A 229,190-nucleotide genomic window follows, 5' to 3' on the forward strand; every position below is an offset into this window, starting at 1 on the left:
GATCAGCGGATTGATCAGGATGGTCTGCGGCACGGCCTCGGCTTGCGGGTAACGCTCGCTGTGCTCGAAACCGAAGATCACCAGTTGCAGGTCGACGCCGATCTGCGGCGCGGCCAGGCCGACCCCGCCGACGCTTTCCATGGTCTGGAACATGTCGTCGATCAGTTGCCACAGCTCGGGGCTGTCGAACATCTCAGGCGGCACCGATGGCGCGATGCGCAGCAGGCGCTCGTCGCCCATTTTGAGGATTTCACGGATCATGATCAGACTTCGTCAGTGGTCGGCTTGAGCGAGTGGTCCCGGCCCAGTCCCGATACGTGTTGTTTGGGTTCGTCGTGCTCGCCGGGCACCCTTTCTCCAGGGTTCTTGCCGTCGGACGACATGTGCTCGATCGCCGCATTCATCTCGGCCCCCAGCAACAGCACCGCCGAGGAAATATAGAAGTACAGCAGCAGGACGATGATCGCTCCGATACTGCCATACATGGCGTTGTAGTTTGCAAAGGTCTTCACGTAGAAGGCGAAGCCCAACGAGGCGATGATCCACACCACCACCGCCAGCACCGAGCCCGGGGTGATGAAGCGGAACTCCTGCTTCACGTCGGGCATCACGTAATAGATCAGCGCCACGGCGACCATCATCAGGATCACGATCACCGGCCAGCGCAGGATGGTCCAGACCGTGACGATAAAGTCCTCCAGGCCGACCTGCGCGGCGATCCAGCCCATCACCTGCGGCCCGAGCACCATCAAGGCCGCGGCCGCCAGGAGCATGCCGGCGATGCCAATGGTGTAGAAAATCGACAGCGGAAAACGTTTCCACAACGGGCGTTTTTCCACCACGTCATAAGCGGCGTTCATCGCGCTCATCATCAGCCGCACGCCGGCCGAGGCGGTATACAGGGCAATCACGATACCCACCGACAGCAGGCCGCCCTTGGATTGCTGCAACTGGTCGATCACCGGGTTGACCTGCTCCAGCGCCTGGGGCGGCAACACCAGTTCCGATTGCAGGCGCAACCAGGAGAAGAAGTCCGGCAGGTGCAGGAAACCGATCAAGGCAATCAGGAACAGAATGAAGGGGAACAACGAAAACAGCATCTGATAGGCCAGTGCCGAGGCGTAGGTCGACATTTCATCGTCGATGAATTCAGTGACCGTGCGCACCAGCACACGATGCAGGGGCAGGCCTTTCAAATTCGGCAAGAACATAGCGTCTCCTTTCGCCGCAAGAATTCAGGGTCGGTGGCGACTCAGGGGCCGTTTTGTACAACAAACTAGCCTAGTTTGGCGATTTTGAACCGTTTCGTCCTGTTTGGGTGCCATGGCCGATGTAAAAACGGCCATCCGAGGATGGCCGTCGTGTCGCAGTGCAAGCCAGTGAATCAGGCCTTGTCGATGGTCTTTTTCAACGCATCCTTGGCCTTGCCGAGGGTTTGCTGCGCCTCACCTTTCTTTTCCTGAATCTTGCCTTCGGTTTCCAACCGATCGTTATCAGTCGCTTTGCCGACACCTTGCTTGATATTGCCAACGGCCTCATTGGCCAGGCCTTTTGCCTTGTCTGCTGTGCTGCCCATGGTGTTTCTCCGTAGATCCATAGATCCGTAGAACAATCGAGGGTTTGGGGTCCTGCCCTGAGGTTGACCCGAGGCCGTTGCGCGGAGTTTCAATTATTTTCAGCGTGGCCTTTCATCGCCTTATTTGCCCGCCGCACGCAGGTTGCGCTTTATGTTTGGCGACCAACCCACGAGAATGCGCAACGTATTCAGGCACTGCGCTGAAGATCCAATCCGTAGGAATGTTATGAAACTCGATAAAAAGCTGGCCATCGCCCGCCGGAACCAGGAACTGGGCGGCGCGGTGCTGGGCGTCAACAACTGCCACTTCGCGGAACTGAGCCGCAGCCGCAATATCTGGTGGTTCGATCTGCCGGTCGGCCGCCTGGCCATCGGGCAGTACGAATGGGTCCACCTGCTGCTGTACACCCCGAGCACCGACCAGTTGCTGCACCTGAAAGTGCCGACCCTGTTCCTGCGGGAAAAACTCGAAGGCCTGGTGGTACGCAACGCCGGCAAGCGCAAGGCGGCCCTGAGCCTGGAACTGAGCGCCGACAAGGACTCGTTCCTCAAGGACGTACGCCCCGCCGGCACCGGCGTGAACTTCGCGCAGTTCCAGCAGTAAACAGGCCCTTGTAGGAGCGAGCTTGCTCGCGATTACGGTCTGTCAGCCATTGAGATGGCGACTGGAAGAACGCAATCGCGAGCAAGCTCGCTCCTACAGGGAATTGAGGCGATAGCGCCCAATAAAAAGCCCCGCGGATGCGGGGCTTTTTGTTTGCCTGGCGTGTTACTTCTTCACGCCCAGCTTCTTCAGCTCTTCGTCGCGCAATTCGCGACGCAGGATCTTGCCGACGTTGGTGGTCGGCAGCGCATCGCGGAACTCGACGGCCTTGGGCACCTTGTAACCGGTGACGTTGGCGCGCATGTGCTCCATCACTTGCTCCTTGGTCAGGGTCACGCCTGGCTTGGCGACGATGAAGATCTTGATCGACTCGCCCGACTTCTCGTCCGGCACGCCGATCGCCGCACACTGCAACACGCCCGGCAGGCCCGCCAGCACGTCTTCCAGCTCGTTCGGATAAACGTTGAAACCGGAGACCAGGATCATGTCTTTCTTGCGATCGACAATGCGGATGTAGCCATCAGGCTGGATCAACGCGATATCACCGGTCTTCAGCCAGCCGTCGCTCATCACCTCATCGGTGGCGTCCTGGCGCTGCCAGTAGCCCTTCATGACCTGCGGACCCTTGACGCACAGCTCGCCGATTTCGCCCAGGGGCAGCTCGGTGCCAGCGTCGTCGATGATCCGGCACAGGGTCGACGGCACCGGGATGCCGATGGTGCCGATCTGGATGTTCTGGATCGGGTTGACGGTGGCCACCGGGCTGGTTTCGGTCATGCCGTAACCTTCGCAGATCGGGCAGCCGGTCACGTCTTTCCAACGCTCGGCCGCCGCCAGTTGCAGCGCCATGCCGCCGGACAGGGTGACTTTCAGCGCCGAGAAATCCAGCTTGCGGAAGGCTTCGTTGTTGCACAGGGCAACGAACAGGGTGTTGAGGCCGACAAAACCGCTGAACTTCCACTTCGACAGTTCCTTGACCATCGCCGGCAGGTCGCGCGGGTTGCTGATCAGGATGTTGTGGTTGCCGATCAGCATCATCGCCATGCAATGAAAGGTGAAGGCATAGATGTGGTACAGCGGCAGCGGGGTGATCAGGATCTCGCAACCCTCATTGAGGTTGGAGCCCATCAGCGCCTTGCACTGCAGCATGTTCGACACCAGGTTGCGATGGGTCAGCATCGCGCCCTTGGCCACGCCGGTGGTGCCGCCGGTGTATTGCAGCACGGCCACATCGCTGCTGGCCGGGTTGGCGTCCTTGACCGGCTGGCCGTGGCCCTGGCTCAGCACGTCGTTGAACTTGACGGCCTTGGGCAGGTGATAGGCCGGCACCATCTTCTTCACGTACTTGATGACGCTGTTGATCAGCAGGCGCTTGAGCGGTGGCAGCAGGTCCGCCACTTCAGTGACGATCACATGCTTGACGCCGGTCTTGGGCACCACGGCTTCGGCCAGGTGCGCCATGTTGGCCAGGCAGACCAGGGCCTTGGCGCCGGAGTCGTTGAACTGGTGTTCCATTTCCCGCGCGGTGTACAGCGGGTTGGTGTTGACCACGATCAGGCCGGCGCGGATGGCGCCGAATACCGCGACCGGGTACTGCAGGACGTTGGGCAGTTGCACGGCGATTCGATCGCCGGGTTGCAAATCGGTATGCTGTTGCAGGTACGCGGCAAAAGCACCGGACAGTTCGTACAGCTCACCGTAGGTGAGTGTCTTGCCGAGGTTGCTAAAGGCCGGTTTGTTGGCAAAACGTTGGCAGGACTGCTTCAACACCGCCTGAATATTCGGATACTCGTCTGGATTGATATCGGCAGCAATCCCAGCTGGGTACTTATCCTTCCAAAAGTCTTGGATCATGGAAGCCCACTCCTCAGCAACGCGAATTCGTCAGCGCATTTGATGCGATTATTATTTGTGTGTGTTTTTTATTGATGTCTATTGTTGGTGAGTCTGGCTGTCTACATAGGCCGAGAAGTCACAAAGCGCGCCGAGAGTAGCAGCTTTGCCAAAGGCCGCCTAGAGCCAAAATCGGCCTAAACAGTCACTTTTGTGACTCAAGAATATTTAATGGTCACTTTTAGAGTAAAAATTCTATCCAGCCATGCAAGGCTCTGGAATGGGCTTTTCGCCCCTTCAAAAGCATCGCGAGCAAGCTCGCCCCTACAGGAAATGTACGGTTCCCTGTAGGGGCGAGCTTGCTCGCGATAGCCGCGCTATAGCGCGGGACTGTTACATGCGGTGAAACATCAGGCGATGTCGCGCAACTCCCGGCGCAGGATCTTGCCTACCGGCGTCATCGGCAACGACTCACGCAACACGATGTGTTTCGGCACCTTGTAGCCAGTGAAGTTTTCCTTGCAGTAGGCCTTCAGCTCTTCGAGGCTGACCCCCGACTCGCGGGCCACCACGAACAGCTTCACCGCCTCCCCCGAACGCTCGTCCGGCACGCCGATCACCGCGCAGTTGGCGACTTTCGGGTGCGCCATCACCACGTCCTCGATTTCGTTGGGGTACACGTTGAAACCCGAGACGATGATCATGTCCTTCTTGCGATCGACGATGCGCACGAAGCCATCCGGATCGATCACCGCGATATCGCCGGACTTGAACCAGCCCTCGGCATCCAGCACCTCCTCGGTGGCCTCCGGTTTCTGCCAGTAGCCTTTCATGATCTGCGGCCCCTTGATGCACAGTTCGCCGCGCTCGCCCAGCGGCTGCTCGACGCCCTCATCGTCGATGACCTTGAGGGTCGTGCCCGGCACCGGCAAGCCCACCGAGCCCAGGCGCGACTGGTCGCCGTAAGGGTTGGTGCAGGCCACGGGCGAGGTTTCGGTCAGGCCGTAGCCTTCGGTGATGCGACAGCCCGTCACCTGCGCCCAACGCTCGGCGGTGGCCTTGACCAACGCCGTGCCCCCGGAGTTGGTGAACTTGAGATTGGAGAAGTCGAGGGTCTTGAACTCGGGATGATCCATCAGCGCGGTGAACAGCGTGTTCAGCCCCAGCAGCGCCGAGAAGCGCCATTGCTTCAGCTCCTTGATGAAACCGCCGATGTCCCGCGGGTTGGTGATCAGCACGTTGTGGTTGCCGGTGACCATCATGCACATGCAGTTCGCGGTGAAGGCATAGATGTGGTACAGCGGCAACGGCGCGATCATCACCTCCTGGCCTTCGTGCAGCAGCGGATGGCCATCCGGGCCCCGTTGCTCGAGGCAGGCACGGACCTGCTGCATGTTGGCCACCAGGTTGCCGTGGGTCAGCATCGCACCCTTGGCCAGCCCGGTGGTGCCGCCGGTGTATTGCAGCACGGCTACGTCGTCCAGGCCGGCGTTCAAAGGCTTGATCGGCTGGCCACGGCCCAGGCGCAGCGCGCTCTTGAAGGAAACGGCCTGGGGCAAGCGATAGGCCGGCACCATTTTCTTGACCTTGTCGACCAGGGTATTGACCAGCCAGCCCTTGGCGGACGGCATCAGGTCGCCCATCTTCGCCTCGATCAGGAACTGGATATCGGTCTCGGGCAGCACTTGCTCGACCTTCTGCCCGAACAGGTTCATGTACACCAGGGCTCGCGCTCCGGAATCCTTGAACTGGTGGCGCATTTCCCGGGTGGTGTACAGCGGGTTGGTGTTGACCACGATCAGCCCGGCGCGCAAGGCGCCGAACACGGCGATCGGGTAATGCAGGACATTGGGCATCTGCACCGCGATACGATCGCCCGGCACCAGGTCGGTGCTGCTCTGCAGATAACCGGCAAAGGCCGCGCTGTAGCGCTCCAGCTCGGCGTAGGTCATGGTCACGCCCATGTTGCTGAAGGCCGGGCGGTCGGCGAATTTCTTGCAGGAACGCTCGAACACCTCGATCACCGACTTGTAGGCACCCAGGTCGATATCGCTGGGCACTCCGGCCGGGCGTTTGTCATTCCAGAAATCAGGCTGCATTGTTCTTGTCCTCGTTACCTGAGTTGTCCGGGCCGCTTCTCTCACGCTACGAAAGGCGGGGCTCTGCGGACGTTAGCAGCTATGGCGCATAGGGCAAATAAGGCCGGGCGCGTCATTGATAACGTGAATCTTGCCGCCATGGCGCGCGCAGATCGGACGGGGCCGCGACGATGAGCTATACAATGCAACGACCCCGTGCAAAGGAATCGCCATGATCCACCACTCTTTCTGGCTGACCGCGAGCGACCACAGCCAGCTCTACGTCAACCAGTGGCTCCCGGCGGCCCCGCTCAAGGCCGTGATCCTGCTGGTCCACGGCATGGCCGAACACAGCGGGCGCTACGCCAGGCTGGCACAGGCGCTGTGCAATGAAGGCTACGGGGTCTATGCGCAGGACCTGCGCGGCCACGGCAAGACCGCCGAGCACGGGGCACTCGGGCACTTCGCCGACGATGACGGCTGGTGCAAGGTGGTCGGCGACCTGGCCAGCCTCAACCAGCACATCGGCCAGCAGCACCCGGGGACCCCGATCGTGCTGCTGGGCCACAGCATGGGCAGCTACATCGCCCAGGCCTACCTGCTGCACCACAGCGCCAGCCTCGACGGGGCGATCCTCAGCGGCTCGAATTTCCAGCCGGTGGCGCTGTACCGCGCGGCCCGCCAGATCGCCCGCTTCGAACGCTGGCGCCAGGGCCCCCTGGGACGCAGTGCGTTGATCGAATGGCTGTCCTTCGGCTCGTTCAACAAAGCCTTCAAACCCAACCGCACCGCCTTCGACTGGCTCAGCCGCGACCCCGACGAAGTCGACAAATACGCCCACGACCCGCTCTGTGGCTTTCGCTGCAGCAACCAGCTGTGGGTCGACCTGCTGGGTGGCCTGCAGCAAATCAGCAAGGCCTCCAACCTGGCCCAGATCGATCCGGGCCTGCCATTGCTGGTGATCGGCGGAGAATGTGATCCGGTGAGCAATGGCATACGTCTCAAGGATCTGGCCGGTGCTCTGCGCGAGGCCGGCAGCCAGTGCCTGCAGCTCACGATCTACCCGCAGGCGCGGCACGAATTGTTCAATGAAAGCAACCGCGACGAAGTGACGGCCGATGTACTGGCCTGGCTCGACCAGGCCCTGCGGCATCGCCGACCGCCGAAGACTGAATGACCCTGTTTCCAATCGATATGCCAATCAACGCTCAGCACAGGACTTGAGAGAGATGACCCAGGTTACCAACACCCCGTACGAAGCCCTCGAAGTAGGCCAGACCGCCAGCTACAGCAAGCATGTGGAAGAGCGTGACATCCAGCTGTTCGCCGCCATGTCCGGCGACCACAACCCGGTGCACCTGGACGCCGAATTCGCCGCCGCCAGCATGTTCAAGGAGCGTATCGCCCACGGCATGTTCAGCGGTGCGCTGATCAGCGCCGCGGTGGCCTGCGAGCTGCCTGGGCCGGGCACCATTTATATCGGCCAGCAGATGAGCTTCCAGAAGCCGGTGAAGATCGGCGACACCCTGACCGTGCGCCTGGAAATCCTCGAAAAACTGCCGAAGTTCCGCGTGCGTATCGCCACCCGCGTGTTCAACCAGCGCGATGAGCTGGTGGTGGACGGCGAAGCCGAAATCCTCGCCCCACGCAAACAGCAGACCGTCACCCTGCCGACCTTGCCGGCCATCAATATCGGCTGAGCCGCCCTGTAGCCGCTGGCGCAGCCTCGCAGGCTCGGCAGCGGCTACAGGCGGGATTAGCGACTCCCCTCCTCCACCTGCACGCTCGCCGTCATCCCGGCGCTCAGGTTGACGCCTTCGGGCACCTTGTCGAACCTGATGCGCACCGGAATCCGCTGCGCCAGGCGCACCCAGTTGAAGGTCGGCTCCACCTCCGCCAGCAGTTGCCCGTCCGGCGTGGTATTGCGGTCGGTGATGCCGCGGCTGATGCTTTCCACATGCCCCTGCAAGGCTTCTCCAGCGCTCATCAGCCACACCTTGACCGGGTCGCCGACCTTGATCCGCGGCAGTTTGGTTTCCTCGAAATAGGCCTGCACGTAGAAAGTCGAATCGTCGATCAGGGCCATCACCGATTGCCCGGCGTTCACATAGTTGCCTTCGGCCAGGCGCAGGTTGGTGATGTGCCCGCTGCGCGGCGCGCGGACCTGGCTGCGCGCCAGGTTGAGTTCGGCGACCTTGGCGTCGGCCTGGGCCTGGCGCAGCTCGCCACGGGCTACCCCGGCATTGATCTGCGCGTTCTCCCGCAGCTCGGCGCTGATCGCCTGCGGGCCTAAGCTGGCCCGGCGGCTGGCTTCGTGCTCTTTCAGGCTGAGTTGCTGCTGGCGGGTCTGCACCACCGCCTGGGCCTTTTCCAGCGCCGCCTCGAAGCGATCGCGGTCGATGCTCAGCAACAGGTCGCCGGCCTTCACCGCCTGGTTGTCATAGGCCTTGAGTTCACGCACCCAGCCCGACACATCGGGGGCGACTATCACCACGTCGGCGCGAATCCGCGCATCCCGGGTCCAGGGCGTGAGCATGTAGTACTGCCACAGATGAAAGCCGGCAAACAGCGCCGCAGCCACCAGGCACAAAGTAAAAGCGATACGTACGGAAGCACGCATGAACAACTCCTTATAAAGGTCCGAGTACGACAGTGACCAACGTCAGGACACAGACGTACAAGGCCACATCGAACAGTGCTTCGTGCCAGATCCAGCGCCCCAGTGGCGTTGCGCGCAACAGCATGCGCAACACCCCGGTCAGCACCAGCGCCAGCACCACATAAATCAGAAACGGGCTGAGCAACACTCCGCCCAGCGACCACTCACGCAGCCCCATGGTTTTCCTCCTGCTGCCGGCACCAGGTGCGCCAGCTCTTCTGCAACTGCACCACCGCGCCCTGGGCCAGCTTCAACGCGTCGCTCGGCGGTTGGCTGCCCAGGGCCTCGAGCAAGGCCGTGCTGGCGTCGGCCAGCGCATCGCCGCGACCGGCGGCCGGCCCTTGTTCCAGCACCTGTTCCAGATGCTCGAAATAACGTCGCTGCGAAGCATCCGCGGACACCTGGGCCACCGCCAGGCTCAGCCGCAGATGCATCAGTTCATCGCCGATATCCAGGCCCAGCAGGCCATCGTCCCAGCGGCTGCGCGCCTGCTCCGGCAATTCCGGGTAATGCCGCGCCAATTGCAGCAGGCGATCGGCCATGCGCCCGCCGAACCAGCTTTCCGCGCCACGCAGGTTGCGCCGGGTCAAACGCACCAGGTCCTGCAGGGTCGCCGCCAGCAGGCGCCGCCCGTGCCAGGCCGGGTCGCGCAGGATCAGCAGGTGAAACGCCAACACCGCGGCGCCTACGCCGAGCACCATCGCCTGGGCGCTGTTGAAGAAATTCGCCACGTCGAACGTCATCGGGTTCTGCGGTGAAATCAGCACCACGAAGTGCAGGCAGAACGAGGTGGCCGTGGCGCCGATCTGCGGTTTGGCCATGCCCAGCGCGCCGAAAAACAACGGCACGCCCATGGCCATCGCCAGCAGGGCGAAACTGCTCCACTGCGGCAGCAGGATCTGCCCGACCATGAAGGCCGCCGGAATCGCCAGGAAGATGCCACGCATGAAACTCATGCCGATCTGCGCGCCGTTTTCGCGACTGGCGAACAGGCCGCACACCACGCAGGTCAGCAGCATGGCCCCGGAGGCCGCCGGCCAGGCCGTGGCCAGCCAGAAGCAGGCCACGGTGAGGAAAGCCAGGGCGCTGCGCGCGCCAAACAGCAGCGCCAGCGACAGATCGCGATGAGGGCTCAGGGTGGCGGGCTGCTCCACCGGCGCCTTGCCCTCCTCCACCGCCCGCAGCGCCTCGCCGGCGGCCAGGGCGGTATCCAGCAACAGGGTGAAACGGGCCAGGCAATAGCTTTGCGCCGAGCTGATCGCCGAGTCATGGGAAGCGTCCAGCAACTGCGGTCGCAACGCCTGCAAGGTCGGTTTGTCCATGGCCGCCAGGGCGTGCTGCACTTGCTCCATCCACGGCGCCAGCTGCTGCGCCTCGGCCTGGTCCAATTGCTTCCATTGCCGGCGTACCGAACGGGAGATCCGCAGCAGCATCAGCAGCTTCTGGCTCAGGCCGCTGATCGCCCGCGCCCGCTGCCGCCCCGACGGACCTTCGAACCAGGCATGTTCGCGCTGGGAGTCCACGGCGACGATGCGCCCGAGGATTTCCAGCAGGCCCTTGCGCGCCTGGGCATCGCCGGCCAGGGTCGCCCGCGCCGCCTGCATCCCGCTTTGCCAGGCGCTGCGTGCCTGGGCGGTCAACTGCCGCTCGACCCGCATTGGCCAGAGCAAGGCACTGCTGGCGGTGGCGCAGATAATGCCCAGGGAAATTTCCGTGCAGCGCGCCACCGCCTGGTCGAAGATCGACAACGGATGGGAGATCGCCGGCAAGGCAATGATCGCCACGGTGTAGCCGGCCAGCACGAAGGAATAGGACCAGGCGCTGCGCAGCAGGGTCGAACTGGCGGTGCACAGCCCCAGCCACAGCGCCAGGGCCAGCAGGAACAGCCACGGAGTCTGGGCGAACAGCCCCATGAACAGCACCGACATGCAGGTTCCCACCAAAGTCCCCACCAGCCGTGCCATGCCCTTTTGCAGGACCATCCCGGACAGCGGCTGGGCAACGATGATCGCCGTCATCAGGGCCCAGGACGGCTGCTGCAGGCCCCAACGCATGGCCAGCCACAACGCCAGCCCGGCGCCAAGCACGGTCTTGATCGCGAACTGCACGGCCGCAAGATTGGGGGCGAACAACGCCTGCAAAGTGATACGCACGGAAAGAACCCTGGGAAGGACAAAAACAACGATAGATGCACGGGAGCGAGAGATGATGCCCGCAAATTATTAGCTAGCTAACTATCAGTCGTCCAGTATTAATTTCAAGGCATAAAAAAACGCCAGACAGGCTGGCGTTTTTGACAGGTTTTACCCGTTATGAACGGGCGCGGGCCTGGTTACGCAGGGCTTTGACCTGATCGTGGTTGCGCTGTACCCCATGGTACTGACGCTCCACCAGGTCACGAATGCCGACCAGGTTGTGTTTGCTGATTTTCTCCAGCGCATCCTTGTAGGCCTTCAGGGCGTGGTCTTCGCCGCGCTCGGCTTCGTTGAGCACCGCTTCTTCGTCCTTGCCGGTCACCAGGGACTTGAGGTCGACCCAACGGCGGTGCAGGTCGCCACTGACGCTGGTGGAGGTTTCCGGATCGCCGCCCAACGAACGCACGCTGGCCTGCAATTCGGCCGCGGCGGTGGCGCAGTCGGCGGAGCGCTTGACGAACAGCGCTTTGAGCTCAGGCTGCTTGATGTCCTCTGCGCAGGTCTTGAACCCCTCCTGACCGTCCTTACTGGTTTCGATCAGGTCGTTGAGGATCGAAATCGCTTCTTTGTTGATGTCAGTCATTTTTCATTCCTTCCAGGTTGAGGGAGTTGTCATAGGTGTTGCACCCTGCATGCCAGTCTTGGAATTAAAATTTACTGTTATTTTTCAATTACTTAAGTTTTACACCGCTTTCTGTATCCGCGTTATTTGCATGATCTGTCATTTGGCCTGCATGCAGAATGCCTGTATTTTCCAAGGTGTTCGTCACCTCAACAGACAGCCGCCATGAATCCCGAAAAACTTGAACTTCTGGTCACTCGCGAAATGCCCTACGGCAAGTACAAGGGCCGCATCCTCGCCGACCTGCCTGGCCCCTACCTGAACTGGTTCGCCCGCGAAGGTTTTCCCCACGGCGAGCTGGGCGGCCTGCTGGCCTTGATGCAGGAAATCGATCACAACGGCCTCTCCGATCTACTGGACCCGCTGCGCGCCAAACACGGCAAACCCAAACCCCGTCATTGAACAGAGCCCGCCATGCCAAGCAATGCCCAACTCGCTCGCGACGAAGACTATTGGCGGGCCATTGCCCGGCGGTATGACCTCGAACCCGGGCCGATCAACCTGGAAAACGGCTATTTCGGGCGCATGAGCCGCGCCGTGGTCGAGGAATACCAGCGCCAGATCGACTTCGTGAACCGCAGCAACTCGGTGCATGTGCGCCAGCATTTCGAACAGATCGGCAATGTGCAGATTCGACAGCAATTGGCCGAACTGGTCGGCGTCGACCGCCAGGCCATCGCCCTCACCCGCAGCGCTTCGGAGGCGCTGCAATCGCTGATTCGCAACTACAACCGTCTCCAGCCGGGCGATCAGGTGCTGCTCAGCGACCTGGAATACGACAGCGTCAAGGGAGCCATGCGCTGGCTGGCGCGCCATCGCGGGGTCGAGGTCATCGAGATCGAGCATGCTCATCCGGCAAGCTTCGACAGCCTGCGGGCCAGTTATCGCGAGGCCTTCGAGCGCTACCCGCGACTGAAACTGATGGCCCTGACCCACGTCACCCACCGCACCGGGCTGGTGCTGCCGGTCCAGGCCATTGCCCTGGATGCCCGCGAGCGGGGAATCGACGTCATTCTCGACGGCGCCCACGCCCTGGCCCAGGTCGATTTCGAGCTCAGTGAACTGGGTGTGGCGTTCGCCGGCTATAACCTGCAGAAGTGGATTGGCGCGCCGCTGAGCCTGGGTTTTGTCTATATCGACCCGCAACGCCTGGCCGACATCGATCCGGACATGGGCGAGCAACGTTATGCCCTGGACGATATCCGCTCGCGGGCGCCTTATGGCACGCCGAATATTCCGGCCTGGCTGACCTTGCCCCGGGTGTTCGAGGAACACCGCGGCATGGGCGGCTCGGCCCTCAAGGGCGCACGCCTGAATTACCTGCGCGACCTGTGGGTGAGCCAGGTGCGCGACCTGCCCGGCATTGAAGTCATGACCCCGGACGATCCACGGCTGTATTGCGGCATCACCTCGTTTCGCTTCACCCGCCAGCCGGACCAGCAGGCGATGGCCGAGCGGCTGCTCCAGGAATACAACCTGTTCACCGTGGCGCGCAGCGGTTCGCGTTGCGGGCCCTGTATCCGGGTGACACCGGGCTTTACCACGCCGAGCGCGGATATCCAGATGCTGGTCGAGGCATTGACCGAACTGTCGACCCAGTAACCTGTAGCCGCTGCCGCAGGCTGCGACAGGTCCGAAGGACCTTCTGCGATCCTGAGAGCGCTACGGCCTTTCGGCCGATCGCAGCCTGCGGCAGCGGCTACAGGCAGTAACGGGCATCCCATCGCGTTGCCCGCCCCGGGCGTCATCGCGAGCAAGCTGCGCTCCTACAGAAGACCCGGCGTCGCCAGGCAGCTTTTCTCCAGGCAAAAAAAAACGGTGCACCGACCAAGCGCACCGTAAAGCCGTAGAACACACCAACGAATCTTTGAAAAAAGCAGGAAACCTGTCAGTCCAGCAGAGCCAGGGCCTCGGCCGTGCACTCCTGGATCCGCGCCCAGTCGCCGTTCTTGATCCACTCGGGATCGAGCATCCAGCTACCGCCGACGCACATCACGTTCTTCAACGCCATGTAGCTCTTGATATTGGCCGGGCCGACACCGCCGGTCGGGCAGAACTTCACCTCGCCGAACGGACCGCCCAGGGCCTTGATCGCAGCCACGCCGCCGCTGACTTCCGCCGGGAACAGCTTGAAGCGGCGATAGCCCAGGCTGTAACCCTCCATGATCCCGGAGGCATTGCTGATCCCCGGCAACAGCGGGATCGGGCTGGCGACGCTGGCTTCCAGCAGGTCGCGGGTAATGCCCGGGGTGACGATGAACTGCGAACCGGCGGCTTCGGCGGCAGCCAGCATCTGGCGATCGAGCACGGTACCGGCGCCGGTCACCAGCTCAGGACGCTGCTCGCGCAGGATCTGGATGGCCTTGAGGCCGAACTGCGAGCGCAGGGTCACTTCCAGGGCGGTCAGGCCACCGGCGGCCAGGGCGTCGGCCAGGGGCAGCACGTCCTGTTCGCGGGCGATGGTGATCACCGGCAGAATCCGCGCCTTGGCGCAGAGGCTGTCGATCAGGGCAACTTTGTCCGCCATGGAAACGGTCGGTTGTGGGATTGTCATAGCGGCTGATCCTTGGCTCATGGGCACCAGTAAATCTCTAACGGAGGTTGCAGGAAGGCACGAATCGGCATCGCGGCGACATCGTCACCGGCCAGTGCGGCACTCAGGGTGGTCAATTTGGATTGACCGGAAATCGACAGCACGCTGTACGTGGCCGAGGCCAGCAAGGCGCGGCTCATGCTCAGGCGCTGATGCGGCACGCTCGGCGCCAGCATCGGCCAGCAGCGTCGCTGGCCGTCGGCCCGCAGGGCTTCGGTCAGGTTCGGGCTGTTGGGGAACAGCGAGGCGGTGTGACCGTCGTCGCCCATGCCCAGGATCAGCACGTCGATGGCCGACAACTCGGCCAGCAGACGATCGGCCTGCACCGCGGCCTGTTCGAGGTTCGCCGCGGCGTTGTACAGGCTGAGGAACTTCGCCTTGGCCGCCGGCCCTTGCAGCAGGTAGCGCTTGAGCAGGCCGGCGTTGCTGTCGGCATGTTCGACCGGGACCCAGCGCTCGTCCGCCAGGGTGATCAACACTTTGGACCAGTCCAGGTGCTGCTTGGCCAGGTGCTGGAAAAACGCCACCGGGCTGCGCCCGCCGGACACCACCAGGGTGGCTTCGCCGCGCACCTGGATCGCCTGGCTCAGTTGCCCGGCCACCTTCAGCGCCAGGCCTTCGGCCAGCAGCGCCGGGCTGTGGAACTCGTGGGCATGCACGCCCGCGGGCAGTTTCAATTTAGATATCGCCATACCATGACCTCCCGTCCCGCGTGATCAGTGCGATGGAGCTCATCGGCCCCCACGACCCGGCCGCATACGGCTTGGGCGCATCGCCGGATTTCTTCCACCCGGCGATCAGCTGATCACACCACTTCCACGCGGCTTCGATTTCATCTTTGCGGACAAACAGGTTCTGGTTGCCGCGCATCACTTCCAGCAACAACCGCTCGTAGGCATCGGGAATCCGCGCACTGCGATAGGTATCGGAAAAATTCAGCTGCAACGGGCCGCTGCGCAGTTGCATGCCCTTGTCCAGGCCTTGTTCCTTGGTCATCACCCGCAGGGAGATACCTTCGTCCGGCTGCAGGCGGATGATCAGCTTGTTGCTGATCTGCAGGCGCTGCTCGGGGGCGAAGATGTAGTGCGACGGCTCCTTGAAGTGAATGACGATCTGCGACAGCTTCTGCGGCATGCGCTTGCCGGTACGCAGGTAGAACGGCACCCCGGCCCAGCGCCAGTTGCGGATGTCGGCCCGCAGGGCGACGAAGGTTTCGGTGTCGCTCTGGGTGTTGGAATTCTCTTCCTCCAGATACCCCGGCACGGCCTTGCCTTCGCTGTGCCCGGCAATGTACTGGCCACGCACCACTTGGGTGGTCAGGCCTTCCGGGCTGATCGGTGCCAGGGCCTTGAGCACCTTGACCTTCTCGTCACGGATGCTGTCGGCCGAGAGGTCGGCGGGCGGGTCCATGGCGATCAGGCAGAGCAGTTGCAGCAGGTGGTTCTGGATCATGTCCCGCAGCTGGCCGGCCTTGTCGAAGTAGCCCCAGCGGCCTTCGATGCCGACCTTCTCGGCCACGGTGATTTCCACGTGGGAGATGTAGTTCTGGTTCCACTGGGTCTCGAACAGGCTGTTGGCGAAACGCAGGGCGATCAGGTTCTGCACCGTCTCCTTGCCCAGGTAGTGGTCGATGCGATAGATGCGGTTCTCCGGGAAGAACTGCGCCACCGCGTCGTTGACCTTGCGCGACGATTCCAGGTCCGAACCGATGGGCTTTTCCAGCACCACGCGGGTGTTTTCGGCCAGGCCGGCCTTCGACAGGTTCTCGCAGATCGCCCCGTACACCGCCGCCGGCGTGGCGAAATAGGCGATCAGGCGTTGCTCGCGCCCGGCCAGCTCGGCCAGGGCCTGGTAATCCTCGGCCTTGAGGAAGTCCACGTGCAGGTAGCTCAGGCGCGCCAGGAAGCGCTCCAGCACCGCCGCGTCGATCTCCTTGGCACCTACATACTTGCGCAATTGCGCTTCAATGAAAGACAGGTGCTGCTGTTCGCTGCCCGGCTCGCGGGCCAGGGCCAGAATCCGCGTGTCGTCGTGCAGCAGGCCGGCGCCATCGAGTTGGTACAGGGCAGGAAACAATTTGCGAAGCGCCAGATCGCCCAGCGCGCCGAACAAGGCAAAGGTGCACGGTTCAACCGTTATCGAAGGCATGATGTTTGTTCTTTTATCAAGTTAAGCTACAAATACCTTTTTTCAAGGCATCACTCAAGGGAAAATGTAGTAATAACTACAACATTTTAGCAAAATACAGATTCGAAGTGGTGGTCCGTCGGAGCCATCAGTAGGATAGGCCACCGCCAAAGACCGGTTAAGACCGGCTTCCTTTGCATTGCCGAACCAGGAAAACCCTAATGGACCGCGTGCGAAATCTTCTGGAACAGATCCAGAATCGCCTTGAAGAATTGAACAAGGCGGAACGTAAAGTCGCCGAAGTCATCCTGCTCAACCCGCAGCAGGCGACCCGCTTCAGTATTGCTGCCCTCGCCCAGGCCGCTTCGGTCAGCGAGCCGACGGTCAACCGTTTCTGCCGCTCGTTCGGCGTCAGCGGCTACCCCGAACTCAAGCTGCAACTGGCCCAGAGCCTGGCCAGCGGCGCGGCCTACGTCAGCCGCGCGGTGGAAGCCGACGACAACCCCGAAGCCTACACCCAGAAAATCTTCGGCAGCGCCATCGCTTCCCTGGATAGTGCTTGCCAGGCCCTGGATCCGAACCTGATCAGCCGCGCCGTCGACCTGCTGATCCAGGCCCGGCAGATCCACTTCTTCGGCCTCGGCGCCTCGGCCCCGGTGGCCCTCGATGCCCAGCACAAGTTCTTCCGCTTCAACCTGGCGGTGACCGCCCATGCCGATGTGCTGATGCAGCGGATGATCGCCTCGGTGGCGCACACCGGCGAGCTGTTCGTGATCATCTCCTACACCGGGCGCACCCGCGAGCTGGTGGAAGTGGCGCGCATCGCCCGGGAAAACGGTGCCTCGGTGCTCGGCCTGACCGCCGCCGGCTCGCCACTGGCCAAGGCCAGCACCCTGAGCCTGAACATCCCGCTGCCGGAAGACACCGACATCTACATGCCGATGACTTCGCGGATCATCCAGCTCACCGTGCTCGACGTCCTCGCCACCGGCATGACCCTGCGCCGCGGCGTGGACTTCCAGCCGCACCTGCGCAAGATCAAGGAAAGCCTCAACGCCAGCCGCTATCCGGTGGGCGACGAGTACAACTGAGGGCCGTTACCGGCCCTATCGCGAGCAAGCTCGCTCCTACAAGACCCCATTGACCTGTAGGAGCGAGCTTGCTCGCGATGAGACCCTCAAGCCCGAACGCCAACCTCAGCCCCCGCCCGTGCCTGCAAGCTCAGATGCGCCCGCTCCCCCGGCGCCAGGCACAGGCTGTCGGTACCGCCCGCCGCGGCCTCGACGCAGACGAACCCGGACACCTCGTTCCAGCTCACCCCCAGCAGCGGTCGGCTGCCCGGATGCCAGACCACGGTGTCGGCGGTGTCGCCGGTGTCGATGCGCAATTCGCGCTGCCAGGCGTGGTCCTTGAGCTGCAATTCGCCCTCGTGCTGGAACACCCGCTGGCAGCCGCCATCGACCCGCAGCTCGCCTTGTTGCCGGCACGCCTGGCGGCTCAACTGGTCGTAACCCTTGGCGCCGTCGAGCCCAGACAGCGCTACCTCGCCGACGTCGCCAATACGCCAGTAGGCGTGCAAAGCCTGGCTCAGCTGGCACGGCAGGCTGTCCTGGTGCTCGGTGCTCAGGCGCAGGTCCATGCTTTCGCCCAGGTGCGCGTGCAGGTCGACCTGCCAGTCGCACAGCTGCAACTGCCAGTGCAGGTACACGCCCTCGTCATCGCTGCGACTGTCGAGCAGCTTCCAGTCGATCAGCCGCGCCCAGCCATGGGACGGCCAGGCATTTTCGCTCGGGTGACGGCCGTACCAGGGCCAGCACACCGGCACCCCGCCACGGATCGCCCCGACCTGCGGCCACTTCGCCGCGCACCACAGCCAGGGCTTCTGCCCGGTCGGCTGGAAGTGCAGGAGCTGCGCGCCCTGGCGACTGAACACCGCCTGGCACAGCGGATGGTCGATCACCAGCACATCGCGCATCTGATAGCGCTCCCAGGCGAAGGTCGGGCGCTCGCGCAAGGATTTGAAAAAGCGTTGTAGCGGATGCTCATGCATGGGCCACGGTCCTGAAGATCATTGCTGTCCTGATAGTCATCATGCTGCGCAAGCTCCTGTAGCCGCTGCCGCAGGCTGCGATCGGCCGGAACGGCCGTAGCGTCCTCAAGATCGCTGAAGGTCTGCGGCAGCGGCTACAGGGAACGGGTTCGTCCCCAAAAAAAAGCGGATAGCCAAGGCCATCCGCAAAAATGCGCACATAGAGGAGGAGCTTATCGCAACAGCGTTAAGCTCTGTACGAAAAGTGGCTGCGCTCGGTCATGCTGCGTTAAAAACAGGCTCGGAATGCTCATGTAGGCCCCTACACTCCGCTTCCTCGCCTGTTTTTGCCTTGCCTGACCTTCGCTCGCCGACTTTTCGTACAGACCTTAGAACACCGACTGAATTTTCAGACCGGCCACCAGGGCGTTGTCGACTTCATCCACACCGCCTGGATGGGTGATGTACTGCAGGTTGGGACGCACGGTCAGCCAGTTGGTGACATGGAAGCCGTAGTTGATTTCGTAGTTGTACTCAGTCTCGCGGATCGGCGAGAACAGCGGATCGTCGTAGTTGCTGACGCCGTTGGTGTCATTGAGCAACTGGGCGTTTTTCTTCACGTCGTCGTTGACATGGATACGGGCGAAACCGATGCCGACGTCATCCTTCGGACGTGCGTCGAACGGGCCCTTGTACACGAACATCAGCGACTGGTAGTTGTCGATGAAGTTGGTGTCCTTGTCGTGGAACGTGGCGTTGGCCGCGATATTCAGACCGCGGGTCGCATCGCCGTTGTGGGTAGTGAGCTGCTGCTGCCCGACGAACCAGTAGCCGTGCTTGCTGCTGTGCACGCGATAGCTGTCGCGGGTGACCGCGGCGTCCTGGCCATTGACGTCCTCACGCACGTCGCTGGCATCGGCCGTGCTCTTGTAGTAACCGACGCGGTACTCGCCCGGCAGGTTGTTGACCTTCGGCGACCAGACCAGCTCGACCGGCAGCACGGTGCCCTTGGTACCGCTGCCGCTGAGCTTGAAGCCGTTGCCGTGTTCCAGTTGCGACGGGTTCTGGTTGTACGCGCCGATCTGCGCGTACAGCTCAGGGGTGATGTGGTACTTCACCCGCAGTGCCGCCTGGCTGACCGGCCAGTTGTACCAGATGTTGGTTGCCCAGTTGCCCACCTGGGAGCCGCAGAACGCCAGGTTCTGGAAGTCGCAGGGGAAGGTGTTGAAGTCTTCGCCTTCGCCGAAGTAACCGGCCTTGACGTCGAGCTTGCCGTCGAGGAACTGGTGCTGGATCCACAGTTGGGTCAGACGCACCATGTGGCCACGGCCGTAGACTTCCTGGGAGGAGCTCAGGGTGCCGGCACGCGGGTCGCCGATACGGTCGTTGGAGATGTTCTGGCCGTTACGGTTGGTCAGCTGGATCTTCGCCTGGGTGTTGTCCCAGCCCCAGAGTTTTTCCAGGTCCAGGGCCACGCCCAGGCCGAACTGGTCGCTGTAGCGTCCGGTCTTGTCGTCGTTGTAGCCGCCGTGCAGGTTGGCGCCCATTTCGCCAACGTAATCGGCCTTGATGTCGATCCCTTTCTCGAGCAGCTTGGTCCGCTCGCCACCCCAGTCGCCGGTCATCCATTTCGAATCGGCGCTGAACGCTTCGTCAGCGTGCGCGCTACCGGCCAGGGTCATTGCCGCAATCGCTGACAACTGGCAGATCAAGCGTGCATTGGTGCTCTTGTTTTTCATCCCTACATCCTCGTCTTTATTGTTATTAACTGTTTTTCTCTAACGCGGTTTACACCTGATGCGACGGATGACAGGCCATCCGCCGCGCATTCGGTACGTCCTTGCTCCAATAACGCGGGCCTCAACGCCCCTTGAACTGCGCCACGTTGCTGGCGTGGGTTTCGGCCTGCGCAGGGGCCGCAACACCCAGGCGCTCGCCACTCTTGGCATCGAACAGCAGAACCTTGGCCGGATCGAATTGCAGGGTCAGGGTTTCGCCGACCTGCGGCGCCACATCCGGCGCCAGGCGGCAGCAGACCTTGGTGCCGTTGAGGTTGACGAACACCAGGGTGTCGGGGCCGGTCGGCTCGGTGACCTGGACCTCGGCGCGCAAGGTCGGCAGGCCGTTGCCCTCGCCGTTCGCCAGGCCGATCTGCTCCGGGCGGATGCCGAGGATCACTTCACGGTCTTCCAGGCCGGCGTCCTGCATGCCCAAAGGCAGCTCGCAACGGGCCTGGCCGCTGTCCAGCAGGGCCAGCAGGCGGCCGTCCTTGCGTTGCAGGCGCAGGGGGATGAAGTTCATCGGCGGCGAGCCGATGAAGCTGGCCACGAACAGGTTGGCCGGGTCGTTGTAGATCTGTTTCGGAGTACCGAACTGCTGGATGATGCCGTCCTTCATCACCGCCACCTTGTCGCCCAGGGTCATGGCTTCGATCTGGTCGTGGGTGACGTAGACCGTGGTGGTTTTCAGGCGTTGGTGCATCAGTTTCATTTCGGTGCGCATCTCGACCCGCAGCTTGGCATCGAGGTTGGACAGCGGTTCGTCGAACAGGTAGATCTTCGGCCGCCGCGCCAGGGCCCGGCCCATGGCCACGCGCTGTTGCTGGCCGCCGGACAGCTGGCCGGGCTTGCGGCTGAGCAGGTGTTCGATCTGCAGCAGCTTGGCCACCCGCGCCACTTCCTCGTCGATCTCGGCGGCCGGCATCTTGCGGATCTTCAGGCCGAAGGCGATGTTGTCGCGCACGCTCATGGTCGGGTACAGCGCGTAGGACTGGAACACCATGGCGATATCGCGGTCTTTCGGGCTCATGCCGCTGATGTCGGCGTCGTCCACCAGGATCGCCCCGCCGCTGATGTTTTCCAGGCCGGCGATGCAGTTCATCAGGGTGGACTTACCGCAGCCCGAGGGCCCCACGAGAATCAGGAACTCACCGTCATCGATCTTCAGTTCGATGTTCTTCAGGGTGTCCGGCAAGCCGCTGCCGTAGGTCTTGTTGACGTTGCGTAATTCGAGAGTTGCCATCTTTTACCCCTTGACCGCGCCGGACGTCAGCCCACGCAGGAAATACTTGCCAGCGAATATGTAGACCAGCAGTGTCGGCAGCCCGGCGATCATCGCCGCCGCCATATCAACGTTGTATTCCTTGGTCCCGGTGCTGGTGTTGACCAGGTTGTTCAAGGCCACGGTGATCGGTTGCGCATCGCCGCTGGCGAACACCACGCCGAACAGGAAATCGTTCCAGATCTGGGTGAACTGCCAGATCAGGCAGACCATGACGATCGGCACCGACATCGGCAGCAGGATCTTGCCGAAGATGGTGAAGAAGCCCGCGCCGTCCAGGCGCGCGGCCTTGACCAGGGCGTCCGGGATGCTCACGTAGTAGTTGCGGAAGAACAACGTGGTGAACGCCAGCCCGTAGACCACGTGCACCAGCACCAGGCCGCTGGTGGTGTTGGCCAGGCCGAACTTGCCGAGGGTGAAGGACGCCGGCAGCAGCACGGTCTGGAACGGCAGGAAGCAACCGAACAGCAGCAGGCCGAAGAACAGCTGCGAACCGCGGAAGCGCCACATCGACAGCACATAACCATTCATGGCACCGACGAAGGTCGAGATGATCACCGCCGGCACGGTGATCTTCACCGAGTTCCAGAAGTAGCCACCCACGGTGTCCCAGGCTTTGATCCAGCCGATGCCATCGATCACGGCCGGCCAGCTCAGCAGGTTGCCGGTGCGGATGTCTTCCGGGGTCTTGAAGCTGGTGAGCAGCATCACCACCAGCGGCACCAGGTACACCGCCGCGGCCAGCAGCAGGGTGGCGTAGATGGCGATGCGGCTGAAGTTCAGCGCAGGTTTTCCGAGCTGGTTAGTCATGGCGTTTGCCTCGCAGTTCGGAGTACAGGTACGGCACCAGGATGGTCAGCACCGCGCCCAGCATCAGCATGGCGCTGGCCGAACCTATGCCCATCTGGCCACGGCTGAAGGTGAAGGAATACATGAACATCGCCGGCAGGTCGGACGAGTAGCCAGGGCCGCCGGCGGTCATCGCCGCCACCAGGTCGAAGCTCTTGATCGCGATGTGCGCGAGGATCATGAAGGCGCTGAAGAACACCGGGCGCAGGCTCGGCAGGACGATCTTCAGGTAGATGGTCGGCAGGCTCGCGCCATCGACCTGGGCGGCGCGGATGATCGACTGGTCGACGCCGCGCAAGCCGGCGAGGAACATCGCCATGACAAACCCCGAGGCCTGCCACACGGCGGCGATCACCAGGCAGTACACCACGCGATCCTGATCCACCAGCCAGTCCAGGCGAAAGCCTTCCCAGCCCCAGTCACGCAGCATCTTGTCCAAGCCCAGGCCAGGGTTGAGCAGCCACTTCCAGGCGGTACCGGTGACGATCATCGACAGCGCCATCGGGTACAGGTAGACGGTGCGGATAAAGCCTTCCTTGCGGATGCGCTGGTCCAGCAGCACCGCCAGGAACACGCCAAGCACCAGGCTGATGCCGATGAACATGCCGCCGAACAGCGCCAGGTTCTTGCTCGCCACCCACCAGCGGTCGTTGTCCATCAGGCGCATGTATTGCTGCAGGCCGACCCACTTGTAGCTCGGCATGAAGCTGGAATTGGTGAAGGACAGAATGAACGTCCAGATGATGTAACCGTAAAAACCGACCAGGACGATCAGCATGCTTGGCGCCAGGACCAACTTGGGGAGCCAGCGCTGCAGCGCGTCGAACGGTGAGGCTTTGCTGAAAACCGCCACAGAGCTCATCGGGATAATCCAATTGAAGAAGTGAGGTCCGACACGCCCCCTGTAGGAGCGAGCTTGCTCGCGATAGCGATCCGACTGCCGACACCTCTGTCGAATGTCATGCAGTCATCGCGAGCAAGCTTGCTCCTACAGGGGAAAGAGCCGTCAGATAAATCGCCGCAGGCAGGCCTGCGGCATTCGGAGTTACTGAGCAGCCTTGACCGCCGACGCCAGCTGCGCACTGGCCTTGGCCGGGTCCGCGTCCTTGTCGTTCATGAAGTTGGTCACCACATCGAAGATCGCGCCCTGCACGGCCAGGGAGGTGGCCATGTTGTGTGCCATGCTCGGTTGCAGGCCGCCGGTCTTGTCGTCGGCCAGGAAGTCCTTGGCCGCCGCCTGGGCGCAGGAGTCGAAACCTTGCGCGGCCATGTCGTTGAGCATGTCGGTGCGCACCGGGATCGAACCCTTGTTGATGCTGAAGACCTTCTGGAAGTCCTTGCCCAGTGCAACCTTGGCCAGGTCCTGCTGCGCGGCGATATCGCCCTTGCGATCGGCCTTGAGCTTGAACACCGCCAGGGAGTCGATGTTGTAGGTGAAGGCTTTGTCGGTGCCCGGGAAGGCCACGCACTGGTAGTCCTTGCCGGCAACTTTCTTCGCCGCGGTCCACTCGCTCTTGGCCCAGTCGCCCATCATCTGCATGCCGGCCTTGCCGTTGATGACGTCGGCGGCGGCGATGTTCCAGTCACGCCCGGCGCGGTTCGGGTCCATGTAGCCGGTGACTTTCTTCAGCTCGGTGAAGGCCTTGGTCATCTCCGGGCCGGCGAGGGTTTTCTGGTCCAGGTCGACCAGGGCTTTCTTGTAGCCATCGGCGCCCATGACCGAGAGCACCACATCTTCGAACACGGTGCTGTCCTGCCATGGCTGGCCGCCGTGGGCCAGGGCGATGAAGCCGGCGGCCTTGAGCTTGTCGCCGGCGGCATAGAATTCTTCGAGGGTGGTCGGGGCCTTGTCGATCCCGGCCTTCTTGAAGACTTCCGGGTTGATCCACAGCCAGTTGACGCGATGGATGTTCACCGGCACGGCGACATAGTCACCTTCGTACTTCACGGTGTCGGAGACTTTCTTGGAAAGCAGGCCGTCCCAGTTTTCCGACTTGGCCACGTCTTTCAGCGCGTCGGTGCTGAGCAGGCCGGTGCTGCCCCACTCCTGGATGTCCGGGCCCTTGATCTGGGCAACGCCCGGCGGGTTGCCGGAAACGGCGCGGCTTTTCAGCACGGTCATGGCCGTGGCACCGCCACCGCCGGCGACTGCGCCGTCTTTCCAGGTGAAACCGTCTTTTTCGACCTGGGCCTTGAGCACATCGACCGCCGCTTTTTCACCGCCGGACGTCCACCAATGGACGACTTCCACGGAACCTTTGGCATCGGCGGCAACGGAAACGAGAGGGAATGCACTGAGGGGAAACAACGAGGCAACGGAAATGACAGCAGCTAGACGAGAAATCGCATTCATCTGAGGTGTACCTTTCTTGTTGTTATGCATGCAAGTCTGGTGCTTGCGCTGCATAGGATTCTAAACAGGGGGCCCATCCGCGCAGGTAACGAAGGGATGCGCGAATGTCACCACATGGTTACACAACACCTAGTCTAGACACTTCGGCGAGCGCCGACGCCATGCTCGGCGCCAGGGGCAGGCGCGGAATCAGCACCGCCTGCCAGGCGTGATACAGGTCTGGCTTGCCGGCCCAGATCTCGGCGCTGGGCCTGTTGTTGCTGTCCAACTCGTGGTGCCAGCTGCCGTGCAGCGGGTCGATGAAATGCTCGGCAGTGAACTCCCAGAAGCGCCGATACCAGGTTTCGTACCGCGCTTCCCCGGTGCGCTGCAGCAAGGCACTGGCCGCCGCCGCAGCCTCGGCGTGGGTCCAGTGCAGGCGCTGGCGCACCACGGGGCGCTGCTGCCAGTCCAGGGTGTAGACGATGCCCGGCGCGCCATCGACGTCCCAGGCGTCACGGCAGGCATTCTCGAAAAGTTTCTGGGCATCCAGCAGCAGCCAGCCGGGGCTGAGCATGCCGGCCTGGCAGCGCGCGGCTTCCAGATGCAGCAGCAGGCGGGCCCACTCGAAGGCGTGCCCGGGGGTGGTGCCATAGGGGCGGAAACCGTCGGCCGGATGTTCCTGGTTGTAATCCGGCAGCGGCTGCCACTGCCGGTCGAAATGCTCGATGACCCGGTAATCGCCGGCGGCGGCATGCTCATGGATGACCCGCTCGACAATGTGCAGGGCACGGTTGAGCCAGCGCGGGTCCTGGGTGACATCGGCCAGGGCGAGGAACGCCTCGGTGGCGTGCATGTTGCTGTTGGCGCCGCGATAGGCCTCCTCGCCGCTCCAGTCGCGGTTGAAGGACTCGCGCATCGCGCCCTCCTCCTCGCTCCAGAAATGCGTTTCGATGACCCCGATCGCCTCCGCCAGCAAGGCTTCGGCGCCAGGGCGCGCGGCCACCACCGCGGAACTCGCCGCCAGGGCGACAAAGGCATGCAGGTAGGCGGCCTTGCCGCTGTTGCCGTCGCCCTGTCCGGGGCTGGCGAACCAGCCGCCGTACTCGCCATCGCGCAGCGCACCGTTGAGCGCGGCGATGCCGTGGTCCACCAGCGCGGCATAACCGGGAATGCCCTGGATATGGGCCATGGCGAAACTGTGGGTCATGCGCGCGGTGTTCATGGTGCCGGCCCGGGCATCGCTCGGCAGGCGCCCGCGCTCGTCCAGGTCGCCGAAGCCTTCGGGCAGCCGTGCCGCGCGGGCGAACCCCAGCAGGCGCTGGCCTTCGGCGGCCAGCCATTGATGATGGGCAGGAGCGTTCAGCCAACTGCTGAACGTCAGTGGAATAGTGTTCATGGCGAACCTGTTGTTGTTCTTATCAGGGCCTTGAGTCTAAACAACGGGTTCGCGCGGGCAGGTAACGAAGGTCACAGGAAATGTCACCAAACCGTGACAAAACCCCTGTAGCCGCTGCCGCAGGCTGCGCTCGAGACCGCAGGGCGCGCAAAACCGGCGCCTCGGTCATACAGCCTAGCGCGGCATAACGTTTTACGACCGCTACGTGGCCGGGCGCAGGCTTCGCCAGCGGCTACAAGGGCATCAATCCATGGAGCGCGGCAGGTACAGGGTCACGCGCAAACCGCCTTCGCGCAGGTTCTGCAGACTGACCTCGCCGCCATGGCTGTGGGCGATGTTGCGCGCGATGCCCAGGCCCAGGCCGTAGCCCTGCTGCTGGCCGGACAGGCGAAAATGCGGCTCGAACACCTGCTCCAGGCGCTGCTCCGGCACGCCCGGGCCTTCGTCGTCGACATGCAGGATGAACGCATTGGCATCGTCGTCGATGTGCAGGTGGGCGTTCTGCCCATACTTCAGCGCGTTGTCGATCAGGTTGCCCATGCAGCGCTTGAGCGCCAGGGGCTTGCCCGGATAAGGCGCCAGCGCCCGCCCCTGCTGGGTCACGCGGCCGTTGCCGTTGGGCGCCAGGTAAGGCTCCACCAGGCAGTCGAGCACCTGGTTGAGGTCCACCGGCTCGATGTTCTCGTGGATATCGGTGTCCTTGACGCATTGCAGCGCGCCCTTGACCAGCAGCTCCAGCTCATCCAGGTCGCGGCCGAACTTGGTTTGCAACTGCTCGTCCTCCAGCAGTTCGACCCGCAGCCGCAGCCGGGTGATGGGCGTGCGCAGGTCGTGGGAAATCGCACTGAACAACTGGCTGCGCTCGGTCAGGTAACGGCTGATGCGCTCGCGCATGGCATTGAAGGCCCGGCCGACTTCCACCACTTCGCTGCCGCCGCCTTCGGCCACCGGCTGCACATCGGCGCCCAGGGACATGTCCCGCGCGGCCCGCGCCAGGCGCTTGAGCGGCCGGCTCTGCCAATGCACCAGCAGGCCGATGAACAGCAGCAGGAAACCGCTGGTGAGCACGATGAACCACACCTGCTGCGCCGGCAGCCCCTGCTCTTCGAGGCTGGTGTAGGGCTCGGGCAACAGCGAGGCGATGTACAGCCACTCCCCCGGCGCCATCTGGATCTGGGTGACCAGCACCGGCGGGTTCACCGGCTCCAGGGTCAGGGCGTAGTGGGCCCAGGAACGCGGCAACTCATCGAGTTTCAGGCCGCCGTTGAAAATCCGCAGGTCCTCGGGACTGACGAAGGTCACCGAGATGTAGGCATCGTTGCCCAGGGATTGGCGCAGCACTTCGTCCACCGCCTTGAGCACCGCCTGCTTGCGCGGCGTGATCGGTAGCACCTCCATGCCCAGCGGCTTGTCGTTGAGGGTCACGACAAAACGGGTGCCGCCCATGCTGCGCAACTGGTCGAGCACCAGCGGCCGATATGCCACCGGCAACGAACGAAAGTAGCTGACGCTGGCGGTCATCGAGTGGGCCAGGCTGCGGGCGCTGGTGACCAGGCCTTCGAGCTGGGTGGCGCGCAATTGCGACACCCAGATCACGCTGGACAAGGTTTGCGCGAACAACACCGCCAGCAGCGTCAGCAGCAACATCCGGCCCAGCAGCGAACGCGGCACCGGCACCCGTGCCAGCAGCTTGCGCGGCCACTCAGTGAGCATTGCCGGCAACCACATTGGCTGCCAACTGGTAACCGCTGCCGCGCACGGTGCGGATCAGCCGTGGCGGCTTCTCGGTATCGCGCAGGCGCTGGCGCAGGCGGCTGACCGCCATGTCGACGATGCGGTCCAGGGGCATCAGCTCACGGCCGCGGGTGGCATTGCCGATGGTGTCGCGGTCGAGGATTTCCTGGGGGTGGTCGAGGAACAGCTTGAGCAGGGCGAAGTCGGCGCCGGAGAGGATCACTTCCTCGCCGTCGTTGTGGAACAGCCGGTGGCTGACCATGTCCAGGCGCCACTCGTCGAAGCACAGCACCTCGCCACCGGTGCGCTCCTGGCCGAACTGCGCACGGCGCAACAGGGCCTTGATCCGCGCCTGCAACTCGCGAGGGCTGAAGGGCTTGCCCAGGTAATCGTCGGCCCCCAGCTCCAGGCCGATCACCCGGTCGGCTTCGTCGGAGCTGGCGGTGAGCATGATGATCGGCACCTGGCCGACCCGCGGATGCTGGCGAATCCAGCGGCACAGGCTGAAGCCGTCTTCGTCCGGCAGCATCACGTCGAGAATCACCAGGTCGCTCGGCGCCTCGTTCAGCGCCTGGCGAAAACCGGCGCCGTCGGGCGTGCTGCGGACCTGGAAGCCGGCGCGACTGAGGTAGGTCTCCAGCAGCTCGCGTATTTCCTGATCGTCATCAACCAACAAGATCGACTTACTGACTGAACTCACGCGGGCCGTCCTTTGTTGTTATGAATGGGGCCGGATTATGCCTTACCGATCAACGAAACGTAGATACCAAGGCTCTGTAGCCGCTACCGAGCCCGCGAGGCTGCGATCGACCTGGGCGGCATTCCGACGAAGCGGGCGCGGGGATTTAAAGATCGCTGAAGGCCTTCGGCCTTATCGCAGCCTCGCAGGCTCGGCAGCGGCTACAGAGGTAGAACTGGATCAGGCAAACGCCTGCTCCAGCGCCACCCCGGCGCCGGTCAGGCCCGAATACGGCGCCGTCACCAGCCACACCGGGATGCCCTTGAAGTAATCGCTCATGCAGCCCTTGTCGGCAAAACAACGGGCAAAACCGCTTTCGACGAAAAAGTCGGCGAACCGCGGGATCACCCCGCCGACGATGTACACGCCACCGCGCCCACCCGTGGTCAGCACGTTGTTGCCCGCCACCCGGCCCAGCCAGCAGCAGAACTGCTCGAGCACTTCCAGGGCGATGGGGTCGCCGGCCAGGCCCGCGGCGGTGATGGCTTCCGGGGTATCGAGCAGCGGCTCGTGCCCGTCCACCGCGCAGATCGCCCGGTACACCCGGGGCAAGCCGCCGCCGCTGAGCGCGGTCTCGGCGCTGACGTGGCCGATCTCGCTGTAGATGTGCTGCCACAACTGGGTTTCCCGCGGGCTGCTCAACGGCAGGTCGACATGCCCGCCCTCGCCCGGCAAGGCGGCCCAGCGGCCTTCGCCCAGATCCAGCAGGGTGCCGACGCCCAGGCCGGTGCCCGGCCCGATCACCACCGCCGGGCGCAACGGCTCGGCGGTGCCTTCGCAAACCACCCGGAACTCGCCGGGCTGCAGGCGGGTCATGCCCAGGGCCATGGCCGAGAAGTCATTGACCAGCAGCAGTTCGTCGACCTGCAAGGTCTGACAGAAGGCCTTGCGGCTCAGGCGCCAGTGGTTGTTGGTAAAACGAAATTCGTCGCCGCCGACCGGGCCGGCCACCGACAGGCACACCGCGCCGATCGCACCCGGCGCCAGGCCGAGGCCGCCCAGGTAGACGCCGATGGCTTCTTCCGGGCTGGCGTGGTCCGCCGTCGCCAGCACCTGGATCGACTCCAGGTGCTGGTCTTTCCACAACGCAAAACGCGCATTGGTTCCACCAATGTCACCGACCAGCGCTAACTTCACTTAAGGTTCTCCAGGGCAGAGGTAAAGGCGCTGGCGCCCTGCTCCGCCGAGCTGAAGGCCATGCGCATGAAACCGAACAATTCGCGGCCGCTGCCGACGTTGTTGCCCAGCAGGCCCTTGGCCGGCTCGCGGGCGGCGAATTCGTCGGCGTCTACCTTAAGCTCCAGCGTGCCCTTTACGCCATCCACGCGAATGATGTCGCCGTCGCGTACTCGCGCCAGCGCGCCGCCGACCTGGGCCTCCGGGCTGACGTGGATCGCCGCCGGGATCTTGCCCGAGGCCCCGGACATGCGCCCGTCGGTGACCAGCGCGACCTTGAAGCCGCGGTCCTGCAACACGCCGAGGAACGGCGTCATCTTGTGCAGTTCCGGCATGCCGTTGGAGCGCGGGCCCTGGAAGCGCATCACCGCCACAAAGTCTTTTTCCAGCTCGCCGGCCTTGAACGCATCGGCCAGGTCCTGCTGGTCCTGGAACACCACCGCCGGCGCTTCGACGATCTGGTGCTGCAGCGCCACGGCGGAGACTTTCATCACCCCGCGACCGAGGTTGCCTTCCATCACCCGCAGGCCGCCTTCCGGCGAGAACGCGCGGGCCACCGGGCGCAGGATGTTTTCGTCGAGGCTTTCGATCGGGCCGTCGCGCCACACCAGCTTGCCGTTGTCCAGGAAGGGTTCCTGGGTGTAGCGGCTCAGGCCACGGCCGGCCACGGTGTTGACGTCTTCGTGGAGCAGGCCGGCTTCCAGCAGTTCGCGGATCAGGAACGCCATGCCGCCCGCGGCCTGGAAGTGGTTGATGTCGGCCTTGCCGTTCGGATAGACGTGGGACAGGGTCGGCACCACCTCGGACAGGTCGGCCATGTCCTGCCAGGTCAGCTGGATGCCCGCGGCCTGGGCAATCGCCGGCATGTGCAGGGTGTGGTTGGTCGAACCGCCGGTGGCGTGCAGGGCAACGATGGAGTTGACCAGCGAACGCTCGTCGACGATCTCGCCGATCGGCGTGAAGTTGCCGCTCTGCTTGGTCAGGCGGGTGACCTGCTGTGCCGCCTCATGGGTCAGGGCGTCGCGCAGTGGCGTGTAGGGGTTGACGAAGGACGCGCCCGGCAAGTGCAGGCCCATGACTTCCATCAGCAACTGGTTGGTGTTGGCAGTGCCGTAGAAGGTACAGGTGCCCGGGCTGTGGTAGGACTTCATCTCCGATTCCAGCAGCTCTTCGCGGGTCGCCTTGCCCTCGGCGTAACGCTGGCGCACGTCGGCCTTTTCCTTGTTGGAAATGCCCGACGGCATCGGCCCGCCCGGGACGAAGATGGTCGGCAGGTGGCCGAAGCGCAACGCGCCCATCATCAGGCCCGGGACGATCTTGTCGCAGATGCCGAGCATCAGCGCGGCGTCGAACATGTTGTGGGACAAGGCCACCGCGGTGGACAGCGCGATCACCTCGCGGCTCGGCAGGCTCAGTTCCATGCCGGCCTCGCCCTGGGTCACGCCGTCGCACATGGCGGGCGTGCCGCCGGCGAACTGGCCGACCGAACCCATCTCGCGCAGGGCCTTCTTGATCTGTTCGGGAAAGTGCTCGTACGGCTGGTGCGCCGAGAGCATGTCGTTATATGACGAAACAATTGCCACGTTGGCGGCATTCATCATGCGCAGGCTGTGCTTGTCTTCCGAGCCGCAGCCGGCAACGCCGTGGGCGAAGTTCGCACACTGCAGCTTGCCCCGTTGCGGGCCATCGCTGGCGGCGCCGCGGATCAGGGCGAGGTAAGCCTCGCGAGTGGCGCGACTGCGGGCGACAAGCCGTTCGGTGACCTCAAGAACGCGGGGATGCATGTGTAGAACTCCAGGCTAACGGATGTGGCGACCTGTTTGTCTATGCTGGTCAAAACGCCCGCGGCACAGGGGATGGCAGAGGGTTTCTTGACCATTTGGACCAGTTGATTCAGGTCACTCGTTGTAGATAAAACAAAATATTGCCACCAAAAAGGCTTGTTTTCTATTTTTTTGCGAATAATCTTGTAATTCCAACAACAAAACTACGGCAGGCGCTTTTCTAATGACTCTACGAATCGCAATCAATGGTTTTGGCCGTATCGGCCGCAACGTCCTGCGCGCACTTTATACCCAAGGCTATCGTCAGGATCTGCAGATCGTCGCCATCAACGATCTGGGTGATAGTTCGATCAATGCCCACCTGCTCAAATACGACACCGTTCACGGCACCTTCGATGCCGAGGTGCAGCACGATCAGGAAAGCCTGACCGTCAACGGCGACCGGATCGCCGTCAGCGCCATCCGCAATCCGGCCGAACTGCCCTGGGCCGCCGAGAAGATAGACGTGGTATTCGAATGCACCGGTCTGTTCACCGACCGTGCCAAGGCCGCCGCCCATATCAGCGCCGGCGCCCGCAAAGTGATTATTTCCGCCCCGGCCAAAGGCGCCGACGCCACCGTGGTGTATGGCGTGAACCACGATATTCTGCGCCAGTCGCACCAGATCATTTCCAACGCTTCGTGCACCACCAACTGTCTGGCGCCGGTGGCCCAGGTGCTGAACCGCGAGCTGGGCATCGAAAGCGGGCTGATGACCACCATCCACGCCTACACCAACGACCAGAACCTGACCGACGTCTACCACAGCGATCCGTACCGCGCCCGTTCGGCCACCCAGAACATGATCCCGAGCAAGACCGGCGCGGCCGAAGCCGTGGGCCTGGTGCTGCCGGAACTGGCGGGCAAGCTGACCGGCATGGCGGTGCGCGTCCCGGTGATCAACGTATCGCTGGTGGACCTGACCGTGCAGCTCAAGCGCAACACCACCGCCGAGGAGGTCAACGCCCTGCTCAAGAGCGCCAGCCAGCACTCGAAGATCCTCGGCTACAACAGCCTGCCGCTGGTCTCCAGCGACTTCAACCACAACCCGCTGTCGTCGATCTTCGACGCCAATCACACCAAGGTCAGCGGCGGCAAGCTGCTCAAGGTCCTGGCCTGGTACGACAACGAGTGGGGCTTCTCCAATCGCATGCTGGATAACTGCCTGGCCCTGTGCAGCGCCGAGTAAACCCACGGCCTGCGGCGCGGGAGCTGCCGCAGGCTGCGATCTTTTGATCTTCACATTCGAGGTTCAAGCGCGCAAAGATCGCAGCCTCGGCAGCTCCTGCAGACTCTCTCCCTCCCGGAGCCACCACCGATGATCGGTATCAGCTTCACCCAGGCCGGCATGGCGGCGCGCAAGCGCATCGCCCTGGTGGCCCACGACCATTGCAAGAGTTTCCTCCTCGACTGGGCCGAGCGGCAGAAAGACCGGCTCGCCGAGCACGACCTGCTGGCCACCGGCACCACCGGCCAGTTGCTGCACCAGCGCCTCGGCCTGCCGGTGGAAAGCATGATCAGCGGCCCCCTGGGCGGCGACCAGCAACTCGGCGCGCGGATCGCCGAGCAGCGGGTGGATATGCTGGTGTTCTTCTGGGACCCCTTCGAACCCCAGCCCCACGATCCGGACATCAAGGCCCTGCTACGGGTCGCGGCGGTCTGGAACATTCCCGTGGCCTGCAACGAATGCAGCGCCGACTACCTGCTCAGCAGCCCGTTGATGGAGCAGGCGCACAGCTACCGGATTCCGGACTACCCGGCCTACCTCTCCGGGCGTCGATGATTCACTCAGGGCTTGACCTTCGACGTAGATGATAAGCATTATCATCTGCTGAAAAAATCAGCCAGGTCCTGTTGTGAGCCAATCCCGCTTCAATCACGTCTTTCTCACCCAGCGCGTTTCGCTGCTGCGCACGCTGGAGCGGATGGTCAACAACCACAGCACCGCCGAGGACCTGCTGCAGGAAACCTACCTGCGGGTGACCCGGGCCCTGAGCGAACGGGCCATCGAGCACCTTGAACCCTTCGTCTTCCAGACCGCCCGCAACCTGGCGCTCGACCACCTGCGCGCGCGCCGCATCCAGGCCCGCACCCTGCTCGAAGACGTGCCGGTGGACGTGGTCGAAAGCGTGGCCGCGCCCCTGAGCAGCGCCGAGGATGCCGCCCATGCCGAACAGTTGCTGGAACGCCTGAACATGAGCCTTGCCCAACTCAGCCCGCGCCAACAGCGGATCTTCATCCTCAGCCGCCTGCACGGCCACAGCTACCTGGAAATCGCCGAGAAACTCGAGGTCTCCCAGAGCACGGTACAAAAGGAACTGAAGCTGATCATGGCCATCTGCATCGGCGTCGCCGAGCGCTTGAACGGTCATTGAGGCCCAGCCGGACGGGCGCCAGCCGCAGCCCTTTGCTACCCTTGACCGCCCTGCGCTCTCCATCTAAAAAACAGCCGTGCACAGACACAGCCGAGGAACACCCGTGACGGACATCCACCGCACCCAGCCGACCGCCCAGGACGAGGAAACATCCACCCCCTGCGCCGCGGATCAAGCCATGGACCAGGCCCTGGACTGGCTGATCCTGCTGGAGAACCCGAGCCCCGAGCAGACCCGGCAATTCCACGACTGGTTGAACGCCTCGCCCCTGCACAGCGCAGCCTTCGACAAGGCCCAAGCGATCTGGAACGGCCCGCAGGTGGTGCGCTGCGCGCAAAACCTGGACACGCAAAAAACCAAGCTCAGCCTGCTGTCGCGCCTGCGTCCGCACTGGCGCCCCCTGGCGACCGCGGCGGTGCTGATCCTCGGTTTGTTCAGTTTCAGCAACCTGCCCCTGCGCCTGCAGGCCGATCACCTGACCGTGGTCGGCGAGCGCCAGCGCCTGCAACTGGAGGACGGCTCGAAAGTCTTGCTCAATACCAATTCGGCCTTCTCCAGCAACATCGACGAGCGCCAGCGCGTGGCCCGCCTGTACCAGGGCGAAGCCTTCTTCGAGATCCCCGCCAGCCGCGGCCAGCCGCTGGAACTCGACGCCGGCCCGGTACGCGCCAGCGTGCGCGACACCGCCTTCGCCGTGCGTTACCTGGACGGCGTGGCCCAGGTGCGGGTGCAGCGCGGCGATGTCGATCTGCGCGCCACCCACGACGATGCCCGGGTGCGCCTGTCGGCCGGCGAAAGCATCCGCATCGGCCCCAACGGTTTCGACCGCCCGGCCAAGCTCGACCTCGACAAGGACCTGGCCTGGGTCCAGGGCCGGCTGGTGTTCGAGAACTGCCCGCTGAACCAGGTGCTGGCCGAATTGCGTCGGTATTACCCGGGCTGGATCGTCAACAACAACGAGCGCCTGGCCGATGTCGCGGTCACCGGCAATTACCGCCTCGACCAGCCGCTGGACGTGGTGCGTTCCCTGGCTCACATCACCTCGGCGCGCCTGCAGGAATTCCCGGCGCTGGTCATCCTCAACTAAAGCGCATTTATTTTTACGCGATCGCTGTCGGTCGTTCGTCTCGTTATAGCCAATGCAATTGATTCGCATTAATCATGCGAATCAGCACCTATAAAGATTCGTGCGACACGGAGCGCTATCGATGTCCTCTCGCCTCAACAGCCGGTCCTCTTCATCCTCCCGCCAGGCCCGCCTGCAGAACTGCACGCTGTCCCTGCTGACCGCCGCCATCCTGCTGGCCGGGGCCGCGCCAGTCATGGCCGCCACCGCTGGGGCCAAGGCCCTGCCAGCGCGCAACATGGGCGACTACAGCTTCGCCATCGACCAGCAGCCGCTGGTGTCGGCGCTAAACGCCTTTACCGCCGTCACCGGCTGGCAGGTCGGCCTGCCGGCGGAACTGGGCGAAGGCATCGCTTCCCCGGGCGTGCGCGGTTCGCTGCCACCGGAAAAAGCCCTGGACCGCCTGCTGATGGGCACCAACCTGAGCTACCGCAAGCTGGGCGCCAACAACATCGTCCTGGAAAAACGCGCCAGCGGCGGTGCCCTGAACCTGCAACAGGTGACCATCAGCGCCACGCGCCAGGAACAGGAGGTCAGCAGCGTGCCCAGCACCGTGACCGTGCATGACCGCCAGGACCTGGACCGCAACAACGTCAACACCATCAAGGACCTGGTGCGCTACGAGCCGGGCGTTTCGGTCGGCGGCGCCGGCCAGCGCGGCGGCGGCATCAGCGGCTACAACATCCGCGGCATCGACGGCGACCGCATCCTGACCCAGGTCGACGGCGTGGAGATTCCCAACGGCTTCTTCAACGGCCCCTATGCCAAGACCCAGCGCAATTACGTCGACCCGGAAATCATCAAGCGCGTGGAGATCCTCCGTGGCCCGGCCTCGGTGCTGTACGGCAGCAACGCCATCGGCGGCGCGGTCAGCTACTTCACCCTCGACCCGGACGACATCATCAAGCCAGGCCAGGACGTCGGCGCCCGCCTGAAGACCGGCTACAGCTCGGCCGACGACAGCTGGCTGAAATCCGCCACCGTGGCTGGACGCAGTGGTCAGTTCGACGGCCTGCTGCACTTCAGCCAGCGCGACGGCCACGAAACCGACTCCTACGGCAGCCACAACGGCACCGGCCTGGCGCGCACCGCCGCCAACCCGGAAGACGTGCGCACCAGCAACGTGCTGGCCAAGGCCGGCTGGAACTATGCCGACGACTCGCGCCTGGGCCTGACCTACGAGAAGTACAAGGACGACCGCGACACCAACCAGAAGAGCGCCGTGGGCGGCCCGTTCAACGCCGGCCAGCCGCTGGGCATGTACCGCTCGCGCACCGGTAACGACACCATCACCCGCGAACGCTTCGGCCTGGACAACAACTTCGCCCTCGACAGCCTGCTGGCCGACCACGTGAAGTGGAGCCTGAACTACCAGATCGCCAAGACCGACCAGAGCACCCTGGAAAACTACTTCCCGTTCAGCCGCAACGTCATGCGCAGCCGCGAAACCCTCTACCAGGAAAAGCAGTGGGTCTTCGACGCCCAGGCCGACAAGGCCTTCGCCATCGGTGAAACCGAGCACCTGCTGACCTACGGCACCACGATCAAGCAGGAAAAGGTCACCGGCTCGCGCAGCGGCAGCGGCACCTGCCTGGCGGTCGGTCGCGGTTGCACGGCGGTCGGCGCCATCAGCCCGTCCGACGTGCTGAAGAAGTCCAGCGACTTCCCCGACCCGACCATCAACACCTACAGCCTGTTCGCCCAGGACCAGATCAGCTGGAACCAGTGGACCTTCCTGCCGGGCCTGCGCTACGACTACACCCAGCTCAAGCCGCATATCACCCAGGAGTTCCTCAACACCGTGGCCGCCGATGGCAATGGTGAGGTGAGCGACCAGAACAAGACCTGGCACCGGGTATCGCCCAAGTTCGGCCTGACCTACGCCCTGAGCGACCAGTACACCTGGTACGGCCAGTACGCCGAAGGTTTCCGTACCCCGACCGCCAAGGCGCTGTACGGCCGCTTCGAGAACACCACCACCGGTTACCGCGTGGCGCCGAACTCGAACCTCAAGCCGGAGAAAAGCCAGAGCTATGAAACCGGCCTGCGCGGCAACTTCGAGTCCGGCAACTTCGACGTGGCGGTGTTCTATAACAAGTACCGCGACTTCATCAACGAAGACGCGGTGACCCCGGGCTACGACGAACTGACGTTCCAGAGCAACAACATCAAGCACGCCACCATCAAGGGCGTGGAAGTCAAGGGCCGGCTCAACCTCGACGCCCTGGGCGCGCCGCAGGGCCTGTACACCCAGGGTTCGGTGGCCTATGCCTACGGTCGCAACAACGACACCGGCGAACCCTTGAACGCGGTCAACCCGCTGACCGGCGTGTTCGGCCTGGGCTACGACCAGGATAACTACGGCGCCCTGCTCAGCTGGACCCTGGTGAAAAAGAAAGACCGCGTCGACAGCAGCAGCTTCAAGACCCCGGACGGCACCAGCAGCCAGTTCAAGACCCCGGGCTACGGCGTGCTCGACCTGACCGGCTTCTACAAGGTCAGCGACGACGTCACCGTCAGCGCCGGCATCTACAACCTGGCCGACAAGAAGTACTGGCTGTGGGATGACGTGCGCGGCTACGACAGCGTCGGCGAAGCCGCCGTGCTCAGCCCGGCCAACCTCGACCGCCTGACCCAGCCGGGTCGCAACTTCGCGGTCAACCTGATCTGGGACATCTGATCCGGTCTGCCTCACTGCGCTTTTCGATGGGGCGCAGTGAGGATTTTTTACTGTGCCGCGTCTTCTTGTTCGTCTAGTTAGCAAGTGCTTCTCATTTCAAGCCGCTCTCGTTTTCAGTAGCTCTCATTTCCATTGACCAAGGACATCGTCATGACCACCCAGGATTCCCCACAGCGCCCGAGCCTGCGCTCCCAGCGCCTGAACCAGATCACCCACGAACCCCATGCCAGGCTCGACGCCCTGGTCAAGGCCCACGCGCCGTTCGAAAGCGCCAGCAGCTTCGCCCGTTTCGTCGTCGCCCAGTACCTGTTCCAGTCCGAACTGGTCGCCCTGTACAACGACCCGGCGCTGATCGCCATCGTCCCGGACCTGGCAGAACGTTGCCGCGCCGAAGCGGCCAAGGCCGACCTGGCGGACCTGGACACCGAAGTCCCGGCCCCGGTGGCGGGCGCGGTGCAGAACCCGAGCAAGGCCGAAGCCCTGGGCTGGTTGTTCGTCTCCGAGGGCTCCAAGCTCGGCGCGGCGTTCCTGATCAAGCGCGCGGTGGGCCTGGGCCTCGGCGAAACCTTCGGTGCCCGGCACCTGGGCGAGCCGGCCGGCGGTCGCGCCGAAGGCTGGAAAACCTTCACCCGCATCCTCGACGGCCTGGCATTCAGCGCAGAAGAAGAAGCCGCGGCGGAAAAAGGCGCGCTGGATGCCTTCAACCGCTTTACCGTGCTGCTGGAAAAGGCCTACGACACGGCGCCTGAACTGGCCTGATTTTTTCGCCGGCACCCTCGTTCCTGTATTGAAGGCGTAGACTCACGCCCGCTGCAGGAACGAACCCGCTGGCGTCAGCCGTTATTCCCACCCCTTGTGGATTGAGCCCCATGCTCGTCACCTCATCATCGAACCCATGACCGGCACAACCCGATCCCCGTCCAAGGCCTCCCGCCTGTTCTTCGGCTGCCTGGCTTACATCAGCCTGGCCATCGGCCTGATCGCCATCGTCGTCCCCGGCCTGCCGACCACCGAGTTCGTGCTCCTCGCCGCCTGGGCCGCGACCAAGAGCTCGCCACGCCTGAGCGCCTGGATGGAAAACCATCGCCTGTTCGGCCCCATCCTGAGCAACTGGCGCAACGGCCGGATCGTCAGCCGCCGGGCCAAGGTCAGCGCCACTGTCAGCATGTTGCTGTGCGCCGGCCTGATGCTGAGCCTGCTCAACCATCACTGGACCCTGTACCTGGCGCTGGCCGGCATGGGCCTGGGTAACCTGTGGATCTGGTCGCGCCCGGAGGCTCTGGCCCAGGCCTCTTGATTCCTCGGCAAGAGCAGCCGGTCGATGTTCGGCTGCTCGCGACATGCCCTCCAGCGAAATCTCCCTCCTCCTTGTTTATGTCAAACACATGACCGCTCGTCGGCTTTTTCTCAGACAAATGCCGCCCAAGCCGATGTTCCGGGCATGGCGCTGAATGGACTTGGCGACCGGAGTCATCCGACTCACCGCTCCCCCCTATCCATTCGCGAGATCGCCCCATGTTCGACTCTCTGTCCATTCGCCTGAAAATCGTGCTGTTGTCCGGACTCTGCCTGCTCGGCGTCGTGGGCCTGATCGTCGGGATGAACATCTACCAGACCAACCAGAACGATCAGTTGGTCAGCAGCTCCAGCTCGCGAATGCTCACCGACAGCGTGCAGAACCTGCTGCAGGCCCGGGCTGCGGAGCAGGCGGTGCGGGTACAGAAAACCTTTGGCGAGAGCCTGCTGGTGATCACCACCCTGGCCGACCAGATCAACGACCTGCGGGCCATGGCCGGCAAGCGTTCGCTGGACGCCGCGGCGCTGCGTGAAGAGCTCAACCACAGCCTGAAAACCGCCTTCGAACGCAACACCAAGGTGCTGGGCATCTGGCTCGCCTACGAGCCCAACGCCCTCGACGGCAAGGACAGCGAGTTCGCCAACGACGCCGGCCACGCCTCCAACGAAGCCGGGCGCTTCGCCAGTTACTGGAGCCGTGCCGGCGGCACCGGGCTGAACACGGTGATGGTCGAAGAGGACATGAACAAGACCACCCTGAGCGTCAGCGGCACCCCCTATAACAGCTGGTACACCTGCCCGCGCGACAGCAAGCGCACCTGTCTGCTCGACCCGTACGCCGACACCGTGGGCGGCAAGCTGATGCTGATGACCACCATTTCCCTGCCGCTGATTGTCGACGGCAAAGTCATAGGCGTGGTCGGCGTGGACATCGCCCTGGATGCCCTGCAGGCCGCGGCCGCCGAATCCCAGCGAGGGCTGTTCGACGGTGCCGGGCACATGCTGATCGTCGCCGGCAGCGGCATCCTCGCCGCCTACAGCAACGATGCGGCCAAGGTCGGCAAGGGCATCGCCGATACCCTCGGCGCCGAAGGCAGGGATGTGCTGCAACTGCTGGCCGGCACTACCCCGAAAATCCTCAAGCAGGGCGATCTGATCCGCGCCGTGTACCCGGTCAGCCCGATCGCCGACGCCCGGCCCTGGGGCGTGGTGATCGACCTGCCGGAGCAAGTGCTGCTGGCCGACACCGTGAAACTCCAGGGCGTGCTCGACGACGCCCAGGCCCAGGGCACCCTGGTGTCGCTGCTGGTGGCGGCGGTCGCCGGCGTGATCGGGCTGCTGCTGATCTGGCTGACCGCCTCCGGCGTGACCCGGCCGATCAACAGCGTGGCGCAGATGCTCAAGGAAATCGCCAGCGGCGACGGCGACCTGACCCAGCGCCTGAAGTACGGCAAGCAAGACGAACTGGGCGAGCTGGTGGGCTGGTTCAACCGCTTCCTCGACAAGCTGCAACCGACCATCGCGCAGATCAAGCAGAGCATCACCGACGCCCGCGGCACCGCCGACCAGTCCTCGGAGATCGCCCGCCAGACCAGCGAAGGCATGCAGGTGCAGTTCCGCGAAATCGACCAGGTGGCCACCGCCTCCAACGAAATGAGCGCCACCGCCCACGACGTCGCCAACAGTGCCTCGAACGCCGCCAACGCCGCCCGTGGCGCCGACCAGTCGGCCAGGGATGGCATGACCATCATCGAACGCAGCACCCGCGACATCAGCACCCTGGCCGAGGAGGTGAGCAAGGCGGTGGTCGAGGTCGAGGCCCTGGCGGTCAACAGCGAACAGATCGGCTCGGTGCTGGAAGTGATCCGCAGCATTGCCGAACAGACCAACCTGCTGGCCCTCAACGCCGCCATCGAAGCGGCGCGCGCCGGGGAAAGCGGCCGCGGCTTTGCCGTGGTCGCCGACGAGGTGCGCAACCTGGCCAAGCGCACCCAGGACTCGGTGGAAGAGATCCGCCTGGTGATCGAGCGCATCCAGAGCGGCACCCGGGGCGTGGTGGCGACCATGCATTCGAGCCAGGCCCAGGCCCAGAGCAACGCCGGGCAGATCCAGCAAGCGGTGCAGGCCCTGGGCAAGATCAGCGACGCGGTCACGGTGATCAGCGACATGAACCTGCAGATCGCCAGTGCCGCCGAACAGCAGAGCGCAGTGGCCGAAGAGGTCAACCGCAACGTCTCGGCGATCCGCAGCGTGACCGAATCCCTCACCGAACAGGCCACCGAATCGGCCCAGGTCAGCAGCCAGCTCAACGCCCTGACCACCCAGCAGATGAAGCTGATGGACCAGTTCCGCGTTTGACCTTGCCCCTGTAGGAGCGAGCGTGCTCGCGATGCACCAGAGAGCGCCGCGTTGAGCCAGTGATCAGGCGTGATCGTTGACGAGCATCGCGAGCACGCTCGCTCCTACAGGTAGGTCTTGCGCCGTTACGGGACTGCGGCGCTTCACACTTTTGATCTATGCTGCCCCCTCTCTTGCGGAGGGCCTGCAATGACCGATGTGCTGTCGTCTGTTCAAGCCGCGCTAGGCTTGCCTCTTACCCCGATTGCCATGACCTCGAGCGGCGCCCTGCCCTCGGCCTTCGCCGTGACCGAACTGGCCAGCGCCAGCATCGCCGCGGCCGGCCAGGCGGCGGCCGAGCTGCTGCTCAGCCAGACCGGACGCCTGCCCGCCCTGAGCGTCGACCGGCGCCTGGCCTCCTTCTGGTTCGCCACTTCCCTGCGTCCGCTGGGCTGGAGCGTGCCGCCGCTGTGGGACCCGGTCGCCGGCGACTACGCCACCCAGGACGGCTGGATTCGCCTGCACACCAACGCGCCGCATCATCGGCGGGCGGCCGAACAGGTGCTCGGCCGGGTCGCGGATCGTCCGGCCATGGCCGCCAAGGTCGCGCAGTGGAACAAGAGCGACCTGGAGCAGGCGGTGGTCGAGGCAGGTGGCTGCGCCGCCGAAATGCGCAGCTGGGCCGAGTGGCAAGCCCACGCCCAGGGGCAGGCCGTGAATGCCGAGCCCCTGGTGCATTACCAGACCCGCAACGCCAGCGCCGCCCAGCCCTGGCGCGGATCGTCGGTCCGGCCCCTGGCCGGGATCAAGGTGCTGGACCTGACCCGAGTGCTGGCCGGGCCCATCGCCAGCCGTTTTCTCGCCGGGCTGGGCGCCGAGGTATTGCGCATCGACCCGCCGGACTGGAACGAACCCGGCGTGGTCCCTGAAGTCACCCTGGGCAAACGCTGCGCCCGGCTGAACCTGCACGACGCCGCCGATCGCCAGGTCTTCGAAGGCCTGTTGGGGGAAGCCGATCTGCTGCTGCACGGCTACCGCGCCGATGCCCTGGAACGCCTCGGCTACGGGGCCGCCGAACGCCAGCGCTTCGCCCCGGGGCTGATCGATGTGCGCCTGAACGCCTATGGCTGGAGCGGCCCCTGGCAGAACCGCCGCGGCTTCGACAGCCTGGTGCAGATGAGCAGCGGCATTGCCGAGGCCGGCCAGCGCTGGCAGCAGGCCGATAAACCGGTACCGCTGCCGGTGCAGGCCCTGGACCATGCCACCGGCTACCTGATGGCCGCCGCCGCGATCCGCGCCCTGACCGAACGACTGCAAACCGGGGCCGCCGCAGGCGCACGGCTGTCACTGGCGCGGACCGCCAAGCTGTTGATCGAGCACTCCAATGGCAGCGCCGAGCCCGCCTTGCGCGGCGAGGACCAGGACGATCAGGGCCTGCTGGTAGAGCAGACACCCTGGGGCCCGGCCCATCGCCTGCAAGTGCCCTTGCAGATCAGCGGCACGCCCCTGCAATGGACGCACCCCGCCAGCGACCTGGGCGCCCATCGCCCGAAATGGTAAGCCCGTAACGCGTAACCCTGTAGCCGCTGCCGAGCAACGCGAGGCTGCGATTGGCCGCAAAGCGGACGTCAATCAGGCCGCGCGTTACGTCATTCATATCGCGTGCGCAGGGTTGGCGAGGACTGCGTCCTCGAGCGCAGCCTCGCGGGCTCGGCAGCGGCTACAGAAACGGCGATCAGGGGGCTACAACACCGTCCACAGGTGCTGCGCCGCGTAGCCGCGCCATGGCCGCCAGGCCTCGGCGCGGGCCAGCAACTGGCTGGCGCTGACCGGTCCGCCTTCGAGCGCCGCCAGGGCATTGAGCAGGCCCACGTCCGCCGCGGGAAAGGCGTCCGCTTCGCGAAATTGGCGCAGGGCCACGTAATGCGCGGTCCAGTCGCCGACACCCCACAGCGCCCGCAAGGCCGACAGGCTGTGTTCGAGGCTGGCCTTGGGGGCAAACAGCTGCGGATCGTCGAGCAGCGCCTGCGCCACGCCGGACAGGGTTCGGCCCCGACTGCGCGGCATGCCCAGGCTCGCCAGATCGGCGCCCGCCATCCGCCCCGGTTCGGGGAACACATGGCTCAACCCCGCTGGCGCCTCCTCGCAGCTCAATGGCTGGCCATACTGCGCCACCAGCTTGCCCGCCAGGCGGATGGCCGCCACCACCGTGATCTGCTGCCCCAGCACCGCTCGCACCGCCAGCTCGAAACCGTCCCAGGCACCGGGTACGCGCAGCCCCGGCCGCGAGGCGATCAAACGGGCCATCAACGGGTCGGCGGACAGTTGCCGGTGGATCGGCGCCAGATCGGTGTCCAGGTCCAGCAGGCGGCGGATGCGCGCAACGATCCGCGCGTGGGCCTGCGGGTCGGGAAAGTGCAGGGTCAGCGCCAGCGCATCGCTGTCGCCCGGGCTCACACTGAACCAGCCGTGTACGCCATCGAGGCTGATGCTGCGCGAGTAGCGGTCGCCACTGACGGTCTCCAGCCCCTCGATGGCCCGCACCCGGAGAAAGGCCAGCATCGCCGGCCAGTCATAGGGCGGCTGGTAAACCAGCCTCACAGCGACAGCACACCGCTGTACAGGCCATAGGCGGCCAGGGTGGCCCCGGCGACCACGCAAGCGAAAATGCCCTTCTCGATGCCGGTGAACAACGGCTCGCCCTGCTCGCGCTTGGCCTTGGCGAACAGGATCACCCCGGGGGCATACAGCAGGGCCGACAGCAGCAGGTATTTGACCCCACCGGCGTACAACAGCCAGACCGCGTAACACAGGGCCACGCCACCGATGCACAGGTCTTTCATGCGCTCGGCCGAGGCCTGCTCGTAGGTTTCGCCACGGCCGCTGAGCAACACCGCATAGGCCGCCGACCACAGGTAAGGCACCAGGATCATCGACGAGGCGAGGTAGATCAGGCTGGTGTAGGTCCCGGCGGAGAACAGGGTAATCAGCAGGAACACCTGGATCATGCTGTTGGTCAGCCACAGGGCGTTGACCGGCACATGGTTGGCGTTTTCCTTTTTCAGGAAGGCCGGCATGGTCCGGTCGCGGGCCGTGGCGAACAGGATCTCGGCACACAGCAGCGCCCACGACAGCAAGGCACCGAGCAGGGAAACCGCCAGGCCGATGCTGATCAGCAACGCGCCCCAGGGACCGACGATGTGTTCCAGCACCGCCGCCAGCGACGGGTTCTGCAAGGTCGCCAGTTCCGGCTGGCTCATGATCCCCAGGGACAGCACGTTGACCAGCACCAGCAGGGCCAGCACGCCGATAAAGCCGATCACCGTGGCCCGGCCGACGTCCGCACGCTTCTCGGCCCGGGCCGAATAGACGCTGGCGCCTTCGATGCCGATGAACACGAAGACCGTGACCAGCATCATGTTGCGCACCTGGTCCATCACCCCGCCGAAGTTCGGGTTGCCACGGCCCCAGATGTCGCGGGTGAAGATGTCCGCCTTGAACGCTACCGCGGCAATCACGATGAACATCACCAGCGGCACGATCTTGGCCACGGTGGTCAGCAGGTTGATGAAGGCCGCTTCCTTGATCCCGCGCAGCACCAGAAAGTGCACCGCCCACAGCAGGACCGAGGCACAGGCGATGGCCACCGGGGTGTTGCCCTGGCCAAACACCGGGAAGAAATAACCCAGGGTGCTGAACAGCAGCACGAAGTAGCCGACGTTGCCCAGCCAGGCACTGATCCAGTAGCCCCAGGCAGACGAAAAGCCCATGTAGTCGCCAAACCCGGCCTTGGCGTAGGCGTACACCCCGGAGTCGAGTTCAGGCTTGCGGTTGGCCAGGGTCTGGAACACGAAGGCCAGGGTCAGCATGCCCACGGCGGTGATCGCCCAACCGATAAGGATCGCCCCGGCGTCGGCCCGGGCCGCCATGTTCTGCGGCAAGGAAAAGATCCCGCCGCCAATCATCGACCCCACCACCAGGGCGATCAGGGCGCCGAGTCGCAGTTTTTGTGTGGTTTGTGGCATGCCTACCTCTGCGTCCGGTCCAATTGTCCGACAACAAACTATATGAAATTAGTTAACTTCCACAGATTGGAAACGGACTAAAAGAGTCAATTATTGATCTTTTGTGGAGCCATCGACATGACGAGGATCAGAACATATTGAATAGTCGGGTTTTTATTATGGATAAAACCCAAATGCCATCAGCGCGCCGGTCAGCCTTATAACTTTTTAATGAGTTGCGCATTCTGGAAAGCGGACTAGTTTCAATCTGGCGCCAATGAGAAGACCTTTCATCTGGAACCCGAGGCCTTATGGAATGGCGCTTTCAGGCTTCCCACCGGTTTCCGCAAAGACAGCTTAAGTCGTTCATTCACAATGGAATGTAGCAATGACCTGATCTAAATCAGCTGTTCGGATTTCTCGCAGATTTACTCTGACGTCTCTCTTCTCCTGCAATGGAGTCACGCAATGTCTGACACTCCCGGAAAACTACGGCTTGGTGCGTTAGTCGCCTTGGTAGTCGGCTCGATGATTGGCGGCGGGATCTTTTCCTTGCCACAAAACATGGCGGCAAGTGCCGATGTAGGCGCTGTTCTTATTGGCTGGGCTATTACCGCTGTAGGTATGTTGACACTGGCTTTCGTGTTCCAGACCCTGGCCAACCGCAAGCCTGATCTGGACGGTGGTGTCTACGCCTATGCCAAGGCCGGTTTCGGCGATTACATGGGCTTTTCTTCGGCCTGGGGCTACTGGATCAGCGCCTGGCTGGGCAACGTGGGGTACTTCGTACTCTTGTTCAGCACCCTGGGCTACTTCTTCCCGCTATTTGGGGAGGGGAATACTCCGGCCGCGGTGATCGGCGCCTCGCTGCTGCTGTGGGCCGTGCATTTCCTGGTGCTGCGCGGGATCAAGGAAGCGGCGTTCATCAACCTGGTGACCACGGTCGCCAAGGTGGTGCCGCTGCTGCTGTTCGTGCTGATCGCCCTGTTCGCCTTCAAGCTGGACATCTTCACCGCGGACATCTGGGGCGTGAAGAACCCTGACCTGGGCAGCGTGATGAACCAGGTGCGCAACATGATGCTGGTCACCGTGTGGGTGTTCATCGGCATCGAAGGCGCGAGCATCTTCTCCGCCCGCGCGGAAAAACGCTCGGACGTGGGCAAGGCCACCGTGATCGGCTTCATCACCGTGCTGCTGTTCCTGGTGCTGGTGAACGTGCTGTCGCTGGGCATCATGACCCAGCCGGAGCTGGCGAAACTGCAGAACCCGTCGATGGCGGCGGTGCTCGAGCATGTGGTCGGCCACTGGGGCGCGGTGCTGATCAGCGTCGGCCTGATCATCTCGCTGCTGGGGGCACTGCTGTCGTGGGTGCTGCTGTGCGCGGAGATCATGTTCGCCGCGGCCAAGGACCACACCATGCCGGAGTTTTTGCGCCGCGAGAACGCCAACCACGTACCGGTCAATGCCCTGTGGCTGACCAACGCCATGGTGCAGATCTTCCTGGTCATCACCCTGTTCTCGGCCAGTACCTACCTGTCGCTGATCTACCTCGCCACCTCGATGATCCTGGTGCCCTACCTGTGGTCGGCGGCCTATGCCGTGCTGCTGGCGGTGCGTGGCGAAACCTACGAAGCGGCCCTGGCCGAACGCAAGAAAGACCTGTTGATCGGCTCCATCGCCCTGCTCTACGCGATCTGGCTGCTGTACGCCGGCGGGGTCAAGTACCTGCTGCTCTCCGCCCTGCTCTACGCCCCCGGCGCGATCCTGTTCGCCAAGGCCAAGCGGGAGTTGGGCAAACCGATTTTCACCAACGTCGAGAAGCTGATTTTCGCCGCAGTAATCATAGGCGCCCTGTTGGCCGCCTACGGGCTCTACGACGGCTTCCTGACCCTGTAACCGCACGATTGTTTCTACCTCTGGAGGATCACGGTAATGACCACGGAAAAAGTTAAGTACGGCGTCCATTCCGAAGCCGGCAAACTGCGCAAAGTCATGGTTTGCTCCCCAGGCCTGGCCCATCAGCGGCTGACCCCGAACAACTGCGATGAACTGCTGTTCGATGATGTGATCTGGGTAAACCAGGCCAAGCGCGACCATTTCGACTTCGTTACCAAAATGCGCGAGCGTGGGATCGAAGTCCTGGAAATGCACAACCTGCTGACCGATACGGTGCAGAACCCCGAAGCCCTGAAGTGGATTCTGGATCGCAAGATCACCCCCGACACCGTCGGCGTCGGCCTGACCAACGAAGTGCGCAGCTGGCTCGAAAGCCTGGAGCCACGCAAGCTGGCCGAGTTCCTGATCGGCGGCGTGGCCGGCGAGGACCTGCCGGAAAGCGAAGGCGCCAGCGTGATCAAGATGTACCGCGATTACCTGGGCCACTCCAGCTTCCTGCTGCCGCCGCTGCCCAACACCCAGTTCACCCGCGACACCACCTGCTGGATCTACGGCGGCGTGACGCTCAACCCGATGTACTGGCCGGCCCGGCGCCAGGAAACCCTGCTGGCCAGCGCCATCTACAAATTCCACCCCGAGTTCGCCAACGCCGATTTCGAAGTCTGGTACGGCGACCCGGACAAGGATCACGGCCAGGCCACCCTCGAGGGCGGCGACGTCATGCCGATCGGCAATGGCGTGGTGTTGATCGGCATGGGCGAGCGGACCTCGCGCCAGGCCATCGGCCAGCTTGCGCAATCCCTGTTCGCCAAGGGCGCGGTGGAAAAAGTCGTGGTCGCCGGCCTGCCGAAATCCCGCGCGGCGATGCACCTGGACACCGTGTTCAGCTTCTGCGACCGCGACCTGGTCACGGTCTTCCCGGAAGTGGTCAAGGAAATCGTGCCGTTCGTCATCCGCCCCGACACCAGCAAGCCCTATGGCATGGACGTGCGACGGGAGAACAAATCGTTCATCGAGGTAGTGGCCGAGTCCCTCAACCTCAAGCAACTGCGCGTGGTGGAAACCGGCGGCAACAGCTTCGCCGCCGAACGCGAGCAGTGGGACGACGGCAACAACGTGGTGGCCCTGGAGCCGGGCGTGGTCATCGGCTATGACCGCAACACCTACACCAACACCCTGCTGCGCAAGGCCGGCGTGGAAGTGATCACCATCAGCGCCGGCGAACTCGGCCGCGGCCGTGGCGGCGGCCACTGCATGACCTGCCCGATCGTGCGCGACCCGATCGATTACTAAACGACTTTCCTCCGGCCGCACCTCTGCGGTGCTGGCCGGGCCGATTACAGAATCCCTGGAGAATCATCATGGCGTTCAATATCCACAACCGTAACCTGCTCAGCCTCGAACACCACACCGAGCGCGAGCTGCGCTACCTGCTCGACCTGTCCCGCGACCTCAAGCGCGCCAAGTACACCGGCACCGAGCAGCAGCACCTCAAGGGCAACAACATCGCCCTGATCTTCGAGAAAACCTCGACCCGTACCCGCTGCGCCTTCGAGGTCGCCGCCTATGACCAGGGCGCCAACGTCACCTACATCGACCCGAACTCGTCGCAGATCGGCCACAAGGAAAGCATGAAGGACACCGCCCGCGTGCTCGGGCGCATGTACGACGCCATCGAGTACCGCGGCTTCAAGCAGGAAATCGTCGAGGAACTGGCGAAGTTCGCCGGCGTGCCGGTGTTCAACGGCCTGACCGACGAATACCACCCGACCCAGATGATCGCCGACGTGCTGACCATGCGTGAGCACGCCGACAAGCCGATCCACGACATCAGCTACGCCTACCTGGGCGATGCCCGCAACAACATGGGCAACTCCCTGCTGCTGGTGGGCGCCAAGCTCGGCATGGACGTGCGCATCTGCGCGCCAAAGGCCCTGTGGCCCCATGACGACCTGGTCAGCCGCTGCAAGCAGTACGCGCAAGAAAGCGGTGCCCGCATCACCCTGACCGAAGACCCGAAAGCCGCGGTCAAGGGTGTCGACTTCATTCACACCGACGTTTGGGTATCGATGGGCGAGCCGGTGGAAGCCTGGGCCGAACGTATCCAGCAACTGCTGCCGTACCAGGTCAACGCCGAGCTGATGAAGGCCACCGGCAACCCACGGACCAAGTTCATGCACTGCCTGCCGGCGTTCCACAACAGCGATACCAAGATCGGCAAGCAGATCGCCGAGCAGTATCCGCACCTGGCCAACGGCATCGAAGTGACTGACGACGTGTTCGAGTCGCCGGCCTGCATCGCCTTCGAGCAAGCGGAAAACCGCATGCACACCATCAAGGCGATCCTGGTCTCGACCCTGGCCGACCTGTAACCCCGACGTCCGTGGGGGCGCGACTTGCTCCCACGGGATCACCGAATTCTGGAAGGAATGCATTATGCGTATCGTCGTCGCACTGGGCGGCAACGCCCTGCTCCGCCGGGGCGAACCCATGACCGCGGACAATCAACGCGCCAATATCCGCATCGCCACCGAACAGATCGCCAAGATCCATCCCGGCAACCAGCTGGTGATCGCCCACGGCAATGGTCCGCAGGTCGGCCTGCTGTCGCTGCAGGCGGCGGCCTACACCTCGGTGTCGCCTTACCCGCTGGACGTGCTCGGCGCCGAAACCGAAGGCATGATCGGCTACATCATCGAACAGGAACTGGGCAACCTGCTGGATTTCGAAGTGCCCTTCGCCACCCTGCTGACCCAGGTCGAGGTCGACGCCAAGGACCCGGCGTTCCAGAACCCGAGCAAGCCCATCGGCCCGGTCTACAGCAAGGACGAAGCAGAAAAACTGGCCAAGGAAAAAGGCTGGGCCATCGCCCCCGATGGCGACAAATACCGCCGCGTGGTGGCCAGCCCGAAACCCAAGCGCATCTTTGAAATCCGCCCGATCAAATGGCTGCTGGAAAAGAGCAGCATCGTGATCTGCGCCGGCGGTGGCGGCATCCCCACCCTGTACGGCGAGGACGGCAAGCTCCGGGGCATCGAGGCGGTGATCGACAAGGACCTGTGCTCGGCGTTACTGGCCGAACAGCTGGAGGCCGATCTGCTGGTGATCGCCACCGACGTCAACGCGGCCTTTATCGACTGGGGCAAGCCGTCGCAGAAAGCCATTGCCCAGGCGCACCCGGACGAAATGGAAAAGCTCGGCTTCGCCGCCGGCTCCATGGGACCGAAGGTCCAGGCGGCCTGCGAGTTCGCCCGCCATACTGGAAAAGTCGCGGTGATCGGTTCACTCTCGGACATCGAAGCGATCGTCCAGGGCAAGGCCGGTACGCGCATCAGCACCGCCCAGCCGGGCATCACTTACCGATAAGAGCAACTCAGGGTGCAGGCCGCTGGCCTGCACCGCTCCCCATGCCTTGAAAGGAGAGAGCCATGGCCCAGTTCGAACCCGGTCATTTACACATCGAGCGACACGCACTGACCAAGGACGATGTCAGCTACAACATCTGTATCGACTATGAAGTCGCGCAGGACCCCAAGGAAGGCAAAGGGATGCAGTTCAAGATGCATGGAACGATTCAGGGCAAAGAGCTCGATGAACCGTTCTTTCTGCCCAAGGATCAGGCTTACAACTTCGCCAGCAACGTGACGAAAATCGCCGAGAAGTATGGGATTCCCAAGGCACTGAGCGGCATCGGCTCGCTGCACAAATATTACGACGCGATGTTTGAGGATGTGCGGGTGCAGCTGAATATGAAATCCGGGGATCCAGTCAAACCCGAACATCTAGAGTGATGCTCTTCCTGTAGGAGCGAGCTTGCTCGCGATGGTCGTCAACGGTAATGCAGTGTGTCTGACACTCTGCGGCGCTCTCAGGCTCATCGCGAGCAAGCTCGCTCCTACAAGGTCATGCGTGCCACGGCGCATTTCGCCAAACCCTGTCCGCCAAGGCATACTTGCCACCCTCCGTTTTCCAGAATCCTTGACCGCCCCATGCGCATCCACGTCAGCTTTATCGACCGCGTCGGTATCACCCAGGAAGTCCTGGCCCTGCTCGGTGGGCGCAACCTCAACCTGGATGCGGTGGAGATGGTGCCGCCCAACGTCTACATCGACGCCCCGACCCTCAGCCCGCAAGTGCTGGAAGAGCTGCGCGACGCGCTGTTCAGCGTGCGCGGCGTGCAGGCCGTGACGGTGGTCGACATCCTGCCCGGCCAGCGCCGCCACCTGCAGCTCGACGCCCTGCTGGCGGCGATGACCGACCCGGTGCTGGCCCTGGACAGCGCCGGCAAGGTGCTGCTGGCCAACCCGGCGCTGATTGCCCTCTATGGCCGCGAGCCGGCCGGGGAAAGCGTGGCCGAGCTGTTCGACGACCCGGCGCTGCTGGAAACCCTGCTGGAACAGGGCTTTCGCCTGCCCCTGCGGGAAATCACCCTCAATGGCCAGACCCTGCTGCTGGATGCCACGCCGATCACCGACGCCGGCGCGCTACTGACCCTGTATCAGCCCAATCGCATCGGCGAACGCCTGTCGGCCCTGCACCACGACCATGCCGAAGGCTTCGATGCCCTGCTCGGCGACTCCCCGGCCATCCGCACCCTCAAGGCCCGCGCCCAGCGCGTCGCCGCGCTGGATGCGCCGCTGCTGATCCAGGGCGAAACCGGTACCGGCAAGGAGCTGGTGGCGCGGGCCTGTCACGCCATCAGTGCGCGGCACGGCGCGCCGTTTCTGGCGCTGAACTGCGCCGCCCTGCCGGAGAACCTCGCCGAAAGCGAGCTGTTCGGCTACGCCCCCGGCGCCTTCACCGGCGCCCAGCGCGGCGGCAAGCCGGGGCTGATGGAGCTGGCCAACCAGGGCACGGTGTTTCTCGACGAGATCGGCGAAATGTCGCCCTACTTGCAGGCCAAGCTGCTGCGTTTTCTCAACGACGGCAGCTTTCGCCGGGTGGGCGGCGACCGTGAGGTCAAGGTCAATGTGCGGATCCTCAGCGCCACCCATCGCGACCTGGAAAAGATGGTCGCCGAGGGCAGCTTTCGCGAAGACCTGTTCTATCGCCTCAACGTGCTGAATGTGGAAGTGCCGCCCCTGCGCGAGCGCGGCCAGGACATCCTGTTGCTGGCACGCTATTTCATGCAGCAGGCCTGCGCGCAGATCCAGCGCCCGGTCTGTCGCCTGGCGCCCGGCACCTATCCGGCGCTGCTGGGCAACCGCTGGCCGGGCAACGTGCGCCAGCTGCAGAACGTGATCTTCCGCGCGGCGGCGATCTGCGAAAGCAGCCTGGTGGACATCGGCGACCTGGATATCGCCGGCACCTCGGTGGCCCGCCAGAACGACACCGAAGTCGAAAGCCTGGAACAGGCCGTCGAGGAGTTCGAGAAGGCACTGCTCGAAGGTCTCTACGTCAACTACCCCTCGACCCGCCAGCTGGCCAGCCGCCTGCAGACCTCCCACACCGCCATCGCCCATCGCCTGCGCAAATACGGCATCCCCAACAAGCCCTGAACCGCCGCGACTCTTGATGTTGTAGCCACTGCCGCAGGCTGCGATCGCTCCCGCAGGGAGCGCAAGATCTCAAGATCGCCGAAGGCCTTCGGCCTTATCGCACCTGCGGCAGCGGTTACAGGTGGCGTAGCCGCATCTGAAAGCGACCTCCACCTGTACTGAAAGCGCTACAGCGGAACGATATCGCTACAACCAGTTGTAATCGGCGCTACGCAAGGCTTTGATCCCCATAGGCTTTTTCCTGGCCCTCCAGCTGTAGCGTTTTCGCTACAGCCGTTAGTTTCCGGTCACCATCAAGAACATATAACTCATTGATTAATAACAATTAAAAAACATTGGCCGCATTTTTGCTAAGGGCTTATCCATTCCGCTCGGCCCTGCACGAGCATTCAATCGCGTCCACCAGACGAATCTGGCCCCTTGAGGAGTTTCCATGAGCGAGTTGCGTTTTACTGAAGATCACGAATGGCTGCGTACCGAAGCCGATGGCAGCGTTACCGTCGGCATCACGGCTTTCGCGCAAAACGCCCTGGGCGATGTGGTGTTCGTGCAATTGCCGGAACTGCAGGCCTACGACAAGGGCGCCGAAGCCGCCACCGTGGAATCGGTAAAAGCCGCCAGCGGCGTGTACATGCCCCTGGACGGGGAAGTGGTGGAAACCAACCCGGCCCTGGAAACCAGCCCCGAGCTGGTCAACGAAGACCCGCTGGGCGAAGGCTGGTTCTTCCGCTTCATTCCCGCGAACGCCGCCGCTGTCGGCCAACTGCTGGATCAGGACGCCTACGACCGCCTGATCAAAGCCAACGCCGACGCCTGAGGAACCGCCATGACTCAAGTCAACCTGAGCACCGCCAACGAATTCATCGCGCGCCACATCGGCCCGCGCCAAGGCGACGAGCAAGCCATGCTCAACAGCCTGGGCTTCGACTCCCTGGAAGCCCTGAGCGCCAGCGTGATCCCCGACAGCATCAAGGGCACCAGCGTCCTCGACCTGCCCGCCGGCCAGAGCGAAGCCGACGCACTGGCCTCGATCAAGGCCATCGCCGCCAAGAACCAGCTGTTCAAGACCTACATCGGCCAGGGCTACTACAACTGCCACACGCCGTCGCCGATCCTGCGCAACCTCCTGGAAAACCCGGCCTGGTACACCGCCTACACCCCGTACCAGCCGGAAATTTCCCAGGGCCGCCTGGAAGCGCTGCTGAACTTCCAGACCCTGATCAGCGACCTCACCGGCCTGCCGATCGCCAACGCCTCCCTGCTCGACGAAGCCACCGCCGCCGCCGAAGCCATGACCTTCTGCAAGCGCCTGAGCAAGAACAAGGGCAGCCACGCCTTCTTCGCCTCCAGCCATTGCCACCCGCAGACCCTCGACGTGCTGCGCACCCGTGCCGAGCCGCTGGGCATCGACGTGGTGGTCGGCGACGAGCGCAAGCTGACCGACGTCAGCCCGTTCTTCGGCGCCCTGCTGCAATACCCGGCGAGCAACGGCGACCTGTTCGACTACCGCGAGCTGACCGAGCGCTTCCACGCCGCCAACGCCCTGGTGGCGGTTGCCGCCGACCTGCTGGCGCTGACTGTGCTGACCCCACCGGGTGAATTCGGCGCCGACGTGGCCATCGGCAGCGCCCAGCGCTTCGGTGTGCCGCTGGGCTTCGGTGGCCCGCATGCGGCCTACTTCTCCACCAAGGACGCGTTCAAGCGCGACATGCCGGGCCGTCTGGTCGGGGTGTCCGTGGACCGTTTCGGCAAGCCGGCGCTGCGCCTGGCCATGCAGACCCGCGAGCAACATATCCGTCGCGAGAAAGCCACCAGCAACATCTGCACCGCCCAGGTGCTGCTGGCCAACATCGCCAGCATGTACGCCGTGTACCACGGCCCCCAAGGCCTGAGCCGGATTGCCCGGCGCATCCACCAGCTGACCGCGATCCTGGCCCAGGGCCTGAGCAAGCTGGGGATCAAGGTCGAGCAGGAAAACTTCTTCGACACCCTGACCCTGCACACCGGCGCACGCACCGCGGCGCTGCACGACAAGGCCCGCGCCCAGCGCATCAACCTGCGGGTGATCGACGCCGAGCACCTGGGTCTGTCCCTCGACGAAACCACCGGCCAGGCCGATGTAGAGGCCCTGTGGAGCCTGCTGGCCGACGGCCAGGCGCTGCCGGACTTCGCCGCGCTGGCCAGCACGGTGCAAAGCCGTATCCCGGCGGCGCTGGTGCGTCAGTCGGCGATCCTCAGCCACCCGGTGTTCAACCGCTATCACTCGGAAACCGAGCTGATGCGCTACCTGCGCAAGCTGGCGGACAAGGACCTGGCCCTGGACCGCACCATGATCCCGCTGGGCTCGTGCACCATGAAGCTCAACGCCGCCAGCGAAATGATCCCGATCACCTGGGCCGAATTCGGCGCCCTGCACCCGTTCGCCCCGGCCGAGCAAAGCGCCGGCTACCAGCAACTGACGTCCGAACTGGAAGCCATGCTCTGCGCCGCCACCGGCTACGACGCGGTGTCCCTGCAGCCGAACGCCGGCTCCCAGGGCGAATACGCGGGCCTGCTGGCCATTCGTGCCTATCACCAGAGCCGCGGCGACGACCGTCGCGACATCTGCCTGATCCCTTCGTCCGCCCACGGCACCAACCCGGCCACCGCCAACATGGCCGGCATGCGCGTGGTGGTCACCGCCTGCGACGCCCGTGGCAACGTCGATATCGAAGACCTGCGGGCCAAGGCCATTGAGCACCGCGAGCACCTCGCCGCGCTGATGATCACCTACCCGTCGACCCATGGCGTGTTCGAGGAAGGCATCCGCGAAATCTGCGGCATCATCCATGACAACGGCGGCCAGGTGTACATCGACGGCGCCAACATGAACGCCATGGTCGGCCTCTGCGCCCCGGGCAAGTTCGGTGGCGACGTGTCGCACCTGAACCTGCACAAGACCTTCTGCATCCCCCACGGCGGTGGCGGCCCGGGCGTCGGCCCGATCGGCGTCAAGTCGCACCTGGCGCCGTTCCTGCCTGGCCACGCGGCCATGGAACGCAAGGAAGGCGCGGTCTGCGCCGCGCCGTTCGGCAGCGCGAGCATCCTGCCGATCACCTGGATGTACATCCGCATGATGGGCGGCGAAGGCCTCAAGCGTGCCTCGCAGCTGGCGATCCTCAATGCCAACTACATCTCCCGTCGCCTGGAAGAACACTATCCAGTGCTCTACACCGGCAGCAACGGCCTGGTGGCCCACGAGTGCATCCTCGACCTGCGCCCGCTCAAGGACAGCAGCGGCATCAGCGTCGACGACGTCGCCAAGCGCCTGATCGATTTCGGCTTCCACGCCCCTACCATGTCGTTCCCGGTGGCCGGCACCCTGATGATCGAGCCGACCGAAAGCGAATCCAAGGAAGAACTGGACCGCTTCTGCGACGCCATGATCCGCATCCGCGAAGAGATCCGCGCGGTGGAAAACGGCAGCCTGGACAAGGACGACAACCCGCTGAAAAACGCCCCGCACACCGCAGCGGAAATCGTTGGCGAGTGGTCGCACCCCTACAGCCGTGAACAGGCGGTGTACCCGGTGGCCTCGCTGATCGAAGGCAAGTACTGGCCTCCGGTCGGCCGCGTCGACAACGTGTTCGGCGACCGCAACCTGGTGTGCGCCTGCCCGTCGATCGAAAGTTATCAGGACGCCTAAGACGGCATCGCCGTCCATCGCGGGCAAGCCTCGCTCCTACAGATACTGCGTATACCTGTAGGAGCGAGCTTGCTCGCGATGCTCGTGAACGATAACGCGGAGCACCGGAACAACCCGGTGCCCTCAGGTTCATCGCGAGCAAGCTCGCTCCTACAAAAAATGCGTGCCGATCAACACAATAAGAAACCGGAGAACCAACATGTCCTTGAGCGTGTTCGACCTGTTCAAGATTGGCATCGGCCCTTCCAGCTCCCACACCGTTGGCCCGATGCGCGCGGCCGCGCGCTTCGTCGAAGGCCTGCGGCGCGACGGACTGCTGGGCGCCACCACCTGCGTCAAGGTCGAGCTGTACGGCTCGCTCGGCGCCACCGGCAAGGGCCACGGCAGCGACAAGGCCGTGCTCCTGGGCCTGGAAGGTGAACACCCGGATACCGTGAATACCGAAAACATCGCCGCTCGCCTGCAGGAAATACGCAGCAGCGGACGCTTGAACCTGCTCGGCGAACACCTCATCGCGTTCAACGAGAAAGAACACCTGGCCATGATCCGCAAGCCCCTGGCCTACCACCCCAACGGCATGATCTTCCGCGCCTTCGATGCCGCCGGATTGCAGATCCGCAGCCGCGAGTACTACTCGGTGGGCGGCGGCTTCGTGGTCGACGAGGACGCCGCCGGTGCCGACCGCATCGTCGAAGACACCACCAAGCTGACCTTCCCCTTCAAAAGCGCCAAGGACTTGCTCGGTCACTGCAGCACCTATGGGCTGTCGATCAGCCAGGTGATGCTGACCAACGAAAGTGCCTGGCGACCGGAAGCGGAAACCCGTGCCGGCCTGCTGAAGATCTGGCAAGTGATGCAGGACTGCGTGGATGCCGGCTGCCGCAACGAAGGGATCCTGCCGGGTGGCCTGAAGGTCAAGCGCCGCGCCGCCGCCCTCCACCGCCAGCTGTGCAAGCACCCCGAGGCGGCCCTGCGCGACGCCTTGTCGGTACTGGACTGGGTCAACCTGTACGCCCTGGCGGTCAACGAAGAAAACGCCAACGGCGGGCGCGTCGTCACCGCGCCCACCAATGGCGCCGCCGGCATTATCCCGGCGGTGCTGCACTACTACATGCGCTTCATCCCCGGCGCCAACGAAGACGGGGTGGTGCGTTTCCTGCTGACCGCCGCCGCCATCGGCATTCTCTACAAGGAAAACGCCTCCATCTCCGGCGCCGAAGTCGGCTGCCAGGGCGAGGTCGGCGTGGCCTGCTCGATGGCGGCCGGGGCCTTGTGCGAAGTGCTCGGCGGTACGGTGCAACAAGTGGAAAACGCCGCCGAGATCGGCATGGAACATAACCTCGGCCTGACCTGCGACCCGATCGGCGGCCTGGTGCAGGTGCCCTGCATCGAGCGCAACGCCATGGGCTCGGTCAAGGCGATCAACGCCGTGCGCATGGCCTTGCGTGGCGACGGGCAACACTTCGTCTCCCTCGACAAGGTGATCCGCACCATGCGCCAGACCGGCGCCGACATGAAAAGCAAATACAAGGAAACCGCCCGCGGCGGTTTGGCCGTCAACATCATCGAGTGCTGATGCAGGCACATACGTCTCACGTTTACCCAGGAGCTGAACATGTCCACCGAAACACTGTTGAAGACCCCGCTGCATTCGCTGCACCTCGAACTCGGCGCGCGCATGGTGCCGTTCGCCGGTTACGATATGCCCGTGCAATACCCGCTGGGCGTGATGAAAGAACACCAGCACACCCGCGAGCAGGCCGGCCTGTTCGACGTCTCGCACATGGGCCAGATCCGCCTGACCGGCGCCAATGCCGCCCAGGCCCTGGAAACCCTGGTGCCGGTGGACATCATCGATCTGCCCGTGGGCATGCAGCGCTACGCCATGTTCACCAATGAAAACGGCGGCATCCTCGACGACCTGATGGTCGCCAACCTGGGCAACGACGAGCTGTTCCTGGTGGTCAACGCCGCCTGCAAGGACCAGGACCTGGCCCATCTGCGCCAGCACATCGGCCATTTGTGCAGCATCGAGCCGCTGTTCGAGGAGCGCGCCCTGCTCGCCCTGCAAGGCCCGGCGGCCGTCACCGTGCTGGCGCGCCTGGCGCCGGAAGTGGCGAAGATGACCTTCATGCAGTTCACCCGCGTGAAGCTGCTGGGCGTGGACTGCTTTGTCAGCCGTTCGGGCTACACCGGCGAAGACGGTTTCGAAATCTCGGTACCGGCGGCCGACGCCGAAACCCTGGCCCGTGCCCTGCTGGCCGAACCGGAAGTGGCCGCCATCGGCCTCGGTGCCCGGGATTCGCTGCGCCTGGAAGCCGGCCTGTGCCTGTATGGCCATGACATGAACAGCCAGACCACGCCGATCGAAGCCAGCCTGCTGTGGGCCATCTCCAAGCCACGTCGCGCCGATGGCGCGCGGGCTGGCGGCTTCCCTGGCGCGGAACAGGTATTCGCCCAACAACTCAATGGCGTGAGCCGCAAACGCGTCGGCCTGCTGCCCCAGGAACGCACACCGGTGCGCGAAGGTGCGGAGATCGTCAACGAAGCGGGCGAGGTGATCGGTAGTGTCTGCAGCGGCGGTTTTGGCCCGACCCTGGGTGGTCCGTTGGCCATGGGTTACATCGATAGCGCTTATGTCGCACTCGATACGCCAGTTTGGGCAATTGTTCGTGGGAAAAAGGTGCCAATGCTTGTAAGCAAAATGCCATTCGTTGCACAACGCTACTATCGCGGTTGATCAACTGTTTCTATAAGTAACGCGGTTGCGTTAAAAGTGCACTAATCTGTAACGCAACCGCCATAAAATAGTGCATATTTTCGATATTGAACTTGCCTTATAACAGTTGAAAACAATTGAACGACCCTATCGAATAAGCCCAGATGCCTAGTTCCGGCAAACAGCCACCAAGCTGAGGAAAACCGGGGTTTCGCAGGGCTTGTTTTTTCTCCCGTAGTTGGCGTAGAGTTTCCCCACTGTGTTTGCATGGGTCGCTTGGAATCGTGACCTGGGCAGTAGCTAACAAGTTTGCTACAACCCGTTCGACGTCTCTTACTTTCCTGCAACCCAGCCCAGTACTCCTTCATGAGAAAGAGACTGTCATTAATTTTTTAGCGTCAAAGGAAATAAGAAATGTCCCAACGTCAGAGCGGTACCGTCAAGTGGTTTAACGACGAGAAAGGTTTTGGTTTTATCACTCCAGAAAGCGGTCCGGATCTGTTCGTGCATTTCCGCGCTATTCAGGGCAACGGCTTCAAGAGCCTGAAAGAAGGCCAGAAAGTGACCTTCATCGCTGTGCAGGGCCAAAAAGGCATGCAGGCTGACGAAGTTCAAGCCGAAGGCTGATCGTCTGTAACGAAAAAGCCCCTGATGCTGACATCAGGGGCTTTTTTGTACGCGCAATTCCGTAAAATGGCTTCTTTCTTCGATCGAGAGGCCTGTGATGCCAAAGCACCTGCTAACCCCCCAGGGCGATTTTCCCGCCGCTGGCCTGGGCCGTCGTCTGGCAGCGATGTTCTACGATTTCCTGCTGTGCACCGCACTGCTGATCGTTACGGGCGGCATCTACAAGTTCATCCAGCTACAGATCCTCGGTGAAACCCGGATGCGCACCCTGACCGAATCCGGCGCCCTGGACGGCGATCCGCTCTACTCCACCGTCCTGCTGTTCGTGCTGTTCGCCTTCTTCGCCAAGTTCTGGACCCATTCCGGCCAGACCCTGGGCATGCAGGTCTGGGGCATTCGTGTGCAGAACGCCGACGGCAGCCGCATCAGCCTGTGGCAGGCTCTCCTGCGCTTCATGGTCTCGATCGCTTCCTGGCTGTGCGCCGGGCTGGGTTTCATCTGGATCCTGGTAGACAAGCAGAAGCGCAGTTGGCACGACATCTACTCTTCCAGCCAGATCGTGCGCATTCCCAAGCAGAAAAAATAATCCGCCGCACAGAAAAACGCCCCGAATCTCGGGGCGTTTTTCTGTGCGCTTATCGAAGGCGATCAGGCATTGCCCGCCAGCTTCATCCGTGCCGCCTGAGTGAAATCCAGCATGCGCTTGAGCGGACGAATGGCCTGGGGAATCAACGCCGGGTCGACGAATATCTCGTTGCTGCCCTCACGCAGGCTCTGCAAGGTGCGCTCCAGAGTGTTCATGGCCATCCACGGGCAGTGGGCGCAGCTGCGGCAAGCCGCGCCGTTGCCGGCCGTTGGCGCCTCGATGAACACCTTGTCCGGGCACAGCTGCTGCATCTTGTAGAAGATGCCGCGGTCGGTCGCCACGATCAGCGTCTTGTTCGGCAAGCGTTGCGCGGCGGCAATCAGCTGGCTGGTGGAACCCACTGCATCGGCCAGCTCGATCACCGACGTCGGCGATTCAGGGTGGACCAGAATGGCCGCATCGGGATACAGCGCCTTCATGTCCTCCAGTTGCTTGGACTTGAACTCTTCGTGGACGATGCAGGCACCGTCCCACAGCAGCATATCGGCACCGGTCTGGCGCTGGATGTAGGTGCCCAGGTGCTTGTCCGGCCCCCAGATGATGGTTTCGCCGTTATCCATCAGGCTTTCGACGATTTCCAGGGCGCAACTGGAGGTCACCACCCAGTCGGCACGGGCTTTGACCGCTGCCGACGTGTTGGCATAGACCACCACGGTGCGTTCCGGATGCTGGTCGCAGAACGCCGAGAACTCTTCCACCGGGCACCCCAGGTCGAGGGAGCAGGTGGCTTCCAGGGTAGGCATCAGCACCCGCTTTTCGGGGTTGAGGATCTTCGCCGTCTCGCCCATGAACCTGACACCGGCGACCACCACGGTCTTGGCCGGGTGAGCGTTGCCGAAACGGGCCATTTCCAGGGAGTCGGACACACAGCCGCCGGTCTCTTCGGCCAGGGCCTGAATCACCGGATCACAGTAGAAGTGAGCCACCAGCACGGCGTCCTGAGCCTTGAGCTCGGCAGCAATCGCGGCACGGTAATGGGCTTCCTCGGCGGCCGTCAGCGGCTTGGGCTGTTTGGCGTCAAGGTGGGCCTGAACCAGAAGGCGTTCGGAAATGTGCGTCATGATCGCAAGACCTGCGGGCGCTTATGCGCGAAAGTCGAGTATACACCCGGCTCCGGACCCATTGAGGGTACCGCCGGGAGAGTGAGTATTCATCAGGTAGGTGCAGCGTTGAAACTGCGCAAGGCTACAGAATATCCCCTTGATGTAAAAGATGATTCTGACCTGTGTCACACGGCTCGCCCCGGCATGGAGCAGGCATCGGTCAAGGGCATGAAAGCCTGCCAATTGCAGCCTCAACAGCGCAAACGGTTCAGTGACGCGCAACGCGCACTTGCACCATTTATGCGCATTGCATGCAGGCGAGTCTCGGCCTGGCGCTGAATCCCCTCGATCGACCAAGCGTTTTTTTACACTTCATAGCAATTTTACCTTTCTGCGCTAACGTCAGTTACAGAAACAGCTAACTGCTGGTTGGTTGCAGCAACACTTGGTGGGCTCTGGTTCAGATGACGGAGAAATGATCCCTGCTGACCGGCCCTGGCGGTTTCCCCCAGCCCAAACAAGGATGCAGTGCATGAACAGTGATTGTGTACAGGTGCTCAGGAGAGTGGCGTGGACATTGATTGTCGCTGGTCTTCCCACAGGAATGGCCATGGCGGCGTCAAATAACTGCGCTGGATTGCAGCCACTGCCGTCGACGGTGGAAGTGGGAGAGGGTCAACAGACGATAATGCACTCCCCCGTTGCCATTACCCGACTGGCCGTGGGCGACCCGAAAATTGCCGATGTGTATCTCAATGGGCGAGATTCATACCTGCTGACCGGCATCGCGCCCGGTGCAACCAGCCTGATGGTCTGGACGGCATGCGACAAGGAACCTCGCCAGAGCATGGTGTTCGTCCAGGGCAAAGGCCCGCATTCAATGGTGAGTTCGCTATTGCCCCCCTCCGAAGATCCGGCGCTGGCCAGCCAGGTGCAGACCGATATCCGCTTTGTCGAAGTCAGCCGCACCAAGCTGAAAGAGGCCGGCACCTCGATCTTCGGCAAGAGCGGTAACTTCCTGTTCAGCTCCCCGGGCACGGTCCCGTTGGTGACGGTGACGCCCGGCAATATCGGTGGCGTCAGACCGAACATACCGCTCAACAACGGCATGTTTAATATCGGCTTTGGCGGCGGTAACGTCCTTGGGCTGATCAACGCCCTGGAAGGCAGTGGGTTTGCCTACACCCTGGCACGTCCGAGCCTGGTGGCGCTGAGCGGGCAGAGCGCCAGCTTCCTGGCCGGTGGTGAAGTGCCGATTCCGGTCCCCAGCAGCGGCAGCGACAGCATTACCATCCAGTACAAGGAATTCGGTATTCGCCTGACCCTGACCCCCACAATCGTCGGAAATGACCGCATTGCCTTGAAGGTCGCCCCGGAAGTCAGCGAACTGGACTTCACCAATGGGATTACCGTCAACGGCATCTCGGTACCTGCCCTGGTTGTGCGTCGCACCGACACCAGCATCTCCCTGGCCGACGGTGAGAGCTTCGTGATCAGCGGCCTGATCAGCACCACCAATACCACGGCCGTGAGCAAGTTCCCCGGCCTGGGAGAAATTCCAATCCTCGGTGCCTTTTTCCGTGACTCTTCGATCAGACGCGAAGAGAAGGAACTGCTGATGATCGTCACTCCGCATCTGGTGCAACCGCTGGCGGTCAATGCCAAGCTGCCAGTACTGCCTGGCGAGCCACTGCGCAACTACGACCCGAACTGGTTCCGTCTGTACTTCCTGGAAAACGGCAATTTTGACCAGGCCGCCAGCGGGCTTTCGCAATGAACCAGGGACCTGGTTCGTTGCTCGCCACACTCAGGCTCAACGACACCGGACTCGGCAAGTCCGGTGTTAGCCATTCCTCGACAATCGGATTGTTCCAGGAGGGAAAAATGAAAGTAGTCATTGCGGCGTTAGGGCTGCTCATGCTCAGCGGCTGCGCCACGAATGGCGGCGGTAGCTGGTCGAAGCAGACCTGCAGCAAGCTGGATTCGGATCAGGAACTGTCGCTGAGCCTGGCCGACGACATGATCGGCGAAGGCAAGCTGCATGCCGGTCTGGCCAATCTGCAACGCCTGCCGGATGACCTGGCACAGGTTCGCATGCGCAAGGCCAAGATCTATCGCCAGCTCGGTCAAAGCGAGGCCGAGCCGCTGTACCGCAGCCTGCTCAGCACCTGCCTGGCCGCCGAAGGCGAGCATGGCCTGGGCCAACTGGCAGCGTCACGCAACGATAACAAGCTGGCCCTGGAACATCTGACGCGAGCGGCACGCCTGTCTCCGACCGACGAGAAAATCCGCAACGATCTGGGGGTGGTCTACCTCAACCAGGGGAATACCAACCAGGCCCGCTTTGAGTTCCTCACGGCCATGGAGCTGAAACAGGACAACCAGCTGGCAACCCTCAACCTGGTGACCTTGCTGATTTATCAAGGCAACTGGAAACAGGCCTCGGACCTGGTCAATCGTGCCGGCCTGAAACCCGAACAAGTCACCAGTGCCAAGGAGCGGGCCGAAAAACTCAGGAACGCGACGAAGAAGTCAGCTAAGGATCAGGCAGTCACTGCTACGGATTCGTCGCCATCGAGTGTCAATCAACCAATAACGCAGAGGTAGTGATGAAATACCAAACGCTTAGCTGCCTGGGACTCTTGCTTCTTCCGCTGGTGACCCAGGCTATCGAACCCGGCCCGACCTCCCTGTCACAGCAGTCGACCGAAACCTGGCTGCTGCTGCAGAGTCGTAACCAGGTCAAGTCGCCCATCCCACAGAACGCCTCGCCCAGCGAACGGGAACTGGCCCTGCAGCGTTGGCTGGACAACTACAAACACCCGATCCCCGAGTACTACAAGGAGTACGTAGGTTCGGGTGGGTCAGGTGGTTCGAAGTGACAGCAAGTCGCGATGGCGTTCAGTTCAGAGGGGGCAATGCCATCCATGCCGATGGCCCTTGCCCCTCCCCTCTTTCATAACTTCCCGAATACTTTGAAGACGCCGATGATCGCCGGCCCTATGGCTACCAGAAAGAAGCTTGGCCACAGGCAGAAGATCAGCGGAAACACCAGCTTGGTGCCGATTTTCGCGGCTTTCTCTTCGGCCTGCTGGGTGCGCCGGTCACGAAACTCCTCGGCATAGACACGCAGGGTCGTCCCCACACTGGTCCCGAAGCGAATGCTCTGCGCCAGCAGACTCACCAACCCGCGAATGTCCTCCAGCCCGGTACGCTCGGCCAGATGCTTGAGCGCTTCGGTACTGGGAATCCCGGCCCGGACCTCGGAGTTGACCAGTGCCAGCTCCATGGCCAGCTCAGGTTGGCTGACCGCTATCTCCTCCGATACCCGCTCGATCGCCTGGGGCAAGGCAAGGCCTGACTCCACACAGACCACCATCAAGTCCAGCGCATCCGGAAAGGCGACGAGCAAACGGGTCATCCGCGCGTTCCTGCGGCTGTCGACATAGATGGCCGGTACCAGCCAGCCTACCCCCAACGCCAGGATCACCAGCCCCATCCCCAGAAGCAGCGATACCTTCGGTATCAGCGGCAGCGCCAGGACTGCCAGCGCCACCAATGCCAACGGTGTCAGCAGGCGCACCGCCCAGTACATCTGGACAGCGGCCGGGGAGCGAAAGCCCGCGTGGATCAGCAAGGTCCGGGTCGCCGAGGCCTGCTCCCGTTCACCGGAGGCAAAACGCTGGCCGACCTGCTCCAGCATCAATTGCAGGTTGCTCGGCGCGCCCTGCTGCCGGTGACCATCGCCGCCATGACCGCGCTTGATCAGCAGAAGACGGCGGTGCACCGGGTCCTGCAGCCCCTGCACCAGCAATACCAGGGTCGCCACGGCCAGCACCACGCTCAGGCCGATGGCCCCGGCGAACAGCAGGCGCGCCAGTTGCTCGCTACCGACCACACTTTTGATCAGACTCAGCAGATACTCCATGACCTCACCCCCTACGAGTGATTGTGCTCACACCTGGATCCGGATGATCTTGCGTATCCAGAAGATTCCCACCAACATCGCCACAAACGCGCCAAGCACCATCTTCTGCCCCAGTGGCTCATTGATGAGCAGAGGCAGATAGGTCGGGCTCGAAAGCACAATCCCCGCCGCCAGTACAAAAGGCATCGCCACCAGGATCCAGCCCGACATACGCCCTTCGGCCGAGAGCGTCTTGACCTTGCGCTGAAAGCGGAAGCGGCCGCGAATCAGGCTGCTCAAACGATCCAGTACCTCGGTCAGGTTGCCGCCCGTCTCGCGATGGATCAGCACAGTGGTCACCAGCATCATCACGGTCATGCTCGGCATGCGTTCCAGCAGGCCAAGCATGGCCCGACGCACATCGTTGCCGTAGTTGATGTCGGCAAAGGTCAGGCCGAATTCGTGGGCCACCGGCCCTTTGTGCTCCTCGGCCACCAACTGCAGGGTTTCGTTGAACGGATGTCCGGCACGCAGCGCCCGGCACATGGCATCCAGGGCATCCGGCAACTGTTCCTCGAACAGGGCAAAGCGTTTGTTGCGGTCCCGGGAGATTTTCAACACCGGTAGCCAGAAGGCCATAGCAGCAGCCGGGAGCGCCGCCCACCACAACTGCGTGAACAGCCACGTCCCCATGCCAGCCACCATCATCAGGACCAGGCTGAGCATCAGCACCCGATAGGCGCGGTACTCATGCCCGGCCTGCTCGATCATCTGCGCCAGGGCCTCCATCGACGGCAACTGCTCCAGGCGCGCCTCCAGCGGGGACAGGCGACGCAGGTATTTCTGGCGCAGTACCGACTGCATGTTCTCCAGGTTACTGGCCCGTTCCAGCAGGTCGAGGCGACTGCGGATACGCTTGCGCACCTTGCCGGCCTCGCCGAACACCGGCACCGCCACGCTCTGGCTGAGCAGGAATATGGCGGTGAATACCATGCCGAGAAACGCCAGGATGAACTCGCTGGGGATCTGATGCATGACTAACCCTCCATCCAGTCTGGCCGGAACAGGCTGAGCGGCAGCTCGATGCCCCGTTTGGCCAGCACATCGCGAAACGCCGGAACCATGCCGGTGGGGCGGAATTCGCCCAGGACCTCGCCTTTCTCGCCCAGACCACTGCGCACGAAAGAGAAGATCTCGGTCATGGTGATGATTTCCCCTTCCATGCCGTTGATTTCCTGCACGCTGACCAGCCGCCGCGTGCCGTCCTCCTGCCGCTCCAGCTGGATGACCACACCGATGGCCGAAGCGATCTGCTGACGCAAGGCCTTGATCGGAAAGGTCGCCCCGGTCATCGACACCATGTTCTCGATCCGTCCCAGGGCATCGCGGGCGGTGTTGGCGTGGATGGTGGTCAGCGAGCCGTCGTGGCCGGTATTCATCGCCGTCAACATGTCCAGCGCCTCGGCGCCACGCACCTCACCGATGACGATGCGGTCCGGGCGCATACGCAGGCTGTTGCGCACCAGCTCCCGCTGGCCCACCTCGCCACGGCCCTCGATGTTCGACGGACGGGTTTCCAGGCGTACCACATGGGGCTGCTGCAGTTGCAGCTCGGCCGAGTCTTCGATGGTCACGATCCGCTCGTTGTGCGGAATGAAACTGGACAACACGTTGAGCATGGTGGTCTTGCCACTGCCGGTGCCTCCGGAGATCAGGACATTCAGCCGGCCGCGGACGATGGCCTTGAGCATCAGGGCGATGCCCGGGGTCAGGGTACCCATCTGCACCAGGCTCTCGGTGTTGAGCAAGTCCACGGCGAAGCGGCGGATCGACATGCTCGGCCCGTCGATGGCCAGCGGTGGAATGATGGCGTTGACCCGCGAACCGTCCTTCAGGCGAGCGTCCACCAGCGGCGAGGACTCATCGATGCGCCGCCCCAGGCTGGAAACGATGCGATCGATGATATTCAGCAGGTGCTGGTCGTCGCGAAAACGCACATCCGTTCTTTGCAGCTTGCCGAAGCGCTCGACGTACACCGAGGCATGACCGTTGACCAGGATGTCGGACACACTCGCATCGTTCAGCAGCGGCTCCAAAGGTCCGAGGCCAAGCACCTCGTCGGCGATCTGCTTGAGGATCAACTGACGGCTGCTGGAATTGACCGGCGCCGAATGCTCGTCGAGCAGGCGCTGGCAGATGTCGCGGATCTGCCGCCCGGCCTCGGCCGGCTCCAGGGAATCGAGGAGCGACAGGTCCATGACCTTGAGCAACTGCTGGTAGATCTTTTCCCGCCATTCGATCTCTATCGGGCCGAGCTTGGTCCTGGTTTCATAGATCAGGTCCGGCACACTGGCCTCCCAGGCCATGAGCACGCTGGCGCACTCTTTGCCGTCGAGGGACGCGTCCTGGGTTTCTGCCGGTGCCTGTCTACCGGGTTGCTGACGCAGGCGATTACGAAAGTCGCTGAGCATGGCCTAGCCTCCGAACAGACGATTGAAGGTACGTTTGAACAAACTCTTCTCGGCGACCTCGATTCCGATCAGGTTCTGGGTCACCTCACGCAGGGCCAGGGTCACCCCGGAACGTGGCGCATGCAGCTCGAGCGGCACACCGGTGTTCTGACTCTCGCTGACCACCGCATAGTCGTTGGGCACGGCTTGCAGGGTCGTACAGCGCAGGGCATCGGCAATATCCTTGAGGCTCACCGGCGAGGCCTTGTTGTAGCGGTTGACCACCACCTGTATCCGGTTGCTCTGCACATTCAGGTCGTCGCGCAGGATGCGGGTCAGGCGGGTGCCGTCCTTCAGGTGGCTCAGGCTCTGCTGCAACACGACGTAGATGCGATCGGCCTGTTCGAGCGTGACGCCGGTGAGGTGATCGATCTGTCGTGGCAGATCCACCACGACCCAGTCGTAGGTCCCACGGGCCAGGCGCAACAGTTTTTCCAGCTGGTCCAGGTGCACGTCCTGCGTCAGGCACAGCTCCCCGGTACGCCCGCCCAGCACATGCAGGGTCGGGCTGAAGTGGTTGCAATAGCCACGCAAGGCGATGCTGTCCAGGGACTCGACCTGCTTCAGCACATCCACATGGCTGTGGGTAGGCACCACATCCAGGCAATGCGCCACGCTGCCGAACTGCAGGTCCAGGTCCAGCAGCAGGGTCCTGCCACCGCGGGTGGAGAGCTGGTGCGCCAGGTTGCAAGCCAGCATCGAGGCTCCCGAACCGCCTTTGGCGTTCATCACCGCAATCAGCTTGCCACCGGTCCCCTGCTCCGCATTGGCCTCCATGAGCATACGGCCGATGGCCGCCTGCAACTCTTCTGCCGCTACCGGCTCGGGAAGAAAGTCCCGGGCGCCGGCCTGCATCGCCAGGCGCATGCCCTCGCGCTCATCCAGCGGGCCGCAGACCAATAGCGGTGGGCGCTCCTTGAGCGGATGCTGCAACAAGGCCGCCAGCTCTTCGCGCCACAGGTGGCTGACGCGCAACAGCAGGAAGTCGGGCATCTGCTCCAGCCCATACAGCGGATCGGTATGACCGTTGCTCACCAGGCGAGTGGTTACCTGCAGGTTCGGCAGCCCTTGGCTCAACGCTTTCAGATGATTCAAGGTGGTCGCGTCGCGCCCACTGATCAGCAGGCGCTTGCCTTGCTTTTCAGTAGCAGCGACAACGGGCGCTTCTCGGGTACTCAACATGGTGTGATCTCCGGTGTGACTGCTGCCTGGGGCTGCCGACCGAGGCTTTCACGTGGCACGGTCGACCTGAATACCGGTAAGACAAACACCCCGTTGAACCCAGGAATCAGCAGATTGAAACTGAAATTGGATACCTGTAGCTGGACATAACGAATGGCGACAAAGCCGCCGGTGCCGCTCAGATCGTTGGGGCTGGTGACGACCGCGCCGTTGGTGTCCAGATAAACCAGGTTCAGGTTGGCGGCCGTCAGGTTATTGAGCAGGCTGCTCGGGCCGCCGTCGGTGGAAGCGTTGAACATCGCCCGACGCAGAATCACCGGATCGTTGATGTCGCATACCGCCGCCAGACGGGCGCCGCGGCGCACGGTTTCATTCAGGGCATTGACCGTGAAATACAGCCGGCCCATTTCCAGCACACCGAACAGCACGGTGAACAGCACCAGGCTGGTGATCGCGAACTCGACGGTGTACAGCCCACGCATACCTTTGACGTTCATCACAAGGCCCTCATGACGACAGTGGAAGTCAAGGCCAGGCCCAGCGGCACGTTGCTGCCATACAAGACGGGCAAGGCACTGCCGATCACCGGCACATAGGTGTAGGTAATGCTGACCTGGACATGCTCGGCCCCCACCGCGCTGACCGTGACATTCGCCGGCGTCAGCCCCGACACCACCGCCGGGTAGCCATTGGGGTTGGCGGGCACGCCATAGACAGCGACGTTCTTGGCCTGGGTCTGCAGCGTGCCGCTCAGGTCGAGCTTGCCGAGGGTGGAGTTCCACGCCTTGTCAGCGACATAACGCCCGGCATCGCGACTGGCCTGCATCAGGCTGTTGTACTGGAACAACATGCGGCCGAACTCGGCGAAGGTCAGCATCAGCAACAGCAGCAGCGGCAACGTCAATACCAGCTCCACCATCGCCAAGCCGCCCTGGTTGCGCGGCGACCTGAATCCTCTGCGTCCCATAAAGCCTCCTAAGAATCGGTACTTGGCGTCTGGCTGTTGTCGATATAGGTCTTGTACAGCTGGATGATCTGCGGCCCGGTGGTATTGGCCGGGTTGGGACCCGGCACGTTGTCGCCTTCGCACACACTCTCGAACTGACCGAATATCTGCGACTCATTGCCCTTTTGCGACGCCGGTTGCAGGACGAAGTAGCAGCCGAAACCCAACACCGGTATCGAGGACGACCCATCGTTCTTGCCCGAACAGTCACCGATCACGATCTTGATGATCCGCCGTTCGAACGCCCCGCTGCTCTGGCAGCCACCACCGCTACCGGCAACGCAGTTGGCGGAGTCCTGCACCCAGTCGTTGTAGTCGTACAAGGCGCTGCCAGCCGCGGACAAATTGCCGCTGCTGGAGGTAACCGCCTGATTGTTGTACTGAATCTGTGCGAGCGCATCGTCGTAAGTGAACGACTTGGGGTTGGTGGTGATCACCAGGTCCGGTGGATAGTCCGCCGCCTTGAGACCGCCGGAATACTCGTTGAAGCGTGTATTGAGGCCCTGCGAGGCTGGCCCCACGGTATTCCCCGGCTTGGTCTGGACATTCGAACCGACGCTGTTGCACTGGCTGATACCGCCAGCCAAGCCCTGCCTGACCGTGCTGCCGCCGGAGCCGAAATCGAGCAATTGGAAGTTGCCGGGGCCAATCGGCGAGCTGTTGCCTGCGGCGGTTTTCAACACCTGCGGATCGCCGAACTGGAACCCCCAGAACATCCCGGTGGACGGATTGTTTTTCGTCGGGTCGCCGCACACCATCAGCGGCGTGAGGTCGCAAGGGCTGGCGGGGCTTGGCCCGGCGGTAGCGACCGCGCTCACGAACTTGTTACCGACGCCATTGCCCAGGGTCTGAAAGACGCCCCAGAAGAATCCGGCCAGGGAATAGTTGGTGACCGTCACCCGTACATAGCTCGCATTGGCCGGCCCCGGGAAAGAGAAAGGCCCATAGACAGTGGACGCCAACTCCACCGTGGCAAAGCCGCCGACATTGTTGGCGATGGCGGTGGCCAGCTCCTGATTGCCGCTGGCATTGGCATTCAGGGTCAGGGTATTGAGCGCAGCGCTCTGCGCCAGGCTCGCGGCCCCTGTCGCACCCATTACCGTACTGAGGGTCTTGGCACCGCTCAGCGCCGCGGCATCCACCGCATTTTGCAGGCGGGACTTGTTCACCAGCATATGGCCGCCATCCAACGCCAGGGCCCCCATTAGCAGCATCGCGGCCAGGGCAATCACCACCAGTACAAGCATTGCGCCGCGCTGCTGCCGTGGAAATGCACTCAATGGCTGTTGGATACGCGCACTCATCATCAAGCCCTCATTGTTCGTCTATGTCGTACCCGATCATTTACAGCTGGGACTTCACAACGTTGACCTCGATCCCGCGGATCACCGTGATCCCGCTATCGCCGCTGGCACGACGCCGGACAATCGGCCGAACCACTGGCGGGGCAGGCACTTCCTGGATCATGGCGACCGGCTCGACCATCGCCGGTTGCTTCTGGTTGTCCAGCGGATTGCGCAGGGCCAGTTGCAGCTTGCCGGCCGCCATCCCCTTGACCAGTTCCTCGGCCTGCTGGGGGGTCATTTCCAGGGTCACGGCGCGCACGACCACCGGTTGGGTCTTGTCGGTACTGGCCGTCTGGTCCACCGCCAGCACCCGCAGGTCTTCCAGGATGGTCTTGGATTCGGCATCGCCGGTATTGCCGGTCTGCCGGGTAGCCAGCACGTCGACCCGGTTACCCGGCAACAGGAAGCCACCCACGCCGACCACGTCGTCCACCCGGACCGAGATCGCGCGCTTGGTGGGCTCGATCAGCGACGCCAGGGTGCTGCCGCCCAGGTGTTCGGCCAGACGCGCACCGCGCAGGATGTCGCCGCGCAGCATGGAGAAGGTGGCGATCTTGCCCACCACCTTCTCGGTCGCGTCGAAAGCATCCTCGGGCACCGTTTCCTTGGGCATACGGACCAGCGCGACCTGCTGTGGCTCGACCATTTGCCCGAAAGCGATTTCCACGGTCGCCACCACCACGTTCTGCTGGTTATCGTCGGGGGTGGCGTTGAGCCGTGCATTGAGCCAGGTGTTGGCCATCCATGCCGCGCCCAGGCCCAGAACCACGGACAGGGTCACCAGAGTGAAAGTACGAGAACTCATGTCGAAATCTCCTTACTCAAAGAAAGTCGAGCTGGACGAAGTAGCTGTGCCATGCCCACTCCAGTTCCAGGGTTGACAGGGGTCCGCTGGCGCCCACATAACGCTGGCGATCGAGCGCCATGCTCAAGAGATCCCGTGGGTGACAAGGCACCAGCGGCATGTTTTCAGCGCCATAGAGTTCATCCAGGACGTAGCGCAACAGCAGCGGGTCGTATTGGATGTTCAGGCGCTCTGTCTCTTGAATCCAGATACGTTCGTACTCCTCGGGCTTGAGGTAGCCGAACTGCAGCTTGTAGCCAATCCGCCGCAGGAACGCCTCGTCGGCCAGTTCCAACGGGTTCAGGTTGGTGGAAAACACCAGGATCAGGTCGAACGGCAGCTCGCAGTGCCGCCCGCCGCCGAGGTTGAGGAAGTCGCGTTTCTCCTCCATCGGTACGATCCAGCGATTGAGCAATTCCGCGGGCGCCATGCGCTGGCGCCCCATGTCGTCGATGACGAACAGGCCATTGCTGGCCTTGAGCTGCAACGGTGCCTGGTACTGGCGAGTGAAGGGGTCGTAGCGGATATCCAGCTGTTCCATGGTCAGCTCGCCGCCGGTGATGACGATCGGCCGTTCACAGCACAGAAGCCGGCGGTCGATCCCCTCATTGAGCATCAGGCTGTTCTGCGGATCGCCGACATCCAGGCGCCGGTGTACCTGGGGGTCGTAGATCTCGATCACCGCATCGTTGATCGCAATCGCATGGGGCACCCAGACGGACTCGGAAAACAGCCGGATCAAGCGACTGCTGACATAGGTCTTGCCCGTCCCCGCCGGCCCGTAAATCATGATGGCGCGCCCGGAATTCAGGGCCACGCCCAACTGATCGAGCATGTTCTGCGCCAGCACCATGGAGCCGAAGGAAGCCTGCATGTCCCGGGCGCTGATACGGCCATGGTGAATGGTCTGTACCTTGAGCAGCGAGCGATAGGCGCTCACCGGAAAGGGCGCCGCGCCGATATAACCACTGCGCGACAAGGCATCGCGGGCAGCATTGCGGCCGCGCTCGGTCAGCCCGTAGCGCAAGCCCTGGCCACCGGCTTGGCCAAGGATCTCGACCCGGTGATCCTGACGCAGGAAGGTCAGGACTTCTTCAACCACCGCCCCCGTCAGCGCCAGGCGCTCTACCAGTCGAGGCATGTCCAGTACACCCGCATCGTGCAAATGCTTGCAGACCAGGTCTCCGAGGAAATTGTCGGCCAGCCCGGTCTCGAGGATCGTGCGTGGCTGTGGAGCCAGTCGCTGCACTGCTTCCCGGTCATTGCCGGTCGGACGGCTGTTACTGATGGCGTACATAACGTTCTCCTGAGCTACTGGCCAAGGGGCAACCAGAGGTAAAAGCTGGCCAATGTGCCGAGCAGGATCGCAACCGAATAGGGAAAGGGTTTGCCGGCCACTTCATCGTCCGCCGGCGAAAAATAGGCCCTGGCTCTCATCATCTGCCAGTAGCGCCCCATGGTCTGTTGAACTTGACCACGTACCAACACAATCAATACCCCGCACGCGCCGCCGGCGATCAGGCTGAAAAATGCAGCCCAGAGGGCGTGCTGCGGAGTGAGAAAAGTGCCAACCATGGCCATGAGCTTGACGTCGCCGGCTGCCATCCCGCCAAAGGCGTACAGGGGAAGAAAAACGGCAAAACCGATCAACATGCCCAGCAGTCCATAACCAAACCCGATGACGCCTGAGGAATAGACCTGGCCGGCAATCCCCAGCCCCAGCCCCACCAGCACCAAGAGGTTGGGAATACGGTGGCGACGAAGGTCGCTCACCACCGCAATCCCCAGCAGTCCCAGCATCAATGCAACAACGAATAATTGCTCTTTGCCCATGACTGCAGCCCTCGGTGGAAGTTGGCGTATTAGCAGACGACACCCTGAACAGCACATCCCAGGCTGGTGATGGCCGTGGCCACGTTGCCGCCCAAGGTGATAAATGCAGCAACAGCGCCCAAAGTGATCAGGCCGCCGGCCACTGCATATTCCACAATGGTCAGGCCGTCTTCGTCTTTGGCGAACTTGATGATCGAAGTCTTGATCGATTGCAGATTCATTTTCCCACCTCACTCAAGTGTTTTTGTTTAAGAGCAGCACTGTCGTACTGCCTGGTTGAACATTAGTCAGGGAAGCATTGGAAGGGTTAGGAGTTTTTTGCTGATCGTTAGGACTTTATTGCTGTTGTTGAAAGATGCAAAAAAGCACCAGGAACAACACAAGAAACAGATGGTTTATCTAAGGAAGGAATAATTGAAGAGTCGCCTTGAAACAGTCTTGCCGTCGATGAAAGACCGGCCTGAGCACTGGCCGACAAAGACAAAAGCCCCGGCCATATTCGCTGCACCCCAACCATAGTGCGAAACGAAGTAAACCGAGGCTTCCATATCAGGATTTGATCTTCACGCGAGCAATACAGCGACGATACTCCTGAAGCTGGAAAGAGAATTTGCAGGCTGCGGCAGAGCGATGGAGCCGTGCTCGGCCAAAGGTCACTTTGACAATTTGAACTCGCTCGAGACCAGGACTGGAGCCATCCGTCATCTACTGTGCGCTGACTGCACATACCGATTGAGAAGGCTCCATCCTGTCCAGACGAGCGCAGACAGAACAACGGCGGAAACACACATGCACCACAGATACGGCCTCAGCCCGAGGGAAACCGCTCTTCGCAGCCAGACCCAAGAAGTCTGGCCGCGTACGAGCAACAAGCAGCTCCCGCCCAGGACTGAAGACTCGGCACAACGGCTGTCGTTAGCACACCACGCCCTGAACAGCGCAACCCAGACTGGTGATGGCGGTGGCCACGTTGCCGCCCAGGGTCACGAACGCGGCAACGGCGCCCAGCGTAATCAGACCACCGGCCACGGCGTATTCCACGATGGTCAGCCCCTCTTCGTCCTTGATGAATGCCAGCACCGAAGTTTTGATTGTTTGCAGATTCATTTTGTTCACCTCATATATAAGAAAAGTTGCTTTAAGGCGATCAGTATTTGTGCCGCCTGACTGAATCCTAGTCAGGGACTAACACAAAGAGTTAGGAGTTTATTGTCGGTTTCTAGGACTTTTTTGCAATGCTTGGCAAGACAGCAAAGAACACCAATGAAACTAAACCTGGCAGAGGGAGTTTTTTTCAGAAAAGGAACTGTTCTCATATAAAACTAAATTGATTCAGCCGTGGCCGGTGGTGCAAGAAAAGGCGATCGCAACAGCAAGGAGCTGCCTGTGACTCTTATCTCGCTGTCAGACATAGAAGGTAATCAAGAAAATTTATGAAGCGTTATCAGAACTTGATCCTTTGCCCGCAAAGCCCAGTGGCGATACTGACAGCCCAGGAAGCGGCAGTGAGACACCAGGAAGGAATAAGGAAATGAAACCTGAGTCGGCCCAAAAACCCTCTCTTTTATGGTTCGACCTCACGCGCGACCGATCCTCTGAAGAACTGATCGCGCTGTTTCGTCCAGCCTGCGATTGCCAGGTGTCGAAAGATGCGTCCCTGCCCGAAAAGGACACCCATCCTCTACCGGACATGATCTGCATGCACTATGACCGCCCGGACATGCCAGGGCTCAATCTGTTACTGGAGATCAAACACAAGATTCCCTCCATTCCCATCGCCATGTTCACGGTGCAGCACTCCGAAGAACTCGCCGTCTGGGCCATGCGCTCGCGTGTCTGGGAATACATGGTGCTCCCTCTCTCGAGTGCCGAGATCCGGCGCTTCCTGCATGCGCTGAAGCAGCTCTACGAACTGCGCCACAGCAGCGGCCCCGGCGACAAGACGCTGCAGATCGAACATGGCCCGTCCCTGCCGGACAGCATCCGGCTGACCGTAGAGCACCAGAAACATCAGGCACTCAGCGATGTGCTGCTGTACATCGAGCAGAATTTTCGTGAAAGCATCGACCAGAAAGAGCTGGCCAAGCGTTGCGGCATGACCACGTTTCGCTTCAGCCGGCTGTTCAAGGAGGTCCATGGCCTGGGATTCATGGACTACATCCTGAGCAAGCGCATGGATTGCGCCAAGAATCTGCTCGACAACAGCCAGATGCCCATCACCAGCATCGGCTATGAAGTCGGCTTCAAGGACCCGTCCTACTTTGCCCGCGCCTTCAAGCAATTCGCGGGCGCCAGCCCCAGCGAATACCGACAACGCCGAAGAATCCCGGAACGGGTAAAAAAAGAAGAGGCGGAACTGGAGCAAACGCTGTCTCAGGTGATCGACAGCCTGCCGCTGCGTATCGAAGGTCGATGAACAGGCCAGGCATGCCGCTCAGCCCAGCCGGCATGGCGCCTTGGGCCCCGGCAGCCGTGGGCGGTTGCCTGTCTATCTGTCTGCGCTGCGCCTTAGACACTGTCCAGCCGCCTTCCGCTTGAGCATCCGCTCGCCGACACCCCGCCCCGCCATCCTGGCGGGGTCACGGCGTCGTTCGCCGGGCGCTATACCCAGCCGCCATCGACGATGAAGTTTTGCGCCGAGCACATGGCGGACGCATCGGACGCCAGGAACAGCGCCATCTGGGCGATATGCCCGGGCTCCACGCTGCCCGGCAGGCATTGGCTGCGGCTGATCAGCTCGCGGGCGGCATCGTCGACCCACATCGCCAGTTGTTTTTCGGTCATCACCCAGCCGGGCACCAGGGTGTTGACCCGGATCCGCCAGGGCCCCAACTCCCGCGCCAGGGCCCGGGTCATGCCGTGGGTGGCCGCCTTGCTGGCGGCGTACACGGGATAGCCGCTGGAGGCCATCATCCAGCCGATGGAACCCAGGTTGATCACACTGCCGACGCCGGCGGCCTTCATCATCGGCACCACCGCCTGGCTGGCAAAAAAAGCGTGCTTGAGATTGACCGAAATGAGCTTGTCGAATGCCTGCGCGTCGACTTCTTCCAGACTGTGCCGCACGTCATTGGCGGCATTGTTCACCAGCACCGTGATGGGTCCCAGCGTCTGTGCAAAGCGCCCGATCGCGGCCTGGTAAGCGACCTCGTCGGTGATGTCGCAGTGCGCGAACTCCACGCGATGGCCCTGCGCCGATAGCCGGGCCGCCAACGCCTCGCCCTGGCTTTGCGCCATGTCCACGAACGCGACCCTGGCGCCCTGCTGTGCGAAGGCGCAAACCAGGGCTTCGCCAATTCCGGAAGCTCCGCCGGAAATCAATACGGTCTTGCCCTCGAGATCCGCGTACACAGCCTGCATGCCAGCCCCTTTTTCAGTGTTCATCATGACGGTTCCTGAGCAGTGTTCATTTCGATTCGACCCTTAAATAGTCTTATTTTATGTTGTAAGCATGCCGAATTAAGCGATAAATTTGCCGATACACCGACAAAATAATGCAAATTAGTAGAACTATTCCACTCAAAACAACAAAAGGAAGTTCAACCATGCCGCACTCTCCCCACCGGCTTTCCAGCCTCGGCCTGTCGCTGCTGCTCGCCAGTTTCGGCGCCCAGGCCGCAGGCCTGTCCAGCGAACACAAGGCCTTTGGCAAGACCCTCGACGGCACCGCCGTCGAGCAATACGTGTTGCGCAACAGCCATGGCCTGCAAGCCACGGTCATCACCTACGGCGCTGTCCTGCAATCGTTGAAGGTGCCGGATAAAAACGGCACCTTCGACGACGTGGTCCTGGGCTTCGACGACGTCCAGGGCTATCAGCGCGGTACCGCGTTCTTCGGCGCCACCATCGGCCGCTACGGCAATCGCCTGGCTGGCGGTGCGTTCGAGCTGGACGGCCAGCCTTACCAGGTGCCGCTCAACGACGGCCCGAACTCGCTGCATGGCGGCGCCCAGGGCTTCGACAAGCGCGTCTGGAAAGCCCGGCCGATCAAGCGCAAGGACGCCGTCGGGGTGACCTTGAGCTACCTGTCCAAAGACGGCGAAATGGGCTTCCCCGGCAACCTGCAAGTCGAGGTCACCTACAGCCTCAACGACAACAACGAGTTGCGCATCGAATACAGCGCCTCCACCGACAAACCCACGGTGCTGAACCTCACCAACCACAGCTACTTCAACCTCGCCGGCGCCGGCAACGGCGATGTGCTCGCCCAGCTCGCCACCCTGCACGCCAGCCACTACACGCCGGTCAACGCCAGGCTGATCCCGACCGGCGAACTGGCCCCGGTCGCCGGCACGCCGATGGACTTCCGGCAACCGACCGCCATCGGCCAGCGCATCAAGGACGATCATCCGCAGCTCAAGTTCGCCGAGCCGAAACAGGGCGGCTTCGACTTCAACTGGGTGCTTGACGCCAAGGGCGACGTCGGCCAGCTCGCCGCCGAAGTGCGCGACCCGCAATCCGGTCGCCGCTTGCAGCTCTACACCAGCGAACCCGGGGTGCAGTTCTATACCAGCAATTTTCTCGACGGCACGCTCAAGGGCAAGGCGGACAAGACCTACAACCACTGGGGCGCGTTCACCCTGGAAACCCAGCACTTCCCCGACTCGCCCAACCAGCCGGACTTCCCCAGCACCCGGCTCAACCCCGGCCAGGTCTACAGCCAGGACACCGTGCTGAAGTTCTCCGCCGACTGAAGCGCGGTAGCCACCACTGCCCTGCCGATCCGGCAAGGCAGTGGTCCGGCGACGCCGGCATGCCCCTGATAAAGCCCCCCCTGGATCAGCGTTGTTTCATACGGTCGATGACCACCGCCAGCAGCAGGATCGAACCGCGGATCACGTACTGGTAGAAAGTGTCGATGTTTTTCAGGTTCATCGCGTTTTCGATGATCGCCAGGATCAGCACCCCGGCAATCACGTGGCGGATCATGCCGATCCCGCCGCTCAACGACACCCCGCCGAGCACGCAGGCGGAAATCACCGTCAGCTCGAACCCCTGGCCGATCATCGGCTGGCCGGAGGTCATGCGCGAGGCCAGGATCACCCCGGCCAGCGCGCCGATCACCCCGTGCACGGCGAAGATCACGATCTTGGTCCGGTCGACATTGACCCCGGCCAGCAGCGCGGCTTCCTGGTTGCCGCCGATGGCCATGGTGTTGCGCCCGTAGGTGGTGTAGTTGAGCAGCCAGCCGAAGAACAGGAAGCAGCCGATGGTGATCAGGATCGGCACCGGCACCCCGAACAACTGGCCATTGCCGAAGACGAAGAACGACTCCTGGGACACGCCGACCGCCTTGCCGTTGGCGAAGATATAGGCCAGGCCCCGGACGATCTGCATGGTCGCCAGGGTGGTGATCAGCGCATTGACCCGCAGCTTGGCAATCACGATGCCGTTGATCAGCCCGACCAGCAGCCCCATCAGCAGCGCGGCGCCCACGCCAAGGAGCATGCTGTCGGTGTCGCGCATCACCACGGCCGCGACGACCCCGGCACAGGCGATCACCGACCCCACCGACAGGTCGAAATGCCCGGACGCCAGGCAATAGAGCATGGTGCAGGCGGCGATGCCGGTGGTGGAAATGGCCAGGCCCAGGCCGCGCATGTTCAGCGGCGAGAGGAAGTTGTCGATGAGCAGGGTGCAGAGCACGAAGATCCCCACCGCCGCCAACAGCATCGCCCAGTTATCGAGCAGGCCACGCAGGTCCAGGGGTTTGCGCGCCGTCGGCAGCGCGTTGTCTTGAGTTGTCATGTTCACCTCTTCAGTTCTCCAGGCCGTCGGCGCGTTGGCGCGGCAAAGCCAGTTGCAGCAGGTTGGATTCATTGGCCTGTTCACGGCTCTTCTCGCCGCGCAACGCGCCTTCGCAGAGCACCAGGATGCGGTCGGAGATACCCATCACTTCCATCAGGTCGCTGGACACCACGATCACCGCGATGCCCCTCGCCGCCAGGTCATGGATGATCTGGTAGATCTCGGCCTTGGCGCCGATATCGATGCCGCGCGTGGGTTCGTCGAGCAGCAGGACTTTCATCGGCATCGACAGCCAGCGGCCGAGGATGGCCTTCTGCTGATTGCCGCCGGACAGGTAGACGATTTTCTGCGCCGCGTTGGGCGTCTTGACCTTCAACGCCTTGATCTGTTTGTCGGCGTTGCCCTTCTCCCAGCCGCCGCGCAACAGCCAGCCAAAGGCCGAATGGGCGCCGCGCGCACTGATGTTGATGTTCTCGGCCACGCTGGAAAGCGGAATGATGCCTTCCTTCTTGCGGTCCTCGGGACACAGCAGCACCCCGGCGGCGATGGCATCGCGCGGCGAGCGCAGGCGCAATGCCTCGCCACACAGCGCCAGGCTTCCGGCGCTGACCCGCTCGAGGCCGCCGAGCAGGCGCAGCAGTTCGGTACGCCCCGCGCCGACCAGGCCGAACAGGCCGAGCACCTCGCCCTGGTGCGCCTGGAAACTCACCGGCGCACGCAGGCCCGGCCCCAGCAGGCCGTCGACCTTGAGCGCCACCGCGCCGCGGGGCCGCGGGCGGTAATCGTAGATGTCCTGGATATCGCGACCGACCATGCAGGTAACCAGCTGGTCGTGGGTCAGTGCGCTCATGTCCTCGAAGGTGCGCACGTAGCGGCCGTCCTTGAACACCGTCACCGCGTCGCAGATACGGAACACCTCCTCCATGCGATGGGATACGTACAGCACCACTTTGCCTTCGTCCCGCAGGCGCCCGATGATCGCCATCAAGCGCTCGATTTCCCGGGCCGACAGGCTGCTGGTGGGTTCGTCGAAGGCAATCACGTGGGCACCACGGGACAACGCCTTGGCGATTTCCACCAGTTGGCGCTGGCCCAGGGACAGGCGGCCGACTTTCTGCTCGGGATCGATTTCATCGGCCAGCCCCTTGAGGCATTCCAGTGCATGCTGGCGCAGCGCACGGCGGTCGATTACCCCGAGGCTGGCCGGCAGATGGCCGAGGAACAGGTTCTCGGCCACGCTCATGGCGGGCACCAGGTGCAACTCCTGGTGGATCACCGCCACCCCGCTGGCAATGCTGTCGGCCGCGCACTTGAACGTCATGGTCCGCTCGCCGATCTGCACACTGCCGCTGCTGGGCGTGTAGGCGCCGCCAAGGATCTTCAGCAAGGTCGACTTGCCTGCGCCGTTCTCGCCCATCAGGGCGTGCACCTGCCCCGGCTGGGCGGTGAAACTGATGCCGTCCAGCGCCTTGACCCCGGGGAAGGTCTTGCCGATACCGTTGAAACACAAACGGGCGCCGGCACTGTGTTGTCGTTTATTCAGTTGCGCGTGCATAACCACCTCATCAAGTCAGGCGGCCCGTGCAAACGGGCCGCCGGGGAAAGTCGACGGCCTTCAGTTCCACAGGCCGATCTTTTCCAGTTCTTGCTTGAAGTTGTCTCGGGTGATCAGTGTCACGTCGTCCATCGCGGTGTACTTGGGCGGTTCCTTGCCGGTGGTGACCCACTCGAACATCATGCTCGCGGTGTTGTAGCCCTCCATGTGCGGGCTGGGCAGCATCGAGCCGAAGAAGCCGCTGTCGGGTTTCTTCAATTCGCCGATGGCGTCGGTGCCATTGATGCCGATGCCGATCACATTGGCCGCGGCGAACCCGGCGCTTTCGGTGGCGCGCACGCCGCCCAGCACGCTGTTGTCGTTCATCCCGCCGATGATCAGGTTCTTCGCCCCGCTGGGCAGCTTGACCAGCGCCGAGTTGGTGGCGTCCATGCTGCCCGGCACGTCGAGGGTCTTGAGTGGCGCGAAGAGGATGTGGTCCTTGGGCAGGCCGGCTTCCTCAAGCGACTTGACCGAGCCGTCGGTGCGTTTTTTACCGGTGTCGAGTTCGTTGTAGGTGGTGATCACCGCGTAGGTGTCCTTCCAGTCCCAGCCGCGCTTCTTCGCTTCGCCGACCATGGCGGCGCCCTGCTTCTGTCCTACCTCGAACGCGGCCATGCCCAGGTAGGGCACGTCTTCCATGAACTGGCCCTTGGCATCGACAAAACGGTCGTCGACGGCAATCACTTTCAAGTCGTTGAGCTTGGCCTTGGCCATGATCGCCGGGCCGAGGGACACGTCCGGCGGGCAGATCACGAAACCCTTGGCGCCGTTGGCGGCGAGGCTGTCGATCGCCGACAGGGTTTTCTCGCCGTCCGGCACGGCGATCTTGATCACGGTGAAACCCTTGTCCTTGCCGGCCTTTTCGGCAAAGGCCCATTCGGTCTGGAACCAGGGTTCCTCCGCCTGCTTGACCAGAAAGCCGATCTTCACCGGCTCGGCGGCAAGCGACAGGCAGCTCAGGCTGGCGGCCGACATGGCCAGGGCGGCACAACACAGGTAACGAATCCCACGACGACGCTTCATAAAGGTGACTCCTTGTTGTTGTTTTTCAGAGTTCGTTGCACACAGGTAAAGCCTGAACGTTATCCGGCAAAGCGATGACAGAGATTCCCGGGGGTATCGACCCGCACGGCCAGCACCGCGCCGTCCAGGGGATGGTCGAGCGGGCTGGCCGCGCTGGTGATGTACAGGGTCTTGAGGTCCGCGCCACCGAACACGCAACTGGTGGGGCGGCTGACCGGCAGTTCGAGCACCCGGTCGACCTCGCCGTCGGGCGCCAGCCTGAGCAGGCAGCCGCCGTCCCAGCGGGCATTCCAGATATAACCCTCGGCGTCCATCGCCGAACCGTCCGGGACGCCGCGCGGGTGTGGCCCGAACCACGCCTGCGCGGAGCCCAGCCGACCATCGCTGGCGATCGGGTACTGATACAGCGTGCCGTCCAGGCTGTCGGCGAAATACAGGCGGCTGGCGTCCTCGCTCCACAGCAAGGTATTGGGAATCCCCAGGCCCTTTAGCAGAGGCGTGACCCGCGCCTGGGCATCGATGCGGAACAGGCCACCGAAACGCCGCCGCACCGGCAGGTCCTCGCCCCGCTCGCCGATATTGTTCTGCATGGTGCCCAGCCAGAGCCTGCCCTGAGCATCGCAGCGCGCCTCGTTGGCCCGGTTGCCCGGTTGCGGATCGGCCACGCAGAGCAGGCTCAGGCGCGGCGCGGCAGGCGCGGAGTCCAGGTCGAGGCGGTATACGCCACTGCTCAAGGTCACCAGCGCATCGCCGCGTTCACAGGGGATGAAGGCCGACACCGGTTCCGGCAGATGCCAGGCCCGCAGCTGCCCGCCCCGCAGGCACAAGGCCTGCCGGCCGGCGATATCGACCCAATACAGGGCCTGGCCGGGCGCGTCCCAGAACGGGCCTTCGCCCAGCCGCGCACGGTGTGTGCTCACTGCGGTCCACGACATGAAACCTCCTGCGTTGTGTTTGTTTTCAGGTAGGCACTAATGGGTTCGTGTTACAGGCTGTCGCGTGAGGGCCGTCCATCCACCAGGCGCTGGATGCGCAATGGGTTGGCATTCTTCAACGCATCCGGCAGCAGGTTGTCGGGGTAGTTCTGGAAACACACCGGACGCAGGAAACGCTCGATGGCCAGGGTCCCCACCGACGTGCCACGGGCATCGGAGGTGGCCGGATAAGGCCCGCCGTGCACCATCGCGTCACAGACCTCGACGCCGGTCGGGTAACCGTTGAGCAGGATGCGGCCAACCTTCTGTTCCAGCAACGCCGTCAACTCGCCAAACTGCACAAAATCCGCCGGCTCGCCAATGAGGGTCGCCGTCAGTTGCCCGCGCAGGCCGTGCAAGGCGGCATTGAGCTGTGCCTGATCAGCCACTTCGACGAACACGGTGGTCGGGCCGAACACTTCTTCCTGCAGCACTTCATCGCCCTCGACCAGCAGGCGGGCATCCGCCTTGAACAGCTGTGGCCGCGCCTGGTTGCCGGCTTGTGGAGCGCCGGCCAGGTGCTCGATACCCGGGTGCGCCAGCAGCTTTTGCACACCTTTGCCGTAGCTGCCCAGGGTGCCGGCGTTGAGCATGGTCTGTGCCGGTTGATCGCCGATCAGCCGGGCCACCTGCTCGGTGAAGGCGGCGAACTGCGGCGAGCGGATGCCGATCACCAGGCCAGGGTTGGTACAGAACTGGCCGCAGCCCTGCACCACCGAGGCGGTCAGGTCGCGGGCGATCGTTTGCGCCCGCGCTTGCAGCGCCTGGGGCAACACGATCACCGGGTTGATACTCGACATCTCGGCGAACACCGGGATCGGCTGCGGGCGTGCCGCCGCCATGTCGCACAGCGCCCGGCCGCCCTTGAGCGAGCCGGTGAAACCGACCGCCTGGATCGCCGGATGCTTGACCAGCGCTTCGCCGACCCCGCCGCCAAAGATCATGTTGAACACGCCGGCGGGCATCCCGCTGGCCTGGGCCGCCCGGACGATCGCATCGGCGACCCGCTCGGCGGTCGCCATGTGCCCGCTGTGGGCCTTGAACACCACCGGGCAACCGGCTGCCAGCGCCGCGGCGGTGTCACCGCCGGCGGTGGAAAACGCCAGGGGAAAGTTGCTCGCGCCAAACACCGCCACCGGCCCCAGGCCGATGCGGTACTGGCGCAGGTCCGGACGCGGCAGCGGCTGACGCTCGGGCAGCGCCCGATCGATACGCGCGCCGTAGAAATCGCCGCGCCGCAGCACCTCGGCGAACAGCCGCATCTGGCCACTGGTGCGCTTGCGCTCGCCCTGGATCCGCGCGGTGGGCAACGCGGTTTCCCGGCAGACCAGGGCGATGAACTCATCGTCCAGCGCGTCCAGCTCATCCGCCACCGCCTCCAGGAATTGCGCGCGCCGCTGCGCACTCAGGGCGCGGTAGGCCGGGTAGGCCGCCGCGGCAGCGTTGGCGGCGGCGTCGACTTCCTCCGCCGTGGCCTGGTAGAACCCGTGGGGCAAGGCTTCGCCGGTGCTGGCATCGATGCTGTGAAGAATGACGGTGCCGGCGGCGCTGCGCTGGCCGCCGATGTAGTTGTGACCAAGAACCTGGGGCATGCCTGTCTCCTGTTGTTCGTTCAAAGGGCGTCTGCTCAACGAGCGGCGGCTTAAAGAGCGCCGACGCAACCCGGTGCCAGCACCGCGTCGACACCAGCGATACCGTTGATCAAGGGGGCGCCGAACTCCGCCTGGCTGATTTCGAATACGTCCCCCGGCTGCGTGCGGATTCCGTCGGCGAACGACAGGGTCGCGGTGCCGAAGAAGTGGATGTGCACATCCCCCGGCCGCAGGAACTGGCTGTATTTGAAATGGTGGTACTCAAGGTTCTCCAGGCTGTGGCACATATTGGCTTCGCCACTGAGAAACTCGTTTTGCCACAGCACCTGCCCATTGCGCAGGATGCGACTGGTGCCCGCCAGGTGCCGGGGCAGCTCGCCGACCCGCAGTTCAGGACCATAGCTGCAACTGCGCAATTTGGAATGGGCCAGGTAGAGATAGTTCTTGCGTTCCATCACGTGATCGGAGAACTCGTTGCCCACCGCGAACCCCAGGCGATAAGGCTTGCCGTCATGGCCAATGACATACAGGCCGCCGATTTCCGGCTCTTCGCCGGCGTCTTCGGCAAAGGCCGGCAGGCTGAAGGCCTGGCCCGGGCGCACGACGATGCTGCCGTCGCCCTTGTAGAACCATTCCGGTTGCACGCCGGCCTGACCGGCAGCGGGCTTGCCGCCTTCCACGCCCCACTTGAAGATGCGCATGGTGTCGGTCAGCGCTGTGTCGTCAGCGCCCTGCTGGTGCATCTTGTCCCGCGCCGCGGCGCTGCCCAGGTGAGTCAGCCCGGTGCCGCTGACCAGCATGTGCGCCGGGTCCGGGTGATCCAATGGCGGCAGGACCCTCAGGCTCGCCAGCAGCTCGGCGTAGTCGTGGCTGATGCCCAGGCCGAGGCTCTGCACCTGCTCGCGCAGGCCGACACCGGCCTCGATGGCGGCCAGCGCCAGCTCGCGCACCGTGTTCACCGATTGCACTTCACGGACCAGAGCGTCCTCGACCACACCGACCCGGCGCTCGCCGTTATTCAATTCGAACTGCACTAAACGCATGAACTTTCTCCTCTAGGCCATTAAGTACGAGTGGCGCCGCGGGCACTGGCGGCGAACTGCTCGACCGGCAGCACGTGCCTGCGCTCCAGCAACCGATAGACCATGCCCGTCAGCAGCAAGCCGAACAGCATCACGCCGGACAGGAAGTACAACCCCGACGCCAGGCTGCCGGTGTACTGCTTGAGCGCACCGATCACGAACGGACCGATGTAGCCGCCCAGGTTACCCACCGAGTTGATCAGGGCGATCCCCGCCGCCGCGCTGGCGCCGGCAAAAAAACGCCCGGGCAAGGTCCAGAACACCGCGGTGCAGGAAAACAGGGCGAAGGCCACCAGGCACAAGGCCGCCAGTTGCAGCAGCGGCGCTGACAGCCAGGCACTGAGGAACAGGCCGATCGCCCCCAGCACATAGAGCACCGCCAGGTGGCCGTAGCGATCGTTGAGGCGGTCGGAACTGCGCGGCACCACCAGCAAGCCGATGATCCCGAAGAAATACGGCACCGACGAGACGAAGCCGGTGGTCAGGTCGCTGCCGCCGAACTGCTTGATCAACGTCGGCAGCCACAGGCCCAGGCCATAGATGCTCAAGGTCACCGGCAGATAGAACAGCGCCAGCAGCAACACCCGCGTGTCCTTGAGGGCGTGCAGCGGATTGCCGTGGCGGGTCTGGCCGTATGCCTGCAAGTCCTTGTCCAGCTCGCCGGTGAGCCAGGCCTTCTCGCCCGGCTCCATCCATTTGACCTGTTGCGGACCGTCGGGCAGGTAGCGCAGCACCGGCCAGGTCAGCAGGATCGCCGGCGTGCCGATGACGATGAACAGCCACTGCCAGCCGTGCAGGCCGAGGATGCCGTCCATGCCGAGCAGGCCGCCGGACACTGGGCCGGTGATCATCATCGCGATGGGTTGGGACAGGATGAACAGCCCGAGGATCTTGCCGCGATGGCGCACCGGGAACCATTGGGTGATGTAGTAGAGAACACCGGGGAAGAACCCGGCTTCCGCCGCGCCGAGCAGAAAGCGCATCAGATAGAAGCTGTAGGGGCCCTGGACAAACGCCATGCCGATGGTGATGGCGCCCCAGGTGATCATGATCCGCGCGAACCAGCGCCGTGCGCCGAAGCGGTCGAGCATCAGGTTGCTGGGGATTTCCAGGAGGAAGTAGCCGATGAAGAACAGCCCGGCACCCAACCCATAGGCCGCGTCGCCGATGCCGATATCGGCGCCCATGTGCAACTTGGCGAAGCCGACGGCGGAACGGTCCACGTAGGCGATCAGGTACAGCAGGATCAGGAAGGGAATCAGTTTCAGCGTGATGCGCCGAATAAGCCGCAATTCCTGGCTCATGAGCTCGGTCTCCGATTGTTGTTTTTATAGAAGCTCGGGGGACGCCTCTCGCGGAAAACCGCCAGGGCCATACCTCAGTTGCAAACGACTATATAGTATTACTATTTAGCCAACAATACTTCCAAACCCACGATTTTGCGCTTATGTTATGACCAGACCAGAACAATATAGTCTTACAATAAGAGAGCCTGACCATGTCTGATAAGAAACCCAACCTGCGCTCCGCCCACTGGTTCGGCACCGCCGACAAGAACGGTTTCATGTACCGCAGCTGGATGAAGAATCAGGGCATCGCCGACCACCAGTTCCATGGCAAGCCCATCATCGGGATCTGCAACACCTGGTCGGAGCTGACCCCGTGCAACGCGCACTTCCGCCAGATTGCCGAGCATGTGAAGCGTGGGGTGATCGAGGCCGGCGGCTTTCCGGTGGAGTTCCCGGTGTTCTCCAACGGCGAGTCGAACCTGCGCCCGACCGCCATGCTCACCCGCAACCTGGCCAGCATGGATGTCGAGGAGGCCATCCGCGGCAACCCGATCGATGGCGTGGTGCTGCTGACCGGCTGCGACAAGACCACCCCGGCACTGCTGATGGGCGCGGCCAGTTGCGACGTGCCGGCCATCGTCGTCACCGGCGGGCCGATGCTCAATGGCAAGCACAAGGGCCAGGACATAGGTTCGGGGACCGTGGTGTGGCAGCTCAGCGAACAGGTCAAGGCCGGCACCATCACCCTCGATGACTTCCTTGCGGCCGAAGGCGGCATGTCGCGCTCGGCGGGCACTTGCAACACCATGGGCACCGCCTCGACCATGGCCTGCATGGCCGAGGCCCTGGGCACCTCCCTGCCCCATAACGCGGCGATTCCGGCGGTCGATGCACGCCGTTATGTGCTGGCGCATATGTCCGGCATGCGTGCGGTGGAGATGGTTCGCGAAGACTTGCGGCTGTCGAAGATCCTCACCAAAGAGGCGTTCGAAAACGCCATCCGGGTCAACGCTGCCATCGGCGGATCGACCAACGCGGTGATTCACCTGAAAGCCATCGCCGGGCGCATCGGCGTCGAACTCGACCTGGATGACTGGACCCGCATCGGCCGCGGCACGCCGACCATCGTCGACCTGCAACCGTCCGGACGCTTCTTGATGGAAGAGTTCTACTATGCCGGCGGCCTGCCGGCGGTGTTGCGCCGCCTTGGCGAAGCCAGTCTGATTCCTCACCCGGATGCGTTGACGGTCAACGGCAAGTCTATTGGCGAAAATACCAAGGACGCGCCGATCTACGGCCAGGACGAAGTGATCCGCCGTCTCGACAACCCGATCCGCGCCGACGGCGGCATCTGCGTGCTGCGTGGCAACCTGGCGCCCCTCGGCGCGGTGCTCAAGCCTTCCGCGGCCAGCGCCGAACTGATGCAGCATCGCGGCCGCGCGGTGGTGTTCGAGAACTTCGACATGTACAAGGCGCGGATCAACGACCCGGAGCTGGAGGTCGACGCCGACTCGATCCTGGTGATGAAGAACTGCGGCCCCAAGGGCTACCCCGGCATGGCGGAGGTCGGCAACATGGGCCTGCCGGCCAAGCTGCTGGCCCAGGGCGTGACCGATATGGTGCGGATTTCCGACGCGCGCATGAGCGGCACCGCGTATGGCACCGTGGTCCTGCATGTGGCGCCGGAAGCGGCGGCCGGCGGCCCCCTGGCCGCGGTGAAGGAAGGCGACTGGATCGAGCTGGACTGTGCCAGCGGACGCCTGCACCTGGACATCCCGGAGGCCGAACTGAAGGCGCGCATGAGCGACCTGCAAACGCCGCCGTCACTGATCGTCGGCGGTTATCGCCAGCTGTATATCGACCACGTGCTGCAGGCGGACCAGGGCTGCGACTTCGATTTCCTGGTGGGTTGCCGGGGCGCCGAGATCCCGCGGCATTCCCACTGAGGGGGCTGATGCGGGCCCGTCGCCCACCGGTTCAGGCATGCAGGAGCGCCTGATAGATACGGGAGCGATGCTATGATGCAGCCAATTTCTTCAGAGCAGCCACCCTGTTATGGATCACCAGCCTTCCAAACCCCGCAAGAGCATGCATGCCCGGATCGTTCAGGATCTGGGCATGCACATCGTCTCCGGACGCTTCAAGCCGGAAGATAGATTGCCCTTGGAGGCAACGCTGTGTGAGGAATATCAGGTCAGCCGCTCGGTGCTGCGCGAAGCTACCCGGGTGCTCAGCGCCAAGGGGCTGGTGTACTCCAAGCCACGGGTCGGCGCGGTGGTACGGCCACGGGCGAAATGGCACTTGCTGGACCCGGACGTGCTGTCCTGGTTGATGCAGTCGACGCCTCACAGCGAGTTCTTCAACACCCTGGCGGGCGTACGCCGCATCCTCGAACCGGAAATCGCCGCCATGGCCGCCACCACCGCGACCGACCCGGATATCGCGGTGATCGAGAAAGCCTACCAGTCCATGGAGACGGCCAAGACCCACGAGGAGCTCTTGCAGGCCGACCTGGATTTTCACCGAGCGATCGCCGATGCCACCCGCAACGACTTGCTCGCCTACATGTGCAACATGCTGTCGCTACCGCTGCGCGAGTCCATCAGCATCACCAACCGCCGCCCCGATATCCAGCGCCTCAGCCTGCCCCGGCACAAGGCGATCCTGACCGCCATCAAGAACCGCGACGCCCTCGGCGCCCGGCATGCCTCGCTGGTGCAACTGGACGACACCCGCGTGGCCCTGGACACCGTGATGAATGTCCTGACTCCTCTGTAGGGCGCCCGAGCTGTCGATCCATTGCCCACCGCCACCCCTCACGACGGGCGATCTTTAGCGGCGAGATTGAGGATTTGGTCCAGCGCAGTATCGATTCGTGCCGATCATGGTCCAGGCTCGCTCCTGCCATCACACCGGCTCGAATCCAGGGTTCGACCCAGACAGCTGCACGGCTATAGCCTGGTAGCTCCACACTGCCTCCAGACCCGGCCCACACTTTTTCGCAGGCAAAAAAAAATCCGAAAATCCTCACTTTCGTGGGCCTTTCGGATTTTGAATACTGCTAGAAAATGGTGGGTCGTGTGGGATTCGAACCTACGACCAATTGGTTAAAAGCCAACTGCTCTACCAACTGAGCTAACGACCCGCTGTGTGGTGGCGCGTATAATACTGATTTATAAAAAGAATTCAACACCCAATATGAAAAAAATCAAAAATAAGGTGTTGGGTCGCTGACACCGGCCGCGGCAAACCCTTCCGCGCGCAGACGGCAGCTGTCGCACTTGCCGCAAGCACGCCCTTGATCATCGGCCTGGTAGCAGGACACGGTCAGGCCGTAATCAACCCCGAGCTTGACGCCCGCCTTGACGATATCGGCCTTGCTCAGGTTCTGCAGCGGTGCCTGGATACGGAATCCCTGCCCCTCTACCCCGGCCTTGGTCGCCAGGTTGGCCATGCGCTCAAAGGCCTCGACGAACTCCGGACGGCAATCCGGGTACCCCGAATAGTCCACGGCGTTGACGCCAATGAAGATGTCCCGCGCGCCCAGCACTTCCGCCCAGCCCAGTGCCAGGGACAGGAACACGGTGTTACGCGCCGGCACGTAGGTGACGGGGATCCCTTCGCTCGGAGCCTCGGGCACATCGATGGAGCTGTCGGTCAGCGCGGAGCCGCCGATACCGTTGAGGTTGAGGCCGATCACCTTGTGCTCGACCACACCCAGGTCGCGAGCGACACGTTCAGCCGCCTGCAACTCGGCGCGATGACGCTGGCCATAATCGAAGCTCATGGTGTAGCAGCGATACCCTTCGGCGCGGGCCATGGCCACCACGGTGGCCGAGTCCAGACCGCCGGACAGCAGGATTACTGCACGCTTTTCAGTGGCAACTTGGCTCTGTGCTTGTTCAGTCATATCAACGCCCCGGCTCGTCATTCCAAAGGTATTTATGCAGCTGCAATTGCAGGCGCACCGGCAGGTTGTCCGCAACGATCCAGTCGGCCAGATCGCGCGCATTGAGGTCGTGATGGCTCGGCGAGAACAGCACCTCGCCCGCCCGCCGCTCCAGACCATACTGGATCAGCTTGGAAACCGCCCAGTCATAGTCCTCGCGGGAACAGATGACAAACTTGACCTGGTCGTTCGGCGTCAGCAGTTCGATGTTTTCGTAACGATTGCGCTGAGCTTCCTGCGACCCCGGTGTCTTCAGGTCGAGCACTCGACTGACCCGCGGATCGACCGCGGAAATATCCAAGGCTCCGCTGGTTTCCAGCGAGACTTCGTAACCGGCGTCACACAGCTGCTTGAGCAAGGGAATGGCATTAGGCTGGGCCAGAGGCTCGCCGCCGGTCACACAGACATAACGCGGGCGGAAACCGGCGACCTGCTCGAGAATGCTCTCGAGGGTGCGGATGCTGCCACCGCTGAAGGCGTAGGCACTGTCGCAGTATTGGCAACGCAGCGGACAACCGGTCAGGCGCACAAATACCGTGGGCAGGCCGGCAGTCCGAGTTTCACCCTGCAACGAGTAGAAAACTTCGGTAATTCTCAATGTGTCTTGCATAGTCGCCACGGGCGTAACAGCTAAACAGGCTGTCCGCCTCCGTCAGGCACCTCGAGGAATCCCGCAAACACGGTAATCCCAGGAAGCGTGTTTCATAAAAAGGGCATGGATTCTAACGAAAAAACCCGCGGCAAGCGCGGGTTTCTTCCAAACAACTCAAACTCGATTACATGCGTTGCAGATCGCGCTGAGCCAGCTGGGCGGCGGAAGTACCCGGATATTGGGCCACCACCTGCTGCAGAATGCCCTTGACCTTGTCAGTGTGGCCCAGGCGGCGCTCTACGTCAGCCAGCTTGTACAGCGAGTCCGGCACCTTGGCATGCTTCGGATACAGCTGGGAGACCTTGGCGAATGCCTGGCCGGCACCTTGCAGGTCGCCTTTGGCCAGGTTCACTTCGCCCAACCAGTACTGGGCATTACCCGCGTACTGGCTGTTTGGGTATTTACGCAGGAATGCGGCGAAAGCCTGGCTGGCCTTGTCGAAATCCTTGGCCTTGATCAGGTCGAAGGCTGCTTCGTAATACAGCTTTTCCTTCGCCGGATCGCCCGGTTCACTGCTTGCCGCTGGAGCTTGCGAGGCAGCCCCGGCAGCTGCACCGGCGGCACTGACATCGCCACCGGCAGAAGAATTATCAGGAGTCGCGGCAGGTGCACCGCCCGCTCCAATGCGTCGATCAAGATCCTGGTAACGCTCCAGGCTTTCCTGCTTCATACGCGCAATATCGTTTTGCAGTACTTCAATCACACCTTGTTGCCGTGCGATTTGATCCTGCATTTGCTGCAGTTGCTGGAACAGCTCGCCCTGTGCCGAGACAGGGGTCGAAACCCCTCCCCCGGCATAGGCGCCGTTCGTGCCATAACCCGCTGGCGGATAACTGCCTCCGCTATTGTTATAGCCCGAGTTGTTATCGACCACAGGAACCGCAGCCCACGCCGAAAGCGGCGCGAGGCTGAGAGCCAAGACAGTTAGAGCACGACGGCACGTTCGCATGACGAATTACTTACGCAGTTCGACGCGACGGTTTTGAGCCCAGGACTGCTCGTCGTTGCCGGTAGCAACTGGACGCTCTTCGCCGTAGGAAACCAGCTCCAGCTGAGCTGGGGAAACGCCTTGCAGCACCAGGTAGCGCTGAACGGCTTTCGCACGACGCTCGCCCAGAGCCATGTTGTACTCACGAGTACCACGTTCGTCGGTGTTGCCTTCCAGAACAACGCGAGCGCCGTTTGCTTTCAGGTCTTTGGCGTGAACGTCCAGAGCGCGCATGGCTTCTGGCTTCAGGTCCGAGCTGTCGTATTCGAAGTAGAAGGTGGTGATTGCGCGCAGAGCAGCTTCTTCGCTCAGGGAGCCGTCAACTGCACCGGTGTTAGCGCCGTAACCAGCGTTTGGATCAACAGCGCCTTCACCAGCGTTGTCGCCGCCTTTGGAGGAGCAACCTACAGCTACAGCCATGGCCAGAGCCAGCGCAGCAAACTTACCAAACTTCAGCATTTCCATCGTGAAACTCCTAATGAACCCCAGTGTGTTAAGTAAAACGTAAAGCGCCGCGTCAGTTCAGGTAAGGGGACCAGGACGGTTCTCTGACTTCGCCTTGTGCGGTAGGAAGCGGGAGCCTCACGCGTCCATTAATGGACACGAGCATCAAGACTCCCCGGCCCTGCTGGCGGGTGGCGTAGATTACCATGGTGCCGTTGGGCGCAACAGTAGGCGACTCATCAAGTGTGCTGTCGGTAAGGATTTTTACGTTGCCACGCTGCAAATCCTGAGCAGCTACCTTGAAGTTTGTGAAACCGTCCTGCCGGTGAATCATGACCAGGGTTTTTTCATCCGCGGACAGTTTCGGGTTGGCGTTGTAGTTGCCCACGAAAGTCACCCGTTCCGCACCGCCACCGCTGGCACTGGTCTTGTAGATCTGTGGCTTGCCGCCACGGTCCGAGGTGAAGTAGATGGTCGAACCATCCTTGCCCCAGAACGGTTCGGTGTTGATGCCAGGCCCCGCGGTCACACGCGAGATCTGACGCGAACCCAGGTTCATCACATAGATGTCCGGGTTGCCGTCCTTGGACAGCACGAACGCCAGGCGCTGGCCGTCCGGCGACCAGGCAGGCGCGCCGTTCAGGCCTTCGAAGTTGGTGATCTGCTCGCGGCGGCCAGTGTCGATGTGCTGAACGAAGATGCGCGGACGCTTCTGTTCGAACGACACATAGGCAATGCGCTTGCCATCCGGAGCGAAGCGCGGCGACAGGATCGGCTCACGGGATTGCAGCAGGGTCACCGCGCGCGCGCCGTCATAGTCGGAGCGTTGCAGGGTGTAGCGCGTGTTCTTCTCGGAGAAACGCTCTGCCGTGACGTACAGCATGCGGGTCGAGAAGGCGCCCTTGATACCGGTGAGCTTTTCGAACGACTGGTCGGAGATGTAGTGAGCCATGTCGCGCAACTGGTCGACGCTGCCCGAGACGCTGCCGGTCAGCACTTGCTGTTCGGTGGCGACGTTGAACAGGGCGTATTGCACCTGCAGGCGACCGCCCGCCGGGACAATGCTGCCGACCATGATGTACTGGGCGCCCAGGGCCTTCCAGTCACGGTAGATGACTTCGCTGGCCTGGGTCGGCAGGCTGATCATGTTCTGCTTTGGAATCGGCGAGTAGTAACCCGAGTTGCGCAGGTCGTTGCCGATGATTTCCGCCATGTCGTCGGGCAGCACGCTGCCCCCTTGCCAACCGAATGGCACTACGGCGATTGGCGTGGCCCGGTCACTGCCACTGGTGACCAGAATGTTCTTTTCATCCGCTGTCGCTATCCCTGCCATACAGCAAATAACGACAAGCAATCCTCGAAGAAGGTTTCTCACAAGGCTAGATCCTCAGGTGTGAATGTCATCTTGAATGAACGATACGGAGCGAAATCGCTCGGCTTCATTCCCTGCATTTCTGTCAAACGTCCAATGTTCTTGACCGCAGCTACCGCCGAGGCATCGAACGGACCATCGCCGCTGGACTTGGCCACCGACACGGAAGTCACCGTACCATCCGGCAACATGCCGATTTGCAGCACGACCGTCATGTTGTTGCGCGCCGAAGGAGGACGAGCCCAGCCTTCCGCCGCACGAGCACGAATCAGATCGTCGAAACTGCCCGCGACTTCGTCGCCCTGCTCGTCCGCCAAGGCCTGCTGACGCTGCGGCGTGTCGGAAAGCAAATCAGCCAGGGCCTGGGCCTTTTTATCTTCGGCGGATTTACGCGCTGCTTCCTGGGCTTTTTTCTTGGCTGCGTCGGCGGCGGCTTTCTTCTTCGCGTCCTCGGCGACCTTCTTCTTCGCCTCGTCTGCTTCAGCTTTCTTCTTGGCGTCTTCCGCGGCTTTCTTCTTCGCGTCTTCGACTATCTTTTTCTTCGCCTCTTCAGCGGCCTTTTTCTTGGCCTCTTCTTCGGCGGCTTTCTTGGCTTCTTCTTCGGCTTTCTTTTTGGCTATATCAGCCAATTGTTTCTCTTCAGCCTTTTTCGCTTCCGCAGCCTTCTTCGCGTCGTCGGCTTTCTTGGCTTCATCAGCCTTCTTCGCCTCATCCGCTTTCTTGGCTTCGTCGGCCTTTTTCGCTTCCTCGGCTTTTTGAGCAGCCTCTTCTTTCTTTTGTTCCGCAGCCTTGACCGCTTCCTGCTCGACCTTTTTCTGCTCCATCTGCTCGACTTCGGTCTGGCGCGCGGCGGATTTCTTCGCCTCACCCGCAATCTTCTGATTGGTCTGGGTGGTCGCCTGACTTTTCGATTTCAGCTGATACAGGGTCGCCTGGACGATCGGCTTGGACGGCGGCAACTCCGGCGTCATGGCAAAACTGACGAACAGCATGCCGAACACCAGAACGTGCAGGGCAATTGCCCACACGCTAGGCCAGAAGTAGCTTTCCGAGGCGGACGGCTCTCGCTGTTGCTGCATCAGGGCGCCTCGGTAATCAAGCCAACGTTACCGACGCCGGCCTTCTGCAGTCCGCCCATGGCGCCCATGACGGCGCCGTAATCGACGGACTTGTCGCCGCGAATGAACACCTGGGTATGCTTGCCGCCTTCATTGCCGGCGCGAATGATCTTGGTCACGGCGTCGGTCATCTGCGGCAAGGTCATGGCCTTGTCCATCTGCTTGTCGGTGTCGACTTCGCTGCCAAGGTTCCAGTAGTAGGTCTTGTCAGCCTTGATCGAAATGGTCAGGACCTGGGTGTTGTTGTCCTGCGGCAAGGCTTCGCTGGAAACCTTGGGCAGATCGACTTTCACGCCCTGATTGAGCATCGGCGCGGTCACCATGAAGATAACCAGCAGTACCAACATCACGTCGATGTAGGGCACCACGTTCATCTCGGCAACCGGCTTGCGTTTGTGGCGAACTCGGGCCATGGGGATTTACCTGCTCACTCTTCGCTGGTGTGCACTTTACGGTGCAGGATCGCCTGGAACTCGTCGGCGAAGGTGTAGTAACGGCTGATCAGGGTCTCGCCACGGGCCGCAAAGCGGTTGTAGGCGATAACGGCCGGGATCGCGGCAAACAGGCCGATCGCGGTGGCGATCAGGGCTTCGGCGATACCAGGTGCAACGGTCGCCAGGGTCGCCTGCTGGGCGCTGGCCAGGCCGCGGAAGGAGTTCATGATCCCCCAGACGGTACCGAACAGACCGATGTAAGGGCTGACCGAGCCGACGGTGGCAAGGAATGGCAGGCTCTGCTCGAGCTTCTCTTCTTCGCGGGAGATGGCGACACGCATGGCACGCGCGACACCTTCCATGACCGCCTCGGGATCAACGCCCGATTGCTGGCGCAGGCGCGAGAATTCCTTGAAGCCGGCACGGAAGATCTGCTCCACGCCCGAATCAGGGTCCGGGTTGCTGCCTGCCTGACGGTACAGCTTGGACAGGTCGATACCCGACCAGAAGCGCTCTTCGAAGCTCTCCAGGGCGCGTCGACCCGCACGCAGCAGGTTGCTGCGCTGAAAGATCATGATCCATGAGGTCACCGATGCGGCTACCAGGGTCAGCATTACCAACTGCACAACGATGCTGGCATTGCTGACCAGGCTCCACATGGAGGAATGGTCGACGACGTTAGCTTCCACGCTTTATCTCCTGCTCTGAGTGTGTACCCGCGCCGCTCACGTCGGCGAAGGCCGCACGTAGAGCTTCGGGAATGGCCCGGGGTTTCAAATTGTCGGTGCGCACACAGGCCACCAGAAACTGCCCTTCGCAGAGCAGTGCATTATCCGTGGCTCGCCTGACCTGCTGTTTGAAGCGCAGGCTGGCCCGGTTCAATTCGATGACTTCTGCACTTACCAGAAGCTCGTCGTCCAGTCGCGCCGGCGCGTGGTAGCGCGCTTCGCTGGAATGCACAACGAACAACAGGTTCTCCCCTGCCAGCTGCGATTGGGCAAAGCCCAGATCTCGTAGCCGCTCGGTTCGAGCCCGTTCCATAAACTTAAGGTAATTAACGTAATACACGATGCCGCCGGCATCGGTGTCTTCGTAATAAACGCGACAACGATGTGCGAACGACTCAAGCCCGTTTTGCGCGCGCATACTCTAGTGCTTACTCCTCAGGTTGCCAATCCGGCCGGGCAACTGTTTTTCATTCTCGAACGGCTTTCTGGCGAAATAACGACAATGCCAGCCCCCTAGGACCGCACAAGCTGCGAATAAATCGCTGCCCAAGCGGTTATTAATCGTCCACGGCATCGAGGAATTCGTCTACCACAGGCATCTCCCCCAATCGTGACGGGATGTTTAGACCGAAATGCAGATAGGCATGCCGGGTCACCACACGCCCCCGCGGCGTACGCATGATATAGCCTTGCTGGATCAGATAGGGCTCGAGCACATCCTCGATGGTATGCCGCTCCTCGCTGATGGCGGCCGCCAGGCTGTCGACCCCCACCGGCCCGCCGTCGAACTTCTCGATCATGGTCAGCAGCAGGCGCCGGTCCTGGTGGTCGAAGCCACGTTCGTCGACATCCAGCAGGTTCAGCGCCAGGTCGGCGATGGGCTTGGTGATGTGGCCCTTGGCGCGAACCTCGGCAAAGTCCCGCACCCGGCGCAACAAACGGTTGGCGATACGCGGCGTCCCGCGGGCGCGCCGGGCGATTTCAAAGGCGCCATCCGGGTCCAGCGGCAAGCCGAGAATGCCGGCGGAGCGCCCGACAATGGTCGCCAGGTCCGCGGTGCTGTAGAACTCCAGGCGCTGGACGATACCGAAGCGATCGCGCAGCGGGTTGGTCAGCATGCCCGCGCGGGTCGTCGCCCCCACCAGGGTGAACGGCGGCAAGTCGAGCTTGATCGAACGGGCCGCCGGCCCTTCGCCGATCATGATGTCCAGCTGGAAATCTTCCATGGCCGGGTACAGCACTTCCTCGACAATCGGCGACAAGCGATGGATTTCATCGATAAACAGCACGTCGTGCGGTTCGAGATTGGTCAGCAACGCCGCCAGGTCGCCAGGGCGCTCCAGCACCGGCCCCGAGGTGCTCTTGATCGACACCCCCATTTCCTGGGCGATGATGTTGGCCAGCGTGGTCTTACCCAGGCCCGGCGGGCCGAAGATCAGGGTGTGGTCCAGCGACTCGTTGCGCCCGCGGGCAGCCTGGATGAACAGCTCCATTTGCTCGCGCACCGTCGGCTGGCCGATGTATTCGGCCAGGCTGACGGGGCGAATCGCACGGTCCTGGACTTCCTCGCGCTCACGGGGGCCCGTGGCGGCGATCAGACGATCTGCTTCTATCACTTAAATCATTCCCTTCAGGGCGCGGCGAATCATGTCTTCACTGCTCAGGCCTTTTTCCTTGATCGCGGAAACGGCCTTGCTGGCTTCCTGCGGCTTGTAGCCCAGGGAGATCAGGGCGCTGACCGCATCGGTCTCGGCACTGGCCACCGGCATCGGCGCATCCGGCTGGTTCGGTACCAGGGCAAACATGCTCGGTACGGTTTCCCAGGCCTTGAAGCGGTCCTTGAGTTCGACCAGCAGGCGCTCCGCGGTCTTTTTACCGACCCCCGGCACCTTGGTCAGCGCCGAGGTGTCCTGCGCTTGCACGCAACGCACCAGCTCGTCGACCTCCAGGCTGGACATCAGCGCCAGCGCCAGTTTCGGCCCCACGCCATTGAGGCGAATCAGTTCGCGAAAGAAGTCCCGCTCGCGCTTGCTGGCAAAGCCATAGAGTAACTGGGCATCTTCACGCACGACCAAATGGGTGTGCAGGGTGAGCGGTTCACCGACCGACGGCAGGCGGTAGAGGGTGGTCATGGGGACTTCCACCTCGTAACCCAGGCCGTTTACATCGAGAATCAGGTACGGCGGCTGTTTTTCAGCCAAGGTGCCGCGCAAGCGTCCAATCACGTTTCAGATCCTTAGCTCAGGCCAGAACAGGGGGCCGGCGAGTCATAGAACGAAGATCCGGGCCGGGCAGACAGGCGCGGGATGCTCCACTCATCAAATGTTTGCGCAGATGCTATCAGAGACGCAGGCGGCCGCCACGACTGCGTGCGGTACCCAGGCCGTGGGGCAGCAGGCTGGAACGGGTGTGGGCATGACAGATGGCAATCGCCAGGGCGTCCGAGGCGTCGATCTGCGGCTTGCTGGTCAATTTGAGCAAGTGCATGACCATCATTTGCACCTGTTCCTTGTTGGCCCCACCGGTGCCCGCCACGGCCTGCTTGACCTGAGTGGCGGTGTATTCGGCGATTTCCAGGCTCTCCTCGGCTCCCGCTACGATCGCCGCGCCACGGGCCTGACCCAGTTTCAAGGCCGAATCGGCATTACGCGCCATGAACACCTTTTCAATGCCCATGGTCACCGGACCGTAGGTCTGAATGACCTCGCGAACCCCGCGATAGACGATTTGCAGCCGCTCATGCAGCTCGCCGGCGCCCGTGCGAATACAGCCCGAGGCCACGTACACGCAGCCACGCCCGGTATCACGTACCACGCCGTAACCGGTGATGCGCGAACCCGGGTCGATACCAAGAATAAGAGTCATAACGCCTGCAAAGAGAAAGTTCGGTTGCCTAAGGTAACGCCGGGAGAAGCCGGAAAAACAAAAAATCGCAGCCTTCGACAGCTCCCCTACAGGTACAGCGTAACCCTGTGTGTAAAGGGGGGAAACCGCCGAAGGCTGCGATCTTTTATCGCGCTATCAGCCGAGTTGCTCGGCAACCGACTGGGGAATATCCGCGTTGGAGTAGACGTTCTGCACGTCGTCCAGATCTTCGAGCATGTCGATCAGCTTGAGGATCTTCTCGGCGCCTTCCAGATCCAGCTCGGCACTGGTGGTCGGCTGCATGACGATTTCCGCGTCATCGCCCTTGAAACCGGCCTCTTCGAGCGCGTTGCGTACCGCATAGAAGCCAGTGAACGAGGTAAACACATCGATCGAGCCATCTTCGTGAACGACCACGTCATCAGCGTCGGCTTCCAGCGCCGCATCGGTCAGTGCGTCCTCATCGACGCCCGGCGCGAAGCTGATCTGCCCCTTGCGTTCGAACAGATACGCCACCGAACCGTCAGTACCAAGATTGCCGCCACATTTACTGAACGCATGGCGCACGGCCGCGGCGGTACGGTTGCGGTTGTCGGTCATGCATTCGACCATCACCGCCACGCCGCCCGGGCCGTAACCCTCATAGGTCAGCTCTTCGACGTTGTCGGCCTCGGTCGCACCCGCACCACGGGCGATGGCGCGATCGATGATGTCGCGGCTCATGTTGGCGCCCAGGGCCTTGTCCAGGGCCAGGCGCAGACGCGGGTTGGAACCCGGCTCGCCACCGCCCTGACGAGCGGCGACCGTCAGCTCACGGATCCACTTGGTGAAGATCTTGCCTCTCTTGGCATCCTGACGCTCTTTGCGGTGCTTGATGTTCGCCCACTTGGAATGACCTGCCATAACGCGCTCCAAATTCTCTTTGAAACATTGCCCGCAACGCCTTTAACAGCGGGCGGGCAACAAATATCTCGACCCAATAGAAAAAGGCGCATCCGAAGATGCGCCTTCAGGTCGGCCTTACTCAGCTTTTGGCTGTTCGCGCAAACGGATGTGCAGTTCGCGCAGCGCCTTGGCGTCGACCAGGCCAGGAGCCTGGGTCATCACGCAAGCGGCGCTCTGGGTTTTCGGGAAGGCGATCACTTCACGGATCGACTGGGCGCCGGTCATCAGCATCACCAGGCGATCCAGGCCGAACGCCAGGCCACCGTGCGGCGGCGCGCCGTACTTCAGGGCGTCCAGCAGGAAGCCGAACTTCTCTTCCTGTTCCGCTTCATCGATGCCCAGCAGACGGAAGACCGCCTGTTGCATTTCCTTGCGGTGGATACGGATCGAACCGCCACCCAGTTCGGTGCCGTTGAGCACCATGTCGTAGGCACGGGACAGCGCGGTCGCCGGGTTGGCTTCCAGTTCTTCCGGCGAGCATTTCGGCGCGGTGAACGGGTGATGCAAGGCGGTGAAGCTGCCGTCGTCGTTCTCTTCGAACATCGGGAAATCGACAACCCACATCGGCGCCCATTCGCAGGTCAGCAGGTTCAGGTCGTGACCGAGCTTGATCCGCAGCGCGCCCAGGGCCTCGCTGACGATCTTGGCCTTGTCGGCGCCGAAGAACACGATGTCGCCGTCGACCGCACCCACGCGATCGAGGATCACATTCAGGTTGGCTTCCGGGATGTTCTTGACGATTGGCGACTGCAGACCGTCAACGCCATTGGCGCGTTCGTTGACCTTGATGTAGGCCAGGCCCTTGGCACCGTAGATGCCGACGAACTTGGTGTAATCGTCGATCTGCTTGCGCGGCATGCTCGCCCCGCCAGGAACGCGCAAGGCGGCGATACGGCATTTCGGGTCGTTGGCCGGACCGCTGAACACCTTGAATTCCACGTCCTTGAGCTGGTCGGCAACGTCCACCAGTTCCAGCGGGTTACGCAGGTCCGGCTTGTCGGAACCGTAGCGACGCATGGCTTCTTCAAAGGTCATGTGGGGGAATTCGCCGAATTCCAGATCCAGCACTTCCTTGAACAGGTTGCGGATCATGCCTTCGGTCAGGCCCATGATGTCTTTTTCATCGAGGAAGCTGGTTTCGATGTCGATCTGAGTGAACTCAGGCTGACGGTCGGCACGCAGGTCTTCGTCGCGGAAGCATTTGGCAATCTGGTAGTAGCGGTCGAAGCCGGCGACCATCAGCAGCTGCTTGAACAGCTGGGGCGACTGCGGCAGGGCGAAGAAGCTGCCGGCGTGGGTACGGCTCGGCACCAGATAGTCACGCGCGCCTTCAGGGGTGGCACGGGTCAGGATCGGGGTTTCGACGTCGAGGAAACCGTTCTCGTCCAGGTAGCGACGGATGCTGGTGGTCATGCGCGAGCGCAGACGCAGCTTCTCGGCCATTTCCGGACGGCGCAGGTCGATAAAGCGATAGCGCAGGCGGGTTTCTTCGCCCACGTCGGAGTATTCGTTGAGCGGGAACGGCGGGGTTTCCGCTTCGTTCAGCACTTCCAGCTCGTAGCCCAGGACTTCGATCATGCCCGAAGCCATGTTGGCGTTGCCGGCACCGGCCGGACGCAGGCGCACCTTGCCGGTGATCTTGACCACGTATTCGCTGCGCACGCGGTCGGCGGCGGCGAAGGTTTCAGCGCGGTCCGGGTCGAACACTACCTGGGCCAGACCTTCACGATCACGGATATCGAGGAAGATCACCCCGCCATGGTCGCGACGACGGTGGACCCATCCGCAAAGGGTAACTTCCTGACCTTCCAGGCTTTCGTTCAGTTGGCCGCAATAATGGCTGCGCATCATGGTAGTGGTTTCACTTCTCGTAATTCGAAATTCGATGGGAGGCCTTGCGCACCTCGGGGTACCGGATAATGCAAGAGCTCGCGCGTGTCGTTCAACTTAATCAGCTTTGTCGCCACCGGCCAGGTTCTTCTTGGCGCCGGTTTTGAAGTCGGTCTCATACCAGCCCGAACCGCTGAGGCGGAAACCTGGCATGGACAGCATTTTTTTCAGCTCGGGCGCCTGGCAGGCAGGGCAATCGACCAACGCAGGCGCGCTGATCTTTTGAATGGCTTCCAGCTGATGACCACAGGAAGCACATTGGTAGTCGTACATGGGCATGAGAGCGTCTCGGCGTACTTAACGTCTGGCTTAACCCGTGCCGAGGCCCGGGTTATATAGCAAAGGGCGGGATTATATCCATTAAATCGGCCCTGTGCAGCCGTATGACGGCGCCGATAGACCACCGCCCGCCGAAACAAAGCCAGCGCCCCACTGCCATACCCCACTCATCGAGCCTGAGGACGAACAGCCATGATCGGACGACAAGTCACGCCCCATAAAGGCAAATGGCGCCGATAACGGCGCCATTCGGTCTGCGGGACTATTGCTCGCTCAACAGCGAGCGCAGCATCCACGCGGTTTTCTCATGCACCTGCATCCGCTGGGTCAGCAAGTCTGCGGTAGGTTCGTCGCTGACCTTGTCGATGATCGGGAAAATGCCACGGGCAGTGCGGGTCACAGCTTCCTGCCCCGCCACCAGTTGCTTGATCATCTCATCGGCGCTTGGCACACCCTCTTCTTCCTTGATCGAAGAAAGACGCGCGTAGATGGAATAGGCACCTGGCGCCGGGAACCCCAGGGCGCGGATACGCTCGGCAATCAGGTCCACCGCCAGCGCCAGTTCGTTGTACTGCTCCTCGAACATCAGATGCAGCGTGCGGAACTGCGGCCCCGTGACGTTCCAGTGGAAATTATGAGTCTTCAGATAAAGCACATAAGTATCTGAAAGCAGGCGAGAGAGCCCCTCCACGATGGATTTGCGATCTTCTGCGCTGATACCGATATCGATTGCCATGTCTATCTCCGTTAGTACATTGAATTCAACAGGTCAGGTACCGGACCACTCTAGCAAGACTGCCCTGCACCCGCAGCCCGGGATTGCCCGAGGCACTGCGACAAATTGCCCACCAAGCGGGCGGCCAGTACCTGCAAGAAGGTCCACGCCGGTTGTGACCCGCCTGGAAAGCCGCCGTTCCACTTTTTTGGGCGCTGGCTCTCTAGAACAAGGCTTTGCCCGATAGTCCGGTATTCCCTCAGGACAACCAGGGTTTTCTCCCTCCTCCCGGCCACAGCGCCTGATTTGAGAAGGCCTGGGCTTTGCTGTTAAATAGAGGCCGTGTCGTTGTTGCCTATTTCTCGGCCTCAGCGCATAGGCTGATCCCGCGCACGTGCTCACCGCCTCCCATTGTTCAGAAGCGAACCGTGCACGCTCAGCTCTTCCTTGTGATCCGTCTTAACGTGAGTTCATTAAAATGTTGAAAATCGTCCACCTGCTAACGGGCGCAGCAGCCTTGCTGCTGTCCTTTATCCCTAGCCTGCGATCCGAAGCCGTTCCCTTCCTGCAACAACCCGATGCTCTTTACCTGGCCTTTTTCGGCCTGCTCAACCTGACACTGGCTCCGGTTATCCCTTACTGGAACAAAGGTCCGCGTCACCAACTGCAAAACCTGGTCAGCGCGCTCCTGGTGCTGGCGGTGGTCTTGCAGACCTTGACCCTGCTGGCACCAATGCCGGTTATCGCAGGTCAACCGGCTGTGCTGTTCAGCCTGCTGACCGCGGCGATCGCCGTTCTTCTGCACCTGGCCGTCAGCTTCTATAAATCGTCCCCCTCGACCAATACGTCGCAAACCTACGACATGAGCAATCGCGATACCGGCACCGTCAAGTGGTTCAACACTTCGAAGGGTTTCGGCTTCATCTCTCGCGACTCCGGCGATGATATCTTCGTGCACTTCCGCGCCATTCGTGGCGAAGGTCACCGCGTCCTGGTGGAAGGCCAGCGCGTGGAGTTCTCCGTCATGAATCGTGACAAGGGCCTGCAAGCCGAAGACGTGATTGCGGCGTTGCCGCGGCGCTGATTCACGCCCCAAAAAAAACCGCGACGCAGCCATGCTGCTCGCGGTTTTTTATTGCCTGAACGTCCGGTCGCCCGATGCTCAGTAATGTGGCGGCGGAGCCTCTTCTTCGAATGATTCGAACTGCCCCACCATTTCCTCTTGTCGCTTGAGCAAGGCGGCCATTTGCAATTGCAGACGTTCGACCACCCGCTGCTGCCCTACCAGCACGTCGTTCAGGGCTTGAATGGTGTCATCCTGAAAAGCCAATCGGCTTTCCAGATCGGTTACCCGCTCTTCCAGGTTCATGACTCAGCCCTCCAGAAACTTGAAATCATCGGTCAGGACCAGTCGTAACCGCTCACGAATCGCAGCCACCTGTTCGGCGGCATAGGGCTTGGCAGGCAGCTTGCCCCATACCGGAGCAGGCCAGGCCGCATCGTCGCGCTTGCGAACGATAACGTGCATGTGCAACTGGCTGACGACATTACCCAGAGTCGCCACATTCAACTTGTCCGCATCGAACGAGTCTTTAAGCAACTCCGCCAGCGCCGTGGTTTCTCGCCATAGTTGCTGCTGGTCCGCGTCATCCAATTGAAACAACTCACTGATATCTTCCCGGCGCGGTACCAGGATGAACCACGGGTAATTGGAATCGTTGGACAACAGCAGCCGGCAAAGGGGGAAGTCCCCAATGGGCAATGTGTCTTGTTGAAGTCGTGGATCTAAAGCGAACACCGCGCATACTCCCGCTCAGCTCATCAAGTTTCAGCTTAGCGAACGCCATGACCGGCTGCCCGCCAAGCGACAGAACGGCAGCATACCTGCGAAAGCTCTTGCGTTCATCGCTCTGCTGCGCTGATCCCGCCTCAACACTCATCCTCGATGCCACGCGTCAGAGCGCCCCGGACTGGAACATTTTCCAGCGGGCTGCACCATGACAGAACGAAGCTCATAAAAAACAAGGAGAAAACCGCGAAAGAGGCCCTTCCCTGCGCATTCTTCCAGTGCCCGACGCCGGATGATGATTGAGCTGCATCAAGAAACTTTTGCACCAAAACCTCACAGTGCGTCTACGCTCAGTGCGTTAACCATCCGCCATCTACTCACTCAGCAGGGTGAACCGGTAACGTTTTGGAATGTCATGCGTTTTTTTCAGGGATCAACACCAGGAGGACAGGGAACGTCAAGCCCAAACAAAACGACCTTAAAACCACTGTTTTATGCGGTTTTTACAGCCAGAAGGGCTATCACCGAAAAAAACTCGGTGCCTTTGCGTTTTGTGCACGCTTGTTGCATTCACACCCACATTGTCCCAGGAGGAGCCACCGGAAAAAGGCCTCTCCTGTGACTAATAACAATAGTGGCAAGGCTGCCCCCATGGAGATTTGACTGCTTGACCAAAGTTCTTTTTGTTCCAGGTTCAAGCCTTCGAAAACAGCGCTGAAGTTGTCAGTCCGGGTACATGCGGACTGCGGATTTGCGACATTGATCGAGCATTTTGCGACAGGGTCGTAAAGAAGCTGAAAGGACTGATACGCAAGTATCGCCAACATTGTCGGCGTGATATAAGTTTGCGCCGACACAAAAAGAAAGAGCCGCCCAGATAATAAAACAGGTGGGACGGCAGTACTCTTCTAAAAACCAAAGGAGCAAATCACGATGCGCGTGATGAAGTGGAGCATGATCGCACTGGCAGTTGCAGCAGCCGCCAGTACTCAAGTGGCTACGGCCGCACCTTTTGTAAGTGACCAGTCTGAAGCCAAGGGCTTTGTTGAAGACGCTAAGTTCGACGTACTGCTGCGTAACTATTACTTCAACCGTGACAACAAAAATCGCAACAATGATCAGAAGGACTGGACCCAGGGTATCTGGGGTAACTTCAGCTCTGGTTACACTCAGGGCACTGTAGGCGTCGGCATTGATGCGTTCGGTTATCTGGCGATCAAGCTGGACGGCGGCGACGGCACTGGCGGCACCGGCAACATGAGCCGCGACTCCGATGGCGACGTCAACGACAGCCAGGGCAAAGCAGGCGCTGCGGTCAAATTCCGCATTTCCAAAACCGAGTTGAAATTCGGCGACATGCAGCCAAGCACCTCCCCGGTCTTCGCGGTCGGCGGTTCCCGGATCCTTCCTCAAACTGCCAGCGGTTTCCAACTGCAGAGCAGCGAGATCAAAAACCTTGATCTGGAAGGCGGTCACTTCTATTCGGGTACCAGCCAGGACTCCAACGCTCGTAACGGCAACTTGTATGCTAACTACGCCGGCGTGGCATCCAACAGCATCGACTACTTCGGTGGCAAGTACGGCATCACCGACAACCTGAGTGCATCGCTCTACGGCGCCAAGCTAGAAGATATCTGGAACCAGTACTACGCCAACCTGAACTACACCATCCCGATGGGTGGCGATCAGTCGCTGAACCTGGACGGTAACATCTACCGTACCACCGACTCTGGTAGCGCCAAGGCTGGTGACATCAGCAACACCACGTTCTCCCTGGCAGCAGCCTTCTCGTTCCTGAAAGCGCACACCCTTACCGTTGGGTTCCAGAAGGTCAATGGTGACACGCCATTCGACTACATCGGTATCGGTGGCCACGACACCACCAAGCGCGGCTCCAACCGTGGTGGCGACTCGATCTTCCTCGCCAACTCCATCCAGTACTCTGACTTCAACGGCCCGAACGAGAAGTCCGCACAGATCCGTTACGACCTGAAAATGGCCGAGTACGGCGTTCCTGGCCTGAGTTTCATGACCCGCTACGTGAAAGGTTGGGACATCGACGGCACCAAGATGGACGCTGACAGCCCATACCGTCTTTACGGTTATGGCGCAGATGGCAAACACCACGAAACCAACTTCGAAGCCAAGTACGTTGTTCAGACCGGCCCAGCTAAAGACTTGTCGTTCCGCGTTCGTCAAGCCTGGCACACTGCCAACGCTGACCAAGCCGAAGGTGATGTCAAAGAGTTCCGCTTGATCGTCGACTACCCACTGTCGATCTTGTAATAGCGGTTACTTAGCGAGTAATAAAAAAGGCCCATCATTCGATGGGCCTTTTTATTGGGGCTGGCAGCTCGCTGAAGCTCCGGTTGTCGACAGCCTATTGTTACAACCAGGTTTCAAACACTCTCCAGCAAGTATTGCGTTAAAAGCCTGACCACTCGATCAGACTTTTAATCCCTATCCCCGTTACTTACTCAAACAGCCGCTTCCTGAACCACACGAATCACTCGTTGTGGAAACGGAATATCAATACCCGCTTCCTTCAAGCGATCACGGGACAACTCGTTGAAGCGGAACATCACATCCCAGTAGTCCGCGGTTTTCACCCAGACTCGCAAGGAAAGAGTAATGGCGCTGTCACCCAGCATGGAAACCACCGCCACCGGCTCCGGATCGGCCAGCACACGCTCGTCCTTGGCCAGGTCCAGCAGAACCTCACGGGCCTTTTGCAGGTCAGCCTCGTAGTTCACGCCGACATCGAAGATCACTTTGCGGGTCAGCTGGCGGTTGTGGTTGGTGATGATGCCGTTGGACAGGTTGCCGTTAGGCACGATGACGGTCTTGTTGTCACCGGTACGCAGCACCGTGTGGAAGATCTGGATGCTGTCGACCGTGCCGCTGATGCCTTGGGCTTCGATCACGTCGCCGATGCGGAAAGGACGGAACAGCAGGATCAGCACGCCACCGGCGAAGTTGGCCAGGCTGCCTTGCAAGGCCAGGCCGATGGCCAGACCCGCCGCACCGATCGCGGCAACGAACGAAGTGGTTTCGACACCGATCATCGAGGCCACGCTGACAACCAGCAGCACCTTGAGAATGACGTTCGCCAGGCTGCTGATAAAACCCTGCAGGGCCTGGTCGGCATTACGCAGCGCCAGCAGCTTGCCGACTTTTTGCGTCAGACTGTTGATCAGCCACCAGCCGATGGCCAGCGTGATGACGGCCAGCAGTACCCGACTGCCGTATTCCATGATCATCGGAATCCAGGCTTGGGAAGCCTTGACCAGGTTGTCCACTTCAGCATTCAAATCCATCTATCTCTCCTGATTCCCGGCTGCCGGGCACACAAAAAACAAGGGCAGAACGAGTAGCTTTCTTTATAAAGGCTTAATCGTTTCTGCCCACTACTCGGGCCTCGGACGCCAATAAACTCGCGAGGTTCCCGAAAAATCCCATCAGTCGCGGAAGTTGTTGAACTGCAGCGGCATGCCGAACTCTTTCGCCCGCAGGGCGGCGATGGCTTCCTGCAGATCGTCGCGCTTCTTGCCGGTCACCCGTACCTGCTCACCCTGGATCGCAGCCTGGACCTTCAGCTTGGCGTCCTTGATGTGGGCAACGATTTTTTTCGCCAGCTCTTTGTCGATGCCTTCCTTGAGGGTGGCTTCCTGCTTCATCACCTTGCCCGAAGCGTAAGCGTCCTTGACCTCAAGGCACTGCACATCGATCTTGCGCTTGACCAGGGCCAGCTTGAGGATCTCGATCATCGCTTCCAGCTGGAATTCGGCTTCAGCGGTCAGGTTGACGGTGAGTTCCTTTTCCTTGAACTCGAAGCTGCCCTTGCCCTTCAAGTCATAGCGGCGGTCCAGCTCCTTGACGGCGTTTTCCACTGCGTTGGTGACTTCGTGTTTGTCCAGTTCGGATACCACGTCGAACGACGGCATGTAATTTCTCCAATAAAAAAGGGGCGCAGCTCGATAAAGATGGAGCACGCCCGGTTTGCGGTTAAAATCCGGGCTCATTATAACGGGTCTTTCCCCTCCTTCACTGCGAGCCTCGCATGCGCCTGCCAAACCGAGCACCACGCTGATGTCGACCACCTGGCACATTCTGGGCGCGGGTAGCCTCGGCACCCTCTGGGCGACACGCCTGGCCCGGGCCGGCTTGCCGGTGCGCCTGATCCTGCGCGATCAGGCCCGCCTGCAGGCCTACCAGGCCGCGGGCGGACTGACGCTGGTGGAACAAGGGCAGGCCAGTTTTCATGCCATTCCCGGCGAGACGGTCGACAACCCTGAGCCCATCACTCGCCTGCTGGTGGCCTGCAAGGCCTATGACGCGCAACAGGCCGTCAGCCAGCTGGTCTCGCGCCTGACGCCGGATGCCGAACTGGTCCTGCTGCAGAACGGCCTGGGCAGCCAGGACGCCGTGGCCGCCCAGGTGCCGCAGGCCCGCTGCATTTATGCCTCGAGCACCGAAGGCGCCTTTCGCGATGGCGACTGGCGCGTGGTGTTCGCCGGCCATGGCTACACCTGGCTGGGGGACGCCAGCCACCCTACCGCGCCCTTCTGGCTCGACGACCTGAGCGCCAGCGGCATCCCCCATGAATGGAGCGCGGATATCCTGACCCGCCTCTGGCGCAAGCTGGCGCTCAACTGCGCGATCAACCCCCTGACGGTCCTGCACGACTGCCGCAACGGCGGCCTGCTGCAGCACCATTGCGAAGTGGCGATGCTGTGCGTCGAGCTGCGCGAACTGCTGGAACGTTGCGGCCAGCCCGCCGCGGCCGAGAACCTGCAGCAGGAAGTGGAGCGGGTGATCCAGGCGACCGCCGCCAACTACTCCTCCATGTACCAGGACGTCGCCAGCCGGCGCAGGACCGAAATCAGCTACTTATTGGGGCATGCCTGCGACGTTGCCGCCAGGCACCAGCTGCATCTGCCCAACCTCGGCCGCCTGCGCCGGCTATTGGTGGAACACCTGCAGCAGCGCGGATTGCCCAGCGACTGAGCAGCGGCTACGCTGCCCACGTGTTCCTCTCTAGCGACGTCCCCGATGCCATTGCGCCAGCGCCTTGAAAACCTGCCGGTCGGCCAAAAACTGCTGGCCGCCTTGCTCGTCCTGCTGATTACCGTACTGCTGGTCGCCAACCTGACCTTTATCAGCGCCGCCTACTGGATCTCTCAGGAAAGCATGGCGCCGCAAGCCTTGCAGACCATCGGCCGACTGGTATCCAACCCGACCCTGGCCGCACAGGCGCTGGACTCGCCACAAAATGCCGAGAAGCTGCTCAACGAACTCAACAGCTACTCTCCCCTGCGCGCCGCAGCGATCTATGACGGCAAGGGCACGCGCCTGGCCCAGTTGCAACATGGCGAACGCCTGAATCTGCCGGAACGCTATCGGCATATCGAAGCCTGGCAACTGACCGAATTTCGCAGCAACCAGATCATCACCCTGCCCCGCGCCGGCCAGCCCCCCGGCCACCTGTTGCTGGTGGCCAGCAGTGAGCTGCCGATGGCCTTCTACACCGGCACCCTGACCGCGAGCCTGGGCATCCTGATCTTCAGCGTGCTGCTGTGGCTGATCATTGCCCGACAGATCAAACGGCTGATCACCCAACCCATCCATCAGTTGGAAGAACTGTCCCGGCAGGTGACACGCGAGGAAAACTATTCCCTGCGCGCCGCCCGTGGCAACCACGATGAAATCGGCAGCCTGGCCGAGGCCTTCAACACCATGCTGTCGCGCATCGAAGCGCGAGAACAGCAACTCAAGCGGGCCCGCGACGACTCCCAGGCGGCCTATGACCAGGCCCAGGGGCTGGCCGAGGAAACCCGTCACACCAACCGCAAGCTGGAGCTGGAAGTCCAGGTGCGCAGCAAGATCGAAAAGAAACTCACCGGCTTTCAGAACTACCTCAACAGCATCATCGACTCGATGCCCTCGGCGCTGATCGCCCTCGACGAGCAGCTCTATGTCACCCAATGGAACCAGGAGGCCAGCGCCCTCTCCGGCACCCGCCTGGACGAAGCGCTGAATCAGCCGATCTTCCTCGCCTTCGAACCGCTCAAGCCGTTCCTGCCGCAACTCAAGGAAACCGTGGAGCAACATACGGTCACCAAGGTCGAGCGGGTCACCTGGGTCAAGGACGACGAAGCCCGGCATTACGCCCTGACCTTCTACCCGCTGATGGGCGGTGCCGGGCGCGGCGTGGTGATCCGGATCGACGACATCACCCAGCGCCTGTCCCTGGAAGAAATGATGGTGCAGTCGGAAAAAATGCTCTCCGTGGGCGGCCTGGCCGCCGGCATGGCCCACGAAATCAACAACCCGCTGGGGGCCATCCTGCACAACGTGCAGAACATTCGTCGGCGCCTGTCCCCCGAGCTGCCGAAGAATCAGGAACATGCCGAGCAGATCGGCATCGAGCTGGAAACCGTCAACCGTTACCTGCAGAGCCGCGAAGTGCCGCAACTGCTTGATGGCATTCAGCAGGCTGGCGCCCGGGCGGCGAAGATCGTGACCCATATGCTCAGCTTCAGCCGGCGCAGCAACCGGCAGATGGCGCCCTGTGACCTGCCGGCGTTGATCGACCAGGCCGTGGAGATTGCCGGCAACGACTTCGACCTGGCCATAGGCTTCGACTTCAAGGGCCAGGCCATCATCCGCCAGTTCGACCCGCAACTGGGGCCGGTGCCCGGTACCGCCAACGAACTGGAGCAAGTCCTGCTCAACCTGTTGAAAAACGCCGCCCAGGCCATTCACCAGCGCGTGGATGACAGCGAACCCGGGCGCATTATCCTGCGCACCCGGCTGAACCCGCCCTGGGCGGAAATCCAGGTCGAGGACAACGGCATCGGCATGAGCGAAAACGTGCGCAAACGCACCTTCGAACCGTTCTTCACCACCAAGGAAATCGGCCAGGGCACCGGCCTTGGGCTTTCGGTCTCTTACTTCATCATCACCAACAATCACAAAGGCCAGATGGAAGTGCAGTCGACGCAGGGCCAGGGCACTTGCTTCACCTTGCGTTTGCCATTGGCGGGCAGTCAGCCGCCACCACTGGAACATCCCCCACTGGAGAGGTAAGCATGGGCTTTCGCTTGTCGAAGATTTACACCCGCACCGGCGACAAAGGCGAAACCGGGCTGGGTGACGGGCGCCGGGTTCCCAAGGACCATCCGCGGGTCGAAGCCATCGGCGAAGTCGATACGCTGAACAGCCAGTTGGGGCTACTCTTGGCCGGGCTGGCGGAACAGCGTCTAGAACATCCCGGCTTGCAAGAGCTGATCGACGTCCTGGCGCCTTGCCAGCACCGCCTCTTCGACCTGGGTGGCGAGTTGGCCATGCCGGTGTATCGGGCACTGAATATCGCGGAAGTCGAACGCCTGGAAGCGGCCATCGATACTTGGAACGAAGAGTTGGGGCCGCTGGAGAATTTCATCTTGCCGGGCGGTTCGGCCTTGATTGCCCAAGCCCATGTCTGTCGCAGCCTGACGCGCAGTGCCGAGCGACGCTGCCAGCATCTGAATGCCGTGGAACCGCTGGAGGGGGTCGGCCTGGCCTACATCAATCGCCTGTCCGACCTGCTGTTTGTCGCGGCACGCCTGATTGCCAAGCGCCAGGGGATTGCCGAGATTCTCTGGCAGGCAGCGGCCAAACCCGAATAGCGGGCGTTTTTCTCCGCCGCTCGCGAGCAAGCCCGCTCCTGCAACTTATGCAGGAGCGAACTGGCGAGTGAATGGCCTCAGGGCCAGAACGCGCGAATCCCTGCCACCCCTTGCGCACCGGCCTGCCAGGCCTGCTCGCGCTGATCCGGACCGACACCGCCCAGCAGGTACACCGGCTTGTTGAAACCGCTGATCAGTCGGGCGGCCTGCTCCCAACCCAGTGGCTGCGCCTCAGGGTGAGTCTGGGTCGGCTGGACCGGCGACAGCGTCACAAAGTCCACATCCATCTGCTGCGCCAAGGACAACTCTTCAGCGTCATGGCAAGACGCCGCCAGCCAGCGCTCCTTGCCAAAGGGACGTCCGGCGCTGGCGTATTTGCGCAGCTGCGCCGAAGTGATATGCCAGCCCGCCGAGGGGAAATCCCCCAGCCATTCGAACGGCCCCTTGAGCATCAATTGCGCCTTGCCCGCACACAGGCCGACCGCATCCACCGCCAGGTCGCGGTATTGCGGGTCGTAGCCGTTGGGCGCGCGTAGCTGGATCAACTTGCTGCCGCCGGCAATGGCCTTCTGCATGCCCCGCAACAGCGCCGGTGTTTCCAGGCCTTCCGGGGTGATCAGGTAGTCACTCGGCAAGCGCGCCGCCGCCACGATCGGCTGGTTGGCCGCCGGGAACTCGTAGTTCTCCAGCTCACGGGCCGTGACCCAGGCCAAAGGCTGGCCCTCGGCGCCATGGGGCTCGCCGGTAAAGGCGCACACTTCCCAGACATCCAGCAACACCTGCTTGTCCGGGTAATCGTGCTGCACTTTGATTAAAGGCCGCGCCTGGGACACCAGAATGCCCAGTTCCTCCTGCAGCTCACGGGTCAACGCCGCTTCCACCGCCTCGTCCGCTTCGACCTTGCCGCCGGGAAACTCCCAGAGGCCGCCCTGATGCTGGGTATCGGCACGTCGGGCAATCAGGATCCTGCCATCGGCATCACGGATAACGGCCGCCGCCACATGTACTCGTTTCACCGCACTGCTTCCTCTAAACCGGCTTTCTGCCAGGCCTTGAAGGCTGGCCATTGATAGATCGTTTCAACATAGGCGGCATCGACAGCCGGCAGCGCCACCCGATAGGTACGCAGGCGCACGGCGATTGGCGCAAAAAAGGCGTCCGCCAGGCTGACCCGACCAAACAGGAAAGGCCCTGGCTCGGTCGCGGCCGCGCGACATTCGACCCATAACGCCAGCATCCGCTCGATATCGGCCTGGGCCTCGGGCGGCATGGGTGAAAGTGCGGCATCACGGCTCAGGTCGAACGGCAGATTGCCGCGCAAGCCGAAAAAGCCACTGTGCATCTGCGCGCAGGCGGAGCGGGCCTGAGCACGGGCGGCCACATCCCGCGGCCAGAGCTCGGCTTCGGGAAAACGCTCGACCAGGTATTCGGCAATCGCCAGGGAGTCGGCAATGGTGCCGTGCTCGCTCTTCAGCAACGGGACTTTGCCGGTTGGCGAATGCTTGAGAAGCAGCTCGCGGGTATCGGGCTGGTTCAGCTTGATCAGTTCTTCGGTGTAAGTCGCGCCGGCCAGCTCAAGCGCCAGGGCGGCGCGCAGCGACCAGGAGGAATAGAGTTTGTCGCCGATGATCAGGTGAAGATTCATCTCGGGCACCTTTCAGAGGAGATGGAGGCCCGAGGCCTCCATCGCGAGCGGACTCGCTCCTACACGTGATGCGTCGCGTCCATGTAGAAGCGAGTAGCGGTGTATCAGGTACGGTATTCCGCGTTGATTTTCACGTACTCGTGGGACAGGTCGGTGGTCCAGATGGTTTCGCTGCAATCACCGCGGCCCAGCTCGATGCGGATGGTGATTTCTTCCTGCTGCATCACCGCCGCGCCCTGGGCCTCGGTGTAGGTGGCGGCACGCGCGCCACGGCTGGCGATACACACCTCACCGAGGAAAACGTCGATCTTGCTCACATCCAGGTCCGGCACGCCGGCACGACCGACAGCGGCCAGGATACGCCCCCAGTTCGGGTCGGAAGCGAACAGCGCAGTCTTGATCAGCGGCGAGTGGGCCACGGTGTAGCCGACATCCAGGCACTCCTGATGATTGCCGCCGCCGTTGACTTCGACCGTCACGAACTTGGTCGCGCCTTCACCGTCACGCACGATGGCCTGGGCCACTTCCATGCACACGTCGAACACCGCCTGCTTCAGCGCGGCGAACAGCGGGCCGCTGGCTTCGGTGATTTCCGGCAGGGCTGCCTGGCCGGTGGCGATCAGCATGCAGCAGTCGTTGGTGGAGGTATCGCCGTCGATGGTGATGCGGTTGAACGACTTGTTGGCGCCATCCAGCAGCAGGTTCTGCAGCACTTCACGGGAGACTTTGGCGTCGGTGGCAATGTAGCCGAGCATGGTCGCCATGTTCGGACGAATCATGCCCGCGCCCTTGCTGATACCGGTGACGGTGATGGTCACGCCGTCGTGCTGGAACTGGCGGCTGGCACCCTTGGGCAGGGTGTCGGTGGTCATGATGCCCGTGGCGGCGGCGGCCCAGTTGTCCACGGACAGGTCATCCAGCGCGGCCTGCAGCGCGCCTTCGATCTTCTCGACCGGCAGCGGCTCGCCGATGACCCCGGTGGAGTACGGCAGTACGGCCCTGGCATCGACGCCAGCCAGCTCGGCCAGCTTGGCGCAAGTGCGGGTCGCGGCGGCCAGGCCTGGCTCACCGGTGCCGGCGTTGGCGTTACCGGTGTTGGTCAGCAGGTAACGCACAGGGCCCTGCACGCGCTGCTTGGCCAGGATCACCGGAGCGGCGCAGAACGCGTTCAAGGTGAACACACCGGCCACCGTAGAACCCTCGGCACAGCGCATGACCACAACATCCTTGCGCCCCGGGCGCTTGATGCCCGCCGAAGCGATACCAAGTTCAAAACCGGCAACCGGGTGCAACGTTGGCAAAGGACCAAGACCAACAGCCATGAATGCGCTCCTCTTTAACCTGATATGTGCACCGCCATCGCAAAAGGCAGTGCGGCGAATGGAAAAACGCCGCGACGGCTGATGCCGGTCGCGGCGCGGGTATTTCAGTGTCTGGCGAAAATCTTAGTTGATCTGGCCGTGACAGTGTTTGTACTTCTTGCCCGAACCGCAGTAGCACAGTTCGTTGCGGCCCAGTTTCTGCTCGTTGCGTACCGGAGCCGAAGCCAGGGCCACGTCGACATCGACGCCCTCTTCCAGCGCTTCCGGCTGCTCCAGGCCTGGGGCTTCGGCATGCTCGAACTGCATGCGCTGGGCCAGTGCCTCGGCTTCCTGGCGCAGGCGCGCCTCTTCCTCGACCGGATCCTCGCGGCGAACCTGAACGTGCGACAGCACACGGATCGAGTCGCGCTTGATGGAATCCAGCAGCTCGGAGAACAGGGTGAAGGACTCGCGCTTGTATTCCTGTTTCGGGTTCTTCTGCGCATAACCACGCAGGTGAATACCGTGACGCAGGTGGTCCATGGTCGACAGGTGGTCTTTCCACAGGTCGTCCAGTACGCGCAGAACGATTTGTTTCTCGAAGGTGCGCAGTGCTTCGGCACCGGCCTGGTCTTCTTTCTCGTTGTACGCCGCCACCAGCTCGTTGAGCAGTTTCTCGCGCAGGGTTTCTTCGTACAGGTGATCATCTTCGTCGAGCCATTGCTGGATCGGCAGGGACACACCGAAGTCGCTTTGCAACGCTGCTTCCAGACCGGCCACGTCCCACTGCTCAGGCAGCGATTGTGGAGGGATGTGCGCGCTGACGGTGGCGTTGAGCACGTCCTGGCGGAAGTCGGAGATGGTCTCGCCGATGTTGTCCGCGGCCAGCAACGTGTTACGCATGTGATAGATCACTTTACGCTGTTCGTTGTTGACGTCGTCGAACTCGAGCAGTTGCTTGCGAATGTCGAAGTTGCGGCCTTCTACCTTGCGCTGGGCCTTTTCGATCGCGTTGGTCACCATGCGGTGCTCGATGGCTTCGCCGGACTGCATGCCCAGAGCCTTCATGAAGTTCTTCACCCGATCGGAGGCGAAGATGCGCATCAGGCTGTCTTCCAGGGACAGGTAGAAACGGCTGGAACCGGCGTCGCCCTGACGACCGGCGCGACCACGCAGCTGGTTGTCGATGCGGCGCGATTCATGACGCTCGGACGCGATCACCTGCAGGCCGCCGGACTCCAGCACTTGCTGGTGGCGCTTCTGCCAGTCAGCCTTGATCTGGGCAATCTGCTCGGGGGTCGGGTTTTCCAGGGAGGCGACTTCGACTTCCCAGTTACCGCCCAACAGGATGTCGGTACCACGACCGGCCATGTTGGTGGCGATGGTCAGGGCGCCCGGACGACCGGCCTGGGCAATGATTTCCGCTTCTTTTTCGTGGAACTTGGCGTTCAGGACCTTGTGCTCGATGCCTTCCTTCTGGAGCAGGTTGGACATGTGCTCGGAGGTTTCGATGGTCGCGGTACCCACCAGAACCGGACGGCCCCGGGTCATGCATTCCTTGATGTCGTTGATGATCGCGGCATATTTCTCGTCCGCGGTCAGGAACACCAGGTCGTTGTAGTCTTTACGAGCCAGCGGCTTGTTCGGTGGAATCACCATCACCTGCAGGCCGTAGATCTGATGGAACTCGAACGCTTCGGTGTCCGCGGTACCGGTCATGCCGGACAGCTTGGTGTACAGACGGAAGTAGTTCTGGAAGGTGGTCGACGCCAGGGTCTGGCTTTCGGCCTGGATGTTGAGGTTTTCCTTGGCTTCGATGGCCTGGTGCAGGCCCTCGGACAGACGGCGACCCGGCATGGTACGACCGGTGTGTTCGTCCACCAGGACCACCTGGCCATCCTGGACGATGTATTCGACGTTGCGGTTGAACAGTTTGTGCGCGCGCAGACCGGCATAGACGTGGGTCAGCAGGCCCAGGTTGTGCGCCGAGTACAGGCTCTCGCCTTCCGCCAGCAGGCCGACCTGGGTCAGCATCTCTTCGATGAACTGGTGACCGGCTTCGTTGAGTTCGACCTGACGGGTCTTCTCGTCGACGGTGAAGTGACCGGCCTTGGTGACCTCGCCTTCCACTTCCTCGATGTGCTGCTCAAGGCGCGGGATCAGCTTGTTGATCTCGGTGTAGAGCTTGGAGCTGTCTTCGGCCTGGCCGGAGATGATCAGCGGGGTACGGGCCTCGTCGATCAGGATCGAGTCGACTTCGTCGATCACGGCAAAATTGAGCTCGCGCTGGAACTTGTCTTCCATGCTGAAAGCCATGTTGTCGCGCAGGTAGTCGAAACCGAATTCGTTGTTGGTGCCGTAGGTGATGTCGGCGGCGTAGGCGGCGCGCTTCTCTTCCGGCGGCTGGAACGGCGTGACCACGCCGACCGTCAGGCCGAGGAATTCATACAGCGGGCGCATCCAGTTGGCGTCGCGGCGGGCCAGATAGTCGTTCACCGTGACCACGTGCACGCCCTTGCCGGACAGCGCGTTGAGGTAAACGCCCAGTGTTGCCACCAGGGTCTTGCCTTCACCGGTACGCATCTCGGCGATCTTGCCTTCATGCAAGGTCATGCCGCCGATCAACTGTACGTCAAAGTGGCGCATACCCATGACCCGCTTGCCGGCTTCGCGGGCGACCGCAAAGGCTTCGGGAAGCAGTTTGTCGAGGGTTTCACCTTTGGCTATGCGGGCCTTGAACTCTGCAGTCTTGGCGCGCAACTGATCGTCCGAAAGGGCCACCATTTGCTCTTCGAAGGCATTGACGATCTGTACCGTCTTGAGCATGCGTTTGACTTCACGCTCGTTCTTGCTTCCAAAAAGTTTCTTTAACAAAGGCGCAAACATATCGGCAGGATCTTCCACACATAGGGATGGAGGGCGGCCCCGTGAGTCGCCCGTGCAGCCCTCATGGCCGCATGCGAACGAGTATTCTACCCGGAAACGATGGTGAGGAAAGTGGCGTTATTCCACGATGCTGGTACAGCGCTGTGACGGGGCCCACTTACAATAAGGCCTTTTGCGCCAGTTTCAACCCGGACGAGTACGAAGTTAACCATTGATTTAATGGATAAAGCCTCGCCGCAGCGATGAGCGAGGTCCGGCCAGCGCTTTCTGCTACCATGGCGGCTCTGTAACTTCAGGTGTCTGATCATGGCATTTCGCCCTCTTACGGCCAGAGCACCCGCCGTACTCCTTCGCGAAGCCAAGCCTCTCAAAGCCATACTCGGCCACGCCCAGCGCCTGGCGCATCTGCAGCGCCTGCTGGAAAGCCAGCTGCAACCGGCCGCGCGCGAACACTGCCATGTCGCCTCCTGGCGCGAAGGCAGCCTGCTGCTGATCGTCACCGACGGCCACTGGGCGACGCGCCTGCGTTATCAGCAAAAACGTCTGCAACGTCAGCTTTTGGAGTTCAATGAGTTCAACAATCTGACGCGGATTCTGTTCAAAGTGCAGCCTCCCACCGTACAACGGGGTGCGGCCGGCCATACCATGGACCTGTCGAGCAATGCCGCCGAGACCATTCAGGCCACCGCCGACGGCATCACCGATCCCAACCTGCGCGCCGCCCTGGAGCGCTTGGCCAGCCACGCCAAACCACGGGCGTAACTGGCCAGCCGCCGATCAGCGGCGCTTGCTGCCACCCAGCAGAGACCCCATCAACCCGCGCACCAGTTGCCGGCCCAACTGATTGGCGGCCTGACGCATGGCGGACTTCAGGGCCTGACCGGCGGCAGTACCGAGGAACTCGCCGGCCCGATCGGTAAAGCTCGGTTCCTCCGCGGCCGGTTTGCCCGGCGCAGCCTCGGCCTCCGGTGCCAGGCCCTTGCGTCCCATCAGCACTTCATAGGCCGACTCGCGGTCGACCGGTTTGTCATAGCGGCCGACCAACGGCGAACTGTTGATCAGCGCTGCACGCTCGGCCTCGGTCAGCGGCCCGATGCGCGATTGCGGCGGTGCCACCAGCACTCGCTGGACCATCTCCGGCGTGCCTTTTTCCTGCAGGGTACCGACCAACGCCTCGCCAATCCCCAGCTCGGTCAACACCGACAGCGCATCGAACGCCGGGTTCGGCCGGAAGCCATCCGCCACGGCGCGCAAGGACTTCTGTTCCTTGGCGGTGAAGGCCCGCAAGCCGTGCTGGACGCGCAGCCCCAGTTGCGCCAGCACGTCGTCCGGCAAGTCGCCTGGCGACTGGGTGACGAAGTACACGCCCACGCCCTTGGAGCGAATCAGCCGCACCACCTGTTCCAGCCGGTCCTGCAACGCCTTGGGCGTGCCGGCGAACAGCAGGTGGGCCTCGTCGAAAAACAGCGCCAGCAGCGGCTTTTCCGCATCGCCGCGCTCCGGCAGTTGCTCGAACAGCTCGGCCAGCAGCCACAACAGGAAGGTCGCATAGACCTTAGGCGCCTCGTGCACCAGGCGGCTGGCGTCGAGCAGGTGGATCCGTCCGCGCCCGTCACTGGCCGGCTGCAGGATGTCTTCCAGTTGCAGGGCCGGCTCGCCGAACAGAGCCTCGGCGCCCTGCTGTTCCAGAGTCGCCAGGCGTCGCAACAAGGCCTGGCTGGAGCCGGTGGTCATCAGCGCCGCGTCATCCCCCAGCAACTGCGGGTTGTCCTTGAGGTGGTTGAGCAACGCCTTGAGGTCTTTCAGGTCGAGCAGCAACAGCCCTTCGCGGTCGGCCACCTTGAATGCCGCGTACAACGCCGATTGCTGGCTGTCGGTCAGCTCCAGCAGGCTGCCCAGCAGCAGCGGGCCCATTTCACTCAGGGTAGTGCGCAGCGGGTGCCCGGACTGCCCGTGAATGTCCCACAACGTGACCGGATAAGCCTGGGGCTTGTGGTTCAGCCACGGCATCCCGGCAATACGTTCGGCGACCTTGCCCTGGGGATTGCCCGCGGCGCCCAAGCCACACAGGTCACCCTTGATGTCCGCGGCGAACACCGCGACACCGGCATCGCTGAACGCTTCCGCCAGTCGCTGCAAGGTGACGGTTTTCCCTGTCCCGGTAGCGCCTGCCACCAGCCCGTGACGATTTGCCAGGCGCATGGCCTGGGCAATCGGTTGCCCCGCGAGGTCGGCACCGATAACGAGTTGCGATGAATCCGGCATTTTGTCACCCATGGTTAATCTTTAGCCTTGACCGGCCGATAGATCAGAAAAGACTGAAAAATAGTTCAGATAATTCCCCAAGGAGAGGAGGAAATATCAACTTACTTTCAACCCCGCCCATTTTGCGCGCTTTTATAAGAGCACGCTCGTGACATTAAGACCTAGCGGACACCACAAGCCATGAACAAAAACCTGCGCTTCAGCCATAAAATCCTGCTTGCCGCCGCCCTCATCGTTATTGCCGCCTTCGCTTCCTTCACGCTGTACAACGACTATTTACAGCGCAATGCGATCCGCGAAGACCTGGACAATTACCTGCATGAAATGGGCGATGTGACCGCCAGCAACATCCAGACCTGGCTCACCGGGCGCATCCTGCTGATCGAAAACCTGGCGCAAAACCTGGCGATCGAACCGCAATCGACCAAGGTGGCCAGCCTGCTCGAACAGAAGGCCCTGACCTCGACCTTCATGGCCTCCTACCTGGGCGATGCCAGCGGCAGCTTCACCATCCGCCCGGACGCGAAGATGCCCGACGGCTTCGATCCGCGCGTTCGCCCCTGGTACAAGGGTGCCGAAAGCAGCAGCGGCTCGACCCTCACAGAACCCTATATAGATGCAGCTACCGGCCAGTTGATCATTTCCGTCGCCACCGCCTCGCGTAACGGCGGGCAAAGCATCGGCGTGGTGGGCGGCGACTTGAGCCTGCAAACCCTGATCGAAACCCTCAACGCCCTGGATTTCGACGGCATGGGCTATGCCTTCCTGGTCAGCGCCGACGGCAAGATCCTGGTGCATCCGGACAAGGCGCTGGTGATGAAGAGCCTGAGCGAGGCCTACCCGCAGAACACGCCACGCATCAGTGGCGATTTCAGCGAAATCGAAGTCGAGGGCAAGACCCGCATCGTCACCTTCACCCCGATCAAGGGCCTGCCGTCGGTGAACTGGTACATCGGCCTGTCCGTGGACAAGGACAAGGCGTTCTCGATGCTCAGCGAGTTCCGCGCTTCGGCCATCATTGCCACCGTCATCGCCGTGGCCATCATCATCGCCCTGCTGGGCATGCTGATCCGGGTGCTGATGCAGCCCCTGCATGTCATGACCCGCGCCATGCAGGACATCGCCGACGGCGAAGGCGACCTGACCCGCCGCCTGACCATCCAGAACCAGGATGAATTCGGCATCCTCGGCACCGCGTTCAACCGCTTCGTGGAACGCATCCACGGTTCGATCCGCGAAGTCTCGTCGGCCACCGAGCACGTCAACGAAGTCGCCCTGCGCGTGGTCAGCGCCTCCAATTCGTCGATGCTCAACTCCGACGAGCAGGCCAGCCGCACCAACAGCGTGGCCGCGGCGATCAATCAGCTCGGCGCCGCCGCCCAGGAAATCGCCCGCAACGCCGCCCAGGCCTCGCAACAGGCCAGCGACGCGCGCAGCCTGGCCGAGGACGGCCAGCAAGTGGTGGACCGCAGCATCCTGGCGATGAACCAGCTGTCGGACATGATCAGCGCCTCCAGCAGCAACATCGAAACCCTCAACAGCAAGACCGTGAACATCGGGCAGATCCTCGAAGTCATCACCAGCATCTCCCAGCAGACCAACCTGCTGGCCCTCAACGCGGCCATCGAGGCGGCGCGGGCGGGCGAGGCCGGGCGCGGCTTCGCCGTGGTTGCCGACGAGGTGCGCAACCTGGCCCACCGCACCCAGGAATCGGCGCAACAGGTGCAGACCATGATCGAGGAGTTGCAGGTCGGCGCCCGCGAGTCGGTCAGCACCATGAGCAACAGCCAGCGCCACAGCCAGGACAGTGTGGAGATCGCCAACCAGGCCGGCGAGCGCCTGAACAGCGTGACCCAGCGCATCGGCGAGATCGACGGCATGAACCAGTCCGTGGCTACCGCGACCGAGGAACAGACCTCGGTGGTGGAGTCGATCAACATGGACATCACCGAGATCAACACCCTGAACCAGGAAGGGGTGGAAAACCTGCAGTCGACCCTGCGCGCCTGTTCCGACCTCGAGCAGCAGGCCGCACGCCTGAAGCAACTGGTCGGCAGTTTCCGTATCTGATCCCTTCAGCCACCCGGCGCCTGGGCAACACCCAGGCACCGGACTGCCGACAATCCCTCCCGCATCCGCAGCAAACCGTTCATCCAGACGCATCGCCAACCGCCACGGCATCCCGACCGAACATCTATCCTTGATAAGGGTCAACCCTAGGGAGAACACCGGATCGGAGGGATGATCATCGTGCATATCGCTGACATAACCATGTTCTACGCCCCTGCCAGCGGTGGCGTGCGCACTTATCTGGACGCCAAGCATCGTCGCCTGGGACGCCAACCAGGAATCCGCCACAGTTTGTTGATCCCCGGGGCCCACTTCAGCGAACGCGACGGCATCTATGAAGTCCCCGCTCCCGCCCTGCCCTTTGGCAAGGGCTACCGTTTTCCCCTGCGCCTGGGGCCCTGGCGCAATATTCTCCATGGCCTGCAACCGGACCTGATCGAAGTCGGCGACCCTTACCTCACCGCCTGGGCGGCCCTGGATGCGCGGCGCCAGTTGGATGTACCTGTGATCGGCTTTTATCACTCGGACCTGCCGCTGCTGGTCAGCAACCGCATGGGCCCCTGGTTCACCCCGAATGTCGAGGCCTATGTGCGCAAGCTGTACGGCAACTTCGACCGGGTCCTGGCCCCCAGCCAGGTCATGGCCGACAAACTGATCGGCCTGGGCGTGCGCAACGTCTATGTGCAACCGCTGGGCGTCGACCTGCAGACCTTCCACCCGAGTCATCGCGACCCCGGCCTGCGCACCGAACTGGGGATTGCCGAAGACAGCCGCCTGCTGATCTTTGCCGGTCGCGGCTCCAAGGAAAAGAACCTGCCGGTGCTGCTCAACTGCATGCAACGCCTGGGCAAGCGCTACCACCTGCTGCTGGTGGGCTCGGCCATGCCAACGGCGGTGCCGGAGAATGTCACGGTGATCGACGAGTTCTGCCCGGCCCCTCAGGTCGCCCGCCTGATGGCCAGCGCCGATGCCCTGGTCCATGCCGGGGACCAGGAAACCTTTGGCTTGGTGATCCTCGAAGCCATGGCCAGCGGCATTCCCGTGGTGGCGGTGGCCGCCGGGGCCTTCCAGGAAATCGTCACCGCGGAAGGCGGCTTGCTCTGTGCGCCGAACAATCCGCTGGCGATGGCCCGTGCCGTGCAGGAGCTGTTCGCCCAAGGCTGTGCCGAGCGAGGCCAACGGGCGCGCCGCCATGTCGAACGTTATTACGCCTGGGATACGGTGGTCGCCAGCCTGCTGGAGCACTATCGCGCCGTGCTCGGCACCCAGCAGCCGATGCTGGCCCATGGTTGAGTCCGCCGGGGGGCCCAGCGTGCTGCTGGTATTGCACGATGTCGCGCCACAAACCTGGATCGACTACCAACCCTTCGTCGAAGCCGTCGACGCCATGGGCAACGTGCCGATGACCTGGTTGGTGGTACCGGATTTTCACCGGCACAACCCGCTCGATGCTCATCCCGGCTTTCGCCGTCTGCTCAGCGCGCGCCTGGAACGCGGCGACGAACTGGTGCTGCACGGTTACTTCCATTGCGACGAGGGTCCGCCACCGCGCACCCCGTATGACTGGTTCATGCGTCGCGTGTACACCCATGAGGGTGAGTTCTACAGTCTCTCGGAAAACGCCGCCCTGGCACGCCTGCATGCCGGGCTGGAACTGTTCCAGCGCTATAACTGGCCCCTGCAGGGCTTCGTCGCCCCCGCCTGGCTGATGAGCCCGGGTACGCGCCAGGCCCTGCGCCAACTGCCCCTGCGTTACACCAGCGGCCCGCAGCATCTGTACCGGCTGCCGGACTTCTCGCCGATCGCCGCCCCCGGCCTGGTGTGGAGCGCCCGCAGCGCCTGGCGCCGCAAAGCCTCCCGGCTGCTCAGCCTGCAACGCGAACGACGCTGGCAGCAGGCATCGGTGATTCGCCTCGGCCTGCACCCGGTGGACATGCGTCACCCCGACTCGCGCCAGTACTGGCTGGACACCCTCGAACGCCTGCTGGAGCAAGGACGCCAGCCACTGACCAAGGCCGACTGGCTCGACACCCAGCCGCCAAGGGCACGCGGTACCCCATGAGCCGGGCGATCTGGCTGGCCATGGCCTTGTTGGCGGCGCTCCTGGTACCGCTGCTGCTGGGCGGCGGCGAACTGTGGGGGCGGGTCCAGCGTTTTTCCCTGCCGTTGCTGCTGGGCATGCTGAGCATGATTCTGCTGTGCTGGATCATCAATTCGCTGCGCCTGAGCCTGCTGCTGGGCCGACACCGCGGCCGGCTGGGGCGTTGGAAGAGTCTCGCGGTGGTAATGTCCACCGAGTTCGCCATGTGCGCCACGCCCGGCGGCAGTGGCGGCCCCCTGACCTTGATGGCCCTGCTGGCGCGTAACGGCGTGCGTCCGGCTCACGGCAGCGCGGTGTTCGCCATGGATCAATTGAGCGACCTGCTGTTCTTCCTCTGCGCGCTGCTGGGGATCCTGTTCTACGCGCTGTTTCAGAACCTCAGCCAGCGTTTGGAATGGCTGCTGGCCCTCAGCAGCCTTTCGCTGTTCGGCGGGTTATGCATCTGCCTGGCGATAGCCCGCTACCACCGTCGCCTGATCCTGCTCAGCGGCCATCTGCTTGCGCCCTTCAAGATTCGCCCCGCGACCCGTCGGCGCCGGGCGCGCAAATGGCTGCATTTCCTCAAGGCCTTCGGCGATAGCCTGAAACTGCCCTGGCAGACCCTGACGGGGGTCTTTGCCCTGACCTGCATGCATTGGGCTCTGCGCTACAGCGTGCTGTACCTGGCGTTGCGCGGGCTGGGGGTGGACCTGCAATGGGCCTGGACCTTTCTGATTCAGATGCTCGCCCTGAGCGCAGGGCAATTCAGCCTGCTGCCCGGCGGCGCGGGAGCGGCGGAGCTGACATCGGCGGCGCTGCTGGCGCCCATGGTGGGGAAATCGACGGCGGCCGCGGCCATCCTGATCTGGCGGGCCGTTACCTACTATTTCTATCTGCTGGCCGGCGGGCCGGTATTCCTGATGATGGTCGGGCGCCCCTTGCTGCGCACCCTGATGAAGCTCAAGCAGGCTTAGGCGGCTCTGTATCCGGGGCATCCTGCTGCAACTGCTGCCACAACTCGGCGGCGCCGGGAAACTCGGTACCGTCCTCGGCGCTCATGTCGTCCGGGTCGTAACGGCTCAGGCAGCCCTCGCCGAGGGTGGCGGGTGCCTTGGATGTGGCTTTGTCCAGTGGATCACTCATCGGTCGATCCTCATGAAAAATCGCCGGACCTGGGGCTTGGATGCCCGGGCCCGGCGGATTCGATCAGAGCGCTTTTAATCAGAACACTCTGGATCAGAACACGACAGTCTTGTTGCCGTGCACCAGCACGCGGTCTTCCAGGTGGTAGCGCAGGCCGCGGGCCAGGACCATCTTCTCGACGTCACGACCGAAACGCACCATGTCTTCGATGCTGTCGCTGTGGCTGACACGGACCACGTCCTGCTCGATGATCGGGCCGGCATCCAGCTCTTCGGTCACGTAGTGGCAGGTCGCGCCGATCAGCTTCACACCACGCAGGGAAGCCTGGTGGTAAGGCTTGGCGCCGACGAACGACGGCAGGAAGCTGTGGTGAATGTTGATCACCTTGTGCGCGTATTCGCGGCACAGCTCTGGCGGCAGGATCTGCATGTAGCGCGCCAGCACCACCACTTCGGCGTCGTGCTGCTTGACCAGGCGCGAGACCTCGGCGAACGCCGGCTCCTTGTCCTGAGGGTTGACCGGCACGTGGTAATAAGGAATGCCATGCCATTCGACCATGCTGCGCAAGTCGTCGTGGTTGGAAATCACACAGGAGATCTCGCAGTCGAGTTCGTCGCTGTGCCAGCGGTGCAACAGGTCCGCCAGGCAGTGGGACTCACGGCTGGCCATCAACACCACACGCTTCTTCTGCGCGGTATCGGTGATGCGCCAGTCCATCGAGAACTCTTCGGCAATCGGCGCAAAGGCTTCACGAAAGGCTTCAAGGCCGAACGGCAAAGAGTCGGCACGTATTTCGTGACGCATGAAGAACCAGCCACTCAGGTCATCCGAGTGGTGACTGGCTTCGGTGATCCAGCCGTTGTGGGACGCCAGAAAGTTACTGACTTTGGCAACGATGCCAACGCGGTCCGGGCAGGAAATCACCAACCGAAAAGTGCGCATGAGGGGGAAACTCCAGAACTTCGCAAAGGCCGCCATTCTAGCGATTGCGCGACAAAACTGCAGTATTCGTGATGTCGGAATCCGATTCCTCTGAGCAGCCTGTAGGGCTCATGCCCGATGCGAGAGGGAAATCAGCCACACTTGGAAATAGTCCTATAACTTTGTGGAAAATAGTCGTGCGGACTCGTTCACAATATTTAACTCATCAATCAGGATCTTTGCTAAACACTCTAATCAAATTAAATAAAAGCCGGCTTTATTGTTTACTTGAGGAAACTGCCTGACTATTATTACGCCACTGTCACCTGCCACTCAGCACTCAACATAAGGCAATTCTCATGTCCCTGATCAACGAATACCGCGCCACAGAAGAAGCTATCAAAGAGCTGCAAGCCCGTTTGAAGAACCTGTCGCAAGACGACAAACTGCAAGCCGAGCTGGAATTCGAAGGCAAACTGCGCGCCCTGATGGGTGAATACTCCAAGTCCCTGCGCGACATCATCGCGCTGCTGGATCCGGACTCGAAAGTTAAGGCGCCACGTGTTGCCGCCAAAACTACCGGCACCAAGCGCGCACGCAAGGTCAAACAATACAAGAACCCGCACAACGGCGAAGTCATCGAAACCAAGGGCGGCAACCACAAAACCCTGAAAGAGTGGAAAGCCAAGTGGGGCGGCGACGTGGTCGAAGGCTGGGCAACCCTGCTGGGTTAAGCCGTATAGCCGTCACAGAGGGATTTGCGACCTTATGAAAAAACGCCAGCTTGCTGGCGTTTTTTTATTTCCGGCAAATGCCCGGAATGTACTAAGCCGAACAATCAAACCCCGAAACGCAGGGCCAGCGACCGGCTGTAATCCTGCCATTCATCCAGCACCTGACGCTGAATCGTTGTAGCACTCAGCCGTAGTTCGGCAGCCGCCTGATTGAAACTTTCCAGGGTATTGGGCGCTCCCCACTGCGGGTCGCACAGGCGCTGCTGACAGAATGACTTCCAGCGTTCTTGCTCCTCCCCGTTCAAGGTTTCAGGAAAGTTACGGGCGCGATAACGAAATAATAATTCGGGCAAACGTTCATCATCGAACGGCCATTGCTCTTGCCCTAAATGAAGCGGCTCGGCATTGCGCACTTGTTCGCATAAGCGTCGGTCGCGATCGCCGATAAAACCGTCGTACAACTGCTGCTCGGGATCGACGCTGGGGGCAAAGTCCTCGCTGGCATAAATAGCCGCAAGTTTATCCCGCCAAACTTCTTGTGCGTCACTTAGCCGCAGCGCCCGGGCCTTATATTCCGCCATATCCAGTTGCAAACGCTGCTGGTCTTCGCCACGCAACACATTCAGCGGCGCGACGACCGGACAGCGGTTGATATGGATCAGCTTCAACGGCACCGGCAACTCGCCTTCGGCCAGGTCTTCGCGGCGGGTATACAAACGCTGGCGCAGCGTCTCGGCGTCCAGCTCGAGCAATCCCTGTGGGTCCAGGTGCAGGTCACAGACAATCAGGGCGTTGCGGTTGCGCGGATGCCAGGCCAGCGGCAGGACCACACCGACATAACTGCGCGCCGCGGAAAAGCGTCCGGAAATATGCACCAGCGGTTGCAGCAGACGAACCTGGTCCATGACTTTCTGCTTGCTGCGCAACTGGAACAGCCATTCATACAACTTCGGCTGCTTGTCCCGAATCAACCTGGCCAGGGCAATAGTGGCGCGCACATCGGACAGCGCTTCGTGGGCATGCCCGTGATCGATGCCATTGGCGGCGGTCAGGCGCTCCAGCTTCAGGGTCACCCGCCCCTCCTCGTCCCGCGGCCAGACAATCCCTTCCGGGCGCAAGGCATAGGCGGTGCGCACCACATCGATCAGGTCCCAGCGGCTGTTGCCGCCTTGCCACTCGCGGGCATAAGGGTCGAAGAAATTCCGGTACAGGCTGTAGCGGGTCATCTCGTCGTCGAAGCGCAGGGTGTTGTAGCCGGCGCCACAGGTGCCCGGTGCCGCCAGCTGGGCGTGCACCCGGGTCATGAAATCGGCTTCGCTCAGCCCCTGTTCGGCCAGCCGGCCCGGGGTAATGCCGGTGATCATGCAGGCCGCTGGATGGGGCAGGATGTCGTCGCTGGGCTGACAGTAAAGATTGACCGGCTCGCCGATCTCGTTGAGTTCGAAGTCGGTGCGAATCCCCGCCACCTGCAACGGCCGATCGCAGCGCGGGTTGATGCCGGTGGTTTCGTAGTCGTACCAGAAGATGGAAGTCACGGGCTGTTCCTGAGCAAAAGACCGGCAAAGTCTAGGCGCTTGGCACCGGCCGCGGCCAGCCTTGTGATGATTCAAGGGTAACGGCGCACGTCACGCGGCACAGTAAATGATGTCGTTCGCCCCTCCGACACTGCTAGCATCAGGCGGTCATCCATCGCCACCAGGCCAGCCTCAAGTTGCCTATGCTCGAGACGACAGCACTGCCAGGGAAAGCATTGCCCCCGCCACTGGACACCCGCTACCAGGTCGAAACGCCAGAAGGCATCGACCTGCCGCTGCGGCCGGCGGGGCTGATGTCGCGTGCGCTGGCCTTTGCCATCGACCTGGGCTTTCGTGGCCTGATCCTCGGCGTGCTGTTTATTGTCCTGGGGTTTCTCGGCCAGCTCGGCATGGGGCTGGGCTCGATCCTGCTGTTTCTGGTCAGCTGGTGGTACATGGTGCTGTTCGAGGTGTTGAACCAGGGCTGCTCGCCAGGCAAGCAGCTGATGGGCCTGCGGGTCGTGCAGGACGATGGCACGCCCATCGGCTGGGGCCCTTCCCTGACCCGCAACCTGCTGCGTTTTGTCGACATGCTGCCGTTCGGTTATTGCCTCGGCGCCATCAGTTGCCTGCAGCACCCGACCTTCAAGCGCCTCGGCGACCTGGCGGCCGGCACCCTGGTGATCTACCGCGAGCAGCCGGTGGTTCGCCCGACCTTGCCGGCAGTGCCCGCCAGAACCGCCGCCTTCGCCCTGAGCCTGACTGAACAACGGGCCATCCTCAGCTTCGCCGAACGCCAGGAACAACTGTCCGCGGACCGGGTCCAGGAGCTGGCCGCGCTACTCGCCGAGCCTCTGCATGTAACGCCCGCGCAGGCCCGTGACGAACTCAATGGCATCGCCCGCGGACTGCTGGGGCCGACATGAAACAGAGCCTGTTCGAAAACCGTCATCAAGCCTTGTGGCAGCGCCTGCGCGAACAGCTCGAACAACTGGAACGCGGCCAGGCGACGCCCGAGACCTATGCCCGTTTCCCCGAGGATTACCGCCGCTTGTGCCAACACCTGGCCCTGGCCCAGGAACGCGGCTACAGCAGTTTCCTGGTCGACCCGTTGCAACAACTGGCGCTGCGCGGCCATCAGCAGCTCTATCGCCAACGCAGCCCGTTGGGCGCCCGGGTCCTGGGCTTTGTCCTGGCCGGTTTCCCGCAGCTGGTGCGCGAACAATGGCGCTTCGTCCTGGCCGCCAGCCTGGTGTTCTTTGGCAGCCTGCTGGGTATCGGCCTGCTGGTGTACCTGGTGCCCGAACTGATCTACAGCGTGGTCAGCCCGCAACAGGTGGCCGAAATGCAACGCCTCTACGATCCAGGCGCCAGTCGCCTGGGCCGCCTCGCCAACCGGGCCGCCGGCGAAGACTGGATGATGTTCGGCTACTACATCATGAACAACATCGGCATCGCTTTTCAGACCTTTGCCAGCGGCCTGCTGTTTGGCCTGGGGAGCCTGTTCTTCCTGTTCTTCAACGGCCTGACCATCGGCGCGGTGGCCGGGCACCTGACCCAGATCGGCTATGGCGCCACCTTCTGGTCGTTTGTCGTCGGCCACAGTGCCTTCGAACTCAGCGCCATCGCCCTGGCCGGCGCGGCGGGATTGAAAATGGGCTGGGCGCTGATCGCCCCCGGACGCCTGCCCCGCGGCGAAGCCTTGCTGCTGGCCGCGCGCACCAGCGTGCAGTTGATCTGCGGGGTCATCCTGTTCCTGCTGATCGCTGCCTTTATCGAAGCCTATTGGTCCTCCCTGACCTGGCCCGCGGCCTGGATCAAATACCTGGTCGGCGGCATCTGCTGGCTGCTGGTCCTGGCCTACCTGATATTCGCTGGACGCCGCCATGCGCCTGAGTGAAGCCAGCGTGGTGATTCGCCCGCGCACGACCTGGGAAGCCATGGACCTGGGAGTACTGCTGAGCCAGCGCCACCGACGCCTGCTAATGACCAGCTGGGCGCTGATCACCCTGCCGGTATTCGCCCTGCTCAGCCTGTTGCTCTGGGACTCGCCCACCCTCGCCCTGCTGCTGTTCTGGTGGCTCAAGCCGGCCTTCGAACGGCTGCCGCTGTACATCCTCGCCAAAGCCCTGTTCGGCGAAACCCCGACCTTGCGCCAGGCCCTGCGCCAATGGCCCAGGCTGCTCAAGCCGCAACTGCTGGCCAGCCTGACCTGGCGCCGCCTGAGCCTGAGCCGCAGTTTCATCATGCCCGTGGTGCAGCTCGAGGGCCTGAGCGGCGAGGCGCGCCAGCAACGGGTGCGGGTGCTGCAACAGCGCAATGCCGGGGCCGCGCACTGGCTGACTCTGATCGGCATGCACCTGGAAGGCATCTTGTGGATCGGCCTGCTGGCGTTGTTCTATCTGCTGCTGCCACAACAGATCGAGCTGGACTGGGACTGGCAGACGTTGATTGCCGCTGCCGAGCAGGATTGGCTCTGGCTCGAACACCTGACCAACGCTTTTTACGCGCTGGTCTTGATTGTCTGGGAGCCGGTGTACGTCGCCTGCGGCTTCAGCCTCTACCTCAATCGCCGCACGCTGCTGGAAGCCTGGGATATCGAACTGGTGCTGCGCCGCCTGCGGCAGCGCTTGAGTGGCGCCGCCCTGCTGCTGGTCCTGGGCAGCCTGAGCCTGCTGCCCCTGGCGCCAGAAGCCTGGGCCGCCGAGCCGGCCACTGGCCCTGACAGCCCGCGCCTGCTGGATCAACCGCTGACCAGCCAGGCCGCGAAAGACAGCATCAACCAGATCCTCGACCAGCCGCCCTTCAAGAACCCGCAGACCGTGACCCGTTACCGGTTCGACGAAGACAGCCCGAAAAGCGCTGAACAATCTGAGCTGCCGGGCTGGCTCAAGGCCCTGATCGATCGGCTCGACAGCAGCGTCTTCGGCGCCGCGGCCAAGGCCCTGGAGATCCTGCTCTGGGCCCTGCTGCTGGGGGCGCTGGCCCTGCTGGTGTGGCGTCATCGTGAATGGTTGCGGGCCTTTGTCGGCCGCCGCCCGCTGCCAGGCAAGCTACCCGCGCGAGCCGCTCCGCACCAGCTGTTCGGCCTGGACCTCAGCCCCAACGCCTTGCCCGAGGATGTCGCCGCCGCTGCCGAGGCACTCTGGCCACAGCAGCCACGCGAAGCCCTCGGGCTGTTGTACCGCGCGCTGCTGAGCCGGCTCCTGCATGACTTCCGCCTGCCGCTGAAACCGGCGGACACCGAGGGCCAGGTCCTCGAGCAGGTCAAGGCTTTGCAGTTGCCCCAGCTCCAGGCGTTCAGCAGCAGCCTGACCCTGCACTGGCAGAACCTGGCCTACGGTCATCGCCTGCCTCCCGCTCAGTTGAAGCAGGAACTGTGCGATGGCTGGCGTACCCTGTTCGGCCCGGGAGCCCCACGATGAACCGGCGCCTGCTGCCGCTGCTCGCGCTGCTGGTCGCTGGCCTGCTCGGCGGCTTGCTGCTGTACCTCTACCTCAACGCCCGGCCCTACCAGGAAACCATCGATCACGGCCCCTCCCCGCAAGCCCGCGCCAACCCTTACCTGGCGGCGGAAATGTTCCTGCGCCAGCGCGGCTTGCAGGTTCACCACGCCAACGGCCTGGAGGTGCTGCCGACCCTCAAGCCGCAGCAGAACAGCCTGTTGCTGCTGGGCGAGCGCTCGAACATGACGCCGCAGCAGGTCGAGCAACTGCTGGACTGGGCCAGGGCCGGCGGGCGCCTGCTGTTCGTCGCCGAAGCGCTGTGGAACAAAGAGGCCGGACGCAGCGGCGACCTGCTGCTCGATCGCCTGCACCTGCGCCAGTTTCTCAGCAAGGACCTCAAAGCCCCGCCGCCAGGCGCCGGCAAAGAGCCCTACCCGAAACTGACCAAGCTCTACCTGGAAGACCAAGACGCGCCGGCCTACATCGGTTTCGACACCGACTTCCACCTGGAAGACCCGGACAACCTCTCCCAGTCCTGGGCCAACAGCGCCCGGGCCACCCACATGATGCAACTGAGCTACGGCCAGGGTTCGGTGACCGTGCTCACCGACGCCGAGATCTGGAAGACTCCGTTGATCGCCAAGTACGACAACGCCTGGCTGCTCTGGTACCTGAGCGCCGACAGCGACGTCACCCTGCTGTTCGACACCGATCACGACAGCCTCTGGAGCCTGCTGCTGAAGTATTTCCCCCAGGCGCTGGTGGCCCTCGCCGCACTGCTCGGCCTGTGGCTGTGGCATGTCGGGGTTCGCCACGGACCGATGCAGGCCCCGATGCCCAGGGCCCGGCGCCAGTTGCGCGAGCACCTGCAAGCCAGCGCCCACTTCCTGTTGCGCCACACCGGTCAGCAGGGGCTGCTGCATAGCCTGCAGCAGGACATCCTGCGCCGCGCCCAGCATCGTCATCCCGGTTTCGAACGACTCACCGCCGCCGAACAAGGGCAGGTCCTGGCCCGCCTTACCCGGCAACCGGACAGCGTCATCAGCCAGGCCCTGGCTCCCCAGCCGGCACAACGCCTTTCCAGCGCCGACTTCAGCCGCCTGGTCACCCACCTGCAAACTCTCAGGAATGCCCTATGAGCGACCTTCCCGCCGAACCGCTTCCCGCCACCGAGCCCGGCCATGCCCAAGCGCATGCCGTCCAGCAACGCCAGCGCGCCAGCCAGCTGGCCCAGGCCCTGCGCCACGAACTGCAAAAGGTCGTGATCGGCCAGGACGCGGTGATCGACGACGTGCTCACTGCCCTGATCGCCGGTGGCCACGTGCTGCTCGAAGGCGTGCCCGGGCTGGGCAAGACCTTGCTGGTGCGCGCCCTGGCCCGTTGCTTTGGCGGCGAGTTCGCGCGTATCCAGTTCACCCCGGACCTGATGCCCAGCGACGTCACCGGCCATGCGGTCTACGACCTGCAGACCGAGCAGTTCAAGCTGCGCAAGGGCCCCTTGTTCACCAACTTGTTGCTGGCCGACGAGATCAACCGCGCGCCGGCCAAGACCCAGGCCGCCCTGCTCGAAGCCATGCAGGAGCGCCAGGTCACCCTCGAAGGCCGGGCGCTGCCCATCGCCCAGCCCTTCATGGTCCTGGCCACGCAGAACCCGATCGAACAGGAAGGCACCTACCCGCTGCCGGAAGCCGAACTCGACCGTTTCATGCTCAAGCTGCGCATGGATTACCCGGACAGCGACCAGGAATTGCACATGGTCCGCCAGGTCACCCGCTCGCCCCGGGCCGACATGCTCGACGTGCAACCGCTGCGTACCCTGCTGCAGGCCAAGGACGTGCTGGCCCTGCAGCGGATCGCCAGCGACCTGCCGCTGGACGAGCAGGTCCTCGACTACGCCGTGCGGCTGGCCCGGGCCACCCGCAGCTGGCCGGGGCTGACCCTCGGCGCCGGGCCGCGGGCGTCGATCGCCCTGGTCCGTGGGGCCCGGGCCAGGGCCTTGCTGCGCGGCGGCGAGTTCGTCATTCCGGACGACATCAAGGGCTGCGCCCTGGCGGTGCTGCGGCATCGCGTGCGGATCGCCCCGGAGCTGGATATCGAAGGCTTGTCGGTGGAGCAGGTGCTCAAGCAACTGCTCGATCAAGTGCCGGCGCCGCGACTGTGAGCTTCATGACTATGAGCCCGCCAAAGCGATGAAACCCTCACGCCTGTTTCTGACCTGGCTCGGCGTATTGCTGGCGCTGGACGTGCTGCTCGGCGCTGCGCGGGCCTACGGCCTCGCGGTCGCGGCCAGCCTGCAAGCGATTGCCTGGGGCCTGCTCCTGGCCCTGTTGCTGCTGGCCGTGCTGGACGCCTTCCGGCTCAGGCGCCTGCCTTCCCCCCAACTGCGGCGCCAGTTGCCCGGCAGCCTGCCCCTGGGGCGCTGGAGCGAAGTGCGCCTGGAGGTTCGCCACGACTTTGCCCAGCCGCTGACCCTGGAGCTGTTCGATCATGTGCCCGATGGCCTGGGCTTCGAATACCTGCCGCAGTCGCTGCTCCTGGAGCCGGGCCAGTCGCAGGAACTGGGTTATCGGGTGCGTCCGCTCAAGCGCGGCCATTTCAACTTCGAGCGCTGCGAGGTCAGCCTGCCCAGCCCGCTGGGCCTGTGGTCGGCGCGTCGGTTGCTGAAGCTCGACGACAGCACGCGCGTCTACCCGGATTTCGCCCGCCTCTACGGCGCCCGGCTGCTGGCCGTCGACAACTGGCTGAACCAGATCGGTGTGCGGCAACAGCCGCGCCGTGGCCTGGGCCTGGAGTTCAATCAGCTGCGCGAGTTTCGCGAGGGCGACAGCTTGCGCCAGATCGACTGGAAAGCCACCGCCCGGCAACGCACGCCGATTGCCCGCGAGTACCAGGACGAACGCGACCAGCAGATCGTCTTCATGCTCGACTGCGGGCGACGCATGCGCAGCCAGGACGGCGAACTGGCGCATTTCGACCACGCGCTCAACGCCTGCCTGCTGCTCAGTTATGTCGCCTTGCGCCAGGGCGACGCGGTGGGCCTGAGCACCTTTGCCGGCGAACGCCGCCGCTATCTGGCGCCGGTCAAGGGCGCGGGCCAATTGAGCGCCTTGCTCAACACTGTCTACGACCTGGACAGCAGCCAGCGCTGCGCCGACTTCCAGGCCGCCGCCAGCGAGCTGCTGGCCCGGCAGAAACGCCGGGCCCTGGTAGTGCTGGTGACCAACCTGCGGGACGAAGACGACGAGGAACTGCTGACCGCGGTCAAGCGCCTCGGGCGCCAGCACCGGGTGCTGGTGGCCAGCCTGCGCGAGGAAGTCCTCGATCAGTTGCGCCAGGCGCCGGTGCACAACCTGCCCGACGCCCTGACCTACTGCGGCACGATCAATTACCTGAATGCCCGCACCGACCTGCATGAGCGCCTGAGCGCCCAGGGCGTTGCCCTGCTCGATGTGCGGCCGGGTGAACTGGGGGCGGAACTGGTGACCCGTTACCTCAGCTGGAAAAAGGCCGGGACGCTGTAGCGGTCAGGCGGAGGTCTGCACCGGGTAGAAACTGAAATAGGTGCGCAAGGCCGTCACCAGCTCGCGGTACTCGGGAGGCGAACGCAGCAGCACGAAGCCGGTGTCGTAATGATGGGGCGTGACATCTTCATGGCACCAACGGCAAGAGGCGGTGATCTCGATCGGTTGCAGCTGGCCGTCGCGGCCGGGCACCTGCAGGCGCAACTCGAAATCGGCGCCGATCAGCATCGGCAACTGGCTGATCAACATGAAGCCATCTTCGGAAACGTTGCCCAGATAACCGATGGGTCGATCGGTCAGCCGATTGAAGACTTTCAAAAAACACGGCAACTGGTGCCGCTCGATCCGCCGGTCCGTGAACATGTCATGCATCGCTATTTAAGAAGGTCATTGCGCATCGTCGCGCCGAGGACTGTCGGCCCCGGCCGGCCCATTTTAGAAACAATACTCTAAAACAGGCCCACAGATGTTAGCTCAAGGCTCACGCGAGATCAGCAATAGCCTGATGACGATTGTTACAACGCGGTCGGACGCGCCTGAGCGCTGTTGCGCGAAGGGTAATGACCCAGTTGCTGCAGGGTTTCCAGGCGCGCGCGGGCGCGGTAGGCGTACTCGCTGCTGGGGTGTTCGGTGATGATGTACTGGTAGGTCTGCGCGGCATCGAGGAATAGCTTCTGCCGCTCCAGGCACTGTCCGCGCAGCATCGATACTTCGGGCTGGATATAAGGGCGCGAGCGACTCGTGCGGTCGACCTGGCTCAGTTCGAGCATCACCCGTTCGCAGTTGCCGGCGTCGTAGGCGCGGTAGGCGGTATTCAGATGATGGTCCATCGACCAGCGGGTACAGCCGACAACACTGACGGCCAGGGCAGCAATGAGCACGAATCGCATGGGGGTTCTCCTGTCTTGTGCACGTTATCGACCCGCGTTGGAAAATCTTCAGGAATGTTCGTTTAAAGAAACAAACGAATAAGTAGTGCAAACGAACAATGACTACAGCTGCGGACCATAGTAGCCTCTCGTTGCGCTTGAACTCAGGAGTCTTTGCATGTCCGTCCGTCGTACCAAAATCGTCGCTACCCTTGGCCCGGCCAGTAACTCGCCGGAAGTTCTCGAACAGCTGATTCTGGCTGGCCTGGACGTCGCCCGCCTGAACTTCTCCCACGGCACCCCGGACGAGCACAAGGCTCGCGCCAAGCTGGTGCGTGACCTGGCCGCCAAGCATGGGCGCTTCGTCGCGCTGCTGGGTGACCTGCAAGGCCCGAAGATCCGTATCGCCAAATTCGCCAACAAGCGCATCGAGCTGAAGATCGGTGACAAGTTCACCTTCTCCACCAGCCACCCGCTGACCGAAGGTACCCAGGACATCGTCGGCATCGACTATCCGGACCTGGTCAAGGACTGCGGCGTGGGCGACGAGCTGCTGCTCGACGACGGCCGCGTGGTGATGCGCGTCGACACCGCCACCAGCACCGAACTGCATTGCACCGTGACCATCGGCGGCCCGCTGTCGGACCACAAGGGCATCAACCGTCGCGGTGGCGGCCTGACCGCTCCGGCCCTGACCGAAAAAGACAAGGCCGACATCAAGCTGGCCGCGGCCATGGACCTGGACTACCTGGCCGTGTCCTTCCCGCGCGACGCCGCTGACATGGAATACGCCCGCCAACTGCGCGACGAGGCCGGCGGCACCGCCTGGCTGGTGGCGAAGATCGAGCGCGCCGAAGCCGTGGCCAACGACGAAACCCTCGACGGCCTGATCAAGGCCTCCGACGCCGTGATGGTGGCCCGTGGCGACCTGGGCGTGGAAATCGGCGACGCCGAGCTGGTGGGCATCCAGAAGAAAATCATTCTGCACGCCCGTCGCCACAACAAGGCGGTGATCGTCGCGACCCAGATGATGGAGTCGATGATCCAGAACCCGATGCCGACCCGCGCCGAAGTGTCCGACGTGGCCAACGCCGTGCTCGACTACACCGACGCCGTGATGCTCTCGGCCGAATCCGCCGCCGGCGCCTACCCGCTCGAAGCCGTCCAGGCCATGGACCGCATCTGCATCGGCGCGGAAAAGCATCCGACCAGCAAGACCTCCAGCCACCGCATCGGCAAGACCTTCGAGCGCTGCGACGAGAGCATTGCCCTGGCCACCATGTACACCGCCAACCACTTCCCGGGCGTGAAGGCGATCATCGCCTTGACTGAAAGCGGCTACACCCCGCTGATCATGTCGCGTATCCGTTCCTCGGTGCCGATCTACGCGTTCACCCCGCACCGCGAAGCCCAGGCCCGCACCGCGATGTTCCGTGGCGTCTACACCATCCCGTTCGACCCGGCGTCCCTGCCGCCAAGCGAAGTCAGCCAGAAGGCCATCGACGAGCTGGTCAAGCGCGGCGTCGTGAAGAAAGGCGACTGGGTGATCCTGACCAAGGGCGACAGCTACCACACCACCGGCGGCACCAACGGCATGAAGATCCTGCACGTTGGCGACCCGATGGTCTAAGCCACCTGACGCAACAATAAAAAGCCCCGCAGTGAAGACTGCGGGGCTTTTTCATGGGGGCATATTTATGGAACTCACGAACCTATAGCCGCTGCCGCCAGGCTGCGACAAGGCCGCCAGGCCTTCAGCGATCTTGGGACCTTACGCCCCCTTCGTCGGAATGCCGCCCAAATCGATCGCAGCCTCCGGCAGCGGCTACACGAGCGGCGCCGATTTCAGCTCTTGGCAAGAAACCCCGATAAAGCCGCCAGCGCTTCCGGCGAATGCAGGCGCTGGGTGAACAGGGCGCCCTCCTCCTCGATCACCTTGCGCAGCTGTTCGCGATCGGGCGTGCGCATCAGCTGCTTGCTGATCTGCACCGCCTGCGGCGCCAGCTTCTCGAAACGCAGCGCCATCTCCCGGGCCTTGTCCAGGGTCGCCGCACCGTCGGCCAAGGCCAGGTTGGCAATACCCCACTGCGCAGCCTGTTCACCGCTGAAACCTTCGCCCAGCAGCAACAGCTCGGCGGCCCTGGCCTGCCCGAGCAAGCGCGGCAGGATCAGGCTGGAACCGAACTCGGGGCACAAACCGAGATTGACGAAAGGCATGCGCAACCGGGCATCGCGGCTGACGTACACCAGGTCGCAATGCAGCAGCAGGGTGGTGCCAATCCCCACGGCCGGCCCGGCAACCGCGGCGACCACCGGCTTGCGGCACTCGAACAGGCTGAGCATGAACTGGAAGACCGGGCTGTCGAGACCGGTAGGTGGCTGCTGGAGGAAGTCGGCAATGTCGTTGCCGGCGGTAAAGCAGTCGCTGCTGCCGCTGATCAGTACCGCGCGGACCTCAGGGTCGGCGTCGGCTTGCCGCAGTCCTTCGGCCAGCTGGCTGTACATGGCCCGGGTCAGGGCATTTTTCTTGTCCGGGCGGTTCAGGCGCAGGGTCAGCAGCCCGCCCTCGCGTTCAAGCAGGATGGTGTCGGTCATGGGTGGTCTCGCTCAGGCCGGATCAGCGCTCAACCACGGGGCAGGAATACGTCGGCCAGCAGTTGATTGCGCGGCAGCCCCGCCAGGTACAAGCGTCGGGCGAAGGCATCGACGCTGTCGGGGTGCCCGCAGAGTAAGGCCAGGGTTTGCCGCGAAACAAGCCGCAGTTGTGCCAAAGCCGCTGGCAGCTCGGTCGCGGTCAACAGCTCGACACTGAGGTTGGCGTGGCTCGCCGCCAGCGCCGCCAGGGGCTTGGCCAGGTAATGTTCGCTGGCGTCATGGGCCAGGTGAATGACGCGGATGTCGCCCTGATGATCCTGGCGCAAAGCCTCGCGCAGGATGCCGAACAACGGCGCCAGCCCGGTGCCCGCCGCCAGCAGCCACAATGGCCGGGTTTGCCAGTCCGGGTCGTAGTGCAGCGCCCCGCCGCGCAGCTCGCCCAGGCGCAACCCATCGCCGGGCTTGAGCTGGCGCGCCGCGTCGCTGAACGCGCCGGGCTGGCGGCAATCGAGGTGGAACTCGAGAAAGCGGTCTTCGCCGGGCAGGCTCGCCAGCGAATACGGCCGCGCCACGCCGGAAGCCGTCCACAGCACCAGGTGCTGGCCGGCCTGATAACGCAGGTTGCGCTCCGGCTGCAAACGCAGGCGCAGCACCGTGGCCGACAACCAGTCCACACCGACCACCTCGGCCGGCGCGCCATCGCGCAGCGGGTCGTAGGTTTCGACCCGCAGGTCTTCCACCACCTGACACTGACAGGCCAGCCGCCAACCGCGCTGGCGCTGATCGTCGCTCAAGGCATCGGGCCGGCTGTCGCTGGGCAGGCCCTCGACGCAGTGCACCAGGCAGGCGTGGCAACTGCCGGCGCGGCAGCTGTAAGGCACCGCAACGCCGGCCTGATTCAAGGCATCCAGCAGATTGCTGCCAGCGACCACCGACCACTGCCGCTCACCGACACGCAGCTCAGGCATCGATATTTTCCCAGGCCGCGGCGCAGCGATTGCGTCCGTCGCGCTTGGCCCGATACAGCGCCTGGTCGGCACGTTGCAGGGCATCGTCCAGATCGTCGCCCAGCTCCACCAGGGTCATCCCCACGGACAGGCTCAGGCCAGGCACCTCGACCCCGATCAACTGGGCGTCCATAAAGGCCACGCGCAGACGCTCGCAGCAGGAGGTCAGGCGTTCGGGATCGCAATCGGGCAACAACATGACAAACTCCTCGCCGCCGTAGCGGGCCAATACATCGCCATCGCGCAGACAGGCGCTGGCTACGGCGGCGAACGCCTGCAGCACCTGATCGCCCGCGGCATGGCCGTGCACGTCGTTGATCCGCTTGAAGTGATCGAGGTCGATCAGCGCCAGGCCATGCATCTGCTCCAGGCTCATCGCGTGCAGTTCGCGCGACGCCAGCCGCAGGAAATGCCGTCGATTGTACAGGCCGGTCAGTTCGTCGGTGGCGACCAGGTCCTCCAGTTGTCGCATCATGCCGCGCAAGGTGTCCTGGTGCGCCTGCAAGGCGAAGCGCCGTTGCCGCATGCGCTGCCGGGAAGTCTGCACATAGCTGGCGTACAGGCATAGCCAGATCAGCACCGCGAACAGCACGCACACCTGCAAGGCGGCGAGCATCGGATCGGCCAGCCGGAAGTAGTATCCGTCCCACAGCGTGATCCCGGCAAAACCGATGAAAATGCACAGGGCACACCGCACGAAGGCCCGGCGCGGAAGGTGGAACAGGCCGAACAGCAGTGTCAGCAGGTAGAACACCAGGAAGGTGCCGCGCGCCGTATCGAGGTGGGCCAGCAGCCAGGTCTGCCAGCCGATGGCCAGGAGTATCTGGATCTCGGTCAGGCTCGGATCGCGAAAGCGCAGGTTGCGCCCGGAGACAAACAGCCAGAACAGCAGCGCCTGACTCAGCACCACCAGGCCGGTATCGATCAGCGCCGAACGCACCGGCGCCGAATAGTAGCCACTGAAAATGGCCAGCCAGAGCAGCAGCAACGCCAGTCCATAGGTACCCGCCGCAAGAACGAAGCGCTTGAGTAAAAGACTCTGGATAGCGTTATGGGTCAATCGTTGACTCACCATGCGAAAGGGGGCTTTAAAGAGTTTCCTACCCTACAGGCCACTTGCCACTTTAGTGGTGTCGCCAAAAAATAACTATCCCATTTTTGTTCCCGCCCAGCGCCATCCGACCCGGGACCGCGCCCACCGTCATGCCTGGCGCCATCCCCCGACCGGCGCATGCCCGGCATGCGACTTTGGTTTGACTGCCGGCGCGTGTGCCCGGCCCCGAGGCGCGGTATACTGCCGCGCCTTTTTAGCGTCGCGCCAGTGTGTCCGGCGTGCCTTGAAGGTGCTTGCAACCGACCGATGCACCCAAGCTGCAAGCACCTTATTAAATGTTCCCGTCTTTTAGAGGAGCGCGACTCATGACCGTGATCAAGCAAGACGACCTGATTCAGAGCGTTGCCGACGCCCTGCAATTCATTTCCTACTACCACCCCGTGGACTTCATCCAGGCGATGCACGAAGCCTACCTGCGCGAAGAATCGCCAGCGGCCCGTGACTCCATGGCGCAGATCCTGATCAACTCGCGCATGTGTGCCACCGGCCACCGCCCGATCTGCCAGGACACCGGTATCGTCACCGTATTCGTACGCGTGGGCATGGACGTGCGCTGGGACGGCGCGACCATGAGCCTGGACGACATGATCAACGAAGGCGTGCGTCGCGCTTACAACCTGCCGGAAAACGTCCTGCGGGCCTCGATCCTCGCCGACCCGGCGGGCGCTCGTAAAAACACCAAGGACAACACCCCGGCGGTCATCCACTACTCCATCGTTCCCGGCAACACCGTGGAAGTGGACGTGGCGGCCAAGGGCGGCGGCTCCGAGAACAAGTCGAAGATGGCCATGCTCAACCCGTCCGACTCGATCGTCGACTGGGTGCTGAAGACCGTTCCGACCATGGGCGCCGGCTGGTGCCCGCCGGGCATGCTCGGCATCGGCATCGGCGGCACCGCCGAGAAAGCCGCGGTGATGGCCAAGGAAGTGTTGATGGAGTCCATCGACATCCACGAGCTGAAGGCCCGCGGCCCACAGAACCGTATCGAAGAGATGCGCCTGGAGCTGTTCGAGAAGGTCAACCAGCTGGGCATCGGTGCCCAGGGCCTGGGCGGCCTGACCACCGTGCTCGATGTGAAGATCATGGACTACCCGACCCACGCCGCCTCCCTGCCGGTGTGCATGATCCCGAACTGCGCCGCGACCCGTCACGCGCACTTCGTGCTCGACGGCTCTGGCCCTGCGTCCCTGGAAGCGCCACCCCTGGACGCCTACCCGGAAATCGTCTGGGAAGCCGGTCCGTCGGCCCGTCGCGTCAACCTCGACACCCTGACCCCGGAAGAAGTGCAGAGCTGGAAGCCGGGCGAAACCGTCCTGCTCAACGGCAAGATGCTCACCGGTCGCGACGCCGCGCACAAGCGCATGGTCGAGATGCTGAACAAGGGCGAAACCCTGCCGGTGGACCTCAAGGGTCGCTTCATCTACTACGTCGGCCCGGTCGATCCGGTCGGTGACGAAGTGGTTGGCCCGGCTGGCCCGACCACCGCGACGCGGATGGACAAGTTCACCCGCCAGATCCTCGAGCAGACTGGCCTCTTGGGCATGATCGGCAAGTCCGAGCGCGGCCCGACCGCGATCGAAGCGATCAAGGACAGCAAGGCCGTGTACCTGATGGCCGTCGGCGGCGCTGCCTACCTGGTGGCCCAGGCGATCAAGAAGTCCAAGGTCCTGGCCTTTGCCGAACTGGGCATGGAAGCGATCTACGAGTTCGAAGTCAAAGACATGCCGGTCACTGTCGCGGTCGACAGCAAAGGCGAGTCGGTGCACATCACCGGTCCTGCCATCTGGCAGAAAAAGATCAGTGAAAGCCTGGCGGTAGAAGTGCAGTAAGCGCTGCTTGCTGTTACCCAAGGCGGCGTTGCTCGATGAGCAGCGCCGCCTTTTTCATGCCTGCCCGGGCAAGGGCTGTCCACGGTCAACGAAGCCTCGGACAGGCGTGTTATCTTTCCTGCCCCCTTTCAGCCTGCCCTTGACTCATGGTCCAGATCTCCCGCCCGCTGCGCTTGACCTTCTATACCCTGGTGATTCTCGCCGGCGCCGTGGTCAGCGCGACCTTCGCCATGCGCCATGCCGAGCGCCAGGCGCTGGAGGACGATGCCGCCCGCGCCAGCGAGCAACTGGCGCTGTACGCCAACTCCCTGCATACCCTGATCGAACGTTACCGCGCCCTGCCCGCCGTGCTGGCGCTGGACCCGGAACTGCGCTCGGCGCTCAAGGGCCCGGTCGGCCCGCAGCAGCAGGACGCCCTGAACCGCAAACTGGAACAAATCAACGGCGCCGCCCGCTCCTCGACCCTGGAACTGCTGGACCACACCGGCCTCGCCGTGGCCGCCAGCAACTGGCGCCTGCCCAGCAGCTATGTCGGGCACAACTACGGCTTTCGTCCCTACTTCAGCCAGACCCGCAGCCAGGGCAGCGGGCGCTTCTATGCGGTGGGCGTCACCAGCGGTATTCCCGGCTATTTCCTCGCCAGCGCGGTCAAGGGTGAGCAGGAGCAGTTCCTCGGCGCCATGGTGGTGAAGCTGGAATTCCCCGAACTGGAGCGCGAATGGAGCCAGGGCAGCGACACTCTGTTGGTCAGCGATGCCCGGGGCATCGTGTTCATCGCCAACCAGCCGGGCTGGCGTTATCGCCAGCTGCGCCCGTTGTCGGACAGCGACCGCGCCGAACTCCAGGCCACCCGGCAATACGACAAGCAACGGCTGACCCCGCTCGAACACCGGCCGCTGCGACGCTTTGACGACAACAGCGCGCTGACCCGGGTCGAGGGCCCGGACGGCAGCGTCGACTACCTGTGGGAATCCCTGCCCCTGGCTACCGAAGGCTGGACCCTGCACCTGCTGCGCCGTCCGCAGATCGCCTTTGAGGACCGCCGCAATGCCGGCCTGGCCGCGGCCGGTGCCTGGCTGACCCTGGTGTTCCTGCTGCTGTTCCTCAACCAGCGCTGGCGCCTGGCCAGACTGCGCCAGCGCAGCCGCGAAGAGCTCGAACGCCTGGTTGAGGAGCGCACTCGCGATCTGCGCACCGCCCAGGACGGCCTGGTGCAATCGGCCAAGCTGGCAGCCCTGGGGCAGATGTCCGCAGCCCTGGCCCATGAAATCAACCAACCGCTGACCACCCAGCGCATGCAACTGGCCACCCTGCGCCTGCTGCTCGATCACGGGCGGATCGACGAGGCCTACCAGGCCCTGAAACCGCTGGACGATATGCTGACCCGCATGGCCAGCCTCACCGGCCACCTGAAAACCTTCGCCCGCAAGAGCCCCAGCGGCCTGCGCGAACGCCTGGACCTGGCGGCGGTGGTGGATCAGGCCCTGCAACTGCTGGACACCCGGCTGCGCGACGAACAGGTCGACACACGCCTGCAACTGACGCGCCCGGCCTGGGTCCGCGGCGATGCCATACGCCTGGAGCAGGTGCTGATCAACCTGCTGCGCAACGCCCTGGACGCCATGCGCGACAAGCCCCTCAAGCACCTGGAAATCCGCCTCGAAGCCGACCAGCAGCTGTGGAACCTGAGCGTCATCGACAGCGGTGGCGGCATCGCCGAAGAACACCTGCCGAACGTCTTCGATCCGTTCTTCACCACCAAGCCGGTGGGCGACGGCCTGGGCCTCGGCCTGGCGGTGTCCTACGCTATCGTCCACGAACTCGGTGGACGCCTGAGCGCCGGCAACCAGGGCCAGGGCGCGATCTTCACCCTGAGCCTGCCCATCGACCTGGAGGCGCATATCCCATGTTGAATTCGGTGATGCTGGTCGACGACGAAGCCAGTATTCGCACCGCCGTCGAACAATGGCTGAGCCTGTCGGGCTTCGAGGTGCAGCTGTTCAGTCGCGCCGAGGACTGCCTGGCCCGGCTGCCCAGGGACTTCCCCGGAGTGATCCTCAGCGACGTGCGCATGCCCGGCATCAGCGGCCTGGAGCTGCTCAAAGAGGTACAGCAACGCGACGCCGACCTGCCGGTGATCCTGCTGACCGGCCACGGCGACGTGCCGATGGCGGTGGAAGCGATGCGCGACGGCGCCTATGACTTCCTGGAAAAACCCTTCAGCCCGCAAACCCTGTTGAGCAGCCTGCGCCGGGCCCTGGACAAGCGCGGCCTGGTCCTGGAAAACCGGCGCCTGCACGAACAGGCCGATACCCGGGAGAAAATCGACTCCACCCTGCTCGGCGTATCCCGCGCCTTGCAGACCCTGCGGCGCCAGGTGGTCGACCTGGCCGCGCTGCCGGTCAACGTGCTGATCCGCGGCGAGACCGGCAGCGGCAAGGAACTGGTCGCCCGCTGCCTGCACGACTTCGGGCCGCGCGCCGACAAGCCTTTTGTCGCCCTGAACTGCGCGGCGATCCCCGAGCAACTGTTCGAAGCCGAGCTGTTCGGCCATGAAAGCGGCGCCTTTACCGGCGCCCAGGGCAAGCGCATCGGCAAGCTGGAATACGCCGATGGCGGCACCCTGTTCCTCGACGAGATCGAAAGCATGCCACTGGCCCAGCAGGTCAAGCTGCTGCGGGTGCTGCAGGAACAGAAGCTTGAGCGACTGGGTTCCAACCAGAGCATCGAGGTGGACCTGCGGATCATTGCCGCGACCAAGCCGGACCTGCTGGACGAAGCCCGCGCCGGGCGTTTTCGCGAAGACCTGGCCTACCGCCTGAACGTCGCGCAACTGCGCCTGCCGCCGCTGCGGGATCGACGCGAAGACATTCCACTGTTGTACGAACATTTCGCCCACGCCGCCGCCGAGCGTCTGGGCCGTAGCGTCGCGCCCCTGAGCGGGGCGCAGTTGAGCCGCCTGCTGAGCCACGACTGGCCGGGCAACGTGCGCGAACTGGCCAATGTCGCCGAACGCCAGGTGCTCGGCCTGGGCGAGCCCGAGCCGGAAACCATCGACCCCGGCCAGTCCCTGGCGGCGCAGCAGGAAGCTTTCGAAGCGCAATGCCTGCGGGCCGCGCTGACCCGACACAAGGGCGACATCAAGGCGGTGCTCGTCGAGCTGCAACTGCCGCGCCGCACCTTCAATGAAAAGATGCAGCGCCATGGGCTGGCGCGGGAGATGTTTCTTGGGGAGGAGTGATGCCCGAGGTCCTATCGCGAGCAAGCTCGCTCCTACAGGGATCACGTCGCTTCTGTAGGAGCGAGCTTGCTCGCGAAGACGCCCTCACCAACACCACCTTCATCGGCAATTTTCCGCTCACGTACTTTCGCCAATGAGCGGATTTCCGCTCATTGCAATCTCAAGCCCCTTCTAAACCAGGCCTTTCGGCTCCTGGCACAGCTCCTGCTATAGCTCCAGCAGGCTGCGTTTCGGCGCGCTCCACAAAAACAATTAAATGAAGGATCCGTCATGGATAACTCGCAAACCCTGCCTCTTGGGTCGGCAGCTGCGCCTGCCAAAGAAAAGACCACCGCCAGCCGCCTGAAATCGATCTTCAGCGGTTCGGTCGGCAACATGGTCGAGTGGTACGACTGGTACGTCTACGCCGCCTTCTCCCTGTACTTCGCCAAAGTCTTCTTCCCCAAGGGCGACACTACCGCGCAACTGCTGAACACCGCCGCGATCTTCGCCGTGGGCTTCCTGATGCGTCCGATCGGCGGCTGGCTGATGGGGCTCTACGCTGACCGCAAGGGCCGCAAGGCCGCATTGATGGCCTCGGTGCTGCTGATGTGCTTCGGCTCGCTGATCATCGCCCTGACTCCCGGCTACGAGACCATCGGCGTCGGCGCTCCGATCCTGCTGGTGCTGGCGCGCCTGATGCAGGGCCTGTCGGTCGGCGGCGAATATGGCACCTCGGCCACCTACCTCAGCGAGATGGCGACCAAGGAACGTCGTGGCTTTTTCTCCAGCTTCCAGTACGTGACCCTGATCTCCGGCCAGCTCATCGCCCTGGCGGTGCTGATCGTGCTGCAGAACGTGCTGACCACCGAGGAGCTGCAATCCTGGGGCTGGCGCATTCCGTTCGGCATCGGCGCCCTGTGCGCGATCGTCGCGCTGTACCTGCGTCGTGGCATGGAAGAAACCGAGTCCTTCACCAAGAAGAAGGAAAAGCCGAAAGAAAGCCTGATGCGCACCCTGATGCGTCATCCGAAAGAGCTGATGACCGTGGTCGGCCTGACCATGGGCGGCACCCTGGCCTTCTACACCTACACCACCTACATGCAGAAATACCTGGTGAACACCGTCGGCATGAGCATCTCCGACTCCACCACCATTTCCGCGGCGACCCTGTTCCTGTTCATGTGCCTGCAACCGGTGGTCGGCGCGCTGTCGGACAAGATCGGCCGCCGTCCGATCCTGATCGCCTTCGGCATCCTCGGTACCCTTTTCACCGTGCCGATCCTCACCACCCTGCACACCATCCAGAGCTGGTGGGGCGCGTTCTTCCTGATCATGGCGGCGCTGATCATCGTCAGCGGCTACACCTCGATCAACGCGGTGGTCAAGGCCGAGCTGTTCCCGACCGAGATCCGCGCCCTGGGCGTGGGCCTGCCCTACGCGCTGACCGTATCGATCTTCGGCGGCACCGCCGAATACATCGCGCTGTGGTTCAAGAGCGTCGGCATGGAAACCGGTTACTACTGGTATGTCACCGCCTGCATCGCCGTGTCGCTGCTGGTCTACATCACCATGAAAGACACGCGCAAACACTCGCGGATCGAGACTGACTGACCGGCAAGAAAAAGCGCGAGGGTGCAAGGCCCTCGCGCTGTCGTGTCAGGTAATGCTCCTGTAGAAGCGAGGCTTGCCCCGCGATAGCCGCAACGCACCGTTCCACGATCAAGGCCCGCCCTCCAGCTCACGTAGCAAGCCCTCCGGCATTCATCGCCAACAGCATTCCCGCCCCTGCCGGGCAAACCGTTGATCGTGATTTCTCGACGGTGCGGACAGGTTAATGACCGGTTAATGCCCAGCCCTCACTCTGCCTCCATCGAAATCGGTGTCGGCGCCTCAAACGCGGCAGAAGCAGGAAAGAGGCTTTATGCAGCGATTCTTGACGCCAAAAACATCTATTAATTCGATACTTTTCAGCATTTATTTGCGCTTTTTAATCAAATTAACTGGCGTACTATCCATTTCACACCCACTGCACAAAACGTCAACGAACCTGGAGTGACCCTCATGAAAAGCAAACTGATCCTCGCCCTGACCCTTTCCGTACTGGCTGCCAATACCTTTGCCGCCGATGGTTACGACCGCACCGGCTCGGCCACTTTCACCTCGGGTAGCTCGGCCAGCGCCAGCCTGGCTTCCGACGGTTTCGATCGCACCGGCACCGCCGCCGCTATCGCCTCCGATGGCTTCGATCACACCGGCACCGCAGGCGCAGTCGCTGCCGATGGTTTCGACCACACCGGCACCGCTGACGCAATCGCTGCCGACGGCTTCGACCACACCGGCACCGCTGACGCAATCGCTGCCGACGGCTTCGACCACACCGGTACCGCAGGCGCAATCGCTGCCGACGGCTTCGATCGCACCGGGACTGCCGCCGCCATCGGCTAACCCTCAGGGATGCCCCGCAGCCCGGCTTCGGCCGGGCTTAGTTGTTTCTGGCCCGGGGAAAACCGCACGGCGCAAGGCTGGCATTCACTTTCAATGGCTTGCACTATGGCAGCCTTCCCTCTTTGTCCGCGCAAGAGCCTGCTATGTCCGAAGACATCCATTACTACGAACCCGCCCAGGGCCACGGCCTGCCCCATGATCCGTTCAACGCCATCGTCGGCCCGCGCCCGATCGGCTGGATCTCCTCCCAGGACCAGCAAGGCCGGCTGAACCTGGCGCCCTACAGTTTTTTCAACGCCTTCAATTACATTCCACCGATCATCGGTTTCTCCAGCGTCGGTCGCAAAGACAGCCTGAACAACATCGAGCAGACCGGCGAGTTCGCCTGGAACCTCGCCACCCGCCCGCTCGCCGAGCGGATGAACCAGAGCTGCGCGGCCGTGCCGGCCGAGGTCAATGAGTTCGAACTGGCGGGGTTGACGCCCGTGGCCTCGAAAGTGATTGCGGTGCCGCGGGTAGCCGAAAGCCCGGTGTCCTTCGAGTGCAAGGTCACGCAGATCATTCAACTGCAGCGCGCGGATCAGGAGTTGGTGCCCAGCTGGCTGATCCTCGGCGAAGTGGTCGCCGTGCATATCGCCAAGTGGCTGCTCAAGGACGGGGTATACGACACCGCCGCGGCAGAGCCGATTCTGCGCGGCGGCGGGCCAGCGGATTATTTCCAGCTGGGGCCAGAGGCCTTGTTCAAGATGTTCCGCCCGGGGGCGGTCAGGTAGCTGCTCAAACCAACTAGCTGCGCAGATCAGGTAGCGACCCGGATCAGGCCGTTTCCCAGGCCAGTTCGCCGTCTTCGGTCACGTCGATCAACTGCTCAAGCTTCTGCGCGGCAGCCTGGTCGGCGTCATGGGCGGTCTTGAATTTCTGGTCGTCGAGGACCTTGTGAAAGCGCGGTGCCCCTGAACCACCCAGGGCCTTGACCGCGATGGCGGCGCTGTAGCCCCCTTCACCTGGAACCACGGCGGAAACCGCTTCGTATGCTGCAAACTCTTTACGTGCCATGTTGCTGGTCCTGGCCAATGGAAAGTCGGCCATTCTAAACCCTCAGCTGGCCAGCTGGTGTACCGGTGCCCCGTTCAGTTGCGCGTATTCGCCTTCGGCCTGGGCCGCCGAGACGTCTCTGAAAGTATGGAAATCCAGGCTGTTGACCACCAGGTCCTGGACCAACTCGGCGAAGATCGCCATGGCCGGCGAACAGAAGTAATCGGTCATCGCCTGCTGGCTGCTCCAGAATCCGGATATCAGCCACAGGTCAGCGTCGCACTGCGAATGCTGCAAGGCGAACTGCAGGCAACCTTCGGCCTGGCGGGATGGTTCGATCAGACTGCTCAAGCGAGCACCCAACTCCGTTGAGCGGCCGGCGCGGGCGCGAACGAATGCCATATGGCTGACGGGAATATGCGTGGACATGTGCGACCCTCCCAGGGTGGTGTCGAGGCAGCCATGGGACGGGCTGCGACAGGATCCAAGATTAAGCGCCCGACGTAATGCTCGTTAGTCGATTCCTGCCGGCCTATTGCACAATCCTGCGAGTCTTGCCCGGGAACGCCGAATCCTGCCCGGCAAGCGGAAAAAAACCCACAACGTTGTTTCAAGCAAGTGACAGCCCGCGCACAGGACTCGACTCTACTCACGCGCGCACGCGTGGCAGGATCAGGCAAGATTTACGCAGGAATCGCCTACCCCTGGCGCTTGCACAAATTTAAGCTGTGGCCATTCGCAATCTTCTCGGAGGGGCCTTCATGTCATCGCTCGAAACCCAGCAGCCGCCACTGGATGCGGAGATGGAAAAACAGCGGGCGGAGCTGGCCGGGATCATTGCTCGCAATACCGGCGAAGACGGCAGCTATGCCACGGCGATCCAGTCGCTGTTCGTCTCGCGCCACAGCCATTCCCACGATTTCGCCTCGGTGCTGGCCCAACCGGCCCTGTGCATCATGGCCCAGGGGCGCAAGGAAGTGCGGCTGGCCGACGAGGAGTTCAACTACGACCCGCTCAACTATCTGGTGGTCTCGGTTTCCATGCCCTTGAGCGGGCGCCTGGCCGATGTCTCGCCGCTGGAGCCGGTCCTGGCCCTGCGCCTGGACATCGACCCGGCCGAGATCAGCACGCTGATCGCCGATGCCGGGCCGTTGGGGGTGCCGAACCGTCCTGTCGGCCGCGGCCTGTATGTGGAACGCCTGGACACGCCGATGCTCGACGCCGTGCTGCGCCTGACCCGCCTGCTGGACACACCCAAAGACATCGCCATGCTCGCGCCGCTGATTCGTCGGGAAATTCTCTACCGGCTGTTGCGCAGTCCGCAGGGCCACCGGTTGTATGAGATCGCCATCGCCAACAGCCAGAGCCACCGGGTCAGCCAGGCCATCAAATGGCTGAACGGCAACTACGAGCAACCGCTGCGCATCGACGATCTGGCGCGAGGGGTGAACCTCAGCGTGTCCACCCTGCACCACCGTTTCAAGGCCATGACCGCCATGAGCCCCTTGCAGTATCAGAAGCAACTGCGCCTGCAGGAAGCCCGGCGCCTGATGCTGACTGAAGGGCTGGAGGCGTCCGCCGCCGGTTACCGGGTCGGCTACGAAAGCCCCTCGCAGTTCAGCCGCGAATACAGCCGCCAGTTCGGCGCCCCGCCGCTGCGCGACATGGCGCGCCTGCGCAACAGCGTCTGATTCCCCCTTGTAGGAGCGAGCTTGCTCGCGATAGCCGCAAGGCGGCGCTCTATCTGTCGCACGGCGTCATCCTTGACCCGCATCGCGAGCAAGCTCGCTCCTACAGAAAACCATCTCGCCTCAAAAGGCTGTTACCTCGCGCGTATCACGTGCTTGATCTCCTGGAACGCCTGCAAACCCCAAGGCCCCAGCTCGCGGCCGATACTGCTCTGCTTGTAGCCGCCCCAGGCGGTCTGCGGGAAGATCACCTGCGGTGCGTTGATCCACACCAGCCCGGCCTGCAAGGCATTGGCGACTCGCTCGGCGTTCTGCACATCGGCGCCGACCACACTGGCCACCAGGCCGAATTCGCTGTCGTTGGCCAGCGCGATGGCCTCGGCCTCGCTGGCGAAACTGCGCACGCAGAGCACCGGGCCAAAGATCTCCTCACGCCACAGCGCACTGTCGAGGGGCACTTCGGTGAAGATCGTCGGCCGCACAAAAAAGCCGCGCGCGCGGTCCGCCGGGCGTTCGCCGCCACACACCAACTTGGCCCCGACACTCAGCCCGCGATCGATATGGCCCAGCACGCGCTGGTATTGCGCCTGGTTGACCAGCGCGCCCATCTCCACGTCCGGATCGAAAGGGTCCGCCACCCGAATCGCCTCGGCCCGTGCCTTGAGGCGCAGGAGGAATTCGTCCGCCAGTTCGTCGGCCACCAGCACCCGGCTGGTGGCGGAGCACATCTGCCCGGCGTTGAAAAAACCGCCGCCGCAGGCCAGCTCCACCGCCAGTTCGAGATCGGCATCGGCCAGCACCAGCAGCGAAGATTTGCCACCCAGTTCCAGGCTCACGCCCTTGACCGTCTCCGCAGCACGCTGCATGACCTGGACCCCGACCGCATTGCTGCCGGTAAAGGAAATCTTCGCCACCCGCGGATCGGCCGCCAGCGGCGCGCCCACCGCCAGGCCGGTGCCGCAGACCAGGTTGAACACGCCCTTGGGCAAGCCGCTCCCGGCGATGATCGCCGCCAGCTCCAGTTCCGGCAGCGGCGTGACTTCCGAGGGTTTGAGCACCACGCTGCAACCGGCGGCCAGGGCCGGCGCAAGCTTCCAGGCGGTGGTGACCATCGGGAAGTTCCACGGCACGATCAGGCCGACCACGCCACAAGGCTCACGCCGCACACGGGCGCTGAAATCATCGCTGGGCAGCGGTACATCGCGGTCCTGGGCGGCGTCCAGGCCTTCGGCCAGCCCCGCGTAGTACTCGAAGGTGGCAATCACGTCGTCGACGTCGATGGCCGCTTCGAATTGCGGCTTGCCGTTGTTGCTCGACTGCAGGTGCATCAGGCGTTCACGACGCTCGGCGACACCGGCGGCGATCCGCCGCAACACCGCGCCACGCTCGGCGCCGCTGGCCGCTGCCCACTTGGCGAGCCCGGCCTGGGCAGCGCTCACCGCCTGCTCGACACTGTGTGGGTCGCCGCCACCGACCACGGCCAGTGGCTCTTCGGTAGACGGATTGATCACCGGCAACAGCTCGCTGCCGGCATGCCACTGACCGTCGATGTACAGGCCGTTCAACAGGTTTGTCGGGTTCATGCCTGCACCGCCCGCATCCAGCCGGCCTGGTCGATTTCGATCAGGGTCGGGCCCTGGCGATCGCTGGCCGCGCGCAACGCATTACGCAATCCGTCGACGCTGTCGATGGCCTCGGCGGCGCAGCCCAGGGCCTTGGCCACGCCGATGAAGTCCGGCGTGTAGATGTCCACGCCCACCGGCTCGATGTCGCGGTTGACCATGTATTTCTTGATCTCTTCATAGCCCTGGTTATTCCACAGCAGCACGATGATTGGCGTGCGCGCTTCCACCGCGCAGGCCAGTTCCGACAGGGTGAACTGCAGGCCGCCGTCGCCGATCAGGCACGCCACCGGGCCCCGGGCGTTGCGTTCGGAAGCGCCACCGAGCCAGGCACCGATCGCCGCCGGCAAGGCATAACCCAAGGTGCCGTAGCCGGTCGAGGAGTTGAACCAGCGGCGCGGACGCTCGGGGTTGAAGGTCAGGTTGCCGCTGTACACCGGCTGCGTGGAGTCGCCAACGATGACGATCTGCGGCAGCTCCTGCAGGACGGTTTCGAGGAACAGGGTCTGCGCCCGGGTCGGTGCGTCCCACTGCTGCTCCAGTGCGCTACGCAGGGCAGCGGCACGGGCCGCGCCCCAGGCGCTGTCGCGCTCGCTCAACGATTGCTTGCCCAGCTCGGCCAGCAAGGCTTCGGTTGCGCTGTGCGCGTCGGCTACCAGCGCCACTTTCGGCGGATAGTTGCGCACGGTCTGGTCAGGGTCGATGTCGATGCGCAGCAAGGCGCCAGGAATCTCGAAACCGCCGGCGAAGGTCACGTCGTAATCGGTTTCGGCCAGCTCGGTGCCGATGGCCAGGACCACGTCGGCATCGGCCACCAGGGCACGGGTCGCCACCAGCGACTGGGTCGAACCGATCAGCAGCGGGTGCCGGGACGGCAGCATGCCCTTGGCATTGATGGTCAGGGCCACGGGCGCCTCGAGCCATTCGGCGAGGCGGGTCAGGGACGCGGCGGCATCGATCGCGCCACCGCCGGCGAGGATCAGCGGACGCCTGGCGCCGGCCAGCAGCTGGCTCATCCGCGCGATGGCGGCGGGCGCGGCGCCGGCCCGGGCGATGCTCACCGGCTCGCTGTCGAGCAGGTCGTCGGCCTCCTCCACCAGCACGTCGAGGGGGATTTCGATGTGCACCGGGCGCGGGCGACCAGCCTGGAACAGGGCGAAGGCGCGGGCCAGCACACCCGGCAGTTCCGCCGCGGACATCAGGGTATGGGAGAACGCCGCCACGCCGCCCACCAGGGCGCCCTGGTTCGGCAGTTCATGCAGCTTGCCACGGCCGCCGCCGAGCTGGCTGCGCGATTGCACGCTGGAGATCACCAGCATCGGAATCGAGTCGGCATAGGCCTGGCCCATGGCGGTGGTGATGTTGGTCATTCCCGGACCGGTGATGATGAAGCACACCCCCGGCTTGCCACTGGTGCGGGCATAACCGTCGGCCATGAAGCCGGCGCCCTGCTCGTGGCGCGGCGTGACATGCCGGATGCTCGAACGGGCCAGGCCGCGATACAGCTCGACGGTATGCACCCCGGGAATGCCGAAGACCTGCTCGACGCCATAACCTTCGAGTAACTTGACCAACACTTCGCCGCACGTCGCCATGTCTTGCCCTTTTTGTTCGCTTGAGACGGTATGCCTGGCTGGCCGCTGCATGGCCAGGCACGGGGAAGGCGTCATTGGAACGGGCCACGTGTAGCGGGAACAATGGATAAAAAGTCATACTCGCCATGTCCTCACGTCATGCCTTGGCCCTTTATGAAACGCCTCCCGCCCCTACCCGCGCTGCACACCTTTCTGATCGCCGCGCGCTGCTGCAACTTCACCCACGCGGCCGAGCAGTTGCATATCACCCAGGGTGCGGTGAGCCGGCAGATCGCCGGCCTGGAGAGTCACCTGGGTTATGCCTTGTTCCAGCGCCAGGCCCGCGGCCTGAGCCTGACGGCCGAAGGACGGGAATGGCTGCCACGGGTGGAACAGGTGTTCGGCCTGATCAGCGAGGGGGTGGAACAGGTCGGGGTGAACCGCGACACCCTGCAACTCAAGGCGTCCACCTGCGTGATGCGCTGGTTGTTGCCACGCCTGATGCAATGGCAGAAGGAGCGTCCGGACGTGCCTGTCCGGCTGACCACCACGGTGCAGCACGGGGTGGACTTCAGCCGCGAGCAGTTCGACGCCGCGGTGATTTACGGTGCCCCGCCACCTTCCACCCTCGGGGCCTATCACCTGTTCGACGAACAGCTGACGCCGGTGTGTTCACCTGCATTGCTCGAAGGGGCGATACCGCTCAAGACCCCGGCCGACCTGCAGCAACACATGCTGCTGCACCCGACCCTGGATACCCATGACTGGAATACCTGGCTGAAAGCCTCGGGAACGATGCTGAACAACATCGGCAAGGGCCAGCATTTCGAAACCCTGGACCTGGCGATGTCGGTTGCTTCCCAGGGGACGGGGGTAGCTATTGGCGATTGGGCATTGATCGGCGAAGACCTGAGCGCCGGGCGGCTGGTCATGCCATTTGAACTGAAGGTCCGCACCGGCCTGGGCTATTACCTGGTGCACCCCGATCGCTCGGCACCGTCGCCGCAGTTGCGGGCGTTGCTGGACTGGCTGGTGGAACAGGCCCGGGCCAGATAGCCCTGTAGCCGCTGGCGCAGCCTGCGATCGGCTGCGCAGCAGTCGTAAAACCAGACACCGCGCTCTTGCAGGTATCACCGCGGTGCCTGGATTACGAGCGCTACGCGCTCGATCGCAGCCTTCGGCAGCGGCTACAGGCTCAGTAACCGACCGTGAAACGCTGGCGGGAATGCTTCGGTGTTTCCAGCTCATCGATCATGGCGATGGCGTAGTCGGCGAAGGTGATCCAGCTCTTGCCTTCGGCGCTCACCAGCAGATGGTCCTGGCCCAGGCGGAACTGCCCGCGGCGCTCGCCTTCGACGAACTCCGCCGATGGCGACAGGAAGGTCCAGTCCAGCTCTTGTTCCTGGCGCAGGGTATCGAGGAACGCTGCGCCGGCACTGGCTTCGGCCTTGTATTCGTCCGGAAAACCGGCGGCATCGATCACCCGGCTGCCGTCGGGCAGCAGCAACGAACCGGCACCGCCCACCACCAGCAGGCGTTTGACCCCAGCCTTTTTCACCGGCTCGATCACGGCCTTGGGCGCGATGGTGGAAAAGTGCGCCGCGCTGATCACTGCATCGTGACCGGCGATCGCCGCTTGCAACGCCGCGCCGTCCAGCACGTCGACCGCCTTGCTCACCACACCGGCGCGATTGCCGATTTTCGCCGGGTTACGGGCAATCGCGGTAACGCTGTGACCACGACGCAGGGCTTCTTCCAGCAGTTGGCTACCGGCACGACCGGTGGCCCCAATGATTGCGATCTTGCTCATGACAGTTCTCCAGTTCCGATAAGTGACACAAAGCCTTACAGGGAATGCCCCCGCGCCAGGCGCGGGGACGGTCGAATCACCACTTCATTTCGCCCTTGGCGACCTTGGCGCTCAGCTCCAGGGAGCTGTCTTCGCCCAGGTCCGGGTAACGCTTTTTCATTGCCGCGATCAGTTCGGCGGAATCCTTGGCCTTGGCGGTCTCTTCATCGAAGGCCTTGATGTAGTCGGCGGTGAAATGCACAGGAGCCAGGGAGCGGGCGCTTTCGCCCAGGTAATGGCCGGGCACCACGGTCTGGGGTTTCAGCGCGGCGATAGTGTCCAGGGTGGTCAGCCAGTCCTTGTGGGATTGCGCGGTCTGGGTGTCGGCCATCCACACATGGATGTTTTCCGCGACCACCACGCCACCGACGACCGCCTTGATCGACGGGATCCAGACGAAGGTACGGTCAGGTTGCTTGCCGTCCAGGCCAATGATGTCCAGCGTCTGCCCTTCCAGGCTCAGGCTGTGGCCCTTGAGCACGCCCGGCACGATGGTCTTGGCCGGCACGTCGGCGCCCATTTTCGGGCCCCAGAATGCGAGCTTGCCGTCGACCGTGGCCTTGATGTGCTCGACGGTCGGCTGCGACGCCACGACCTTGGCCTTGGGGAAGGCCCGGGTGATGGTGTCCAGGCCGAAGTAGTAGTCCGGGTCACCGTGGCTGATGTAGATGGTGGTCAGCTGCTTGCCGCTGGCGCGGATCTTTTCCACCAGTTGCTCGGCCTGGGATTTGCCGAACTGCGCATCCACCAGGATCGCTTCCTTCTTGCCGCTGACCAGCACCGAAGTCACCGGGAAGATCGCCGCGGCGCCCGGGTTGTACACATCCAGGCTCAGGGCCGGCTCGACGGCGGCGGCATGGGCGGCGAAACCCAGGGTAGCGGTCGCCAGCAGCAGGCGCTTGAGTGAGGTGAATCCGATCATGTGCAGCTCCGATGGTCGTCGGCCGTAAGTGGCCAGGGGTAGGCGATGGGGATGAAGCTTAGTTGCCGCACTCGTTACAAAAAATGCGATGCTTGGACATAGTTTGTTTCTGAAAGCGGGCAAATCATGGATCGTCTTCAAGCAATGCGCGTCTTCGTCACCGTGGTCGACCTTGGCAGCCAGTCGGCCGCCGCCGACCACCTGGACCTCTCGCGGCCGGTGGTTTCGCGCTATCTGGCGGAACTGGAGGACTGGGTCGGCGCCCGGCTGATGCACCGCACCACCCGCAAGCTGAGCCTGACCGCGGCGGGCACGGAGATCCTGCCCCGCTGCCGGCAGATGCTCGAGTTGTCGACGGACATGCAGGCCGCCGTCAGCGAACCCGACGACGCGCCCCGCGGCTTGCTGCGCATCAGCGTCAGCACCTCGTTCGGCCAGGCCCAGCTGGCCGATGCCATGGCCACCTACGTCAAGCGTTACCCCGGCGTCAGCATCGACCTGCAGATGCTCGACCGCACGGTGAACCTGGTGGACGAGCGCATCGACCTGGCGATCCGCACCAGCAACGACCTGGACCCGAACCTGATCGCCCGGCGGCTGACGGTCTGCCGCTCGGTGATCTGCGCCTCCCCGGACTACCTGCGTGAGCACCCGGCGCCGCAACGCGTCGAGGAACTCAGCCAGCACAACTGCCTGACCCACTCCTATTTCGGCAAGAGCCTGTGGCATTTCGAGCAGGACGGCGAACAGGTTTCGGTCCCGGTGCAGGGCAATATCAGCGCCAACGAAGCCAGCACCCTGTTGCGCGCGACCATGGTCGGGGCCGGCGTGGCCATGCTGCCCAGCTTCCTGGCCGGGGTGCATATCCACAGCGGCGAACTGGTGCGCCTGCTGCCCCACGCAGAGCCCCGGCAAATGAACATGTACGCGGTCTACGCCTCGCGCAAACACATGCCGGCGGCCCTGCGCAGCATGCTGGATTTCCTGGTGCTGCGTTTCCCCGAGGAGCCGGAGTGGGACAAGGGCCTTTAAAGCCCGATAAGACCGCTGAATACCCCGTCAACACGCTGCCGGCGACCATGGCTGATCCCTATGGCTGATCTATGCTGATAACAGTACCCCCACACGCGCAGGGGTATTCGTTCAGAGGTGTTTGCCATGAACATCAAAACAAGAAGATACCTGGCCATTTTCGTCACCTGCACCGCGACCCTGGCGCTGTATGGAACAGCGGCCTATCGCGTCGAGCAGGCCCGGCAACAGCCCCGTGTCTACGCCAGTTGCAACGTCGACCAGTGCATCCCGCATACCGCGACCCTCAACTCCCTGAAATGATGCAGGCGCGCGGCGTCACTGTTCGTGATCGGTCTTCAGCCGGTCGCGGAAAGCCTTGGGCGAGATCCCGACCCGGCGGCGGAACAGCCGCGTGAAGTTGGTGGGATCGGAAAACCCCAGGGTGTCGGAAATCTCGTAGATGGTCATGCTGGTGTAGGTCAGCAGGCGCTTGGCCTCCAGCAGCTGACGCTCATGCATGATCTGCAGGGCCGGCTGGCCCGCCAGTTCACGGCAGGTGCCATTGAGGTGGGAAACGGAAATCCCCAGCTTGTGCGCCAGGTCCTCGACCTTCACATGCTCGCGATAGTGGACCTCCACCAGTTGGATATACCCATTGAAATACTCCCGTGCCCGCTGCGGTCGCTGGCTGGCGCTGCGGCGCCGGATCGCCTGGCGGCTGACCCACACCATGATCACGCTGACCAACGAGTGCATGAGCATTTCCCGCGCCGGCTCACGCCCCTGGTACTCGTTTTGCAACGCGGCAAACAGGCTGTTCAGGTAGTCGCCGTCGGCGCCCGCCGGGTAGCTCTCGGCCACGGCCAGGGCATTTACCGAATGCCCCAGCTGGGCTTGCAGATGGGCCATCAAGGGCGCCGCCAGGGTCACCACATAACCGTCGATGTCTTCGGAAAAACGAAAGCCGTGCACCGACAGGGCCGGCAGGATCTGTAGCGCCGACTCTCCCAGCAGCGTGCGCTGGCCTTCGATCTCAAGCTCGGCCTGGCCGCGATGCACGAACAGTAATTGACAGAGATCGGCATGCCGATGCGGCTTGATTTCCCAATGGTGCTCGCGGCTGCGCTTGGAAATGGTTTCGCAGTGCAGCAGGTCCGGTGTCGGCCAATCCAGGCTTTCCCCATAGAGTTTGAACACCGGAATTGAAGGCAAGGCAGGCTTATTCATAACTGCAATCCAGGCCTCTGGGTGACGGGCGATAATCGCACCGATTGGTGAAATGAACAGGTATCGGCTCAGTTTTCACCTTCAACTGACAGCATCACAAGTGAAAAATGCAGGCACTCGAAACATAAAAATCAGTCAGCGAACCTGTTCGCGTGAAGCTTGCGAGTCATAAAAACAATGAAAACCCTGAAAACTCAAGTCGCCATCATTGGCGCCGGCCCCTCCGGACTCCTGCTTGGCCAACTGCTGCACAAGGCCGGCATCGATACCCTGATCCTCGAACGACAAACCCCGGATTACGTACTCGGGCGCATCCGCGCCGGGGTGCTGGAACAAGGCATGGTCGACCTGCTGCGCCAGGCCGGGGTCAGCCAGCGCATGGACGCCGAAGGCCTGGTGCACGGAGGCTTCGAACTGGCCCTCGACGGCCGTCGGGTGGCCATTGACCTGCACGCCCTCACTGGCGGCAAGAGCGTCACGATCTACGGCCAGACCGAAGTCACCCGCGACCTGATGCAAGCCCGCCAGGCCGTCGGCGCCCGGACCCTGTACCAGGCCGACAACGTGCGCCCTCACGACATGCACAGCGACCAGCCCTACCTGACCTTCGATTACCAGGGCGAGCCCCATCGCCTGGACTGCGACTACATCGCCGGCTGCGACGGGTTCCACGGTGTCGCCCGGCAGTCGATCCCGGCCGACAAGCTCAAGGTTTTCGAACGCGTCTATCCGTTCGGCTGGCTCGGCATTCTCGCCGACACCCCACCGGTCCACGACGAACTGGTCTACGCCCGCCACGAACGCGGCTTTGCCCTGTGCAGCATGCGGTCGACCACCCGCACCCGCTACTACCTGCAAGTACCGGCAGAGGAAAATGTCGCCGACTGGTCCGATCAACGTTTCTGGGACGAGCTCAAGAAGCGCCTGCCCGAGGAGCTGGCCGAGCGCCTGGTGACCGGGCCGTCGATCGAGAAAAGCATCGCGCCGCTGCGCAGCTTCGTGGTCGAGCCGATGCAATACGGGCGGCTGTTCCTGGTCGGCGACGCCGCGCACATAGTGCCGCCCACCGGGGCCAAGGGCCTGAACCTGGCCGCCAGCGATGTCAGCACGCTGTTCAACATCCTGCTCAAGGTCTACCGCGAGCAGCGCACCGACCTGCTGCAGAAGTATTCGCAAATCTGCCTGCGGCGGATCTGGAAAGCCGAGCGTTTCTCCTGGTGGATGACCGCGATGCTGCACCGTTTCCCCGACTCCGACGACTTCAGCCAGCGCATCGCCGAGTCGGAGCTGGCGTACTTCGTCGACTCCGAGGCCGGGCGTAAAACCATCGCGGAAAATTACGTCGGCCTTCCTTACGAGGCTATCGAGTAGGAGCCTATCGAGTACACTGGCGAGCATTCCCGCTCGCCTTGCACCCTGCGGGTCAATCACTGCCCGCAGGTTATTTCGTGTCCAATCCCAACCAGCCTGGCCAACCCCAATTGGCTCTTCGCAGCGTACTGATCGCCCTGATGCTGGCGATCTTCCTCGGCGCCCTGGACCAGACCATAGTCGCGGTCTCCATGCCCGCCATCTCCGCGCAATTCAAGGATGTCAGCCTGCTGGCCTGGGTGATTTCCGGCTACATGGTGGCCATGACCGTGTCGGTGCCGATCTACGGCAAGCTCGGCGACCTCTATGGGCGGCGCAAGCTGATGCTGTTCGGCATGGGCCTGTTCACCCTGGCGTCGCTGTTCTGCGGCATGGCGCAGAACATGGAACAGCTGGTGCTGGCGCGGATCTTCCAGGGCATCGGCGCCGGCGGGATGATTTCGGTCAGCCAGGCGATCATCGGCGACATCGTGCCGCCTCGCGAGCGCGGGCGTTACCAGGGCTATTTCAGCAGCATGTACGCGGCGGCCAGCGTCGCCGGCCCGGTGCTCGGCGGCTACATGACCGAATACCTGTCCTGGCGCTGGGTGTTCCTGATCAACCTGCCCCTGGGCCTGGGCGCCTGGCTGGTGGCCCGGCGCAACCTGCGGGGGCTGCCGATTCCACAGCGCAAACCGATCATCGACTACCTCGGAACGCTGCTGATGATCATCGGCCTGACGGCCCTGCTGCTGGCGATCACCCATTTCGGCCAGGGTCACGCCTGGCGCAGCAGCGAAGTGCTGGGCCTGCTGGCGTGTGCCGTCGTCGCCCTGGCCCTGTTCGCCTGGCATGAACGGCGCACGCAAGAGCCGCTGCTGCCCATGCACCTGTTCGCCAATCGCAACGCCATGTTGTGCTGGTGCACGGTGTTCTTCACCAGCTTCCAGGCCATCTCGCTGACGGTGCTGATGCCGTTGCGCTTTCAGAGCGTCACCGGCGCCGGTGCCGACAGTGCGGCATTGCACCTGCTGCCGCTGGCCATCGGCCTGCCGATGGGCGCCTACTTCGCCGGGCGCATGACCTCGGTGACCGGTCGCTACAAACCGATGATCCTCGGTGGCGCCCTGCTGATGCCGCTGACCGTTCTCGGCATGGCCTTCAGCCCGCCCCAGGCGGTGCTGCTGAGCAGTGTGTTCATGTTGTTCAGCGGGATTGCCTCGGGCATGCAGTTCCCGACATCACTGGTGGGCAGCCAGAACTCGGTGGAACAACGGGACATCGGGGTCGCCACCAGCACCACCAACCTGTTCCGCTCCCTGGGCGGTGCGGTGGGCGTGGCCTTGATGTCGGCGCTGTTGCTGGCGCTGTTGCAGGATTCCAGCTTCGCCCAATTGAGCGGCTCGGCGCTGATCGGCGAAGGCCACTCGGGCAATGTGCTGCTCGACGGCCTGAACGCCGCGCCGGGTCCGGAACAGGGAGCCTTGCGGGCTGAGTTGCTGCTGACCTTCAAACACTTGCTGATGGTCAGTGCGGCGGTGTCGTTGCTGGGGCTGGCGGCGGCGCTGGCCATGCCCAACGCGCTGCTGCGCGGGCGCGAAGACAAGGTCAAATAACGGCATCGCCAGCCAGCTCTGCTACAGGCGAGCTGGCTGGCGACCGACCGTCACGGGCTGTAGTACCCCACCGCCACCAGGAAGTGCCCGACCTTGCGCAGGTAGGCGTGCTTGTCTTCCACCTTGGCCGTCACCGGGTTCTTCCAGCGGTACTCATACTCGCCCTGATCCTGGGTGGCCATCAGCGCCAGGATCGGCTCGCCCACCGGTTTGCCGTCCGGGTCCTTGACCTTGCCGAAGTCGGTATTGATCAACCGCAGATTGGTGCCGTGGGCCACGTAGCGCTGGTTGTCCAGGTCGACCACAAACACATACAGGTCGTCCTGCAGGAAACCGCCCTTGAGCGAGTTGATCGCTGTCAGCGTGCCCTTCTCGTCCTTGACCAGTTCGGTGGCCGCCTTGTCCAGCAAGGCTTTGGCCTGCTCGGCGGAAGCCCGTGGCAGGTAATAGCCGACCGCCAGGATCCGTTCGCCGACCCGCTGGTAATACACATGCTTGCGCTCGACCTTGCCGTCGGCCCAGTTCTGCCAGCGGTATTCGGCTTGCTGGATACCATTGCCCTCGGGAATCTTCAGCGCGTCCTTGAAGGCCTTTTGCAGATCCGGCCCGAGCACCTCGGAAACATCGCGGCCAATCAGCGCCGACGACGGCCCGCCACTGGCCAGCATCACCCCCTGGGTGTCGACCACAAACACATAACGGTCCTTGTCGACGAACTCGCCCTGGCGGCTGAACGCGGCGAAGGCCTTGTCACCGTGGTCGTGGTAATAGGCCAGGGCCTTCTCCAGCAGGGCCTTGGCCGCCGTGGCATCGTCCGCCGCCTGGACCTGGCCGGCGCAGAACATCAGCAACCCTCCCAGCACCGTGGCTCTAAGCAATCCCCTCATTGCGCGTCCCTCGTTCTTGTTGGTGTTTCAAGAGCGTAGACGGCTGCGGGATATGGTCGAGTATTCAGCGAAGCAGGGAGGCGAGAGGCAAAACCGCGACCTTCCCACGCCACGCGCGGGAAGGTCGCCAGGGTCAAGGGCGGGTATTGAGCTGCTGCTGCAGATTCTGGATCTGGTTCTGCAGGGTATTGATGTTGCGAGTGACCTGGCCGCGGAAAGCGTCGAACTCGGCGGTGTTGGTGCCGCCCTGGGCCGCGGCGGGACGATTGTCCTGCTGGCTCTTGAGCACGATGATGTCCTGCTCCAGACGCTCGATGGCGGCGCTCGGGTTGCCCTGTTTCTTCAAGGCGGCGATCTCGGCGTTCAGGCTCTTGAACTGGGCATCGACCTTGCTGGTGTCGGCAGGCGCGCTTTTCAGGGCGGCCAGTTCGCTGCCCAAGGTTTTCACCTGTGCCTGCAACTGGGTATTGGCCGCCTGCTGCTCGGTGGCTTGCGCGGTCATCTGGGCCAGGCGCTTGTCCAGGTCCGTGGCCTGCCCGGCCACGCCTTGCTGCTGCTTGCCCTGGTCCTGCAGACGGCTTTCCAGCTGCTTGATCTGCAGCTTCAAAGCTTCGCTGTCGCTGTTGACGCTGGACTGGCTGGCCACCACCTTGCCGGAAATATCCTGCAGGCGCCCCGCCGCTTCTTCGCTGATGCGGGCGAAACTTTCCTGGGTGGCGACCAGTTGCTGCTCCATCAGCGAGATCTGCTGGAAGCTCCACCAGGCCAGGCCGATAAAGGCGAAGAACAAGGCGCCGACCAGCGCCCAGAGCGGCCCGGCACTCGGTGCCTTGACCTTGGCTGCCGGCACGCTGCGCGAATGCACCGAAGTACGCGCGCGGCCCGCGGCGGTGGTCGGGAAATCATCGTCGAGGGTATCGGCACGCAGGCTTGGAACATCGTCGAAGTCGTCGTTGGCATCGTTACGCATGGGGCAACCTTTCTAAAACCGCGGTGATAGCTGAATGCGGCGAGTATAAACCGCTAACCCGCCGCCCTGATCGACCCTGAACCCCAAACTCGGTTCAGTGTTTATTTTCAGCGTATGTCCTGGGCCTTCCACCAGCCGCAGAATTCATCCAGGGCCGTCCACAGGCTGACCTTAGGTTCGTAATCCAGATAATGGCGGGCGCGGCTGATATCCAGGGTGAAGTTCTTGTTCATGACCTGCATGCCCAGGCGCGACAGGGTCGGCTCCGGACGGCCCGGCCAGAGCTTGCAGAAGCCTTCATTGAGGGCCGCCACGCTGTAGGCCAGGCCAAAGGAGCGGTAGCGCGTGACCTGCGGCACACCCATCTGGCGCATCACGTAGTTCACCACGTCCCACAACGGCACGGGCGCGCCGTTACTGATGTTGTAGGCCTTGCCCAGGGCCGAGCCGCTGGCCAGCAGGCTGCTGAGCAGCGCTTCGTTGAGGTTTTGCACACTGGTGAAATCGACCTTGTTCAGGCCGTTGCCGATGATCGCCAGGCGGCCCTTGCGCTGCATCTTCAACAGGCGCGGGAAAATGCTCATGTCGCCGGCGCCGGTGACAAAGCGCGGGCGCAGCGCCAGCACCTCCAGGCCGAACTCCTGGGCGCCGAACACCTTCTGCTCCGCCAGGTATTTGGTGGCGGCATAAGGGTGCTTGAAGCGCTTGGGCACCTGCTCCTCGGTCAGGCCCAGATGGTCGCGACCGTCGAAATAGATCGACGGCGACGACAGATGCACCAGGCGCCGGACATGGCGCTTGAGGCAGGCTTCGACCACATTTTCGGTGACCAGCACGTTGCCCTGATGAAAATCCTGATAGCGCCCCCAGAGCCCCACCGCCCCCGCGCAATGCACCACCGCGTCGACATCGCGACACAGGTCGCGCACCAGGTCCGCGTCGCTCAAGTCGCCCTGGACGAACTCGGCCCCGCGCCGCACCAGATGCTCCACACCTTCGGCCCGACGCCCGTTGACCCGTACATCCAGGCCCTGCTCAAGGGCAAAACGCGCGAAGCGTCCACCAATGAAGCCGCTTGCGCCGGTGACCAGAATTTTCATGACTTGCTCCTAAAAAAACGCAGTGACGAGCTACAAGCTGCAAGCTGCAAGTTGAAAACCAAAGCGCAAGCTGCCCACTTGGAGCTTGTCGCTTGACGCTTATGGCTGCTCCAAGGGCACCAGCCATTGCGCCGAAGAACGCGCCAGGTGCTCGGTGAGCAGGCCCAGCAGTTGGCCACCATTGCGCCAATGATGCCAGTACAGCGGCACATCGATCGGCTTATCTGGCAAAAGCTCCACCAACACACCCCGCGCCAACTGGTCGCGCACCTGCAATTCGGGCACCAGCCCCCAGCCCAGGCCGGCCTCGGTCAGGCGGATAAAACCCTCGGACGAGGGACACAGGTGATGCTCGAACCCGCCGTCGACACCCAGCGCCGCCAGGTAGCGGTGCTGCAGGAAATCGTCCGGGCCGAACACCAGGGCTGGCGTGCGGGCCAGGCGCTCGGCTTGCACGCCTTGCGGAAAATGCCGCGCAAGGAAGGCCGGGCTGGCCAGGGCACGGTAGCGCATGGCGCCCAGCAGCACGCTGCGGGCGCCCGCCACCGGCCGCTCGCTGGCGCAGACACAGGCCGCCACTTCGCCGGCGCGCATGCGCTTGAGGCCCACGGTCTGGTCTTCGACGATCAGGTCGAGGAGCAAGTGCTGCTCGGCACAGAAGTCGCCCACCGCCTCGGCCCACCAGGTGGCCAGGCTGTCGGCGTTGAGGGCAATGCGCAGACGCTCCGGCAAACCTTCCTCGTCCAGGGCCGGCACCTGGCTCTGCAGGTCGCGTTCGAGCAGGCGTACCTGCTGCACATGGTTGAGCAGGCGCCGGCCGATTTCCGTCGGCGCCGGCGGCGTGACCCGCACCAGCACCGGCTGGCCGATCCGCGCTTCGAGCAGCTTGATCCGCTGGGAAATGGCCGACTGCGACAACCCCAGCACCTGCGCGGCACGCTCGAATCCGGCCTGTTCGATCACCGCGGCCAGGGCGGACAGCAATTTATAGTCGAACATCAGTTTTCCTAATGAGCGATCAGCAATATTGGTTTTTCTTATACAGCCTGCAACCGGAGAATAGCCAGCATGCTTTCTCGTTCAAGGACCTTTTTCATGGCTGGCGAAACCTCCCTCGATACCCTGCTGCGCAGCATGAGCCCGCAGCTCAACCACGGCGACTACGTGTTCTGCTCCATCGCCGATCGCGCGCTGCTCGAAGGTAGCGACGTACTGGGCAGCTTTCGCGAGCAGGAAGGACTCACGGTGATCCTCGAGCGCCAGCAGGCCGAGCGGCTGGGGCTGAGTTTCGATTACGTCGCGGCCTGGATCACCCTGAACGTGCATTCGGCCCTGGAAGCCGTCGGCCTGACCGCGGCGTTCGCCAGCGCCCTGGGCAAGGCCGGGATCAGCTGCAACGTGATCGCCGGCTACTACCACGATCATCTGTTTGTCGGTAAGGCCGATGCCGAGCGCGCCATGGGCGTGCTGCGGCAACTGGCGGCGGGCGAGGAGTAAACGCCATGTGGCAGAGCTACGTTAACGGGCTGCTGGTGGCGGCCGGGCTGATCATGGCGATCGGCAGCCAGAATGCGTTTGTCCTGGCCCAGAGCCTGCGGCGCGAACACCACCTGCCGGTGGCCGTGCTGTGCGTGACCTGCGATGCGTTGCTGGTGGCGGCCGGGGTATTCGGCCTGGCCACGGTGCTGGCGCAGAGCCCGACACTGCTGGCGGTTGCCCGCTGGGGCGGCGCCGCGTTCCTGATCTGGTACGGCAGCCAGGCCCTGCGTCGCGCCTGTTCCAGACAGAGCCTGCAGCAGGGCGAGAACCAGACCGTGCGCTCGCTGCGCGCGGTGCTGCTCAGTGCGCTGGCGGTGACCCTGCTCAACCCCCATGTGTACCTGGACACGGTGCTGCTGATCGGCTCGCTGGGGGCGCAACAGACCGAACCCGGCGCCTATGTGGTCGGGGCGGCCAGTGCTTCGCTGCTATGGTTTTTCACCCTCGCCCTCGGCGCCGCATGGCTGGCTCCGTGGCTGGCACGGCCGAGCACCTGGCGCATTCTCGACCTGCTGGTGGCGGTGATGATGTTCAGCGTCGCGGTTCAACTCATCACTGCCGCATGATTTATTCCAAAAGGCTAAGGGGATGCCCTCACTAAATGACGAGCGCGCCGCCGCCCCGCAAAGCGCAAGACTAGGCGTGAGGAGCGTGGTTTGGTGGTCCAAATGAGCGACGAACAACGACGGATTGCGCTTTGCGGGGCGACGGCCCTTCGGGTTGGCGCTGTGATCGTGCCATGCTGCGTTGCGGGACTTGAAGAGGCAAAAAGCATCCTCTGCATCCCGCGCCTTGCCTGGCACGATCACAGCGCCAACGCGTTTCGTCATTTAGCGAGGGCATCCCCTTGAACCTCTATCCCACACAGTTGTTGCGTGGTTAAGCCGCACCCCCGGTGCTATGATCCGAACCCTGCGCCGCAAAGAGTACAAACTCCCCGGCGCTTGTCTGGCCGCCCGTGATCGGCCTTGCGCTCACCGCAACTGACCTGATTAGGAGAATCATCATGGCTTTCGAATTGCCGCCGCTGCCTTACGCACACGATGCCCTGCAGCCGCACATTTCCAAGGAAACCCTGGAATACCACCACGACAAGCACCACAACACCTATGTCGTGAACCTGAACAACCTGGTGCCAGGCACCGAGTTCGAAGGCAAGACCCTGGAAGAGATCGTCAAGTCTTCCTCGGGCGGTATCTTCAACAACGCCGCTCAGGTCTGGAACCACACTTTCTACTGGAACTGCCTGGCACCAAACGCCGGCGGTCAACCAACCGGCGCTCTGGCTGAAGCCATCAACGCCGCTTTCGGCTCGTTCGACAAGTTCAAAGAAGAATTCACCAAGACTTCCGTCGGCACCTTCGGTTCCGGTTGGGGCTGGCTGGTGAAAAAGGCTGACGGTTCCCTGGCCCTGGCCAGCACCATCGGCGCCGGCAACCCGCTGACCAGCGGCGACACCCCGCTGCTGACCTGCGACGTCTGGGAACACGCTTACTACATCGACTACCGCAACCTGCGTCCTAAATACGTCGAAGCGTTCTGGAACCTGGTCAACTGGAAATTCGTGGCCGAGCAGTTCGAAGGCAAGACCTTCGTCGCCTAAGCCCGTTTGCAGTCAAAAAAACCCGGCATTGCCGGGTTTTTTCGTTTTACCGGCAAGCGGCCGGCTTGCCGCGCCAGCCCGGCGCGCTAACATCCGCTCAGGTAAAAAATCGCCGCTGTCCCTCAAGTTGCAAGGCTTGGCTACCGACATATAACCGATAAGCGCGGATATGCTGGCTCCCGGCATTCCAACCAAGCCTCCAGGTGAAATATCCTGGGCCTGATTGTCCCTTTGACTGCCATCACGGGATTGCCAATACTCATGGCAACTTGACGCTACCCGCACGGAACAAGGAATAACCCTTTGAAGCTGGAACTCAAAAACAGCTTGTCGGTGAAGTTGCTCCGGGTTGTGCTGCTGTCGGCACTGATAGTGGGCGTAGTGCTGAGCTGCGCACAAATCGTCTTCGATGCTTATAAGACTCGGCAGGCGGTCGCTAATGATGCCCAGCGCATTCTCGACATGTTTCGCGACCCCTCGACCCAGGCCGTCTACAGCCTGGACCGCGAAATGGGCATGCAAGTCATCGAAGGCCTGTTCCAGGACGATGCTGTGCGCATGGCCTCCATTGGCCATCCCAACGAAACCATGCTCGCGGAAAAAACCCGTGAATTGCAGAACTCCCCCAGCCGCTGGCTGACCGATCTGATCCTCGGCAAGGAGCGCACTTTCACCACCCAATTGGTGGGTCGCGGGCCCTACAGCGAATACTACGGCGACCTGAGCATCACCCTGGACACGGCCACCTACGGCCAGGGGTTTATCGTCAGCTCGGTGATCATTTTCATTTCCGGCGTACTGCGCGCCCTGGCCATGGGCCTGGTGCTGTACCTGGTTTACCACTGGCTGCTGACCAAGCCGCTGTCGCGGATCATCGAGCACCTGACCACCATCAACCCGGACCGCCCCAGCGAACATCAGATCCCGTTGCTCAAGGGCCACGAGCGAAACGAGCTGGGGATCTGGATCAATACCGCCAACCAGCTGCTGGCATCGATCGAACGCAACACGCACCTGCGCCATGAAGCGGAAAACAGCCTGTTGCGCATGGCCCAGTACGACTTCCTCACCGGCCTGCCCAACCGCCAGCAACTGCAGCAGCAACTGGACAAGATCCTGATCGACGCCGGCCGCCTGCAACGCCGGGTCGCGGTGCTCTGTGTCGGCCTCGACGACTTCAAGGGCATCAACGAACAGTTCAGCTACCAGACCGGCGACCAGTTGCTGCTGGCCCTGGCCGATCGCCTGCGGGCCCACAGTGGCCGCCTGGGCGCCCTCGCCCGCCTCGGCGGCGACCAGTTCGCCCTGGTCCAGGCCGATATCGAACAACCCTACGAAGCCGCCGAACTGGCGCAGAGCATTCTCGACGACCTGGAAGCACCGTTCGCCCTCGACCACCAGGAAATCCGCCTGCGCGCCACCATCGGCATCACCCTGTTCCCGGAAGACGGCGACAGCACCGAGAAGCTGCTACAGAAAGCCGAGCAGACCATGACCCTGGCCAAGAGCCGGTCGCGCAACCGTTATCAGTTCTATATCGCCAGCGTCGACAGCGAGATGCGCCGGCGCCGCGAACTGGAAAAAGACCTGCGCGAAGCCCTGAGCCGCGAGCAGTTCCACCTGGTCTACCAGCCGCAGATCAGCTACCGCGATCATCGGGTGGTCGGGGTCGAGGCGCTGCTGCGCTGGCAGCACCCGGAACACGGTTTCGTCCCGCCAGACCTGTTCATTCCCCTGGCCGAGCAGAACGGCACCATCATCGCCATCGGCGAATGGGTGCTGGACCAGGCCTGCCGCCAACTGCGCGAATGGCATGACCTGGGCTTCAGCGACCTGCGCATGGCGGTCAACCTGTCCACCGTGCAACTGCACCACGCCGAGCTGCCGCGGGTGGTCAACAACCTGCTGCAGATCTATCGCCTGCCGCCGCGCAGCCTGGAGCTGGAAGTCACCGAAACCGGCCTGATGGAAGACATCAGCACCGCTGCCCAGCACCTGTTGAGCCTGCGCCGTTCGGGGGCGCTGATCGCCATCGACGACTTCGGTACCGGCTACTCGTCCCTGAGCTACCTCAAGAGCCTGCCGCTGGACAAGATCAAGATCGACAAGAGCTTCGTCCAGGACCTGCTGGATGACGACGACGATGCGACCATCGTGCGGGCGATCATCCAGCTGGGCAAAAGCCTGGGCATGCAGGTGATCGCCGAGGGCGTGGAAACCGCCGAGCAAGAGGCCTACATCATCTCCGAAGGCTGCCACGAAGGTCAGGGTTATCACTACAGCAAACCCCTGCCGGCACGGGAGCTGAGCGTCTACCTGAAACAGGCCCAGCGCAGTAACGCGGCCATCTTCTGAAGACCCGATTGCGCGCATAAGCCTGATCCAGCGCAATCGCGTTCTGAATAGGAAATATTTACAACCGCAACCCTTTACACATAATGCAAATCTTTCGCATTATGTCGCAGTTTTGCGCGTCCCCCGCGCCACTCCACCCCTCTCTCGAAGCAGGATGTTCGCCATGATTCGTATGCCTCTGGCTACCGCCAGTCTGTTGGCCATCGCTATTTCCCTCGCCGGTTGCGGCGAAGGCAAAGACCAGGCTGCCGCGCCGCAAGCCGCTACCCCAGCCGCCAGCACCGCAGCCCCGGCCACCGCTCCTGCGGCCGGCAAGGTCGATGAAGCGGCGGCCAAGGCGGTCGTCGCGCATTACGCCGACATGGTCTTCGCCGTGTACAGCGATGCCGAATCCACCGCGAAGACCCTGCAGACCGCGATCGACGCCTTCCTCGCCAAGCCCAACGCCGACACCCTGAAAGCCGCCAAGGCTGCCTGGGTCGCGGCTCGCGTGCCTTACCTGCAGAGCGAAGTGTTCCGCTTCGGCAACACCATCGTCGACGACTGGGAAGGCCAGGTGAACTCCTGGCCGCTGGACGAAGGCCTGATCGACTACGTCGACAAGTCCTACGAGCACGCGCTGGGTAACCCGGGCGCCACCGCCAACATCATCGCCAACACTGAAGTCCAGGTCGGCGAAGACAAGGTCGACGTGAAAGACATCACTCCGGAAAAACTCGCCAGCCTCAACGAGCTGGGCGGTTCCGAGGCCAACGTCGCCACCGGCTACCACGCCATCGAATTCCTGCTCTGGGGCCAGGACCTGAACGGCACCGGCCCTGGCGCCGGCAACCGTCCGGCTTCCGACTACCTGGAAGGCGCCGGCGCCACCGGCGGCCACAACGACCGTCGCCGTGCCTACCTGAAAGCCGTGACCCAACTGCTGGTCAACGACCTGGAAGAAATGGTCGGCAACTGGAAGCCGAACGTGGCCGACAACTACCGCGCCACCCTGGAAGCCGAACCGGCTGAAAGCGGCCTGCGCAAAATGCTGTTCGGCATGGGCAGCCTGTCCCTGGGCGAACTGGCGGGCGAGCGCATGAAGGTGTCCCTGGAAGCCAACTCCCCTGAAGACGAACAGGACTGCTTCAGCGACAACACCCACAACTCGCACTTCTACGATGCCAAGGGCATCCGCAACGTGTACCTGGGCGAATACACCCGCGTCGACGGCACCAAGCTGACCGGCGCCAGCCTGTCGTCGCTGGTGGCGAAAATCGACCCGGCCGCCGACACCGCATTGAAAGCCGACCTGGCCGCCACCGAAGCCAAGATCCAGGTCATGGTCGATCACGCCAACAAGGGTGAGCACTACGACCAGCTGATCGCTGCCGGCAACGACGCGGGCAACCAGATCGTGCGTGACGCCATCGCCGCACTGGTCAAGCAGACCGGTTCGATCGAACAGGCCGCGGGCAAGCTGGGCATCAGCGACCTGAACCCGGACAACGCCGATCACGAGTTCTGATCACTGTTGCGGGAATGAAAAGGCGACCTTCGGGTCGCCTTTTTTGTGCCTGCCTATGACCCGTCCCCTGTAGCCGCTGCCGCAGGCTGCGAGAAGGCCGCAGGCCTTCAGCGCTCTTTAAACCCTGCGCCCCCTGCGGTGGCGATCGCAGCCTGCGGCAGCGGCTACAGGACCAGACCAGAGCCGGGGGACAGCGACAGGCAGGCTTCGCTTGCGTTGTCCCACGTCAAGCGGAACGATAATTCCTCTTATTCAAACTCCCCTGCCCTGTTAGACTTTGCGCCCTTGTTTTGCTCGTCCTGCAGGATATCCGATGCCCCCGTCGCTGCTTCGCTGGTCTGCGCTGTTCATGGCCTTGAGCCTGAGTGCCTGCGATGACACTCCGCGTTTTACCCAGGCCGAGCCGGGCGAAGCGCGTTCCGGCGGTGAAGCGACCGTGCGCAAGAGCGACCAGAACGCCTTTTCCATGCCGTCGGCCAACCTGTCGCCGACCCGGCGCCTGGACTTCAGCGTCGGCAACAGTTTCTTCCGCAGCCCCTGGGTGATCGCACCTTCGACCACCACCGCCCGCGATGGCCTGGGCCCGCTGTTCAACACCAACGGCTGCCAGAATTGCCATATCAAGGACGGCCGCGGCCACCCGCCGACGCCCGACTCGGATAACGCCGTGTCGATGCTGGTGCGCCTGTCGATCCCCAATGAGCCGGCCTACGCCAAGGTCATCGAGCAGCTGGGCATCGTGCCCGAGCCGGTGTACGGCGGGCAGTTCCAGGACATGGCGGTGCCTGGTGTCGCCCCGGAAGGCAAGGTGCGGGTCGAGTACGAACCGCTGACCGTGCGCTTCAAGGACGGCAGCGAAGTCGAACTGCGCAAACCGAAGCTGCAGATCACCCAGCTCGGCTATGGCCCGATGCATCCCGACACCCGTTTCTCGGCCCGCGTGGCGCCGCCGATGATCGGCCTGGGCCTGCTCGAAGCCATCCCCGAGGCGGCGATCCTGGCCAATGCCCAAGCGCAGGCCAAGGCCAATAACGGCATCGCAGGACGGCCGAACCGGGTCTGGGACGATGCCCAGCAAAAGACCGTACTCGGGCGTTTTGGCTGGAAAGCCGGACAGCCCAACCTCAATCAACAAAATGTTCACGCGTTCTCTGGTGATATGGGCCTGACCACCAGCCTGAGACCCTTCGATGACTGCACCGACGCCCAGACCGCCTGCAAGCAAGCCCCCAACGGCAACGGGCCGGATGGCGAACCGGAAGTCAGCGACAACATCCTGCGCCTGGTGCTGTTCTACAGCCGCAACCTCGGGGTGCCGGCGCGCCGCGAGGTTGGCTCGCCACAGGTGCTGGCCGGCAAGAACCTGTTCTACCAGGCCGGCTGCCAGTCCTGTCATACCCCCCGGTTCACCACCGCCGCCGACGCCGCGGAACCCGAGCTGGCCAATCAAGTGATACGCCCCTACAGCGACCTGCTGCTGCACGACATGGGCGAAGGCCTGGCCGACCACCGCAGCGAATTCCAGGCCGGCGGCCGCGACTGGCGCACGCCGCCGTTGTGGGGGATCGGCCTGACGCAAACGGTCAGCGGCCACACCCAGTTCCTGCATGACGGTCGCGCCCGCAACCTGCTCGAAGCCGTGCTCTGGCACGGCGGCGAGGCCCAGGCGGCGCAGCGACAGGTTTTATCCTTCAATGCCGAGCAGCGCGCTGCGTTGCTGGCATTCCTGAATTCTCTTTAACGCCTTCTTACAAGAAGCGGGAGCCCGAACATGTTCCGTCCCAAGCTGTTGTTCACCAGCCTTGCCGCGCTCGCCCTGGGCGCCTGCTCGCCGCAGGACCCACAAGCCGTGACCTCGGCGGCCATCGCCAAACAGGTGATCCTGCCGACCTACAGCCGTTGGGTCGAAGCCGACCGCCAGCTGGCGATCAGCGCCCTGGCCTTCTGTGAAGGCAAGCAAAGCCTGGACACCGCCCGTGCCGACTTCCTGCACGCGCAGAAAGCCTGGGCCGAGCTGCAACCCTTGCTGATCGGTCCGCTGGCCGAGGGCAACCGCTCCTGGCAAGTGCAGTTCTGGCCGGACAAGAAGAACCTGGTCGGTCGTCAGGTCGAACAGCTGGTCAGCGCCACGCCGCAGATAGACGCCGCCTCCCTGGCCAAGTCCAGCGTCGTGGTGCAAGGCCTCTCGGCCTACGAATACATCCTGTTCGACAGCAAGATCGACATGGCCAACAGCGAGCAGAAAGCCCGCTACTGCCCGCTGCTGAGCGCCATTGGCGAACGCCAGAAGCAGCTCGCCGAAGAGATCCTGTCGCGCTGGAACACCAGCGACGGCATGCTCGCGCAGATGAGCAAGTTCCCCAACCAGCGCTACGCCGACTCCCATGAGGCCATCGCCGACCTGCTGCGGGTCCAGGTCACCGCGCTGGACACCCTGAAGAAGAAGCTCGGCACGCCGATGGGCCGTCAGAGCAAGGGCATTCCACAGCCGTTCCAGGCCGACGCCTGGCGCAGCCAGTCGTCCATGCAGAGCCTGGAAGCCAGCCTCGCCGCGGCCCAGACCGTCTGGGCCGGAGTCGACAACAAGGGCCTGCGCGGCCTGTTGCCGGCCGAGCAGAAGCCGCTGGCCGACAAGATCGATGCCGCCTACGCCGCCTCGCTGAAGCTGTTCGCCAGCACCCAGCGTTCGCTGACCGAGCTGCTGGCCGACGACGCCGGCCGCCAGCAACTGAACGATATCTACGACAGCCTCAACGTCGTCCACCGCTTGCACGAAGGCGAGCTGGCCAAGGCGCTGGGCATCCAACTGGGCTTCAACGCCAACGACGGTGACTGATCATGCTGCGACGTCAGGCTTTGGCACTCGGCAGCCTGCTGCTGAGCGCCGTCACGCTGGGTGGCTGGACGCTGTTCAAGCACAAGGACCAAGGCCCGCTGCTGCTCTCGGCGCGCGATGACGGTGACGGCAAGCACTACGCCGTTGGCTATCGCCTGGACGGCACGCAAGTGTTCGCCACCCGGGTCGGTCAACGTTGCCATGACATCGTCAACCAACCGACGCTGCCGATCGCCCTGTTCGTCGCCCGTCGCCCGGGCACCGAAAGCTACCTGATCGACCTGCGCGACGGCACCCTCCTGCAAACCCTGGCCTCGCAGCCGAACCGGCACTTCTATGGCCACGCGGTGATCCACAAGAGCGGCGACTGGCTGTACGCCACCGAGAACGACACAAGCGATCCGGGTCGTGGCCTGCTCGGGGTATACCGGTTCGAGGGCGAACGCCTGGTGCACAGCGGCGAGATCCCGACCCACGGCATCGGCCCGCACCAGGTGTCATGGATGCCGGACGGCGAAACCCTGGTGGTGGCCAACGGCGGGATTCGCACCGAAGCGGAAAGCCGCGTCGAGATGAACCTCGACGCCATGGAACCGAGCCTGGTGCTGATGCAGCGCGACGGCAACCTGCTGAGCAAGGAAACCCTGGCCCAGCAGATGAACAGCGTGCGCCACATGGGCATCGCCGGCGACGGCACCATCGTCACCGGCCAGCAGTTCATGGGCGATGCCCATGAGTCGTCGCAACTGCTGGCGATCAAGCGCCCGGGCCAACCGTTCCAGGCCTTCCCGGTGGCCGAGCACCAGTTGCAGGCGATGGCGCATTACACCGCCAGCGTCGCGGTGCACAGCGAACTGCGCCTGGTGGCCCTCACCGCCCCGCGCGGCAACCGTTTTTTCATCTGGGACCTGGACAGCGCCGAAGTGCGCCTGGATGCCCCCTTGCCGGACTGTGCCGGGGTCGGTGCGGTGGCGGATGGTTTTGTCGTGACCTCGGGCCAGGGGCGTTGCCGCTTCTATGACTGTCGCCAGAAACAACTGGTGGCAAAACCCCTGGATTTGCCGGCAGGGCTCTGGGACAACCATTTGCACCTGGTCTAGTTTTTCGCCGCCGCACAGGATTGGAAAACAGGACTCCGGATGACCGGATTGTCATCTGGAAGCCCCCGGAAAGTCGGAGTAATGTCTTCGGCAATCAGCTTGGTTTTCCCAGCTTCGTTTTCCAAGGAACCGGAATATGCTGCGTCGCCGCATGTTTATCATGTTGGGTGTCGTCCTGCTGATCGTGCTGTTGCTGGCAGGCTACAAGGCCTTCTCCATCTATCAGCAGGTCAAGCTCTTCTCGGTGCCCAAGCCGCCGATCAGCGTGGCCGTGGCCACGGCTCGCGAACAACCGTGGCAAACCCGCCTGCCCACGGTCGGCACCCTCAAGGCCCTGCAGGGGGTCAACCTCAGCCTGGAAGTAGCCGGGACCGTCAAGGAGCTGCAGTTCGAGTCCGGGCAGAAGGTCAGCGCCGGGCAGCCCTTGCTGCAACTCGACAGCGACGTGGAAAGCGCCCTGCTGGAAACCGCCCAGGCCGACCTGGGCCTGTCCCGGCTGGACTTCGGCCGCGGCAGCCAACTGGTGGGCAGCCAGGCGATTTCCCGCGGCGAATACGATCGGCTGTCGGCGGTGCTGCAAAAGAACAAGGCCACGGTCAATCAGCTCAAGGCGGCACTGGCGAAAAAACGCCTGCTCGCGCCCTTCAGCGGCACCATCGGCATTCGTCATGTGGATGTCGGCGACTACCTCGCCAGCGGCACGGTAATCGCCACCCTGCAAGACCTCAGCAGCCTGTACGTGGACTTCTTCGTCCCGGAACAGGCCGTGCCGAAAATCGCCCTGGGCCAATCGGTCAGCGTGATGGTCTCCGCCTATCCGGCGGAACAGTTCACCGCCACCATCAGCGCCATCAACCCCAAGGTCGAAGACACCACACGCAACGTGCAGGTGCGCGCCACCCTGGCCAACCCCGACGGCAAGCTGCTGCCGGGCATGTTCACCAACCTGCAGGTGCTGCTGCCCGATCCCCAGCCCCGGGTGGTGGTACCGGAGAGCGCCATCACCTACACCCTGTACGGTAACTCGCTGTACGTGGTTGCCGAGAAAAAGGCCGCCGACGGCAGCCCGGAGAAAGACGACAAGGGCCAGCCGGTGCTGATCGCCGAGCGGCGCTTCATCGAAACCGGCGAACGGCGTAACGGCCTGGTGCTGATCAACAAGGGCGTGAGCAGCGGCGAACAGGTGGTGAGCGCCGGGCAGATCAAGCTGGACCATGGCGCCCACATCGCCATCACCCCGGACAAGATGCTGCCCCCCGAACAGAGCGGCCAGCCACGCGCGAACTGATCAAGGAATCCTCATGGCTTTTACAGATCCGTTCATCCGTCGTCCGGTCCTGGCCACCGTGGTCAGCCTGCTGATCGTGCTGCTGGGCTTCCAGGCCTGGAGCAAACTGCCGCTGCGCCAGTATCCGCAAATGGAAAACGCCCTGATCACGGTAACCACCGCCTACCCCGGGGCCAACGCCGAGACCATCCAGGGCTATATCACCCAACCGATGCAGCAGAGCCTGGCCAGTGCCGAGGGCATCGACTACATGACCTCGGTCAGTCGCCAGAACTTCTCGGTGATCTCGATCTACGCCCGTATCGGCGCCAACAGCGACCGCCTGTTCACCGAGCTGCTAGCCAAGGCCAACGAGGTGAAGAACAAACTGCCCCAGGACGCCGAGGACCCGGTGCTGAGCAAGGAAGCCGCCGACGCCTCGGCGCTGATGTACATCAGCTTCTTCAGCCAGGAGCTGAGCAACCCGCAGATCACCGACTACCTGTCGCGGGTGATCCAGCCGAAGCTGGCGACCCTGCCGGGCATGGCCGAGGCCGAGATCCTCGGCAACCAGGTATTCGCCATGCGCCTGTGGCTGGACCCGGTCAAGCTCGCCGGCTACGGCCTGAGCGCCAGCGACGTAACCAGCGCGGTGCGCCGCTACAACTTCCTGTCCGCGGCCGGTGAGATCAAGGGCGAGTACGTGGTCACCAGCATCAACGCCAGCACCGAACTGAAATCCGCCGAAGCCTTCGCCGCCATTCCCCTGCGGACCGAGGGTGACAGCCGGGTGCTGCTCAGCGACGTGGCACGGGTCGAGATGGGCGCGGAGAACTACAACGCCATCAGTTCCTTTGGCGGCATTCCTTCGGTCTATATCGGCATCAAGGCGACCCCCAACGCCAACCCGCTGGACGTGATCAAGGAAGTGCGCAAGATCATGCCGGAGCTGGAGGCCCAGCTACCGCCCAACCTCAAGTCGGAGATCGCCTACGACGCCACGCTGTTCATCCAGGCCTCGATCAACGAGGTGGTGAAGACCCTGTTCGAAGCCGTGCTGATCGTGATCGTGGTGGTGTTCCTGTTCCTCGGCGCGCTGCATTCGGTGGTGATCCCGGTGGTGACCATTCCGCTGTCGATGATCGGCGTGATGTTCTTCATGCAGTTGATGGGCTACTCGATCAACCTGCTGACCCTGCTGGCGATGGTACTGGCCATCGGCCTGGTGGTGGACGACGCGATCGTGGTGGTGGAAAACATCCACCGCCATATCGAGGAAGGCAAGACGCCGCTGGACGCGGCCCTCGAAGGCGCCCGGGAAATCGCCATGCCGGTGGTGTCGATGACCATCACCCTGGCGGCGGTCTACGCCCCCATCGGCTTCCTGCAAGGGCTCACCGGGGCGCTGTTCAAGGAGTTCGCCCTGACCCTGGCCGGCGCGGTGGTGATTTCCGGCATCGTCGCCCTGACCCTGTCGCCGATGATGTGCGCCCTGCTGCTGCGCCACGATGAAAACCCCAGCGGCCTGGCCCACCGCCTCGACCTGATTTTCGAAAGCCTCAAGCGCCGCTACCAGAGCCTGCTGCATGGCACCCTCAACACCCGGCCGGTGGTCCTGGTGTTCGCCCTGATCGTGCTGTGCCTGATCCCGGCCCTGCTCACCTTCACCAAGTCGGAACTGGCCCCGGACGAGGACCAGGGCATCATTTTCATGATGGCCACCGCGCCCCAGCCGGCCAACCTGGATTACCTCAACGCCTACACCGACGAGTTCCTGGAGATCTTCAAGACGTTCCCCGAGTACTACTCCTCGTTCCAGATCAACGGCTTCAACGGCGTGCAATCGGGGATCGGCGGCTTCCTGCTCAAGCCCTGGAACGAGCGCAAGCGCACGCAGATGCAGATCCTGCCCGAAGTCCAGGCCCGGCTCGCGGGCATCGCCGGGCTGCAGGTCTTCGGTTTCAACCTGCCGTCCCTGCCGGGCACCGGAGAAGGGCTGCCGTTCGCCTTCATCATCAATAGCCCCAATAATTACGAGTCGCTGCTGGAACTGTCCGACCGGGTGAAGAAACGCGCCATGGAATCGGGCAAGTTCGCCTTTGTCGATATCGACCTGGCCTTCGACAAGCCGGAAGTGGTGGTCGACATCGACCGCGCCAAGGCGGCGCAGATGGGGGTGTCGATGCTGGACCTGGGCGGGACCCTGGCCACCTTGCTCGGCGAGGCGGAAATCAACCGCTTCACCATCGAGGGACGCAGCTACAAGGTCATCGCCCAGGTCGAACGGCCTTATCGCGACAACCCCGAATGGCTGAACAACTACTACGTGAAAAACGCCAAGGGCGAGGCACTGCCGCTGTCGACCCTGATCACTGTCCACGATCGGGCCCGGCCACGGCAGCTCAACCAGTTCCAGCAACTCAACGCCGCGACCATTTCCGGATTCCCGATCGTGAGCATGGGTGAAGCGATCGATACCGTGCGCCAGATCGCCGAGGAAGAGACCCCACCAGGCTACGCCTTCGACTATGCCGGGGCCTCACGACAGTTCGTCCAGGAAGGCAGCGCGCTGTGGGTGACCTTTGGCCTGGCGCTGGCGATCATTTTCCTGGTGCTGGCGGCGCAGTTCGAGAGTTTCCGCGATCCGGTGGTGATCCTGGTGACGGTGCCGCTGTCGATCTGCGGGGCCTTGATCCCACTGTTTCTCGGTTGGTCGAGCATGAACATCTATACCCAGGTCGGGCTGGTGACCCTGATCGGCCTGATCAGCAAGCACGGGATCCTGATCGTCGAGTTCGCCAACCAGCTGCGCAAGGACCAGGGACTGACGCCGCGCGAGGCCGTGGAAGCCGCCGCGGCCATTCGCCTGCGGCCGGTATTGATGACCACCGCGGCGATGGTCTTCGGCATGGTGCCGCTGATCCTGGCCACGGGCGCCGGCGCGGTCAGCCGGTTCGACATCGGCACGGTGATCGCCACGGGGATGTCGATCGGCACCCTGTTCACCCTGTTCGTGCTGCCCTGCATCTACACCCTGCTGGCCAGGCCGGACAAGTGAAGGGCGCGCAATAAAAAAGGCCTCGCGATGCGAGGCCTTTTTATCGGGCTTGATGGTCTTCAACTCTGTGGCCTCATTCCCTGAGTCAGGCCGAACATGAACAACAACAGGTCACGATCGGGTTGGGCTCCCTGGGTCGTCTTGACGACCCGTGGCAACGGGCAATGCGCATCACCCTGCGCCGTACTGAGGACTTCCATGCGTGGCTGCTCCCATGCAGCCACCGCCAAGGATGCAACTGCCAAGGCTCCTACCAAAAACAAACCTCGTGCAATTTCGAGCTTCATCACTATAAGCCTTTGATAGCGCTGCCAAACGCCGTCCTATAAAAATAGTAGAGTTTGTCCCAGTCCGTGGTGCTCCACGACGAGTGGCGCCGCAATTGTTTGATGTCATGGGCGGCGGCCCGTTTAGCGGTCAGGCGTTGGCGGCATTTCTCGAAATCCAGCAGCGCGATATCCACCTTCGCCGCTTCGCCCTCACCCGTGACCCGCACGAACACATGCTTGCTATACAGGCAGCCATGCTGCCAGCGGCCCCGGTGCATGCGCGCCAGCGTGGCCGCCAGTTCCTTGAGCACACGCTCGTGCAGGGCCTCGCCGTGGCGCTCGCGCTCGCCAGCGGCGTACCAGTGGTCGATTTCCACGAAGCCGTCCAGCGCCTCGGTCACCAGCAACGCACGCCACTGGCCCTGGGAATCATGCTGCGCACCGCAGAACACCAGGTGCGGCACCGCCACGTTGAGCTGGCTCAGGCCCTTGAGCGCATCCTGTTCGCGCAGCACCGTGGGGCGGCCGAAGGGGTGCAACCAGCTGCGATAGATATGGCCGACCTGGCGCTTGGCATACAGCACACGCCCGTCAGTGCCCGGAAGACGTTGGACGCCACTTTCCCCGCCTCGACGTTGATTGGGCTCTTCGACCCACTCCCCCTGCTGATTCCAGAAGTAGTCGAAACGGTCCGCAGCAGCGACTTCCATTCCCGGTGCACATTCAACGGCCATCCTGTTACCTCTTGCGTAATACGTAGACTCGCCACATGGCGTAGAGCGGAAAAAAGTCCAGATGATCCTGAACGCGAAACCCGGCCTGCTTGAATTCTTCTTCAACCGTGGCAGCCGGTAACACAAAACGGTTCTGGTAACCTTCCTGCCCGGATTCCTCCTTGCGCCGCACTTCCATGCGCTTGCGTTTCCAGGCCTTGAAATTGCCGTCGACCCACAGTGAAACGATCACGCTGTCCCGGGTAACCCGCTGGAACTCCCGGAGCAGAGCCAGGCGATGGGACGACTCGCCAATGTGGTGCAGCAGCCGCATGCAGAAAATGCTGTCGACGGCGTTGTCCGGCAAGTCGATGTCAAAGGCAGACGTCTGCAAGGGTTGTACCCGTTTCACCACGTCGGCCGGTTGCGCCACCGTGGCGATCTTCAACATCGCCGCGGAATTGTCCGCACCGATGATCACGCGGTTGGGTTTCTCCGCCAGCAACGGCCAGAAACGCCCGGCACCACAAGGCAGGTCAAGCACCAGCCCCGGCTCTCCGGCCATGGCCAGAGCCGCACGCGCCAACTGCTCGTCACGCTTGTGGGACAGACGGCGAGCGACGCCATCCTGATGCTTGAGCAGATACTCCTGAGCATGCTGTTCGTCGTACTTCTCGGAAAATTCCAGCTTGATCGGGGTCGCCATCACACAGTCTCCTGAATCTGATGGCCCCACCTTAGGCAGCGGCTTGTCAGCGTCAGGTCATGTCTTTGTGAAAACTTCGTCCGGTCCAGAGCGGAAATATTTCAGAGTTTTACAGGCTCCCATAAGTGGCCTGGGGCCATCAACCGGGGAAATTCCCGTGACGACCCGCGCAGCAGTCATGGAGACCCATCATGCCGTGCGGCGGTTCAACTCGACATGAAACCGGCAGCCGTTGGGCTCCATGGTGCTGAGGCTGACGCTCCAGCCCTGGTCCTCGCAGATCCGCTGCACCAGCGACAGACCCAGGCCCAGGCCCTCGCCGCGCTTCTCGTTGCCGCGCACGAAAGGCTCGAACATCGCCTCGCGTTTCTCCTCGGGAATGCCCACACCGCTGTCCTCGACCACAAAGCCGCTCGGCTCAAGGCTCAAGCGAATGAAGCCCTGCTCGGTGTAATGCAAGGCATTGCGCAACAGGTTGCCCATCACGGCGTGCAAAAAGGTGGCGTTATAGCGGGTGTCCAGCGGTTGGCCGGCGTCGAAGATCAGCTCGAGGCCCTTTTGCCGGATCGGTCCGCCCCACAGGCTCACCAGGTCCTCGGCCACCTGGCTCAAGGTCGCCTGGGGCGACATGCCGCCGTCTTCGCGCTGGGCGCGGGCCAGCATCAGGAAGGTCTGGACCAGCTCACGCATTTCGCCGCACGCCCGGGCGATGCGCTCGACCTGGGCCCGACCGCGCTGATCGATCGCCGGGTTTTCCAGCAACAGCTCGCAGGAACTGGCCAGCACCATCAGCGGCGTACGCAGTTCGTGGCTGACATCGCTGGTGAACAGGCGCTCGCGGTTCAGGGCCTGGCGCAAGCGCCCCAGGGTGGCGTCGAAGGCCACCGCCAACTCCCCTACTTCGTCGGCCGCGTAGTCCGGTGCCAATGGCGGCGCCAGCCCCAGCAACTGGTCGCGATGGCGCACCTGCCGCGCCAGCCTCACCACCGGCGCCATCACCCGACGCGCCAGCACCCAGCCGAGGAACACCGCCAAGGCCAGGCTCAGCACGAAGCCCACCAGCACCACCGCGAAGAGCACCCGTTCGCGCTCTTCGAAATCGCTCTGATCCTGCAGCAGCACATAGCGTCGACCGTCGACCACTTCGACCATGGCGTGATACGACAGCTGCTCGCGAAAGACTTCATGAAAGCCCGGATCCAGATGCCGCAGATCCTTGGGCAGCTCGAAGTCGCCGCGCCCGCCGCTGAAGTAAAACAGCTGGTCCGGCTCGGGACGGTGGCTCCAGTCGGAAACGTTGTCCATCAACAGCAGACGCTGAAGGTCGCCCCCCAGGCCCGCGGAAATCAGCTTCTCTTCCACCAGGTGCACCGTCGCCACGATACCCAGGGCGAAGGCTCCAGCGACCAGCGCGCTCATCAGCGCAAAGGCGATGATGATCCGCTGGGAAAGGCTTTGCTTAAACTCCATCACGACCCTCGGCCAGGCGGTAACCGACACCGTGCACGGTATGCAGCAACGGTTTGCCGAACGGCTTGTCGATCACCTGGCGCAATTGGTGGACATGGCTGCGCAGGCTGTCGCTGTCCGGGCAGTCGTCGCCCCACAGCGCTTCTTCGAGAATTTCCCGGCGCAGCACATGGGGGCTCTTCTGCATCAGCACCGCCAGCAACTTGAGCCCCACCGGGTTGAGCTTGAGCAGGCGCCCTTCGCGGGTGACCTCCAGGGTGTCGAGGTCATAACTCAGGTCGCCGACCTGCAAGGCCCGGCGCCCGCCGCCCTGGGTCCGGCGCATGACTGCCTCGACGCGCGCGGCCAGCTCGGACAAGGCGAAAGGCTTGACCAGGTAATCGTCGGCCCCGGACTTGAAGCCCTGCAGGCGATCATCCAGTTGATCCCGGGCGGTGAGCATGATCACCGGCGTATCGCGGCGGGCATCTTCGCGCAGGCGCTTGCACAGGGTGTAACCGTCGATACCCGGCAGCATGATGTCGAGCACGATCAGGTCGTAATGTTCGGTGGCGGCCAGGTGCAGGCCCGACAGACCGTCCTGGGCGCAGTCCACGGTGTAGCCTTTAAGCCCCAGGTAGTCGGCCAGGTTGGCCAGAATATCGCGGTTGTCTTCAACCAGTAGAATTCGCATGGGCACTCTCTCCGCACACAGTTACGCCCGTCTTGGCTCGCGCAGCTTAAGGCCAAGCGTGGCTGACGGCTAGGGTTGTTCAAGCCCCCGCGGCGAATGCCGCTGCAGGGTTCCAGGGCCTTGACGAGTTTTTCACCCAGGGTTCACACGCTGACGACAAGGACAGTTCCAGACTCCGCGGGAACCCGCGACCGCAACGCTTCTCTCGAAGGACTTTCCATGACTTTGACCCTCGCCCGCCCCGCCTCCAGAGCGCTGAACTGGTGGATCTGCCTGGGCGTTCCCGCCCTGGCTGCCGTCATCCTGCTGCTGCTTGAACTGACCACCCTGGACATGGACCTGGCCCGGTACTTTTATGACCCCGCCGCTGGCGGTTTCATCGGCGGCCACAGTTATTTCCTGGAAAATATCCTGCATGACCGGGCCAAGCAGCTGGTCATCGTCTTTTCGGTGCTGGCCATTGTCGGCTTCATCGGCGCCTTCTTCGTCCAGCGTCTCAAGCCGTTCAAACGCGAGCTGGGTTGCCTGGTGCTGTCCCTGGGCCTGGCCACCGCCTTTGTCACCCCGGTCAAGGCGGTCACCGCCGTGCAGTGCCCGTGGAGCCTGAAAGAGTTCGGCGGCAAGGAAACCTACAGCGAACTGCTCAGCCCCCGGCCAGCGACCGACAAGCCCGGTCGCTGCTGGCCAGGCGGCCATGCCGCCACCGGTTTCACCCTGTTCGCGCTGTTTTTTGTCCTGCGTGACCGGCGCCCGCGCCTGGCGCGCAAGGCGCTGGTGTTCGCCTTTGCCCTCGGCACGGTGTTCTCGGTCGGGCGCATGCTGCAGGGTGCGCACTTCTTCTCCCACAACGTCTGGACCGCGATCTTCTGCTGGCTGATCTGCCTGGGGGCGTACTACTTCATTCTCTATCGACCGGCAGCCAAGGCCGAGCCGGTGATGGAGACGGAAGCGGTGAAGGCCTGAGGTCTTTTCGCGAGCAAGCTCGCTCCTACAAAACCATGCACACCTGTAGGAGCGCGCTTGCTCGCGGCGATGGCCCAGGCAAAAACTCCCGTCCATAAAAAAGCCCCGCCGGCTTTCGCCGGCGGGGCTTTTTCGTACAGGGGTAAGGCTGGCTTACATCATGCCGCCCATGCCACCCATGCCGCCCATGTCTGGCATGCCGCCAGCCGCAGGCTTGTCTTCAACGATTTCAGCAACAGCCGCTTCGGTGGTCAGGATCAGACCGCCGATGGAGGATGCCGCTTGCAGCGCCGAACGGGTCACCTTGGTTGGGTCCAGGATGCCCATTTCGATCATGTCGCCGTATTCGCTGGTAGCAGCGTTGTAACCGTAGTTACCTTCACCCTGCTTGACCTTGTCGACCACTACGCTTGGCTCGTCGCCGGAGTTGGCAACGATCTGGCGCAGAGGTGCTTCGACAGCGCGACGCAGAACAGCGATACCCACGTCCTGGTCGGCGTTGTCGCCTTTCAGGCCGCTGATCGATTGCAGGGCACGGATCAGGGCTACGCCACCGCCAGGTACCACGCCTTCTTCAACGGCTGCACGGGTAGCGTGCAGGGCGTCTTCAACGCGGGCTTTCTTCTCTTTCATTTCAACTTCGGAACCGGCGCCAACCTTGATCACCGCAACGCCGCCGGACAGCTTGGCCAGACGCTCTTGCAGTTTTTCACGGTCGTAGTCGGACGAAGTGTCGGCCACTTGTTGACGGATCTGGGTCACACGAGCCTGGATGTCCGCTTCAACGCCAGCACCGTCGATGATGGTGGTGTTTTCTTTGGACAGGATCACGCGCTTGGCGTTACCCAGGTGCTCCAGGGTGGTGCTTTCCAGGCTCAGGCCGATCTCTTCGGAGATGACGGTACCGCCGGTCAGGACGGCGATGTCCTGCAGCATGGCCTTGCGACGGTCGCCGAAGCCTGGTGCCTTGACGGCAGCGACTTTGACGATGCCACGCATGTTGTTCACAACCAGAGTCGCCAGGGCTTCGCCTTCAACGTCTTCAGCCACGATCAGCAGTGGGCGGCCGGCTTTGGCAACGGCTTCCAGCACTGGCAGCATTTCGCGGATGTTGGAGATCTTCTTGTCCACCAGCAGGATCAGCGGGCCGTCCAGCTCGGCGACCATGGTGTCCGGCTTGTTGATGAAGTAAGGGGACAGGTAGCCACGGTCGAACTGCATGCCTTCAACGACAGACAGTTCGTTTTCCAGGCCCGAGCCTTCTTCAACGGTGATCACGCCTTCTTTACCGACTTTTTCCATGGCTTCGGCAATGATGTCGCCGATGGAGTTGTCGGAGTTGGCGGAGATGGTGCCGACCTGAGCGATGGCCTTGGAATCGGCGCATGGCTTGGACAGACCTTTGAGCTCTTTGACGATGGCGATGGTCGCCTTGTCGATGCCGCGTTTCAGGTCCATCGGGTTCATGCCGGCAGCGACGGCTTTCAGGCCTTCGTTGACGATCGACTGAGCCAGTACGGTAGCGGTGGTGGTACCGTCGCCGGCGTCATCGTTGGCACGGGAAGCAACGTCTTTTACCAGCTGCGCGCCCATGTTTTCGAAGCGATCTTTCAGCTCGATTTCTTTGGCGACGGAAACGCCGTCCTTGGTGATGGTCGGAGCGCCGAAGCTCTTCTCGATGATCACGTTACGGCCTTTCGGGCCCAGGGTCGCTTTTACCGCGTCAGCCAGGACGTTAACGCCGGTGAGCATTTTCTTGCGGGCGGAGTCGCCGAATTTAACTTCTTTAGCAGCCATGATCGATATTCCTTAAATACTTTGTAGTAACGGGAAAATGAGCGGGTAATCAGCCTTCGATAACGGCGAGAATTTCGTTCTCAGCCATTACCAGCAGGTCTTCGCCGTCTACCTTCACAGTGTTGCTGCCGGAGTAAGGGCCGAACACAACCTTGTCACCCACTTTCACGGCCAGCGCACGTACTTCACCGTTTTCCAGAGCGCGGCCTGGACCTACAGCAAGAACTTCACCGGTGTTGGCTTTTTCAGCAGCCGAACCTGGCAGAACGATACCGCCAGCGGTTTTCTTCTCTTCTTCGCTGCGACGGATGACGACGCGGTCATGCAGAGGACGAAGCTTCATTGTCGATCTCTCCTAATTATGGTTTTCAGCGGCCGGTGTCGTTACCGGCGGGTTAACAAATCCGGCGTGGCCGGTTGCGGCTCGACGAGCGAGACGCGGAAGTCTGTCTGGTGTCGCCACCAGAAACCTTGCGGTGACCGATACATGTGGGCGCATATGCTTATTACAAGGGCTGCCCAGTGAAATTTTTTAGATTTTCAGTCGGGCAAAACGAACACGGCACCCGAAGGTGCCGTGTCGATCATTGAGAGACTCAGGAATCGCGGTGCTCGAACTCGCCTTCGATCACATTCGGCTCACGCCCCAGGGGGCGCTGCGGCGACGCGGGCCCGCCACGAGCGGCCTGCATGTCGTCGGCGAAGGCGCGCTGACGAATGGCCTGTTCTTCGGCGCGCTGGCGCATCTTGTTGGCCAGCAGACGACGAGTGATCGGCAACAGCATGAACAGGCCGAAGATGTCGCTGATGAAGCCAGGCAGGATCAACAGGCCGCCCGCCAGGGCCAGCATCAGGCCTTCGAGCATGGTCTGGGCCGGCAATTCGCCGCGGTTCAGGCTTTCACGGGCACGCAATGCCGTGGCCAGCCCCGCGACGCGCAGGACCAGCACACCCAGCATCGAACCCAGGATGATCAGCAGCAGCGCCGGGAAAAACCCGATCGCACCGCTGACTTTGACGAAGACGAACAGCTCTAGCACCGGGAACAGCAGAAAGAGCAACAGAAAAGGGCGCATCAAATGGTTTCCTCTACGGAAGAATGCCTTCCAGTAGACCCTAGATGACGTCGGCAATTCGTGAATTCAAGCCTCGGCCCCGGCATTTTTCGGCCATTGCTCGGCGTGAGCCAGAAAAACCAAGGCCTCGCGTACTTGTGTCGGCGTATTACAAGGGCTTGGGAACGGCAGCCAGTACAACCCCTGGCCGATCCGCAGGTGCATGCCTTCGGTATCGATGCCCACCAGTTGCGCCGCGGCAGTTTTCGGCAGGCCGGCCAGGTCCACGTAATGGGCGATCGCCTTGGCATGATCGCTGTTCATGTGCTCGACCATGCTCAGCTCGGCCTTGCCGGCGAACGGATTGGCCAGCGTCACCTGGTCGATCCAGTGGATCGCGCCAAAGCCGCCGATGTAGCGATGACGTACCGGCTTGAGCCGCCAGAAATCGAAATCGTGGGCCTTGTGGTAGTTCTGCGACTCAGGGAAATACCGGTAGTAACGTTCGGCGGCCGCCTCGATCGCCGCGGCGTCTTCGAGCTTTTCGGCTTCGGCCAGATAGGTCAGGCGCCCCACTGCCTGGACGTCCTCGGCTTCGCGTTCGCCCACCAGCAGCGAACACTTGGGATCCTTCTGCAGGTTATGGGTGTGCTGGGCAATGCGGCTGATCAGGATCAGCGGCAGCCCCTGCTCGTCCAGGCAATAAGGAACCACCGAGCCGAAGGGAAAACCCGGCATGGCCTTGGAGTGCGTCGACAGCACGCCACGGTATTCCTTGAGCAGTAATTCTCGTGCATGCTTCGCAGCTTCAACGCTCAATTTATGACTCCTTATATAGAATCCGTCTAAAACGGACGGGCGTCTGGAGCAAAGTTCCAGAGACGCCATCGGGCAATTCTCAATCTGCAGCCAGGCCATGCCCGACGCACAAGAGAGGCGCCTTGAAGGACACCACTCCAGTTCTGCTTTCGGAGCATGCGAATGCAACTCAATGACAAAGTAATCATTATCACCGGCGGTTGCCAGGGTCTGGGCCGCTCCATGGCGGAGTATTTCGCCGGCAAAGGCGCCAGGCTGGCGCTGGTCGACCTGAACCAGGAAAAGCTCGACCAGGCCGTTGCCGCCTGCCAGGCCGCGGGAGTCGAAGCCCGCGCCTACCTGTGCAACGTTGCCCATGAAGAGCAGGTGGAACACATGGTCGCCCAGGTCGCCGCAGACTTCGGCGCCATTCACGGCCTGATCAACAACGCCGGCATCCTGCGCGACGGCCTGCTGCTCAAGGTCAAGGACGGCGAGATGAGCAAGATGAGCCTGGCCCAGTGGCAGTCGGTGATCGACGTCAACCTGACCGGCGTGTTCCTCTGCACCCGCGAAGTCGCGGCGAAGATGGTCGAGCTGAAAACCAGTGGCGCGATCATCAACATCTCGTCGATTTCCCGCGCCGGCAATATCGGCCAGACCAACTACTCCGCGGCCAAGGCCGGGGTCGCCGCGGCGACCGTGACCTGGGCCAAGGAACTGGCGCGCTACGGCATCCGCGTGGCCGGCATCGCACCGGGCTTCATCGAAACCGAAATGACCCTGGGCATGAAACCCGAGGCCCTGGAAAGAATGACCTCCGGCATCCCGCTCAAGCGCATGGGCAAGCCGGAAGAAATCGCTCATTCGGCGGCCTACATCTTCGAGAACGACTATTACACTGGCCGGATTCTCGAGCTGGACGGCGGCCTGCGGATCTGAAACCCACCCATGAAATGCTCATAAAAAAGCCCGGTGCAGTGCACCGGGCTTTTTTGTTGGCCCAACCGGCTCAGTCGTCGCTGACGGTGATGTTCGGCATCGCCGGTGCCGCGGCTTCCTGCAACACGATGCGCGCGCCGACATGGCGGGCCAGTTCCTGATAGACCATGGCGATCTGGCTTTCCGGCTCGGCGATCACGGTCGGCTTGCCACCGTCGGCCTGCTCGCGAATCAGCATCGACAGCGGCAGCGAGGCCAGCAGCTCGACACCGTACTGGGTCGCCAGCTTCTCGCCACCGCCCTCGCCGAACAGATGCTCGGCGTGGCCGCAGTTGGAGCAGATATGCACGGCCATGTTTTCCACCACGCCCAGCACCGGGATGTTGACCTTGCGGAACATCTCCACGCCCTTGCGCGCGTCCAGCAACGCCAGGTCCTGCGGGGTGGTGACGATGACAGCACCGGCCACCGGGACCTTCTGCGCCAGGGTCAGCTGGATATCGCCGGTGCCCGGCGGCATGTCGATCACCAGGTAATCCAGGTCGCCCCAGGCGGTCTGGGTCACCAGTTGCAGCAGGGCGCCGGAGACCATCGGCCCGCGCCAGACCATCGGCGTGTTGTCGTCGGTCAGGAAGGCCATGGACATGACCTCGACGCCGTGGGACTTGATCGGCACGAACCATTTCTGGTCCTTGACCTGCGGCCGGGTGCCCTCGGCGATGCCGAACATGATGCCCTGGCTAGGGCCATAGATGTCCGCATCGAGAATCCCCACCTTGGCGCCTTCGCGGGCCAGGGCCAGGGCCAGGTTGGCCGCGGTGGTGGACTTGCCCACGCCGCCCTTGCCGGATGCCACCGCCACCACGTTCTTGACGTTGGCCAGGCCGGGAATCTGCGCCTGGGCCTTGTGCGCGGCAATCACGCTGGTGACATTGACGCGAGCGATGACCACACCGTCCATGTTTTCGATGGCCAGCTTCAGCAACTGGGCCCAGCCGCTCTTGAACAGACCGGCGGCATAACCGATCTCCAGTTCGACACGCACCTCGTCGCCCTGGATGTCGATAGAACGGACACAACCGGCGCTGACCGGGTCCTGGTTCAGGTAGGGGTCGGTGTATTGGCGAAGAACGGCTTCCACCGCTGCGCGATTGACGGCGCTCATGGGCAACTCCGATAACAAGACGGGAAAATCAGGCGGCTATCCTACCTGTTCCGTGGCGTGGGCGGGATGCCAAAGCATCATATAGCACGCCCGCCGATGGCTACGACGGCCGTGGAAAACCGGGCTCACGGGGTGAAATATATTTCTCGGCGCTTTATAGTGGCCGACCTCCGTTTCATCAAGTAGCCGAGCCCCATGTCCGAGCCACGCAAGATCCTCGTCACCAGCGCCCTGCCCTATGCCAATGGTTCCATCCATCTTGGCCATATGCTTGAGTACATCCAGACCGATATGTGGGTGCGCTTCCAGAAGCATCGCGGCAACCAATGCATCTATGTCTGCGCGGACGACGCTCACGGCTCGGCCATCATGCTGCGCGCGGAAAAGGAAGGCATCACCCCGGAACAACTGATCGCCAACGTCCAGGCCGAACACAGCGCCGACTTTGCCGACTTCCTGGTGGACTTCGACAATTTCCACTCGACCCACGCCGAAGAAAACCGTGAGCTGTCGAGCCAGATCTACCTGAAGCTGCGCGACGCCGGGCACATCGCCACGCGCTCGATCACCCAGTATTTCGACCCGGAAAAACAAATGTTCCTGGCCGACCGCTTCATCAAGGGCACCTGCCCGAAATGCGGCACCGAGGACCAGTACGGCGACAACTGCGAAAAATGCGGCGCCACCTACGCCCCTACCGATCTGAAGGATCCGAAGTCGGCGATTTCCGGCGCCACCCCGGTGCTCAAGGATTCCCAGCACTTCTTCTTCAAGCTGCCGGACTTCCAGCAGATGCTGCAGCAATGGACCCGCAGCGGCACCCTGCAGGACGCCGTGGCGAACAAGATCGCCGAATGGCTGGATGTCGGCCTGCAGCAGTGGGACATCTCCCGCGACGCACCGTATTTCGGCTTCGAGATCCCCGACGAGCCGGGCAAGTACTTCTACGTCTGGCTGGACGCGCCGATCGGCTACATGGCCAGCTTCAAGAACCTGTGCAACCGCACGCCGGAGCTGGACTTCGACACGTTCTGGGGCAAGGACTCGACCGCCGAGCTGTACCACTTCATCGGCAAGGACATCGTCAACTTCCACGCGCTGTTCTGGCCCGCCATGCTCGAAGGCGCCGGCTACCGCAAGCCGACCGGCATCAACGTGCACGGCTACCTGACCGTCAACGGCCAGAAGATGTCCAAGTCCCGCGGCACCTTCATCAAGGCCCGGACCTACCTCGACCACCTGTCGCCGGAATACCTGCGTTACTACTACGCGGCCAAGCTGGGCCGTGGCGTCGACGACCTGGACCTGAACCTCGAAGACTTCGTGCAGAAGGTCAACTCCGACCTGGTGGGCAAGGTGGTGAACATCGCCAGCCGTTGCGCCGGCTTCATCCACAAAGGCAATGCCGGCGTGCTGGTGGACCAGAATGCCGCGCCGGAGCTGACCGAGGCCTTCCTGGCGGCCGCGCCGAGCATCGCCGACGCTTATGAGGCCCGTGACTTCGCCCGCGCCATGCGTGAAATCATGGCCCTGGCCGACCGCGCCAACGCCTGGATCGCCGACAAGGCGCCGTGGTCGTTGAACAAGCAGGAAGGCAAGCAGGATGAAGTCCAGGCCATCTGCGCCACCGGCGTCAACCTGTTCCGCCAGCTGGTGATCTTCCTCAAGCCGGTGCTGCCGCTGCTGGCCGCCGACGCCGAGGCGTTCCTCAATGTCGCCCCGCTGACCTGGAACGACCACCAGCACCTGCTGAGCAACCACCAGCTGAACGCATTCAAGCCGCTGATGACGCGGATCGACCCCGTGAAAGTACAAGCCATGACCGACGCCTCGAAAGAAGACCTGACCGCCAGCCAGACCGACACCGGTGAAGCCAAGCCTGCGGGCAACGGCGAGCTGGCCAAGGATCCGCTGTCGCCGGAAATCGACTTCGACACTTTCGCCGCCGTCGATCTGCGCGTGGCGCTGATCGTCAAGGCCGAGCATGTGGAAGGCGCCGACAAGCTGCTGCGCCTGACCCTGGATATCGGCGACGAGCAACGCAACGTGTTCTCCGGGATCAAGAGCGCCTACCCGGATCCGTCCAAGCTCGACGGTCGCCTGACCATGATGATCGCCAACCTCAAGCCACGGAAAATGAAATTCGGCATTTCCGAAGGCATGGTGATGGCGGCCGGCCCCGGCGGCGAAGAGATCTACCTGCTGAGCCCGGACAGCGGCGCCAAGCCGGGCCAGCGGATCAAGTAACTCCGCCTGCTGGATCGATCCCCTCGTCGCGCCGCTGCGTGGCGGGGGGATTTTCATATCTGGATGGGCCTGCGCCCTTGCCGGATAATTGCCTAGTCTTCAGGTATCCGCCCGCCCTCACCGGCCACGAACATGACCGAGATTGTCCTCACGCTCATCAGTGCTGCCCTGATCAACAATTTCGTGTTGCAGTGGCCGCTGGGCGTCGATCCGCTGTTGCAGGCCAGTGCCGAACCGCAGGTTGCGCGGCGGCGGATCCATGCCCTGGGGATCGCCACCAGTTGCCTGATGCTGCTCTGCAGCCTGCTGGGCTACGGGCTTTATCAGGCGCTGCTGGTACCGCTGGGCCTGACCTCGCTGCAACTGTTCGTGTTCCTGCCGCTGGGCGTGCTGTTGATCGCCCCGCTGCTCAAGCTGCTGAGCCGGATGTTGCCCGGGCTGCCATTCGACGGCCTCTGGCCGCTGCTGCTGGGCAATGCCGGCGTGCTCGGCGCGTTGCTGCTGGCGGTCCAGGCCAATCGCGGACTCGGTCATAGCCTCGCCCTGGGCCTGGGCGCGGGCCTCGGTTTCTGGCTGGTGCTGAGTCTGTTCAGCGACCTGCGCCAGCGCATTTTCAACAACGATGTGCCCCTGCCCTTTCGCGGCCTGCCGATCGACCTGATCAGCGCCGGCCTGATGGCGGTGGCATTTCTCGGTTTCAACGGACTGCTCAACCCATGAGTCTGATTCAACGCATCGACGCCCTGCTGCCGCAGACCCAATGCGGCAAGTGTGGCCACCCCGGATGCAAGCCCTACGCCGAAGGCATCGCCAACGGCGAGGCGATCAACAAGTGCCCGCCCGGTGGCGACGAAACCATTGCCGGCCTGGCCAGGCTGCTGAAGATCCCGGTCGTGGAGCTGGACATCAGCCGCGGCCCGGCGCCGGCCCAGGTGGCCTTTATCCGCGAAGCCGAATGCATCGGCTGCACCAAGTGCATCCAGGCCTGCCCGGTGGATGCCATAGTCGGCGCGGCCAAGCAGATGCACACGGTGCTGATCGACGAATGCACCGGCTGCGATCTCTGCGTGGCGCCGTGCCCGGTGGACTGTATCGAGATGCATCCGCTGCCGCTGAATGATGTATTGCCGATCGTCGGCGGCCTGGCCACCGGTCTCGAAGAACTGCGCGCACGGACCGCCAAGCGCGATCACGCGCGCCAGCGCTTCGAGCGCCGCAACGCCCGGCTGCAACGCGAAGAACAGCACAAGCAGGCTGAACGTGCCGCCCGCGCGCAACGTGCGGCGCAGCCCAGTGAAACCAGCCCGGACCCGGTGCAGTCCGCCATTGAGCGGGTGCGCGCGCAAAAGGCGGCCGCCGCCGATGCCGCGGTGAAAAAAGCCAAGATCGATCTGGCGATGAGCCGGGCCCAGTTGAACAAATCGCTGAAAGCCTTCGGCCATCCGCCGACCTTCGAGCAACAGTCGCAACTGATCGTCCTGCAGCGCCAGTTCGAGGCCGCCGAGCAAGCGCTCGCGCAGCTGGAAGGCGCTGTCGAAACCACCGTCGAAACCCTGGCCTCAGCGCCCCCGGCCAAAGACGCCGAGCTCAAGCGCGCAAAAATCCAGCTGGCGATGCGCCGCGCGGAACTGAAAAAGGCCCAGGACAGCCAGGCGCCTGCCGAGCAACTGGCCAGTCTGCAGCAGGCCCTGAAAGACGCAGAACAGGCCTTGCACGCGACCGAAGAAGCCAGCGGGCAACCGGCGCCCAATCTGGTGCGAGTCGAAAAACGCCCGATCGACGCCCGCCTGCGGCAACTGAAAACCGAACTGGCTTACGCGCGGACAGAAGTCAGCAAGCTGGAGCGTCACAGCGACACCCCGCCGCCACTGCTGGCCAAGGCCCGCGAGCGACTGGCCGAAGCCGAGCGCCAGGTACAAGCCCATGACGCCCCTTGAGCAACCGGACGAACGCCTGCGACAAACCATGCAGCGTGTGCTTCTGGCGACCCTGCCGGGGCTGCTGGCGCTCTTCTGGCTGTTTGGCTGGGGGATTCTGATCAACCTGCTGCTGGCCTGTGCCACCGCCCTTGCCGTCGAAGCCGCGGTGCTGCGATTGCGCCAGTGGCCATTGCGTCCTTTCCTTGGCGATGGCAGCGCCCTGGTCAGCGCCACCCTGCTGGCCCTGGCCTTGCCGACTTATTGCCCGTGGTGGCTGACGGTCAGCGCGGCCACTTGTGCCTTGCTGTTCGGCAAGCACCTGTATGGTGGCGTCGGCAAGAATCCGTTTAACCCGGCAATGCTCGGTTATGCCCTGGTGCTGGTCTCTTTCCCCCAGCAGATGACTCATTGGCCGGCCTCCCATGGCCTGGACCTGCTGGGCGGCTTGCAGCAGATCTTCGACATAGCCCTCGACAGCACCGCGCCCGATGCCTGGGCCCAGGCCACGGCACTCGACAGCCTGCGCATCAACAAGAGCCTGACCATCGATGAACTGTTCGCCGGCAATGCCGCCTTCGGCCATTTCGGCGGCAAGGGCGTGGAATGGGTCAACCTGGCCTTTCTCGCCGGCGGCGCCTTTTTGCTGCAGCAACGGGTATTCAGCTGGCACGCCCCGGCCGGCATGCTCGGCAGCCTGTTCGTCATCAGCCTGCTGTGCTGGAACGGTTCCGGGTCGGACTCCCACGGCTCGCCGTTTTTCCACCTGCTGAGCGGCGCGACCATGCTTGGCGCCTTTTTTATCGTCACCGAGCCGGTCTCCGGCCCCAGGAACGCAAAGGCACGCCTGCTGTTCGGGGTCGGCGTCGGCCTGCTGACTTACCTGATCCGCACCTGGGGCGGTTACCCGGACGGTGTCGCCTTCGCCGTACTGCTGATGAACCTCGCCGTCCCCGCCCTGGAGCGCCTGGCGGCTCCGCCTCCCGAGCCTTCCCTGCCATGAACCGCGCAAGGAGCCTGGGAGTGTTGGCGCTGCTGGCGGCTGTCGGCGCCACTGGCACTTTCTTCGTCCATCAGACGACGGCTCCCCGCATCGAGCGCGAACAGCGCGCCATCCAGGCACGCAACCTGCTGGATCTCCTGCCCGTCGACAGCTACGACAATCAGCCGCTGGATCAGCCGCTGGCCATCGATAACATCCAGCTCAGCCACAGCACCCTGCTCGCCGGTTATCGCGCCACGCGCAACGACCAACCCAGCGCCGTGCTGCTGCACAGCCAGGTCAACGGTTATGGCGGCCCGATCGAGCTGCTGATCGGCGTCGCCGCCAACGGCAAACTGCTGGGCAGCAAGGCTCTGCGGCATTCGGAGACGCCCGGGCTGGGCGCGCGCATCGCCGAGCGCCCGAATGCCTGGCTGCAGGGCTTTATCGGCAAGTCACTGGGTGACCCGGGCGACGCCGGTTGGGCGCTGAAAAAAGACAATGGCCAATTCGACCAGATGGCCGGAGCCACCATCACCTCACGGGCGGTGGTCGAGGGGATTCACGACAGCCTGCGTTACTTCGACGAGCACCGCGAACAACTGCTGGGAAGTCCCGCCCATGAATAAATCCTCGACCCTGCAGAACGCCCTGATGCTCGCGCCGTTGATCGGCGCCAGCGACTCACTGGTCAAGGCCCTGGGGCTGGCCCTGGTATTTCTCTGTGTGAGCACAGTATTCGGCCTGTGCATGAATGCCCTGCGCCCACGCCTGGCTGGCCAGGGCCGCCTGGGCGCCAGTATCTTGCTCAGCGCCACGCTCACCAGCTGTGCCATGCTGGCCGCGCAGGCCTGGGCGTTCGAGCTGCAACAACAGTTGGCCCTCTACCTGGGCCTGATTGCCGTGCAATGCGTAGTGCTGGAGTACCAGGATTTTTTCCAGCGTCCCGTGCGCTTGCGTTTCGCCGGCCTGTTCTGCCTGCTGCTGGTTATCCTGGGCGCGCTGCGCGAAGCCTTCGGCAGTGGCACCCTCGGCAATCATCTGCAATGGCTGCTGGGGATGAACGACGTCGACTGGCCAGGCTGGGTTCTGACCGCCCAGGGCGGCTTGCACCTGCTTACACTCGCACCTGGCGGTTTTATCCTGCTGGGGCTGCTGCTGGCCGCCAGGCAAGCCTGGGTCGCTTCTTCGACCTCACACCGATCGCCTTCAAGGAAATGACTCACCCATGAATGCCGCAAAACGCCTGGAAATTTTCCGCAGGCTGCACGAAGACAATCCGGAACCGAAAACCGAACTGGCTTATTCGTCGCCCTTCGAGCTGCTGATTGCCGTGATCCTTTCGGCCCAGTCCACCGATGTCGGGGTCAACAAGGCGACGGCCAAGCTCTTCCCCGTGGCCAATACGCCGGCCGCCATCCATGCCCTGGGCGTCGAAGGCCTGTCCGAGTACATCAAGACCATCGGCTTGTACAACAGCAAGGCCAAAAACGTGATCGAGACCTGCCGCCTGCTGGTGGAACGGCACAACAGCGAAGTCCCGCAGACCCGGGAAGAGCTCGAAGCCCTGCCAGGCGTCGGCAGGAAGACCGCCAACGTGGTACTCAACACGGCTTTCCACCAACTGACCATGGCCGTCGATACGCACATCTTCCGGGTCAGCAACCGCACAGGGCTGGCCCCTGGAAAGAATGTCGTGGAGGTCGAAAAGAAACTGATGAAATTCGTGCCCAAGGAGTATCTCCTCGACTCCCATCACTGGCTGATCCTCCATGGCCGCTATGTGTGCCTGGCCCGCAAGCCGCGCTGCGGAAGCTGCCGGATCGAGGACCTGTGCGAATACAAGCACAAGACCTCTGACGATTGAGCAATCATTGATTTTGATGATAGGTCGATTGAAAAAATCTTTTTTACCAGTCCCGAGAATATCGATATAAGGAGCGCCAATGGCAGTCTTAGCCTGGAGTTAACCTTATGAGTACTGGCAAAGAACAACTGGACGTAGAAGACGACTTCACCCCTGTTGAAACAGAAGATGCGGAGCCTGTGGTAGAGGTGGCCAAGACCAACTTGAGCAAACGTCGGACCATCGACAACCTTCTGGAAGAGCGGCGCTTGCAAAAGCAACTGGCCGATTACGACTTTGATCTTTAGTAACAAAAAGCCTCCTTTGACGGAGGCTTTTTTGTTACACCAGCCAACATTCCAAGTCGCTTCTTTTCAAACCAGGCCATGCGCGGCTGAGGGATCCAACATCGCCGACAGACCGGCAGGCCCGCAACGCGATGAAAGCTCGCAACAGCCGCTGTTTTTTTCCTTCCGTGCCTTGTTGTAGCGCCTCAACCTTCATACCAGCTGATGGCGCTTGGCAAACTCGATCAGGTCCACCAGCGAGCGGGCGTTGAGTTTCCCCAACAGCCGCCTTTTGTAGGTGCTCACCGTTTTACTGCTCAAGCACAGGCCCTCGGCAATCTCCTTGTTGGTCTGCCCACCGGCGAGTTGCTTCAGGACCATCAACTCTCGACCCGACAGGCTGGACAACATCCCCTCCTCGCTGGCGATGCCCAGGCTCGAGCGCAGGGTATGCAAGGCTTCGTTGGGAAAATAACTGTAGCCGGCCAGGACGGCCCTGACGGCGCTGATCAATTCAGTGATGTCCTGCTGCTTGCACACATAACCCGCCGCACCAGCCTGCATGCAGCGCATGGAGAAAGGCCCAGGTACTTGCAGGCTCAATACCAGCACTTTGGTCGACATGGCTTTTGACGAAAGTCTGGCGATAACTTCCAGGCCATCGAGTTTGGGAATACCAATATCAAGAATAAGGATGTCTGGAACATGTTCATAAGACAGTTTCAGGGCATCCATGCCATTGTCCGCCTCGGCAACTACTTCAAAGCCGTGCCGTTCCATCAGCATGCGCACAGCCAGACGAGTGACGGGATGATCATCTACGATCAAAACTTTCTTCATGGGTAAGTCCAGAGTCCGCTATTGGTTTTTCAAGCAAACACCATAACCCAGTCATTTGGCCCGTGGCATGGCCATGCCCTTGGCCAGCATCGCCCCGAGAAGTTCCTTACAAACAATACGGATTTGCCCTACAAGGAAAAATTGAACGTCGCCCCCTATATATAACTACTCCTGACTTTCCTACATTTCGTATTGAAAAGAGCGGACTGAAAGATAGTCGAGATCCCATTGAAACAATGGTCAGTGGAAACTTTTAGTTATGGTCTCCAGACACCCGTTTGATCGATTAAAACATCAGGCATAAAAAAGCCCCGCTCATGGCGGGGCTCTTTTAAAACGACTCAAGGCATCAGAACAGAGTCCGACCCTTGTTGGCCGCAATACGCATGCGCAGGGCATTGAGCTTGATGAAACCAGCCGCATCCGCCTGGTTGTAGGCGCCGCCGTCTTCTTCGAAGGTCGCAATGTTGGCATCGAACAGCGACTCATCGGACTTGCGACCGGTGACGATCACATTGCCCTTGTACAGCTTCAGGCGAACCACGCCGTTCACGTGGGCCTGGGAGGCGTCGATCATCTGTTGCAGCATCAGACGCTCAGGGCTCCACCAGTAGCCGGTGTAGATCAGGCTGGCGTACTTGGGCATCAGCTCGTCTTTCAGGTGAGCGACTTCACGATCCAGGGTGATCGATTCGATCGCCCGGTGAGCGCGCAGCATGATGGTGCCACCAGGGGTTTCGTAGCAGCCGCGGGACTTCATGCCGACATAGCGGTTTTCCACGATGTCCAGACGACCGATGCCGTTTTCACCGCCGATGCGGTTCAGGGTCGCCAGCACAGTGGCCGGGGTCATCTCGACGCCGTCGATCGCCACGATGTCGCCGTTGCGATAGGTCAGCTCGATGTAGGTCGGGGTGTTGGGAGCCTTCTCCGGGGAGACGGTCCAGCGCCACATGTCTTCTTCGTGCTCGGTCCAGGTGTCTTCCAGCACGCCGCCTTCATAGGAGATGTGCAGCAGGTTGGCATCCATCGAGTACGGGGATTTCTTCTTGCCGTGACGCTCGATCGGGATCGCGTGCTTCTCGGCATAGTCCATCAGCTTCTCGCGGGACAGCAGGTCCCACTCACGCCAGGGAGCGATCACTTTCACCCCTGGTTTCAAGGCGTAGGCGCCCAGTTCGAAACGAACCTGGTCGTTGCCCTTGCCGGTAGCGCCGTGGGAAATGGCGTCGGCACCGGTTTCGTTGGCGATCTCGATCAGGCGCTTGGCGATCAACGGACGAGCGATGGAGGTACCCAGCAGGTACTCACCTTCGTAAACGGTGTTGGCGCGGAACATCGGGAAAACGAAATCGCGCACGAACTCTTCGCGCAGATCGTCGATGTAGATCTCTTTCACGCCCATGGCTTGCGCCTTGGCACGTGCAGGTTCGACCTCTTCGCCCTGACCCAGGTCAGCGGTGAACGTCACCACTTCACAGTTATAAGTATCCTGCAGCCACTTGAGGATCACCGAAGTGTCCAGGCCGCCGGAATACGCCAGAACGACCTTGTTTACGTCCGCCATGCCATCACTCCACGGGGTTCTACGGAAAGCCGTCAAGTCTACCGATCAACGCGGATAATTTACAGAGGCGCGACAGCTTATGACGACGAAGCGACAGATTATGTCGAGCGGGCGACGACAGCCGTTTCAGGACGTCGCCGCGGCGTTGGCGGGGGCAGCGGCCTGGGGCGCCGGTTTTTCTGCGACCGGGACACGCTGCAGCTGTACGTTGACCCGACGATTCTTCGCCCGGTTCGCCGCGTTGGTGTTGGGCGCCAACGGGTAGCGCTCACCGTGGAAACGCATCTCGATCTGCGACTCGGGAATGCCATTGGCCTTGAAGAACTCCATCACCGCCAGCGCCCGGCGCCGCGACAGGTCACGGTTGGTCAAGCGGTTGCCGCTGTTGTCCGAGTGGCCATCGAGCTGGATGTGATTGACCGTCGGATCGGCCTTGAGAAACTCGAGCATCACCTGCAGCCTGGCCTTGGCTTTGGCGTCCAGGTCGATGCCGCCGCCGGGGAAGCCGACCTCGGATTGCCTGACCTGATCGAAGTTCTGCGGCAGCAACTTGGCGACACAGCGTTGGTAGTCGCCATACGCCTTGCTGAACTTGACCGGCAACAAGCGCACCTCGGACACCCCACCCTCGCGGGAGTAGTGGCGAACCACCGGGCTGCGCCCATCCATCAATCCACCGATCAGTCGCCCGGCCTGCAGTTGCGAACTGTTGAACAGCACATCGCCGCTGCCGAGCCGTACCGACCCCAGGTTGATGTCGCCCCGCCCCGGCTGCCACGGCGCGGCCGCCGCGAGCAGCGTGGCCGAACCGCCAGCGAGCATCGGGTTGTAGGCCTTGAGGCGAAAGGTCGCCTGCTCGCCGGCGCGACGCACGAACTCCCCGGAACCGAAATCGGTGATCGGCTGGCTCAGACGGCACTCGAATTTATCGCCTTCGACCGTCCACTCAATGCTCTCCAGACGGGTCTGGAAAGTCAGCGCCATCGCGGGAAGGCTGGCGAACACACTGAGCAAGGCTAGATAACGCTGGCGCACGGGAGGCTCCACTGACTTGTACATCACGAAAATCGAAATGCCTGTTTATGGCATACCTTCGGGATATCGGAAGCTTCACGCAAAACTTGATAGCGAGTGCCTGGAAGAGTCTTTTCCGGTAGCATTCACTGGAGTTTGACCCGCCTGGAATCCCCAATGTCCGACCGCCTGACCCTGCTGCGTCCCGACGACTGGCATATTCATCTTCGCGATGGTGCCGTGTTGACCAATACTGTCGCGGATGTCGCGCGCACCTTTGGCCGCGCCATCATCATGCCTAACCTGGTACCTCCAGTGCGCAACGCCGCTGAAGCCGATGCCTATCGCCAGCGCATTCTCGCTGCGCGGCCGGCCGGCAGCCGCTTCGAGCCGCTGATGGTGCTCTACCTTACCGATCGCACCCAGCCCGAAGAAATTCGCGCGGCCAAGGCCAGTGGTTTCGTCCATGCCGCCAAGCTCTACCCGGCCGGTGCGACCACCAACTCGGACTCGGGCGTCACCAGCATCGACAAGATCTTCCCGGCGCTGGAGGCCATGGCCGAAGTCGGCCTGCCGCTGCTGATCCACGGTGAAGTCACCCGCGGTGAAGTCGACGTGTTCGACCGCGAGAAGCTGTTCATCGACGAGCACATGCGCCGTGTCGTCGAGCGCTTCCCGACGCTCAAGGTGGTGTTCGAACACATCACCACCCGTGACGCCGTGCAGTTCGTCAATGAGGCCTCGGCCAACGTTGGCGCGACCATCACCGCCCATCACCTGCTGTACAACCGCAACCACATGCTGGTTGGCGGCATTCGCCCGCACTTCTATTGCCTGCCGATTCTCAAGCGCAACGTGCACCAGGAAGCGCTGCTCGACGCCGCCGCCAGCGGCAGCCAGAAGTTCTTCCTCGGCACCGATTCCGCGCCCCACGCCCAGCATGCCAAAGAAGCGGCCTGTGGCTGTGCCGGCTGCTACACCGCCTATGCCGCGATCGAGTTGTACGCCGAAGCCTTCGAACAGCGCAACGCGCTGGACAAGCTGGAAGCCTTCGCCAGCCTCAACGGCCCACGCTTCTACGGCCTGCCGGCCAACACCGATCGCATCACCCTGGTTCGTGAAGAATGGACCGCCCCTGCCAGCCTGCCTTTCGGCGAGCTGACCGTCATCCCGCTGCGCGCCGGTGAAAAAATGCGCTGGCGCCTGCTGGAGGAACACGCGTGAGTGAAGACCATTTCGACGACGAGCAGGACGGTCACAACGGTGGTGGCTCGCGTCATCCAATGGCGGCACGCTTTCGTGGTTACCTGCCGGTAGTCGTCGACGTTGAAACCGGTGGTTTCAACTCGGCCACCGACGCCTTGCTGGAAATTGCCGCGACCATCATCGGCATGGACGAAAAGGGCTTCGTGTTCCCCGAGCACACCCTGTTTTTCCGGGTAGAGCCTTTCGAAGGCGCCAACATCGAAGCCGCGGCGCTGGAGTTCACCGGGATCAAGCTCGACCATCCGCTGCGCATGGCCGTCAGCGAAGAAACCGCGCTGAACGATATCTTCCGCAGCGTGCGCAAAGCGCTGAAGGCCAACGGCTGCAAGCGCGCGATCCTGGTCGGGCACAACAGCAGCTTCGACCTGGGCTTCCTCAACGCGGCTGTCGCGCGCCTGGACATGAAGCGCAACCCGTTTCATCCGTTCTCCAGCTTCGACACCGCGACGCTTGCCGGCCTGGCTTATGGCCAAACCGTGCTGGCCAAGGCGTGCCAGGCTGCCGATATCGATTTCGATGGCCGTGAGGCGCATTCCGCCCGCTACGACACCGAGAAGACTGCCGACCTGTTCTGCGGCATCGTCAATCGCTGGAAGGAAATGGGTGGCTGGCAAGACTTCAACGACTGATACCGTCGCTGAACGACCGCGCATAAAAAAACCGGCCCTGGGGCCGGTTTTTTTATGCGTGAAGCGCGGCTTACAGCTTGCCGGCGTTCTCGCTCAGGTAAGCAGCAACGCCTTCTGGCGAAGCGGTCATACCCTTGTCGCCTTTCTTCCAGTTGGCCGGGCAGACTTCGCCGTGCTCTTCGTGGAACTGCAGAGCGTCGACCAGACGGATCAGCTCTTCCATGTTACGGCCCAGCGGCAGGTCGTTGACGATCTGCGAACGAACGACACCTTTGTCGTCGATCAGGAACGCGCCACGGAAAGCCACGCCGCCTTCGGACTCAACGTCGTAGGCCTTGGCGATGTCGTGCTTCATGTCGGCAGCCATGATGTACTGGACCTGACCGATGCCACCGGCATTGATCGGGGTGTTGCGCCAGGCGTTGTGGGTGAAGTGCGAGTCGATCGAAACCGCGATCACTTCAACGTTGCGTGCCTTGAAGTCAGCCATGCGGTGGTCCAGGGCGATCAGCTCGGACGGGCAGACGAAGGTGAAGTCCAACGGGTAGAAGAACACCAGGCCGTATTTGCCTTTGATGGCCGAGGACAGGGTGAAGCTATCGACGATTTCGCCATTGCCGAGAACGGCGGGAACGGTGAAGTCAGGGGCTTGTTTGCCTACGAGTACGCTCATTGGATATCTCCTGGTGTGATCGAATGAAGAATGAGATCCAGCCCAGTGTGCCGCCGCCAAGCGACAGCCCTGTGACTCGATCCCGCTTCGTAAGGACCGCACATCATACACCGCGTTTTTGAGCTGTCCTTAGTGGTTTTTCCATCTCCCGGGCTCAGGCCGCAAAAAAGCCGCCCTGCTGGACAGCTCGTCACCCGTGCTAGAAAAAACCGTTCGTCTGCCAGATACGCATCTGGCAAAAAGCCCCAGGAAACCACTTTGACAATCATTCTCGTTAACATTAAGATCCGTCGCATTGAGCCATAACCAACGACGGTTCTCACCTTATGTATGTCTGCCTTTGCACTGGCGTCACCGACGGACAAATCCGCGATGCAATCTACGACGGTTGCTGCAGCTATCGTGAAGTACGCCAAGCGACCGGCGTGGCCAGTCAATGTGGCAAATGTGCCTGCCTCGCCAAGCAGGTGGTACGTGAAACCCTGACCGAACTGCAAAGCAGCCAGCCAGCGATTCCTTACCCAGTAGAATTTAATGTTGCGTAATTAACACCATTTAAAAGAGCCGGACTTCATGTCCGGCTTTTTTATGCCTGTAATTCAATCGCTTAGCGTCAAAACGCGGAACACAAACATTCTTATTCCGATTAATTTTCATATATTATTCAATAACTTAGGTTTGACACTAATCATCGTGCGGCTCAGACTCTGCCTTATATACCGCTAATTACAGGGCAGGACCCCATCATGAAAGGCGACGTCACAGTCATCCAGCATCTCAACAAGATCCTTGCCAATGAACTGGTCGCGATCAATCAGTACTTCCTGCACGCACGCATGTATGAAGACTGGGGCCTGAACAAGCTGGGCAAGCACGAATACCACGAGTCCATCGACGAGATGAAGCATGCGGACAAGCTGATCAAGCGCATCCTCTTCCTCGAAGGCCTGCCGAACGTCCAGGACCTGGGCAAGCTGCACATCGGCGAACACACCAAGGAAATGCTCGAGTGCGACCTGCGCATCGAGCGTACCGGCCACGCCGACCTGAAAGCCGCCATCGCCCATTGCGAATCGGTCGGCGACTTCGGTAGCCGCGAGCTGCTGGAAGACATCCTGGAATCGGAAGAAGAACATATCGACTGGCTGGAAACCCAACTGGGCCTGATCGATAAAGTCGGCCTGGAGAACTACCTGCAATCGCAGATGGGCGACGAGTAATTCCCCTCAAGGTTCAGCCCATAAAAAAGCCCCGCCTCTCTTCACGAGGGCGGGGCTTTTTAATTGCGTGGATAAATCCACACAACCCGGCAAGAGCGAACTTGTCGCTCCTGCCGAGGGCGAATCAGGCTTCGGTCTTGGCAGCGGCTTTTTCAGCGGCAGCCTTGATCAGGGTCTGCAACTCACCATTGGCGAACATCTCAGCCATGATGTCGCTGCCACCGACCAGCTCGCCGGCTACCCACAGTTGCGGGAAAGTAGGCCAGTTGGCGTATTTAGGCAGGTTGGCGCGGATTTCCGGGTTCTGCAGGATGTCCACGTAAGCGAACTTCTCACCACACCCCATCACGGCCTGAGCGGCTTTCGCGGAGAAGCCACACTGCGGGGCATTCGGCGAGCCTTTCATGTAAAGCAGAATGGTGTTGTTGGCAATCTGCTCTTTAATAGTTTCGATGATATCCATGGAGCACCTCGGCTGAACTTTCCGACTCTGTTGTCGACACGGTGGCGCATTGTAACGGAAAGCCGAGCGCCATGCTCGGCCTCTCCGACAGACTCCTCAGGCCGCCTCCACCTTCACCGGCACGCCATTGAGCGCCGCATTGCCCGATAGCTCGTCCAGCTGACGCTCGTCGGTCAGGTCATTGGCACTCGACCCGGGTTGGGCCATGGCGATGCTCATCTGCACCCCCGGCCGACCATGCCCCCAGCCATGGGGCAGGCTGACCACCCCGGGCATCATCTCGCTGCTGGCGAGGACTTCCACCTCGATCGCCCCGACCCGCGAACTGACCCGCACGCGCTGTCCGTCAGTCAGTCCTCGCCGGGCCAGATCATCGGGATTCATCAGCAACTGATGCCGTGGCTTGCCCTTCACCAACCGATGGTAGTTGTGCATCCACGAATTATTGCTGCGCACATGGCGCCGGCCGATCATCACCAACTCATCCGCGGCCGGAGCCTGCAACGCGGCAAAGCGCTCGAGGTCCGCCATGATCGCCGCGGGAGCGGCCTGTACCCGGCGGTTCTCGGTTTTCAGGCGCGCTGCCAGGTTGGGCTTGAGCGGCCCCAGATCGATCCCGTGAGGGTGATCGGCCAGCGTCGCCACCGACAGATTGAATCCGGACGCCTCGCCATACCGCCCTGCGCGCAGCCCCCTGTCGATCATCTGCGCCGGCGGCACGGTCGGCTTGAGCTCCTTCCCGGTCCGCGCGGCGAAGGCCCTGGCCAGGCCGACGAAGATTTCCCAGTCATGCAGCGCGCCTTCCGGCTTGGGCAGGATCGCCCGGTTGAAACGGCTGACATTGCGCACCGCGAACATATTGAACGTGGTGTCGTAGTGATCGTTCTCCAGGGCCGAGGTCGATGGCAGGATCAGGTCCGCATAACGAGTGGTTTCGTTGATGTACAGGTCGATACTGAGCATGAACTCCAGGCCATCCAGCGCCTGCTCCAGCTGCCGTCCGTTGGGTGTGGACAGCACCGGATTGCCGGCCACCGTGATCAGCGCCCGTACCTGACCTTCGCCTGCGGTCAGCATTTCTTCGGCCAGGGCCGAGACCGGTAGTTCGCCACCATATTCAGGGCGTCCGGAAACCCGGCTTTGCCAGGTATTGAAGTGCCCGCCCGAAGTCGCCGCCACCAGATCCACCGCCGGCTCGGTGCACAGGGCGCCGCCGACCCGGTCCAGGTTGCCGGTCACCAGGTTGAGCAGTTGCACCAGCCAATGGCAGAGGGTTCCGAACGACTGGGTGGACACGCCCATCCGGCCATAACACACCGCCCTGTCCGCCGCGGCGAAGTCGCGCGCTAACTGGCGGATCTGCTGCGCCGGCACCGAACACAAAGGACTCATGGCTTCGGCACTGAAACCGGAAATGGCCTCACGCACCTCGGCCAGGCCGTCCACCGGCAGATGGCTGTCACGCGTCAGCCCCTGCGCGAAAATCGTATGCAGCATGCCGAACAGCAGCGCCACATCACCGCCGGGACGGACAAACACATGCTGGTCGGCCATCACCGCCGTCTCGCTGCGCCGCGGGTCGACCACTACTACTTTGCCGCCTCGCGCCTGGATCGCCTTAAGGCGCTTCTCCACGTCCGGCACGGTCATGATGCTGCCGTTGGACGCCAGCGGGTTGCCGCCCAGGATCAGCATGAAATCGGTGTTATCGATATCAGGGATCGGCAGCAGCAACCCATGGCCATACATCAGGTAGCTGCTCAGGTGCTGCGGCAACTGGTCCACCGAGGTGGCGGAAAAGCGGTTCTGGGTTTTCAGCAGGCCGAGGAAATAGTTGCTGTGGGTCATCAACCCATAGTTGTGCACGCTGGGATTGCCCTGATAGACCGCCACCGCATGGTTGCCGTGCCGCTCCTGGATCGCCGCCAGGCGCTCGGCCACCAGTTTGAAGGCCTCGTCCCACTCGATCGCCTGCCAATCGCCGCCGACCCTGCGCATGGGCTGGCGCAGCCGATCCGGGTCGTTCTGGATGTCCTGCAGCGCCACCGCCTTGGGGCAGATATGGCCGCGGCTGAAACTGTCCTGGGCATCGCCCTTGATCGAGGTGATCTGCGGGCCGGCGCCGTCGACTTCAGTGGTTTCGATGGTCAAGCCGCAGATGGCTTCACACAGGTGGCAGGCACGGTGATGGAGAGTCTTGGTCATGGCCAGTCTCTATTTTATTCGGGGCGGCCAGCGTCAGGCCGCGGGAACAAAACTATGGTGCCAGACCGGCATCAGCACCAGAGACGTTCGTCTTGTGAATCGGCAAGCATCAAGCCAGCCGATGACTCAGTTGGAGGGCAGCCTCGGTGGATCGTCCTGCCGGGCGATCGGCGTCATGTCGTCCATCGGCGCCTCGCCGCCCTGCACCCCGCTGAATTCGGCAAGCAGCCGCCAATGCTCATCGAGATGGCTGCTGATGGTCAGCATGCGCTCGATCATCTGTCGCGCGGCGTTGCGCGTGGTGCCGTCCTCGCTGCGTAGCAACTCGAAGGACATCGAGGTGATCGATGCCGTCAGGTCGGTCAGGGTTCGCGTCGTCAACCCCAACAGTGTCTTCAATTGCTGTTCTTTCGAGTCCATTCCAAGCACTTCCCTGTTGCCGGTGCGCATTTATAACCCCAGCCCTTTGCCTTGGAAATATTTCCGGCTGACATCCGTCCTGGATGCAGTCGGCAAAGCTGCTGGACTCAGACTTCAGTCGAAGCGACCGATATCGCAGACTTGCCCGATAACACGGGCCGGGTTACCTACCACGACCGTGTTGGCCGCCACATCCCTGGTCACGACCGCCCCCGCGCCGACCATGGCATTTTCGCCAATAGTGATACCAGGAAGAATGGTGCAATTGGCCCCCAGCGATGCACCACGCTTGACCGTGGTACTCGGAAACTTCTCCGGATAGACCTTGCTGCGCGGGAAACAGTCGTTGGTGAACGTCGCATTAGGCCCGACGAAGACATCATCCTCAAGGGTGATACCGTCCCAGATTTGCACACCGCACTTGATAGTGACCCGATCACCGATCGTCACCTCGTTCTCGATGAACACGTGGTCACAGACATTGCATTCGCGACCGATCAGGGCTTTGGGCAGGATATGAGAAAACGCCCAGACACGCGTCCCCGCGCCGATTGTCTCGGACTCACACAGGGCATTGGCGTGCACGAAATAGTCTTTACCTGCTTCCAAGGCTTGCACTCACAGAGATATTGGCTCGCAAGTCTGCCTTATAGGCCGAACACCTTCCAGCAACAAACCGCTGCTCCCTATGCCGCTCGAATGATCGGCCAGGGAAAAGGAGGCCTCGCGCCAGCCATATGCCTGATAGCGGCATGCGCCACGAGGCGCGTTGCAAAGCGGCCAAGGCGCAGTGTACAAATGCTGCTGCGGACCTATGCAAAGTGGATTGACTCCACATCCGACTGGGCCCATCTGAACATGCTGTAAAACGTCACGAATGGCCCACTTTTTTGGCCCAGGCCACTCGCTGCAAGTGGTGAAAGCCTTAGAAACCAAGCCTGCTATTGGTAAGACGCGACATTTAATTATAAGATCGCGCCTTCCCCTATTTCGTCGCCCCGTGCGGCTTTCGCCGCAGGTCTCGCCCGTTTCTCGATAAAACAAGGCTTTGAGTATCTGCGGTCTGTTGCAAAAAGGTAGTTAATGATGAGCGCAAGGCACTTTCTCTCCCTGATGGATTGCACGCCCGAAGAGCTGGTCAGCGTGATTCGTCGAGGCATCGAGCTGAAGGACCTGCGTAACCGCGGCGTACTCTTCGAGCCCCTGAAAAACCGCGTTCTCGGGATGATTTTCGAGAAGTCGTCTACCCGCACCCGCCTGTCCTTCGAAGCCGGCATGATCCAGCTCGGCGGCCAGGCAATCTTCCTGTCCCCGCGCGACACCCAACTGGGTCGCGGCGAGCCGATCAGCGACTGCGCCATCGTCATGTCGCGCATGCTCGACGCGGTGATGATCCGTACCTTTGCCCACAGCACCCTGACCGAGTTCGCGGCCAACTCCCGCGTACCGGTGATCAACGGCCTGTCCGACGACCTGCACCCGTGCCAGTTGCTGGCCGACATGCAAACCTTCCTCGAACACCGCGGTTCGATCCAGGGCAAGACCGTGGCCTGGATCGGCGACGGCAACAACATGTGCAACAGCTATATAGAAGCGGCGATCCAGTTCGACTTCCAACTGCGCATCGCCTGCCCTGAAGGCTACGACCCCAACCCTGAATTCGTCGCCCGCGCCGGCGACCGGGTGAGCATCGTGCGCGATCCGCAAGACGCGGTGATCGGCGCCCATCTGGTGAGCACCGATGTCTGGACCTCCATGGGCCAGGAAGAAGAAACCGCCCTGCGTCTCAAGCTGTTCGCGCCGTTCCAGGTCAATCGCGCGCTGCTCGACCTGGCCGCCGAAGACGTGCTGTTCATGCACTGCCTGCCCGCCCACCGCGGCGAAGAAATCAGCCTCGACCTGCTGGACGACCCGCGCTCCGTGGCGTGGGACCAGGCAGAAAACCGTCTCCACGCACAGAAGGCCCTGCTCGAGTTTCTGGTCGAGCCGGCGTACCACCACGCATGAGCCAGCCATTACTGCTTAACCTGCGCAATCTCGCCTGCGGCTACCAGGACCAACGGGTCGTGCAGAACCTCAACCTGCACCTCAACGCCGGCGATATCGGTTGCCTGCTCGGTTCCTCCGGCTGCGGCAAGACCACCACCCTGCGCGCGATTGCCGGTTTCGAGCCGGTGCACGAAGGTGAAATCCAGCTGGCCGGCGAAACCATCTCCAGCGCTGGCTTCACCCTGGCGCCGGAACGCCGGCGGATCGGCATGGTGTTCCAGGACTACGCCCTGTTCCCGCACCTGAGCGTGGCGGACAACATTGCCTTCGGCATCCGCAAGCACCCGCAGAAGAACCGGGTGGTCGAGGAGCTGCTGGAACTGGTCAACCTGAAGAACCTCGGCAAGCGCTTCCCTCATGAGCTGTCCGGCGGCCAGCAACAGCGCGTCGCACTGGCCCGGGCCCTGGCGCCGGAGCCGCAGTTGCTGCTGCTCGACGAACCCTTTTCCAACCTCGATGGCGAACTGCGGCGCAAGCTCAGCCACGAAGTGCGCGACATCCTCAAGGCGCGGGGCACCAGTGCGATCCTGGTGACCCACGACCAGGAAGAAGCCTTCGCCGTCAGTGATCATGTCGGGGTGTTCAAGGAAGGCCGCCTGGAGCAATGGGACACGCCGTACAACCTCTATCACGAACCGCTGACACCGTTCGTGGCGAGCTTTATCGGCCAGGGCTATTTCATTCGCGGCCAGCTGGACAGCCCGGAATCGGTGCAGACCGAACTCGGCGTACTGCGCGGCAACCGTGCCTACACCTGGCCCCCCGGCGGCGCGGTGGATGTACTGCTACGCCCGGACGACATCGTTTATGCACCGGACAGCGCCCTCAAGGCGCGGATCGTCGGCAAGAGTTTCCAGGGCGCGTCGACCCTGTACCGCCTGCAGCTGCCGACCGGCAGCCAGCTCGAGTCGATCTTCCCAAGCCATGCCGATCATCTGATAGGCGCTGACGTCGGAATCCGCGTCGCCGCCGAACACCTGGTACTGTTCCAGGCCTCCGGCAGCACCGCGGCGCAACTGCCACAGGCTGAATCGGGCGTTCGCCGCTACAGCAGCGCCCACTGATCCAGCGGATACCGCAGGCGCCGCCCAACCGGCGCCTGCGCTTTCAATCCAGGAACAGCTTACCGCTGGCCACCAGCGTCGCCTGCCCGCCAATCTTCACCCGCTCCCCTTCCAGCCGACAGAACAACGCCCCTCCGCGCGTCGAGCGTTGATAGGCCGTCAGGCTCGTCTTGTCCAGGCGTTCGGCCCAATACGGAATCAGGGCGCAGTGGGTCGAGCCGGTGACCGGGTCTTCGTTGATGCCAATGGCCGGCGCGAAATAGCGCGAGACAAAATCATGCTGGCTGCCCTGCGCGGTCACGATCGCGCCAGGCCAGGGCAACTTGGCCAGCGCCGCCATGTCCGGCTGACAGTCGAGCACCGCCTGCTCGGACTCCAGCACCGCGAACAACTCGTTGGCCCCCAGTAACGCCACGACCCTCGTGCCCAAAACGCGCTCCAGCTGTTCGCGGCCATCGATCGCGCGCGGCGCACGAACCGGGAAGTCCAGCCAAAGCTGCGCGCCTTCGCGACTGACGCTCAAGGAGCCCGACTGGCAGATGAAGTCGATACGCGGCCCCGGCTCGCCATAAATCTCGAACAGCACATGGGCGCTGGCAAGGGTGGCATGGCCGCACAAGGCGATTTCGGTAGTCGGGGTAAACCAGCGGATACGCCAGCCTTGAGGCTCGCGCACGACAAAAGCGGTCTCCGCCAGGTTGTGCTCGGCGGCGATGTTCTGCATCAACTCATCAGCCGGCCAGGCCGGCAGTCGATAGACCATCGCCGGGTTGCCGCTAAATGGACGATCGCTGAACGCATCGACCTGATGAAACTCAAGCTGCATAAACATTTCTCCTTGAACATGCCGCGCAAGCATGGGGCTGCCCGTCCTGGCGCCGACAGCCACAGAGAAAGTTATTTTTTGCCATACAGCGCCGATACTTATCGGCGCACTGACGGTCAGTCGCGCCCGATATCGGCGAAGGTCGCCTGAGTGTGCTCGGCCAGCACGGCGGCCGAGAGTTCGACCTCAAGCCCACGCCGCCCGGCACTGACGAAGATGCTGGCAAAGGGTTGCGCACTGTTATCGATAAAAGTGCGCAGGCGCTTTTTCTGCCCCAGCGGGCTGATCCCGCCCAGCAGGTAACCGGTCGCTCGCTGCGCGGCAGCCGGGTCGGCCATCTCGGCTTTTTTCACCCCCGCCGCGTGCGCCAGGGCCTTGAGGTCGAGACTTCCGACGACCGGCACCACGGCCACCAGCAATTCGCCCTTTTCACTGCTGGCCAGCAGCGTCTTGAACACCTGCGCCGGATCGAGACCGAGCTTTTCCGCTGCCTCCAGACCATAGGAGGCCGCCTTCGGGTCATGTTCATAACTGTGCACCCGATGTTCGGCGCGAACTTTTTTCAGCAGATCCAGTGCAGGGGTCATGGCAACTCCATAGGCAGGGAAAAGAACACCGGCGATTCTAGGATATCCGCCAGCAAAAGGCTCTATTCCAAGGCCCATACCTCAGTCCCGACGGCCGCCGGCACCAGGCTGGCCGTGCCTTTTGCGCAAAACCCACGCGCTTCCCGCAAGATCATTCACACAACTGATAGTTATAAAATGACCAATGGTTCACTTTCGACCTTTGACAGTAATGTTTCTTGTCTATATTTTTTCGTTTGCGAATATCATGTGGTAGATCCAATAGCCGTACCCAGCAGTAAGCCGCGTCCAGGATGGGGATCCTGCCGACGGTGAAAATCGCGCTCGGCGCCCTTCACGCCAGTGCCAGACAACAACAAAAACCGAGGTTTTCCATGACAACTGCGTTACAACAACCGTCGCTCTCCGGCCAGTGCATGGCCGAGTTCCTGGGTACAGCCTTGTTGATCTTCTTCGGTACCGGCTGCGTCGCCGCGCTCAAGGTCGCGGGCGCCAGCTTCGGCCTGTGGGAAATCAGCGTCATCTGGGGGATCGGCGTGAGCATGGCGATCTACCTCACCGCCGGCGTTTCCGGCGCGCACCTCAACCCCGCGGTCAGCATCGCGCTGTGCATCTTTACCGACTTCGAGAAACGCAAACTGCCGTTCTATATCGTCTCCCAGATCGCCGGCGCCTTCTGCGCGGCGCTGCTGGTCTACACGCTGTACAGCAACCTGTTCTTCGATTACGAACAAGCCCACCAGATGGTCCGCGGCTCCCAGGCCAGCCTTGAACTGGCGTCGGTATTCTCCACCTATCCCAACCCGGCGCTGTCCACCGCCCAGGCGTTCCTGGTCGAAGTGGTGATTACCGCGATCCTGATGGGCGTGATCATGTCCCTGACCGACGATAACAACGGCTTGCCGCGCGGCCCGATGGCGCCGCTGCTGATCGGCCTGCTGATCGCCGTGATCGGCAGCGCCATGGGGCCGCTGACCGGTTTCGCGATGAACCCGGCGCGGGATTTTGGCCCTAAACTGATGACATTCTTCATGGGTTGGGGTGAGGTTTCCTTTACCGGCGGCCGCGACATTCCGTACTTCCTGGTTCCGATCTTCGCGCCGATTATCGGTGCCTGCCTCGGCGCCGTGGCTTACCGTGGGCTGATTGCCCGCCACCTGCCAACCGTCGCCCCTGCTCCAACGGATGCCGAGAAAGCCATTGACGGCAAAGTAAGAACTTCTTGAAACCGGCGGCGCAAGGTCCTGCCCAACCCCGACCTGCGCCTCTTGCCCACTTCCTTATTTTTGTCCAAGGCAATCGACATGACCGACATTCAGAATAAGAACTACATCATTGCCCTCGATCAGGGTACGACCAGCTCGCGCGCGATCATTTTCGATCGCGACGCCAACGTCGTGTGCACCGCCCAACGCGAATTCGTCCAGCATTACCCGCAAGCCGGCTGGGTCGAACACGATCCGATGGAAATCTTCGCCACCCAGAGCGCAGTGATGGTCGAGGCCCTGGCGCAAGCCGGCCTGCACCATGACCAGGTCGCCGCCATCGGCATCACCAACCAGCGCGAAACCACCGTGGTCTGGGACAAGACCACTGGCCGGCCGATCTACAACGCCATCGTCTGGCAGTGCCGCCGCAGCACCGAGATCTGCCAGCAGCTCAAGCGTGACGGCCTGGAAGAGTACATCCGCGATACCACCGGCCTGGTCACCGACCCGTACTTCTCCGGTACCAAGCTGAAGTGGATCCTCGACAACGTCGAAGGCAGCCGCGAACGCGCGCGCAACGGCGAACTGCTGTTCGGCACCGTCGACAGCTGGCTGATCTGGAAATTCACCGGCGGCAAGACCCACGTCACCGACTACACCAACGCCTCGCGCACCATGCTCTTCAACATCCACACCCTGGAGTGGGATGCGAAGATGCTGGAGGTGCTGGATATCCCGCGGGAAATGCTGCCGCAAGTGAAATCCTCCTCGGAAATCTACGGCCGCACCAAAAGCGGCATCGCCATCGGCGGTATCGCCGGCGACCAGCAGGCGGCGCTGTTCGGCCAGATGTGCGTCGAGCCGGGCCAGGCGAAGAACACCTACGGCACTGGCTGCTTCCTGCTGATGAACACCGGCGACAAGGCGGTCAAGTCCAAGCACGGCATGCTCACCACCATCGCCTGCGGCCCTCGCGGCGAAGTGGCTTACGCCCTGGAGGGCGCGGTGTTCAACGGCGGCTCTACCGTGCAGTGGCTGCGGGACGAACTGAAGATCATCAACGACGCCCACGACACCGAATACTTCGCCAGCAAGGTCAAGGACAGCAACGGCGTGTACCTGGTCCCGGCCTTCACCGGCCTCGGCGCTCCGTACTGGGACCCCTACGCCCGTGGCGCGCTGTTCGGCCTGACCCGTGGCGTGCGCGTGGACCACATCATCCGCGCCGCGCTGGAATCGATCGCCTACCAGACCCGCGACGTCCTCGACGCCATGCAGCAGGACTCCGGCGAACGCCTCAAGGCCCTGCGCGTGGACGGCGGCGCGGTCGCCAACAACTTCCTCATGCAGTTCCAGGCCGACATCCTCGGCACCCAGGTCGAGCGCCCGCAAATGCGCGAAACCACGGCCCTGGGCGCGGCCTACCTGGCCGGCCTGGCCTGCGGCTTCTGGGGCAGCCTGGAAGAGCTGCGCGGCAAGGCGGTGATCGAGCGCGAGTTCGAACCGCAGCTGGCCGAAACCGAGAAGGAAAAACTCTACGCCGGCTGGAAAAAAGCCGTCAGCCGCACCCGCGACTGGGAACCGCACGAAGGCGCTGAATAAGCCAGGTCGCGGATTCGTATCGGGTGGCCGATCGGGTGAAAACGTAGCGAGCGAAGGAAAACCAAGGCAAAAACAGACGAGGACCGGCTGGGGTCGCACCCGACTTTACGTGTTTGTAAATGAGCAGTCCGAGTCTGTTTTTAACACAGGATTTCCGAGCGTAGTAGTTTTCACGTGATCGGGTAACTGGTCGGGAGTAGATTCCTGCGGCATCATGGGCAAATTTTGCATGGCAGCCCAAAGGAAGCCCCATGAATCTGCCTCCCCGTCAGCAGCAAATCCTCGAGCTGGTCCGCGAACGCGGCTATGTCAGCATCGAGGAAATGGCCCAGCTGTTCGTCGTTACACCGCAAACCATCCGCCGCGATATCAACCAACTGGCGGAAGTGAACCTGTTGCGTCGCTACCATGGCGGCGCAGCCTACGACTCCAGTGTCGAAAACACCGCCTACGCCATGCGCGCCGATCAGATGCGCGACGAGAAACAACGCATCGGCGAAGCCATCGCCGCGCAGATCCCCGATCACGCCTCGCTGTTCATCAATATCGGTACCACCACCGAATCCATTGCCCGGGCGCTGCTCAATCACAGCCACCTGAAGATCATCACCAACAACCTGCACGTGGCGTCCATGCTCAGCGCCAAGGACGACTTCGACGTGCTGCTGACCGGCGGCAATGTGCGTCGCGATGGCGGTGTGGTCGGCCAGGCCAGCGTCGACTTCATCAACCAGTTCAAGGTCGACTTCGCCCTGGTCGGCATCAGCGGTATCGACGAAGACGGCAGCCTGCTGGACTTCGACTACCAGGAAGTGCGGGTGTCCCAGGCAATCATCGCCAATGCCCGGCAGGTGATCCTGGCCGCCGACTCCAGCAAGTTCGGGCGCAATGCCATGATCCGCCTCGGCCCCATCAGCCTGATCGATTGCCTGGTCACCGACCAGCAGCCGGTTCCGGCGCTGACCCAGTTGCTGCAGCAACACAAGATTCGCCTGGAAGTCGTCTGACCCCCTCCCCCTGTAGCCGCTGCCGCAGGCTGCGATAAGGCCGAAGGCCTTCAGCGAACTGGAGATCCTGCGCGCCCTTCGGGCGCGATCGCAGCCTTCGGCAGCGGCTACAGTTCGCTCCTCCGCAAGCTGCGGACACCTTGCGTCCGACAATGTTCGTAAATTTTCCTTTCCCCGCCTTTCGATGAGTTTTTTCAATCGAATCCCGCTGGCTGTCGGCGTGTTTCTGCGCTAGTATTTTCGCAAATGAACATTAATGTTCGATTTCAAATACCAGAAGAACACGAGGCCAGTCGATGCCCACTTCCACCTTGCCCGCGCCCCCTCTCGCCGAGATTTATGACATTGCCGTGATCGGTGGTGGGATCAATGGTGTCGGCATCGCTGCCGATGCCGCCGGGCGTGGCCTGTCCGTGTTCCTTTGCGAAAAAGACGACCTGGCCAGCCATACCTCCTCGGCCAGCAGCAAGCTGATCCACGGTGGCCTGCGCTACCTCGAACATTACGAATTCCGTCTGGTGCGCGAAGCTCTGGCCGAACGCGAAGTGCTGCTGGCCAAGGCCCCGCATATCGTCAAGCCCATGCGTTTCGTCCTGCCGCACCGCCCGCACCTGCGTCCGGCGTGGATGATCCGCGCCGGCCTGTTCCTTTATGACCACCTGGGCAAGCGGGAAAAACTCGCCGGTTCCAAGAGCCTCAAGTTCGGTGCCGACAGCCCGTTGAAAGCCGAGATCACCAAAGGCTTCGAATACTCCGACTGCTGGGTCGACGACGCCCGTCTGGTGGTGTTGAACGCCATGGCCGCCCGCGAAAAAGGCGCCCATGTGCACACCCAGACCCGCTGCATCAGCGCCCGCCGCAGCAAGGGCATGTGGCACCTGCACCTGGAGCGCGCCGACGGCAGCCTGTTCTCGATTCAAGCCAAGGCCCTGGTGAACGCCGCCGGCCCATGGGTCGCCAAGTTCATCAAGGACGACCTGAAGCTGGATTCGCCTTACGGCATCCGCCTGATCCAGGGCAGCCACCTGATCGTGCCGAAGCTGTACGAAGGCGAACATGCGCACATCCTGCAGAACGAAGACCAGCGCATCGTCTTCACCATTCCGTACCTGAACCACTTCACCCTGATCGGCACCACCGACCGCGAGTACACCGGTGACCCGGCGAAGGTGGCGATTACCGAAGGCGAAACCGACTACATCCTGAAAGTGGTCAACGCCCACTTCAAGAAGCAGCTGAGCCGCCAGGACATCGTGCACACCTACTCCGGCGTGCGCCCGCTGTGCAACGACGAATCCGACAACCCGTCGGCCGTGACCCGCGACTACACCCTGGCGCTGTCCGGCAATGCCGACGAAGCGCCGCTGCTGTCGGTGTTCGGCGGCAAGCTGACCACCTACCGCAAGCTGGCCGAATCGGCCATGGCCCAGTTGACGCCGTTCTTCAAGGGCATCAAGCCGAGCTGGACCGCCCACTCGACTTTGCCCGGCGGCGAAGACATGACCACCCCGCAGGCACTGGCCGAAGCGATTCGCCAGAAGTTCGACTGGGTACCCAGCGAAATCGCCCGCCGCTGGGCCAGCAGCTATGGCAGCCGCACCTGGCGCCTGCTGGAAGGCGTACACAGCCTGAGCGACCTGGGCGAGCACCTGGGTGGCGGCCTGTACACCCGTGAAGTCGATTACCTGTGCAGCGAAGAATGGGCGGTCAATGCCCAGGACATCCTGTGGCGCCGCAGCAAGCTGGGGCTGTTCACGACCCCGGCAGAACAGGAAAAACTCCAGCACTACCTGCAGAAGGTCGAGCAGAACCGGGCGAAGATCGAAGCCGCCTGATTGCTCCTCCTATAAAGAAGCCCCTGCGCCATACGGCCCGGGGGCTTTTTTCTGGCCGCAGCTTCTGTAGGAGCGGAGCTTGCCCGCGATGAACGATAACGCGGTCCAACAGGTACGCCGCAGCGCCCGAATCGCGGGCAAGCCTTGCGCCTACAGGGGAATGAGCCCGGCCCTGCTGGGCATTCGGTTTTCCGAACGCGACTTTCGGGTCAATTCGGATAACCGGATAAAGACCGCCGACAATATCCGCCATAAATATTTAATAGCCTTTCAAATCAAGGTCTTGATACGGATCAGCTGGCCTGGCACGACTCATGCTCTACACTCTTCGACGAATGCCTGATGGGCCAACACACATCAGGAGCCGTCAAGGCATTCGCTGTATAAGAGAGCCGTCGAACTGGCTTCATAAAAAAAACAAATGTCGAGGAAATATTGATGCGCATCGTTCCCCATCTGTTGGGCGCAGCCATTGCTGCTGCTCTGATTAGCACTCCAGTGGTCGCCGCCGAACTCACCGGCACCCTGAAGAAAATCAAAGACTCCGGCACCATCACCCTCGGACATCGCGACGCTTCCATTCCGTTCTCCTACATCGCGGATGCATCCGGCGTTCCAGTCGGCTACTCCCACGACATCCAGCTGAAAATCGTCGAAGCCATCAAGAAAGACCTCGACATGCCGGATCTCAAGGTCAAATACAACCTGGTTACCTCGCAGACCCGTATCCCGCTGGTGCAGAACGGCACCGTGGACGTCGAGTGCGGTTCCACCACCAACAACGTCGAGCGTCAGCAGCAGGTCGACTTCTCCGTCGGCATCTTCGAGATCGGTACCCGCCTGCTGTCCAAGAAGGATTCGCCTTACAAGGACTTCGCCGACCTGAAGGGCAAGAACGTCGTGACCACCGCCGGCACCACGTCCGAGCGCATCCTCAAGGCAATGAACGCCGACAAGCAGATGGGCATGAACGTGATCTCGGCCAAGGACCATGGCGAGTCCTTCAACATGCTCGAAGGCGGCCGCGCCGTTGCCTTCATGATGGACGACGCGCTGCTGGCCGGTGAAATGGCCAAGGCCCGCAAACCGACCGACTGGGCCGTGACCGGTACCGCGCAATCCTACGAAATCTACGGCTGCATGGTCCGCAAGGGCGACGCACCGTTCAAGAAGGCCGTGGACGACGCCATCGTCGCCACCTTCAAGTCGGGCGAGATCAACAAGATCTACGACAAATGGTTCCAGTCGCCGATTCCACCAAAAGGCCTGAACCTGATGTTCCCGATGAGCGACGAGCTCAAGGCCCTGATCGCCAACCCGACCGACAAAGCGGCTGACGATAAAAAGTCCTGATTCCTGACTAACCTTGTCTCCTGAAAGGGCGCGGCCCTTTCAGGAGCCTGTCACTACCTGCTGGCTTTTTTTGGAAACACTCGAACCGGTGGTTGTCGAGCCGATCGCGTGTGCCTGGGCGTCATCCAGGCGGGAACGGATTTCCCCAAGCGGGTGCTTGTACATCGATCGATCAGAGGGGAGACCCTAATGAATTACAACTGGGACTGGGGCGTGTTCTTCAAGTCCACCGGCGTGGGCAGCGAGACCTATCTCGACTGGTACATCGCGGGCCTGGGCTGGACCATCGCCATCGCCGTGGTGGCCTGGATCGTCGCGCTGCTTCTGGGCTCGATCCTGGGCGTCATGCGGACCGTGCCGAACCGCCTGGTGTCGGGCATCGCCACCGTCTACGTGGAGATTTTCCGTAACGTACCGCTGCTGGTTCAGCTGTTCATCTGGTACTTCCTGGTGCCGGACCTGCTGCCGCAAAACCTGCAGGACTGGTACAAGCAGGACCTCAACCCGACTACCTCGGCCTACCTGAGCGTCGTCGTGTGCCTGGGCCTGTTCACCGCCGCCCGTGTCTGCGAACAGGTGCGCACCGGTATCCAGGCGCTGCCACGCGGCCAGGAATCCGCGGCCCGCGCCATGGGCTTCAAGCTGCCGCAGATCTACTGGAACGTGCTGCTGCCCCAGGCCTACCGGATCATCATTCCGCCGCTTACCTCGGAATTCCTCAACGTCTTCAAGAACTCCTCCGTGGCCTCGCTGATCGGCCTGATGGAGTTGCTGGCGCAGACCAAGCAGACCGCCGAGTTCTCGGCCAACCTGTTTGAAGCCTTCACCCTGGCCACGCTGATCTACTTCACCCTGAACATGAGCCTGATGCTGCTGATGCGCATGGTCGAGAAGAAAGTCGCGGTGCCCGGCCTGATCTCCGTGGGGGGCAAATAATGGATTTCGACTTCACTGGCGTCGTCCCGGCCATTCCCGGCCTGTGGAACGGCATGCTGATGACCCTCAAGCTGATGGCCCTGGGCGTCGTCGGCGGGATCGTCCTCGGCACCATCCTGGCGTTGATGCGTCTGTCCCACAGCAAACTGCTGTCGAACATCGCTGGCGTCTACGTCAACTACTTCCGCTCCATCCCGCTGCTGCTGGTGATCACCTGGTTCTACCTGGCGGTGCCCTTCGTGCTGCGCTGGATCACCGGCGAAGACACCCCGATCGGTGCGTTCGGCTCGTGCATCGTCGCCTTCATGATGTTCGAGGCGGCGTACTTCTGTGAAATCGTCCGCGCCGGCGTGCAGTCGATTCCCAAGGGCCAGATGGGCGCCGCCCAGGCACTGGGCATGAGCTATGGCCAGATGATGCGCCTGATCATCCTGCCCCAGGCGTTCCGCAAGATGACCCCGCTGCTGCTGCAGCAGAGCATCATCCTGTTCCAGGACACCTCGCTGGTGTACACCGTGGGCCTGGTGGACTTCCTCAATGCCTCGCGCTCCAGCGGCGACATCATCGGCCGCTCCAATGAGTTCCTGATCGTTGCCGGTCTGGTGTATTTCACAATCAGCTTTGCCGCCTCGCTGCTGGTCAAGCGTCTGCAAAAAAGGTTTGCCGTATGATCTCTATCAAGAACATCAACAAGTGGTATGGGGACTTCCAGGTGCTGACCGATTGCAGCACCGAGGTCAAGAAAGGCGAAGTGATCGTGGTGTGCGGACCGTCCGGCTCCGGCAAATCCACCCTGATCAAATGCGTCAACGCCCTCGAACCGTTCCAGAAAGGTGACATCGTGGTCGACGGCACCTCCATCGCCGACCCGAAGACCAACCTGCCGAAACTGCGTTCGCGCGTGGGCATGGTGTTCCAGCACTTCGAGCTGTTCCCGCACCTGACCATCACCGAAAACCTGACCATCGCGCAGATCAAGGTGCTGGGCCGCAGCAAGGAAGAAGCCACCAAGAAAGGCCTGCAATTGCTGGAGCGCGTCGGCTTGTCCGCCCACGCCCACAAGCACCCGGGCCAGTTGTCCGGCGGCCAGCAACAGCGTGTGGCGATCGCCCGCGCGCTGGCGATGGACCCGATCGTCATGCTGTTCGACGAACCGACTTCCGCGCTCGATCCGGAAATGGTCAACGAAGTGCTGGACGTGATGGTGCAACTGGCCCACGAAGGCATGACCATGATGTGCGTGACCCACGAAATGGGCTTCGCCCGCAAGGTCGCGGACCGGGTGATCTTCATGGACGCCGGCAAAATCATCGAAGACTGCCCGAAAGAGGAATTCTTCGGCGACATCAACGCCCGCTCCGAGCGTGCGCAGCATTTCCTCGAGAAAATCCTGCAGCACTAAAAGCGATGCGGCTCGCCCCTGTAGGAGCGAGCTTGCTCGCGATGGTCGTTAACGATAACGCGTGCATCCTGGATAATGCGTTGTCCTTGAGTTCTTCGCGAGCAAGCTCGCTCCTACAGGAAGCGGGCGAGCGCTGGTTGACCCAAGGCATCTGTGATGAAATGCGACCCCACTCTCTATCGCGCCGCGCCGCCATCACTCGCCGTGAAACCCCGTCTGATCCGCCACCTGTTCCTGCCGCCACTGGTCATCTTGCTGATGATCGGCCTGGGCTACATCGGCTTCTGGATCAGCGAGCATTACGGCATCCGCAGCCTCAGCGAGAACGGCGAACGCCAGCTGGAACTGCACGCCCGCGCGGTCGAAAGCGAGATCAGCAAATACACCTACCTGCCCAGCCTGCTGGAACTCGAATCCAGTGTGTCGCTGTTGCTCAACGAGCCGACGCCGGAGCACCGGCAGACCGTCAACAATTACCTCGAAGGCCTGAACCGGCGCAGCCGCAGTCGGGCCATTTACGTGATGGACACCACCGGCCGCGTGCTGGCCACCAGCAACTGGCGCGACGTCGACAGCTACCTGGGTGAAGACCTGTCGTTCCGGGCCTATTTCCAGAATGCCGTGCGCGGCCAGCCCGGGCGCTTCTACGGCATCGGCAGTACCAACGGCGAGCCCGGCTACTACCTGGCCCACGGCCTGGAAGAACAGGGCAAGATCATCGGCGTGGCGGTGGTCAAGGTGCGCCTGGAGGCCCTGGAAGAACGTTGGCAACGCGCCCGCCTGGAAGGCTTCGTCAGCGACGAGAACGGCATCATCATCCTCTCCAGCGACCCGGCCCGGCGCCTCCGCTCGGTACGCCCGCTGAGCGACGACACCAAGGAACGCCTGGCGCGCAGCCTGCAATATTACTGGTTCACCCTCAACGAACTGGAGCCGCTGGCCCGCGAACGCCTGGCCGAAGGCGTGGAGAAGCTGACCTTCCCGGCCAACACCGAGCTGGTGTCCGACGACAAGGAAATCAGCTACCTGTCCCAGACCCGGCCCCTGAGCGATACGCCCTGGAACTTCACCCTGCTGACCCCGCTCAAGGACCTGCGCCGCGAAGCCATCAACCAGGGCATCCTGGTAGCCGTGGCCTTCGCCCTGGTGGCTTTCCTGCTGATTGCCTGGAACGAGCGGCGCAAGGTCATCGCCACCCGCCTCGCCGCCCGCGAAGCCCTGCAGGAAGCCAACAACCAGCTGGAACGGCGGATCGCCGAACGCACCAGCGACCTGCGCGCCAGCAACGAACGGCTCAAGGGCCAGATCCGCGAGCGCCGCCAGGCCGAGGAAACCCTGCGCCGCGCCCAGGACGAACTGGTCCAGGCCGGCAAGCTCGCCGCCATCGGCCAGATGTCCACCAGCATCGCCCATGAACTGAACCAACCGCTGGCCGCCCTGCGCACCCTGTCCGGCAACACCGTGCGTTTCCTCGAACGCGGCGCCCTGGACACCGCCAGCACCAACCTCAAGACCATCAACGAACTGATCGACCGCATGGGCCGCATCACCGCCAGCCTGCGTTCCTTCGCCCGTCGCGGCGAGGACCAGGGCGAAGCCAGTCTCGGCAAGGCCGTGGACGCTGCCCTGCAGTTGCTCAATGCGCGCCTGGAAAACCTGCCGCTGCAATTGCACCGCGACTTCAGCGAAGTCCAGGTAAGGATCGACCAGACCCGCCTGGAGCAGATCCTGGTCAACCTGATCGGCAACGCCCTGGACGCCATGCAGACCCAGCCGCGGCCGGAGCTGTGGCTGGAAGGCGAAAGCATCGAAGGCAAATACCGCCTGCGGGTGCGCGACAACGGCCACGGCATCGACGCCGAGGCGCGCAAGCACCTGTTCGAACCCTTCTTCACCACCAAACCCGGCGAGCAGGGCCTGGGCCTCGGCCTGACCCTGTCCGCCAGCCTGGCCGCCGCCACGGGTGGCAACCTGGGCGTCGAGCACCCGGCCGACGGCGGTACCGCCTTCGTCCTCAGCCTGCCCCTGGTCAGCCCTACACAAGCCGAGCCGCTATGAACAACGACCTTACCGTCCTGATCGTCGAAGACGACCCCCATGTCCTGCTCGGCTGCCAGCAGGCCCTGGCCCTGGAAGACATTCCCTGCGTCGGCGTCGGCAGCGCCGAAGAAGCCCTGGAGCGGGTCGGCGACAACTTCGCCGGGATCGTCATCAGCGATATCCGCCTGCCGGGCATCGACGGCCTGGAGCTGCTGACCCGCCTCAAGGCCCGTGACCGCAGCCTGCCGGTGGTGCTGATCACCGGCCACGGCGATATCTCCATGGCCGTCGGCGCGATGCAGAAAGGCGCCTATGACTTCATGGAAAAGCCCTTCTCCCCCGAGCGCCTGGTGGATGTCGCCCGCCGTGCCCTGGAGCAGCGCGGGCTGGCCCGGGAAGTGTCGTCGCTGCGCCGCCAGCTGGCCGAGCGCGACTCCCTCGAAGGACGGATCATCGGCCGTTCGCCGGCCATGCAGCACCTGCGGGAGCTGATCGCCAACGTCGCCGACACCTCGGCCAACGTGCTGATCGAAGGCGAGACCGGCACCGGCAAGGAACTGGTCGCCCGCTGCCTGCATGATTTCAGCCGCCGCCACACCCACCAGTTCGTCGCCCTCAACTGCGGCGGCCTGCCGGAAAACCTGTTCGAAAGCGAGATCTTCGGCCACGAGGCCAACGCCTTCACCGGCGCCGGCAAGCGGCGTATCGGCAAGATCGAGCACGCCCACGAAGGCACGCTGTTCCTCGACGAAGTGGAAAGCATGCCGATGAACCTGCAGATCAAACTGCTGCGGGTCTTGCAGGAGCGCACCCTGGAGCGCCTGGGCTCGAACCAGAGCGTGGCGGTGGATTGCCGGGTGATCGCGGCGACCAAGTCCGACCTCGACGAACTGGGGCGCGCCAACCAGTTCCGCAGCGACCTGTATTACCGCCTGAACGTGGTGACCCTGGAGCTGCCACCGTTGCGCGAACGTCGCGAGGACATCCTGCAGCTGTTCGAACACTTCCTGCAGCAGTCGTCGCTGCGCTTCGACCGCGCCGCGCCGGAGCTGGACAACCAGACTCTGTCGAACCTGATGAGCCACGACTGGCCGGGCAACGTGCGTGAATTGCGCAACGTCGCCGAACGTTTTGCCCTGGGCCTGCCGGCGTTCAAGAAATCCAGCGGCAACGCCGCGCAGGGCCTGGGCTTTGCCGAGGCGGTCGAGGCCTTCGAGCGCAACCTACTCAACGACGCCCTGCAACGCAGCGGCGGCAACCTGACCCAGGCCAGCCAGGAACTGGGCATGGCCAAGACCACGCTGTTCGACAAGGTCAAGAAATACGGCCTGAGCCACTAACCAGACTGCGAGAAGTACCGTGGATTTATTGCTCAAAGCCTGCCTGGGCGCCGCCGTGGTGGTGATCCTCGCCGCCCTGGCCAAGACCCGGAATTACTACATCGCCGGCCTGGTGCCGCTGTTCCCGACCTTCGCCCTGATCGCCCACTACATCGTCGGCAAGGGCCGTTCCATCGACGATCTGAAGACCACAATCGTGTTCGGCATGTGGTCGATCATTCCCTACTTCGTGTACCTGGCGACCCTCTACGTGATGGTCGACCGCCTGCGCCTGGAAGCCTCCCTGGCGGTGGCCGCGGTGGCCTGGCTGATGGCCGCCACCGTGCTGGTCAGCATCTGGGTGCGCGTCCACGCCTGACTCCCCTCGCGCTCCTGTAGCCGCTGCCGCAGGCTCGGGCCGCGTTCGGACGATAAGGCCGAAGGCCTTCAGCGATCTCAAGACCTCTGCGGGGGGCGATCGCAGCCTCGCGGGCCCGGCAGCGGCTACAGGTGCCGTTCAGCGCCCTGGCCCGTCCCTTGCATTTACCCTGTAAAGCCCGCTCTGCCTGCGTCCGCTACCTGTGACGCAGGCTTTTCCGAGGGGCGCTGCCATGGGTAAATCCTGCTTTGAACATTCTCGATCTCGACCACAGCCTGACCGCCCAGGAGCCAGTCCAGCGCCGGCTGCGCAGCGGCCAGGCGCGACGCCTGGACCTGCTGGACCTGGGCCCGAAACTGCGGCTCTGGTCCACCGAACGCACCTACCGTCACTTCACCGAGCGCCTGCGGCAAAGGCCCGCCCACAGCGGCCCGCAGCCGGAAATCTTCTTTGTCGGCTCCGGTGACTACCACCACCTGACCCCGGCCTTCCTCGCCGACCTGCAACAGCCGGTCAGCCTGATCCACTTCGACAACCACCCCGACTGGGTGCGCTTCGCGCCGCGCCGGCACTGCGGTTCCTGGGTCAACCGAGCGCTGCAGCTGCCGCACATCCAGCGCATCGTCACCCTCGGCCCCTGCAGCGACGACCTGCACAACCCGCAGCTGCGCGGCGGCAACCTCGGCGCGCTGCGCCACGGCAAGCTGCAGCTGTTTCCCTGGGAGCACGCGCCCTCCAAGGTCTGGGGCCGGGTCGGCGACGGCGCCGGGCACCAGCAGCAGGAAAACCACCTGCACTGGCGCAACCTGGCCGGGCTCGACTGGCCAGCCTTCCTCGACCAGTTGATCGCCAGCCTGCCGACCCAGGCGATCTGGATCACCATCGACAAGGACGTGCTGGCCAGCGCCGACGCCGCGACCAACTGGGACCAGGGTGGCATGCGCCTGAGCCACCTGCTGCAGGCCCTGCGCAGCCTGGCGGCGAGCAAGCGCATCCTCGGTATCGACATCTGCGGCGAGTTCGCCGCGCCGGCCTTCAGCAATGCCTTCAAGCGCTGGGAAGCACGCTCCGACCAACCGCCGGCCGAACGCTGGAGCGCGGCCGACCTGCTGCGCAATTCGACCACCAACGAAGCCCTGATGGCGTTGTTCGAGGAGCTGTTCCCGTGACCCTGACCGTTGTCTTGCTGGTGGCCTTTTCCATTGTCCTGGACGTAATCGGCCAGCTCTGTTTCAAGCTCGGCCTGGACCGTTTGCCGGAGCTGGAAGGCGGTTTTCGCCTGAATGCCTTCTGGGGCCAGGTGTTCAACGCGCCGCTGCTGTGGTGCGGCATCGGCGCCTATGTGATCGAGTTTTTCGTCTGGCTCGAAGCCCTGTCCCGCGCGCCGCTGAGCCTGCTGTTCCCGGCGGCGGCCCTGGCCTATTGCGGCGTGGTCCTGGCCGGCAAGCTGATTCTCGGCGAGCACGTCAGCCGCCGGCGCTGGCTGGGCACCCTGGTCATCACCCTCGGCGTGATGCTGGTGTGCGTCGCCAGCACCTGAGCCCCCTTCAACGCTTCACAAGGAAAGATTTCATGACTGCACAGACTCACGGCTGGCTC

Annotated in this window: 215 protein-coding genes, 1 tRNA gene and 1 pseudogene (2 of these 217 running past the window's edge); 106 read left to right on the plus strand and 111 right to left on the minus strand. The window is 62.7% G+C overall.

Going from position 1 to position 229,190, the window contains the following annotated elements:
- The 3 genes from def to BM019_RS02180 form a co-directional block, all read right to left on the minus strand.
- On the minus strand, window positions 1–261 hold the 5' portion of the coding sequence (gene def / locus BM019_RS02170; protein WP_062824912.1) for a peptide deformylase. Its footprint begins 279 nt before the window's first position; 261 of the gene's 540 nt are visible here — the first part of the coding sequence; the start codon lies at window positions 259–261; its stop codon lies off the left edge, out of view.
- A 2-nt stretch (window positions 262–263) separates the two neighbouring features.
- The gene (locus BM019_RS02175) at window positions 264–1,211 is read right to left on the minus strand and encodes a YihY/virulence factor BrkB family protein (protein WP_007925094.1); all 948 of its coding nucleotides are present in this window, start codon (window positions 1,209–1,211) and stop codon (window positions 264–266) included.
- A 173-nt stretch (window positions 1,212–1,384) separates the two neighbouring features.
- Window positions 1,385–1,576, minus strand: coding sequence for a CsbD family protein (locus tag BM019_RS02180; RefSeq protein ID WP_009045217.1), 192 nt, complete (start codon window positions 1,574–1,576; stop codon window positions 1,385–1,387).
- A 226-nt stretch (window positions 1,577–1,802) separates the two neighbouring features.
- Here BM019_RS02180 and BM019_RS02185 point away from each other — a divergent pair, with 226 nt between their 5' ends.
- Entirely contained in the window at window positions 1,803–2,180 is a 378-nt protein-coding gene (locus BM019_RS02185; protein WP_007925090.1) for a hypothetical protein, read from the plus strand.
- A 165-nt stretch (window positions 2,181–2,345) separates the two neighbouring features.
- Here the strand turns inward: BM019_RS02185 and fadD1 are convergent, their stop codons facing one another.
- The gene (gene fadD1 / locus BM019_RS02190) at window positions 2,346–4,034 is read right to left on the minus strand and encodes a long-chain-fatty-acid--CoA ligase FadD1 (protein WP_009045218.1); all 1,689 of its coding nucleotides are present in this window, start codon (window positions 4,032–4,034) and stop codon (window positions 2,346–2,348) included.
- 389 nt (window positions 4,035–4,423) lie between these two features.
- Window positions 4,424–6,112 (minus strand): long-chain-fatty-acid--CoA ligase FadD2, encoded by a 1,689-nt coding sequence (gene fadD2, locus BM019_RS02195; protein ID WP_092417504.1) that lies wholly within the window; start codon window positions 6,110–6,112, stop codon window positions 4,424–4,426.
- Window positions 6,113–6,323: 211 nt separating this feature from the next.
- On the opposite strand from fadD2, the gene BM019_RS02200 reads away from it, so the two are divergent.
- Window positions 6,324–7,268 carry an alpha/beta hydrolase gene (locus BM019_RS02200; protein ID WP_092417505.1) on the plus strand — a complete coding sequence of 315 codons (945 nt, stop codon included), beginning with the start codon at window positions 6,324–6,326 and terminating at the stop codon, window positions 7,266–7,268.
- A gap of 52 nt (window positions 7,269–7,320) precedes the next feature.
- Window positions 7,321–7,791, plus strand: a complete 471-nt coding sequence (locus tag BM019_RS02205) for a MaoC family dehydratase (RefSeq protein WP_007925083.1) — start codon at window positions 7,321–7,323, stop codon at window positions 7,789–7,791.
- A gap of 56 nt (window positions 7,792–7,847) precedes the next feature.
- Here BM019_RS02205 and BM019_RS02210 read toward each other — a convergent pair whose 3' ends face one another.
- The 4 genes from BM019_RS02210 to BM019_RS02225 all read right to left on the minus strand — a co-directional run bounded on the left by BM019_RS02210 (window position 7,848) and on the right by BM019_RS02225 (window position 11,528).
- Window positions 7,848–8,711: an efflux RND transporter periplasmic adaptor subunit gene (locus BM019_RS02210; protein WP_062824907.1), complete on the minus strand. Its 864-nt coding sequence runs from the start codon at window positions 8,709–8,711 to the stop codon at window positions 7,848–7,850.
- 10 nt (window positions 8,712–8,721) lie between these two features.
- Complete coding sequence (locus BM019_RS02215; protein ID WP_007925079.1) at window positions 8,722–8,928, minus strand: DUF1656 domain-containing protein; 207 nt, start codon at window positions 8,926–8,928, stop codon at window positions 8,722–8,724.
- Window positions 8,915–10,903, minus strand: coding sequence for an FUSC family protein (locus BM019_RS02220; RefSeq protein WP_092417506.1), 1,989 nt, complete (start codon window positions 10,901–10,903; stop codon window positions 8,915–8,917). Before BM019_RS02220 ends, BM019_RS02215 begins: the two co-directional genes overlap by 14 nt.
- A 157-nt stretch (window positions 10,904–11,060) precedes the next feature.
- The gene (locus BM019_RS02225) at window positions 11,061–11,528 is read right to left on the minus strand and encodes a PA2169 family four-helix-bundle protein (protein WP_009045223.1); all 468 of its coding nucleotides are present in this window, start codon (window positions 11,526–11,528) and stop codon (window positions 11,061–11,063) included.
- Window positions 11,529–11,732: 204 nt separating this feature from the next.
- Here BM019_RS02225 and BM019_RS02230 point away from each other — a divergent pair, with 204 nt between their 5' ends.
- Both BM019_RS02230 and BM019_RS02235 read left to right on the plus strand, forming a co-directional pair.
- Window positions 11,733–11,969: a DUF3820 family protein gene (locus tag BM019_RS02230; RefSeq protein WP_007925076.1), complete on the plus strand. Its 237-nt coding sequence runs from the start codon at window positions 11,733–11,735 to the stop codon at window positions 11,967–11,969.
- A gap of 12 nt (window positions 11,970–11,981) precedes the next feature.
- Window positions 11,982–13,169 carry an aminotransferase class V-fold PLP-dependent enzyme gene (locus tag BM019_RS02235; RefSeq protein ID WP_092417507.1) on the plus strand — a complete coding sequence of 396 codons (1,188 nt, stop codon included), beginning with the start codon at window positions 11,982–11,984 and terminating at the stop codon, window positions 13,167–13,169.
- A 286-nt stretch (window positions 13,170–13,455) separates the two neighbouring features.
- Here the strand turns inward: BM019_RS02235 and BM019_RS02240 are convergent, their stop codons facing one another.
- Genes BM019_RS02240 through zwf form a run of 3 tightly spaced genes read right to left on the minus strand, consistent with a single transcriptional unit; the run spans window position 13,456 to window position 16,308 of the window.
- Complete coding sequence (locus BM019_RS02240) at window positions 13,456–14,121, minus strand: bifunctional 4-hydroxy-2-oxoglutarate aldolase/2-dehydro-3-deoxy-phosphogluconate aldolase (RefSeq protein ID WP_007921959.1); 666 nt, start codon at window positions 14,119–14,121, stop codon at window positions 13,456–13,458.
- Between the two features lie 17 nt (window positions 14,122–14,138).
- Complete coding sequence (gene pgl / locus BM019_RS02245) at window positions 14,139–14,852, minus strand: 6-phosphogluconolactonase (protein WP_007921957.1); 714 nt, start codon at window positions 14,850–14,852, stop codon at window positions 14,139–14,141.
- Window positions 14,839–16,308: a glucose-6-phosphate dehydrogenase gene (gene zwf, locus BM019_RS02250; RefSeq protein ID WP_092417508.1), complete on the minus strand. Its 1,470-nt coding sequence runs from the start codon at window positions 16,306–16,308 to the stop codon at window positions 14,839–14,841. The genes pgl and zwf overlap by 14 nt, the downstream gene beginning before the upstream one ends.
- A 209-nt stretch (window positions 16,309–16,517) precedes the next feature.
- On the opposite strand from zwf, the gene BM019_RS02255 reads away from it, so the two are divergent.
- Window positions 16,518–17,378 (plus strand): MurR/RpiR family transcriptional regulator, encoded by an 861-nt coding sequence (locus BM019_RS02255; protein WP_169914959.1) that lies wholly within the window; start codon window positions 16,518–16,520, stop codon window positions 17,376–17,378.
- Between the two features lie 86 nt (window positions 17,379–17,464).
- Here the strand turns inward: BM019_RS02255 and BM019_RS02260 are convergent, their stop codons facing one another.
- The 11 genes from BM019_RS02260 to edd form a co-directional block, all read right to left on the minus strand.
- Window positions 17,465–18,337, minus strand: coding sequence for a D-hexose-6-phosphate mutarotase (locus BM019_RS02260; RefSeq protein WP_092417509.1), 873 nt, complete (start codon window positions 18,335–18,337; stop codon window positions 17,465–17,467).
- Between the two features lie 368 nt (window positions 18,338–18,705).
- A complete protein-coding gene (locus tag BM019_RS02265; RefSeq protein ID WP_009045229.1) occupies window positions 18,706–20,055 on the minus strand; it encodes a carbohydrate porin in 1,350 nt (449 codons plus the stop codon).
- Between the two features lie 121 nt (window positions 20,056–20,176).
- The gene (locus BM019_RS02270) at window positions 20,177–21,337 is read right to left on the minus strand and encodes an ABC transporter ATP-binding protein (protein ID WP_009045230.1); all 1,161 of its coding nucleotides are present in this window, start codon (window positions 21,335–21,337) and stop codon (window positions 20,177–20,179) included.
- Between the two features lie 3 nt (window positions 21,338–21,340).
- A complete protein-coding gene (locus tag BM019_RS02275; RefSeq protein WP_007926331.1) occupies window positions 21,341–22,186 on the minus strand; it encodes a carbohydrate ABC transporter permease in 846 nt (281 codons plus the stop codon).
- Window positions 22,179–23,087, minus strand: coding sequence for a carbohydrate ABC transporter permease (locus BM019_RS02280; RefSeq protein ID WP_008032969.1), 909 nt, complete (start codon window positions 23,085–23,087; stop codon window positions 22,179–22,181). The genes BM019_RS02275 and BM019_RS02280 overlap by 8 nt, the downstream gene beginning before the upstream one ends.
- Before the next feature lie 183 nt (window positions 23,088–23,270).
- Window positions 23,271–24,578 carry an ABC transporter substrate-binding protein gene (locus BM019_RS02285; protein WP_007926323.1) on the minus strand — a complete coding sequence of 436 codons (1,308 nt, stop codon included), beginning with the start codon at window positions 24,576–24,578 and terminating at the stop codon, window positions 23,271–23,273.
- A gap of 118 nt (window positions 24,579–24,696) precedes the next feature.
- Window positions 24,697–25,956 (minus strand): D-mannose isomerase, encoded by a 1,260-nt coding sequence (locus BM019_RS02290; protein ID WP_092417510.1) that lies wholly within the window; start codon window positions 25,954–25,956, stop codon window positions 24,697–24,699.
- A gap of 243 nt (window positions 25,957–26,199) precedes the next feature.
- Window positions 26,200–27,669: an ATP-binding protein gene (locus BM019_RS02295; RefSeq protein ID WP_009045233.1), complete on the minus strand. Its 1,470-nt coding sequence runs from the start codon at window positions 27,667–27,669 to the stop codon at window positions 26,200–26,202.
- Window positions 27,659–28,390 carry a response regulator gene (locus tag BM019_RS02300; protein ID WP_092417511.1) on the minus strand — a complete coding sequence of 244 codons (732 nt, stop codon included), beginning with the start codon at window positions 28,388–28,390 and terminating at the stop codon, window positions 27,659–27,661. The genes BM019_RS02295 and BM019_RS02300 overlap by 11 nt, the downstream gene beginning before the upstream one ends.
- Window positions 28,391–28,609: 219 nt before the next feature.
- Complete coding sequence (locus BM019_RS02305) at window positions 28,610–29,566, minus strand: glucokinase (RefSeq protein WP_092417512.1); 957 nt, start codon at window positions 29,564–29,566, stop codon at window positions 28,610–28,612.
- Window positions 29,563–31,389 (minus strand): phosphogluconate dehydratase, encoded by a 1,827-nt coding sequence (edd, locus tag BM019_RS02310; protein ID WP_009045235.1) that lies wholly within the window; start codon window positions 31,387–31,389, stop codon window positions 29,563–29,565. The genes BM019_RS02305 and edd overlap by 4 nt, the downstream gene beginning before the upstream one ends.
- Window positions 31,390–31,612: 223 nt before the next feature.
- Between edd and gap the strand changes: the two genes are divergently transcribed.
- The 9 genes from gap to BM019_RS02355 all read left to right on the plus strand — a co-directional run bounded on the left by gap (window position 31,613) and on the right by BM019_RS02355 (window position 42,802).
- Window positions 31,613–32,617, plus strand: a complete 1,005-nt coding sequence (gap, locus tag BM019_RS02315; protein ID WP_025805853.1) for a type I glyceraldehyde-3-phosphate dehydrogenase — start codon at window positions 31,613–31,615, stop codon at window positions 32,615–32,617.
- A 129-nt stretch (window positions 32,618–32,746) separates the two neighbouring features.
- Window positions 32,747–33,211, plus strand: a complete 465-nt coding sequence (locus BM019_RS02320) for a methylglyoxal synthase (protein ID WP_009045236.1) — start codon at window positions 32,747–32,749, stop codon at window positions 33,209–33,211.
- 73 nt (window positions 33,212–33,284) lie between these two features.
- Entirely contained in the window at window positions 33,285–33,803 is a 519-nt protein-coding gene (locus tag BM019_RS02325; protein ID WP_009045237.1) for an RNA polymerase sigma factor, read from the plus strand.
- Between the two features lie 103 nt (window positions 33,804–33,906).
- Window positions 33,907–34,890 (plus strand): FecR family protein, encoded by a 984-nt coding sequence (locus BM019_RS02330; protein WP_092417513.1) that lies wholly within the window; start codon window positions 33,907–33,909, stop codon window positions 34,888–34,890.
- 121 nt (window positions 34,891–35,011) lie between these two features.
- Window positions 35,012–37,609, plus strand: a complete 2,598-nt coding sequence (locus BM019_RS02335) for a TonB-dependent receptor (RefSeq protein ID WP_092417514.1) — start codon at window positions 35,012–35,014, stop codon at window positions 37,607–37,609.
- A 150-nt stretch (window positions 37,610–37,759) separates the two neighbouring features.
- On the plus strand, window positions 37,760–38,368 hold the full coding sequence (locus BM019_RS02340; protein ID WP_092417515.1) for a biliverdin-producing heme oxygenase: 609 nt from the start codon (window positions 37,760–37,762) through the stop codon (window positions 38,366–38,368).
- A 136-nt stretch (window positions 38,369–38,504) separates the two neighbouring features.
- A complete protein-coding gene (locus BM019_RS02345; RefSeq protein WP_007926296.1) occupies window positions 38,505–38,906 on the plus strand; it encodes a YbaN family protein in 402 nt (133 codons plus the stop codon).
- 218 nt (window positions 38,907–39,124) lie between these two features.
- Window positions 39,125–41,263 carry a methyl-accepting chemotaxis protein gene (locus tag BM019_RS02350; RefSeq protein ID WP_092417516.1) on the plus strand — a complete coding sequence of 713 codons (2,139 nt, stop codon included), beginning with the start codon at window positions 39,125–39,127 and terminating at the stop codon, window positions 41,261–41,263.
- 189 nt (window positions 41,264–41,452) lie between these two features.
- Entirely contained in the window at window positions 41,453–42,802 is a 1,350-nt protein-coding gene (locus tag BM019_RS02355) for a CoA transferase (protein WP_092417517.1), read from the plus strand.
- Between the two features lie 183 nt (window positions 42,803–42,985).
- Here BM019_RS02355 and BM019_RS02360 read toward each other — a convergent pair whose 3' ends face one another.
- The gene (locus BM019_RS02360; RefSeq protein ID WP_092417518.1) at window positions 42,986–43,843 is read right to left on the minus strand and encodes a DNA-3-methyladenine glycosylase family protein; all 858 of its coding nucleotides are present in this window, start codon (window positions 43,841–43,843) and stop codon (window positions 42,986–42,988) included.
- Window positions 43,840–45,267, minus strand: a complete 1,428-nt coding sequence (arcD, locus tag BM019_RS02365) for an arginine-ornithine antiporter (RefSeq protein WP_009045244.1) — start codon at window positions 45,265–45,267, stop codon at window positions 43,840–43,842. The genes BM019_RS02360 and arcD (BM019_RS02365) overlap by 4 nt, the downstream gene beginning before the upstream one ends.
- Window positions 45,268–45,714: 447 nt before the next feature.
- Here arcD (BM019_RS02365) and arcD (BM019_RS02370) point away from each other — a divergent pair, with 447 nt between their 5' ends.
- From arcD (BM019_RS02370) to BM019_RS02425, 13 genes and pseudogenes are all read left to right on the plus strand, one after another.
- Entirely contained in the window at window positions 45,715–47,142 is a 1,428-nt protein-coding gene (arcD, locus tag BM019_RS02370) for an arginine-ornithine antiporter (RefSeq protein ID WP_062824889.1), read from the plus strand.
- A 36-nt stretch (window positions 47,143–47,178) separates the two neighbouring features.
- The gene (gene arcA / locus BM019_RS02375; protein ID WP_053280586.1) at window positions 47,179–48,435 is read left to right on the plus strand and encodes an arginine deiminase; all 1,257 of its coding nucleotides are present in this window, start codon (window positions 47,179–47,181) and stop codon (window positions 48,433–48,435) included.
- A 68-nt stretch (window positions 48,436–48,503) separates the two neighbouring features.
- Window positions 48,504–49,514: an ornithine carbamoyltransferase gene (locus BM019_RS02380; RefSeq protein WP_009045247.1), complete on the plus strand. Its 1,011-nt coding sequence runs from the start codon at window positions 48,504–48,506 to the stop codon at window positions 49,512–49,514.
- Window positions 49,515–49,578: 64 nt separating this feature from the next.
- Complete coding sequence (arcC, locus tag BM019_RS02385; RefSeq protein WP_009045248.1) at window positions 49,579–50,508, plus strand: carbamate kinase; 930 nt, start codon at window positions 49,579–49,581, stop codon at window positions 50,506–50,508.
- A 62-nt stretch (window positions 50,509–50,570) separates the two neighbouring features.
- Window positions 50,571–50,933 carry a DUF5064 family protein gene (locus BM019_RS02390; protein ID WP_009045249.1) on the plus strand — a complete coding sequence of 121 codons (363 nt, stop codon included), beginning with the start codon at window positions 50,571–50,573 and terminating at the stop codon, window positions 50,931–50,933.
- A 31-nt stretch (window positions 50,934–50,964) separates the two neighbouring features.
- Window positions 50,965–51,054: pseudogene (locus BM019_RS30950) on the plus strand (outer membrane lipoprotein carrier protein LolA); the annotation flags it as partial.
- A gap of 77 nt (window positions 51,055–51,131) precedes the next feature.
- Window positions 51,132–52,640 carry a sigma-54-dependent transcriptional regulator gene (locus BM019_RS02395; RefSeq protein WP_009045250.1) on the plus strand — a complete coding sequence of 503 codons (1,509 nt, stop codon included), beginning with the start codon at window positions 51,132–51,134 and terminating at the stop codon, window positions 52,638–52,640.
- Between the two features lie 433 nt (window positions 52,641–53,073).
- On the plus strand, window positions 53,074–53,457 hold the full coding sequence (gcvH, locus tag BM019_RS02400; RefSeq protein WP_009045251.1) for a glycine cleavage system protein GcvH: 384 nt from the start codon (window positions 53,074–53,076) through the stop codon (window positions 53,455–53,457).
- Between the two features lie 9 nt (window positions 53,458–53,466).
- Window positions 53,467–56,325, plus strand: a complete 2,859-nt coding sequence (gcvP, locus tag BM019_RS02405; RefSeq protein WP_009045252.1) for an aminomethyl-transferring glycine dehydrogenase — start codon at window positions 53,467–53,469, stop codon at window positions 56,323–56,325.
- Window positions 56,326–56,524: 199 nt separating this feature from the next.
- Entirely contained in the window at window positions 56,525–57,901 is a 1,377-nt protein-coding gene (locus BM019_RS02410) for an L-serine ammonia-lyase (protein WP_092417519.1), read from the plus strand.
- Window positions 57,902–57,940: 39 nt separating this feature from the next.
- Entirely contained in the window at window positions 57,941–59,065 is a 1,125-nt protein-coding gene (gene gcvT / locus BM019_RS02415) for a glycine cleavage system aminomethyltransferase GcvT (RefSeq protein ID WP_009045254.1), read from the plus strand.
- Between the two features lie 393 nt (window positions 59,066–59,458).
- Window positions 59,459–59,671, plus strand: a complete 213-nt coding sequence (locus BM019_RS02420; protein ID WP_007931076.1) for a cold-shock protein — start codon at window positions 59,459–59,461, stop codon at window positions 59,669–59,671.
- A gap of 97 nt (window positions 59,672–59,768) precedes the next feature.
- On the plus strand, window positions 59,769–60,257 hold the full coding sequence (locus BM019_RS02425) for an RDD family protein (protein ID WP_009045255.1): 489 nt from the start codon (window positions 59,769–59,771) through the stop codon (window positions 60,255–60,257).
- Window positions 60,258–60,319: 62 nt separating this feature from the next.
- On the opposite strand, the gene nadA is transcribed toward BM019_RS02425, so the two are convergent.
- Complete coding sequence (gene nadA, locus BM019_RS02430; protein ID WP_007931079.1) at window positions 60,320–61,378, minus strand: quinolinate synthase NadA; 1,059 nt, start codon at window positions 61,376–61,378, stop codon at window positions 60,320–60,322.
- A 108-nt stretch (window positions 61,379–61,486) separates the two neighbouring features.
- On the opposite strand from nadA, the gene BM019_RS30375 reads away from it, so the two are divergent.
- The 4 genes from BM019_RS30375 (at window position 61,487) to BM019_RS02445 (ending at window position 64,242) form a co-directional block, all read left to right on the plus strand.
- Window positions 61,487–61,699: a hypothetical protein gene (locus BM019_RS30375; RefSeq protein WP_139217354.1), complete on the plus strand. Its 213-nt coding sequence runs from the start codon at window positions 61,487–61,489 to the stop codon at window positions 61,697–61,699.
- A 193-nt stretch (window positions 61,700–61,892) separates the two neighbouring features.
- Window positions 61,893–63,137, plus strand: a complete 1,245-nt coding sequence (locus BM019_RS02435) for a type II and III secretion system protein family protein (protein ID WP_092417520.1) — start codon at window positions 61,893–61,895, stop codon at window positions 63,135–63,137.
- 107 nt (window positions 63,138–63,244) lie between these two features.
- Window positions 63,245–63,967 carry a tetratricopeptide repeat protein gene (locus tag BM019_RS02440; RefSeq protein ID WP_009045257.1) on the plus strand — a complete coding sequence of 241 codons (723 nt, stop codon included), beginning with the start codon at window positions 63,245–63,247 and terminating at the stop codon, window positions 63,965–63,967.
- A gap of 2 nt (window positions 63,968–63,969) precedes the next feature.
- On the plus strand, window positions 63,970–64,242 hold the full coding sequence (locus BM019_RS02445; protein ID WP_092417521.1) for a DUF3613 domain-containing protein: 273 nt from the start codon (window positions 63,970–63,972) through the stop codon (window positions 64,240–64,242).
- Window positions 64,243–64,316: 74 nt separating this feature from the next.
- Here BM019_RS02445 and BM019_RS02450 read toward each other — a convergent pair whose 3' ends face one another.
- From BM019_RS02450 to BM019_RS02505, 12 genes are all read right to left on the minus strand, one after another.
- Window positions 64,317–65,288 carry a type II secretion system F family protein gene (locus tag BM019_RS02450; RefSeq protein WP_009045259.1) on the minus strand — a complete coding sequence of 324 codons (972 nt, stop codon included), beginning with the start codon at window positions 65,286–65,288 and terminating at the stop codon, window positions 64,317–64,319.
- A gap of 27 nt (window positions 65,289–65,315) precedes the next feature.
- Window positions 65,316–66,302, minus strand: a complete 987-nt coding sequence (locus BM019_RS02455) for a type II secretion system F family protein (protein ID WP_009045260.1) — start codon at window positions 66,300–66,302, stop codon at window positions 65,316–65,318.
- Between the two features lie 2 nt (window positions 66,303–66,304).
- Entirely contained in the window at window positions 66,305–67,738 is a 1,434-nt protein-coding gene (locus tag BM019_RS02460; protein WP_009045261.1) for a TadA family conjugal transfer-associated ATPase, read from the minus strand.
- 3 nt (window positions 67,739–67,741) lie between these two features.
- Window positions 67,742–68,959, minus strand: a complete 1,218-nt coding sequence (locus BM019_RS02465) for an AAA family ATPase (protein ID WP_009045262.1) — start codon at window positions 68,957–68,959, stop codon at window positions 67,742–67,744.
- Window positions 68,953–69,456 carry a TadE/TadG family type IV pilus assembly protein gene (locus BM019_RS02470; RefSeq protein WP_085532066.1) on the minus strand — a complete coding sequence of 168 codons (504 nt, stop codon included), beginning with the start codon at window positions 69,454–69,456 and terminating at the stop codon, window positions 68,953–68,955. Before BM019_RS02470 ends, BM019_RS02465 begins: the two co-directional genes overlap by 7 nt.
- Window positions 69,456–69,926 carry a TadE/TadG family type IV pilus assembly protein gene (locus BM019_RS02475; RefSeq protein ID WP_009045264.1) on the minus strand — a complete coding sequence of 157 codons (471 nt, stop codon included), beginning with the start codon at window positions 69,924–69,926 and terminating at the stop codon, window positions 69,456–69,458. The genes BM019_RS02470 and BM019_RS02475 overlap by 1 nt, the downstream gene beginning before the upstream one ends.
- 8 nt (window positions 69,927–69,934) lie before the next feature.
- On the minus strand, window positions 69,935–71,272 hold the full coding sequence (locus BM019_RS02480; protein ID WP_092417522.1) for a TadE/TadG family type IV pilus assembly protein: 1,338 nt from the start codon (window positions 71,270–71,272) through the stop codon (window positions 69,935–69,937).
- Between the two features lie 37 nt (window positions 71,273–71,309).
- Entirely contained in the window at window positions 71,310–72,116 is an 807-nt protein-coding gene (gene cpaB / locus BM019_RS02485; RefSeq protein ID WP_053262386.1) for a Flp pilus assembly protein CpaB, read from the minus strand.
- Between the two features lie 16 nt (window positions 72,117–72,132).
- The gene (locus tag BM019_RS02490) at window positions 72,133–73,452 is read right to left on the minus strand and encodes an ATPase AAA (RefSeq protein ID WP_009045267.1); all 1,320 of its coding nucleotides are present in this window, start codon (window positions 73,450–73,452) and stop codon (window positions 72,133–72,135) included.
- 14 nt (window positions 73,453–73,466) lie between these two features.
- On the minus strand, window positions 73,467–73,988 hold the full coding sequence (locus BM019_RS02495; RefSeq protein ID WP_009045268.1) for an A24 family peptidase: 522 nt from the start codon (window positions 73,986–73,988) through the stop codon (window positions 73,467–73,469).
- A gap of 29 nt (window positions 73,989–74,017) precedes the next feature.
- Window positions 74,018–74,209, minus strand: coding sequence for a Flp family type IVb pilin (locus BM019_RS02500; protein WP_009045269.1), 192 nt, complete (start codon window positions 74,207–74,209; stop codon window positions 74,018–74,020).
- Window positions 74,210–74,903: 694 nt separating this feature from the next.
- Window positions 74,904–75,095: a Flp family type IVb pilin gene (locus BM019_RS02505; RefSeq protein ID WP_009045270.1), complete on the minus strand. Its 192-nt coding sequence runs from the start codon at window positions 75,093–75,095 to the stop codon at window positions 74,904–74,906.
- A gap of 424 nt (window positions 75,096–75,519) precedes the next feature.
- On the opposite strand from BM019_RS02505, the gene BM019_RS02510 reads away from it, so the two are divergent.
- On the plus strand, window positions 75,520–76,404 hold the full coding sequence (locus BM019_RS02510; RefSeq protein WP_092417523.1) for a helix-turn-helix domain-containing protein: 885 nt from the start codon (window positions 75,520–75,522) through the stop codon (window positions 76,402–76,404).
- Window positions 76,405–76,589: 185 nt separating this feature from the next.
- Here the strand turns inward: BM019_RS02510 and BM019_RS02515 are convergent, their stop codons facing one another.
- A complete protein-coding gene (locus BM019_RS02515) occupies window positions 76,590–77,372 on the minus strand; it encodes an SDR family NAD(P)-dependent oxidoreductase (RefSeq protein WP_092417748.1) in 783 nt (260 codons plus the stop codon).
- Window positions 77,373–77,533: 161 nt separating this feature from the next.
- Between BM019_RS02515 and BM019_RS02520 the strand changes: the two genes are divergently transcribed.
- Entirely contained in the window at window positions 77,534–78,682 is a 1,149-nt protein-coding gene (locus tag BM019_RS02520; RefSeq protein WP_092417524.1) for an aldose epimerase family protein, read from the plus strand.
- Between the two features lie 85 nt (window positions 78,683–78,767).
- Here BM019_RS02520 and araH read toward each other — a convergent pair whose 3' ends face one another.
- The 7 genes from araH to BM019_RS02555 are packed head-to-tail and all read right to left on the minus strand — an operon-like array spanning window position 78,768 to window position 87,308.
- Entirely contained in the window at window positions 78,768–79,736 is a 969-nt protein-coding gene (araH, locus tag BM019_RS02525; RefSeq protein WP_085532070.1) for an L-arabinose ABC transporter permease AraH, read from the minus strand.
- 10 nt (window positions 79,737–79,746) lie between these two features.
- A complete protein-coding gene (gene araG, locus BM019_RS02530) occupies window positions 79,747–81,291 on the minus strand; it encodes an L-arabinose ABC transporter ATP-binding protein AraG (RefSeq protein WP_092417525.1) in 1,545 nt (514 codons plus the stop codon).
- Window positions 81,292–81,351: 60 nt separating this feature from the next.
- A complete protein-coding gene (locus BM019_RS02535; RefSeq protein ID WP_092417526.1) occupies window positions 81,352–82,356 on the minus strand; it encodes a substrate-binding domain-containing protein in 1,005 nt (334 codons plus the stop codon).
- A 59-nt stretch (window positions 82,357–82,415) separates the two neighbouring features.
- The gene (locus BM019_RS02540; RefSeq protein WP_092417527.1) at window positions 82,416–83,291 is read right to left on the minus strand and encodes an SMP-30/gluconolactonase/LRE family protein; all 876 of its coding nucleotides are present in this window, start codon (window positions 83,289–83,291) and stop codon (window positions 82,416–82,418) included.
- A gap of 50 nt (window positions 83,292–83,341) precedes the next feature.
- Window positions 83,342–84,922 (minus strand): aldehyde dehydrogenase (NADP(+)), encoded by a 1,581-nt coding sequence (locus BM019_RS02545; RefSeq protein WP_092417528.1) that lies wholly within the window; start codon window positions 84,920–84,922, stop codon window positions 83,342–83,344.
- A 50-nt stretch (window positions 84,923–84,972) separates the two neighbouring features.
- A complete protein-coding gene (gene araD1, locus BM019_RS02550) occupies window positions 84,973–85,965 on the minus strand; it encodes an AraD1 family protein (RefSeq protein ID WP_062824866.1) in 993 nt (330 codons plus the stop codon).
- A gap of 20 nt (window positions 85,966–85,985) precedes the next feature.
- Window positions 85,986–87,308: an MFS transporter gene (locus tag BM019_RS02555; RefSeq protein WP_092417529.1), complete on the minus strand. Its 1,323-nt coding sequence runs from the start codon at window positions 87,306–87,308 to the stop codon at window positions 85,986–85,988.
- A 194-nt stretch (window positions 87,309–87,502) separates the two neighbouring features.
- Between BM019_RS02555 and BM019_RS02560 the strand changes: the two genes are divergently transcribed.
- Both BM019_RS02560 and BM019_RS02565 read left to right on the plus strand, forming a co-directional pair.
- Window positions 87,503–89,239, plus strand: a complete 1,737-nt coding sequence (locus BM019_RS02560) for an IlvD/Edd family dehydratase (RefSeq protein ID WP_175510558.1) — start codon at window positions 87,503–87,505, stop codon at window positions 89,237–89,239.
- Between the two features lie 109 nt (window positions 89,240–89,348).
- Window positions 89,349–90,071 (plus strand): FadR/GntR family transcriptional regulator, encoded by a 723-nt coding sequence (locus tag BM019_RS02565; RefSeq protein ID WP_009050459.1) that lies wholly within the window; start codon window positions 89,349–89,351, stop codon window positions 90,069–90,071.
- 291 nt (window positions 90,072–90,362) lie between these two features.
- On the opposite strand, the gene BM019_RS02570 is transcribed toward BM019_RS02565, so the two are convergent.
- From BM019_RS02570 to BM019_RS02650, 17 genes are all read right to left on the minus strand, one after another.
- Window positions 90,363–90,438: transfer RNA gene (locus tag BM019_RS02570), tRNA-Lys, on the minus strand.
- 63 nt (window positions 90,439–90,501) lie between these two features.
- Window positions 90,502–91,203, minus strand: coding sequence for a 7-cyano-7-deazaguanine synthase QueC (gene queC / locus BM019_RS02575; RefSeq protein ID WP_009045283.1), 702 nt, complete (start codon window positions 91,201–91,203; stop codon window positions 90,502–90,504).
- Window position 91,204: 1 nt separating this feature from the next.
- A complete protein-coding gene (gene queE, locus BM019_RS02580; RefSeq protein WP_007931105.1) occupies window positions 91,205–91,852 on the minus strand; it encodes a 7-carboxy-7-deazaguanine synthase QueE in 648 nt (215 codons plus the stop codon).
- Between the two features lie 166 nt (window positions 91,853–92,018).
- The gene (gene ybgF / locus BM019_RS02585) at window positions 92,019–92,843 is read right to left on the minus strand and encodes a tol-pal system protein YbgF (protein WP_092417531.1); all 825 of its coding nucleotides are present in this window, start codon (window positions 92,841–92,843) and stop codon (window positions 92,019–92,021) included.
- Between the two features lie 6 nt (window positions 92,844–92,849).
- Window positions 92,850–93,347 carry a peptidoglycan-associated lipoprotein Pal gene (pal, locus tag BM019_RS02590; protein ID WP_003178634.1) on the minus strand — a complete coding sequence of 166 codons (498 nt, stop codon included), beginning with the start codon at window positions 93,345–93,347 and terminating at the stop codon, window positions 92,850–92,852.
- Between the two features lie 52 nt (window positions 93,348–93,399).
- Entirely contained in the window at window positions 93,400–94,659 is a 1,260-nt protein-coding gene (gene tolB / locus BM019_RS02595) for a Tol-Pal system beta propeller repeat protein TolB (RefSeq protein WP_221178295.1), read from the minus strand.
- Window positions 94,660–94,697: 38 nt separating this feature from the next.
- Window positions 94,698–95,777: a cell envelope integrity protein TolA gene (tolA, locus tag BM019_RS02600; RefSeq protein WP_007931108.1), complete on the minus strand. Its 1,080-nt coding sequence runs from the start codon at window positions 95,775–95,777 to the stop codon at window positions 94,698–94,700.
- Window positions 95,777–96,229, minus strand: a complete 453-nt coding sequence (gene tolR, locus BM019_RS02605) for a protein TolR (protein ID WP_007931110.1) — start codon at window positions 96,227–96,229, stop codon at window positions 95,777–95,779. The genes tolA and tolR overlap by 1 nt, the downstream gene beginning before the upstream one ends.
- A gap of 14 nt (window positions 96,230–96,243) precedes the next feature.
- Entirely contained in the window at window positions 96,244–96,939 is a 696-nt protein-coding gene (tolQ, locus tag BM019_RS02610) for a protein TolQ (RefSeq protein ID WP_007931111.1), read from the minus strand.
- The gene (gene ybgC, locus BM019_RS02615) at window positions 96,929–97,396 is read right to left on the minus strand and encodes a tol-pal system-associated acyl-CoA thioesterase (protein ID WP_025805902.1); all 468 of its coding nucleotides are present in this window, start codon (window positions 97,394–97,396) and stop codon (window positions 96,929–96,931) included. Before ybgC ends, tolQ begins: the two co-directional genes overlap by 11 nt.
- A 139-nt stretch (window positions 97,397–97,535) precedes the next feature.
- Window positions 97,536–98,594 carry a Holliday junction branch migration DNA helicase RuvB gene (ruvB, locus tag BM019_RS02620; protein ID WP_009045286.1) on the minus strand — a complete coding sequence of 353 codons (1,059 nt, stop codon included), beginning with the start codon at window positions 98,592–98,594 and terminating at the stop codon, window positions 97,536–97,538.
- Window positions 98,595–99,203 carry a Holliday junction branch migration protein RuvA gene (ruvA, locus tag BM019_RS02625; RefSeq protein WP_007931117.1) on the minus strand — a complete coding sequence of 203 codons (609 nt, stop codon included), beginning with the start codon at window positions 99,201–99,203 and terminating at the stop codon, window positions 98,595–98,597. It lies immediately after the preceding gene.
- 115 nt (window positions 99,204–99,318) lie between these two features.
- Window positions 99,319–99,843 (minus strand): crossover junction endodeoxyribonuclease RuvC, encoded by a 525-nt coding sequence (gene ruvC / locus BM019_RS02630; RefSeq protein ID WP_007931118.1) that lies wholly within the window; start codon window positions 99,841–99,843, stop codon window positions 99,319–99,321.
- Window positions 99,844–99,999: 156 nt separating this feature from the next.
- On the minus strand, window positions 100,000–100,746 hold the full coding sequence (locus tag BM019_RS02635; RefSeq protein WP_007931120.1) for a YebC/PmpR family DNA-binding transcriptional regulator: 747 nt from the start codon (window positions 100,744–100,746) through the stop codon (window positions 100,000–100,002).
- Between the two features lie 117 nt (window positions 100,747–100,863).
- Window positions 100,864–102,639, minus strand: coding sequence for an aspartate--tRNA ligase (aspS, locus tag BM019_RS02640; RefSeq protein ID WP_092417533.1), 1,776 nt, complete (start codon window positions 102,637–102,639; stop codon window positions 100,864–100,866).
- A 96-nt stretch (window positions 102,640–102,735) separates the two neighbouring features.
- A complete protein-coding gene (locus BM019_RS02645; RefSeq protein ID WP_007931131.1) occupies window positions 102,736–102,957 on the minus strand; it encodes an FmdB family zinc ribbon protein in 222 nt (73 codons plus the stop codon).
- 262 nt (window positions 102,958–103,219) lie between these two features.
- Complete coding sequence (locus BM019_RS02650; protein WP_009045289.1) at window positions 103,220–103,693, minus strand: Dps family protein; 474 nt, start codon at window positions 103,691–103,693, stop codon at window positions 103,220–103,222.
- Window positions 103,694–104,150: 457 nt separating this feature from the next.
- On the opposite strand from BM019_RS02650, the gene BM019_RS31140 reads away from it, so the two are divergent.
- The gene (locus BM019_RS31140) at window positions 104,151–104,756 is read left to right on the plus strand and encodes a cold-shock protein (protein WP_009045290.1); all 606 of its coding nucleotides are present in this window, start codon (window positions 104,151–104,153) and stop codon (window positions 104,754–104,756) included.
- 78 nt (window positions 104,757–104,834) lie between these two features.
- Here BM019_RS31140 and BM019_RS02660 read toward each other — a convergent pair whose 3' ends face one another.
- Together BM019_RS02660 and BM019_RS02665 are read right to left on the minus strand one after the other, a co-directional pair.
- Window positions 104,835–105,041, minus strand: a complete 207-nt coding sequence (locus BM019_RS02660; RefSeq protein WP_007931136.1) for a SlyX family protein — start codon at window positions 105,039–105,041, stop codon at window positions 104,835–104,837.
- 3 nt (window positions 105,042–105,044) lie between these two features.
- A complete protein-coding gene (locus BM019_RS02665) occupies window positions 105,045–105,470 on the minus strand; it encodes an HIT family protein (RefSeq protein WP_009045292.1) in 426 nt (141 codons plus the stop codon).
- Between the two features lie 924 nt (window positions 105,471–106,394).
- Here BM019_RS02665 and BM019_RS02670 point away from each other — a divergent pair.
- A complete protein-coding gene (locus BM019_RS02670) occupies window positions 106,395–107,747 on the plus strand; it encodes an OprD family porin (protein WP_009045293.1) in 1,353 nt (450 codons plus the stop codon).
- A 191-nt stretch (window positions 107,748–107,938) separates the two neighbouring features.
- Here the strand turns inward: BM019_RS02670 and BM019_RS02675 are convergent, their stop codons facing one another.
- Entirely contained in the window at window positions 107,939–108,778 is an 840-nt protein-coding gene (locus BM019_RS02675; RefSeq protein ID WP_009045294.1) for a mechanosensitive ion channel family protein, read from the minus strand.
- 141 nt (window positions 108,779–108,919) lie between these two features.
- Window positions 108,920–109,405: a YajQ family cyclic di-GMP-binding protein gene (locus tag BM019_RS02680; protein ID WP_007931144.1), complete on the minus strand. Its 486-nt coding sequence runs from the start codon at window positions 109,403–109,405 to the stop codon at window positions 108,920–108,922.
- Between the two features lie 145 nt (window positions 109,406–109,550).
- On the opposite strand from BM019_RS02680, the gene BM019_RS02685 reads away from it, so the two are divergent.
- From BM019_RS02685 to BM019_RS02695, 3 genes are read left to right on the plus strand one after another with little or no spacing between them, the layout of a single operon-like run.
- A complete protein-coding gene (locus BM019_RS02685; protein WP_092417534.1) occupies window positions 109,551–110,468 on the plus strand; it encodes a putative 2-dehydropantoate 2-reductase in 918 nt (305 codons plus the stop codon).
- A 45-nt stretch (window positions 110,469–110,513) separates the two neighbouring features.
- Window positions 110,514–112,550, plus strand: a complete 2,037-nt coding sequence (locus BM019_RS02690) for a sensor histidine kinase (RefSeq protein WP_053262397.1) — start codon at window positions 110,514–110,516, stop codon at window positions 112,548–112,550.
- A 2-nt stretch (window positions 112,551–112,552) separates the two neighbouring features.
- Entirely contained in the window at window positions 112,553–113,131 is a 579-nt protein-coding gene (locus BM019_RS02695; RefSeq protein ID WP_092417535.1) for a cob(I)yrinic acid a,c-diamide adenosyltransferase, read from the plus strand.
- Window positions 113,132–113,208: 77 nt separating this feature from the next.
- Here BM019_RS02695 and BM019_RS02700 read toward each other — a convergent pair whose 3' ends face one another.
- The 4 genes from BM019_RS02700 to secA form a co-directional block, all read right to left on the minus strand.
- The gene (locus BM019_RS02700) at window positions 113,209–114,147 is read right to left on the minus strand and encodes a Nudix family hydrolase (protein WP_092417536.1); all 939 of its coding nucleotides are present in this window, start codon (window positions 114,145–114,147) and stop codon (window positions 113,209–113,211) included.
- Complete coding sequence (locus tag BM019_RS02705) at window positions 114,144–114,776, minus strand: glutathione S-transferase (protein WP_092417537.1); 633 nt, start codon at window positions 114,774–114,776, stop codon at window positions 114,144–114,146. Before BM019_RS02705 ends, BM019_RS02700 begins: the two co-directional genes overlap by 4 nt.
- A gap of 104 nt (window positions 114,777–114,880) precedes the next feature.
- Window positions 114,881–116,098 carry a bifunctional glutamate N-acetyltransferase/amino-acid acetyltransferase ArgJ gene (gene argJ, locus BM019_RS02710; protein WP_092417538.1) on the minus strand — a complete coding sequence of 406 codons (1,218 nt, stop codon included), beginning with the start codon at window positions 116,096–116,098 and terminating at the stop codon, window positions 114,881–114,883.
- A 123-nt stretch (window positions 116,099–116,221) separates the two neighbouring features.
- Window positions 116,222–118,963 (minus strand): preprotein translocase subunit SecA, encoded by a 2,742-nt coding sequence (secA, locus tag BM019_RS02715; RefSeq protein ID WP_092417539.1) that lies wholly within the window; start codon window positions 118,961–118,963, stop codon window positions 116,222–116,224.
- Between the two features lie 306 nt (window positions 118,964–119,269).
- Here secA and BM019_RS02720 point away from each other — a divergent pair, with 306 nt between their 5' ends.
- Window positions 119,270–119,725, plus strand: coding sequence for a DUF721 domain-containing protein (locus BM019_RS02720; RefSeq protein ID WP_007931160.1), 456 nt, complete (start codon window positions 119,270–119,272; stop codon window positions 119,723–119,725).
- Between the two features lie 15 nt (window positions 119,726–119,740).
- Here BM019_RS02720 and BM019_RS02725 read toward each other — a convergent pair whose 3' ends face one another.
- Window positions 119,741–121,228 carry a helicase HerA-like domain-containing protein gene (locus BM019_RS02725; protein ID WP_092417749.1) on the minus strand — a complete coding sequence of 496 codons (1,488 nt, stop codon included), beginning with the start codon at window positions 121,226–121,228 and terminating at the stop codon, window positions 119,741–119,743.
- 180 nt (window positions 121,229–121,408) lie between these two features.
- Between BM019_RS02725 and BM019_RS02730 the strand changes: the two genes are divergently transcribed.
- The 4 genes from BM019_RS02730 (at window position 121,409) to BM019_RS02745 (ending at window position 126,352) form a co-directional block, all read left to right on the plus strand.
- A complete protein-coding gene (locus tag BM019_RS02730; RefSeq protein WP_062824830.1) occupies window positions 121,409–123,298 on the plus strand; it encodes a methyl-accepting chemotaxis protein in 1,890 nt (629 codons plus the stop codon).
- A gap of 171 nt (window positions 123,299–123,469) precedes the next feature.
- The gene (locus BM019_RS02735; protein WP_009045302.1) at window positions 123,470–124,591 is read left to right on the plus strand and encodes an N-acetylglucosaminyl phosphatidylglycerol synthase; all 1,122 of its coding nucleotides are present in this window, start codon (window positions 123,470–123,472) and stop codon (window positions 124,589–124,591) included.
- Window positions 124,584–125,360 (plus strand): N-acetylglucosaminyl phosphatidylglycerol deacetylase, encoded by a 777-nt coding sequence (locus tag BM019_RS02740; RefSeq protein ID WP_092417540.1) that lies wholly within the window; start codon window positions 124,584–124,586, stop codon window positions 125,358–125,360. Before BM019_RS02735 ends, BM019_RS02740 begins: the two co-directional genes overlap by 8 nt.
- On the plus strand, window positions 125,357–126,352 hold the full coding sequence (locus BM019_RS02745) for a glucosaminyl phosphatidylglycerol flippase (protein WP_085532099.1): 996 nt from the start codon (window positions 125,357–125,359) through the stop codon (window positions 126,350–126,352). The genes BM019_RS02740 and BM019_RS02745 overlap by 4 nt, the downstream gene beginning before the upstream one ends.
- Here the strand turns inward: BM019_RS02745 and BM019_RS02750 are convergent.
- Window positions 126,339–126,521 carry a hypothetical protein gene (locus BM019_RS02750; protein ID WP_007931171.1) on the minus strand — a complete coding sequence of 61 codons (183 nt, stop codon included), beginning with the start codon at window positions 126,519–126,521 and terminating at the stop codon, window positions 126,339–126,341. The two genes, BM019_RS02745 and BM019_RS02750, sit on opposite strands and share 14 nt — an antisense overlap.
- 93 nt (window positions 126,522–126,614) lie before the next feature.
- Window positions 126,615–127,463 carry a formyltetrahydrofolate deformylase gene (gene purU / locus BM019_RS02755; protein WP_062824826.1) on the minus strand — a complete coding sequence of 283 codons (849 nt, stop codon included), beginning with the start codon at window positions 127,461–127,463 and terminating at the stop codon, window positions 126,615–126,617.
- 338 nt (window positions 127,464–127,801) lie between these two features.
- Between purU and mvaT the strand changes: the two genes are divergently transcribed.
- Window positions 127,802–128,176, plus strand: a complete 375-nt coding sequence (gene mvaT / locus BM019_RS02760; protein WP_007931174.1) for a histone-like nucleoid-structuring protein MvaT — start codon at window positions 127,802–127,804, stop codon at window positions 128,174–128,176.
- A 104-nt stretch (window positions 128,177–128,280) separates the two neighbouring features.
- Here the strand turns inward: mvaT and sbcB are convergent, their stop codons facing one another.
- Window positions 128,281–129,711: an exodeoxyribonuclease I gene (sbcB, locus tag BM019_RS02765; protein ID WP_092417541.1), complete on the minus strand. Its 1,431-nt coding sequence runs from the start codon at window positions 129,709–129,711 to the stop codon at window positions 128,281–128,283.
- 182 nt (window positions 129,712–129,893) lie between these two features.
- Between sbcB and BM019_RS02770 the strand changes: the two genes are divergently transcribed.
- Genes BM019_RS02770 through BM019_RS02795 form a run of 6 tightly spaced genes read left to right on the plus strand, consistent with a single transcriptional unit; the run spans window position 129,894 to window position 136,657 of the window.
- On the plus strand, window positions 129,894–130,616 hold the full coding sequence (locus BM019_RS02770; RefSeq protein ID WP_009045307.1) for an RDD family protein: 723 nt from the start codon (window positions 129,894–129,896) through the stop codon (window positions 130,614–130,616).
- The gene (locus BM019_RS02775; RefSeq protein ID WP_062824824.1) at window positions 130,613–131,590 is read left to right on the plus strand and encodes a stage II sporulation protein M; all 978 of its coding nucleotides are present in this window, start codon (window positions 130,613–130,615) and stop codon (window positions 131,588–131,590) included. The genes BM019_RS02770 and BM019_RS02775 overlap by 4 nt, the downstream gene beginning before the upstream one ends.
- A complete protein-coding gene (locus BM019_RS02780) occupies window positions 131,577–133,115 on the plus strand; it encodes a DUF4129 domain-containing protein (RefSeq protein WP_092417542.1) in 1,539 nt (512 codons plus the stop codon). Before BM019_RS02775 ends, BM019_RS02780 begins: the two co-directional genes overlap by 14 nt.
- Window positions 133,112–134,275, plus strand: coding sequence for a DUF4350 domain-containing protein (locus tag BM019_RS02785; protein WP_092417543.1), 1,164 nt, complete (start codon window positions 133,112–133,114; stop codon window positions 134,273–134,275). Before BM019_RS02780 ends, BM019_RS02785 begins: the two co-directional genes overlap by 4 nt.
- Complete coding sequence (locus BM019_RS02790) at window positions 134,272–135,297, plus strand: AAA family ATPase (protein WP_007931180.1); 1,026 nt, start codon at window positions 134,272–134,274, stop codon at window positions 135,295–135,297. The genes BM019_RS02785 and BM019_RS02790 overlap by 4 nt, the downstream gene beginning before the upstream one ends.
- A 28-nt stretch (window positions 135,298–135,325) precedes the next feature.
- Window positions 135,326–136,657 (plus strand): DUF58 domain-containing protein, encoded by a 1,332-nt coding sequence (locus tag BM019_RS02795; protein WP_092417544.1) that lies wholly within the window; start codon window positions 135,326–135,328, stop codon window positions 136,655–136,657.
- A gap of 3 nt (window positions 136,658–136,660) precedes the next feature.
- On the opposite strand, the gene BM019_RS02800 is transcribed toward BM019_RS02795, so the two are convergent.
- Together BM019_RS02800 and BM019_RS02805 are read right to left on the minus strand one after the other, a co-directional pair.
- Window positions 136,661–137,020: a PilZ domain-containing protein gene (locus BM019_RS02800; protein WP_009045313.1), complete on the minus strand. Its 360-nt coding sequence runs from the start codon at window positions 137,018–137,020 to the stop codon at window positions 136,661–136,663.
- A gap of 152 nt (window positions 137,021–137,172) precedes the next feature.
- The gene (locus BM019_RS02805; protein ID WP_009045314.1) at window positions 137,173–137,547 is read right to left on the minus strand and encodes a hypothetical protein; all 375 of its coding nucleotides are present in this window, start codon (window positions 137,545–137,547) and stop codon (window positions 137,173–137,175) included.
- Between the two features lie 157 nt (window positions 137,548–137,704).
- On the opposite strand from BM019_RS02805, the gene pyk reads away from it, so the two are divergent.
- Complete coding sequence (gene pyk / locus BM019_RS02810; RefSeq protein ID WP_007931191.1) at window positions 137,705–139,156, plus strand: pyruvate kinase; 1,452 nt, start codon at window positions 137,705–137,707, stop codon at window positions 139,154–139,156.
- A 215-nt stretch (window positions 139,157–139,371) separates the two neighbouring features.
- Here pyk and BM019_RS02815 read toward each other — a convergent pair whose 3' ends face one another.
- Genes BM019_RS02815 through BM019_RS02825 form a run of 3 tightly spaced genes read right to left on the minus strand, consistent with a single transcriptional unit; the run spans window position 139,372 to window position 142,188 of the window.
- Window positions 139,372–140,121, minus strand: a complete 750-nt coding sequence (locus tag BM019_RS02815; RefSeq protein WP_085532113.1) for an enoyl-CoA hydratase-related protein — start codon at window positions 140,119–140,121, stop codon at window positions 139,372–139,374.
- Window positions 140,122–140,150: 29 nt separating this feature from the next.
- The gene (locus BM019_RS02820) at window positions 140,151–141,089 is read right to left on the minus strand and encodes an iron-sulfur-binding ferredoxin reductase (RefSeq protein WP_092417545.1); all 939 of its coding nucleotides are present in this window, start codon (window positions 141,087–141,089) and stop codon (window positions 140,151–140,153) included.
- On the minus strand, window positions 141,082–142,188 hold the full coding sequence (locus tag BM019_RS02825; protein ID WP_092417546.1) for a GGDEF domain-containing protein: 1,107 nt from the start codon (window positions 142,186–142,188) through the stop codon (window positions 141,082–141,084). The genes BM019_RS02820 and BM019_RS02825 overlap by 8 nt, the downstream gene beginning before the upstream one ends.
- Before the next feature lie 359 nt (window positions 142,189–142,547).
- Here BM019_RS02825 and BM019_RS02835 point away from each other — a divergent pair, with 359 nt between their 5' ends.
- From BM019_RS02835 to BM019_RS02860, 6 genes are all read left to right on the plus strand, one after another.
- Complete coding sequence (locus BM019_RS02835; RefSeq protein ID WP_007931196.1) at window positions 142,548–144,071, plus strand: fumarate hydratase; 1,524 nt, start codon at window positions 142,548–142,550, stop codon at window positions 144,069–144,071.
- A gap of 146 nt (window positions 144,072–144,217) precedes the next feature.
- On the plus strand, window positions 144,218–145,984 hold the full coding sequence (locus BM019_RS02840; protein ID WP_092417547.1) for an ATP-binding protein: 1,767 nt from the start codon (window positions 144,218–144,220) through the stop codon (window positions 145,982–145,984).
- The gene (locus BM019_RS02845; RefSeq protein ID WP_092417548.1) at window positions 145,978–147,312 is read left to right on the plus strand and encodes a sigma-54-dependent transcriptional regulator; all 1,335 of its coding nucleotides are present in this window, start codon (window positions 145,978–145,980) and stop codon (window positions 147,310–147,312) included. The genes BM019_RS02840 and BM019_RS02845 overlap by 7 nt, the downstream gene beginning before the upstream one ends.
- A gap of 270 nt (window positions 147,313–147,582) precedes the next feature.
- Window positions 147,583–148,905 (plus strand): MFS transporter, encoded by a 1,323-nt coding sequence (locus tag BM019_RS02850; RefSeq protein WP_009045321.1) that lies wholly within the window; start codon window positions 147,583–147,585, stop codon window positions 148,903–148,905.
- Between the two features lie 450 nt (window positions 148,906–149,355).
- Window positions 149,356–149,739 carry a hypothetical protein gene (locus tag BM019_RS02855; RefSeq protein WP_092417549.1) on the plus strand — a complete coding sequence of 128 codons (384 nt, stop codon included), beginning with the start codon at window positions 149,356–149,358 and terminating at the stop codon, window positions 149,737–149,739.
- 143 nt (window positions 149,740–149,882) lie between these two features.
- On the plus strand, window positions 149,883–150,512 hold the full coding sequence (locus BM019_RS02860) for a flavin reductase family protein (RefSeq protein ID WP_009045323.1): 630 nt from the start codon (window positions 149,883–149,885) through the stop codon (window positions 150,510–150,512).
- A 43-nt stretch (window positions 150,513–150,555) separates the two neighbouring features.
- On the opposite strand, the gene BM019_RS02865 is transcribed toward BM019_RS02860, so the two are convergent.
- A complete protein-coding gene (locus BM019_RS02865; protein WP_009045324.1) occupies window positions 150,556–150,828 on the minus strand; it encodes a hypothetical protein in 273 nt (90 codons plus the stop codon).
- Window positions 150,829–150,837: 9 nt separating this feature from the next.
- Entirely contained in the window at window positions 150,838–151,203 is a 366-nt protein-coding gene (locus tag BM019_RS02870) for an antibiotic biosynthesis monooxygenase family protein (RefSeq protein WP_092417550.1), read from the minus strand.
- Between the two features lie 332 nt (window positions 151,204–151,535).
- On the opposite strand from BM019_RS02870, the gene BM019_RS02875 reads away from it, so the two are divergent.
- On the plus strand, window positions 151,536–152,465 hold the full coding sequence (locus tag BM019_RS02875) for an AraC family transcriptional regulator (protein ID WP_092417551.1): 930 nt from the start codon (window positions 151,536–151,538) through the stop codon (window positions 152,463–152,465).
- A gap of 131 nt (window positions 152,466–152,596) precedes the next feature.
- Here the strand turns inward: BM019_RS02875 and BM019_RS02880 are convergent, their stop codons facing one another.
- Together BM019_RS02880 and BM019_RS02885 are read right to left on the minus strand one after the other, a co-directional pair.
- Window positions 152,597–154,045, minus strand: coding sequence for an aldehyde dehydrogenase family protein (locus BM019_RS02880; protein WP_092417552.1), 1,449 nt, complete (start codon window positions 154,043–154,045; stop codon window positions 152,597–152,599).
- The gene (locus BM019_RS02885; RefSeq protein ID WP_092417553.1) at window positions 154,042–155,679 is read right to left on the minus strand and encodes a 5-guanidino-2-oxopentanoate decarboxylase; all 1,638 of its coding nucleotides are present in this window, start codon (window positions 155,677–155,679) and stop codon (window positions 154,042–154,044) included. The genes BM019_RS02880 and BM019_RS02885 overlap by 4 nt, the downstream gene beginning before the upstream one ends.
- 153 nt (window positions 155,680–155,832) lie before the next feature.
- On the opposite strand from BM019_RS02885, the gene BM019_RS02890 reads away from it, so the two are divergent.
- Complete coding sequence (locus tag BM019_RS02890) at window positions 155,833–156,714, plus strand: LysR substrate-binding domain-containing protein (RefSeq protein ID WP_092417750.1); 882 nt, start codon at window positions 155,833–155,835, stop codon at window positions 156,712–156,714.
- Between the two features lie 139 nt (window positions 156,715–156,853).
- Here the strand turns inward: BM019_RS02890 and BM019_RS02895 are convergent, their stop codons facing one another.
- A complete protein-coding gene (locus tag BM019_RS02895; RefSeq protein WP_092417554.1) occupies window positions 156,854–157,468 on the minus strand; it encodes an NAD(P)-dependent oxidoreductase in 615 nt (204 codons plus the stop codon).
- A 76-nt stretch (window positions 157,469–157,544) separates the two neighbouring features.
- Window positions 157,545–158,429: an MBL fold metallo-hydrolase gene (locus tag BM019_RS02900; RefSeq protein ID WP_092417555.1), complete on the minus strand. Its 885-nt coding sequence runs from the start codon at window positions 158,427–158,429 to the stop codon at window positions 157,545–157,547.
- A gap of 126 nt (window positions 158,430–158,555) precedes the next feature.
- Here BM019_RS02900 and BM019_RS02905 point away from each other — a divergent pair, with 126 nt between their 5' ends.
- Both BM019_RS02905 and BM019_RS30720 read left to right on the plus strand, forming a co-directional pair.
- Window positions 158,556–159,461: a LysR family transcriptional regulator gene (locus BM019_RS02905; RefSeq protein WP_009045331.1), complete on the plus strand. Its 906-nt coding sequence runs from the start codon at window positions 158,556–158,558 to the stop codon at window positions 159,459–159,461.
- 126 nt (window positions 159,462–159,587) lie between these two features.
- The gene (locus BM019_RS30720; protein WP_009045332.1) at window positions 159,588–159,764 is read left to right on the plus strand and encodes a hypothetical protein; all 177 of its coding nucleotides are present in this window, start codon (window positions 159,588–159,590) and stop codon (window positions 159,762–159,764) included.
- 15 nt (window positions 159,765–159,779) lie between these two features.
- Here the strand turns inward: BM019_RS30720 and BM019_RS02910 are convergent, their stop codons facing one another.
- Window positions 159,780–160,670, minus strand: a complete 891-nt coding sequence (locus BM019_RS02910) for a helix-turn-helix domain-containing protein (protein ID WP_092417556.1) — start codon at window positions 160,668–160,670, stop codon at window positions 159,780–159,782.
- Between the two features lie 186 nt (window positions 160,671–160,856).
- Here BM019_RS02910 and pobA point away from each other — a divergent pair, with 186 nt between their 5' ends.
- Together pobA and BM019_RS02920 are read left to right on the plus strand one after the other, a co-directional pair.
- Window positions 160,857–162,041, plus strand: coding sequence for a 4-hydroxybenzoate 3-monooxygenase (gene pobA, locus BM019_RS02915; RefSeq protein ID WP_175510584.1), 1,185 nt, complete (start codon window positions 160,857–160,859; stop codon window positions 162,039–162,041).
- Window positions 162,042–162,118: 77 nt separating this feature from the next.
- Window positions 162,119–163,636: an MDR family MFS transporter gene (locus tag BM019_RS02920; RefSeq protein ID WP_092417557.1), complete on the plus strand. Its 1,518-nt coding sequence runs from the start codon at window positions 162,119–162,121 to the stop codon at window positions 163,634–163,636.
- Window positions 163,637–163,686: 50 nt separating this feature from the next.
- On the opposite strand, the gene BM019_RS02925 is transcribed toward BM019_RS02920, so the two are convergent.
- From BM019_RS02925 to BM019_RS02940, 4 genes are all read right to left on the minus strand, one after another.
- On the minus strand, window positions 163,687–164,523 hold the full coding sequence (locus BM019_RS02925; RefSeq protein WP_092417558.1) for a cache domain-containing protein: 837 nt from the start codon (window positions 164,521–164,523) through the stop codon (window positions 163,687–163,689).
- 133 nt (window positions 164,524–164,656) lie between these two features.
- Window positions 164,657–165,493 (minus strand): ATPase, encoded by an 837-nt coding sequence (locus tag BM019_RS02930; protein WP_092417559.1) that lies wholly within the window; start codon window positions 165,491–165,493, stop codon window positions 164,657–164,659.
- 107 nt (window positions 165,494–165,600) lie between these two features.
- Complete coding sequence (locus BM019_RS02935; RefSeq protein WP_009045338.1) at window positions 165,601–166,593, minus strand: NAD-dependent epimerase/dehydratase family protein; 993 nt, start codon at window positions 166,591–166,593, stop codon at window positions 165,601–165,603.
- A 99-nt stretch (window positions 166,594–166,692) separates the two neighbouring features.
- On the minus strand, window positions 166,693–167,592 hold the full coding sequence (locus tag BM019_RS02940; RefSeq protein ID WP_087090178.1) for a LysR family transcriptional regulator ArgP: 900 nt from the start codon (window positions 167,590–167,592) through the stop codon (window positions 166,693–166,695).
- A gap of 96 nt (window positions 167,593–167,688) precedes the next feature.
- Here BM019_RS02940 and BM019_RS02945 point away from each other — a divergent pair, with 96 nt between their 5' ends.
- From BM019_RS02945 to BM019_RS02990, 10 genes are all read left to right on the plus strand, one after another.
- On the plus strand, window positions 167,689–168,090 hold the full coding sequence (locus BM019_RS02945; protein ID WP_092417560.1) for an ACT domain-containing protein: 402 nt from the start codon (window positions 167,689–167,691) through the stop codon (window positions 168,088–168,090).
- Between the two features lie 5 nt (window positions 168,091–168,095).
- Window positions 168,096–168,698 carry a LysE/ArgO family amino acid transporter gene (locus BM019_RS02950; protein WP_085532143.1) on the plus strand — a complete coding sequence of 201 codons (603 nt, stop codon included), beginning with the start codon at window positions 168,096–168,098 and terminating at the stop codon, window positions 168,696–168,698.
- Window positions 168,699–169,138: 440 nt separating this feature from the next.
- Window positions 169,139–169,735, plus strand: a complete 597-nt coding sequence (locus BM019_RS02955) for a superoxide dismutase (RefSeq protein WP_007929765.1) — start codon at window positions 169,139–169,141, stop codon at window positions 169,733–169,735.
- A gap of 303 nt (window positions 169,736–170,038) precedes the next feature.
- The gene (locus BM019_RS02960; protein ID WP_092417561.1) at window positions 170,039–172,090 is read left to right on the plus strand and encodes a putative bifunctional diguanylate cyclase/phosphodiesterase; all 2,052 of its coding nucleotides are present in this window, start codon (window positions 170,039–170,041) and stop codon (window positions 172,088–172,090) included.
- Between the two features lie 163 nt (window positions 172,091–172,253).
- Window positions 172,254–173,597 (plus strand): imelysin family protein, encoded by a 1,344-nt coding sequence (locus tag BM019_RS02965; protein ID WP_009045343.1) that lies wholly within the window; start codon window positions 172,254–172,256, stop codon window positions 173,595–173,597.
- Between the two features lie 313 nt (window positions 173,598–173,910).
- Complete coding sequence (locus BM019_RS02970) at window positions 173,911–175,338, plus strand: di-heme oxidoreductase family protein (RefSeq protein WP_092417562.1); 1,428 nt, start codon at window positions 173,911–173,913, stop codon at window positions 175,336–175,338.
- A 30-nt stretch (window positions 175,339–175,368) separates the two neighbouring features.
- On the plus strand, window positions 175,369–176,433 hold the full coding sequence (locus BM019_RS02975) for an imelysin family protein (protein WP_092417563.1): 1,065 nt from the start codon (window positions 175,369–175,371) through the stop codon (window positions 176,431–176,433).
- Between the two features lie 2 nt (window positions 176,434–176,435).
- Window positions 176,436–177,533 carry a DUF1513 domain-containing protein gene (locus BM019_RS02980; protein ID WP_092417564.1) on the plus strand — a complete coding sequence of 366 codons (1,098 nt, stop codon included), beginning with the start codon at window positions 176,436–176,438 and terminating at the stop codon, window positions 177,531–177,533.
- A gap of 136 nt (window positions 177,534–177,669) precedes the next feature.
- On the plus strand, window positions 177,670–178,821 hold the full coding sequence (locus BM019_RS02985; protein WP_092417565.1) for an efflux RND transporter periplasmic adaptor subunit: 1,152 nt from the start codon (window positions 177,670–177,672) through the stop codon (window positions 178,819–178,821).
- Window positions 178,822–178,834: 13 nt separating this feature from the next.
- Window positions 178,835–181,858, plus strand: coding sequence for a multidrug efflux RND transporter permease subunit (locus BM019_RS02990; protein ID WP_092417566.1), 3,024 nt, complete (start codon window positions 178,835–178,837; stop codon window positions 181,856–181,858).
- Between the two features lie 59 nt (window positions 181,859–181,917).
- Here the strand turns inward: BM019_RS02990 and BM019_RS30960 are convergent, their stop codons facing one another.
- The 5 genes from BM019_RS30960 to colR all read right to left on the minus strand — a co-directional run bounded on the left by BM019_RS30960 (window position 181,918) and on the right by colR (window position 185,689).
- Window positions 181,918–182,145, minus strand: a complete 228-nt coding sequence (locus BM019_RS30960; protein ID WP_037004964.1) for a hypothetical protein — start codon at window positions 182,143–182,145, stop codon at window positions 181,918–181,920.
- A gap of 2 nt (window positions 182,146–182,147) precedes the next feature.
- Entirely contained in the window at window positions 182,148–182,861 is a 714-nt protein-coding gene (locus tag BM019_RS03000; protein WP_092417567.1) for a lipopolysaccharide kinase InaA family protein, read from the minus strand.
- A 4-nt stretch (window positions 182,862–182,865) separates the two neighbouring features.
- Window positions 182,866–183,546, minus strand: coding sequence for a class I SAM-dependent methyltransferase (locus BM019_RS03005; RefSeq protein ID WP_009045350.1), 681 nt, complete (start codon window positions 183,544–183,546; stop codon window positions 182,866–182,868).
- A 189-nt stretch (window positions 183,547–183,735) separates the two neighbouring features.
- A complete protein-coding gene (locus BM019_RS03010; RefSeq protein ID WP_092417568.1) occupies window positions 183,736–185,016 on the minus strand; it encodes a sensor histidine kinase in 1,281 nt (426 codons plus the stop codon).
- A complete protein-coding gene (gene colR, locus BM019_RS03015; RefSeq protein ID WP_009050537.1) occupies window positions 185,006–185,689 on the minus strand; it encodes a two-component system response regulator ColR in 684 nt (227 codons plus the stop codon). Before colR ends, BM019_RS03010 begins: the two co-directional genes overlap by 11 nt.
- 219 nt (window positions 185,690–185,908) lie before the next feature.
- On the opposite strand from colR, the gene BM019_RS03020 reads away from it, so the two are divergent.
- Window positions 185,909–186,652 (plus strand): phosphatase PAP2 family protein, encoded by a 744-nt coding sequence (locus BM019_RS03020; RefSeq protein ID WP_092417569.1) that lies wholly within the window; start codon window positions 185,909–185,911, stop codon window positions 186,650–186,652.
- Window positions 186,653–186,805: 153 nt separating this feature from the next.
- Here the strand turns inward: BM019_RS03020 and groL are convergent, their stop codons facing one another.
- The 4 genes from groL to BM019_RS03040 form a co-directional block, all read right to left on the minus strand.
- Window positions 186,806–188,449: a chaperonin GroEL gene (groL, locus tag BM019_RS03025; protein ID WP_007932705.1), complete on the minus strand. Its 1,644-nt coding sequence runs from the start codon at window positions 188,447–188,449 to the stop codon at window positions 186,806–186,808.
- Window positions 188,450–188,498: 49 nt separating this feature from the next.
- Window positions 188,499–188,792, minus strand: a complete 294-nt coding sequence (locus tag BM019_RS03030; protein WP_007932704.1) for a co-chaperone GroES — start codon at window positions 188,790–188,792, stop codon at window positions 188,499–188,501.
- 253 nt (window positions 188,793–189,045) lie between these two features.
- Complete coding sequence (locus tag BM019_RS03035; RefSeq protein ID WP_092417570.1) at window positions 189,046–189,525, minus strand: FxsA family protein; 480 nt, start codon at window positions 189,523–189,525, stop codon at window positions 189,046–189,048.
- 66 nt (window positions 189,526–189,591) lie between these two features.
- The gene (locus BM019_RS03040) at window positions 189,592–190,323 is read right to left on the minus strand and encodes a HugZ family pyridoxamine 5'-phosphate oxidase (protein WP_092417571.1); all 732 of its coding nucleotides are present in this window, start codon (window positions 190,321–190,323) and stop codon (window positions 189,592–189,594) included.
- 162 nt (window positions 190,324–190,485) lie between these two features.
- On the opposite strand from BM019_RS03040, the gene BM019_RS03045 reads away from it, so the two are divergent.
- Window positions 190,486–191,244, plus strand: a complete 759-nt coding sequence (locus tag BM019_RS03045; RefSeq protein ID WP_009045356.1) for an SDR family oxidoreductase — start codon at window positions 190,486–190,488, stop codon at window positions 191,242–191,244.
- Window positions 191,245–191,314: 70 nt separating this feature from the next.
- Here the strand turns inward: BM019_RS03045 and apbC are convergent, their stop codons facing one another.
- The gene (apbC, locus tag BM019_RS03050; RefSeq protein ID WP_009045357.1) at window positions 191,315–192,409 is read right to left on the minus strand and encodes an iron-sulfur cluster carrier protein ApbC; all 1,095 of its coding nucleotides are present in this window, start codon (window positions 192,407–192,409) and stop codon (window positions 191,315–191,317) included.
- 195 nt (window positions 192,410–192,604) lie between these two features.
- On the opposite strand from apbC, the gene metG reads away from it, so the two are divergent.
- From metG to BM019_RS03090, 8 genes are all read left to right on the plus strand, one after another.
- Window positions 192,605–194,656: a methionine--tRNA ligase gene (metG, locus tag BM019_RS03055; RefSeq protein WP_092417572.1), complete on the plus strand. Its 2,052-nt coding sequence runs from the start codon at window positions 192,605–192,607 to the stop codon at window positions 194,654–194,656.
- A 132-nt stretch (window positions 194,657–194,788) separates the two neighbouring features.
- The gene (locus BM019_RS03060) at window positions 194,789–195,376 is read left to right on the plus strand and encodes an Rnf-Nqr domain containing protein (protein ID WP_092417573.1); all 588 of its coding nucleotides are present in this window, start codon (window positions 194,789–194,791) and stop codon (window positions 195,374–195,376) included.
- Window positions 195,373–196,593 carry an electron transport complex subunit RsxB gene (gene rsxB, locus BM019_RS03065; RefSeq protein ID WP_092417574.1) on the plus strand — a complete coding sequence of 407 codons (1,221 nt, stop codon included), beginning with the start codon at window positions 195,373–195,375 and terminating at the stop codon, window positions 196,591–196,593. The genes BM019_RS03060 and rsxB overlap by 4 nt, the downstream gene beginning before the upstream one ends.
- A complete protein-coding gene (locus tag BM019_RS03070; protein ID WP_092417575.1) occupies window positions 196,580–197,575 on the plus strand; it encodes an RnfABCDGE type electron transport complex subunit D in 996 nt (331 codons plus the stop codon). The genes rsxB and BM019_RS03070 overlap by 14 nt, the downstream gene beginning before the upstream one ends.
- A complete protein-coding gene (locus BM019_RS03075; protein WP_092417576.1) occupies window positions 197,572–198,183 on the plus strand; it encodes an RnfABCDGE type electron transport complex subunit G in 612 nt (203 codons plus the stop codon). Before BM019_RS03070 ends, BM019_RS03075 begins: the two co-directional genes overlap by 4 nt.
- Complete coding sequence (locus BM019_RS03080; protein WP_092417577.1) at window positions 198,176–198,775, plus strand: Rnf-Nqr domain containing protein; 600 nt, start codon at window positions 198,176–198,178, stop codon at window positions 198,773–198,775. The genes BM019_RS03075 and BM019_RS03080 overlap by 8 nt, the downstream gene beginning before the upstream one ends.
- Before the next feature lie 7 nt (window positions 198,776–198,782).
- On the plus strand, window positions 198,783–199,421 hold the full coding sequence (gene nth / locus BM019_RS03085) for an endonuclease III (RefSeq protein WP_092417578.1): 639 nt from the start codon (window positions 198,783–198,785) through the stop codon (window positions 199,419–199,421).
- A 107-nt stretch (window positions 199,422–199,528) separates the two neighbouring features.
- Window positions 199,529–199,708, plus strand: coding sequence for a PA3496 family putative envelope integrity protein (locus tag BM019_RS03090; RefSeq protein WP_007922443.1), 180 nt, complete (start codon window positions 199,529–199,531; stop codon window positions 199,706–199,708).
- 192 nt (window positions 199,709–199,900) lie between these two features.
- On the opposite strand, the gene BM019_RS03095 is transcribed toward BM019_RS03090, so the two are convergent.
- From BM019_RS03095 to BM019_RS03105, 3 genes are all read right to left on the minus strand, one after another.
- On the minus strand, window positions 199,901–200,527 hold the full coding sequence (locus tag BM019_RS03095; RefSeq protein WP_007922442.1) for a response regulator transcription factor: 627 nt from the start codon (window positions 200,525–200,527) through the stop codon (window positions 199,901–199,903).
- A gap of 349 nt (window positions 200,528–200,876) precedes the next feature.
- Entirely contained in the window at window positions 200,877–202,094 is a 1,218-nt protein-coding gene (locus tag BM019_RS03100; RefSeq protein ID WP_009045364.1) for an argininosuccinate synthase, read from the minus strand.
- Window positions 202,095–202,220: 126 nt separating this feature from the next.
- Entirely contained in the window at window positions 202,221–203,129 is a 909-nt protein-coding gene (locus BM019_RS03105; protein WP_009045365.1) for a flagellar protein MotY, read from the minus strand.
- Between the two features lie 156 nt (window positions 203,130–203,285).
- On the opposite strand from BM019_RS03105, the gene pyrC reads away from it, so the two are divergent.
- A complete protein-coding gene (gene pyrC / locus BM019_RS03110; protein ID WP_092417579.1) occupies window positions 203,286–204,332 on the plus strand; it encodes a dihydroorotase in 1,047 nt (348 codons plus the stop codon).
- Entirely contained in the window at window positions 204,329–205,003 is a 675-nt protein-coding gene (rnt, locus tag BM019_RS03115) for a ribonuclease T (RefSeq protein ID WP_007922434.1), read from the plus strand. The genes pyrC and rnt overlap by 4 nt, the downstream gene beginning before the upstream one ends.
- A gap of 70 nt (window positions 205,004–205,073) precedes the next feature.
- On the opposite strand, the gene BM019_RS03120 is transcribed toward rnt, so the two are convergent.
- Window positions 205,074–205,676, minus strand: a complete 603-nt coding sequence (locus tag BM019_RS03120; protein ID WP_007922432.1) for a peroxiredoxin — start codon at window positions 205,674–205,676, stop codon at window positions 205,074–205,076.
- Between the two features lie 326 nt (window positions 205,677–206,002).
- Between BM019_RS03120 and BM019_RS03125 the strand changes: the two genes are divergently transcribed.
- The gene (locus BM019_RS03125; protein ID WP_007922430.1) at window positions 206,003–206,221 is read left to right on the plus strand and encodes a bacterioferritin-associated ferredoxin; all 219 of its coding nucleotides are present in this window, start codon (window positions 206,003–206,005) and stop codon (window positions 206,219–206,221) included.
- Window positions 206,222–206,422: 201 nt separating this feature from the next.
- Window positions 206,423–206,896, plus strand: coding sequence for a bacterioferritin (bfr, locus tag BM019_RS03130; protein WP_007922427.1), 474 nt, complete (start codon window positions 206,423–206,425; stop codon window positions 206,894–206,896).
- A 124-nt stretch (window positions 206,897–207,020) separates the two neighbouring features.
- On the opposite strand, the gene grxD is transcribed toward bfr, so the two are convergent.
- The 4 genes from grxD to BM019_RS03150 all read right to left on the minus strand — a co-directional run bounded on the left by grxD (window position 207,021) and on the right by BM019_RS03150 (window position 210,593).
- A complete protein-coding gene (gene grxD, locus BM019_RS03135; RefSeq protein ID WP_007922425.1) occupies window positions 207,021–207,359 on the minus strand; it encodes a Grx4 family monothiol glutaredoxin in 339 nt (112 codons plus the stop codon).
- Between the two features lie 96 nt (window positions 207,360–207,455).
- On the minus strand, window positions 207,456–209,564 hold the full coding sequence (locus BM019_RS03140; RefSeq protein ID WP_092417580.1) for a molybdopterin oxidoreductase family protein: 2,109 nt from the start codon (window positions 209,562–209,564) through the stop codon (window positions 207,456–207,458).
- Between the two features lie 126 nt (window positions 209,565–209,690).
- Entirely contained in the window at window positions 209,691–209,984 is a 294-nt protein-coding gene (locus tag BM019_RS03145; RefSeq protein WP_092417581.1) for a hypothetical protein, read from the minus strand.
- Between the two features lie 114 nt (window positions 209,985–210,098).
- A complete protein-coding gene (locus tag BM019_RS03150) occupies window positions 210,099–210,593 on the minus strand; it encodes an acyltransferase (RefSeq protein WP_009045369.1) in 495 nt (164 codons plus the stop codon).
- A gap of 477 nt (window positions 210,594–211,070) precedes the next feature.
- Between BM019_RS03150 and argF the strand changes: the two genes are divergently transcribed.
- Both argF and BM019_RS03160 read left to right on the plus strand, forming a co-directional pair.
- Entirely contained in the window at window positions 211,071–211,991 is a 921-nt protein-coding gene (argF, locus tag BM019_RS03155) for an ornithine carbamoyltransferase (protein WP_009045370.1), read from the plus strand.
- Entirely contained in the window at window positions 211,988–213,097 is a 1,110-nt protein-coding gene (locus BM019_RS03160; protein WP_009045371.1) for an ABC transporter ATP-binding protein, read from the plus strand. The genes argF and BM019_RS03160 overlap by 4 nt, the downstream gene beginning before the upstream one ends.
- Window positions 213,098–213,140: 43 nt before the next feature.
- Here the strand turns inward: BM019_RS03160 and BM019_RS03165 are convergent, their stop codons facing one another.
- Both BM019_RS03165 and ybaK read right to left on the minus strand, forming a co-directional pair.
- A complete protein-coding gene (locus BM019_RS03165; RefSeq protein ID WP_092417582.1) occupies window positions 213,141–213,923 on the minus strand; it encodes a PhzF family phenazine biosynthesis protein in 783 nt (260 codons plus the stop codon).
- Between the two features lie 116 nt (window positions 213,924–214,039).
- Entirely contained in the window at window positions 214,040–214,510 is a 471-nt protein-coding gene (gene ybaK / locus BM019_RS03170; protein ID WP_009045373.1) for a Cys-tRNA(Pro) deacylase, read from the minus strand.
- Between the two features lie 374 nt (window positions 214,511–214,884).
- On the opposite strand from ybaK, the gene BM019_RS03175 reads away from it, so the two are divergent.
- The 14 genes from BM019_RS03175 to BM019_RS03245 all read left to right on the plus strand — a co-directional run.
- Window positions 214,885–215,736, plus strand: a complete 852-nt coding sequence (locus tag BM019_RS03175) for an MIP/aquaporin family protein (RefSeq protein WP_009045374.1) — start codon at window positions 214,885–214,887, stop codon at window positions 215,734–215,736.
- A gap of 78 nt (window positions 215,737–215,814) precedes the next feature.
- Complete coding sequence (glpK, locus tag BM019_RS03180) at window positions 215,815–217,320, plus strand: glycerol kinase GlpK (RefSeq protein ID WP_009045375.1); 1,506 nt, start codon at window positions 215,815–215,817, stop codon at window positions 217,318–217,320.
- A 251-nt stretch (window positions 217,321–217,571) separates the two neighbouring features.
- On the plus strand, window positions 217,572–218,327 hold the full coding sequence (locus BM019_RS03185; protein ID WP_007922413.1) for a DeoR/GlpR family transcriptional regulator: 756 nt from the start codon (window positions 217,572–217,574) through the stop codon (window positions 218,325–218,327).
- A 296-nt stretch (window positions 218,328–218,623) separates the two neighbouring features.
- Window positions 218,624–220,162 (plus strand): glycerol-3-phosphate dehydrogenase, encoded by a 1,539-nt coding sequence (gene glpD / locus BM019_RS03190; RefSeq protein WP_092417583.1) that lies wholly within the window; start codon window positions 218,624–218,626, stop codon window positions 220,160–220,162.
- A 438-nt stretch (window positions 220,163–220,600) separates the two neighbouring features.
- Window positions 220,601–221,515, plus strand: a complete 915-nt coding sequence (locus tag BM019_RS03200) for a glutamate/aspartate ABC transporter substrate-binding protein (protein WP_009045377.1) — start codon at window positions 220,601–220,603, stop codon at window positions 221,513–221,515.
- Between the two features lie 189 nt (window positions 221,516–221,704).
- Window positions 221,705–222,451: an amino acid ABC transporter permease gene (locus tag BM019_RS03205; RefSeq protein ID WP_007927137.1), complete on the plus strand. Its 747-nt coding sequence runs from the start codon at window positions 221,705–221,707 to the stop codon at window positions 222,449–222,451.
- The gene (locus BM019_RS03210) at window positions 222,451–223,122 is read left to right on the plus strand and encodes an amino acid ABC transporter permease (RefSeq protein WP_092417585.1); all 672 of its coding nucleotides are present in this window, start codon (window positions 222,451–222,453) and stop codon (window positions 223,120–223,122) included. The genes BM019_RS03205 and BM019_RS03210 overlap by 1 nt, the downstream gene beginning before the upstream one ends.
- Complete coding sequence (locus BM019_RS03215) at window positions 223,119–223,853, plus strand: amino acid ABC transporter ATP-binding protein (protein WP_007927141.1); 735 nt, start codon at window positions 223,119–223,121, stop codon at window positions 223,851–223,853. Before BM019_RS03210 ends, BM019_RS03215 begins: the two co-directional genes overlap by 4 nt.
- Window positions 223,854–224,009: 156 nt before the next feature.
- Window positions 224,010–225,911 carry a two-component sensor histidine kinase AauS gene (locus BM019_RS03220; RefSeq protein WP_092417586.1) on the plus strand — a complete coding sequence of 634 codons (1,902 nt, stop codon included), beginning with the start codon at window positions 224,010–224,012 and terminating at the stop codon, window positions 225,909–225,911.
- Window positions 225,908–227,233 carry a two-component response regulator AauR gene (locus BM019_RS03225; RefSeq protein ID WP_007927143.1) on the plus strand — a complete coding sequence of 442 codons (1,326 nt, stop codon included), beginning with the start codon at window positions 225,908–225,910 and terminating at the stop codon, window positions 227,231–227,233. The genes BM019_RS03220 and BM019_RS03225 overlap by 4 nt, the downstream gene beginning before the upstream one ends.
- Before the next feature lie 28 nt (window positions 227,234–227,261).
- Window positions 227,262–227,591, plus strand: a complete 330-nt coding sequence (locus tag BM019_RS03230; protein ID WP_175510585.1) for a GlpM family protein — start codon at window positions 227,262–227,264, stop codon at window positions 227,589–227,591.
- A gap of 248 nt (window positions 227,592–227,839) precedes the next feature.
- Window positions 227,840–228,760, plus strand: a complete 921-nt coding sequence (locus tag BM019_RS03235; protein WP_092417588.1) for an arginase family protein — start codon at window positions 227,840–227,842, stop codon at window positions 228,758–228,760.
- The gene (locus BM019_RS03240; protein WP_053262459.1) at window positions 228,757–229,131 is read left to right on the plus strand and encodes a DMT family transporter; all 375 of its coding nucleotides are present in this window, start codon (window positions 228,757–228,759) and stop codon (window positions 229,129–229,131) included. The genes BM019_RS03235 and BM019_RS03240 overlap by 4 nt, the downstream gene beginning before the upstream one ends.
- A 32-nt stretch (window positions 229,132–229,163) precedes the next feature.
- Window positions 229,164–229,190, plus strand: partial view of a DMT family transporter gene (locus BM019_RS03245; protein ID WP_053262460.1) — the start only. Its footprint extends 372 nt past the window's final position; the window shows 27 of its 399 coding nt (coding positions 1–27); the start codon lies at window positions 229,164–229,166; its stop codon lies off the right edge, out of view.

The sequence above is a fragment of the Pseudomonas sp. NFPP07 genome (assembly GCF_900115645.1).
In the GTDB taxonomy this organism is placed as follows: domain Bacteria; phylum Pseudomonadota; class Gammaproteobacteria; order Pseudomonadales; family Pseudomonadaceae; genus Aquipseudomonas; species Aquipseudomonas chlororaphis.

Bases quoted from the DNA above. Each gene is read 5' to 3' on its own strand.
- BM019_RS02380 (WP_009045247.1), top strand. From the start codon at position 48,504: ATGGCGTTCAATATCCACAACCGTAACCTGCTCAGCCTCGAACACCAC.
- BM019_RS02950 (WP_085532143.1), top strand. From the start codon at position 168,096: ATGTGGCAGAGCTACGTTAACGGGCTGCTGGTGGCGGCCGGGCTGATC.
- BM019_RS02840 (WP_092417547.1), top strand. From the start codon at position 144,218: ATGGTCCAGATCTCCCGCCCGCTGCGCTTGACCTTCTATACCCTGGTG.
- BM019_RS03145 (WP_092417581.1), bottom strand. From the start codon at position 209,984: ATGGACTCGAAAGAACAGCAATTGAAGACACTGTTGGGGTTGACGACG.
- pgl (WP_007921957.1), bottom strand. From the start codon at position 14,852: ATGGCGATATCTAAATTGAAACTGCCCGCGGGCGTGCATGCCCACGAG.
- araH (WP_085532070.1), bottom strand. From the start codon at position 79,736: ATGACAACTCAAGACAACGCGCTGCCGACGGCGCGCAAACCCCTGGAC.
- BM019_RS03175 (WP_009045374.1), top strand. From the start codon at position 214,885: ATGACAACTGCGTTACAACAACCGTCGCTCTCCGGCCAGTGCATGGCC.
- BM019_RS03000 (WP_092417567.1), bottom strand. From the start codon at position 182,861: ATGGCCGTTGAATGTGCACCGGGAATGGAAGTCGCTGCTGCGGACCGT.
- BM019_RS03210 (WP_092417585.1), top strand. From the start codon at position 222,451: ATGGATTTCGACTTCACTGGCGTCGTCCCGGCCATTCCCGGCCTGTGG.
- BM019_RS02885 (WP_092417553.1), bottom strand. From the start codon at position 155,679: ATGGCGACGTGCGGCGAAGTGTTGGTCAAGTTACTCGAAGGTTATGGC.
- BM019_RS02270 (WP_009045230.1), bottom strand. From the start codon at position 21,337: ATGGCAACTCTCGAATTACGCAACGTCAACAAGACCTACGGCAGCGGC.
- BM019_RS02750 (WP_007931171.1), bottom strand. From the start codon at position 126,521: ATGAGTGATCCACTGGACAAAGCCACATCCAAGGCACCCGCCACCCTC.
- BM019_RS02865 (WP_009045324.1), bottom strand. From the start codon at position 150,828: ATGGCCGACTTTCCATTGGCCAGGACCAGCAACATGGCACGTAAAGAG.
- BM019_RS02900 (WP_092417555.1), bottom strand. From the start codon at position 158,429: ATGATCGGATTCACCTCACTCAAGCGCCTGCTGCTGGCGACCGCTACC.
- secA (WP_092417539.1), bottom strand. From the start codon at position 118,963: ATGTTTGCGCCTTTGTTAAAGAAACTTTTTGGAAGCAAGAACGAGCGT.
- BM019_RS02770 (WP_009045307.1), top strand. From the start codon at position 129,894: ATGCTCGAGACGACAGCACTGCCAGGGAAAGCATTGCCCCCGCCACTG.
- BM019_RS02930 (WP_092417559.1), bottom strand. From the start codon at position 165,493: ATGCGTAACGATGCCAACGACGACTTCGACGATGTTCCAAGCCTGCGT.
- BM019_RS02970 (WP_092417562.1), top strand. From the start codon at position 173,911: ATGCCCCCGTCGCTGCTTCGCTGGTCTGCGCTGTTCATGGCCTTGAGC.
- BM019_RS02895 (WP_092417554.1), bottom strand. From the start codon at position 157,468: ATGAGCAAGATCGCAATCATTGGGGCCACCGGTCGTGCCGGTAGCCAA.
- BM019_RS02440 (WP_009045257.1), top strand. From the start codon at position 63,245: ATGAAAGTAGTCATTGCGGCGTTAGGGCTGCTCATGCTCAGCGGCTGC.
- gcvT (WP_009045254.1), top strand. From the start codon at position 57,941: ATGTCCACCGAAACACTGTTGAAGACCCCGCTGCATTCGCTGCACCTC.
- pyrC (WP_092417579.1), top strand. From the start codon at position 203,286: ATGTCCGACCGCCTGACCCTGCTGCGTCCCGACGACTGGCATATTCAT.
- cpaB (WP_053262386.1), bottom strand. From the start codon at position 72,116: ATGAGTTCTCGTACTTTCACTCTGGTGACCCTGTCCGTGGTTCTGGGC.
- arcA (WP_053280586.1), top strand. From the start codon at position 47,179: ATGACCACGGAAAAAGTTAAGTACGGCGTCCATTCCGAAGCCGGCAAA.
- BM019_RS02240 (WP_007921959.1), bottom strand. From the start codon at position 14,121: ATGACAATCCCACAACCGACCGTTTCCATGGCGGACAAAGTTGCCCTG.
- BM019_RS03205 (WP_007927137.1), top strand. From the start codon at position 221,705: ATGAATTACAACTGGGACTGGGGCGTGTTCTTCAAGTCCACCGGCGTG.
- BM019_RS02290 (WP_092417510.1), bottom strand. From the start codon at position 25,956: ATGAACACTATTCCACTGACGTTCAGCAGTTGGCTGAACGCTCCTGCC.
- BM019_RS02215 (WP_007925079.1), bottom strand. From the start codon at position 8,928: ATGGGGCTGCGTGAGTGGTCGCTGGGCGGAGTGTTGCTCAGCCCGTTT.
- BM019_RS02925 (WP_092417558.1), bottom strand. From the start codon at position 164,523: ATGAGGGGATTGCTTAGAGCCACGGTGCTGGGAGGGTTGCTGATGTTC.
- BM019_RS02320 (WP_009045236.1), top strand. From the start codon at position 32,747: ATGATCGGTATCAGCTTCACCCAGGCCGGCATGGCGGCGCGCAAGCGC.
- BM019_RS02660 (WP_007931136.1), bottom strand. From the start codon at position 105,041: ATGAACCTGGAAGAGCGGGTAACCGATCTGGAAAGCCGATTGGCTTTT.
- BM019_RS02230 (WP_007925076.1), top strand. From the start codon at position 11,733: ATGAATCCCGAAAAACTTGAACTTCTGGTCACTCGCGAAATGCCCTAC.
- BM019_RS02200 (WP_092417505.1), top strand. From the start codon at position 6,324: ATGATCCACCACTCTTTCTGGCTGACCGCGAGCGACCACAGCCAGCTC.
- BM019_RS02470 (WP_085532066.1), bottom strand. From the start codon at position 69,456: ATGAACGTCAAAGGTATGCGTGGGCTGTACACCGTCGAGTTCGCGATC.
- edd (WP_009045235.1), bottom strand. From the start codon at position 31,389: ATGCATCCCCGCGTTCTTGAGGTCACCGAACGGCTTGTCGCCCGCAGT.
- araG (WP_092417525.1), bottom strand. From the start codon at position 81,291: ATGCACGCGCAACTGAATAAACGACAACACAGTGCCGGCGCCCGTTTG.
- ybgF (WP_092417531.1), bottom strand. From the start codon at position 92,843: ATGCGAACGTGCCGTCGTGCTCTAACTGTCTTGGCTCTCAGCCTCGCG.
- nth (WP_092417578.1), top strand. From the start codon at position 198,783: ATGAATGCCGCAAAACGCCTGGAAATTTTCCGCAGGCTGCACGAAGAC.
- BM019_RS02740 (WP_092417540.1), top strand. From the start codon at position 124,584: ATGGTTGAGTCCGCCGGGGGGCCCAGCGTGCTGCTGGTATTGCACGAT.
- BM019_RS03095 (WP_007922442.1), bottom strand. From the start codon at position 200,527: ATGAAGAAAGTTTTGATCGTAGATGATCATCCCGTCACTCGTCTGGCT.
- BM019_RS02890 (WP_092417750.1), top strand. From the start codon at position 155,833: ATGAAACGCCTCCCGCCCCTACCCGCGCTGCACACCTTTCTGATCGCC.
- BM019_RS31140 (WP_009045290.1), top strand. From the start codon at position 104,151: ATGTTGAAAATCGTCCACCTGCTAACGGGCGCAGCAGCCTTGCTGCTG.
- BM019_RS02280 (WP_008032969.1), bottom strand. From the start codon at position 23,087: ATGAGCTCTGTGGCGGTTTTCAGCAAAGCCTCACCGTTCGACGCGCTG.
- BM019_RS02490 (WP_009045267.1), bottom strand. From the start codon at position 73,452: ATGTACGCCATCAGTAACAGCCGTCCGACCGGCAATGACCGGGAAGCA.
- BM019_RS02940 (WP_087090178.1), bottom strand. From the start codon at position 167,592: ATGTTCGACTATAAATTGCTGTCCGCCCTGGCCGCGGTGATCGAACAG.
- BM019_RS02345 (WP_007926296.1), top strand. From the start codon at position 38,505: ATGACCGGCACAACCCGATCCCCGTCCAAGGCCTCCCGCCTGTTCTTC.
- BM019_RS02350 (WP_092417516.1), top strand. From the start codon at position 39,125: ATGTTCGACTCTCTGTCCATTCGCCTGAAAATCGTGCTGTTGTCCGGA.
- BM019_RS02980 (WP_092417564.1), top strand. From the start codon at position 176,436: ATGCTGCGACGTCAGGCTTTGGCACTCGGCAGCCTGCTGCTGAGCGCC.
- BM019_RS02185 (WP_007925090.1), top strand. From the start codon at position 1,803: ATGAAACTCGATAAAAAGCTGGCCATCGCCCGCCGGAACCAGGAACTG.
- BM019_RS03100 (WP_009045364.1), bottom strand. From the start codon at position 202,094: ATGGCGGACGTAAACAAGGTCGTTCTGGCGTATTCCGGCGGCCTGGAC.
- zwf (WP_092417508.1), bottom strand. From the start codon at position 16,308: ATGCCTTCGATAACGGTTGAACCGTGCACCTTTGCCTTGTTCGGCGCG.
- BM019_RS02335 (WP_092417514.1), top strand. From the start codon at position 35,012: ATGTCCTCTCGCCTCAACAGCCGGTCCTCTTCATCCTCCCGCCAGGCC.
- BM019_RS02720 (WP_007931160.1), top strand. From the start codon at position 119,270: ATGGCATTTCGCCCTCTTACGGCCAGAGCACCCGCCGTACTCCTTCGC.
- BM019_RS02520 (WP_092417524.1), top strand. From the start codon at position 77,534: ATGCCGCACTCTCCCCACCGGCTTTCCAGCCTCGGCCTGTCGCTGCTG.
- BM019_RS02685 (WP_092417534.1), top strand. From the start codon at position 109,551: ATGTCGACCACCTGGCACATTCTGGGCGCGGGTAGCCTCGGCACCCTC.
- BM019_RS02775 (WP_062824824.1), top strand. From the start codon at position 130,613: ATGAAACAGAGCCTGTTCGAAAACCGTCATCAAGCCTTGTGGCAGCGC.
- BM019_RS03200 (WP_009045377.1), top strand. From the start codon at position 220,601: ATGCGCATCGTTCCCCATCTGTTGGGCGCAGCCATTGCTGCTGCTCTG.
- pal (WP_003178634.1), bottom strand. From the start codon at position 93,347: ATGGAAATGCTGAAGTTTGGTAAGTTTGCTGCGCTGGCTCTGGCCATG.
- gcvH (WP_009045251.1), top strand. From the start codon at position 53,074: ATGAGCGAGTTGCGTTTTACTGAAGATCACGAATGGCTGCGTACCGAA.
- queC (WP_009045283.1), bottom strand. From the start codon at position 91,203: ATGACTGAACAAGCACAGAGCCAAGTTGCCACTGAAAAGCGTGCAGTA.
- BM019_RS03185 (WP_007922413.1), top strand. From the start codon at position 217,572: ATGAATCTGCCTCCCCGTCAGCAGCAAATCCTCGAGCTGGTCCGCGAA.
- BM019_RS02425 (WP_009045255.1), top strand. From the start codon at position 59,769: ATGCCAAAGCACCTGCTAACCCCCCAGGGCGATTTTCCCGCCGCTGGC.
- argJ (WP_092417538.1), bottom strand. From the start codon at position 116,098: ATGGCTGTTGGTCTTGGTCCTTTGCCAACGTTGCACCCGGTTGCCGGT.
- BM019_RS02820 (WP_092417545.1), bottom strand. From the start codon at position 141,089: ATGCCTGAGCTGCGTGTCGGTGAGCGGCAGTGGTCGGTGGTCGCTGGC.
- BM019_RS02725 (WP_092417749.1), bottom strand. From the start codon at position 121,228: ATGCCGGATTCATCGCAACTCGTTATCGGTGCCGACCTCGCGGGGCAA.
- ybaK (WP_009045373.1), bottom strand. From the start codon at position 214,510: ATGACCCCTGCACTGGATCTGCTGAAAAAAGTTCGCGCCGAACATCGG.
- BM019_RS02180 (WP_009045217.1), bottom strand. From the start codon at position 1,576: ATGGGCAGCACAGCAGACAAGGCAAAAGGCCTGGCCAATGAGGCCGTT.
- BM019_RS02265 (WP_009045229.1), bottom strand. From the start codon at position 20,055: ATGAAAAACAAGAGCACCAATGCACGCTTGATCTGCCAGTTGTCAGCG.
- BM019_RS02645 (WP_007931131.1), bottom strand. From the start codon at position 102,957: ATGCCCATGTACGACTACCAATGTGCTTCCTGTGGTCATCAGCTGGAA.
- BM019_RS02670 (WP_009045293.1), top strand. From the start codon at position 106,395: ATGCGCGTGATGAAGTGGAGCATGATCGCACTGGCAGTTGCAGCAGCC.
- BM019_RS02975 (WP_092417563.1), top strand. From the start codon at position 175,369: ATGTTCCGTCCCAAGCTGTTGTTCACCAGCCTTGCCGCGCTCGCCCTG.
- BM019_RS03080 (WP_092417577.1), top strand. From the start codon at position 198,176: ATGAATAAATCCTCGACCCTGCAGAACGCCCTGATGCTCGCGCCGTTG.
- BM019_RS02500 (WP_009045269.1), bottom strand. From the start codon at position 74,209: ATGAATCTGCAATCGATCAAGACTTCGATCATCAAGTTCGCCAAAGAC.
- BM019_RS03225 (WP_007927143.1), top strand. From the start codon at position 225,908: ATGAACAACGACCTTACCGTCCTGATCGTCGAAGACGACCCCCATGTC.
- BM019_RS02860 (WP_009045323.1), top strand. From the start codon at position 149,883: ATGTCCGAAGACATCCATTACTACGAACCCGCCCAGGGCCACGGCCTG.
- BM019_RS02845 (WP_092417548.1), top strand. From the start codon at position 145,978: ATGTTGAATTCGGTGATGCTGGTCGACGACGAAGCCAGTATTCGCACC.
- BM019_RS03060 (WP_092417573.1), top strand. From the start codon at position 194,789: ATGACCGAGATTGTCCTCACGCTCATCAGTGCTGCCCTGATCAACAAT.
- BM019_RS03045 (WP_009045356.1), top strand. From the start codon at position 190,486: ATGCAACTCAATGACAAAGTAATCATTATCACCGGCGGTTGCCAGGGT.
- BM019_RS02225 (WP_009045223.1), bottom strand. From the start codon at position 11,528: ATGACTGACATCAACAAAGAAGCGATTTCGATCCTCAACGACCTGATC.
- BM019_RS03165 (WP_092417582.1), bottom strand. From the start codon at position 213,923: ATGCAGCTTGAGTTTCATCAGGTCGATGCGTTCAGCGATCGTCCATTT.
- gap (WP_025805853.1), top strand. From the start codon at position 31,613: ATGACTCTACGAATCGCAATCAATGGTTTTGGCCGTATCGGCCGCAAC.
- ybgC (WP_025805902.1), bottom strand. From the start codon at position 97,396: ATGCGCGCGCAAAACGGGCTTGAGTCGTTCGCACATCGTTGTCGCGTT.
- BM019_RS02790 (WP_007931180.1), top strand. From the start codon at position 134,272: ATGAGCGACCTTCCCGCCGAACCGCTTCCCGCCACCGAGCCCGGCCAT.
- BM019_RS02515 (WP_092417748.1), bottom strand. From the start codon at position 77,372: ATGAACACTGAAAAAGGGGCTGGCATGCAGGCTGTGTACGCGGATCTC.
- gcvP (WP_009045252.1), top strand. From the start codon at position 53,467: ATGACTCAAGTCAACCTGAGCACCGCCAACGAATTCATCGCGCGCCAC.
- BM019_RS02815 (WP_085532113.1), bottom strand. From the start codon at position 140,121: ATGACCGACACCATCCTGCTTGAACGCGAGGGCGGGCTGCTGACCCTG.
- BM019_RS03215 (WP_007927141.1), top strand. From the start codon at position 223,119: ATGATCTCTATCAAGAACATCAACAAGTGGTATGGGGACTTCCAGGTG.
- fadD2 (WP_092417504.1), bottom strand. From the start codon at position 6,112: ATGCAGCCTGATTTCTGGAATGACAAACGCCCGGCCGGAGTGCCCAGC.
- BM019_RS02455 (WP_009045260.1), bottom strand. From the start codon at position 66,302: ATGCATCAGATCCCCAGCGAGTTCATCCTGGCGTTTCTCGGCATGGTA.
- BM019_RS02420 (WP_007931076.1), top strand. From the start codon at position 59,459: ATGTCCCAACGTCAGAGCGGTACCGTCAAGTGGTTTAACGACGAGAAA.
- BM019_RS02680 (WP_007931144.1), bottom strand. From the start codon at position 109,405: ATGCCGTCGTTCGACGTGGTATCCGAACTGGACAAACACGAAGTCACC.
- arcD (WP_062824889.1), top strand. From the start codon at position 45,715: ATGTCTGACACTCCCGGAAAACTACGGCTTGGTGCGTTAGTCGCCTTG.
- purU (WP_062824826.1), bottom strand. From the start codon at position 127,463: ATGCGCACTTTTCGGTTGGTGATTTCCTGCCCGGACCGCGTTGGCATC.
- BM019_RS02695 (WP_092417535.1), top strand. From the start codon at position 112,553: ATGGGCTTTCGCTTGTCGAAGATTTACACCCGCACCGGCGACAAAGGC.
- BM019_RS02850 (WP_009045321.1), top strand. From the start codon at position 147,583: ATGGATAACTCGCAAACCCTGCCTCTTGGGTCGGCAGCTGCGCCTGCC.
- BM019_RS03075 (WP_092417576.1), top strand. From the start codon at position 197,572: ATGAACCGCGCAAGGAGCCTGGGAGTGTTGGCGCTGCTGGCGGCTGTC.
- BM019_RS02945 (WP_092417560.1), top strand. From the start codon at position 167,689: ATGGCTGGCGAAACCTCCCTCGATACCCTGCTGCGCAGCATGAGCCCG.
- glpD (WP_092417583.1), top strand. From the start codon at position 218,624: ATGCCCACTTCCACCTTGCCCGCGCCCCCTCTCGCCGAGATTTATGAC.
- ruvC (WP_007931118.1), bottom strand. From the start codon at position 99,843: ATGACTCTTATTCTTGGTATCGACCCGGGTTCGCGCATCACCGGTTAC.
- BM019_RS02545 (WP_092417528.1), bottom strand. From the start codon at position 84,922: ATGCCCCAGGTTCTTGGTCACAACTACATCGGCGGCCAGCGCAGCGCC.
- fadD1 (WP_009045218.1), bottom strand. From the start codon at position 4,034: ATGATCCAAGACTTTTGGAAGGATAAGTACCCAGCTGGGATTGCTGCC.
- BM019_RS02795 (WP_092417544.1), top strand. From the start codon at position 135,326: ATGAAACCCTCACGCCTGTTTCTGACCTGGCTCGGCGTATTGCTGGCG.
- tolA (WP_007931108.1), bottom strand. From the start codon at position 95,777: ATGCAGCAACAGCGAGAGCCGTCCGCCTCGGAAAGCTACTTCTGGCCT.
- BM019_RS02690 (WP_053262397.1), top strand. From the start codon at position 110,514: ATGCCATTGCGCCAGCGCCTTGAAAACCTGCCGGTCGGCCAAAAACTG.
- BM019_RS02635 (WP_007931120.1), bottom strand. From the start codon at position 100,746: ATGGCAGGTCATTCCAAGTGGGCGAACATCAAGCACCGCAAAGAGCGT.
- BM019_RS02555 (WP_092417529.1), bottom strand. From the start codon at position 87,308: ATGAGCCAGGAATTGCGGCTTATTCGGCGCATCACGCTGAAACTGATT.
- BM019_RS03035 (WP_092417570.1), bottom strand. From the start codon at position 189,525: ATGCGCCCTTTTCTGTTGCTCTTTCTGCTGTTCCCGGTGCTAGAGCTG.
- BM019_RS02505 (WP_009045270.1), bottom strand. From the start codon at position 75,095: ATGAATCTGCAAACAATCAAAACTTCGGTGCTGGCATTCATCAAGGAC.
- BM019_RS02910 (WP_092417556.1), bottom strand. From the start codon at position 160,670: ATGAATAAGCCTGCCTTGCCTTCAATTCCGGTGTTCAAACTCTATGGG.
- tolR (WP_007931110.1), bottom strand. From the start codon at position 96,229: ATGGCCCGAGTTCGCCACAAACGCAAGCCGGTTGCCGAGATGAACGTG.
- grxD (WP_007922425.1), bottom strand. From the start codon at position 207,359: ATGGATATCATCGAAACTATTAAAGAGCAGATTGCCAACAACACCATT.
- BM019_RS02650 (WP_009045289.1), bottom strand. From the start codon at position 103,693: ATGGCAATCGATATCGGTATCAGCGCAGAAGATCGCAAATCCATCGTG.
- BM019_RS02510 (WP_092417523.1), top strand. From the start codon at position 75,520: ATGAAACCTGAGTCGGCCCAAAAACCCTCTCTTTTATGGTTCGACCTC.
- BM019_RS02705 (WP_092417537.1), bottom strand. From the start codon at position 114,776: ATGAATCTTCACCTGATCATCGGCGACAAACTCTATTCCTCCTGGTCG.
- BM019_RS02800 (WP_009045313.1), bottom strand. From the start codon at position 137,020: ATGTTCACGGACCGGCGGATCGAGCGGCACCAGTTGCCGTGTTTTTTG.
- BM019_RS02205 (WP_007925083.1), top strand. From the start codon at position 7,321: ATGACCCAGGTTACCAACACCCCGTACGAAGCCCTCGAAGTAGGCCAG.
- BM019_RS02450 (WP_009045259.1), bottom strand. From the start codon at position 65,288: ATGGAGTATCTGCTGAGTCTGATCAAAAGTGTGGTCGGTAGCGAGCAA.
- rsxB (WP_092417574.1), top strand. From the start codon at position 195,373: ATGAGTCTGATTCAACGCATCGACGCCCTGCTGCCGCAGACCCAATGC.
- glpK (WP_009045375.1), top strand. From the start codon at position 215,815: ATGACCGACATTCAGAATAAGAACTACATCATTGCCCTCGATCAGGGT.
- BM019_RS03005 (WP_009045350.1), bottom strand. From the start codon at position 183,546: ATGGCGACCCCGATCAAGCTGGAATTTTCCGAGAAGTACGACGAACAG.
- BM019_RS02990 (WP_092417566.1), top strand. From the start codon at position 178,835: ATGGCTTTTACAGATCCGTTCATCCGTCGTCCGGTCCTGGCCACCGTG.
- BM019_RS03120 (WP_007922432.1), bottom strand. From the start codon at position 205,676: ATGAGCGTACTCGTAGGCAAACAAGCCCCTGACTTCACCGTTCCCGCC.
- BM019_RS02565 (WP_009050459.1), top strand. From the start codon at position 89,349: ATGGATCACCAGCCTTCCAAACCCCGCAAGAGCATGCATGCCCGGATC.
- BM019_RS02905 (WP_009045331.1), top strand. From the start codon at position 158,556: ATGGATCGTCTTCAAGCAATGCGCGTCTTCGTCACCGTGGTCGACCTT.
- BM019_RS02410 (WP_092417519.1), top strand. From the start codon at position 56,525: ATGTCCTTGAGCGTGTTCGACCTGTTCAAGATTGGCATCGGCCCTTCC.
- BM019_RS02955 (WP_007929765.1), top strand. From the start codon at position 169,139: ATGGCTTTCGAATTGCCGCCGCTGCCTTACGCACACGATGCCCTGCAG.
- BM019_RS30720 (WP_009045332.1), top strand. From the start codon at position 159,588: ATGAACATCAAAACAAGAAGATACCTGGCCATTTTCGTCACCTGCACC.
- BM019_RS02880 (WP_092417552.1), bottom strand. From the start codon at position 154,045: ATGAACCCGACAAACCTGTTGAACGGCCTGTACATCGACGGTCAGTGG.
- BM019_RS02535 (WP_092417526.1), bottom strand. From the start codon at position 82,356: ATGAAGCGTCGTCGTGGGATTCGTTACCTGTGTTGTGCCGCCCTGGCC.
- BM019_RS03125 (WP_007922430.1), top strand. From the start codon at position 206,003: ATGTATGTCTGCCTTTGCACTGGCGTCACCGACGGACAAATCCGCGAT.
- aspS (WP_092417533.1), bottom strand. From the start codon at position 102,639: ATGATGCGCAGCCATTATTGCGGCCAACTGAACGAAAGCCTGGAAGGT.
- BM019_RS02560 (WP_175510558.1), top strand. From the start codon at position 87,503: ATGTCTGATAAGAAACCCAACCTGCGCTCCGCCCACTGGTTCGGCACC.
- apbC (WP_009045357.1), bottom strand. From the start codon at position 192,409: ATGAGCGCCGTCAATCGCGCAGCGGTGGAAGCCGTTCTTCGCCAATAC.
- BM019_RS02540 (WP_092417527.1), bottom strand. From the start codon at position 83,291: ATGTCGTGGACCGCAGTGAGCACACACCGTGCGCGGCTGGGCGAAGGC.
- BM019_RS03140 (WP_092417580.1), bottom strand. From the start codon at position 209,564: ATGACCAAGACTCTCCATCACCGTGCCTGCCACCTGTGTGAAGCCATC.
- BM019_RS02445 (WP_092417521.1), top strand. From the start codon at position 63,970: ATGAAATACCAAACGCTTAGCTGCCTGGGACTCTTGCTTCTTCCGCTG.
- BM019_RS02295 (WP_009045233.1), bottom strand. From the start codon at position 27,669: ATGCTCACTGAGTGGCCGCGCAAGCTGCTGGCACGGGTGCCGGTGCCG.
- BM019_RS02340 (WP_092417515.1), top strand. From the start codon at position 37,760: ATGACCACCCAGGATTCCCCACAGCGCCCGAGCCTGCGCTCCCAGCGC.
- BM019_RS02855 (WP_092417549.1), top strand. From the start codon at position 149,356: ATGAAAAGCAAACTGATCCTCGCCCTGACCCTTTCCGTACTGGCTGCC.
- BM019_RS02965 (WP_009045343.1), top strand. From the start codon at position 172,254: ATGATTCGTATGCCTCTGGCTACCGCCAGTCTGTTGGCCATCGCTATT.
- BM019_RS02875 (WP_092417551.1), top strand. From the start codon at position 151,536: ATGTCATCGCTCGAAACCCAGCAGCCGCCACTGGATGCGGAGATGGAA.
- BM019_RS03070 (WP_092417575.1), top strand. From the start codon at position 196,580: ATGACGCCCCTTGAGCAACCGGACGAACGCCTGCGACAAACCATGCAG.
- nadA (WP_007931079.1), bottom strand. From the start codon at position 61,378: ATGACGCACATTTCCGAACGCCTTCTGGTTCAGGCCCACCTTGACGCC.
- BM019_RS02935 (WP_009045338.1), bottom strand. From the start codon at position 166,593: ATGAAAATTCTGGTCACCGGCGCAAGCGGCTTCATTGGTGGACGCTTC.
- BM019_RS02475 (WP_009045264.1), bottom strand. From the start codon at position 69,926: ATGGGACGCAGAGGATTCAGGTCGCCGCGCAACCAGGGCGGCTTGGCG.
- BM019_RS02780 (WP_092417542.1), top strand. From the start codon at position 131,577: ATGCGCCTGAGTGAAGCCAGCGTGGTGATTCGCCCGCGCACGACCTGG.
- BM019_RS02175 (WP_007925094.1), bottom strand. From the start codon at position 1,211: ATGTTCTTGCCGAATTTGAAAGGCCTGCCCCTGCATCGTGTGCTGGTG.
- araD1 (WP_062824866.1), bottom strand. From the start codon at position 85,965: ATGCGTTTAGTGCAGTTCGAATTGAATAACGGCGAGCGCCGGGTCGGT.
- BM019_RS02275 (WP_007926331.1), bottom strand. From the start codon at position 22,186: ATGACTAACCAGCTCGGAAAACCTGCGCTGAACTTCAGCCGCATCGCC.
- BM019_RS03030 (WP_007932704.1), bottom strand. From the start codon at position 188,792: ATGAAGCTTCGTCCTCTGCATGACCGCGTCGTCATCCGTCGCAGCGAA.
- BM019_RS02465 (WP_009045262.1), bottom strand. From the start codon at position 68,959: ATGTTGAGTACCCGAGAAGCGCCCGTTGTCGCTGCTACTGAAAAGCAA.
- BM019_RS02730 (WP_062824830.1), top strand. From the start codon at position 121,409: ATGAACAAAAACCTGCGCTTCAGCCATAAAATCCTGCTTGCCGCCGCC.
- metG (WP_092417572.1), top strand. From the start codon at position 192,605: ATGTCCGAGCCACGCAAGATCCTCGTCACCAGCGCCCTGCCCTATGCC.
- BM019_RS03010 (WP_092417568.1), bottom strand. From the start codon at position 185,016: ATGGAGTTTAAGCAAAGCCTTTCCCAGCGGATCATCATCGCCTTTGCG.
- argF (WP_009045370.1), top strand. From the start codon at position 211,071: ATGAGCGCAAGGCACTTTCTCTCCCTGATGGATTGCACGCCCGAAGAG.
- BM019_RS02745 (WP_085532099.1), top strand. From the start codon at position 125,357: ATGAGCCGGGCGATCTGGCTGGCCATGGCCTTGTTGGCGGCGCTCCTG.
- groL (WP_007932705.1), bottom strand. From the start codon at position 188,449: ATGGCTGCTAAAGAAGTTAAATTCGGCGACTCCGCCCGCAAGAAAATG.
- BM019_RS02805 (WP_009045314.1), bottom strand. From the start codon at position 137,547: ATGCGATTCGTGCTCATTGCTGCCCTGGCCGTCAGTGTTGTCGGCTGT.
- queE (WP_007931105.1), bottom strand. From the start codon at position 91,852: ATGCAAGACACATTGAGAATTACCGAAGTTTTCTACTCGTTGCAGGGT.
- BM019_RS02395 (WP_009045250.1), top strand. From the start codon at position 51,132: ATGCGCATCCACGTCAGCTTTATCGACCGCGTCGGTATCACCCAGGAA.
- BM019_RS02260 (WP_092417509.1), bottom strand. From the start codon at position 18,337: ATGCATGAGCATCCGCTACAACGCTTTTTCAAATCCTTGCGCGAGCGC.
- BM019_RS02285 (WP_007926323.1), bottom strand. From the start codon at position 24,578: ATGAATGCGATTTCTCGTCTAGCTGCTGTCATTTCCGTTGCCTCGTTG.
- BM019_RS02460 (WP_009045261.1), bottom strand. From the start codon at position 67,738: ATGCTCAGCGACTTTCGTAATCGCCTGCGTCAGCAACCCGGTAGACAG.
- BM019_RS02870 (WP_092417550.1), bottom strand. From the start codon at position 151,203: ATGTCCACGCATATTCCCGTCAGCCATATGGCATTCGTTCGCGCCCGC.
- BM019_RS02435 (WP_092417520.1), top strand. From the start codon at position 61,893: ATGAACAGTGATTGTGTACAGGTGCTCAGGAGAGTGGCGTGGACATTG.
- BM019_RS02355 (WP_092417517.1), top strand. From the start codon at position 41,453: ATGACCGATGTGCTGTCGTCTGTTCAAGCCGCGCTAGGCTTGCCTCTT.
- BM019_RS02480 (WP_092417522.1), bottom strand. From the start codon at position 71,272: ATGATGAGTGCGCGTATCCAACAGCCATTGAGTGCATTTCCACGGCAG.
- BM019_RS02675 (WP_009045294.1), bottom strand. From the start codon at position 108,778: ATGGATTTGAATGCTGAAGTGGACAACCTGGTCAAGGCTTCCCAAGCC.
- BM019_RS30960 (WP_037004964.1), bottom strand. From the start codon at position 182,145: ATGAAGCTCGAAATTGCACGAGGTTTGTTTTTGGTAGGAGCCTTGGCA.
- BM019_RS03090 (WP_007922443.1), top strand. From the start codon at position 199,529: ATGAGTACTGGCAAAGAACAACTGGACGTAGAAGACGACTTCACCCCT.
- BM019_RS03160 (WP_009045371.1), top strand. From the start codon at position 211,988: ATGAGCCAGCCATTACTGCTTAACCTGCGCAATCTCGCCTGCGGCTAC.
- arcC (WP_009045248.1), top strand. From the start codon at position 49,579: ATGCGTATCGTCGTCGCACTGGGCGGCAACGCCCTGCTCCGCCGGGGC.
- BM019_RS02495 (WP_009045268.1), bottom strand. From the start codon at position 73,988: ATGGGCAAAGAGCAATTATTCGTTGTTGCATTGATGCTGGGACTGCTG.
- BM019_RS02735 (WP_009045302.1), top strand. From the start codon at position 123,470: ATGATCATCGTGCATATCGCTGACATAACCATGTTCTACGCCCCTGCC.
- colR (WP_009050537.1), bottom strand. From the start codon at position 185,689: ATGCGAATTCTACTGGTTGAAGACAACCGCGATATTCTGGCCAACCTG.
- tolB (WP_221178295.1), bottom strand. From the start codon at position 94,659: ATGGCAGGGATAGCGACAGCGGATGAAAAGAACATTCTGGTCACCAGT.
- BM019_RS02985 (WP_092417565.1), top strand. From the start codon at position 177,670: ATGCTGCGTCGCCGCATGTTTATCATGTTGGGTGTCGTCCTGCTGATC.
- BM019_RS02390 (WP_009045249.1), top strand. From the start codon at position 50,571: ATGGCCCAGTTCGAACCCGGTCATTTACACATCGAGCGACACGCACTG.
- mvaT (WP_007931174.1), top strand. From the start codon at position 127,802: ATGTCCCTGATCAACGAATACCGCGCCACAGAAGAAGCTATCAAAGAG.
- pyk (WP_007931191.1), top strand. From the start codon at position 137,705: ATGTCCGTCCGTCGTACCAAAATCGTCGCTACCCTTGGCCCGGCCAGT.
- BM019_RS03220 (WP_092417586.1), top strand. From the start codon at position 224,010: ATGAAATGCGACCCCACTCTCTATCGCGCCGCGCCGCCATCACTCGCC.
- BM019_RS02235 (WP_092417507.1), top strand. From the start codon at position 11,982: ATGCCAAGCAATGCCCAACTCGCTCGCGACGAAGACTATTGGCGGGCC.
- BM019_RS03020 (WP_092417569.1), top strand. From the start codon at position 185,909: ATGACTTTGACCCTCGCCCGCCCCGCCTCCAGAGCGCTGAACTGGTGG.
- arcD (WP_009045244.1), bottom strand. From the start codon at position 45,267: ATGCCACAAACCACACAAAAACTGCGACTCGGCGCCCTGATCGCCCTG.
- bfr (WP_007922427.1), top strand. From the start codon at position 206,423: ATGAAAGGCGACGTCACAGTCATCCAGCATCTCAACAAGATCCTTGCC.
- BM019_RS02785 (WP_092417543.1), top strand. From the start codon at position 133,112: ATGAACCGGCGCCTGCTGCCGCTGCTCGCGCTGCTGGTCGCTGGCCTG.
- BM019_RS02210 (WP_062824907.1), bottom strand. From the start codon at position 8,711: ATGCGTGCTTCCGTACGTATCGCTTTTACTTTGTGCCTGGTGGCTGCG.
- BM019_RS02835 (WP_007931196.1), top strand. From the start codon at position 142,548: ATGACCGTGATCAAGCAAGACGACCTGATTCAGAGCGTTGCCGACGCC.